Raw genomic sequence first — 209,853 nt, 5'->3', positions numbered from 1 at the left:
TTCTGCAAACCGTTCTAGTTCTCCTCTTGTCATTTAGTAAATTTAAGAACTACTTTATTCTTAGGGATAAAGTAAAGGAAACCGTTGGCAGTAATACTGATACACAAATGATTAATAACAAATTAATAATCGCAATTACTTTTCTAATGATACTAATGAATTCATGTTCGAATGATTCCGTAGACAATAGTATTGAAAACATTATCCCAACATATTTAAAGAAAGTAACCATATCACAAGGACCTGATTACAATCATCATCCAAATTCAACTAGGTCATTTACCCTTAACTACAACTCAACGCATAGTCTGACTTCGATTAACATCCAGAATAGATTAAATATGTCAGGCGAAGAAGTAATTAATAACGCCACATTCCAAATCGAATATGAGAATAATCAAATTGTAAGAGCTTATTGTGACTGTGAAATAAATGACTGTTATTGGGACGAAGAAATTCAAGGAGATTTTGATGGCATTCTACAGTTATCATTTGAATACAGTAGTGAAAATGGACTAAAGAAAATAGTAGCTTACGAACAGACATTAAACTCGACGGGAGAAATGACATATTCAAATGAAATCGAACGCTATCTTGTAGACTCCAATAATTTTGTAAAACAAGTTGAGGGAACTACAGAAATACTCTATTCCAATAACAACATTATTGGTGTAAAAAACTCTTCCTCATTCAATGATGGTCTTAAATATTTAGATTATGACAACAAAACTGGGGTAACCATTTTTACTGATGACACTCACATCATGGATATTAACGACTATTTTACTAGATTAATTTTGGGTTTAAAATATTCAAAAAATAATTTTAAAAAATTAGACTTTCCTTGGAGAAACCAACTCCAAACTATTGACCTTGAATATGATAATGAAAATAGACCAATTAAAAGAACTGTGTTCAACAAGGATGTTTATAATTACACAGAATCATTCGAATATTTAGAATAAAAGTACTATTGCCAACAATAGCTCCTATGAAAAGCACTAGTCCAGTTCTTTAAAGTTAATATGTATTCTTTTAACTATCTCATTTTAATATTTTTAAACGTGTTGAATTAGGGATAAAACGATAATTCATTCCCAATCACAGCGCTTAAAAACTGATCCCTTTTATCTTTTTATAATCTAAAATCGCTTTACTGTCGGATAATAAGGAGACGTAATAACACACACTAGACAGTCTTACATAAAGGTTGTCGCTTTTAATTTTCAGGTTTTTTGGCAGACCTTTTAAAATGAGTTTATCGTAATTGGATGCCGTGCCATTAAAACTATTATTTACAGCATCGGTATAGGTTTCCAATAAGGTATTTATAACCCCATAACCTGCAATTTCTTTATCGATAACTTCGGTAGACTGGTAAATTTTTTCGATACTAATTTTAATAATATCGTTTATTTGAGCCTCGTATTTGCATTTATCTAATAAAGCACAATCGAACGCACCATTTAATATCGCCTCCTCGTTTTCCATGAAAATATCAACAGCTTCATTAATTAATGAACCAATGGCTAAAGCACGCAAATACCCAATACGGTCTTCTTTAGTAGAGAGCGCATAATAATTATCGGGCTTAATGGTGTCGCGAATAATTTTCGACAGGTATTCGAGAGCATATTCTTCCTGAATGAGTCCCAGATTAATACCATCTTCAAAATCGATAATCGTGTAACAAATATCGTCGGCCGCTTCTACCAAAAACGTTAGTGGATGACGCGCATAGCTAATACTCGTTTCACTGCGTTTAATGAGTCCGAGTTCCTTTGCTATATCGGTATAGGCTTCTTTTTCGCTTTGAAAAAAACCGTATTTTTTATCGGCTATATGATTCGTTGGTTTTTTGGGTAAAGATTCCTTCGGGTATTTGGTAAACGCCCCTAAAGTGGCATAACTTAAACGGAGTCCGCCACTGCGTCCGGCACGATCTTCGGTAAGGATTTTAAAGCCATTAGCATTACCTTCAAAATCACACAAATCCTGATACTCTTTGGCGGTTAGCTGCTCTTTATATTGCAGGCCTTTACCGGTTTTAAAAAATTCGCCAATCGCCTTTTCTCCCGAATGCCCGAAAGGTGGGTTACCAATATCGTGCGCTAAGGCTGCCGCTGCTACAATGGCGCCAAAATCGTTAGCCTGATAGCCATGAACCGTTTTTAAATGCGGATGCTTTTCTAACAATTTTTTACCAACAAGGCGACCTAGAGAACGTCCCACAACACTTACTTCCAAACTGTGCGTTAAACGTGTGTGAACAAAATCGGTATCCGACAAAGGAATGACCTGAGTTTTATCCTGCAGACTTCTAAATTCTGAAGAAAAAATAATACGGTCGTAATCGACCTCAAAACCTAAACGTGTTTCGTCCTGCTCTTTTCTTAATCGCTTATTCGTATCGCCAAAACGCTTTAAAGATAATAGTTGTTCCCAGTTCATAGTGTTGTGTTAATGCTTGGCAAGATAGTTAAATTCAGTAATATTTATAAGCTTAAAAGAACAAGGAATAGCACGCATCAATCAAGCATGTTAACATTAAGGTAACATTTTAATAATAGATGTTTCACTTTAAAATAACACAAACCTGACATTTAAGACGTTACTTTGCCGCGGAAATATTTAGTATTAAAATGAAACAAATTATTATTCTTGCTGCTTTACTCATTTCGGGCCTATCTTTTGGACAGGATACCGGTTTAATTTTTGGCAAAATTATGGATGCCGAAGTTGAAAATGCCCCTTTGGTATTAGCAAGTGTTTCTATTAAAGGTTCTGAAACTAAAATTGATACCGACCAAACAGGAATGTTTGTACTTGAAAATTTAAAATCTGGAGATTACACATTAGTATGTAGTTTTGTTGGTTACGAAACCAAAGAAATTAAGGTACATGTAGATCCTTTTGAACCAACAGAATTAAAATTAGCGCTTTCGGCAAGTACCATCTCTTTGGATGATCTTGCACTGTTAACCGCAACTGCAGATAACGACAACAAAGCTTTACCACAATCCAATTAATTAGAAAGGTAAATTTTAAATTATACATGAAGCCAGCAACATAAGTTTGCTGGCTTTTTTTATTGTATTAGGAAAGACAAATCAAAACAGAATCAAATCCAATTACCAATGTTAAATTAACGTTTAGCAACCTTAAATCTCATAACATTAACATAACGCTATTATTACTATTGTTTAACGTACTGGTAACGCTCCGTTCATATAGTGTAACGTTCTTTGCACCTAGATAAAAACTAAAATTTATGAAAAAATTCGCCCTATTGTTAATGCTTTTAGCAACAACAATAACTTTTGCCCAAACCACTGGTTCTGTGGTGGGTAAACTTACCGATAAGGAATACAATAACGAACCTTTAGCTTTTGCTAATGTTATCATTAAAGGTACCACTACAGGTACAACATCAGATTTTGATGGGTTATACAAACTGGATAACATGCAACCTGGTAATTACACTTTAATATTTAGTTTTGTAGGTTACGAAACTCAGGAAATTCCTGTAACGGTAGTTGCCGGAAAAGTAACAGAAGTTAACGTACCTATGGGTGCCAGTGCCGCTTCTTTAGATGAAGTTGTAATCACCACGACTACAAAACGTGAAAGTGAAACAGCTTTATTATTAGAGCAGAAAAAAGCGGTTGAAATTAAAACTGCTATTGGAGCTCAGGAGTTGAGTAAAAAAGCGGTGTCTGATGCTGCCGATGCTACTTTAAAAGTTACTGGTGTTAACAAGCAGGAAGGATCGAGTAAAATTTACGTAAGAGGTTTAGGAGACCGATATAATTCGACGACACTTAATGGTCTTCCTTTACCATCTAACGACCCTAGAAATAAAAATATAGATTTATCATTATTCAGTTCAGATATTATAGAGAGTGTTGGTATTGGTAAAGCATTTTCTTCTTATATGTCTTCTGATGTTGCCGGAGCAAGCATTGACATTGTTAGTAAAGCTACCAGTGAAAAGTCTTTATTTAAAGTAAGCCTTTCGTCTGGTGCCAATACACAAACTACTTTTAAAGATTTTAAAACCATTGATGGCGCCAACTGGTTTGGTATAAACCCTGACACACATCATAAGGTTAGAAATCTTAACACATACAGTTTCGACAATAGCTTTACACCAAATTCCGGAACAGCTAACCCTAATATGGGACTGTCTGTAAACTATGGTAGAAAAATTATATTATCTGATGAAAGCAATATTAGCTTCTTTTTAGTTGGCTCTTTCGACAACAAATATGCATATCAAGAAGGAACTTCTGATGCTATTGTAGATATTTATGATGATGGCTCGCTTAACGTTGGTTCTATTTTCGATACAAAAACCTACAGCTACAATGCTTCAAAAATGTTAATGGGTAACTTATCATACAAAATTAACAACAATCATAAATTAAGTTACAATCATTTATTCGTTCATTCTAATTCTCAAAAAATTGAGGATTTCCTTGGAACAACTCCAGACATAGGAAGACCTGATGACGATAACAGGTTAGTTAACCTTGTATTACAAACCGAAATTCAAAACAAACTTTTTGTTAATCAGTTAATGTCTGAACATAAATTTGGTGAATCTTATGATGTAAACGCAGCTGTAAGTTACAACGCCATTTACAACGATGAGCCAGATCGAAGAAAAAATACATTCATCATTAATAACGATACCAATACAACGAGAATTTCTCAAAATGCGGTAAGAGACAACAGTAGATTTTACGGTAACCTTTTTGAAAACAGTATAGCTGGAAACTTAAATGCAGTTAGATATTTAGGAGAACGCTATGAAAACAAAGGAAAAATTACCTTAGGTTATAACGGTAGTGTTACCGATAGAAAATTTGATGGTATTTATTTTGACCACAACTTTACTAATCCTAGAACAACTTTTGTTGATGTCAATGATTTAGATGCAACGTTCAACCAAACCAATCTGGACAATGACGTGTTTGGCGTAGAAACATCTCGCGGAAGAAATAGCGACGATCCTGAAACATATTTACCGCAACTATACGATGCCACGAAAACCATTCATGCAGCTTACATTGATGCCGTATATAACTTTAGCGACAAATTTACTGCCAATGTTGGTTTACGCGCTGAAGACATTAAAATGGATGTAGAATGGGACACTAACATCAGCTTCCCTGGATTCTCAAACAACAGCCAAATAGCTTTAGATAAACAATATGTTTTACCTACGCTTAACTTAAAATATCAATTAAACGATAAAATTAATTTAAGAGCATCGGGAAGCATGTCGTATACCTATCCACAGTTTAAAGAAATAGCACCGTTTACTTACGAAGGGATTAATTATCAAGAGAGTGGTAACCCTGCGCTATTACCTTCAGACAACTATAATGGAGAACTTAAATTCGAGATGTTCCCTAACAAGAGCGAATTAATATCTATTGGTGTTTTTGGTAAATTAATTCAGAATTCTATTAACCGTTTAGAAAGAAACTCGGCTATTGAAAGAGACTTTACCTTTGATAACTCTGGTGATGCTACAGTATTTGGATTAGAATTAGAAGGAAAAGTAGATTTATTCGCCGTTGAATCTGACGATGACAAATCTCAAAATTTATCCTTGGGTGGTAATGCAACTTTAATGAATACAAAACTTAAGTTCAACACAGAAAACACTTTATTCAACTATACGGGCGATAGTTCGGCTTTAGAGGGCGCTGCTCCTTTTACAATTAACGCAGACGTTTCATACCGATTCAAGGTAAACGAAAAAGAAACCATGTCTACTTTAGTATTCAACTACCAAAGCGATAAAGTTTATAGTATAGGAACCAACTTTAAAGAAAACATTGTAGAAAAAGGTGTGCCTTTATTAGACTTTGTTTTCAGTCACAAATTCAACAAAAACTTAGGTGTAAAATTCAATGCTAAAAACATATTAAACCCAAGTTTTGAGAGATACAGAGATATTCCAGAAAAGCTAACAATGAATTCATACAAAAGAGGAACATCCTTCTCGGTAGGAATAGCTTACGAATTATAATCTAGTTATAACACTTAACTATTACCCCTCTAATATGTCATAATAATAGAGGGGTTTTATTTTAACAAATATCTTAAAGTCATAATAAACATTAACTTAACATTAGATGGATTTCTTAACCTAATACTAATGTTAGCTTCAAACTAAATTTAAACCTGTGACTTTAATTTGCAGCAGAATAAATACTAGGAAACTAAAAAAATTAGGAAACAAAATGAAAAACTTAAAAAACTTATTAATCGTTGCCGTTGTTGCTTCAATTTTCTCTTGTTCAAGTGATGATGATAATAGAACAATCGATCCAGGTACAGGTGGTGGCGTTATCACAGATAATGAATTAAAAGGAGAAATTACTGAAGATGCTACTTTACTGGCGTCTGTTGATTATACATTAAGTAGTTCTTTAACCGTAAAAGAAGGTGCTACTTTAACTATTGAGCCAGGAACTGTAATTAAGGCTAAAAGTGGAAGAACTGATGTGTTTTTGGCAGTTGAAAGAGGTGCTAAATTAATTGCAAAAGGAACTTCAACAGAACCAATTATCTTTACTTCTGATGCTGCTTCACCAAAAGCTGGTGACTGGGGTGGTTTAGTTATTGCAGGAAAAGCCAGAAGTAACAAAGGTGTAGATGTACAATCTGAAGTTGCTGGTTTATTATACGGCGGTACTGATGATGCAGACAATTCGGGAGAATTAAGCTATGTAATCGCTGAATATACTGGTGCAAAAATTAACGGTGAGCAAGAATTTAACGGAATCTCATTTTTCGGAGTTGGTAATGGAACAGTTGTAAATAACATTGTGGTAAACAACGGAAATGATGACGGTGTAGAATTCTTTGGAGGAACTGTTAACGTAACAAATGTTTATTGTGCGAATATCGCTGATGACATGTTCGATTGGACAGAAGGTTACTCAGGAACTTTAAACAATGCTTTTGGTGTACGTAACGACGGTTTCGATGCTGCAAGTGAGGACCCAAGAGGTATTGAAGGAGATAGCAACAGTTCAGACCCTACTGCTGCTCCTATTTCTACGCCTTCTTTAAAAAATGTTACTATCTTAAATTTAAATCCTGATGTAGCTTTAAAAGCTGGAGCTGAAATTAGAAGAGGGACAGTTGCCACTATTAGCAACATTTTATTTGCAGCTTACGGTACAGCATCTTTTGGTAACAGAATCGACACTAACGACGATAAAGGTAATGGAACGGTAACCATTACAAATGCTGTTGCACAAGGAAATGTTGGAACAGACAAAGTAGGTGGTGATATTAATGGTTCTGTAACAGAAATCACAGATGGTATTACTGTTACAGCCGACAACACGATTTCAACTAAAGCTGGTGTTGGAGCTGATTTATCGGTATTTGCTTGGGCTAACCAAAGCTTCGTAGTGATCAAATAATAAAAGCTAAAATCTAAGAAAATAAAAAAGCATCCTAATTTAGGATGCTTTTCTATTTTTAGTATTCACGGTTTAAAGACCTTTGTCGTTTTTAACGTCTGTTTCCTTTAAACTTGCTATTTCATTAGCCTTGTAATCTACTTCTTTTACGGTTTCATTAGAATAATAAAACCACTTGCCGACTTTCTTCCCATTATCATAATTACCAGAAACTGTTTTCTCGCCTTCTTCATTAAAGCTCAACCACTCCCCTTGTAATTTACCATCTGTAGTGTAAAAGCCTGTTTGGCTTACCACTCCATTGTCATGATAGTAAGTTACTTCTATTAAATTGGTGTCTTTGTTAAACTTTAAATCTCTTTTCTGTTGTCCAAAAGAAACCACAGTTACTAAAAAGGCCAGAGATAAAATAAACTTCTTCATAATCATGGGGTTTTTAACATTTATAACTCAAAGTTACGTATAAAGTAACATTTAAGCAACACTTACATAACATTAATTTAACATTAAAGACCATAAACTTTGTTAATCAACGTTTTAAATGTTAATCTTTAACCTTTGTGAATTAATAATTAATTAATATTACGTTTACATTCATATGGTTTAAAACCAAGATATTTGGCTCTGTCTTAAGACAAACATTTAGTATTTCATATAATCTATTAGTTTTTGTCGACTACATTATTATGATTTCTATCGAGACTGCCTTTGGCCAAGGTAGTCTCTTTTTATTTTACCTATATTTAACATTAAGGAAACATACATTTCATATTAAAATAAGTTCTTTGCGCCCGACAAAAACTAAGAATATTTATAATGAAATTTAAATTAAGCGTAATAGCTATTATACTATTAGCTACAAGTACAATTTATGCACAGGAATTAAAATCACCTAAATTTGGTAAAGGTCTTTTTAATCTTACAGGAAAAGACAGTACCTGGACCATGAAAGTTGGATTTAGAATGCAACTATTAGGCATATCCACCTGGCAAGATGGCGAATCGACAGAAACAAATATGCTTGTTAGACGTTCACGTTTAAAATTCGATGGTCATGCGTTTTCTCCTAAATTAAAATATAAAGTAGAGTTAGGTTTATCTAACCGCGACATGTCTGGTGCATCGGCATACACAAGTAATTCCCCGAGGTATATTTTGGATGCTGTTTTAAAATGGAATTTTGCCGGTAATTTTGTGTTATGGGCCGGGCAAACAAAATTACCAGGAAACAGAGAGCGTGTTATTTCATCTGGAGATCTTCAATTGGTAGATCGTTCGTTATTAAACAGTCGATTTAATATAGATCGCGACATGGGCCTTCAATTAAGACACCATTTTAACCTTTCTAAGTCGTTTGTAGTAAAAGAAATTTTAGCTATTTCACAAGGAGAAGGTAGAAATGTTACTACAGGAAACCAGGGCGGACATCAATATACGGGACGAATCGAATTATATCCTTTCGGAACTTTTGCCAGCAAAGGCGACTATAAAGGTGCTGCTTTATCGCGCGAAACCACTCCTAAATTGGCAATAGGTACGAGTTACGATTTCAATAATAATGCGGTACGAAACAGATCTAATCTAGGTTCTTACATGGTTACTAACGAAGGGCTGTATGAAACAAATATTTCCACTATATTTATAGACGCGATGTTTAAGTACAAAGGATTTTCATTTATGGGAGAATATGCCGATAGAACAGCCGACGATCCTTTTGCTAAAAATGCCGATGGTTCATTAACTGGAGACATAGTGCAAGTAGGTAAGGGATTAAATCTTATGGCTGGTCATTTATTTAAAAACGACTTGGAAGTTTCTGGTCGATATACCCATATTGAGTTAGATCAGAACATTACAGGTAAAAACCCGGAAACACAATATACCTTAGGACTATCGAAATATATTTCTGGACATAAATTAAAGGTTCAAACTGATATTAGCTATTTAGATGTCCCTAACAATAACGGGAAAATTATGTACCGACTTCAGTGCGATATCCATTTCTAAAATTAACATTATAATAACATATTATAAAGAAACACTAAAGATATTTGCAAACAATTTCAAGTTAAATTATGGATAATTTATATTTATTAATGCTTATAGCCATCGCCGTATTAGCGGTTGTCGATATTGTGGTTGGTGTGAGTAACGATGCCGTAAACTTTTTAAACTCGGCGATTGGTTCTAAAGCCATTCCTTTTAAAACCATCATGATTGTAGCCAGTTTGGGTATTTTTATTGGTGCGGTATTTTCAAGTGGTATGATGGAAGTTGCCCGTAAAGGTATTTTTGTACCAGGGGAGTTTTTCTTCGATGAAATCATGATCATTTTCATGGCGGTAATGATTACCGACATCCTCCTACTCGACTTCTTTAACACCTTAGGATTACCTACATCTACAACGGTTTCTATTGTATTTAATTTACTTGGAGCAGCAGTTGTCATGGCACTTATTAAAACCAGTGTTTCTGATACGGAAACCATGGCCGATATTGGTAAATATATCAATTCTGATAAGGCCTTAACGATTATTTTAGGCATTTTACTTTCGGTACTTATTGCCTTTACCGTGGGAGCCTTGGTTCAATGGATTTCGCGTTTAATATTTACCTTCCACTTCGAAAAGAAAATGAAGCATTTTGGTGCTTTATTCGGTGGTTTCTCGTTAACTGCTATTACTTACTTTATCTTTTTAAAAGGCCTAAAAGGGACACCTTACTACAGCCAAATGAAAGATAGTGTAGAAGGGAATCAAATTTTTATTGTTTTAGGAAGCTTTGTTTTCTGGACGATCTTCGCTTATGCTTTTCAAAAATTAACAAAGAAAAGCATCTTGTTAATTGTAATTGCTGTAGGTACGTTTGGCTTAGCACTTGCCTTTTCTGGTAACGACTTAGTAAACTTTATTGGTGTACCAATGGCTGCCTACCACTCTTATGAAGCATGGCTAGCATCTGGCTTAGATGCCTCGGCATTTTCAATGGGTGTTTTAGAAAAGAAAGTTCCTGCTGAACCTTTATTACTATTTATTTCTGGTGGTGTAATGGTGGTAACCTTATGGTTATCTAAAAAAGCAAGAACCGTTGCCGACACCGAAATTAATTTATCACATCAAGGTGACACCCACGAAAAGTTTCAACCAAATTCATTATCTCGAGGGGTAGTAAAAGCAACAACCTTCCTTTCAGATACTTTTGAAGCTATTGTTCCAAAAGGTATTCAGGAAAGTTTAAATGTTAGGTTTGAAAAACATGAAGCGTTGCTAAGCAAAGAAAAAGCTAAAGACGCACCTGCATTCGATATGATTCGTGCTTCTGTTAACTTAATGGTTGCTGGTGTACTTATCGCTATTGCAACATCTATGAAATTACCACTATCTACTACTTATGTAACCTTTATGGTGGCTATGGGTACATCGTTTGCCGATCGTGCCTGGGGTAGAGAAAGTGCAGTTTATCGTGTGGCCGGTGTATTAAACGTGATAGGCGGATGGTTTTTTACTGCCATCGGTGCTTTTATTGCATCTGGGTTTGTAGCCTTTTTAATCCACTGGAACCCGAGTGTAATGACACCTATTCTATTGTTGTTAACCGGATTAATTATTTACAGAAATTACAAAGCTCACAAGAAATCATCTGCTCCAAAATCTTTAGAAGAAGATTACTTAAAGCAAGGTGAAAGCAGCTCTATTCAAGGTGTTATCCACGAAAGTGCGACAAACATTGCCAGCGTGGTACGACGTGGTAATAAAATTTACACCAATGCTATTAACGGTTTAGCTAAGCAAGATTTGAACATGCTTAAAAAGAATAAAAAGCAAATCGTTAAATTATCTGAAGAGGTAGATGCCTTAAGAGACAATATTTTCTACTTCATTAAAAATTTAGATGAATCGAGTGTTGGAGCAAGTAATTTCTACATACATATTTTAGGTTACTTACAAGATATGGTGCAATCACTAGAGTACATTGCTAAAGTGAGCCATAAACACGTTAATAACAACCACAAGAAATTAAAATTCAATCAGATTAAAGAGCTTAAAGAAGTTGATGAGCGTTTTGATACTTTATTCAATAATATCCAAAATGCATACAACTCGCAGTCTTTTGAAGAAATTTCGGTTATTTTAGGAAGAAAGGCTGAAATTACTTCTTTAGTGACCGATAAAATTCAAAAGCAAGTTGAGCGTACACGTACTGAAGAATCAAGTCCGAAAAACACAACGTTATACTTTAGTTTGTTATTAGAAACAAAAGATTTATTAAATGCAACAATGAATCTTCTTGAGGAATACGATCACGCACATGATGCTTCCGTTAAACCTGCAACGATTAAAACTGAAGAAGCTAAAGCATAGTATTAGCGTTTTATAAATTCATTAAAACCCTGCGACATATGTCGTAGGGTTTTTTATTTAAAATACGTAAAACAACTAAATATCAGTCTGATAATTAATTGTTTCATAATATAAAACCATCATTAATTTAACATCTTACCGCTACTTTTGTCTCGGTTAGTTTACTTCATACATCATTAATTTTCGTAAAATGTGTAATTGAGTTAGTTAAAAGCATCTTGATCAAGATGCTTTTTTTGCTTTATAAATACCATCATTAAAATCTTATTTCCTACTAATTTTATATACATTTGCGAAAACAACCAATTAATTATGATTTCAGAAAATAGTTATTTCAACAACAATGTAAAATCTTTAGGTTACACTTCGGCAACGGGTAAATCTACGTTAGGCGTTATGGAACCAGGAGAATATGAATTCTCAACATCGCTTCATGAGACCATGACGGTAATAGAAGGTGAAATGACCGTAAAACTTCCAGATGTGAGTGAATGGGTTACGTACAAAGCGGGTGAAGCATACCAAATTGAAGCTAATAAAAGCTTTTTAGTAAAAGTTAATACCCAAACCGCTTATCTTTGTCAATACCAATAAAATACAATAAACCAAAAAAGCACCTCTTTCGAGGTGCTTTTTTCATAATATAACACTTAATTAAAAAATCATTCTCAGCCAATTACAGCGCTAGTAGAATGCATATTTTTAAGAGCCACACATTACACAATCATCATCACCTTGACCGGCTTTAGCTTGTGCTATTAGGGCCTTCATTTCTTCAGGAGACATAGGAGTAACATCTACCTCATCAGTCTTTGTTTGTTTTGAGAACTTTTCAGCATTCTTAGCAGCAACAGTTTGTTTCAGCTCCTGCTCTTTAACAGGAACATCTTTAACTTCAACCGCTTTCGCCGTAGGTTCTTCTTTTTTACTGGTTTGTAACGTAAACTTAATAGCATCAACAGCACTCTTAGTACGTAAATAATACATACCTGTTTTTAAGCCACTTTTCCATGCATAAAAATGCATTGAGGTTAATTTGGCCATTGTTGCTCCTTCCATGAACAAGTTAAGTGATTGCGACTGATCGATAAAGTACCCACGCTGACGTGACATATCGATAATATCTTTCATACTTAACTCCCACACCGTTTTGTAAAGATCTTTTATGTGCTGAGGCACATCAACATGCTGAACCGAACCATTTGCACGCATGATTTCCTGCTTTAAGCCTTCGTTCCACAATCCTAGTTCAACCAAATCTTCTAACAAATGTTTATTTACAACAATAAACTCTCCCGATAATACACGACGGGTATAAATATTAGAAGTATAAGGCTCGAAACACTCATTATTTCCTAAAATTTGCGAGGTTGAAGCTGTTGGCATAGGCGCTACTAAAAGTGAGTTACGAACACCATGCTTAAGCACTTGCTTACGCAATTTATCCCAATCCCAATTACCGCTTAATTCTTCATCTTTAATATTCCAAAGATTATGCTGGAATTGTCCTTTACTTATCGGAGAACCTTCATAAGTTTGGTATGGTCCATCGGCTTTAGCTTCCTCCATACTAGCTGTTACTGCAGCATAATAAAGCGTTTCAAAAATATCCTGATTTAATTTTTTAGCTTCATCACTGGTAAATGGCATACGTAATTTAATAAACGTATCCGCTAAACCTTGCACACCTAAACCAATTGGACGATGACGCATATTCGAGTTTTCAGCTTCTATTACAGGATAGTAGTTTCTGTCAATTACTCGGTTTAAGTTTTTCGTTACGCGCTTGGTGATACGGAATAATTCTTTATGATCGAACTCCCCGTTTTTTATAAACATAGGAAGCGCAATAGACGCTAAATTACATACAGCAACCTCGTCTGGCGAAGTATACTCTAAAATCTCTGTACATAAATTAGATGAACGTATCGTTCCTAAATTTTGCTGGTTTGATTTGCGGTTTGCTGCATCTTTGTACAACATATATGGCGTTCCGGTTTCGATTTGAGATTCTAAAATTTTCTCCCAAAGCTCACGTGCCTTAATAGTTTTTCTTCCTTTTCCTTCGGCTTCATATTTTAAGTAAAGCGCCTCAAAAGCCTCGCTGTGTACTTCATCTAAACCAGGACACTCGTTAGGACACATTAATGTCCATGGTCCATCCTCCTGAACACGCTTCATAAATAAATCTGAAATCCACATCGCATAGAACAAATCGCGCGCACGCATTTCTTCTTTACCATGGTTTTTCTTTAGATCTAAGAAATCCATAATATCGGCATGCCAGGTTTCGATGTACATAGCAAAACTTCCTTTACGTTTTCCACCACCTTGATCTACATAACGCGCTGTATCGTTAAATACTTTTAACATAGGAACAATACCATTTGATGTTCCGTTGGTTCCCGCTATATAACTTCCAGTAGCACGAATATTGTGGATAGCCAAACCTATACCTCCGGCAGATTGCGAAATTTTTGCCGTTTGCTTCAAGGTATCGTAAATTCCATCTATGCTATCATCTTTCATTGTTAACAAGAAACAAGACGACATTTGCGGTTTAGGTGTTCCTGAATTAAATAAAGTTGGCGTGGCATGTGTGAAGTATTTTTTCGACATAAGTTCGTAGGTTTCAACTACTGAGTCTATATCGTCTAAATGAATACCAACAGCAACACGCATTAACATATGTTGCGGACGCTCGGCAATTTTGCCATTTAATTTTAATAAATAGGAACGTTCTAAAGTTTTAAATCCGAAATAATCATAACCAAAATCACGATTGTAAATAATGGTAGAATCTAACACGTCTTTATGCTTCATTATCACTTCATACACATCATCGGCTAAAAGCGGTGCAGGTTGCCCGGTTCGCGGGTTAATGTACGTGTATAAATCGTGCATCACGTCACTAAAACTCTTCTTTGTATTCTTATGTAAATTAGATACCGAAATACGCGCTGCCAATCGTGCATAATCAGGATGTGCTGTGGTCATTGTTGCAGCAATCTCGGCAGCCAGATTATCAAGTTCGCTCGTGGTTACACCATCATAAAGTCCTTCAATTACTCGCATTGTCACTTTTAACGGGTCTACTAACTCGTTTAATCCGTAACATAATTTTCGCACCCTTGCGGTGATTTTGTCGAACATAACCTGCTCTTTGCGGCCGTCTCTTTTGATTACATACATAATTATTTCACGTGTTTTAGATTTCCTGAATACAGCTTCAGAGAAAATGGTTAATTAGCTTTAAATACCAATCGACTTTTTATCGACTAATGCATAGCTAAATAGTTAGATTTATATATTTGATTTAAACCCAAAAACAACAATGGCCTTGAGGTCTTATTTTCAACAGAATTATTTGGTTTTAACTTAAAAAAAGACTTTTCTAAAAATCTTCGTCAAAAGAGAACTTATCTTTATCTTCTTCTTTGTTAAGTACACCAGCTTTTTGATACTCCGATACGCGTTTTTCGAAGAAATTTGTTTTTCCTTGCAACGAAATCATATCCATAAAATCAAATGGGTTGCCAACATTGTAGACTTTTTCACATTCAAGTTCTACCAATAATCTATCGGTTACAAACTCTAAATATTGTGTCATTAATTTGGCATTCATTCCAATTAAACTAACTGGTAAAGATTCAGTAATAAACTCACGCTCAATATCTAAAGCGTTAACAATAATATCTTTTATACGCTCTTTTGGCACTTTGTTTATTAGGTGCTTATTGTGTAAGTGAACAGCAAAATCACAATGCACACCTTCGTCTCTAGAGATTAACTCGTTTGAAAAGGTTAATCCTGGCATTAATCCTCTTTTCTTTAACCAGAATATTGAACAAAACGCACCAGAAAAGAAAATACCTTCTACCGCAGCAAAAGCGATTAAGCGTTCTGCAAAACTTGGCGATTCAATCCATTTCAAAGCCCAATCGGCCTTTTTCTTAATGGCAGGAAAGTTTTCAATCGCATTAAAAAGGATATCTTTTTCTTTTTCGTCTTTTACGTAAGTATCAATTAATAGGGAGTAGGTTTCACTGTGAATATTTTCCATCATGATTTGAAATCCGTAGAAAAATTTGGCTTCACTGTATTGCACTTCATTCACGAAGTTTTCAGCTAAATTTTCGTTAACTATTCCATCACTGGCAGCGAAGAAAGCCAGAATATGTTTTATAAAATAACGCTCATCATCATTTAATTTATCCTTCCAATCGGTTAGATCCTGATGCAAATCTATTTCTTCAGCTGTCCAGAAACTGGCTTCCGATTTTTTATACCATTCCCAGATGTCATGGTGCTGAATGGGGAATATTACAAAACGATCTTTATTTTCTTGAAGAATGGGTTCGATGGCCTGAGACATTGTTTTTGAGTGTTTTAAATTTTGAGATTAACGAAAATTTTTAATCGATTTGGGAATAACAAATATTAAAAAATGATGTTAAAAATGAAAGGTTTAGTTATAAACATTGTTCAAAAGTTTTTAACAATTATAGAAAATACTGACTATAAGAAGTTTACAAATAAAAACGGTTATTTGTTTGATTTACAATACTTTATGTTTTTTGAAAAATTGAAAAGTTTACAGAAAATAAAACTTTTCATATCATAAAACCCTTTGTTTTCAGGGTGTTTTCGGGGTATTTTTGGTATTAGCTATTTCCTCTAATTCCATATACCAATCTTCTCCAAATTTTCTAATTAAGGCATTTTTTACAAATTTGTAAACCGGTACTTGTAATTCTGCTCCTAAAGCACATGCATCGTCGCAAATTTGCCATTTATGATAGTTCACTGCCGAAAACTCAGTGTAGTCTTGTACCCGAATGGGATATAATTCACAGGATACTGGTTTTTTCCAATTTACATCTCCTTTGCGGTAAGCCGCCTCTATACCACAAAGCGCGACATCCTTATCATCGTAAATTACATAAGCACAATCTGCACCATCGATTAATGGTGTTTCTAACTCGCCATCTTCCGAGGTTACAAAGGTACCTTGCGCCTCAATAGCATCGATACCCTCCTGACGCAAATAAGGTTTTACTTTAGGAAAGATGTCATTCAATATTTTAGACTCCTCATCATCTAGCGGTGCTCCGGCATCACCATCAACACAACACGCCCCTTTACATGCTGACAAATTGCACGCAAAATCTTTTTCAAGAATATCTTCAGAAACAATTGTTTTTCCTAATTGAAACATAAATCAGATTAAATTTTCGATTGCAAAAATACGGAAACTTTAGCTTTCTCTTTAGACTGAATTTATTTTTATTAAATAAAAAAAGCCTGTCATAGCATGACAGACTTTCGATTTTTAAAATTGTAATACTTTTTAAAGTTTATTTTCTAAATCATCCAATCTTGCTTGTAAATTCTTAATTTGCTCTTGTTGCTCCTTAATTGCTTCTACTAAAACAGGAACAATATCTGAATATGCAACAGATTTTAAATTGTCATCACTTTCATCTGTAGTAACAACCTGAGGCAACACCTTTTCAACTTCTTGAGCAAGAAAACCGAAGTGATTTTTATTATCTAATGTCAAATGTTTCCCAACAACTCTCTCTTTATTCCAATCAAATGTAATCCCGCGTAATTGCTCTACTTTCCACAAAGCGTTTTTAATGGGTTCTACATTTGTTTTTAATCTAGCATCAGACGTATTAACATAAGCTGCATTTCCAGCAACAGTTCCATTTACATGTAACCTGTACGATGGCGAATCTGTTCCAATACCGACTCTGGTATTTGCGTTTGCAGTAAAAACATGATTCCCTGCATTATTAACAACGTGAAAACCATCTGTACCTTCATTATTTCTTATTTTAACAACTAAATTAGCACTGTTAGGCCCTTCAACCATAACACCATCTAATTTGGAATTTACACCACTCAATCCCGAAGGAAAATTAGAAGACGACATATCTACAAAGCGAATTTCATTGGCTGTACTAGAGGTTGTACCATTTACACCTCTAAAAGCTGCAATGACCTCATCTTCAGTAGAACCTGCAACATGAAATAATGCCTGTGGAGACGTTGTTCCAATACCAACTTTCCCGTTACCATCCACAACCATGCGAGCCGAATTATTTGTATACATATATACAGACCCCGTTCCTTTAGAACTCAAAGAAATATGAGAATTCACATTAGTCCCAGTGGCATAGAATCCTTCGTACCCAATTCCAACACCTCTTGTTCCGTTAGAATGCATAAATTCTGCTCCACTATTTCTAAGTCCGTAATCGCCTGTTACATAAAAAGTGGAACCTGGGGTATGTGTTCCTGTTCGCGTTCCTCCCTGAACTTCAAATCTTGCAGTAGGATTAGTGAGACCAATTCCAACATTTCCATTACTTTTAAACGTTACATAATCAACAAGATCATTAAGCCCGGTAAATTCAGGAACCGCTTTTCCGGCTATTCTTAAATCTACCAAACTGTTACCTGCGTCGTGACGGTAAATATTCCAACTGTAAGCTCCTGCAGCATTTTGAAACATAATACCTTGATCTTTTGTATTATCGGAGGTTTGAAGTGTAATATCGTTTTTGGCCGCACCATAAACTTTAAAGACACTACTCCCTCCTTCATTTTTCCCTACCGAGACTGAGCCCATAGTATAGAGGTTATCATCAATTGAAGTAGAAGTACCGGAAGTATCAGCTACATACCAATCGTCGTCGCTACCTGAAACCGGATTCCATACAGTTCCGTTCCAAAAATGAAATCCTTTAGTAAATCCACCATTATCAGCAACTAAAAATACCAACTGTCCGTTTTCCGTTCCAGAAACACCCAGACTCGCCACACGAGGCACTAAAAGCCCATCGGAAGCTGTAACGGCTCCCTGTGTAGTACCATCGTCGTTTGTTGCTCTTACATCCAATAAGGTTTTAGGGTCTGTAGTATTCACTCCTACTTGAGCGAACAACTTTACAGAAAACAAAAAAAGAACAATAATTTTAAATACGCATTTCATAATGTTTAGGTTAAATTGGGGCTGAAAAATATAAATTACAAACGACCAAAATACTGTTTAACAATATTTTATAGTAATATTTTCTACGAAATGCTTTTCGATAATTATATTTCACTAATTTTTTTTCATTATTCACTTAAGAATACCCTTACAAACACTTTAACTTATAACATTAAAGCATCTCATATATTTAAACTAAAGCTTTCTTTAAACTTCTTCCTGAAAACAAAACTTTATGTTTAAAAAACTTTACATGTGTTTCATAATACATACTTTTGCTAAAATTTTTAAAAAATGCGTCATTATGCAATTTAATGTTAAGGAAATATTTACTGCCTTCATGGTATTATTTGCAGTTATTGATATTATAGGTAACATTCCCATTATTATTGATTTAAGAAAAAAAATGGGTCACATCCAAAGTGGCAAAGCCTCTATCATTGCAGGGGTAATATTAATTACGTTTCTGTTTTTGGGAAAAAGCATCTTAAACCTTGTAGGGATAGACGTAAATTCTTTTGCCGTTGCAGGTTCCTTCATATTATTTTTCATTGCTTTAGAAATGATTTTAGGGATAACCTTATACAAACAAGATGACCATGAAATGATGTCGGCCACGGTCTTCCCGCTAGCATTTCCATTAATCGCCGGCCCGGGAAGTTTAACCACCCTGCTATCTTTACGAGCCGAATTTAGCACCGAAAACATTATTGTTGCCGTACTGTTAAATGTGATTATTATATTTATTGTTTTAAAAACTTCGAAAAAAATCGAACGGTTAATTGGTCAGAATGGTATTAATATTATTAGAAAAGTTTTTGGCGTTATATTATTAGCCATAGCCGTTAAATTATTTGCGCACAATATAAAGGCGCTATTTATTTTAAACTAAATCCCTTAGTTATGAAAATTGCAACTATTATCATTAGTGTTTTAGCATTAATACTCGTAGCGTTTAACACAACCAAAATTAATTTTAGCGCTCCATTTGAAGGCGACAGCATTGTGGCTATAATTACAATTTTAGCTTCATTATGCGCTGTATTAATCATGCTCATTTTATATATTTCTAAACGTATTGAACAAAAAGTAAAAGAACGTCGTTAATATGACTTTTGATGTTTTAGTTATTGGAGGAGGTGCCGCAGGTTTATCCTGTGCATTAGTTTTAGGCTCTGCAAAAAATAAATTATATGCTAAAGACAAACGAATTGGCATTGTTGCACACCAAAAAACATCGCACTTACAAACTGCATTATTTAATAATGTGCTAGGCATAACACCTGGAACAACAGGCCAGACGATTCTTAAGAATGGTTTAGAACAACTCACCGCTTTATACCCACATGTCAGTCAAATTAAAGGCGAAAAAGTTTTAAAAATTTCCAAAAACGCCGAAGGCTTTGAAGTGACCACAAATAAAAATCGATACCAGACAAAAATAGCCGTCATCGCTGTGGGCTACACGAATTTAATGCATATTGAAGGTTTGGAAACATATGTTGAACCACACCCGAGAGCTGCAGTTGAAAAAGAACGAATTTGGCTAAAAAACACTGATCATGTGATAGAAGAAAATTTATTTGTAGCTGGTTCTTTGGCAGGGTGGCGCAGTCAATTTGCCATATGTGCTGGTAGCGGCACTCACGTTGCTACAGATATTTTAACCGTATGGAACGACGGCAAACACAGTAAAGTACATGATAAGATAAGTGATTGATTAGCTATTGATTATCTTGACTAAGTCTAATAACTTCGTCAATCATGATATCGTTTTGATTCATAATTTGCTCAAAGGCACCATCACCAAACAATTGATCGGCTAAAGCCGCTTTAATATGCTGTTTAACCTCATCGTGATAGGCCACAAATGTAATTTTAGTATTCGTTCTAATATTTACGTAATCTTGAAAGTTGAACACTAATTGATCATCAACTTCAAAATTATTTATAAAATCTTGACGATCTAAATTAGCATAGGACTCTCGATCTTTGTCCAATTCTACAAAAACAAAATTGCTTATAAATCCGCTACGTTGTAAAAAACTTAGGGTTTCATTTTGCAGACTCGTATCAATAGGCACAAACACATCTGGAATGATCCCTCCTCCACCATAAACTACCTTACCTTTAGGTGTTGTAAATTTTAAAGAATCAGCAACCTCTATCTTATCTGAATCATACAATTCACCACTTTCAATACGATCTATATAGTCGTGATAGTAATCATCATTTCCATTATCGTAGGCGCGCTGTATGGATCTGCCTGTAGGCGTGTAATATCTTGACACAGTTAAGCGCACAGCACTACCATCGCCTAAATCCATTTCTCTTTGAACTAAACCCTTTCCGTAACTTCGGCGACCAACAATTGTTCCTTTATCATTATCCTGAAGTGCACCTGCAATAATCTCACTTGCCGAAGCCGAATTTTCATTTATTAAAACGAACAATTTACCATCTTCAAAATCACCTTTACTTGTAGCAAAGTTTTTCTCAATATGACCGTGTTTGTTCTTGGTAAACAATATCAACTTTTCATCTTCTAAAAACTCATCAACTACTTGTTCGGCTATACCTAAAAAACCACCGGGGTTATCACGCAAATCGAGTGCAATTTCTTTAGCTCCTAAGTCGAGTAATTTATCTAATCCTTTTTTAAATTCTTTATACGTAGACTCTGCGAAACGATTTATTTTTATATACCCTAAAGTTTCGGTTAGCATATACGCAGCATCAACACTTTTAATAGGAATACTGGAACGCTTAACGGTAAAATTTAACAATTCCGGCTCTCCTTTACGGTAAACCTTTAAACGAACCTTAGTATTTTCTGGACCTTTAAGTTTGTTTACTAATTCTCCGTTATTTAGTCGAGAGCCATAAAGGGTATCGCCATCGGCCATTAAAATCCGATCACCACCTTTGATACCAACTTTTTCACTTGGCCCGCCTTCTATAGCCCGAATTACAGCAATACTATCGCGATACGGGTAAAAACTTACACCAATTCCAATAAAATCGCCTTTCATGTTTTCGGCAACGCGCTGCATATCTTCCTTGGGAATATAAACCGAATGCGGATCGAGATTCTCCAAAATCCCATTAACCGTAACATCAACAATACTATCGGTATTAATATCGTCTACATAATCATAATCGATATAATCAATTAATCGATTAAGTTTATCCTTTTTACTATTGGTAGAGAACAACCTGTCTGGCGCATCACTAAAATTTAATTTTCCGCCAATAAAAATGCCTGCCGCAATAGCAACACCTAAAATTAGAGGCAAGTATTTTTTATTGTAAGTCATTAAGCTTCTATATCTTCAATCTGTTTTAGTTCGATACCTGCTTTAGCTAAAAATTTAAGTCCAGAGTCGTCTTTATAGGCATCTTGATAAACTACCTTAACTATTCCTGCCTGATGAATTAGTTTACTACATTCTTTACACGGCGACATGGTAATATACAAGGTAGCACCTTTACAAGATTGCGTTGAAGAAGCTACTTTTAAAATCGCATTTGCTTCGGCGTGTAACACATACCATTTGGTATAACCGGCATCATCTTCACAAAAATTTTCAAAACCTGAAGGGGTTCCATTATACCCATCAGAAATAATCATTCTATCTTTTACAATAAGCGCACCTACTTGCCTGCGTTTACAGTACGATAATTTCCCCCATTCTTTAGCAATTCTTAAATACGCCTTATCGTATTTAAGTTGTTTAATCTTCGGCATCTAAATGTTTTGTTTTTTGGCGTGTTGCTTATCAGCAATCAGGCTTTCGGCAGTCGCTTTTATTTTCATAAAATAAAGAGCTCCAACACCCACCTCAATCCTTCACGCGAAATAATATAACGAATATAATTGGTTCGTATTTTAATTACAACCTCTGTTCGTTAAACTTTTACGAAAGTTTCTATAATTTTTAGATAAATCTTAAATTATTCTCAATTATGCAAGAAAATCACTGTTCAATATCATAGGAATAACCAATCCTACTACAATAGCAGAAATAACCATAATCCAGTCGCGCTTTGAAAACCTGAAAATAGTTTGCACAATATATCCTAAAAACAGCACAATAAAAACGATAATAATTTGAGCAATTTCTATTCCTAGGGCAAATTCTAACAACAATACTAATTTACTATCTGAACCTCCCAGCAGCATTCTAAATTCTCTTGCAAATCCTAAGCCGTGAATTAACCCAAAAAACAGGGTAGACAAAAACAAAACGCCTACTTTTTCCTTTTGCGCTCCTTTGCCCGAAGTAAACACATTAAACAAGGCAACAATTAAAATAGTAATAGGAATTAAAAACTCAACAATGCTTGCATTTACACTTACCATCCCATAAGATGCCAATACCAACGACAACGTATGCCCCAAAGTAAACATAGAAACCAGTAAAAACACACGTTTCCAATCCTTAAACAAATAAGGAACTGTTAAAACAATTAGAAACAATACATGATCGTAAGCCTTTATATCAAGCACATGGTTTATTCCATATTCAACGTTAAACCAAAAATTTTCTAGCATAATTATTAATTAAGAATTGGGAGTTGAGAAAGTCCAAATATACAATTAATTCGATTTTTTAAGCGGCGCATTATACTTTTTATCCAAATGATAAAGCATCGTTTTGGTAATATCCTGAAGGTCAAAATCATGCTGCCATGCCCAATGCTGTCGAGCATGAGAATCGTCGATACTTTTCGGCCAACCGTTGGCAATATGTTGCCTGTAATCAGGACTATAAAGCATTTTAAATTTTGGATACGTTTGAGATATACTCTCGGCCACCTCTTTAGGGGTAAAACTTATTGCCGCAATATTATATGACGATCTAATCTTAACATGCTCTTTTGGCGCTTCCATAATATCGATGGTGGCTTTTATAGCATCGTCCATATACATCATTGGTAATTTTGTGTTTTCAGTTAAAAAACACTCATACAACCCATTAATAATGGCTTCATGATAAATTTCAACTGCATAATCTGTTGTACCGCCACCAGGCATGGTTTTCCAACTAATAATTCCGGGATAACGTAAGCTCCTGACATCGACGCCATATTTATTAAAATAATATTCGCACCAACGTTCTCCCACTTGTTTTGTAATGCCATATACTGTAGCAGGCTCCATAACGGTATATTGCGGCGTATTTTCAACTGGAGTTGTTGGACCAAACACAGCAATACTTGATGGCCAAAACACCTTTTCAATAACATTGGATTTAGCCAAGTTTAACACATGAAATAAGGATTCCATATTTAAATCCCAGGCTTTCATGGGGTATTTTTCACCTGTAGCACTTAACATGGCTGCCATGAGGTAAATAGTATCTATATTATATTTTTCAACACACATTTTTATACTGGCATAATTTCGAGCGTCAACTACTTCAAAAATACCAGAATTAACCACCTCTAAATTACTGTAACTAATATCGCTTGCTATCACATTCGAGCTGCCATACATGTCACGCAGCTTAAATGTTAACTCCGAACCAATTTGGCCACAAGCACCTATTATTAATATTTTAGGGTTCATTATCTGTTGGTTTTCTTATGTTTTACTTAAAAATACTAAGATTTTGTTGAATATTTTCATTCTGAAGTTAAAAGATTTATAATTGTCGAGTCTAGTTATTTTCAGGAATAATAAACTATTCCCATATCTTTGCCGTTATATTTTTATTTAAAACCTATGAATTTTAAAATTTTAAGTCTTTTAAGCTTTATTTTAGTTATTAACTCCTGCAAGCAATCGCCCAAGGAAAGCGATAACTCCAACATAAACCATAGTGCCTACGAACTAACTGAAGCCGATGTTTCGAAGCTTAAATACACCGAATTTTTATTAGATAAAAAAACTGAAGAAACTATATTAAGCTGGAACGAATACACTCAAATAAAGGATATTATTTTAAACGTTAAAAAAGGCGATTTAAGTTTTTTTAAGGACAACAAAAACATCATCAGTACACTGCTAAAAGATTTTTTAAGAAATATTCCTGAAAAAATGGATACAGCCCCAGTAAAAGCCAGAATTACAGCTTTTGAAACAAAATTTTACAAACTGGAAAGTTTTTCAAATTTAACCACTACTAGTAAAGAAGAACTTTTAAACACCATTAAAGAATTACTTATTTCCTATTCAAATCTGAACTTGCAAATGAATAAAAAAACAGAAGCAGATAAGAATGTTTTTGAGCGCCCATAATCAATAAAATAAAGGATATAAAAAAGCGGTCTGAATGCATAAACAACATTTCCAGACCGCTTTTTTTTTAAGTTTTGAGAACCCTACTTCTTATCTTCTTCCGCTTGTTGAGACTGTAGCATTTGCTTTTGCCTTAGCAATTCATTTTTAGTTAATTGAATTAAATTAAAATTTGGAGACTCTTTTAAAGTAGCATCCAAAATATCTAAGGTACCATCAATATTCGCTTTTCTGTCTTTATTATACAGCGATAATGCTTTTAAATACATAAACGCCGATTTTAAAGACACTTCATAAGGCTGTTGCGTTTCGTAAAACGCCTTACGCATATCGTCTTTTACATTAGCCAAACCATAAGCTATATGTTTGTCGGCTTCAGTTAAATTTTGCGTTTGCAAATTAAGTTCAGCTAATTCAAACGCCAGATGAGCGCTAGGATTTCGCTTAAATATTTCTTCGTAAAATTCTATGGCTCTGGCTGGTTGCTTTACTGCCTTTAAAGATTTCGCTTTGACTTCTAAAGCCACGTCAGAATCGTCCATTTTTCTATCGATACCAATCGTATTCAAGGCTTGAACATATTGACCCTCTAACATATACACATAAGCCAAGGTATCTACACGTTCTAAAGATGGCGCCAGAACATTTAAATGCGTTAACCCATTAATTATTCCTTGCACATCACCTTGTTTTTGCATTTGCTTATAATATGCCTCAAAATGCCTAACTAATTCATCATTACTTTGTGCACTAATTCCAAAACCACAAAGTAAAATCAAAAGGATTACTACTCTCTTCATTTCATTTTAATTTTTAGGATGCTAAAACTATAAAAAATTAACATGTAAACAAGGAAAATATAAGTAATTCCACGCATTTGTTAACCTTATTAAAAATGAATGAAATACTTATCTAGGAAAACTTAAAAAAAAAAAGTATATTTAGAACAACTACAACTACTAACATTAAATATTATGGGAATAAAAAGTTTTCAAGGCGCAAGAAAACAGCAAGCCAATGCTGTTGAAGAAACACCGTTAAAGGTGAGTGATTACATGACGACAAATTTGATTACGTTTACTCCCGACCAAACCATTGAAACTGTTATGGAGGCTTTAATAAATAACAGGATTTCTGGTGGGCCAGTAATTAACGATAAGGAGGAGTTGGTAGGCATAATCTCGGAAGGAGATTGTATAAAACAAATTAGCGAAAGCCGCTATTACAATATGCCTATGCAAGACAAAACGATAGAAGAACACATGGTAAAAAATGTTGAAACCATTGATGGCAACATGAATATTTTTGATGCTGCCAACAAATTTTTACAAGCAAAAAGGCGTCGTTTTCCTATTGTTGAAAATGGTAAATTAGTCGGTCAAATTAGTCAGAAAGACATTTTAAAAGCAGCCATGCAATTAAAAGGACATAACTGGAAATAATAAGAGATAAGCAAAATCTTTTCCATTATGAAAGCTTTTGGTTTAAAACAATAAACCAAAAGCTTTATTTTTTTTTTATCCATCTCGTTTAACTAACGCATAATAATCGCCTTCGAGTGCCAAGTAACCCTGGTCGTAAACAAAAAAATATTCATTTCCACTTTTGGTTTTATAAATACTCGTAAAATAATTAAAATCGAAACCAGCTTCAATTAATTTTGCTCTTGATGTTTTTGTTTTTTGCTGCGGATTCAAACTTTCTAATATCCGATAATTTTTGCGTAACCTATTATTTGTATTTCTAATTAAGTTTTTACTATCCTTATTAACACGGTTATTATAGGCATTACGACAACCGTCACTACAAAACTTTTTATCAATTCTGCCAACAATTTTTTCACCACATTCTAAACATTGCTTCTCCATTTTCAAGATCTTAATTATTAATAAATATACAAATTATTCATTTACAAACGACTACAAACATTTACAAACGATTTTAAACAAGTAACAACCGACTTGATCTTTGAGGCTATTTCATCTTTGCACTGTCGATTAATAACAACTCGATAGTATTAACTGTTTAACATTAAATTTTAAAATTATGAACACGCTTAGAAACAAAGTACAGTTGATTGGTAACCTAGGAAATGACCCCGAAATCATCAACATGGAATCTGGAAAAACCTTGGCTAAATTCACACTAGCTACAAATGAAACTTACACCAACAATAAAGGCGAAAAAATTACCGACACCCAATGGCATCAAATCGTGGCATGGGGCAAAACTGCGCAAATAATTGAAAAATACCTGAGCAAAGGCAACGAAATAGCTATAGAAGGCAAATTAACCTCAAGAAGTTACGACGATAAAAATGGTAACAAACGGTATCTTACAGAAGTGATTTGCAACGAATTACTCATGCTTAGAAAGTAACAATTTGAAAAAAAAGGTGGTGAAAACCACCTTTTTTTATAAACCGGGAGCATATTTTAACCTTTAATCGAAATTATCCCTATTTAAACTGAAAAACATACATTTTAAGTAAAAATCGATTAGGTTTGATTCAATTAATTGCCCCAACCATGAAATATTTACTACTAATTTTATCCCTAGTAGGGTTAAATCTATGCGGTCAAAATAAAATTTTTGACACCGACCAAAACCCAAAAAATCTTTACAAATACGCCCAGTATACCGATGTTGGCGATTTAAACCTCTCCATCAACGAAATTGTTAAAAACGACTTTTTAACATTTAACAATTTAACGACTGAAAACCATAGTGTAGGATTTACAGACCATAATTTTTGGGTAAGGTTTAAAATTTTAAATACATCTAATTATGTAAAAACTTATTTTTTAGAGACTGCTCGCCCCATTACTGATATTGCCAACTTATATCAAATAAATACTGAACAATCTATATTAGAATTTAAAAATGGTGACAAAATTCCTTTTAGCGAGAAGCACGTACAACACCACGCAACAGTTTTTAAAATTGAACTCCCGCCAAACAAAACCCAAGACTTTTATTTACATTTAAAGAGCGATGGCGAAACGATAAATCTACCTTTAAAACTTTATAACGAAACCGAGTTCTGGCTTGCCAACAACCAAATTCAATTATTTTTTGGTTTATTTTATGGACTACTTTTTCTGGCAGGAATTATTTATTTGTTTTTCTATACCAGCTTAAAAGAAAAATCATTTTTGTACTATGGCATATACGTCCTATCGATAGCCTTTATGCAAGCCGCCCTCGATGGCTTTCTGCATGAGTATATATTTGCTTCAGGAGGTTATCTTAACGATCGTGCCGTTCTAATAACAGCACAATCCTCGAATTTATTTTTACTTAAATACTGTGAGCATTTTCTAAAAATTCGAGATCATTTAAATCGCTTTTTAAAAGGATTTTATATAGCCTATGGCATTTTAGCTATATCATTTGTTATGCTATTCATTTCTCCAGAAACACTAAAATTATCCTATCCAATAAGTAACTTAAATGGTTTATTTAGTTTACTACTTATATTAAGCACCATTTTCACCATGCGTTACAAACGCATTAAAATTGATCCATACTTTTCATTTGGAATTCTGTTTTTAGTGATAGGACTTTTAGGTTTCGTAATGAATAACCTGAGTTTACTGCCTAACAATTTTATCACACTTAATAGCGCTAAATTCGGATCTGGTTTTGAGGTGATTTTCTTATCGCTATCGATGACGAATCTTATAAAATACCTACGATTAGAGAAAGAGAAATCACAAGAAGAAGCCTTAAAGAAATCAGAAGAAATAAGTCAGCTTAAAACTTATTTCATGTCTAATATGAGTCATGAGTTAAGAACGCCAATAAATGCCATAATGGGTGTTGCCGAAAATGAAATAGAACAGCTAAAAGATTTAGATCGTAAACCATACCAAACCATTATAAACGCTTCACAAAGTTTATTAAGTAATGTAAACGACATTATAGACTTTGAAAAAATTGAAAACAACGAACTTAAACTCTCACCTCAAAATTTCAACCCAGCTAAACAATTAATTCAAATTAGTGACAACTGGAAATCTGAAGCATTGAAAAAAGGTTTAGAATTCACTTTTGAAATAGATCATGATATTCCAAAAACAATTTATGCCGACCAAGAACGCTTTATACAAATTGTAAATAACATTTTGAGTAATGCCGTAAAGTTTACTGAAAAAGGAGGAATATATTCGAAACTAAGCTGCATAAAACAACCTAACGATTTATGTCGATTTTCTTTTCAAATATCCGACACAGGTATAGGTATTGATCCAAAATCGAAAGACGATGTTTTCGATAGCTTTAATCAAATGAAACTAAACCACAAACGTCAATATGGAGGTATTGGTTTGGGGTTAACAATTGCGAAACATATAGTTGAATTGTTTGAAGGCTCTATACATATAGACAGTACACCAAATAAAGGCACCGATGTGTACATAGACTTAAACTTAATTAGTATTCCGCAACTAGACCTAACAGTAAACCAAATAATAAACAAGCAAGCACCCTTACATATACTGGTTATTGAAGATAATAAAATGAATCAAATGGTGATGCGAAAGGTTTTAAGCAGCGTTTCTCAATTTTCTTTTGCATTTGCAAACCACGGCCAAGAGGGATTAGACCGCTTAAAAACAGAGGATTTCGATTTAGTATTAATGGATCTTCAAATGCCTGTTATGGATGGCTATGAGGCTACCGAAATTATTAGAAGTGGACGTGAAACTAATATTAACCTTAACATTCCGATTATTGCAGTTACTGCCGATGCTATGCAAGAAACAAAACAACGTGTTTTAGATTTAGGTATGAATGATTATATGACCAAGCCTGTTAGTAAAGCTATTTTATTGGATAAAATTTATAAACTTCATTTTCCGAATAAAGCCCTAACAGCTCAAATTAAAAACTGAAACTTTTAATAAATTAAGACTACCTAACGTTATCGATATTAAAATATCCGCCTTTATTTTCACTACGTTGTAGAGACTGGGTAACAATTAAATGCGCCACATTAATCATGTTTCTAAGTTCACACAATGATGTGGTAATTTTGGATGCTTTATAAAAATCCTCAACCTCATCATGTATTAATTCCAAGCGTTTTTCGGCACGTTTTAATCGCTCGTTACTTCTTACGATACCCACATAATTTCGCATTAAGGCCTGAAGTTCCTTTAAATTATGCTGAATAAGAACATGCTCCTCCGTAATGGTAGTACCTTCGTCGTTCCAATCGGGGATTTCAACTTGAGGTTCCTTATATTCATGTTTCGCATGATACTTAAAAATATTATGCGCATAAACCAAAGCTTCCAGTAACGAATTCGAAGCCAATCGATTGGCGCCATGCAGCCCCGTTCTAGAACATTCTCCGCAAGCAAACAAATTCTCGATCGTAGTTTTTCCTTTTTTATTTACTTTAATGCCTCCACACAAATAATGAGAAGCAGGAACCACGGGTATCCAATCGGTTTTAATATCAATATGATTATCTAAACACTTTTTGTAAATATTAGGGAAATGCTGTATGAATGCTTCAGGATCTAAATGTGTACAATCTAAATAAACATGAGATTCACCCGACTTTTTTAATTCGCTGTCAATACTCTGTGATACAATATCTCGCGAAGCCAATTCCGCGCGTTCATCATGATCTAACATAAAACGCTTTCCCGCTTTATTTCGCAAATACGCACCAAAACCACGAACCGCTTCAGATATTAAAAACGATGACTCTCCTTTAGCATCATAAAGGGCAGTAGGATGAAACTGCACAAACTCCATGTCTTTTATTTTCGCTTTAGCACGATAAGCCATAGCTATGCCATCGCCAGTGGCAATTACAGGATTTGTAGTATGCCCATATACACAACCTATTCCGCCAGAAGCTAATAAGGTACTGTTTGCCTTAATGGTAAATATTTCGCCTGTTTTCTGATTAAATATATAGGCCCCGTAGCATTTCAATTCGTTAGCATCTGCTCCTGCAATATGATGATTCGTTATTAAATCTAAAGCAAAATGATGTGGTAAAATTGTAATATTAGGTAATTGATGCGCCCTTTTTAGTAAGGCGCGCTCTATTTCGTAGCCCGTTATGTCTTTGTGATGCACCACACGATATTCTGAATGCCCACCTTCTTTTCCTAAATCAAACGCGCCTTTTGCATCTAAATCAAAATTGGCACCCCAAAGCAATAATTCTTCTAACCGTTGTGGCCCTTCTTTAATTACCATTTTTACAACGGCGTCGTTGCAAAGTCCATCGCCTGCAATTAATGTGTCTTTAATATGCTTTTTAAATGAGTCATTTTCTTTATCTAAAACAATAGCCACACCGCCTTGCGCATACTTCGTATTAGATTCGTCTTCATTGGCTTTTGTAACGATTACAACATTCCTTTCCGGAAATTTTTCAGCAATTTTTACTGAAAAGGTTAATCCGGCAATGCCCGAACCAATTACTAAATAATGGGTAGCAATCATGGTTTTATGCAATAATCGATATTAAATTCATTTAGTGGCGTTTCCTTAACTGGAAAAATAAGTAAATTTTATTTTGATAGTTCTAACATGCGTTCAATTGGCAACAAGGCACGCTCGATAATATTTTCTGGCACATGAATTTGTGGCGATTCATTTAGTAAACAATCATACAATTTTTGCATGGTGTTCATTTTCATGAAATGACACTCGCTACAAGCACAAGTATTATCTTCAACTGCAGGCGCGGGTATTAAATCGGCGGTTGGAATCTCTTCCTGCATTTTATGTAAAATACCGGCTTCTGTAGCCACTATAAATTTTTCTTTTGGATGTGCTTTTACAAAATTAATCATACCTGAAGTAGAACCAATATAAGTGGCTGTATCTAAAATATGCGTTTCAGATTCTGGGTGAGCTATAATTTTATAGTCCGGATGTTTTTTATGTAACTCTATTAATTTATCAATAGAAAATGCTTCATGCACCACACAACTTCCATCCCACAGTAACATATCTCTTCCTGTTTCACGCATAATATAACGCCCAAGGTTTTTATCTGGAGCAAAAATTATGGGGGTTTCATCGGGAATAGATTCTACAATTTTCAAAGCATTTGACGAGGTACAAACGATATCACTTAAGGCTTTAATTTCCGCCGAACAATTTACATAGGTGATAACCACATGATCTGGATGTTGCTTAGTAAAAGCTTCAAAGGATTCTGGCGGACAAGAATCGGCTAAAGAACAACCGGCATTTAAATCGGGTAAGACTACTGTTTTTTGAGGGTTTAATATTTTGGCTGTTTCTGCCATAAAATGAACTCCGGCAAATACGATGACATCGGCATCTGTTTCGGCTGCTTTTTGAGATAGCCCTAAGCTGTCTCCAACATAATCTGCTATATCCTGAATTTCTGGAACCTGATAATAATGTGCCAGAATCACGGCATTTTTTTCCTTCTTAAGTCGCTTAATCTCTTTTACTAAATCTATTGTATCACTCATATTATCTCAATTTCATCTACAATCGTACACCGTGTAAACGCATAATTTTTGCAAATATCATAATTAATATTATAACCTTTTAAGTTTAGTTTAAAAATTAAATTAAAATTGAATAGAAATAAGATATCAATACATTCTTTAAATTCTTGCTAAACAAAACCTTATAATATTAACAATTATAAAACATGTTATTACACATAACGAAATGAATTATCCGAAAACATGTAGCCTCATTTGAATGTTAAAAAGGACGTTTTATGCATAATACCTGATATTTATATTTGGACAGACCCAAAACTGCACAAACAGAAATTTAGTGAGGTATCGTTTTTATTTAATTATTCACAATTAGAATTCGATAAAATATAAATTTTAATAAAACTTTAAGACAATTGCACTAGTTAATTATAGCTTCATTATTTTTATGTCTAATTTTTCAATTAGAACGATATATGTCTGTAGAACCAAAATTAATTCGATTTAAGCAAAACGTATTGTCAAAATACCAAATATACAACAGTATATTTATGACCTTACCTTTTGATTCTATCACAAAAACAGGAGTATTACTCCCATTATTTCATGAAACTTGTAAAAAAGGATTTGCCAATGGAGACGACCCAACGACAATCGTAGAGACTTTTTTCAAAAAATATCAGGCAAGGCGTAATAAGGAAAGTCAAATAAACTTATTATTCAGGTTTATTCAATATATAGAGCGCCAAGTTGTATTATTCGATGCGATTGAAGATGCTGCTTTCCCTATAGTTAATAATATGGAAGGTATTGGTACTTTAAGAAACCTTAAAGAAACGTCGAATTCAGAGAACAAACTTGCCGAATTACAAGATTATTTGGAAGAGTTTAAAGTACGTATTGTACTAACGGCCCATCCTACACAGTTTTATCCAGGCTCGGTATTAGGAATTATAACCGATTTAACCGAAGCAATTAAAAACAACGACCTATCGCAAATTAACAACTTGTTCGGTCAGCTTGGTAAAACACCTTTCTTTAAACACAAAAAGCCAACGCCATACGACGAAGCCATTAGTTTAATATGGTATCTAGAAAACGTGTTTTATCATTCGTTTGGTCAGATTTACAATTATATTCAGACCAACATTTATGACGACAGTAAAAAACACAATGAAATTATCAATATTGGTTTCTGGCCTGGTGGTGACCGCGACGGTAACCCATTTGTAAAACCCGATACCACACTTAAAGTAGCACGCAAATTAAAACAGTCTATTTTAAAGAAATATTATGCCGATTTAAAGAATCTGCGTCGAAAATTAACTTTTAGAGGTGTTGAAGATCGTATTATTCGCCTGGAAACCATAGTATATAATTACAGTATAGATTTAGATACGCCAGAAAAAATTACAGCCAAGGAACTTTTAACTGAATTATTAAGCATCAGAAAAGTGGTTGTTGAAGAGCACCAATCGCTTTACGAAACTGAAATCAATCAGTTAATAAACCGAATTCACATGTTCAGGCTGCATTTTGCTACCTTAGATATTCGTCAAGACAGTAGAATACATCACTCGGTATTTACCAATGTTGTAGACTATTTAATTGAGAAAGGCAGCAATTCAATTCCTAGCAATTATCACGATTTATCTGAATCTGAACAAATAGCTGTATTATCGAAAGTATCGAATGAAGATATCGACTTCGATGCATTTGAAGACGAAATGGTTTCAAACACACTTAAAACCATTGAAGCCATAAAAATTATCCAAGCAACCAATGGCGAAAAAGGAGCCAACCGTTACATTATTAGTAACAACCAAACGGCGTTAAACGTTATGCAATTATTTGCCATGTTAAAAATGGTTGCATTTAGTGACAATTTAACTGTTGATGTTGTTCCTCTTTTTGAAACCATTACCGATTTAGAAAATGCTCCGGCAGTCATGGAACAGCTTTACACCAACCCAGAATACATGGCGCACTTAAAAGCCAGAGGCATGAAACAAACCATTATGCTAGGTTTCTCTGATGGAACAAAAGATGGTGGTTATTTAATGGCTAACTGGGGTATTTATAAAGCCAAAGAGCTATTAACCGAAATGTCTAGAAAATATGATATTACCGCTATATTCTTCGATGGTCGTGGTGGACCACCAGCCAGAGGAGGCGGTAAAACACATCAATTCTACTCTTCATTAGGACCAACCATTGAAGACAAAGAAGTGCAATTAACGATTCAAGGACAAACAATAAGTTCGAATTTCGGAACTTTAGATTCTTCACAATACAATTTAGAACAATTAATAAGTTCTGGAATTAAAAACAGATTGACAGATAAAAATAAATTATCTGATGAAGATCGAATTGTAATGAACGATCTAGCTGAAACCAGCTACCAGACGTACAAAGAATTTAAAGGTCATGAGATGTTTATACCTTATTTGGAGCGTATGAGTACCTTAAAATTCTATGCAAAAACCAATATTGGTAGTAGACCATCGAAACGTTCAAAATCTGACAAATTAATCTTTTCAGACTTAAGAGCTATTCCTTTTGTAGGGTCATGGAGCCAGTTAAAACAAAACGTTCCAGGGTTCTTTGGTGTAGGTACGGCTTTAAAGAAATATGAAGAGCGCGGAGAATTCCATAAAGTTGAGCAATTATACAACAACTCTAAATTCTTTAAAACACTATTAGAAAACAGTATGATGTCCTTAACAAAATCGTTCTTCGATTTAACTAAATACATGTCTAAAGACAAAGAATTTGGAGCTTTTTGGAATATCATTTACGACGAATACCTTACAACCAAAGAATTGTTATTAAAATTAACAGGATATAAGGAATTAATGGAAAATGAACCTTCTGGAAAAGCATCTATTGAAGTTCGCGAATCTATTGTATTACCACTTTTAACCATACAGCAATTCGCTCTTAAGAAAATTCAGGAACTTGAACGACAAGGTGTTCCTGCCGATGATGAAGAAAAGAAAATTTACGAGAAAATCGTGACGCGTTCTTTATTTGGTAACATTAATGCCAGCAGAAACTCAGCATAAACTGTACATACCTATTTAATTAAAAAGCCTCCTTGAACGGAGGCTTTTTTTTTTGTTTCAATACTTTATGTAATTAAGTTAGCATTCAGTTGCTCTAACAAACAAGCTATTCAATTATCGATGTTTGCATAAATCATTATTAAGAATCATAAAAAAAGGAAGTTCTGCATATAAACAAAACTTCCTTTTCTAAAACTAACTAAAATTCTTATTTACTAATGCTCATTTAGTCTGAAGTCAGGATAAGCATCCATACCGTGCTCGTGACCATCTAAACCTTCAAGTTCTTCTTTTTCAGAAACTCTTATACCAACAGTTTTCTTCAATACATAAATGATAATAAAAGATGATACAATACAAATAGCAGCATAGCAAAGCACACCAATTAATTGAGTGATAAAGCTATGTTCTGGATTTGTTGAGAAAATACCAACTGCCAGAGTCCCCCAGATACCACATACCAGGTGAACTGCAATAGCTCCAACAGGGTCATCTAACTTTAATACATTATCAACAAAACTAACCGCTAATACGATTAAAGCACCAGCAACGGCACCAATAATAATAGCACTTGTTGGAGAAACCACATCGGCACCAGCAGTAATTCCAACTAATCCCCCCAAAATTCCGTTTAAGAACATGGTTAAATCTAAGTTTTTATACATAGCTGTAGAAACAAGCATGGAAACAACACCTCCTGCGGCTGCAGCTAAACATGTGGTAACTAAAACTACAGAAGTTAATTCTGGATCCGCTGAAAGCACAGAACCTCCATTAAACCCAAACCATCCTAACCAAAGAATAAGTACCCCAGCTGTAGCTAAAGGTATATTGTGTCCTGGTATCGCTTGTGGCTTGCCATCTTTAAATTTTCCAATTCTTGACCCTAATAAACAAACAGCAACTACTGCTGCCCATCCTCCTACAGAGTGCACTAATGTAGAACCAGCGAAATCATAGAATCCCATATCATCTAAAAATCCACCACCCCATTTCCAAGAGCCTGCTATTGGATAAATTAAACCAACATAAATCACGGTAAAAATCATGAAAGGCACAATTTTAATACGCTCTGCCACTGCTCCAGACACTATAGTTGCTGCGGTAGCGGCAAACATACCTTGAAATAAGAAATCGGTCCAGTAAGTATATCCTTCGTTATAAGTTAAATCTAAAGCGCCTTCGGCTGTTAATGGCGAATCTAATCCGAAACCTGCGAATCCTAATAACCCTAAAGAATCTTCAGTAAAACCAGGATACATTAAGTTAAAGCCTACAAGGCAATACAGTAATAATCCAACTGTAATAATAAATATGTTTTTAAATAATATGTTTATAGTATTTTTTTGTCGTGTTAAACCAATTTCTAAACATGCAAACCCAAGGTGCATAAAAAAAACCAGTGCTGTACAGATCATCATCCATACATTATTTGTAGTAAGTAATTCCATTATTGTTATTTATTTTATCTATTTAAGATGATTTATTTTAATGTTTCTCCTCCTTTTTCTCCTGTTCGTATTCTGTAACATTCTGTAATATCTGAAACAAAGATTTTTCCATCACCTACTTCTCCTGTTCCTGCCGAACCGAGAATAGCTTTAATGGTAGCCTCCTCAAAATCATCATTAACAACAATTGACAAATACCTACGTTGTATATCGGACGTACTGTAACTTATCCCTCTATAAACGTGTCCTTCTTTTTCATTTCCTATACCAGTAACATCCCAGTAAGAAAAGAAGTTAACGCCTACTTCGTGTAACGCCTCTTTTACTGAGCGAAACTTAGACTTTCTAATAATTGCTTCAATTTTCTTCATAATATCCTATTTTTAATTTAGTTAGTTAAATTTAGAAAAATAAATTTTCCCATACATTACAATGCTTTGTAACAGTTAAAAAGATGCCCTGTTAACACAAGGCATCTTACAAAACTCTTATAATTAAATTATTTTTATATCAAATTTCTAATTAAGAAGCTTGATCCATTTCTCTTTGTCTCTTACCTGGGTAAGCGATAGTTCCGTGCTCAGAAATATCAAGACCTGCGATTTCTTCAGCTTCAGTAACTCGTAATCCACATATTTTCTTTAAAGCATATAAGAAAACAAACGATAAAGCTAAAGCCCAAACAGCGTATGCAACAACTCCAATAGCTTGAGCAGCCAATTGAGCTACACCACCACCGTTAAAGATTCCAATACCAGTATCGCCATCGATACCCCAAAGACCAATTACTAAAGTCCCCCAAGCACCAGCAACACCATGAACTGAAATAGCACCTACAGCATCATCGATTTTCATTTTACTTTCAACAAAACCGATAGATAATACTACTAGAATACCACCTATTAAACCTGCTAAAACAGCTCCACCTTCGCTCATATTACCACAACCAGCAGTAATACTTACTAAACCAGCAAGAGCACCATTTAAGGTCATACTTAAATTTGGCTTTCCGTTTTTAATCCAAGTAAATAATAAGGCACTTAATGCACCAGCTGCAGCAGCTAAGTTTGTTACTAATACTACCTGAGATGCAGCGGTAGCATCGTCGCCACCCCAAGCTAATTGAGAACCACCATTAAATCCAAACCATCCTAACCAAAGGATAAATACACCTAAAGTAGCATACATTTGGTTGTGTCCGTGCATTTCGATTGGCTTACCATTTAAGAATTTTCCAATTCTAGGTCCAACCATCCAAGCAGCAACTAAAGCAGCCCATCCTCCAACAGAGTGAACAATAGAAGATCCTGCAAAATCAATAAATTCAGCTGGCATCCATTCAGCGTTTAACCAACCGCCATTCCATTCCCAACCACCAGCGATTGGGTAAATAAATGCAGTTAATACAATACTAAAGATAGCATAAGTTGTATATTTTGTTCTTCCTGCTATAGCTCCAGATACAATCGTTGCAGCTGTTGCGGCAAATACAGTTTGGAAGAATAAATCGGCAGCGCCTTGAGAAAAAATAAATCCTCCCCAGTGGAAAAATCCTCCACCTGAAACATCGGCTCCGTACATTAACGAATATCCAATAAACCAGAATGCTAAGGAACCTACAGCAATGTCAAGAAAGTTTTTCATTGCAATATTAACCGCATTCTTAGAATCGGTCATTCCTGACTCAACCAAAAAGAATCCTGCTTGCATAAAAAATACTAGGATACCCGAAATAAGCATCCACATCATTCCCATATCGCCCTCTATAGCAGCGGTATCCTGAATCATTAAAGGCATGTTTAATAAAGACATATTATATAATTTTTAGAGATTAGAATTGGAGAGCAAAGTACGTTGGTTAGTTAGTAATACTTCACTCTCCTTTTATATAGTTTATTTTAATTTTTGTGCATAAACTCAAATTAGAATGAGTAGATTGCAGCTAAGGTGAAAGCAGCTAGGTTATCGGTAGCAACACCATCGTTATCAACATATGGCATAGCATCACTCCAAGAATCTAATCTTATCTCTGGCTTGATGATTAAGTTTTCAAGCGTATAGCTTCCAGTTAAAGTAAGTGCTAAAACACTTTCTTCGTCTGGATTAGCATCACCGTGTAATCCAAAATACTCTCCTCTTAAACCTACACTAAAAGCATCGCTTGTTGCAATTTGAGGATATAAAGCAGCTCCGTAAAAACCAGAACCATCATTATCGTTATAAGCAGCGTTGATTCCTAAATAGAATGCTTCAGATAAATCGAAACCACCAGTATAGTCGATTTCAAAACCTAAACCTCCGTGCTCACCGCTGTCGTAATATAAGTTAAGAAATTGCCCATAAGCACCTAATTGCGCCCCAAGAGCATATTCTCCTGTCATAGAAATATCGTTAGTATCCCATGGATTAGTGATTGCTAACATTAAACTAAAGTCATCAGAAAGTGCAAAATCAGCTTTTAATCCCATATGAGAGAAAGGTCCGTTAGAGAATAAATACGAACAGCTGTAGTTAAAGTTTGCTGCTGGAGCGATAACTTCATACCCTAAAAAGGTATTCCATCGTCCCATAGTTAAAGTAGTGCTTTCTGATACATTCCAGTAAACATAAGCTTGATTTACAATGCCGTCTACTATATCTGTGTTGAAAGTTGCACCTGCTCCTCTTGGCCCAGTAACTAAGTCAAGAACCGCACCTACTTTTTCTCCTTCGTAGCTAGCAATAATGTTCCCCATACCTAATGCGAATCCTGATTGTCCTGCGAATGCAGTTCCGAAAGATTGCCCTTCGTTATCGGGAGCAGTTATATACGTTTGGTAATATGCATCAACAGAACCACTAATACTAAGTTTTGATCCCTCTTGAGCAAATAACGCCGTAGCTGCAAATAGCATAGACAGAGTAAGTAATTTTTTCATAATGTTTAATTTTAGTTATTAATTTTTTGGTTAATTTTTCCTTAAGAACGTCGTAAAACTATGTTAAAAAATATTAACCCCCATAAAAAAAGGGGGTACAACTAAAACTTTTATAGATATTATAATTTTATCCCATTTTTTTTGAGGGTACTCATTTATTTTTTTGATTTTTTTAATAATTAACAACACGGCAGATTGAATTATCATCAATTTTTAACCTGTTTTTGTGTGTTTAATTCGATTAATCAAATTTTTCTTTAAAATAATTTCAGTAATCTCAATTAAACACTAATAAAAGTGCTTTGAGTATTTATTAAAAAATTTCATATTTATTGATATATAATTATTTTTAACTTCACTTCTCTCCTAATATCGAAATAATGAAATGCCCATTATTTTAATTTAAAATCTATACATATATTCGCTTATTAACTCACTATTCAAAACCAAAATATTTGTTGATTATGCTGAAGAAACAAGGAATGTATTTACCCGAGTTTGAACACGAAAATTGTGGGGCTGGTTTTATTTGTAACCTGAAAGGTGAAAAAACAAATCAAATCATCCACGATGCTTTAGAAATTCTTGTAAAACTAGAACATAGAGGAGGCGTTAGTGCCGATGGAAAAACTGGTGATGGTGCCGGTTTGTTAATTGATATTCCACACGATTATTTTAAACGTGTGTGCGACTTTAATTTACCAGAACAAAGAGAATATGCCGTTGGTATGGTTTTTTTACCAAAAAACACCAATCAATATAAATTTTGTAAAGACATATTTGAAAAAGAAATTAAAGCTCAAGGTCTTACTATTTTAGGATGGAGAAAAGTACCTGTAGATTCATCTCAACTTGGAGAAATTGCCTTAGCTTCAGAACCTAATATAGAGCAACTTTTCATTGGTAAATCGGAAGAAATTACCGAAGACACATTTAAAGCTAAATTATTTGCCGCTCGAAAAATAACAGAGCATACTGTAAGAACGTCGAAAATATCTGAAAGTAGCTATTTTTACGTACCTAGTTTATCTACAACAACCTTGATTTACAAAGGCATTATTATGCCTGAGGATATTGGTCCTTACTACACCGATTTACAACAAATCGATTTAGTAACCCGCCTTGCTTTAGTACACCAGCGTTTCTCAACCAACACGATGCCTACATGGGAACTGGCACAACCATTCCGTTTTATGTGTCAGAATGGAGAGATAAATACCCTTCGCGGAAACGTAAGTAGAATGCGTGTTCGTGAAGAAATTATGAAAAGTGATGTATTCGGGCCACAAATCGATAAATTATTCCCGATAATCTTACCAGGAAAATCCGATTCAGCATCAATGGATATGGTCGTTGAATTATTAACGCACACCGGAAGATCTTTACCAGAAATCATGATGATGATGATTCCTGAAGCCTGGGAAAAACATAAAACCATGTCGCCGGAACGCAAAGCGTTCTACGAATATAACGCATGTATTATGGAGCCGTGGGATGGACCAGCCTCTGTACCGTTTACCGATGGTGATTACATTGGAGCACTTCTAGATCGTAACGGATTAAGACCATCGAGATACACAGTTACAAAAAGCGGCAAATTAATCATGTCATCGGAAGTAGGCGTTGTAGATATCGAACCAGACGACATTAAAGAGCACGGACGTTTAGAGCCAGGAAAAATGTTCTTGGTTGATATGAATGAAGGGCGCATTGTAAGTGATGAAGAAATTAAAAATAAAATTGTTTCAGAACGTCCTTACCAAGAATGGCTGGATAAAACCAGACTACATTTAAGAGATGTACCATATACCAACGAAACCTGTCCGATAGAGACCATAGACATTAAAACGAGACAACGTTTATTTAATTACACGTTCGAAGACATACAAGAGGTTATTACCCCAATGGCCGTAGCTGGTAAAGAAGCTTTAGGTTCGATGGGAATCGACACGCCATTAGCCGTGTTATCAGACCGACCTCAACTTATTTCAAATTATTTTAAACAATTATTCGCGCAGGTTACCAACCCACCATTAGATGGTATTCGCGAAGAAATTGTAACCGATATTGCCCTAAACTTAGGGAAAGACCGTAATATTTTCAGTATTACCGAAAGACAATGTCGCAAATTACGCATTCAAAACCCTGTAATTTCTAATGCTGATTTAGAGAAAATAAGAACCATTTCGGTTGAAGGATTTAAAGCAGAAACTATTCATATCCTATACCCAAAAAAGGAAGGACTTAATGGTTTAGAAAATGCTTTAGAAGACATTATTATTCAAATCACTAAAGCCTTAGATCGCGGTACAAATATCATTATTTTATCAGACCGTGGTGTAAATAAAGATTTTGCTCCTATTCCTGCATTATTAGCTTGTTCCTATGTTAACCATCAAATGAACCGTTTACGTAAGCGTTCGTATTTCGATATTATAATCGAATCTGCAGAACCACGTGAACCGCATCATTTTGCTACCTTATTTGGTTATGGCGCTAGTGCAATTAACCCATATATGGTTAACGAAATTATTAGAATGCAAGTTAAGGAAGGATTTATTGAAGGCATGAACGAAGATAAAGCCGTCGAGAACTTCAATAAAGCTATTGGGAAAGGTCTTTTAAAGATTATGAATAAAATTGGAATCTCAACATTACATTCTTACCGAGGTTCTCAAATTTTTGAAATAGTAGGCTTTAACTCGCAATTCGTTGAAAAATACTTCCCATACACTGCTTCAAGAATTGAAGGTATCGGACTTTACGAAATTGAAAAAGAAATCAACGAGCGTTATAAGCAAGCTTATCCTGATAACTCTATCGATAAAAAATTAAGCTTAAATATTGGAGGAGACTACCGCTGGAGACGTAACGGAGAACGCCATATGTTTAATCCAACAACAGTTGCTAAATTACAGCAAGCCGTTCGTTTAAGCGACCAAAAAAGCTACGATGTTTATTCGAAAGCTATAAACGAACAGGCCGAAAACTTAATGACCATTCGCGGTTTATTCGAGTTTGATAATTTAGACCCTATTCCAATTGAGGAAGTAGAGCCATGGACAGACATCGTTAAACGTTTTAAAACGGGAGCCATGTCGTATGGATCCATTTCCAGAGAAGCACATGAAAACTTAGCCATTGCCATGAATCGTATTGGAGGTAAATCCAATTCTGGTGAAGGAGGAGAAGATAGAAAACGTTTCCACCCGGATGTTAATGGCGATAGTCGTAACTCAGCCATTAAACAGGTGGCCTCTGGTCGATTTGGGGTTACATCGCACTATTTAACTAATGCCAAGGAGATTCAAATTAAAATGGCCCAGGGTGCTAAACCGGGTGAAGGTGGACAATTACCTGGTGAAAAAGTATTACCATGGATTGCCGCTGCACGTAATTCAACACCATTTGTTGGGTTAATTTCACCACCACCGCATCATGATATTTATTCGATCGAAGATTTAGCACAGCTTATTTTCGACTTAAAAAATGCAAATCGTGAGGCTCGTATTAATGTGAAATTAGTATCCGAAGTAGGTGTAGGAACTATTGCTGCTGGTGTGGCAAAAGCTAAAGCCGATGTTGTATTAATATCTGGCTACGATGGTGGAACCGGAGCCTCACCTTTAACCTCTCTAAAACATGCTGGTTTACCTTGGGAATTAGGTTTAGCCGAAGCACAACAAACTTTAGTGCTTAACAACTTACGTAGCCGTATTGTTGTTGAATGTGATGGCCAGTTAAAAACTGGACGCGATGTCGCTATCGCTGCCTTATTAGGTGCTGAAGAATTTGGTTTTGCAACGGCACCACTGGTAGCTTCAGGATGTATAATGATGCGTAAGTGTCACTTAAATACTTGTCCTGTTGGTATAGCTACTCAAGACAAAGAATTACGTAAAAACTTTAAAGGCACACCGGAGCATGTTATTAATTTCTTCTACTATGTAGCTGAAGAGTTAAGAGCAATTATGGCTCAATTAGGTTTTAGAACACTTGCCGAAATGGTAGGTCAAACGCATAAAATTAATGCCAATAAAGCCATTTCACATTATAAAGCAAAAGGTTTAGATTTATCTGCTATTCTGCACAGACCGGAAGCATACAGCAAAATGACGGTTAGAAATACAGAAAAACAAGACCACAACCTAGATGAAGTTTTAGATTTCACTATATTAAAAGACTCTCACAGAGCACTATATAGAAAAGAAAAAATGGATTTAGCTTACCCAATTCACAATACCGATCGTACGGTGGGTGCTATTGTAAGTAACGAAATCTCTAAAATATATGGACATTTAGGTCTTCCGGAAGATACATTAAATATTAGCTTTAAAGGATCTGCTGGACAAAGTTTCGGAGCCTTTGGTGCTCATGGTTTAACTTTTAAATTAGAAGGAAACACCAACGATTATTTAGGCAAAGGATTGTCTGGAGCTAAATTAATCGTGCAAAAACCAGCGAAAGCCGACTTTATTGCCGAAAACAACATTATAGTTGGTAATGTTTGTTTATTTGGGGCAATTGAAGGCGAAGCCTATATCAATGGTATTGCAGGAGAACGTTTCGCAGTAAGAAACTCTGGCGCTAGAGCCGTTGTTGAAGGTGTTGGCGATCACTGTTGCGAATATATGACCGGAGGTCGGGTAGTTGTTTTAGGAAAAACAGGAAGAAACTTTGCTGCAGGTATGAGTGGTGGTATTGCCTACGTATACGATCCTGAAAATAAATTCGTTAACGGATTATGTAACACTGAAACGATTGAATTTGAAACATTGACAACAGAAGATCAATCCGATTTAAAAGCAATGATTCAAAAACATGTAGCTTACACCGATAGTAACAAAGGGAAAATATTACTGGAAGACTGGGATAACAGTTTAGCTAACTTTGTAAAAGTAATGCCTACGGAATACAAACGTGCACTTAAACGTTTAGAGACTGAAGAACAAATGGTAGAAGAATTAGAAATAGCATAATTGTCATGGGAAAAGTAACAGGATTTAAAGAATTTGAGAGACAAGATGAAAACTACACGCCTGTAAAAGACCGTGTACAACATTATAAAGAATTTACAGTACCTTTAAGTGAAGCCGAAATTACTAAGCAGGGATCGCGCTGTATGGATTGCGGTATACCGTTTTGCCATAGCGGCTGCCCACTTGGGAACCTAATTCCGGATTTTAACCATATGGTGCATCAGGGTGAATGGCAAAAAGCTTCATGGCTATTGCATTCCACAAATAATTTTCCTGAATTCACAGGCCGATTATGTCCTGCACCTTGCGAAAAATCATGTGTATTAGGAATTATTGAAGACCCGGTTTCCATCGAAAATATTGAAAAAAATATTGTAGAACGTGCCTTTCAGGAAGGCTGGATTAAACCACAACCTCCTAAAACAAGAACAGGAAAAACGATTGCCGTTGTAGGATCAGGTCCAGCAGGTTTAGCTGCTGCTCAGCAATTAAATAGAGCTGGTCATACCGTAACCGTTTTTGAACGCGATGATGAAGTTGGAGGTTTATTGCGTTATGGTATTCCAAACTTTAAATTGGAAAAAGAAATAATTGATCGTCGAATAGCTATTTTAAAAGCCGAAGGTATCAACTTTGAAACTAACGTAAATGTAGGAGTTAACTACGACGTTAAAAACTTAAAAGATTTTGATGCTGTTGTGCTTTGTGGAGGTGCTACCCAAAGACGTAGTTTACCAACACCAGGTATTGAAGCTGATGGTGTTGTACAAGCTATGGACTTTTTAACCCAGCAAACCAAAGTATTATTTGGTAAAGAGGTTAAAGACCAGGTTATGGCTACCGATAAACACGTTATCGTTATTGGTGGTGGCGATACAGGTTCAGACTGTATTGGTACATCTAATCGTCACGGTGCTAAATCGGTTGTAAACTTCGAGATTATGCCAAAACCACCGGGACACCGTTCGCCAACAACACCTTGGCCTTTCTGGCCATTACAGTTAAAAACATCATCTTCTCATGAAGAAGGTGTGGAAAGAAACTGGTTAATTAACACCAAAGAATTCGTTACAGATGAGCATGGTAAATTAACGGCTTTAAAAACAGTAAATGTTGAATGGAAAATGGTTCCAGGTGAACGCCCGCAGTTAATAGAAATTCCGGGAACTGAAAAAACCTGGCCTTGTGATTTAGCATTGTTAGCTCTAGGTTTTACAGGACCTGAAGCAACCATAGCAGAGCAATTAGGTATTGAAACCGATGCCCGGTCTAATTATAAAGCTGAATACGGAAAATATCAAACTAATATTCCAAATGTATTTACAGCAGGCGATATGCGACGCGGACAATCATTAATCGTTTGGGCAATTTCTGAAGGTAGAGAAGCCGCTAGACAAGTTGACTTATATTTAATGGGTAAATCAGATTTACCAAGTAAAGATATGAGCGGCGATTTGGTTGCGCTTTAATAATTAGCAACATACTATACTAAGAAATCCCCATGCACTTCGGTTCATGGGGATTTTCAATTAAATGATTTTTAATTTTTAACATATACATTTTAAATATTCTTAAAAATCAAAGCTTTTTTACGCATTTTTCCGATTATTATACTCAAATAGTCGTGTATAATATTATATTTGTTATAGACCAAACTGTTTTAAATGATTAAAAGAGCAATTGCAATTTTCTTTACCACCTTGTTTCTGGCGTTAATTACAGCGCCATCGGTTATTATTGTTTTAGATGATTCAATTGACACTTCTGTATTTTATTCTATGACTGAAGAAGAAGAAAATGGAAAATCCAAAAGTTTAGATTCTCCTTTTTCCTTACAAACACATGATGCTCTGACCAATTTTTCAATTTCAGACCTTCAATTTTTTTCCTATCGATTTAAAACATATTCAAAACCTCATTTAAATTTAGTTTTTCCGCCTCCGGAAAAGTCCATATCTTAATTCTATTTTTAAGGCTAATTTTATAGCCATCTATTTACTTTTAATAATTATAATTGTTCAGCTTAATTGTTGAATTAAAAATCTATTTTTTTGATATGTTTAAAACTTTAAGAAACGATTTACCCGCAAGTATCGTCGTATTTTTTGTTGCACTACCCCTTTGTTTAGGTATTGCCTTAGCCAGTGGAGCGCCATTATTTTCAGGATTAATCGCCGGTATAGTTGGCGGTATTGTGGTTGGAAGTTTAAGTGGGTCGAAAATTGGCGTAAGTGGCCCAGCAGCCGGTTTAGCGGCCATTGTATTAACCTCTATTGGTGCACTTGGAGGGTATCAAAACTTTTTAGTAGCTGTAGTCATTGCCGGAATTATTCAAATTGTTTTTGGTGTTTTAAAAGCGGGAGTCATTGGTTACTATTTCCCTTCATCGGTAATTAAAGGCATGCTTACAGGAATTGGTATTATTATAATTTTAAAACAAATACCTCACTTTTTTGGTTACGATGCAGAGCCTGAGGGTGCTGATAGTTTTTTTGAAACTTCAGGAGAAAATACATTTTCAGCTATTATACACATAGTAGATAACATTCAGGTTGGATCAATGATCATTGGATTAATTGGTTTAGGTATTATCCTGTTGTGGGATAAAGTTTTATCGAAAAAAGCAAAATTCTTTCAGGTTATTCAAGGGCCTTTAGTTGCAGTAGTTTTGGGTATAATTTATGTTGTAATCACAGCAAACTCTGGCAGTTTGGCAATATTAAACCAACACCTTGTAAGTGTACCTGTTCCAGAGGACACCACATCTTTCTTAAATCAATTTAGTTTTCCAAACTTTTCTGTAATAACAAATACTGAAGTTTGGGTAGTTGCCTTTACCATGGCATTAGTAGCAAGTTTAGAAACACTATTGTGTGTTGAAGCAACAGACAAATTAGACCCAGATAAAAACGTTACACCAACCAATCGTGAATTACTGGCTCAGGGTACAGGAAATATTATTTCCGGTTTAATTGGTGGACTACCTATTACTCAGGTTATTGTAAGAAGTTCAGCCAATATTCAATCTGGAGGAAAATCAAAATTATCAGCAATTATTCATGGTTTCTTTCTATTAATTTCAGTGATATTAATTCCGCGGTTATTAAACTTAATTCCTCTATCTGTATTAGCAGCAATTTTATTAGTTGTTGGTTACAAATTAGCTAAACCACAACTTTTTAAAACGATGTACAAATTAGGTTGGAAACAATGGTTGCCATTTATCACTACCGTATTAGGTATTATTTTTACAGATTTATTAATAGGTATTAGCTTAGGATTATTAGTTGGTATTGTTGTGGTGCTTTTAAAAAGCTACCAAAACTCACATTTCCTTCATATTGAAGACAAAAGCAATGGGAAGCATAAAATAAAAATGACCCTTGCCGAAGAGGTAACCTTCTTCAATAAAGGTGCTATTTTAAAAGAATTAGATAACCTTCCAAGAGACACCTATTTAGAAATAAACCTTATCAAAACAAGATACCTTGATAATGATATTATAGAAATTTTAGAAGATTTTTTATATAAAGCAGAAGAAAGGAATATCGATATTAAGCTAGTTTCAAAACGAGGGGTAGTTGAAAACCCAGCTAGTTTTATTCATTTCTTTAACGAAAGACCGAAATCGGACATAAGTTTAAGTTAAACATTATGGAGCGTTCTAAGCCAAAAATATTAGTGCTTTCAGAGCTTAACGATTCTGTTAACACTACTTTAAAAAGTGCCATTAGCTTAGCTAATATGACACAAGGCTCGCTCAGTCTCTTTTGTGTAAAAAAACCAACAGATGTTGTCACAAAAGAAAATCAATTGTCAGCTATTCGAGAAATTAATAAAGAATATACAACAGCCAATAATACAATAAAAAAATTATTAAAAACACTAACAGAGACATTTCATATTCCAATAGATTTTAGTTTTTCGGTAGGAGCATTAAAACAGGAAATAAAAAATTATCTAAAAGCTCATAATCCCGATATTATAGTTATTGGAAAACGTAAATCGAAACTATTAAATTTAACAGGTGATAAGGTTACTGAATTTATTTTAAAACAACACCAAGGTCCAATTTTAGTGGTTGATACACAAACACCTATGTTACCCAATGAACCTATAATTTTAGGTTTTTTCAACCGAAATGAAGATAGAAAACGTAACCTTACTGAATTGGTGTTACAAAACCATAGTGAGAAACCTATTAAATCCTTTAAAATAGTTAACAAATTCGATAAATTAAGTGAATCTGTTAATTCAGATGTCGTTGAATTTATTTTCGAGCAAAGCGACGATTCACTTAATACACTTTCTAATTATTTATTAAAAAGCAATGTAACTCTCTTAATGATAAATAGAAATGAAAACAACGTGAACGGAAAATCCGCCAGTCATCAAGATATTTCGGAACTAGCCAATAAACTGAATGTTTCGTTATTCATTTCTTGAATCAATCGTTATACGTTTATTGAGCATCGGTATTTAAAAAAATATTAATAATAAAAAAACATCATAATGAAAGCACATACTAAAGAAACCCAAGCCACAATGACCCCAGAAAAGTCATTGCAATTCCTCAAGGAAGGCAACAAGAGGTTTCAAAACAATTTAAAGGCTAATCGTAACTTATTAGAACAGGTTAACGATACAAGTGACGGACAATTTCCATTTGCAACCATTTTAAGTTGTATTGACTCAAGAGTCTCAGCAGAATTGGTTTTCGATCAAGGTTTGGGCGATATTTTCAGTGTTCGCATTGCAGGAAACTTTGTTAATGAGGATATTTTAGGAAGTATGGAATTTGCCTGTAAACTGGCAGGTACCAAACTTATCGTAGTACTGGGTCACACCAGTTGTGGCGCAGTAAAAGGAGCCTGTGACGATGCCAAACTAGGAAACTTAACAGGTATGTTAGCTAAAATTAAACCAGCTGTAGAAAGTGTAACAGAACCTTCAGACGCAAGTTTAAGAAATTCTAAAAATGTAGAATTTGTAGATCACGTATCGCAGAAAAATGTTGAATTGACCATAAATCGTATTCGAAAAGAAAGTCCTGTTTTAAAGGAAATGGAAGACAATGGTGATATCAAAATTGTAGGCGCTATGTACGATATTAACGATGGTTCGGTAACCTTTTACGAGTAAAATATAATTTATTAAAACTTAGTATGAAAAAGAAAACGAGCATGGTAGTGTTAGCATTTATGCTAACACTACCTTTTTTTATACAAGCCCAAGACAGTAACTTTGGCAACTGGCTAATTTATATTGGAAACAAAAAAATAAATTCTAAATGGGACCTTCACCACGAGGTACAATACCGTAATTATAATGCTATTGGTGACTTAGAACAATTGTTACTTCGAACTGGATTAGGTTACACCTTTAACGAAGGTAAAAACAACGTTTTACTGGGCTACGGCTACATCCTTTCGGAAAATTATACAGGAGGAAATACTAATGACAAAATAAACATCAATGAGCATCGCATATTTCAACAATTCATTTCCAAGCAAAACATAGGCCGCGTGGCCTTAAGCCATCGTTATCGTTTTGAACAGCGCTTTGTTGAAAGTGATTTTAAAATGCGTTTTCGTTATTTTTTAGGTCTTAATGTTCCTTTTACCAAAACCGGAAAGTGTTATTTTTCAACTTATAACGAAATATTTTTAAATACTAAAAGTTCCATCTTTGACCGAAACCGATTATATGGTGGACTAGGTTATAAACTAAGTAAAAACATCAAACTTGAAGCTGGATATATGAATCAGTTTTTTGAAACTTCGGGACGTGATCAATTTAATATTTTAGCCTTTGTAAACTTTTAAAAAACACTGTTTTACGTATTTTTACTAAAGCCATTATTCCGTATAATGGCTTTTTTAATTGAATAATATCAAGTAACTTTAGTAAAAACAACCAGCTAAACATGAAAAAACTCCTTTCAAATATTAAAGGTGATGCCTTTGGAGGTATTACTGCCGGCATTGTAGCATTACCGCTCGCATTGGCATTTGGAGTTTCTTCTGGTTTAGGCCCTAGTGCCGGACTTTATGGTGCTATTTTCTTGAGTTTTTTCGCCGCTTTATTTGGAGGGACCAATACACAAATTTCGGGTCCCACAGCCCCTATGACAGCAGTAAGTATGGTTATTATTGCTGGAATTATAGCCGTTAATGACGGCGATGTAAACAAGGCGCTTCCCGCAATATTAACTGTTTTTCTTCTTTCTGGTTTCATGCAAATTGTTTTGGGTATATTGGGATTAGGTCGCTATATAAAATATATCCCTTACCCTGTAGTTTCAGGTTTTATGACTGCTATTGGCGTTATCATTTTAGTGACTCAAATACTGCCTTCAATAGGATATTATCCTAAGGAAGACCAAAACTATGTAAACCAGTTTAAACCTCAAGCTGAAGAATTAATATTAGAAAATATTTTAAAAGAAGAAGCTGGCGAGGGGATTTTAGTTCTTGAGGATTTTAAAGAAACCATAACTCGTGCGCAACATATCACCGAAGCCGAAATTTTGAAGGAATCGAAAACTTTAGCAAAAAATGAAGCTTCAGGAGTACTCGGCACCTTAAAAATATTACCCAGAGCATTAAGTCACATCAATTGGCTAGAACTTTCGCTTTCTATTATAACGATCATTATTATTTACGGCTTCAAAAAAATAACTACTAAAATACCCAGTACATTAGTAGCTTTGGTTGTTGTTTCGGGAGCTGCTTTAGCTTTGGGGTTAAATTACAGACCTATTGAAGAAATACCGAGTGGCTTACCACAAATTAACCTGGACATATTTACAGAATTTAGCTTAAAAAACATAACGCCCTATATTTTTACTGCCTTAACCCTTTCGCTATTAGGTGCCATAGATTCTTTACTTACCAGTGTGGTAGCCGATAATATGACCAAAACAAAACATCAACCAAACAAAGAACTTATTGGCCAAGGTATTGGCAACAGTATAGCCGCTCTTTTCGGCGGAATTCCTGGTGCTGGTGCAACTATTAGAACGGTAGTAAATATCAATTCAGGTGGAAAAACAAAATTATCAGGCATGATTGCAGGGCTTATGCTGTTTATAATTTTAATTGGCCTGGGGCCCATTGCTTCAAAAATTCCTGCTGCAGTGCTTGCTGGTATTTTAATTACAGTTGGTATTGGTGTTATGGATTATAAAGGACTCAAAGCCATTCCTAGCTTACCTAAGGACATTAAAATAGGCCCTTTAAAATTTAGTGCTGAAGTAATGGTGATGCTTACGGTTTTATTACTGTCATCATTTTGGAATTTAGTATACGCCGTAGGCATTGGACTTGTTATAGCTTCATTAATGTTTATGAAAAAAATTGGCGACTTAACCGGAGAACGCTCTGAAGTTATTCCTTTAAAACAAGAACCCGCTTGGAAAGACGAGGCAAACTTCCCGGAGAAACTAAAAGCCGATGTATTTATTAAGCATGTTAAAGGCCCTTTATTTTTCGGCTCAACCAGTAATTTTCAAAATGTTGCTAATCAAATTCCATCCACGGCCTCTAAAGTTATTATCAGATTAGATCGTATGCAATACATAGACCAATCTGGACTTTATGCCATGGAAGACGTATTACAGGATTTAAGCAAAAATAATATCACGGTTTACTTTGTAGATTTATTACCACAGCCTAAATATATGATGGAACGTATTGATATTATTCCAGATTTAATTCCGTTTGAACATATTTTCGAAACTTTCGATGACTGTATACAAGCTATAAAAGCGGGAGGATAAACTCAATATTAAACTTTAAACTCTTTGTGATATACTCCTATATTTAAGGTTTTAACTCAAAAATTTCAATTTATTTTTTTAATACTCCATCAACATAATTTTTTGTTTCAGTTAAATTTCCGTTTTCATCATAATAATTTACAGTGCCATTTCCATGAGATAAAGTACCCTTATCCAGTCTATTACCTTTATTGTCCACACATACTATGATATTCATAAATTTACCATCTTTCCATATTCTTATTTGATAAATCCTATTATTTCGATGATAAATTTTCCATTCACCAGTTGGTTTATTATTAATATATTTTCCTACTTGCCACAATTCCCCACTTTTCCTATATACTTTCGATTCGGCTATACCTTTTTCATTAGAATAGTCTTTAATAGCTAATAAATTCCCATTGTCGTAAAATTCTTTATGAATCCCGACTTCTATACCATTTTTATAGGCTCCAATTTGTTTTAATTGGCCTTTACGATTAAATGCTTTCCAAATTCCTGTTTTCTTTCCTTTATCAAAGGCCATAATATGTCTTAATTCCCCTGTATCGAAATATACTTTTACTTCTCCAATTCGTTTTCCATTATCGTAAACTACAGCAAACTCTAATTGGCCATTGTCATGATATTTTTTCCAGGTTCCAATTCTTTCTCCGTTCTCAAATTCACCAATCTCATTTAGTTTTCCGTTTTCATAAAAGGATTGATACTCTCTTGTTAGAATTCCTCCAACATAATTCTCAGTACATTTTAATTGGCCATTTTCATGATAATGTTTCCAAACACCTGATGGTTTTCCATTGACACATGTACCTATTTGTTTTAATTGTCCGTTTTCATAATACGATTTCCATGCTCCAGTAGCTTCATTGTTCTGGTAGGCTCCTATTTTTGCCAATTGTCCATTTTCGTAAAATGATTTAAATGCTCCACTATATCTTCCATTGATATAATTTCTGGTTTCTCTTAATTCCCCATTTTCAAAATACGAATTCCATCTTCCTATTTTTAGTCCGTTTTCAAATTTGCCACTATTACTCAATTTTCCATTCATATGAAAATATTTCCAGTCTCCAGTAGCTTCATCATTGTGGTAGGCTCCAATTTTTGCCAATTGTCCATTTTCATAGTGGTATTTCCAAGCTCCTGTTAAGACTCCCTGATTATAAGTTCTGGTAAATTTTAATGTCCCAGTTTTGCGATATGTTTTCCAAACCCCAATTTTTTGTCCGCTTTCAAATTTGCCCATTTCACTCAATTTTCCATTTTCATGATAATATCGCCATTCGCCAGTAGCTTCACCATTCTCGTATGCGCCTATTTCTTTTAAGGTTTTATCAGGATAATATGCTTTATGTTCTTGTGCATATGTGAGACTGCATATCAATATTATCGCAAACACGAATAGCAATTTATTCTTCATTTGTTTTAGATTAGGATGGTTTTAGATTATTGAATTCTATTTATCGACATGATCATTTTCACATGTGTAACTCATTAACAAAAAAGGGATGACACACGATTGCTGTTAGATAAACCATGGGATTATAGTAAGTTTCAGATTATTAATATTATGAAATTCCGAAATTAATTCGAAACAACGCATCACTAGCATTTAATAGGCTTTACGGACAATTAAAAAATGTTAAATATAGAAAATTAACCTACAGAAAATATTGATTTATCCGTAATTGTTAATAACCAAATATCAAAAAAAAAGCGTGCCAGATAGCACGCTTTTTTTACCAATTTAAAATCAATAATTTATTGGTTTTTCATAAATTCTTCACATTTATCAACCATATTCTTGCTTCCACAAATAAATGGAACACGCTCATGCAATTCGGTGGGTTCAATATCTAAAATACGGTTAAAACCATCGCTAGCCTTACCGTTGGCCTGTTCTGCTAAAAATGCCATAGGATTGCACTCATATAATAAACGTAATTTTCCCTTAGGGTTTTTAGAACTTTGTGGGTACATATAAATCCCGCCCTTTATCATATTTCGATGAAAATCAGAAACTAAAGAACCAATATATCTAGAAGTATACGGTCGGTCCCCTTCATCCATCTGACAATATTTTATATAATCCTTTATACCTTGAGGAAACTGTATATAGTTCCCCTCGTTTACCGAATAAATATTACCATCTTCAGGAAACATCATATCGGGATGCGACAAATAAAAAGAACCTATTGCAGGGTTTAAAGTAAACCCATTAACGCCATCTCCCGTTGTATAAACTAACATGGTAGACGTTCCGTAGACAATATATCCGGCTGCGACTTGCTTGCTTCCTTTTTGTAAAAAATCATCAATGGTTACTGGCGATCCAACTGGTGTTACACGTCGGTAAATTGAAAATATCGTTCCAACAGAAACATTCACATCAATATTCGACGAGCCATCTAAAGGATCTATTAACACGACATATTTATTACCGTGATTTTCGTCGATGCTGTTTATCGTTATAAAATCGTCCTCTTCTTCACTTGCAATACCACAAACGATATTTCGTTTGGTTAGCGTTTGAATAAATTTATCGTTGGCGTAAACATCTAATTTTTGCTGATCTTCGCCTTGAATGTTTGTATCTCCTGCAGCACCTATAATATCAACCAATCCAGCTTTATTAACTTCATGATTTACTATTTTTGCCGCTAAACGTAATGAATTAAGTAAACTAGACAACTCACCGGAAGAATATTTAAATGAAGCTTGATTTTCAATAATAAATTCTCCCAGAGTTTGTTTTTTATGAGCCATAGAATGAAGGTTTGTTTTATACAAATATCTATTATTTTTTACTTAACTACAACGATTTCGTAAGATAAAGCCCCATTGATTATTTAAGTTTAAACTATCTTTGAAATAATTATTAAATATTATGAATTTTACAATTAGAAAAGCTAAAAAAGAAGATATGTCAAGGGTGTTGGAACTAATAAATCAGCTTGCTGTATTTGAGAAAGAACCTGACGCTGTAGAAGTTACACTAAAAGATTTAGAAAACGACGGATTTAAAGATAATCCAGCTTTTATATGCCTGGTTGCCGAAGTAGAAGGCTTAGTACAAGGCACAGCTATCATGTTTCATCGCTATTCTACCTGGAAAGGTAAAATATTACACCTTGAAGACCTAGTTGTTGATGAATCCATGCGTGGTTTTGGCATAGGAACAGCATTACTCGACGAAGTCGTGAAACTAGGTCATAGCCTTGGTGTAAGAAGAATTAACTGGGAAGTATTAGACTGGAATACTCCAGCAATCAACCTTTACGAAAAGAAAGGCGCACAGGTTTTACGCGATTGGAATGTTGTCCATTTAGGAGAACAAGGCATAAAAGATTATATATCTAGTTTGTAACATGCAGGTTTTTAAATTTGGTGGTGCATCGGTTAAAGATGCTGAAGGTGTTAAAAATTTAGCTTCGGTTTTACAGCAAACCGGATATAAAAATACCTTGATTGTAATATCGGCTATGGGAAAAACAACCAATAGTCTGGAAATAGTTGTAAAAAACTATTTTGATAATAAAGCCGAATTACAAAGTTCAATTCAAGAAGTTATAAAATATCACAACGAAATTTTACTCACCCTTTTTGAGAATGAGAACCATCAGGTTTACACTAAAGTATCCTCTTTTTTTGATGAATTAAAGACATTTTTTAAACACAATAAATCACCAGATTACAACTTTGTTTACGATCAGATTGTTGGTTTCGGAGAACTTGTATCTACTACTATTGTAAGTGAATATTTAAACGCCATTGGTATAAAAAATCAATGGATCGATGTTCGAAATCAAATTAAAACTGATAACTATTACAGAAGAGCTTATGTAAATTGGGACCGCACACAACAATTAATTAAATCAGGTGTTAATCAACAAGTTTTAAATATAACGCAAGGCTTTTTAGGAAGTGATGATAATAACTTTACAACTACCCTAGGTCGAGAAGGCAGCGATTATACTGCTGCAATATACGCCTACTCTTTAAACGCCATTAGCGTAACAATATGGAAAGACGTTCCTGGAGTGTTAAATGCCGATCCTCGGTATTTTGAAAATGCACAATTGTTGAATAATATTAGTTATCGCGAAACCATAGAACTGGCTTTTTATGGCGCTTCAGTTATACACCCTAAAACCATACAACCTCTACAATCAAAAGAGATTCCTTTATATGTTAAATCGTTTTTACATCCTGAAAAACCAGGCACATGCATTGGTAAAGATGTAACCTTAGATCCTCTGGTGCCTTGTTTTATTGTTAAAAAAAATCAGATACTAATTTCATTATCCTCTCTAGATTTCTCGTATATCGTTGAAGAAAACATTAGTGACATTTTTAATTTACTTCATTTATATAAAATGAAAGTGGATGTAATTCAAAACTCAGCTATTAGTTTTTCGGTTTGTGTTGATGATAATTATGATAACATAGAAAAACTACTGCATCATTTAAAAGCAAAGTTTAAAGTAACTTTTTATAAAAACGTATCACTTTATACAATTCGCCATTATAATGAAGAAGCCATTAAACAAATTGAATCCGATAAAACCGTGTTATTAAAACAATTAACCCAAGAAACTGTACAAATAGTAAGTAAACAAGCTTAATTGCTAATTTGGTAAGACACAATAAACAACAATAATAATTAGTTTAAACTGGGAGTATTTTTAATCTCAACTACTGAGTAAATAAACATTTTAGTACATTTACACACATGAGCAAGCAACAAAACACGGGGTTAGTCACAGCCAAAGAAGTCGCTAAAGTTATCCACGTAGACAAGTATGGTTTTATAGGTACATTTTTAGGCTGGTTACTTATGAAAGTTCTGAAAATTTCTACCCTAAATAGAATATATAATCGCAACAAACACTTAAATGAGCTACCATTTTTAGATGCCATTTTAGATGATTTTAAAATAAAATTCGAAATCCCCGAAGAAGATTTAAAACGCTTGCCTAAAGACGGTGCATATATTACTGTATCTAACCATCCGTTGGGTGGTATAGATGGCATTCTTCTCTTAAAATTAATGCTAGAACAACGCAAAGATTTTAAAATTATAGCTAATTTTTTATTGCATAGAATAGAGCCTTTAAAGCCCTTCATAATGCCTGTAAACCCTTTTGAAAATCGTAAAGACGCAAAATCAAGCATTGCTGGATTTAAAAATGCTATTCTTCATTTACGTGAAGGGCATCCGCTGGGTATTTTCCCTGCCGGAGAAGTTTCGACTTACCGCGATGGTAAATTGGTTGTAGATCGCCCTTGGGAAGAAGCCGCCATGAAACTTGTTAAAAAAGCCGAAGTACCCGTCGTGCCAATTTATTTTCATGCTAAAAACAGTAAATTATTTTACAAGCTATCTAAAATTAGTGATACCCTTAGAACAGCCAAATTACCTTCGGAATTACTTACACAAAAACGCCGCACTATAAAAGTACGCATTGGCAGACCTATTTCGGTAGCCGATCAAAAAGAACACACTTCGCTAGAGGAATTTTCAGAATTTTTAAGACGTAAAACCTATATGCTGTCTAATGCCTTCGAAAACAAATCGAAAATATTAGACAATATTTCATCTACTTTAAAAGCGTCAAAACTTCCTAAAAACATTGTAACTCCTGTTGATAAGGCATTAATGACAGAAGAGGTGAACAATTTAAGAGATCAAGATGCTCGTTTACTACAAAGTAAAAATTACGAAGTGTTTTTAGCAGAACCCATTAAAATTCCAAGCATTTTAAGAGAAATTGGTCGCTTACGAGAAATTACTTTTCGTGAAGTTGGTGAAGGAACAAACGAATCAATCGATTTAGATAATTTCGACACCTATTACCATCACATGTTCTTGTGGGATAATGAGGCCGAAGTAATTGTAGGGGCTTATCGCATGGGTCTAGGTGCTCAAATATTTGAAAAATACGGTATCAACGGATTTTATTTACAAGATTTATTTCGATTTGAGCCCGAATTATTTAAGATGATGAGTCAATCCATTGAAATGGGTCGCGCCTTCATAATTAAAGAGTACCAACAAAAACCAATGCCTTTATTCCTACTTTGGAAAGGTATTGTTCATATCACCTTACGTTATCCAGAACATAAATATCTAATTGGTGGTGTAAGTATCAGTAATCAGTTTTCAAACTTCTCAAAATCATTAATGATTGAGTTTATGAAATCGCATTATTACGATCCTTATATTGCTCAATATGTTCGACCTAAAAAAGAATTCAAGGTAAAACTAAAGGATGCCGATAAAGATTTCGTATTCGATGAAACCGAAGCCGATTTGAATAAATTTGATAAAATAATTGATGAAGTAGAACCAGGCGCATTACGTTTACCTGTTTTACTTAAAAAATACATTAAACAAAATGCACGACTGGTCGCTTTTAATGTCGACCCGCTATTTAACAACTCGGTTGACGGCTTGATGTATATTAAAATAGCCGATTTACCCGAATCTACAGTTAAACCTGTTATGGAAGAATTTCAAGCCGAACTAGAACGAAAGTTTATGGGAAACAACGATAATGAGAGCAATTAATAATTGCTCTTTTTTATATTGATAATTATAGATCTTACATTTTAAAACCAAGGTTTTTCTCCAGCTTGATAGGTGTTATAAAATTCAGCATCGGTTTTTGTAAGGTAAATAATGCCTTCAATTAACCCCACCAAACCAGCTAGAGAAGCTCCAATGCCACAGGTAAATATTGATAAAACCACCGAAGTAATTAGCATAATAAGACCTTCTTTATTGTAACCTAAAATAAATTTATGTATCCCTAATGCCCCAAAAAATATGGCCACAACGCCTGCCAAAACTTTTTTGTTTCCTTAGGGATTATCAAAATGATCAAAAGCTTCCTTTGCGCCATCAGTAAATTCTTTTGCAGTTTCTTTAGCTTCATTCGCAAAATCTTTTGCTTTATCTTTTAAGCTATCTTCGTTCGACATAACTACTTATTTTTTTATACGATTACACTTATAAAATTAATAAAAAAATCAATTCAAATTGATGATAGAATTACCTAAATAACATAACTACGCCACCTACAGCAGTTACAATTAAAATAAAACGTCTGTAGTTTACATTAGAAATTAATTTGACCACATAAGCACCTAAAAAGAATCCTAAAACTACAAAAGGAATTAAAACAGAATTAAGTACTAATGTATCTACTGTTACCGTATGCCAAACAAAAAAATGAAAAGGCAATTTAAAAACATTTATTATGAAAAACAGCCAGGCAGCAGTACCAATAAATTCATTTTTAGGTAATCTGGTTGCGAGAAAATAAATGTTTGCAATTGGCCCAGCCAAATTACCTATCATGGTTGAAAATCCAGCTAAAAAGCCCATAGAAGATGCAAACCAAACATTATTAGGTACAACCGTATTTTGCTTTCTTTCGGTATAAAACATTACGCATACCGAACCAATTATAATAATAGCCATTATACGTTTAAATAAAGCCTCCGAAATATCATTTCCAACCCAAACACCAACAAGAACACCAACAACCATGGCTGGCATTAATTTTTTTATATAGCTCCATTGCGCATGTTTATTATAATAGGATACCGCAAAAACATCGGCCGCAATAAGCATGGGAAGTAAAATACCAGTTGACGCCTTTTCTCCAAAAACAAAAGCCAAAATTAGAATAATTATGATCCCGATGCCTTTTATTCCAGATTTTGAAAGCCCTAAAACAAATGCCGCAAACCCAATGGCTATCCATTGTATCCCACTTAAGTTAAATTCGTGAAGTATATCTAAATATCTCAATAAATAGTTTTTTTAAGAATTAAAATTGAAGTTACAAAAAAGCTTAATCTACAGGCTCCCAAAGTTCTATTTTATTGCCGTCGTTATCCTTCCACCAAAAAGTACAACCACACTCATAGGTATTAAAACCCAAATGCTTTTTATACCATTCTTTTGGAGCTATCGAGTTGTTAGATTTAAAAAATAAACCGCCAATGCCTGTAACACGTTTTTTCATTAAGATTTTTTTTTAATGTTAGTCTCGTAAATATCAATCCATTGTTGCGGGGTAAGTTTTTTACAGAGTTCTGCAATTAAATCAAACGGAATATCGTCAATTTTTTTAAATCGAATACAACTTTTACCCATATCGAGTTTGCGTTTACAATGCTTTGGGTATTCGGCAACAAACCAATCGCAAATATCGGGTGAGGCATATAAACCCATATGATATAAATTAATAGAATTTTTCTGCGAAGCAAAACTTACAAACGGCAAAGGTTCTAGAGGGTTACAATGATAACCATCGGGATAAATAGTATGCGGCACAACATACCCAATCATGCCATATTGGATACCTTCTTCAAATCCGGCAGGTAAATTACTAATAATGGTATTTCGAAGCTTATTTAATACCTCCTGACGTTCAACGGGCACTTGTTTTATATAATCTTCGGGCGAAACGGCTTTATATTCCATATTAGTAAACGTCTTTATAAAATTAACAAAATTCAGCTTTAATTTTATCGACTATAGTTTGGGCTAATTTTTCTTTACTCTCTATTGTCCAACCCGCTACATGTGGTGTTAATAAAACATTTTCGGCATCTACCAAATATTGAAATGGTTCTGGTAACTCTGATGAAAATAAGGTTTCGAACGAGGCCTTTTCGTACTCCAACACATCCAATCCGGCACCAAGAATCTGACCAGATTTTAAAGCGTCAACTAAATCCTGAGTTACCACACTTTTACCACGGGCAGTATTAATAAACCAAAACGGTTTTTTAAATTTATTAATAAATTTCGTGTTTATCATACCCAAAGTTAAAGGAGTTTGAGGCGTATGTAAACTCACAACTTCAACTTTGTCCTGAAATTCCACTAAACTTACCTGTTTAGCGTTGGCATCGCCAACACCTTCTTTTAAATCGTAACACAACACCTCAACATCAAACCCGCGCAGTTTTTTAGCAAACGCTTTGCCCATGTTGCCATAACCAATAATACCAACTGTTCGTCCATCGAGTTCAATACCTCTATTAGCTTCGCGTAGCCATTGCCCGTGTCGCACTTCCTTATCGGCTTTATTGAGTTTGTTAAATAACGAAAGAAGCATACCCAAGGCATGTTCGCCAACAGCATTTCGGTTGCCTTCGGGTGCAGCAATTAGTGTAATACCTTTTTTTTCGGCATATTCGCAGTCTATGTTTTCTAAACCAGCTCCTACCCGCCCAATAAACTTTAAATTTGTTGCTGCATCTAAAAATGCCTTATCTATAGAAAACCGACTACGTAGAATAATGCCATCGTATGGCGCAATTTTAGCTTCTACAATATCTTTTGGAGATGTATAATCTTCGTGATTCGTGAACCCTAAATCATTTAACTGATTTAGCATAAGTTCATGGTTAGTGTCAAGGTGAAGAATTTTCATGATTACATTTTGAAAGTCTTAAATAGAATGGTATAAAGTTACTTTATTTGAAGGACAATAACTTCAATAATTTGTTTGCGTTAGGGATTGAAGCATTGTTGGAGCTCGTTGTAAACAGCGACTGCTGAAAGCCCGACCCATAGGGTAACGCCCAAAAGATTAAAACCCTAAAATGAGTTTAGCAATTAAAAAGTAGATAAAAATTCCAAATACATCGTTACTGGTTGTTATAAAAGGTCCTGTAGCTACTGCTGCGTCGATACCTCGTTTATCTAAAAAAATAGGGATAAATGTTCCTATAAGCGCCGCCATAATTATTACTGAAATAAGAGCGACACAAATGGTTAAGGACTCAAAATAACTGGTATTAAAACCAAAATGACTAATTAATAAAACAATGGCTGCAATGGCAAGTCCGTTTACCAGCCCTAAAGCAAACTCTTTAAGAAGCCGGCTTAAAATTTTACCGTCAATAGTATCGTTAGCTAGACCTTGTACAACAATTGCTGAGGATTGTACACCTACATTACCAGCAGTAGCCTGAATTAAAGGGATAAACATAAGAAGCACAGGATATTTATCCATGGCATCGCTAAAACCACTAATTATGCTCGCAGCACCAATACCTCCAAACATACCAATAAGCAACCATGGTAAACGGGCACGTGTTAATTTCCAGATGCTATCATCGGCTTCAACGTCTTGCGAAATACCTGCGGCTAACTGATAATCGCGCTCGGCCTCTTCTTTCATAACATCAACAATATCGTCGATGGTAATTCTACCTAATAATTTTTGATCATTATCAACTACAGGAATGGCCTCCAAATCGTATTTCTGCATGACTCTGGCAACGTCTTCAACATCGTCGTGAACATTTACCCAATCGACACTTGAAATATAGATATCTGCTATTTTTTGTTCATTTTTAGCAACAACTAAATCCTTTAGAGATAGTCGGCCTACCAGTTTTTCCTGCTTATCTACAACATATACCGAATGTACTCTAGTAACTTCTTTTGCCTGACCTCGAATACGACGTAAACAGCCAGCTACGGTCCAGGTGTCGTAAACCTTTACCAACTCTTTAGCCATAAGCCCTCCTGCAGAATCTTCGTCGTATTTAAGAAGTTCTTTAATTTCGGCCTTATGCTCTTCGTCTTCGATAGCGGAAATAACCTCTTGGCGCCGTTCTTCGGGAAGTTCGGCAATAATATCGGCTGCATCATCGGTATCCAGCTCACCAATTTCGTCGGCAATCTCTTTAGTCGATAAATTTCTCAGAACTTTTTCCCGATTATCTTCATCGAGTTCCATTAAAATATCGGCCGTAGTTTCAGAATCTAGAAGTTTAATAACATACATGGCTTCTTCAAGATCGAGTTCATCGAGAATCTCGGCTATATCGGCATAATGAAAATCGTCTAAAAAGTTTTTAAGCTCTTTATCGCGATTTAACCGTATAAGACTTTCTACCTGATTCACTAAATCGTCGGTAAGCTCGAATTGTATGTTTTCTGTTTCTTCTGCCAAACGCTATACTTTTAGGTCATTTTCGATTAGTTGTGTAAGCTCAATAAATTGGGTAACACTTAATTGTTCCGGACGTTTATCAAATATACTATTTGCTTTTAAATTATCGCTTAAATTGAATGTTTTTAAACTGTTACGAAGCGTTTTACGACGTTGTTGGAACGCTGCTTTAACTACTTTAAAAAATAAAATATCGTCACAAGGTAAACTATAATCGGTTTTACGTGTTAAACGCATCACCCCAGAATCTACTTTTGGTGGTGGATTAAACACATTAGGCGGTACAGTAAATAAATATTCGGCATCATAATAAGCCTGTGCCAGTACTGATAAAATGCCGTAAACTTTACTGCCTTCTTTGGAACAAATGCGCTCGGCAACTTCTTTTTGAAACATGCCTGAAAACTCAGGAATCTGATCACGCATTTCCAACATTTTAAACACGATTTGGGTAGAAATATTATACGGAAAGTTACCAATTATAGCAAATGGCTCTCCTTTAAATACTTCATTTAGGTCGTACTTTAAAAAGTCTTTTTCAATAATTCTCGGGGCTAAATTTAGATAATTAGATTGCAAGTATTCTACCGACTCTGTATCGATTTCAATCACATAAGTCGTTATATCCTTTTTTAATAAATACTTAGTTAACACCCCCATACCGGGTCCAATTTCTAACACCGATTTATAACCATTTAAGGTTAAGGTATTCGCGATATCCTGAGCAACACTTTCGTCATTTAAGAAATGTTGGCCTAAATGTTTTTTTGCTTTTACCTGATGTTGATTGGAATTATTCGCCACAGTGTTTTGAGTATTTAAGTTGCAAAAGTAAGTTTAATAATTCGGAATACCTTAAAGAGCACGAAACATCTATGGTTTTGCTGCTACAAATTCACTCGATTTGACGACCTATTTAGTTAAAATTTACAGTGTATTCGTCCACAATTTGTAGTTCGGTTCTAAAGGATAACACTTTATCTCCAAATAGTTTTACAGCATCCATTCGTAAGGTTTCTGCATGATCTTTTAAATATTCGTCCAAAGCCTCACGGGAATGCGTTCGGTATTGTACCGAATACGTAAAGCCACCCAAATCTTCTTCAACCAAAACCCGGGTTAAAGTTGCCCCTTTAAACTTTCCTGTTGCTAATACCTGAGGAATATGCTCCTTAATCCATGTTAGCCATTGGTTATGTATGGACTCGTCTATATTTGAAGTTACGTTGTATATGTACATAATGATAATGTTTTTGCAAAGTACCGTAGTTCTTGAGCATCATCAAAATATTTTGGCTATAAATTCAATTCAATCATTTTTAATAGGTTTTAATTTGAAGTAAAATTACTCGCAAAGACTCCCGTTTAATAGCGTCTTTAGAACGACATGTTTACGTCATAAGTGTCAAAACCTAATGTTTTCGGTATGTATCGGTTAATTAATAAAATCACCACGTAAGGCTCTATAGCGTTTTCTCGCATCTACAAAGTAGATACTATCGGCATGTTGAAAAATAATTTGCTCGTAAAAACTTTTAGCCTTTTCGGGCTCATTAAAATAATGCTCGAATAAATCAGCTAGGTTAAATAAGGCGTCATCAATAAGGATACCCTCAGAGAAATTATTTATAATGAATTCGTAGTTTTCTCTGGCTTTATCGTACATTTCTTTTTCTTCAAAAAGTTGTGCTTGTTTAAATAAAGCCTGAGGGACTATACCTTCTGTTTTGTGTTCCTTTAAAATTTTATCTAATACTAAAATCGCTTCATCATTTTTATTTTGAAATGCCATTAAATCGGCTCTAGCATAAAGTTTTAAACTCGTTTGTAGGGAATCTTCATATTTATTATCGGATATAAGTAATTTCAAGTCGAGAGCGTCGTTTGCAATAAGTTGAGATGTAGAGGCTTTTAATATATTTAATTGCGATTCCGCCCATTTAAAATCACCTTTATAATAACTCGTTTTTGCTACTCTAAAGCGTGCCTCTTGCGAGATAGTACTATTCTTTAAGTTACGCTGAATTTGCGTGTAATAGAGAAGTGCCTTATTAAACTGTTCCTGTAAAACCAGAATATCACCAAGTTCCAATTTTACTTCTGCCTGCTGCTTATCATTTAAAGGAAGTTTCAATGTGTTTTCTAGAAATTCAATCGCTTTTTCTGGTGTATTATTTAAAAACGCCAAAAAATGTCCATACCCCAACTGAAGGTCGAACGTTTGAGTAAACAAACCAAATTCGGCAAACAAATCCTGATATTTTTTATCGATCTGCTCGTATTTTTCGCGTGGTGTTGTTTTTGTTTCAATTTGGATTAATTGGTAATGAGCAAATAATAACTCATCGGTATCCTGCGCTGTTTCTATAATAAAGGTATAGATTTCTGAAGCTAACTCTAACTCATTTTCATTAAAAGCGATTGCTCCTAAATCTTCAATTTTATCTAAACTTTCTGGTTGTCGCATAAAAATGGCTTTCTCCTGGACGAATGCCTTATTGTAATCGTTTTGTTGAATAAATAACCAGCTTAACATCTCATTCCAAAGAATGTTGGGTTCTTGCTGCATTTTTTTCAACAATATTTTTCGAAATAAAATATTGTTTTCATTATCGGCATTTTCGCTAATAAAATCACTTATAAATCGTTTTACATTGCTAAGAGCTATAGGATTGGCTTCAGCAAAATCTAAATAACCAATAAACATGTCTTCGATATTACCCTGCTCACCATTGAGTTGTGCTAATTGTAAATTAAAATTAAAATCAGGCTTTAACGCCATTGCTTTTTTATAGGCCTGAATGGTTTCGTTAAGTAAGGTATGACTCTGAAAACCTTTGGCTACAGTAAACACATTATTAGGGTTTTTATCAATAGTACCGAGCGCCTCATTATAAAACTCCTGTGCTTTATTTTGGTTGCCCATTAATTGATAGTTATAACCTAATTCTACAAGAAAACCTGCATACTTAAAACGCTCTGAAAGATTTAATAAAAAAGTTTCTGCCTCATTATACTGCTCAAGTTCCTGATGAAGCGCAACAATTTGATTGATGTAATTTATATTAGAAGGCGATTGTGCATATAATTTTTTATACTCGAATAAAGCCTTTTCAAACTGACCATTTTTAAAATATTCGCGCGCGATAAAATCGGTTTGCGCAAACGAAACCCAACTTACCAACATGATTAAATATAAAAATCGTCTCATATCGTAAATATAATAAATGCCTTGAGTAGTTAAAGTATTTTTAAAAGAATATAAAATACAACTCTTTTAGTTGGACTTTATAGTTTAATAAGTAAAAGGTAAAGTTAGAATTGTAATGTCTTCAAAATAAAGCATAAAAAGTCTTTTAAGCTAAAGCTTAGAAAGATGTTCTAAAAAAAGAAGAATCTTAGTACTATTTCACAGACACCACGTGGTCAGGTTCATGTTCAGTATGAAATATATCTCCGTCTGAAAATAAAACCTTCGCTGCGAAAAAAATCAACGTAATAAGAATTAAAATGCGCTTAATATTTTTCATTTGGCAGGTTAAGTTTAACTTGGATATACCAAATTGAAAAACTTCACTTGAAAAACAAAGAATATTTTGAGAAATTCGTTAAAACGCACGTTTATTTAACACAAAATTTAGATTAAGTGCTTACATTTAAGTATTTTGTAATCTAAAACTGATTAAAAAAATAACGCTAATCTATAATTTTAAATCCTGTATACGGCTGTAAAACTTCAGGAATTTCGATCCCTTTTTCGGTTTGACAATTTTCTAAAATACCTGCTAAAACTCTTGGCAAGGCTAATGAACTTCCGTTTAAAGTATGCGCTAATTCATTTTTACCTTCACTATTTTTAAAGCGTAATTTTAGTCTATTAGCCTGAAAGGTTTCAAAATTAGAAACAGAAGATATTTCTAACCAACGGTCTTGCGCTGTAGAAAACACCTCAAAATCGTATGTTAATGCTGATGTAAAACCTAAGTCACCACCGCAAAGCCTAAGAATTCTGTAAGGTAATTTTAATTCTTGTAAAATAGTTTTGACATGAGCTACCATACCATCCAAAGCCTCGTACGATTTACTTGGGTGCTCCACTCTTAAAATTTCAACTTTATCAAACTGATGCAAACGATTTAAGCCACGCACATGCGCTCCGTAACTTCCGGCTTCACGACGAAAACAAGGCGTATATCCAGTGATACCGATAGGTAAGTCTCCTTCGTTTAATACCACATCTCTAAAAATATTGGTTCCAGGAACCTCGGCAGTTGGTATTAAATATAAATTATCGGCCGTAACATGATACATCTGCCCTTCTTTGTCGGGTAATTGCCCTGTACCAAACCCTGAAGCTTCATTTACTAAATGAGGTAATTGAAACTCGGTATAGCCAGCTTCCGTATTTTTATCTAAAAAGTATGCTATTAAAGCTCTTTGTAAACGGGCGCCCTTTCCTTTATATACCGGAAATCCTGCACCTGTTATTTTGTTTCCAAGTTCGAAATCGATAATATCATATTTTTTTGCTAATTCCCAATGCGGTAATGCTCCCTCGTGTAATTTTGGAATATCGCCTTCGCGAAATACTTCTTCATTATCTGCATCGGTTGAACCAGCAGGCACAATCTCGTTTGGTACATTCGGGATTTTATAAAGTAACTCCGTTAATTCGGTGGTCTTAGCATTTAAATCTTCTGTTAATTGTTTCGATAATTCTTTTAACTGTCCCGTTTTTTCTTTTAATGCATTAGCTTCCTGAACTTGACCAGATTTATACAAATTTCCTATTTCTTTAGATAATACATTAGATTCAGCCAAAGTATTATCTAGTTCGGTTTGAATACGACGACGGTCTTCATCGAACGCGATAACATTATTAATCATCTCGGCGGCATGAATATTTCGTTTTGCTAAGCGACTAATTACTAAATCTTTGTTTTCTCTTATATAAGGAACTTGTAACATGACTTTAAAATTTAAGCGACAAATTTAATGAATTGCTAAATATTTGAACTTGTTTTTAGTTTAAAAGAATTTTAAAAATGAGCAGCAATATAACTTAAGGAGGTTTGTTTATCTTTTGACAGCTGCGCTTTCAAAGCTTCCACCGAATCGAAGGTTTTCTCATTACGAATGCGATGTAACAAATCGATTTGAATTTCGCTACCGTAAATATCTTTATTAAAATTAAAAAAATGCACTTCTATGGTCTCGTGATCTCCCTTAACAGTTGGGTTTGTTCCAATATTCATCATACCAAAAACCTGTTCACCATCGATTTGAGATTTAACCACATAAGCACCATGCTTTGGTATTAATTTATAGTCTTCTTTAATATTAATATTGGCTGTGGGATAATTAATTTGTCTGCCTAAAGCGCGGCCTTGAACAACCGTTCCTGTTAACATAAAATGATATCCCAGATAACTATTAGCCTTATCGATATCACCTTCAATTAGGGCTGCACGAATTTTAGTAGAACTTACAGAAACATCATTTATATCCTGCGCCGATATTTCTTCGACATCAAAACCATAAATTTCACCATACTTTTTTAAATCGTTTATATCGGCATTCCGATTTCTACCAAAACGATGATCGTAACCTATTATAACCTTTCGGGCTTGCAACGTATCTACTAAAATTTGTTTCACAAAATCTTCAGCAGATAATCTTGAAAATTCTTGGGTGAATTTTTTAATGAGTAAATAATCCAAACCTAACTTTTCAAGAATAAGACTTCGTTCGTTTATCGTATTAATTAATTTAATGTTGGAATCTTTTTGTAATACCATACGTGGGTGAGGAAAAAAGGTAAGAATTACAGATCTAAGATGCTCCAGGTTACCAGTATTTATTAAACGGCTTACTATTTTTTGATGCCCTATATGAACACCATCAAATGTACCAATAGTAACCACAGTATTTTGCTTTGGCAACTTATCTAAAGTATTTATTACTTCCAAACTAAAAATTTTAAGCAAAATTAGAGATAAAACAACGAATAACAAAGATTGAAATCAATTAAGGCAATCTAAAAACCTGATTGATTTCGTTTATCACCTGAGGAATTCCTTCTGCCTGAAATTTTAAAACCAGTCGATAGCTATTTTCTCTTAGAGTCTCAACCTTTATCCGACCATTTTTCACTCTAAAATACCCCGATTCTCCTTTACAAAAACACAATCTGGCAAAAACAATATTAAAAGGTTTTAAACTCTCAGCCTGTAAATTTAATTGCTCCTTTTTTAAGTTAATATAAACCGCTTCCTGATATGATGCATCTTGAATATTTGCATCTGTTTCTTTCTCATAGATATATTTTAATAAAATATCTTGCCCCTCTGTTATGTCGGGATATAGCATGCCTGTTTGATCTGTTTTTAAAGCTAACTTTTTATTGGTTTCTACCTGAAAAGAACAAATTCCACCTTCAGGACAACTCATAATCTCCTCTTTATTTGTTAATTCTGAAACCACTGCTCTTTTTGATTTGCATCCAAAAAAAACCAATAATACTAAGCAGACACCAACAATTCTCATAGTCTTAAATATTTACAGATTAACTAAAAATAACATCATTTTTTTGTAAATAAGGATAATTGCAGCTACTTTTATTAAAATATAAAGATTAAAAGGTCATACCCAAATGAATAAAAATTACGTTTCCCTCACTTTTTGTATTCTAAGTTTCTTTCTTTTTTCTTTACCAACTTATTCACAGAACAAACCTACCACGTGGACAAAAGTATCGAAAGACAAAGCCTTAAATGGTAAAATTGCCACTGGAAAACATAAATTAAACAAAGCATCATATTATCAGTTAAATTTAACTGATATTAAACCTATTCTTGAAAAAGCTGCTACCGCGAAAAGCATCAATGCATCTGAAGCCATACTGTCCTTACCTGATTCTGATGGCGAATGGCAATCCTATAAAATAATTGAAGCCTCCATTATGGCTCCTGGTTTGCAAGCTAAATATCCCAACATAAAAACTTACGAAGGAGAAAGCACCGTTAATGCAGCTACGAAAATACGATTAAGCTTAACACCAAGCGGCTTACACTCTATGGTATTACATCATAATAAAAGCACACAATTTATAGACCCTGTTAGCTTCGGAAACAATAATTATATCGTTTATAAAAAGTCGGATTTACAACACATAGAAGACGATTTTTTATGTCATTTTATTAAAGATCCTTATAGCAGTAAGGATATTTTAGGGAAATCAGCTAGTACATTAAATGCAAATGACGGCATTTTAAGAAACTATGATTTGGCCTTGGCGGCAACTGTAGAATACTCGACTTACCATATCAATTTAGCTGGCCTAAACGGAGGAAGCGATGCACAGAAGAAAGCAGCCGTTCTTGCAGCAATGAATGTTACCATGAATCGTGTAAATGGTATTTTTAAACGAGATTTATCGCTAACCATGACCATTATTAATAACACAGATGATATTATATTTTTAAATGAACCCGACGGCTACACTAATGATGACGGAAGTATTTTAATAAACGAGAACCAAACGGTAATTGATAATATTATTGGTACAGCTAATTACGACATAGGCCATGTGTTTAGCACTGGCGGTGGTGGTATCGCTGCACTTAATTCCCCATGTATACCAAATCAAAAGGCAAAAGGGGTAACCGGATTATCAAATCCTATTGGTGATGTTTTCGATGTTGAATTTGTTGCACATGAAATGGGACATCAATTTGGTGCACCACACACCTGGAGTGCCTTAGCTGGTGGTTGCACTAGTGGGGAATGGTCTAATACAAACGCCTACGAACCTGGTAGCGGAAGCTCTATAATGAGTTACGCCGGATTATGTGCCCCAGAAAACGTACAAGCCAATGGTGACGATTATTTTCATCAAAAAAGCCTGCAAATGATCTGGGCTAATATAACTGGGGGCAATAGCAGCACCTGTGACACAGAGACCAACACAGGAAACTCGGCTCCTACAGCTAATGCTGGTAATAATTATACCATACCTATTTCTACACCTTATAAACTAACGGGTTCTTCTTCAGATGCTGATGGAACTGGCTCTCATACTTTTAATTGGGAACAATACGATTTAGCACAGTCGCAAGGAAGTATATCCGAAACTAATCAAACCGGGCCTCTAGTTCGATCTGTTCCTCCAACATCTAATCCTACGCGTTACATACCGAATCTAAACGATTTAGCCAACAGTGGTGGTTCGACGACTTGGGAAAAATTGGCGGCAGTAAGCCGAACACTTAATTTTCAATTTACCGTAAGAGATAACGATAACCGAGGCGGACAAACAGCAACCGATAACATGACCGTTACCGTTAATAACAGCGGCGGCCCTTTTGAAGTGACCTCCCAAAATGATGCTACATTGAGTTACCCTAGTGAAAGTACACAAACTATAACCTGGAATGTATCAGGAACAAATGCAGCGCCTTTTAACACCAGCAAGGTAAATATAAAACTATCTACTGATGGTGGCCTTACTTACGATACGACGTTACTCGCCTCAACCGACAATGATGGAAGTGCAAACGTTACCTTCCCTTCGGGCGTATCGGCGCCGTATTGCAGAATAATGATTGAGGCCGATCCTTCAGAAAACATCTTTTTTGCGATTAGCAAAGAAAATTTCGCCTTAGGTTATACGATATCAACAAACTGTAACACTTATGCTGGTGGCAGCAATTTACCGCTTAACATAATAGATAATAACAATGGTTATCAAACAAGTGTCATTAATGTCACTGAATCAACCGCCATTTCCGATATTAATGTTTCGGTAAATATCGATCACACTTATAAAGGAGACCTTCAAATAGCGCTTTTAAGTCCAGAAGGGACGGAGCTAAGACTTTTGTCACCAAATCTTTGTGGTGCAGACAACTTAATTGTCACCTATGATGATGATGGCAATACTTTAGACTGTAATAACACAAGTAACAATGAAATGTACAAACCGGTAGAAGCTTTAAATAACCTTAACGGACAAGACCCAAGCGGCACTTGGACTTTAGGTGTTGTTGACCTTGCTGATGACGACACAGGAACACTTAATTCTTGGTCTATTGAACTATGCACTACAACCATAACCTTATCAGACAAGGCGTTTACAGCATTTAAAAACACCGTGTCTGTATACCCCAACCCTAGCAAAGGCGAGTTTACGGTAAAATTTAATAACCGTTTAGGTAATACAGTGCATTTAGGAGTATATGATATTCGAGGTCGATTAATTTATTCAGAAGCTTATAGTCGGGCTGGCGAACTTCATGAAGTTATTAGTTTAAGCCAAGCACAATCGGGCATTTACATTTTAAAACTAGATGATGGCTTTCATCAGACTTCTAAAAAGATAATTATTGAGTAAAAAAAAGGTTGTCTCAAAAGTCCTTAAAAACGTCATTTGAATTCACATGTACTGAATTTATTTCAGAATCTCATCTAACTGATTATTATTCCAAATGAGAACCTGAATCTAGTTCATGTTGAAATTATTAACTTTTCTTTTTAGACAACCTCTTTTTATTTCCCATTAAAACTATTCATGGTATTAGATAATCCTGCCAATCCGAATGATTTAATTAAAGCCGCCGATGTTTCAAGTCGTTCATTTAGTTTCTGGTTCTCATCTTCGGTCCATTCACCTAATACATAATCTACCTGTCGCCCTTTGCTAAAAGCATCGCTAATTCCAAATCTAAATCGATTATATTTGGTCGTATTTAATTTATCCTGAATATCTTTTAATCCATTATGTCCACCATCACTTCCTTTAGCTTTAACACGAATACTTCCGAAAGGCAGGTTTAAATCGTCGGTAATAACCAATAAATTTTCTAAAGGAATTTTTTCTTTAGTCAACCAATATAAAACGGCCTTGCCGCTTAAGTTCATATAGGTACTTGGTTTTAAAAACACAAAAGTTCGCCCCTTTAACTTATAGTTGGCAACATCGCCTAATTTATCGGTTTGAAAGGTTATATCTTCAGTTTTAGCAAAATGATCTAATATTTTAAAACCAATATTATGCCTCGTATTTTCATACTTTTCACCTATATTTCCTAAACCAACAATTAAATATTTCTTCATGACATCATCTTGTTCTTCGGTATGTTTATTATTAAAAAAATGTTGCAAAAATTTAAACATACATCTATAATTTTTTTGTAAAAATAAAAAAGCATCCCGAAACCGGAATGCTTTAAATATTGAAAAAAATAGAATATCTATTTTATTCTTCTGCAGCTGGAGTTTCAGCAGTTGCTTCTACTTCATCTTCATCTTCATCATCAACATCTACAGAAGTTCTAGAACGTCTTACTTGACATACTACCGTGTTATCTGGGTGCATGAATTTGTAAGCATCGTTTTCTAAAGTAGTGATGTATAATTTTCCACCAATTTTTAATGGTGTAATATCTGCTTCGATAAAATCTGGTAAGTTAGCAGGTAAAGCTTTAACTCTTAAGCTACGTTTATTTCTACGTAAAACACCACCATTTTTAACACCACGAGAGTTACCAACTAATACTACAGGAATTTCCATAGTAATTTCTTTGTCTTCAAATAACTGGTAGAAATCGATGTGTAAAATTTTATCGGTTACCGGATGAAACTGAATATCTTGTAAGATAGCATTGAAAGTTTCACCATTTTCTAAAGCAATCACAACTGTATGCGCATTAGGCGTGTATACAAGTTTTGAGAATGCAATTTCATCTGCAGAGAAATGAACTGGCTTATCTCCTCCGTATAATACGCAAGGAACCTGACCAGCATTACGTAAGGCTTTTGTTGCTTTTTTGCCCACGCTTTCTCTTTGAGATCCGTTGATTGTAATTGATTTCATAATTTTTAATTTACTATTACTATTTATGTATTGAAACATCTTTGACTCGGTGCCAAAGGTGTTGTCAATTCTTATTTACATTACAAACTTTGAAGCTATAGATTGGTTATTATGTACCTTTTCCATCACTTCAGCAAACAAATCGGCACAGCTTAATACTTTTATCTTGTCGCTTAAAGGCTTAACAGGAATAGAGTCTGTTACGATAAGTTCTTGTAATTTTGAGTTGTTTAAATTGTCGTAAGCTTTTCCAGATAAAAGGGCATGCGTACAAATAGCTCTTACACTTAATGCACCTCGCTCCATCATTAAATCGGCTGCTTTAGTTAAGGTTCCAGCGGTATCCACCATATCATCAACTAAAACAACATTCTTACCAGTTACATCACCAATTAATTCCATATGAGAAATTACATTGGCTTTTGCTCGTTGCTTGTAACAAATAACTACATCGCTTCCTGAAGCTTTAGCATATGCATAAGCACGTTTAGAACCTCCCATATCTGGTGAAGCAATGGTTAAATTGTCAAGATTTAAACTTTTTAAATACGGTAAGAAAATAGTTGATGCAAATAAATGATCTACTGGCTTTTCAAAAAACCCTTGAATTTGATCAGCATGTAAATCCATGGTGATAATTCTTGTTGCTCCGGCAGCTTCTAAAGTTTTTGCTACAAGTTTTGCTGCAATTGGCACTCTAGGTTTGTCTTTTCTGTCTTGTCTTGCCCATCCAAAATAAGGTAAAACTGCAGTAATGTGTCTTGCCGATGCACGTTTAGCAGCATCAATCATTAACAACATTTCCATTAAATTTTCCGGACCCGGATTGGTAGATCCAATAATAAAAATACGCGTTCCTCTAATCGACTCTTCATAAGATGGTTGAAACTCTCCATCGCTGTAAGTCGACATAATGACTTTTCCTAATTCTGTTCCAAAAGCCTTAGCTATTTTCTCTCCAAGTACCTGACTTTGGGTACATGCAAAAATTTTGGCTTCGGTTACAATTGTGGGCATAGCTAACTTATTGTTTTTTAGCGCAAAAGCGCGGCTTGTTTTTAACGAGGTGCAAATTTAGACATTTATTTTTACCTAAAAAGTATAATTGCGTGTATTTTTATTAGAAATATGAAAAAAATATATATTTTTGCTTGCGCAATAATGCTCAAGTGGCGGAATTGGTAGACGCGTCGGATTCAAAATCCGATTTCCTCGGAAGTGTGGGTTCGATTCCCACCTTGAGTACTTAACCCCCCTGTAAAACTAACGTTTTACAGGGGGGTTTCTTTTTTAGAATCTCAAATAAGTTAAAACTGCTATCGGTTTTATCATGCTCAACTTTATGAAAACTAACAAAATGATAAACATTTAAAAATTAACTATATTTAACTAATAAAATATAAATAACTTAATTATAATGGAATGCGTATCGATTTTAAAAATATTTTACTAATAGTAATTGTAGTTTTTTCAGCCTGTAAAAAGACCACAAAGAAGATTGAAGTACCTACAAATACAGAACCAACTGAAACCTTTATCACCCCTAAAATAACAGGTAATTTTGTTTCTGATGGTTATTCTAAACGATCTGAAGGCTACGACTGGGTTTCTGTTTTTGTTAATAATACCAATGAAAATGAAATATCAATTAAAGTACGTTCTCGAGCCGACCAAAAAAAGCCTACTTGCACTTGGGATGCCACGGCAATAAAAATTGATAACTACACTTACGAATCTATAATTGATGGTAAAACGATACTTTTTCAGTTTAAGGACAATACATTAGTTATTCAACCAAAAAATGAAGCCGACCAAGGTATACTCTACTTCTATTGTTCAGGAGGAGCGACTGTGGCGGGTACTTATAAAAAAATTAATGAAGCTCTTGATCAAACTCAAATTGACCAAACCCAATTTTTAAAAGTACTTAATTTACAAAATGTTGGATTTAATGTTTCTAGCAAACCAAAAAACGGCAATAACCAACTAAGTGTTTTTACTTTTGGCTTAACTAACGATTTTAACGAAACCTTTAACATTGGAAATAATACAATATCTTCGGCAGAGGTTGAAGACTTAAATTCTGATGGGTCTCCTGAATTAATTGTTTACGTTCAAAGTCAGGACGAATTTAAAAAAATGACTGTTTTTGCCTTTTCGGTGAATAACCAAAAATCGATGAGTCAGGTTTATTTTCAGCCAACTGAGGAAAACGCAAAAATTAATACTGGTTATAACGGTAATGATGAATTTACCCTAGTTGAAACCTATTTAGTACAGCGTTTTCCAATTTATGAAGACGGTACTAAATCAAATAAAATAAAACAAGTACAATACAAATTAGTCGATGGGGAAGCATTAAGACGTTTTGAAGTTGAAAAACAAAACATCTACTCATTAGATTAAGGACACTATTGGATAGAACAGGAACTTGGAACAAGGGCGGTAAATGTAATGAACCAGTCTGTATTCTTGATATGAATTAAAATTAAATAGAGGCTGATTTAAAATTCAGCTATGCCCATTTTTTTCCTTTCAAGCGGTTCGGTATTTACGTTTAGTAAACCAAATAGCCAAAAACAAAAAAGCTTCCTAAATCATCAGGAAGCTTTTAATTATGAATATTATTATGTCTTAAACAATTCCTTGCGCTAACATCGCATCGGCTACTTTTACGAAACCTGCAATATTCGCACCTTTAACATAATCAATATAGCCGTCTTCATCTTTTCCGTATTCTATACATTCATCATGAATATTAGCCATAATTTCTTTTAACTTTTTATCAACTTCTTCTCTGGTCCAGTTAAATCTCAAAGAGTTTTGTGTCATTTCCAATCCCGAAGTGGCTACACCACCAGCATTAGAAGCCTTACCTGGAGCAAATAATATTTTTGCTTTATGGAAGGCAGCAATAGCTTCTTTAGTAGAAGGCATATTTGCACCTTCGCTAACACAAATACACCCGTTTTCTAACAAGGCTTTTGCATCGTCTTCATGAAGTTCGTTTTGGGTTGCACAAGGTAAAGCAATATCGCAAGTAACCCCCCAAGGCGTTTTACCTGCAACAAATTCAGCATTTGGGTAAGCATCAATGTACTCACTTATTCGTCCTCTTTTAACATTTTTAAGCTCCATGACAAACGCCAATTTCTCAGCATCTATACCATCGGCGTCGTAAATATAACCTGATGAATCCGATAATGTTAAAACCTTACCCCCTAAATGCAACACCTTTTCGGCAGCATACTGTGCTACGTTTCCAGAGCCTGAGATAACTACTTTTTTATCGGCAATACTATCATTTTTTGTTTTAAGCATATTTTCAGCAAAATAAACGGTGCCGTAACCTGTAGCTTCTGGACGAATTAAAGAACCTCCCCAAGACAATCCTTTACCGGTTAATACCCCTGTAAATTCATTTCTTAGTTTTTTATACATTCCAAATAAAAAACCTATTTCGCGTGCACCAACGCCAATATCTCCCGCAGGAACATCGGTATTTGCACCAATATGTCTAAATAATTCACTCATAAATGCATGGCAGAAACGCATTATTTCACCATCACTTTTTCCTTTAGGATCGAAATCACTTCCTCCCTTTCCTCCACCCATTGGCAGCGTAGTTAAGCTATTTTTAAATACCTGCTCGAAAGCCAAAAATTTTAGGATACTTAAATTAACGGTCGGATGAAAACGCAATCCACCTTTGTAAGGCCCTATGGCAGAATTCATTTGAACTCTATACCCTCTGTTTACTTGTATTTCCCCATCATCATCTACCCAACACACTCTAAACATAATAACACGCTCTGGCTCAACCATTCTTAAAAGAATGTTTTTACCATAATAAATATCATGCTCAACAATGTAAGGAATTACGGTTTCTGCAACCTCCTCAACGGCTTGTAAAAACTCTGGTTCGTGACCATTACGCTCTTTTACAAGTTCTAAAAAAGCTTCAACGTTTCTTTTCATCAATTACTTTAATGTTTTTAGTTTAACAAAAACTGTATAATATTTTCAAAAGCGATTAATGTTGCCATTCAAAATTCCTCAAAAACCGCTGTAAAAACACGTCAATTTAATGAATATACAATTTATTGATGCAAATATACATTATCTTTAAAAATTTACTTGATTTTTTTTGAATTTCGTAATTACATATTTACATCACATTTTCTATCTAAAAATAGTTAGTTTGTTTGTAATGTAAGTTTTTTTATATTTGTTTTAACAACGCCGCCAATTTAACAAGCCCTTTTATGCTTAACTACAAATGTTTAGCGCTCTTCCTCGTGTTTTTGTCCTCTACACAGGTTATGTTTTCTCAGTTGGGTTTCTCTCACGAAATTGGAGTTATTGCGGGTCCTGTAGAATTTAGATCAGATTTTGGAAGCCGTAATGAAGAAGAAACTAATCTTGGAAATTCTGGTATTGGCATTGGCATAATTCATTATATAAGTTTCGCGTACAGTGCCGATTGTAATTGTTACACCACCGACACCTATTTTAACGACCATTTTAAATTAAGAAGTGAAATATCTTATAATTACACCCGATTAGACCATCATGGATTTTGGGTGGCTCCAGATAAAGTAAGTACCGATGCCGATAAACTTAGAGCCCATAGTGGTGCAGCTGAAAATTTCGATATTGGAATGCAGTTAGAATATTTTCCGCTTAGTATTCGTTCTTTTCAAGCGTTTGCTTACCGCTTGGCCCCATTTGTTAGTCTCGGGGTTCATTATACATCATTTCACCCAAAAGCATCAACACGATACGACAATCCCAATCCAGATGCTTATGGCGATATTTACGACCAATCTAATATTTATTCGCATTGGTTTGGAGCATATAATGCAGGTGAAGCACCCTACCCTATAAATGTAGATGGCGGCAGTACTTGGTCTGTAGTTAGTAGTATTGGGTTTAGATATAAAATTGGTGTGCTTTCGGACCTTATGCTCGATTTGAGATGGCAATATTACTTTAGCGACTGGATTGATGGCTTGAACCATAATTGGAGAAACTTTGACCGTAAAGACGACTGGTTGGTTTGGTTAAACTTTGGCTATGTCTATTACCTAGATTAATTTTTCGTATTATCTTGTAGTTAACTTTTATAATTTTATTGTTGATTCCTTTATCAATAATTACTTTTACCTGTAAATGCCGTTTTCTATGCCTTCAAGAAATTTATGTTTTCTAACTGTATTTTTGTTACTCTTAATTTCGTGTAGTAAAAAGAAACAAATTCATTTTAAATTTAATTCCTTTTCATCAGAAAATAATGCACTGGTAGATGTTAACATACCTCTAGCTGAAGGTCATAGCAAGGCAACTAATACAATTAACAACGAAATAAAACGTGTGGTGTCGTTGGCCTTGAAAATTGATGAAAATAAAACGGATACAGATAATTCCATTGAACAAAGCATCAACCTATTCAATAAAGAGTACAATAAATTTTCTAATGATTTTCCTAATGTTATCCAGCCTTGGGAAGCACAAATTGATGGCGAAATTGTTTTTCAATCTAATGACATTATATGCGTGTCTATTACCAGTTATAAAAACACTGGTGGCGCTCATGGTTTATTGTATATAACCTTTTTAAATTTTGATGTAAAAACTGGGGAACGCTTAAATCCTGAAGATATATTTAAAAGTAATAAAGATTTTAAATCTTTAGCCGAACTCTATTTTAATAAAACCATTAAAGATCAAAACCTTTTATTGGAACCTGATAATTTTAAGCTACCACAAAATATTGGTTTTAATGACCAAGGACTAATTCTTCTTTATAACACTTACGAAATCGCACCTTATTCAGCAGGAATTATAGAGTATTTAATTCCCGCTGATGAGATTAGTGATTTTTTAGTTCAAAGCCCTTACTAAAGCCATAACATAACCTAAATGCATACCTTCGTGAAATAACACAAAATCAAATGCATCTTCAATTGAGTTTAAGGTATTACCGGTGGTAGAAACGGTATAACTATTATACGTTTTAAAAATATTATTTTCTAAATCTTCTTTTGTTTTCTCTAGTGTTTTAAATAACAAAGCCTTAATTTCATCTACTTCGGCCTGAGACACAGATCCTTCGGGTTTTGTGCCTTTCATATATTTCGAAACTAATTCCTCACTTATCAACATAGGCAATCCAGAAAGCTTATAAGCTAATAACTGCTGAGTTACTACGATATGCCCTATATTCCAAATGATATTATTGTTAAAACCTTCTGGAATTTTATTTAAATTTTCAAGCGAAGTGTTTTCTAAATATTGCGAAAAGAAATGTCTTGTTTTTGTTAAAACGTCTAATGTAAATTGCATGATTTATTTTTTTGATAAATATACTTGAAATGATAAAATTACTTTTACTTTGGAATGATTAATTACAAAACAACATCATGAAAAAAGTTTATTACCTAAAAACCTGTAGCACCTGTACCCGAATTTTAAAAGAAGTTAATCTTCCAGCAGACTTCATCTTACAAGACATAAAAACCGAAGACATTACAGTGAAACAACTTGAGGAAATGCATGCTTTATCAGGAAGCTATGAAGCACTTTTTAGCAAACGCTCCAAACTTTACAAAGAAATGGATTTAAAGAATCAAGATCTTAGTGAACGCGATTACAAAAATTATATACTTGAGCATTATACTTTTTTAAGTAGACCGGTTTTTATTATCGATGACGCCATTTTTATAGGAAATAGTAAAAAAACAGTAGAAGCCGTAAAAGCTGCCCTATAAGACATATAGAACACTTTAATTCCAGCGAATTTTCAAAGCATTATGTAGCAAATTTCTGATTAATACAACTAATAGTTAAACATCATTTCAGTTTTTAACTTCAAATTAAATCATTAATTAATAATCTAAACCATGACAATTTCCGGTATTATTTTAATTACCCTTGCCATAATATTGGCTATTTTAATCAATATTTTTTCTGCGAATACAACCACAACACCTGAATCGAAAGTATCACCTATTTTAAATAAACTAATTAACTTATGGACTTTAAAAAAGTCTATATACCTTGGTTTACTAGGAGTAATTTTTGTTAGTATTAGCGGTATGTTTTTTTACAATCCAGCAGGTACTGCCACCGCAATTCAATATTTATGGGGTGGTGATGCTGCGGTTACAACACAAGGCGTTAAACTTAAATTATGGGGCAAAACTATTCCTATTTCTTTTGAAATTGCTTTACAGGACAAAATCATTGAATACGACAAACAAGGCAACAGAATTTCAAATAAAAATGGCGCCGAGGAGGGCATTTATCACCGAAATGCACAAACGCGTGAATTTGCCGATGCTATTAAAGCCGATATTGCTGCCGCGTTAATTGTTTCAATCGATTATAATAACGAAGAATTATTTCTAGAAATGGCCGATAAGAATCGTTCGGAAAGCAAATTAGTTTATGCCAGAATTTACCCAGTATACGACCAGGCGCTAAAAAACACGTGCAAATTAATGGATGCACAAGATTATATTTCTGGAGCGTCCTCACAGTTTGATTATTATTTGAAAGACCAAATGGAAAACGGCATGTATCTAACCGAGGAGGTTTATGAAGATATTGATATCAGCCCAATAACAGAATTAGATTCTACCAGAACAGTTGCCAGAGGAAAAATCAATAATGAAAAGCGCGAAAAAAAATACCGTATTCGTAAGGATAAAAATGGCGAACCGATTCGAGACGCTTCTAACTCATTAAAACGTTATGGGTTAACTGTGCAGCAAGTAGCGGTTACTAGTATTGATTGGGAAGCTAGTTTTGATAATCGATTAAAAGACCAAAAGGAACAAGTTGCTCAAACCCAATTAGAGAAGCAAGAAGCCGAAAAAGAATACTATGCCACACAAAAGGCCATAGCCAAAGGGGAGCGTGAAAAAGCAGAAACACGGGTTAAATTGGAAAAAATTCAATTAGAAAAAACCATTACCGCCGAAACAGCAGCCAAAACCGCATCGTATAAAGAACAAGAAGAGTCTAATTTACTGGCAGCTGCAAAAAAATCGGCAGAAAAAATTCGAATTATTGCCGATGCTGAAGCCTACGAGATTTCTAAAAAAGTCTCAGCTGGTATTACTCCCGAAAAACAATTACAAATGGAACTAGATGCCAGTGTTCAACGCACAAAAGCATTAGCGGGACCTAACGGCCTACAATTACCTAATACTGTTTTTAGCGGCAGTACTGATAATAAACAGGCGAGTATGTTAGAATCTATTTTAGGAGCTAAAATTTTAAGTGGAGAAATTGGAAGTGTAAAATAAAATTTAAATTCACAACTAAATAAAAACGAGTTCTGCAAAATTTTGCAGAACTCGTTTTTATTATAAATGTAATTTAGCTATAACATATTAGGACCTTAACTTTAGCCACAAAAAAAGCCTCACATTTCTGTAAGGCTTAAATTTTGCTCCCCCTCTTGGGCTCGAACCAAGGACCCTTTGATTAACAGTCAAATGCTCTAACCAACTGAGCTAAGGAGGAGTGTTAATGTTTTGCTTTTGCTAAGCGGTTGCAAATATAAGACCCTTTTTAATATCTGCAAACATTTTTTAAAAAAATTTAATTAAAAATTGCTTTAAAAATATCATTCCCATTTGCAAATAACACTAACGCTATGAGAATGAAGAATCCAACCATTTGAGCGTACTCTAAAAATTTATCTCCTGGTTTTCTTCCTGAGATCATTTCATACAACAAAAACATAACATGACCTCCATCTAGAGCTGGTATAGGTAATAAATTTAAAACACCAAGCATAATCGATAAAAATGCTGTGATACCCCAAAATACCTGCCAACTCCAAAAACTTGGAAATATATCATAAATAGCTTTAAATCCACCAACACCTTTATATGCTCCGGTACTTGGCGTAAAAATAGCTTTAAGTTGCTCCCAATAAGAAACTATACGATCTTTAAACTTGTTTATTCCAACAGGCACAGCCTCTATGAAACCATATTTCTTAGTTTCATAAGAATAATACCCTAATGCCTCTAAAGTCTCCGACGTCGATTTTCCAGCATAAACCAAACCTAACTTACCAGCTTGGTCAATTTTTAAAGGTAATTCCAATTCAGATTGATCTCGTAATACGGTTGCTGTTACCGTTTGTCCTTTATATTGTTCTATTTGCGCTTTAACCTGATCGGCATAACGCGTTGCTACGCCATTTACTTTAACAACTATATCACCCTTTTTAATACCGCTCATTTTATTGTGCGAGGTATCTGCAACCTGAATCACAACAAAAGGTTCTCTTAAACTAATAAACGATTTCTCTTTAGAATCTATTAATTGCGCTAAAAAATCTTCAGGCAATTTAACTACAGACTCTACGCCATCACGTTCAACTGTAACTTCATGTCCAAAAAGTACTTTTTCAGAGATCTCAGAATAGGTATCTATTTTAGTACCATCAACAGCTAAAATTTTATCTCCAGTTAATAATCCAGCTTTATTGGCAACCGTACTTTCAATTAAAAGACCATCTTTAATGTTTTCATTAGGTAAAAACTTATCTCCATAGAAATAACTCATACCTATATAAATTAAAACGGCAAGTAAAAAATTTACTGTTACACCACCTAACATAATGATTAATCGCTGCCACGCTGGTTTAGATCGAAATTCCCAAGGTTGTGGTTCCTGAGCCATTTGCTCAGTATCCATACTCTCATCGATCATCCCCGAAATTTTTACATAACCACCAAGGGGTAACCAACCTATACCATAAACTGTTTCTCCTATTTTCTTTTTAAATAAGGAAAACTTTACATCAAAAAACAAGTAAAATTTTTCTACCCGTGTTTTAAAAGCTTTTGCTGGTATAAAATGGCCTAATTCATGTAAAATGATTAGTAAAGAAAGGCTTAGTAAAAATTGAGATATTTTAATAACAAACTCCATATAGCTTCAATCAAATTTTTTAAATCGCCCAAAAGTAAGCTTTTAAAACTAACTTTAAAAAGACATTTGTATAATCAATTGGTTTTTAACAAGAAATTAAAGGGTAATACTTACGTGGTCAACATATTTCACTGTATTTTTGCAAGAATCAAATTAATTTTTCATGCTATCGTTTTTTAAAGGATATAAAACTTTTGCCATCGTTTTCGCCATCATATCGGTGATTATTATCATATTAATTTACAACACCTTAAATGTTTATCAACCCCTTCCTATTTATCAACCAACTATGGTTAGTACCGATTTGGTAGATAGCACCATTCAGTATCAAAAAAAATATCATAAAATAGCCGATTTTGCTCTTGTTAATCAGAACGGAAAGACCATAACCCAAAAAGACTATAAGAATAAAATTTATGTGGCTGATTTCTTTTTCACAACTTGCCAAAGCATTTGCCCAATCATGACCAAAAATATGGCCAACATACAAAAGGCAACCATGAAATACGACGATGTTATGCTACTATCGCACACGGTTACTCCAGATATTGATACCGTTGAACAACTTAAACGCTATGCCGTTATTAAAGGTGTAAACGATGCGAAATGGAATTTAGTAACCGGTGATAAAAAAGAAATATATAAACTGGCTCGTAAAAGTTATTTAGCCGTGAAAGACGATGGGAATGGGGGTCCATACGATATGATTCACACTGAAAATTTTATGCTAATCGACAAAAAGCGTCAAATTCGTGGCTTTTACGACGGCACTAATCCGGATGATATACATCGACTATTAGCAGACATTGAAATTTTAAGACAAGAACCTAACAGTTAGAAAACAGACACGTTTCAGGGTCTTTTAAACCCATAAACTTTGTCACCTTAAACTTTTCATTTACTTTTGCCTCTTTAAATTCAATCTAAATAAGCTTGCGACACACTTTAGCACATTTAAAACGCGGCGAAAAAGCAACCATCACAGATGTTTCGTCCATTCACATCCCTTTAAAACTTTTAGAAATGGGATGCTTACCTGGTAATACCGTCGAGCTTGTTCAACTAGCACCTTTTCAAGACCCCATGTATTTAAATATTAATGGGTCGCACCTAGCCATTAGAAAAGAAACTGCTAAACATATTTTAATTGAAAAAGTAGATGAGTAAACAAATAAATGTCGCTTTAATAGGCAACCCAAATACAGGAAAAACTTCTGTTTTTAACGCCCTTACCGGTCTAAACCAAAAAGTTGGTAACTACCCCGGAATTACGGTTGAAAAAAAAGAAGGGATTTGCAAACTGCCTCGGGGAGTTAAAGCACACATTATAGATTTACCCGGAACATATAGTTTAAATGCTTCATCATTAGATGAAAATGTAGTTATTGAATTACTTCTAAACAAAAACGACAAAGATTTTCCCGATGTAGCAGTTGTAGTTAGTGATGTTGAAAACCTAAAACGAAATCTACTTCTTTTCACTCAGATTAAAGATTTAGAAATCCCAACCATATTAGTGATTAATATGGCCGATAGAATGGAATATAAAGGTATTTCTTTAGACATTCCCTATCTAGAAGAACAGCTTAATACAAAAATCGCTTTAGTTAGCACCCGCAGGAAACAAGGTATAAACGAATTAAAACAACTTATTACTAACTTCAAGGAGGTTTCGCAAGAACCCTGCTTAAACGCCTCCCAAGTCGACAAAGATTATTTTGAAGGTTTACGTAAAGCTTTTCCAAACCAACTGCTTTACAAACTATGGTTGGTGATTACACAAGATGTAAACTTTGGTAAAATTGACAGAAATGAAGTTGAAGCTCTGGACGATTTTAAAACAAAAAGTAAAGCCGATTTAAAACGTTTACAGCAAAAAGAAACGATTAAACGCTATCAGTTTATAAATAACGTACTTAAAGTTGGGCAAACAATCGATTCATCGAAAGCTAAAGATTTACGCACTAAACTAGACAGAATTTTAACCCACAAAGTATGGGGCTACTTAATTTTCTTTATGATTTTGCTGGTTATCTTTCAGGCCATCTACGATTGGTCTAGTGTCCCAATGGATTTTATAGATTCAACTTTTGCATCGCTTAGCGAATGGTCAAAAAACAAGCTTCCAGCAGGAGTTTTCACCAATTTACTTACCGAAGGAATTATCCCCGGACTTGGTGGAATTGTAATCTTTATTCCGCAAATAGCCTTTTTATTTTTATTCATTTCTGTTTTAGAAGAAAGCGGTTATATGAGTCGCGTCGTTTTTTTAATGGATCGTATTATGCGACGTTTTGGCCTTAGTGGAAAAAGTGTCGTTCCATTAATTTCCGGAACCGCCTGTGCCATTCCCGCTGTAATGGCAACTAGAAATATTGAAAGCTGGAAGGAGCGTTTAATCACCATATTAGTCACGCCATTTACCACGTGTTCGGCAAGACTACCGGTGTATTTAATAATTATATCGCTGGTGATTCCAGAAGGTCGTTTTTTAGGATTAGGCTACCAAGCTTTAACGTTAATGCTTTTATACCTCATCGGTTTTGGCGCAGCGGTTGTATCGGCTTATATTTTAAATAAAGTTCTAAAAATTAGAAGCAAATCATTTTTTGTTGTTGAAATGCCAAACTATAAACTCCCTCTATTTAAGAATGTAGGGCTAACGGTATTAGAAAAAACAAAGTCGTTTGTGTTTGGTGCCGGTAAAATTATCCTAGCCATATCCATTATTTTATGGTTTTTAGCAAGCTATGGTCCTGGTGATAATTTTAATAAAGCTGAAGAAATAATAACGAATGAATATGCTTCGCAACAACTCTCAGAAGAAGAATTACAGCAACATATTGCTTCATTTAAATTAGAACATTCTTTTATTGGCATTACAGGTCGTGCCATCGAACCTGTAATTAGACCTCTTGGTTACGACTGGAAAATTGGCATTGCCATTGTAAGCAGTTTTGCAGCACGAGAAGTTTTTGTTGGAACGCTTGCAACTATTTATAGTGTTGGTAATGACGATGAAGCCACGATAAAAAATAGAATGGCTGCAGAAGTAAATCCTATTCTAGGGGGCCCTCTATTTAATTTTGCCTCTGGAATTTCACTTTTATTATTCTATGCTTTTGCCATGCAATGTATGAGTACCTTAGCTATAGTGAAGCGAGAAACAAACAGTTGGAAATGGCCTTTGTTGCAATTAGTTTTCATGAGTAGCTTAGCTTATATTGTCGCTTTAATAGCGTATCAATTTTTAAAATAAAAAAACGAAAGGTTTTACACAACAAATCGGCTAATACCTTAATATGAACAATGTGATTCAAAATATTCTTGTTTTTTCGGCTTTAGCCATTGCCATTGTTTTTCTGGTTAAGAAATTCTTATGGAAAAAATCGAAATCTAAAAAGGCTTGCGGTAACGACGACTGTGGTTGCCATTAGAAACTAGTAGCACTCAACAGCAAATTAGGTATTCGCTTCTTCTTTTACAAACAGATTATTGGCCACGGTTTGTGATATACTCATTTTTACGGAACCATTGATTTCAATAACCATAGAATCGTCAAAATCCTCGCGCGAGACAACTAAAATCTTAGAACCTAACGCAATTTGATGTTTATCTAAATATTTTAAAAACGAAGACGACGTATCCTTTACACCAACACATACGCCTGTTGAGCTTTCCGATAAATTAAACAGTAATATTTTATCGGTTTTTTTAATATCCCCAAATTTATCGGGTATGGGATCACCATGAGGGTCATGCGTTGGATAATCTAAAAGCTTATCCAATTCATTAATTAATTTTTCAGACTTAATATGTTCTAATTGTTCGGCAATATCGTGAACTTCATCCCAAGTAAAATTTAATTTTTCTACTAAAAACACTTCCCACAAACGATGTTTCCTAACCACATCGGCAGCAATTTTTTTTCCTTTAGATGTTAATGAAACACCCTGATAGCGTTTATAGTTGGCATAACCCTTTTCTGCCAATTTTTTAACCATATCGGTAACAGAAGATGCTTTAGTTTCCAGAACTTCGGCGATACTATTTGTACTTACCGTTAATGTTCCGTAACGACCTAATTGATATATTGTTTTAATATAATTCTCCTCTGTTAGCGTAATCATGATTGCTGTTTTAATATTTCACAAAGATATATTAATCATTATTTTAAAACTATTTTTAGATTAATCTAAATTTGTATTTATATTTGCAAAAAATAAATTAATGAAAACCCTAATTTTTTTTATAAGTTTTGTCTCAATTTCAATAAGTGCTCAAAACATAAGTGGCCGGGTATTTACCGATAACCTTCCTTTGCCTTATGTAAATGTGTACATTAAAGAATTAGCTAAAGGAGCTCTAACCAATGAAAACGGCTTTTTTGTAATTGAAGGCCTAGATAACGGAACATATACGATCTCAGCTTCCTTTACTGGATACAAAACTCAAACAAAACGCATTAAAGTAGACAACAATAATTTAAATGTCATTTTTAAATTAGAGGAAAGCGAAATGCTTGAGGAGGTTGTAGTTACTGGAACCCTTAAAGCTGTTTCAAGACTGGAGAGCCCTGTTCCTGTTGAAGTTTACACCCCTACTTTTTTAAAGAAAAATCCAACACCAAACATTTTTGAAGCCCTCCAAAATGTAAATGGGGTACGCCCACAAATTAACTGTAATGTTTGTAATACTGGTGATATTCATATTAACGGTTTAGAGGGCCCATACACTTTGGTATTAATTGATGGCATGCCAATAGTAAGTGGCCTTTCAACAGTTTATGGGTTATCTGGAATTCCTAATTCGTTAATTGAACAAATTGAAATAATAAAAGGACCTGCGTCGTCCCTCTATGGAAGTGAGGCCGTGGGAGGCTTAATTAATATTATCACCAAACTACCTGAACATGCTCCTCTACTTTTTGCTGATAGTTTTGTTTCGGGCTGGGGAGAAGCTAATCTAGACCTGGGCTTTAAAGCCAAAATAGGCAACAATACCGATATTCTTACAGGAATTAATTATTTCAATTATAGCAACCCGATTGACAACAACAACGATAATTTCACTGATTTAACGCTTCAAGACCGCATATCGGTTTTTCAAAAATGGAACTTTCGTAGAAATCAAAACAGACTATTTTCGGTTGCTGGTCGCTTTTTTTATGAAGATCGTTGGGGGGGAGAAATGCAATGGAATCCTGATTTCCGAGGAGGTTCCGAAGTTTACGGCGAAAGTATTTACACCAAACGCTACGAATTATTAGGTAAATACCAGCTCCCAGTTCGTGAAAAACTATTATTTCAATTTTCATACACCAATCACGATCAAAATTCGGTATACGGCAATGTACCCTATTTAGCAAGTCAACAAATTGGCTTTGGTCAGCTTACTTGGGACAAATCCCTAAACCAGCATGACCTTTTATTCGGGCTGGCAGCACGATACAATTATTACAACGATAACACTCCGGCAACTCCCGTATCCGATAATATTACTATCCCTTCATTTTTTATTCAAGATGAAATCTCAATTAACAAACAGCATGACATTCTTCTAGGTGCCCGATACGATTATGACGCACGTCATGGAAACATATTTACACCGCGTTTAGCCTATAAATTTAAACCTTCAGAAAATAATATTTTTCGCCTCAACGCAGGAACCGGATTTAGAGTAGTAAACCTCTTTACAGAAGAGCACGCAGCATTAACAGGCGCCAGAGATGTTATTATTGCCGAAACGCTAAAACCTGAGCAATCCTATAATATTAACCTGAATTACTTATCTAAAATATATACCAAAAGTGGCATTATAATTGGCTTGGATGCCTCGGCATGGTACACAGATTTTACAAATGTTATTCTACCAGATTACGACACTAATCCAAACCAAATTATTTACGATAATTTAGACGGAAAATCGGTGAGTAAAGGCCTTAGTTTTAATATAGACACCATGTTTTCTAATGGCATTAAAATACTTGGAGGCATTACATTTCAAGACGTTTCTAAAACAGAAGAAGGCATAACGCAGCGACAAATTTTAACTGAAAGTTTTACTGGTACTTGGGCAGCAAGCTACAAAAACTATAAATACAATCTAACTTTCGATTATACCGGAAATATTTATGGTCCCATGCGTTTACCTTTATTAGGGGATTTAGATCCCAGGCTACCAGAGTCTCCTTATTGGAGTATTCAAAATATTCAGGCAACCTTTAGCGGCTTTAAGCATATTGAAATTTATGGTGGTGTAAAAAATTTATTGAATTGGACACCAAACAAAGGGAATCCTTTTATTATTGCTAGAGCCAACGACCCATTTGATGAAAATGTTCAATTTGATAACAACGGTAATGCCGTAGCAACCCCAGATAATCCCTATGCATTAACCTTCGATCCATCGTATGTATATGGTCCAAATCAGGGGCGCAGACTATTTTTTGGTTTACGATATTCTTTAAATTAAATTTGATCAATGAAAAAACATATGCTCACACTTGCAGTTTTAATAGTTACATTAAGCTGCAAAGACAATAAAACGAACAACGGAAAACTTAACGTTGTAACCACAACCACCATGATTACCGATTTAGTAAACCATATTGGTGGTCATTTAATAAATGTACAAGGTTTAATGGGAAGCGGGGTAGACCCCCACCTGTACAAAGCCAGTGAAGGCGATGTTAGTAAACTTGCCAATGCCGATATCATTATTTATGGCGGATTGCATCTTGAAGGTAAACTGGTGGAAGTATTTGAAAAAATGGAACGCCTTAACAAAAAAACAGTTGCCGTTTCCGATGCTTTAGATCCATCCTCGTTAATCAGTTCAGAGTCTTTTCAAGGGAATCACGACCCGCATATTTGGTTTAACATTACCTACTGGAAAACCATTACCAAATATATAGTTAAAACATTATCTGAAATTAACCCTGAAAACAAAACCGCTTTCGAGGCTAACGGTAAAAAATATTTACATGAGTTAGATAAGCTGGAAACCGAAGTAAAAAGCACTATAGAAACCCTTCCCAAAGAAAAACGTATATTAGTGACCGCGCACGATGCTTTCAATTATTTTGGCAAAGCATACGATTTTAATGTTGTGGGGCTTCAGGGCATTTCAACGGCCACCGAAGCAGGTGTACAAGACGTACAAAAGCTTGCATCATTCATTATTGAGCATAAAGTAAAAGCCATTTTCGTAGAAAGTTCAGTTCCAAAGCGTACCATTGAAGCCTTACAGGCTGCCGTAAATTCTAAAAACCATCAGGTAAATATAGGCGGCACCCTCTATTCTGATGCCTTAGGAAACGCTGGAACCATTGAGGGCACTTATATTGGTATGTTTAAATACAACGTAAATACCATTGTAAATGCATTAAAATAATTATAAGCTAATCCTGCTATCCGCTATATCTTTTTTTAAACATTTTAAACATGGAAAAAACCATTCAACAAAAAAAAGGATGCCGCTGCTATCAGGGCTAAAGAAAATATAATGAACAAAAAAATAGCTGTTCAAGTCGACGATTTAACCGTAGCCTATAACTACAAACCTGTACTTTGGGATATCGATTTAGAAATTCCGGAAGGCGTTTTAATGGCTATTGTAGGGCCCAATGGAGCTGGAAAATCTACACTTATCAAATCGATTCTTGGCATTTTAAAACCAATCGCAGGGAGTGTAAGTGTTTATGGAAAACCCTACAAAAAACAACGCCATTTGGTAGCTTATGTACCACAAAAGGGAAGTGTAGACTGGGATTTTCCCACCACAGCACTCGACGTAGTAATGATGGGAACCTATGGCAGCCTTGGCTGGATTAAACGCCCCGGTCAAAAGGAAAAAAAACTTGCATTGGAAGCTTTGGAAAAAGTTGGGATGTTAGCATTTAAAAACCGACAAATTAGTCAGTTATCTGGCGGTCAGCAACAACGTATATTTTTAGCACGAGCATTGGTACAAAACGCAGCTATTTACTTTATGGACGAGCCATTTCAAGGGGTAGATGCTACAACCGAAATCGCCATTATTAATATCTTAAAAGAACTACGAAAAGCAGGCAAAACAGTTATCGTTGTGCATCATGATTTACAAACTGTACCAGAATATTTCGATTGGGTAACATTTTTAAATGTGAAAAAAATTGCCACTGGTCCAGTTAAAGATATATTTAATGATGACAACCTAACCAAAACCTACGGTATTAATTATAAAGTTAGTATTCAGGAGTAATGAATATACAAGACTACTTTTCTCTAGTGCTTAACGATTATACTCTGCGTACAATTACGTTGGGCACAGCCATTTTAGGTGCTGTAACCGGTATGTTAGGTAGTTTTGCTGTGCTCCGAAAACAAAGTCTTTTAGGCGATGCCATTTCTCATGCAGCGCTACCAGGAATTGCCATTGCCTTTTTACTTACTGGTGTGAAAGATAGTTATGTTTTGCTTTTAGGCGCTTTAATTAGCGGCCTAATTGGAACCTTCTGGATTCGAAGCATCATTACCAAAACCCATTTAAAATCAGATACCGCACTAGGATTAATTCTATCTGTATTTTTTGGATTCGGTATGCTTTTACTAACTTTCATACAAAAACAACCTAATGCCAATCAGGCGGGACTAGATAAATATTTATTCGGTCAAGCCGCTACATTAGTTGAAAGCGATGTAATATTATTAAGTTGCGTTACTGGTATTTGTTTGCTGGTAATGTTACTATTCTGGAAAGAATTTAAAATTTTGTTATTCGACGAAGACTTTACTAAAACTATAGGTTTCAATACCAAAACCATAGATATATTAATCACCTCATTTATCGTTTTAGCTATTGTGCTAGGTCTTCAAACCGTTGGGGTGGTATTAATGAGTGCAATGCTTTTAGCTCCTGCTGCTGCTGCAAGACAGTGGACCAATAGTTTAAGTACAATGGTTATTTTAGCTGCAGTTTTCGGAGCATTTTCTGGAGTTTTTGGAACAGCTATTAGTGCCAGCCAAAATAATTTAGCAACTGGCCCTGTAATTGTTATCGTTGCCAGTATTTTTGTTTTGATATCCTTTATTTTTTCTCCATACAGAGGGCTTTTGTTCAGACAGATTCGCTTTATTAAAAATAGACGTGATTTAAAACTTCATAAAACACTTGCTTTTATGTATCATATCGCCGAAAATCATGAAAACATTTCTCATCCACACACTGTAAAAATTTTAAATAATTTTCATGGCTATACAAGAGGTACTCTACAAAAATTAGTAGATAAAAATTATGTCTCCCTAGATGGTCAAATGTGGAGTTTAACTGAAGAAGGGTTTAAAACGGCAGCAAATTTATACAGTCAACAATCTAAAAAAGATGAATAGCGCGCAACTTGAAATACAAATAATTGCTAGTTTAGTAGCCATAGCCTGCGCCATTCCAGGGACGTTTTTAGTGCTTCGAAAGATGGCTATGATAAGCGACGCTATTAGTCATTCTATATTGCCAGGTATTGTTATTGGTTTCTTTATCACACAAGATTTAAATTCTCCTTTTTTAATATTATTAGCCGCAATTACCGGTATTATAACCGTAATTTTGGTCGAACACATTCAAAAAACAGGCTTAGTTAAAGAAGATACTGCCATAGGATTAGTATTTCCTGCCCTGTTTAGTATTGGCGTTATTTTAATAGCCAAAAATGCCAACGATATTCACTTAGATGTTGATGCCGTTTTACTGGGAGAATTGGCTTTTGCTCCTTTTGACAGGCTAATTATATCAGGTATTGATATTGGGCCAAAATCCATGTGGATTATCGGAAGCATTTTAACGATAACCATAGGCTTACTAATCGCATTCTTTAAGGAATTAAAAGTCTCTACTTTTGATGTAGGCTTATCGGCATCACTAGGTTTTTCGCCCGCCATCATGCATTATAGCTTAATGACGATATCTTCTATAACAACAGTAGGCGCTTTTGATGCCGTTGGAGCTATATTGGTGGTAGCTCTTATGATTGCACCAGCTGCCACCGCGTATTTATTAACCACTGACTTGAAAAAAATGCTTGGCTTAGCTATATTTTTCGGTGTATTTTCGGCTATATCTGGTTATTGGATAGCGCACTGGCTAGATGCCTCAATTGCTGGATCTATAACAACCATGTTAGGGCTTATTTTTCTAATGGTCTATTTATTTGCCCCTAATAAAGGAATAATAGCCGTATTTTACAGAGAAAAACAACAACGCACCGAGGTCTCGCTGCTTACATTTTTACTTCACTTAAAAAATCATAACGAAGAAAGTGAACGTCATGTAAACCATTTAAACGAACACATTAATTGGCAAAAAGTGCGCTCGAGATCAGTTTTAGATTTAGCTTTAAAAAACAATATGATTACTATAAAAAACAACATTGTTTCATTAACCAAAAAAGGAGACGACTTTACGACTCAGGCTATCGACTATATAATAACTAATGAAAATGCTCAAATTGAAGATATGAAAGAGGATTTCTTCTTGTTTAGAGGCTAAAATTTATGGCACAACACAACGATTTAGGCAAAAAAGGTGAGCAGTTAGCAGTTGATTATCTGATAAATAACGGATATTCCATTTTAGAGCGAAACTACCGTTTTGATAAAGCAGAAATTGATATAATTGCCCAACACAGCAATGTTTTGGCAGTTATTGAGGTAAAAACACGGTCAAGCACCGGTTTTGGAAACCCTGAAGATTTTGTAAAGCCAAAGCAAATTAAAAACCTTGTTAAAGCTGTCGATGCGTATATAAATACATTTAACATAAACCTTGAAGTGCGTTTTGACATTATTGCAATAACCAAAATGAATAAAACATTTAATATTGAGCATCTTAAAGATGCATTCTACCATTTTTAATATACTTCTTCAGAATACTAACAAATGCTTACAAATAAAACTGTTTAATCTTTTTAAATTACTTATAGATCAATATTAACATAAATTACTTCATACACACTTCATTTTCCATATTTCCTACAGCATTCGCCCTACATTCTTATATCAAATCATTTTAGTTACCAATTTTACTGATAAATAGCTACTTATAAAAATCCCTCTCCTGTAGTTATCACTAAAAACTTTCATTATGAAGATAGTAACAAAAGCCTTCAAGGCCAAAGAAGAGGTTAAAAGACTAAAGCAACTACATTTTTACAACATTTTAAAAACTTCAAAAGAAGACCAATTTGATAATATTACACAACTAATATCTTATCAAATAAATATTCCTGTAGTTCTAATTACATTAATTGATCAAGATCGCATTTGGTATAAATCTAAAACAGGAATAGATATAAAAAGCATTCACCGAAAATTTTCTCCCAACAATTATGTTATAAATAATAAATCGCCTCTTATTATAGAAGACCTGAAGTTAGATGAACAATTTACAAACAACCCTTTAATTAAAAAACATGATTTTAGGTTTTATGCAGGCGTACCTATTGTAACACCAAAAGGGCAGATAATTGGGACGCTTTGTGTTTATGATATACTTCCGAAAAAAACAGATAAGTGTTTAATAGATGTTTTAACAATGTACGCCCGTACTATTATGGATTTAATCATTTTAAAACGGGAAAATCACAAAATCCAAAATTTATCCAAAATTAAAGACGATTTCCTTTCAAACATGAATCATGAAATAAGAACACCTTTAAATGCAATTATTGGCTTTAACGATTTACTTTCCAAACATTTAAAAACAAAAGAAGCTCAAACTTACTCGGGAATTATAAACGAAGCAGGCACGCAATTAAAAGTACTTTTAAATGACATTCTAGATATAAAGAACTTAAAAAAAGGGAAACTTCATTTAAAAAATTCACCAAATTCCATTCGTGAATTGTGCGAATACATCATAAAAATTACAGAACAACCAGCGAACGAAAAAGGTTTAACATTAAACTATAACATCGATGCTAACATTCCTGACATTTTAGAATTTGATAAGCCAAAATTATCTCAATTATTTCTACATGTTTTAAATAACGCAATAAAATTCACCCATAAGGGTTTTATTTCAATGCAGGTTAAATTACTTTGTATAAACACCAACAAAGCTTATATAAGGTTTAAAATAAAAGATACTGGAATAGGCATTCCTCAAAATAAGTTAAAATTGATTTTTAAAAATTTCTTTCAAATAGAAAATTTTAGCACCAAAAGATATGAAGGCGTAGGCATAGGTTTAACACTTGTAAAAAAATTAGTAGCACTATTTAACGGTAAAATAAAGGTAGATAGTATTGTTAATAGTGGCACCACAATTTTAATAGATATTCCTTTCAATATCCCAAACCCATTACCAAAACTAAGAACAAATAAACAAGGTTCGACAAAACTAAGTGATTTAAATATTCTTATTGTTGAAGACAACAAGTTCAATCAACAGCTTGCTAAAACAATTTTAACAAAACATCATGCCCGTGTAGATTTAGCTTCGAATGGAAAAATAGCTTTAAAACAAATTCAGAAGAACAATTATAGCTTAATACTTATGGATTTACAGATGCCAATTATGGACGGCTATACCTGTTCTAAACACATTAGAAATAAATTAAAATTAACAACTCCTATTATAGCTTGTACCGCTAATACCATGAACAACGAACGTAAAAAATGCTTGAACATTGGAATCAATGAATTTTTGTCAAAACCGTATCTATCACACGAACTTATAAACATAGTTTCAAAATATAAGGCTTAACTTAACCTCGTATTAAAACCACAAAAGACTTATATTCATATATATTCATACAATTACATGTTAAAATTCTTTTAAATCTCTAATGAATTTCGTACATTTATTATGATAAACTTATCATCCGCTCTGATTTAATAAATTTCAATACTCTCCTTGAAATTTATAACATCTTTTAATTTATAACATAAAAATTAACGCAAACCCTAACCCTAACGTCTTGTAACACCATTAACTTAATTAATGTCATAAACATGACATTTACCTCTATAATTATGGTTAGGTTTAAAAATGATATTAAATCAATAATTATTTCAATGATTTGTTTCACACTTATGGCGTGTTATACGAATCGGGTTGATCATGATGCTTCTATTTCTAAAATGCATCTAACAACTATTTTATCATCCAACCCTAGCAACGACAGTAATAATCAAAAAAATAGTGTTAGTCATAACCATATTATTACCTTTCTCATTGTAACGCTTTGCTTATTATCAATTATACAGGGTATTTTTATTCATCTTAACAAAAAGGCCTTGAAAAGAAACAAGGCGCTAAATATAAATCGCTTAAATTATTTAGAAATAGAAAAGAAAAATGCCTCATTAAATTCTAAAAATGAAGAAATAACTAAATTATTAAAATCAAATGAACGGATCCTGTTCTCTAAAATTTTACAACTTTCAATATACAACGATAAAATAAACAACATTGCCGATAAAGTATCACAATTAATAGCGTCTGAAAAAACAATATCTCCAAACAAATTGTTAAGTATTGAAAAGGCATTAAAGACACTTATTAATGAAGAAGAAATCTGGAATGATTTTAAAATTCAATTTGAAAAAGGCCGCCCCAATTTTTTTAAAAAACTAAAAAAAGCAGCTCCAGACCTTAGCGTAAACGAACTGAAGCACTGCACATATGTGCTTGCCAATATGCGAACAAAAGAAGTTTCAAAGTTAATTAATGTTTCGCCAAGGAGTGTGGAAACAGCACGTTACAGAATTAAGAAAAAATTAAATTTAGCTAAAGATTATAAATTATTTGACTTTTTACAACAATTATAAGAATCTACTTTTGCAATTTAAAATACCCTATCAAAGCATCAATATCTTCAGGCTTGGCAATAATACGCTTTTCCGCGTCTAATATAAAATATGATGGTGTTGCGGTTACACCATAATTATTTCCAATTTCATTATCCCAGTGTCCAGCACCATAAACATGAATAAAGTTAGGATAATCGTAGGTCATGCTTTTCCAGTTATAGGGTTCATCTTCTAGCCCCACTGCAATTACCCTAATCTCTTCTTTTGTTTTTGTTTTTATAAAATCTCTAAGTTGCGGAATTTCATCTAAGCAATGCCCACAAGTACTACTCCAAAACACTACGATATATGTTTTAGCCTCTGCTAACTCACTTAATTTTGTATTAACTTTTGAATTCCCTTTTTTCATTTCAAAAGAAAAATCTGGCGCAACCCTGCCGATAGAGGTGTTTTTATATAAGGTTAAACCTTCCAATAATTCTTTATCGTTTAAAGATTTTGCAATATCTATAAGGTAGGTGTCCGAAATATAGTTAGCAACTTTTTCATAATTTAAATCGCGCATTTGTTCCCATAAATCCACCAATAGTGTACGCTTAATCTCAAGAGGCGCATTTTTCATGGCTTTACAAAACACGTTTATATTCTTTTTGTAATTGGCATCCCTGTTTATAGAATCTACAGCGGTACCGAACACATAATTTACCATTCGCTCGTTTAAAAAATTTGAGCTTTGCAATGTTTTACTTGTAAAATTTACATGATCGAAATAATGAATTCTTAAATTTTTACTATATGTCTCCGCTTCTTCGTAATGCTCAGGAATATAAGGTCTATTAGCCTTTATAAAATGAAGAGCAATGGTGTTTTTTGCTAAATCTTCAAAGCCTTTTTGAGCTTCACGCTGTGTTTTAAAAATAGAAACAAGTGCTGTCGTATCTTTACTTTTTTCGCGGTAAAAATTATTAATACTATGGGTAATCATGGACATGCTATTATTATATGACGCCATTAATTTATTTTCTGAAGAAGAAAGTATTTTTAGCCCGGTTTCAGAATTAAAAGTTAGACTAATATCCTCCTTTTTGTTGTAAATAATATCGAAATTATAATCCTCTTCAGGAATAGCATAAACAATACGATACATGCCTTTGGTTACTGTAGAATCTAAAGAAATTTCAAAGCGTCCTTTTTCATCAACTTGGGCATGGGTAATATATTCTGAAATGGTTGGGGTAACTTTATATAACACAGCAACACGAAATTCTTCGGGAGGCGAAAACACCCCTTTAATGGTATGCTGAGCCATTATAAAATTTGAAATTAAAACGAATAAAATTAAAATCCTTTTCAAAATATTACTCTTTTGTAATTTACTTGTTTTCAATTATTAAGCCAAAATTGGCTGGATAGATTTTAAAGCCTGATCTACCGATTTAATATTATCAAATGTAAGTAATAATCTTAAACCATTTCGGGTTTGTTTCTCTTTCATTTTACAAGCCGAAGCATTGTTTTGCACAAATTGAAGCACCCTGGTAAAATTCTTGCTTTGATAAAAACTACTTTGCTGATCGTTTATAAAATAACCTATAAACTTACCTTGTTTCATAATGACTTTTTCGAATCCAATCTTAGTTGCAATCCATTTTATACGCACACTATTTAATAAATCTGACACTTGCTTAGGCAACTCTCCAAAACGGTCAATAAGCTCGCTTTCAAATTTATTTAACTCTTCTTCAGTTTTTAATCCGTTTAACTGCGTATACAAACTTAATCGTTCGGTAATATTGTTTACGTAATCATCTGGAAATAATAACTCAAAATCGGTATCAATAGTTACATCTTTAACGTATTCTTTTTTATCTTCATTGTCCTCATACAAATCCTTAAATTCGTTTTCTTTTAACTCTTCAATAGCTTCATTTAAAATTTTCTGATACGTATCAAAACCTATTTCATTAATAAAACCACTTTGCTCACCGCCTAACAAATCTCCTGCACCCCGTATTTCTAAATCTTTCATGGCAATATTAAATCCGCTTCCCAATTCGGTAAACTGCTCTAGCGCTGTAATACGTTTTCTAGCATCGTCGGTCATAGCCGAGTATTCTGGGGTAATAAAATAACAAAAGGCTTTCTTATTGCTTCGCCCTACACGGCCTCGCATTTGGTGCAAATCACTTAATCCAAAATTATTGGCATTATTTATAAAAATGGTATTGGCATTGGGAACATCGAGTCCGCTTTCAATAATGGTGGTACTCACCAATACATCGAAACCACCGTCCATAAACGATAACATAAGTTGCTCCAGTTTTTTTCCATCCATTTGTCCGTGCCCTACACCAATTTTAGCATCGGGAACCAAACGTTGAATCATTCCTGCAACTTCTTTAATATTTTCAATTCGGTTATGAATAAAGAAAATTTGTCCGCCACGTTCTATTTCGTAACTCACCGCATCCCGAATGGTTTCTTCATTAAAACGAATAACGTGACTTTCTATTGGATATCTATTTGGCGGCGGTGTGGTTATCACCGATAAATCTCTTGCTGCCATTAAACTAAACTGAAGTGTTCTCGGAATAGGAGTCGCAGTTAATGTTAATACATCGACATTTTCTTTTATCGTTTTTAGCTTTTCCTTTACTGCTACCCCGAATTTTTGCTCCTCATCTACGATCAATAATCCTAAATCTTTAAACTTAACCGTTTTATTAGCCAGTTGATGGGTGCCTATAATAATATCCACGCTTCCATTTTCAACACCAGTAAGAGTTTCGCGTTTTTCTTTTGCTGTTCTAAATCTATTTACGTAATCTACAGTTACCGGAAAATCTTTGAGTCGTTTTCTAAACGTACGATAATGTTGATATGCTAAAATAGTTGTAGGTACCAATACAGCAACCTGTTTTCCATTATCAACGGCTTTAAAAGCTGCTCGAATGGCAACTTCTGTTTTACCAAAACCTACATCACCACACACCAATCGATCCATTGGGCGCTCGCTTTCCATGTCAGCTTTTATATCAGCAGTCGCAGTACTTTGATCGGGTGTATCTTCATAAATAAATGACGCTTCCAGCTCATGTTGCATATAACTGTCTGGTTTATACTGAAAGCCTTTTTCGGTTTTACGTTTGGCGTAAAGTTTTATTAAGTTGAAAGCGACATGCTTAACGCGCGACTTTGTTTTTTCTTTTAAGTTTTTCCAGGCACTACTACCTAATTTATAGATTTTTGGGGGTTTCCCGTCTTTACCATTAAACTTGGTTATTTTATGTAGCGAATAAATACTTAAATATAATACATCGCGCTCGCCGTATACTAATTTTATAGCCTCTTGCTTATTGCCATCAACATCTATTTTCTGCAACCCCCCAAAGCGCCCTATACCATGGTCGATATGGGTAACATAATCACCGATATCTAAATTGGTTAATTCCTTTAAAGTAATAGCCTGCTTTTTGGCATAACCATTTTTAACATTAAATTTATGATAACGCTCAAATATTTGATGATCGGTGTAGCAAGCTATTTTACTATCGGCATCAATAAACCCTTGATGTAAGGATAAAATGATGGTAGAATATTGCTTTACATCGAGGTTAGAATCGTCGAAAATATCATGAAAACGCTTGGCTTGCTGTTCGCTTACGCAAGCTATATAATTGGTAAAACCTTCTTCATGATTCGCATTTAAATCTTCAATTAATAAATTGAATTGCTTATTAAACGAAGGTTGGGGTGTGGTATGAAATTCAATTAGTTCATTTGCACTGAAAATTGATGTTCTTCCAAATTCAACTAAAGAAAATCCTAAAAGTTGTCTTTTTAATAACTCCGCATTACAGAATAACTCCTCTGGTTTAGCATGCTTTATATCGGCCGACAACGTTTTGAAAGCGTCCTCAGCCTTCTCATAAAAATCATCGATTCGCGAAAACAATAATTCGGCATTTTTAACACAAACCACAGTTTTTTGCGCGATATATTTAAAGAAACTCTGTCTGCTTTCCTGTAATAACTTGTTGGCTACATTAGGAATGATGTCTATTTTTTTTATCTGATTTACCGAAAGCTGTGTTTCCACATCGAAGGTGCGTATACTATCCACTTCGTCTCCAAAAAACTCAATACGATAAGGTTCATCATGTGAAAATGAAAACACATCAACAATTCCTCCACGCACCGAAAACTCACCAGGCTCCGTTACAAAATCAACCCGCTTAAACTGGTATTCAAAAAGGATTTCATTAACAAAGTCGATAGACAATTTATCGCTTACTCCAATTTTTAAGGTATTCCGCTCTAATTCCTTTCTAGTGACCACCTGTTCGAAAAGCGCATCTGGATAGGTTACAATAATTGCAGGTTTTTTTCGCGAATTTATGCGGTTTAAAACCTCAGCACGCAATAGTACATTGGCATTATTGGTTTCTTCAATTTGATAAGGCCTGCGGTAACTTCCTGGATAGAATAATACCTCTGTATTTCCACAAAGGTGTTCTAAATCGTTGAGATAAAAAGCAGCCTCTTCTTTATCATTAAATACTAATAAAAAAGGCTTTGCGCTTACTTTAAACACATTGGAAATTACAAAAGAAAATGCCGATCCTACGAGGCCCTTTAAATGCACTCTGGTTTCGGAATTGGCAATAGCGTTCTGCAGTTTTTGCGTTTGCAAAAGCTGTTCGTAGGTTTTCGAGATATCTATTTTACTCACCTCGTTATTGGGTTTTTAAAGTTGCAAAGATACGGTTTACATTCCTTTTTTAATTGATATTCTAAATTAGAATTCGATGAATCCTATTTCTTATTTAATCAAGAATCTAATTCCGACATAAATTGATTTATCAAATGAAGCATAAACCCATACGGCTAAAGGCTTACTACTAGAAAATATTTAAGACAAAATCTCATTTTCAAATGTTTTTTTATAAGAAAATTGTTAAAAAATATGTAGGTTTGCATCACTTTTAAAACAATTAAACTTATGTCGTTTTCAGATTTATTTGACAGTGGATTTAAAAAGCGTAACGAAGACCATTTTGCGGCTATCGTTCGCGTTGCTATGGCCGACGGATTCATTTCTAGTGATGAACGTGCCTTTTTAGACAGATTAGCAAGAAACTTAGATATTAGTGAAGCAGATTATAAAATAATCTTAAAAGATTACAAGACGCATCCTATTAACCCTCCACACGATTACGACAGACGCTTAGAGCGTTTGTTCGACTTAGCTCGTATGGTTTATGTAGATCATATTAAAGGAGATTTAGAAGAGCTTTTACTTAGAAAAATAGCAGTTGGTCTTGGTTTTCATCCTGAAAACGTTAAATATATTGTCGACAAGGCGCTTACATTGGTAGCCAATGGTGTTGATTTAGATACATTTAGTGACGAAATGAAGAATATGAATAAATAATGATTATTCATTTTTCATAAAATTGAAAAGCGAACCTGGTGGTTCGCTTTTTTTTGTGATATATTCTAAGAATTAGTAATCCTCATTTTAAGCCTTGATTTATTTCTGAAAATGGGCTTATCAAAAAAAGTAATGCGAATTCCGAATAGCAATAGCACCCCTCCAAACACCATTTGATAGGAAATGGATTCCCCAATAAATATCCAGGCTAAAAAAGAAGCAAGAATTCCCTGCCCTAATAAACTTACCGAGACACGAGTAGCTCGCATATGTTTTGTTGCATAACTAATTAATAACCACGCAAGCAACTGACAAATAACAGCCTGCACAACAAGTACATACCACCCCAAATCGGAAAAGCCGTAAAAAGGTTGGTTTAAAGTATAGCTTAAACCAGCTAAATATACAGATGATGCCAATAAACTCAAGGTCATAAAGGTTAATACATTCATGGCTTTTAATACATGTTTACTAATTAACATATAAAAGGCGTATAGCACGCCGGATAAAACACCAAAAATAAATGCCAAATCGACATCTAAATTTTTAAAAACTGAAAAGCCTACCAACATAACCATTCCAATAAGAGCTATTCCTGTTCCAATCCAAAAATTAACTTTTGGCTTATCTTTCAAAAAACACAATGCCAAAACACCTACCCAAATTGGCGATAAATTAGTAAGTAAAGAAGCTTGAGTTGCCGTAGATTCCTGAATAGCAATATTCCAAACAGCTACATCGCTACCAAATATAACACCACATAACAGCGCCAACAATACAGTTTTTATATTCGGAATTTTAAATTGTTTAGCAATCAAGACATAAGGCAATAACAAAACCAAAGAAAACAACATCCTATAAAACGCCGAAATAACCCCAGGGGTTAAATTTAACTTAACCAAAATTGGGAAAACAGAAATACATAATATCCCAATAGCTAAAGCTACTCTTGCCTTTTTCATCTAATCTACAATTAACAATTTTTGAGCCGGCTAAAATAGTGATTATCAATACATATAAAATGTTAAATTTTTGGCATTTTATTATCAATATTTTGAAGACAATAGCAAAAAAAAAAATCTCTAATCATGGATTAACATCCCCCATTAATATATCCAAACACGCAATTTATAAATCCTTCATTTGCGTTACTTCCTTACCGCTTTAAATTGCCAGCCTAATCCATTAAGTCCCTAAATAATACTCATTTATTATGAAACATATTTTTAAACTACTTGTGTTATTAATTGCTTATTCTATAACAGCACCAAGTTTTGCACAACAACCCAACAATGATACTCATTACTTTCAGGTATCACCGAGAATCGGTTACGATTTTCCAACCTATAACAACAACACACCTTATATAGATTATAGGGGTGGGGTAGACCTTGGATTGTCCTTAGATTATTATTTTAACTGGTTCGGACTAGGTTTTGATTTCGATTATATTAAAAATAAACCTAAAAGTACCTACCCAACAACAAACCTTTTTGAAGCCAATGGTACCCCCATTATCAACTTCGATTTAACCGAAAATAAAATAACACGTATATTTTATGGCATCGGACCTAACTTTCAATACCGAAATCCTAATCGAAAATTTACAGCCGAATTAATTACCCGTTTAGGTTTAGCCTCGATTAAAGGCGGTAGACTTCTATTAACAGACAACCCATATACAACGCTTTTAAATTTTCATGCAGGGTACGATGCTAAAAGTGTTTTTTCATTTAAAAGTCAGTTGCGATTTACCTATTCTTTAAACGACAACTTCGGTATAAATGCGGGTGCTTATTACCTACATCATTATAATGTTGAAGAACTTGTAGACTCTGCTTTAAATATTTCATCGGGATACTACGCCTTTAACACCTTCAATGAAGAAGAAACAAGCTTCCATTATTTAGAACAAGGTGGCACGGAAATTCGAGAAGAACCCTGCGATTGCGATATTTATTCTGTGGGCTTTTTTGCTGGAATCACTTATAAATTCAATAAAAGAACAAAAGTTTGTCAGGTTTGTGGCGAAGATCATTACCCGAGATGCTGCAATACCTGTGGCTGTGGTGTTACGGTTACTGCACGAGACAAATATACCAACGAAACATTACCAAATACCGATGTTGCACTTACCGACCTTAACGGAAACATAATACAAAGCGGCACAACAAACACTTATGGTGTGGTTGTTTTTAACGATGTTACCCCAAACGACTATATTGTTAAAGGAAAACTTTATAACCTAAATCTCGAAGAAACCAGCATTGCTAAAGCCGAATTTAAAGACTGTAAAGCCGATGGTAACAGCATTCAAAAAGTTATTAAATATGGCGATTTTAAACTTTATTTTAAAAGGAAATGTGGTAGAGTGTAACACCGAAAAAGGACTTCAAGATGTAGACGTCATTCTTAGAAATACTATCGATCCGGGGCAAAAAAACACACTGTCTGATGCAAATGGTGATTTTATTTTCCATTTAAAACAAGCTTCAACATTTAAATTAAAAGGAAATAAAGACGGCTATTTTTCAAATGAAGTCAATATAAACACCAACGAATACGACCGAAACCAATCGCTATTTATCGATTTCGAAATGTGTGCCAATCCTTGTGGTACAGCCATTAAACTCGATAATATTATTTTCAATTTAGATAAATGGGATATTCTTCCTGCTGCCGAAACAGACTTAAATTACATTGTAAAACTTATGCAGGAAAACCCAGGTATTAAAGTTGAAATGTCGTCGCATACCGATTCTCGCGGAAGCCACGAATACAACCAGGAGTTGTCTCAAAAACGAGCACAATCTACCGTAGACTATTTAACAAATAAAGGCATTGTTAGAAACCGCCTTATAGCTCGTGGTGCTGGCGAAACAGAATTGCTTAACCACTGTGCCGATGGTGTTTCATGCACCGAAGCCCAACATACTATAAACCGCAGAACAGAATTTAAAATAATTTGTTTAGAGTAATTTTTTGAGTTAGTCACCCTCCGGTCAAGGTGGATTTAAACCTTAATGACACCTTGGCCTTTTTAAAAAATTAATAATGATAGAATGAGTCTTGATAATTAAGTAGATACCAATCGAAAAATATTATTGGCAAATTCCATCGGACAAAACAATCAGTAAATAACAAACAGATGAAAACTCTATATATAAAATCAACTTCAATACTAACCCTTACCATACTTATGGTTTTAGCTACTTTCATGGCTTGTAATAACGACGAATCATGTGGATATACACAATGTACAGAATCTTGCAATAGCTATGAAGATTTCGAAGAGAGAGAGTTAGGAACTGCTGGCAACTGGATTGGTGTATTAACTAGTGCATTAGAATATAGAACCAGAAATGGCTCTCAGGTACTTTACGTTCGCGATGGTTCCGGAGGCACTTTAGCCTATAATCCTGTAGATTTTCCAGATAATTTAATCACCCAAGGTTGTGCACTGCGTTTCGATATAGAATACCAGGCAGGATCTAACAATAATCTCACCACAAACAACGGAATTGGTATTTATAGCGACACCAACCCGACCAATGCCGCTTTTAGAGCTTATTTTACATTAAACGCATCCAACCTGATTACTTCAAGAAATCCACCTACGACCATTGAAGTTCCTTTAGAACTTGCTTCAGGAACCAGTTTGCCATCTAATAATTTTGGCTCGTGGATAATAACCCCTTCTACATCACCATCCGCCGACGTGACGAACTTTAATGCTTTAATCCAAAATATAGAAGGGATCTATTTTTCTATCGACGAAGGTGGCAACCCAGCCGAGCAATGGTGGTTTGATAACTTCTGTTTCAAACAATGCTGTCCTTTAAAATTTTAACAACTTAAACTTATTAATCATGACAAAATCAATTTTTACAACCATTTTATTTATCACGACAACTTTAATAATTAGCTGTAATTCAACATCGGAAGGCGAAGGCGCAGTTAAATCTTTAGAAATGTCTAAACCAGATGTTATAGTTATAATTTTTAAAGATGGGCATCGAGAACATTTTTGTCCAAAAGAAAAAGGCTCATCCACTTATACTCCTTGTCCAATTTTGGCTAATAACTAAAATGAAAGAAACTATAACACTATTTAAATAATATTTAAATCCTAAATCTAAAAAGAAATGAAAACCGTAATGATCTTATTAATCGCTCTCATATTTTTTTCCAGTTGTGAATCCGACGATCCGCCTGCAACTTTGGATGTTAATTCATTCCAAATCTCAGGAAACACTTATAACACTGGTCATGGCTATTTATTGCTGGACGATGGCCCCAATTTTACCAATGGCTTTGGTCTTGGCTTTCTTAACGGCATCATGATTGACGACAATATTAATGGAGCCTCTATAGAAACAACTACTACACATGGTGTAGCGTTGTGGGTCGATTTATCGACTACGCCTTCAATTTCTGAACAAGATGTTACAAACCAAATTATTAGTAACACAACTTACAATTTAAACGAAGAAACCACCGCTATAATAAACATAACGAACTATACCAATACGCATACTTACAATGGTTCAACATATGGTGAACCCGATGAGCCTGGAGCCACTACTTACGAAACTGGAGCGACAGGCAATGGTACTGTAACCATTAATTCATTTTCGGTTAACCTAACCTCCAGAACAGGAACTATAGATTGCACCTATGCCTTTATGGATAACAACGGTGTTAATATAACCGGAAATTACATGGGTAGTTTCGATATTATAAATGAATTTTAATCCCTAGAAATCATGAAAAACACAATTAAATATTTTATAAATATTTTAATAATCACCCTACTGTTATCAAGTTGTGGCCCTGAAGATGAACCACGACAAAATGCTAACCGCGGTGCCGAAAAAATTGAAGTTTACCTTAACGGAAGCTCAACCCCATTAACCTTTAACGATAATATTGTAGCCAAAGATTATCCCATACCAGCAACAACAGGTTATAGTAATCAGTTTATAATTAGTTCAGAAGATACTGTTACGGGAAATAAGTTCTGGTTAAATTTTGGATCATCCTTTACACCAGCTCCATTTACAGTTACAGTTCCATCTACCGAAACACTTAGCGGAGCCGTAACCAACCGATTAAAAATTGACGGCATTAATTTCGATGATGCTGCAGCCAATAGTTTAACTATAACTTACACAACATTCGATACAAATACAGGAGGCGAAATCGATTTAAATATTAACGGTACATATTACGAGATATCTAATACTAGTCCTAAATCAGTAAATATCAATATTCACGTACATCGTGATTAATAATTTTCCTATATTAATCTAAATTATTTTTAATTATGAAAAACTTAACCTCAAAAATCCTATTTATTATTTGTATAATTCTGGCACTTATGTGGTATCTGCAATACCAGGAAAACCAGAGCTACAAGACAGAACCTAATAATTTAATTTCGAATGAAGAAGCCGAAAGTATGCGTGCTTTATACCTAGAAAACCAATACCAATTTATTAACCAAGGCTTAGAAGCACGTTTTGGCGTTGCCGAAAAAGACTTTACCGAGTTTACCATACCCATTGAAAATTTAAAAGGCTACATCTATAAAACAGAACAAGCTGCCAAAGAAAACGATTACGAAAATTTAGGTATACGTTTTTTTCTTGGTGCAAAAAAAGTTAATAATACACCTAAAACTACTTTATTTTATCGTGCTGTGGGAAGTCAAATCAAAGATCAACTTAAAAAACCAATTAGATATGATAAAATCCCTCAAATGATGGAGGTTTATCCAGGAGATAAAATTGAAAGCGGAGGTAGCAATGGGGGAAGTGGTAAGCCAGAACGCACTAATTAATTGCCTCTATTTTAATAAATGTTAGCTCTAATTTCGAAATTAGTTCTGTTTTTAACCCTAAGTACTGGACTTATCAAATTTAAATACCTTAAAACATGGCATGAAAAAATATTTTTAGTCTATTTGTTATTTGTTTTTATTAATGAAATTATTGTAAGATTTAAACTCAGAAATGAAAATTTTACATTTTATGTTAATTATAACCTCTACGACATATTAACTTTTAGCTTTTTTATATTTTGGATTTATAAAATGGTTACCTATAAAAAAGCTGTGCTTTTTGCTGGATTATTGTATTTCGCTTGCTTATGTTTTAGTCTTTATAAAGAATCATTTTTTAATGGATTTTTAAACGTCAATGTTTTTACGGGCACCATTATTATATTGATTTTGGTCGTTGTTTATTACATCGATTTATTAAAATCGCGTTTAGCTATTAACTTTTTATCGTTACCCGAATTTTGGGTAGTTACCGGATTACTTGTTTTTAACATTGGCTATTTACCTATTTTAATTTTAATACACGCTAATATCGAAACAGCAATAGATACCAATATGGAAATGTTTATTCTAAACCTATTGCTATATGGTTCCTTTATAAAAGCTTTTTTATGCTACAAACCACAGAATTAAATATCATGCTCATTACCAGCGTCTTTATTATTCTAGGAATAATAATGGCACTAGTGATTTTATTTTCTGTATTTATGTCCAAAAAAAACACATTAATACAAGAACAGCTGGAAACCAAACTAGCCAACCAAAAACGACAATACGAGTTACAGCTAAATGCACTTCGCGCGCAAATGAATCCGCATTTTGTACATAATTCTTTAAATGCCATACAGTATTATATTCAATTAAACGATGTTGAGAAAAGTGAAGATTATCTAGCGCAGTTTTCTAAATTAATGCGTCTCTTTTTCGAGTATTCTCGCAAGCAACACATCTCGCTAGAAAATGAAATCCATTCACTTAAAAGCTATTTAGAAATCGAAAAATTAAGGTTTGAAGATAAATTTGATTTTCAATTTCAAATCGATTCCGATTTGGATACGCAAGACCTTTTTCTTCCTCCTATGATTTTACAGCCATTGGTTGAAAACGCCATTAACCATGGTATTTTCCATAATCAAACCAGAGGACAATTATGGATTAATTTTAAATTAACTGAAGCACAAAATTTTCAAATTGAAATTATAGACAATGGCATTGGTATAAATGCCGCTAGAAAGCGTTTCAAATCGAAACTTGAACAACATACTGAACATTCTGGATACGTCCTTGAAGAGCGATTAGGCTTACTAAAAGAAAGCAATTCCTGGCATATAGACTTTACTATTTTGGATCGCCAAGAAACTGAAAACACAAACGGAACCAAGGTTATTTTAACCTTTTTTACAGAAAAAACTTTAAGTCATGACCATTAAAACCATTCTTATTGACGATGAACGGAAAGCTGTTGCTATTTTAAAAAATAAATTAGAACGACTCTGTCCCAATATTAAGGTTATTGCCGAAACACAAAACCCTAACGAGGGCATTGCTCTAATTAAAACGCTAAAGCCCGATTTAGTCTTTTTAGACATTGCCATGCCAGAATTAAGTGGTTTTGATGTTTTAAAACAATTCAACAACCCCGAATTTGAAATTATTTTTGCTACGGCATTCGATTCGTATGCCATCGAAGCCATAAAACATTGCGCTATTGGCTATTTAGTAAAACCCATTGACAACGCCGACCTAGTTAATGCAGTAACTTATGCACAAAATAATATTAAGGACAAAGTCTCACTTCAACTAAACAAGCAGCTTATTGAAAATTTAGGCGTTACAACATTTCAAAAAAAGAAAATCATTATCCCATCTGTTGAGGGGTTAGAATTTATAACCATCGAAAATATTTTGCACTGCGAAGGAGAAACTGGATATACAAAAATTCATTTAACCTCAAAGAAAACTTTATTAAGCTCCAGTAGTATTGGCCATTTCCATAAACTCTTAGAAAACAACAACTTTTACCTGGTACATAAATCCCACCTAATCAACCTCAGTTTTATTGAAAAATATTTAAACGAAGGTTATGTCATTCTTCAGGGAAACACAAAAGTTCCAGTGTCAAGAAATAGACGTCAAGATTTTATTGAACGATTAAGAACCTAATTTTTTTTATGCAACTTTAATTGTATACGCTTACGCGGAAGATCCACTTCGAGTACCTCAACAATAACCTGCTGATGTAAGTTCACATGCGCATTGACATCACTCACAAACCCATCAGAAAGGTTTGAGATATGAATCAAGCCACTTTCCTTTATCCCTACATCTACAAAAGCTCCAAAATTGGTAATATTATTAACAATCCCAGGCAATAACTGCCCCTCCTGTAAATCGTTTATTGTTTTAATGTTTTGATTGAATGTAAACACCTTAGCCTGCTCACGAATATCTAAACCTGGTTTCTTAAGTTCTTTTACAATATCCTCAAGTGTTGGTAAGCCAATAGTACTTGTGCAATACTTATTTAAGTTTATTGCACTTAACACCTTTTCATTACCTACCAATGAAGCAATCTCTTCCCCTAAATCTTTAGCCATTTTCTCTACTATATTGTAACTTTCAGGATGTACAGCCGAATCATCTAATGGGTTTTTAGCTCCCTTTATTCTTAAAAAAGCAGCACCTTGTTGAAACGCCTTATCTCCTAACCGAGGTACTTTTTTAATAGCCGAACGCGATTTAAATATGCCATGTTCATTTCGATAATTAACGATATTTTCAGCAAGCTTAGATCCAATGCCCGATACATAACTTAATAAACTTATACTTGCTGTATTAATGTTTACTCCCACGGCATTCACACAACTCTCAACAACTGTATCTAATTCCTTCTTTAATTTCACCTGATCAACGTCATGTTGATATTGCCCAACACCAATAGATTTTGCGTCTATTTTTACCAATTCGGCTAAGGGGTCTTGCAAACGACGACCAATCGATACCGAACCTCGAACAGTAACATCATAATTGGGGAATTCTTCTCGAGCTATTTTTGAAGCCGAATATATACTGGCTCCTGCTTCGCTTACCACAAAGACCTGGATATCATTTTTAAAATGAATTTTTCTTATCAAAGCCTCTGTTTCTCGAGACGCCGTACCGTTGCCGATAGCAATAGCTTCTATTTTATAAGCCTCGCAAAGTGAACTTATTTTTTTTATAGCGCCCGAGCTGTCGTTTTTTGGCGGATGCGGGTAAATGGTTTCATTATACAACAAACTGCCCTTAGCATCTAAACAAACCACCTTACAGCCTGTTCTAAAGCCTGGATCGATTGCCAAAACGCGTTTTTCGCCCAACGGCGAACCTAACAGCAACTGTTTTAAATTTTTTGCAAACACAGTAATAGCAGCTTCATCGGCTTTTTCCTTGGCAATTTGCAAAGCTTCATTAGACAATGCAGGTAACAACAAACGCTTATAAGCATCGGCGATAGCTAATCCAATTTGCTCAGCGCAAGCATTACGAGAACGTATCAACCTATCTTCAATTTTAGCCAATGCTCGTTCATCGTCAATTGTAATTTTTACTTTAATAAAACCTTCTGATTCGGCCCGTAAAATCGCCAATAAACGGTGCGACGGTATACGACTCAACTTTTCTTCCCAGTCGAAATAATCTCTGAATTTCTGCGCCTGTTCTTCCTCCTTTTTCGTTTTTACAGCTTTGGTTAAAATCATGGCATTACGCTCCATCTGGTATCGTATATGGTTGCGAATATCGCTGCGCTCGTTAATCCATTCAGAAATAATATGACGTGCGCCCTCTAAGGCTTCATCTACCGAATGCACATCGCCTTTAACATATTTAAACCCGATAGACTCAATATCATTTGCGTTTTGACTCATGATGATTTTAGCCAAAGGTTCGAGTCCGTTTTGCCGTGCTTTATCGGCTTTAGTCTTTCTACTTCTTTTAAACGGAAGATATAAATCTTCAAGTGCTGTTAAATCCTGCGTAGATTCAATTGTATCGCGAAGTTCTGGCGTTAGACTACCTTGTTCTTCAATGGCTTTTAAAATGCTGCGTTTTCGCTTTTCTAGCGCCTCAAATTGTTCTTTATTCTTAACAATTTCACCAATTTGAACCTCATCTAAATTTCCGGTACGCTCTTTTCTGTATCTCGAAATAAAAGGTATGGTACAATCTTCATTTAGTAACGCTATAGTATTTTCTACTGAAGTCTTTGGTAATTGGGTATTCGATAATATATATTGAACAAGTGCTGTCATCTCCTGGGTTATTTCAAAAAAAAATCTCGTTTTCAAAGTAACATTGAAAACGAGATTTAAACAAATATAAATATCTTTTTAATTGCCCGCTTCGGCTTTAGCGTCTTCTATCATTTTTTCATTAGGAACGATAGCCACATTCACACGTCGGTTTTTGGCGCGACCTTCAGCCGTCCCATTGTCGGCGATTGGTTGCTCTTCTCCAAACCAATTTGTTGTTAGCCTACTCGAAGAAATTCCATTAGATGTTAAATAATTTGTAACGGAATTAGCACGATTTTTTGACAAGGTCATATTGTAAGCCGCATCTCCAGTACTATCGGTATGGCCTACGACTAAAATATTCGTATCTGGATATTCTTTAAACACACCAATTAATTTATTCAAGGTTGCTTGAGAAGCCGAGTTAATATTGTATTTATTGGTATCGAAAAATACACCACTATTCTCATCAAAGGTTACCACAATACCCTCATCGACACGTTCTACTTGTGCGCCCGGAATTTCTTCTTCAATTTGTTGCGCCTGTTTATCCATTTTATTTCCAATAAGTACTCCGGCACCACCACCAATAACTCCACCAATAACAGCTCCTAATTCACCGTTACCTCCTTTACCAACATTGTTTCCGATAATAGCTCCTAAAATAGCACCACCAGTAGCTCCTATTACACCGCCTTTTTGTTTATTGTTTGCATTTTGTACCGATTTACAACTTGCAGTTGACAAAACGCACGCCAGTGCTAATAACAAAATACCAGTTCTATTTAATACTTTTTTCATAATTGTATAAGGTTTTATTATTCAATTTATATTTTTTTGAAATTCATTGAAATTGTAAAAGGCTGATTATCTACAATAACGGTTTGTTGCCATTGCATTTGCGAATCGGAAAGTGCCGTAAGACTTAATCGAAACCCTTTATTGGTTTGAGATTTACCTTTCTCGTCTGTAGGTTTTAATAAGAAATCGTACAATCCAGTTGTTTCATCTATTTCATCAATGGTAAAAATAAAATGACGGTCGCCGGCCTCGCAAGCATACTTGTTAATAGAATACATACCTGTATTATTATTGGGTATAAACTGCCAAGTACTACCTTCGAAACATGATTTTGATGCATCATCTAACAAAGTGACATTGTACTGTCCAGATTTGCTATAGCTAATATCGCTTAGCGTCCAATTTCCCTTAATTACTTTTCTCGAATCTCTTATGGTTTTCGATCCACCACAGGCCATAAAAGTCACGGCCAGAACTAACAAAATAACTCTTTTCATATAAATTTTATAAAAATTAATAGCTTACTCTAAATATACGAAAGGTTGACGATTTACAGATTACTTACTGAGTAAATTCCTGACGAAACCCTTAGTAAAATTAATACGCTATAGATTAGACACAAAAAAAATGACATGGATACATGATAACAAAAAAAAACAGACAACTCAATTATGAATTATCTGTTTTTTTAATATGTTGATTAAATATATTTAGATTTAATACTAGGCCACTTTTTTAAGCAAATCGAAACAAGGACATTTTTTACAACGCTTGTTTTCACCTTTCTTAAACTTTTTACAGCAGCTACTTTTAACTTTCTCTGGAAGAATAATTCCTGCGGCCTCCAGTTTTTTAATGGCTTTCTCTACTTTCTTTTTTTTCTTTTTACCCAAAAGTCTGTATATAATGCAATTAGTTGGGCAAATATATGTTATTTTAAATAAATCTAAATAAGATTAAATGTTAAAATTGCACACCCGTTAAAAAAAAAAGAGCCTCATAAAAGTTATGTGGCTCTCAAATATTTATGGTTTTAAAATTATATTAACTTATTTGCAATCCGTTGGCAACATTACTATCATCGGGATTCACAAACACCAATTTCCCTTCGGTATTCTCGGTCATTAAAATCATACCTTCACTTTCTACCCCACGCAAAGCTCTTGGTGCGAGATTTACCAATACGGTTACTTTTTTACCTACCACTTCCTCGGGTGTAAAATGTTCTGCGATGCCAGATACAATGGTTCTAGTGTCGATACCTGTATCCACTTTTAAAACCAATAATTTTTTTGCTTTTGGCATTTTTTCAGCTTGAATAATAGTACCTACACGCATGTCGAGTTTTGTAAAATCATCAAAAGTAATCGTATCTTTTTGTGGCTCCACGGTTTTATTTGCTGCTTCGTTTGCTTTTTTACTAGCTTCTAATTTATCAAGTTGAAACTGAATAGTTTCATCTTCAATTTTTGTAAACAACAACTCCGATTTCCCAATTTGATGACCTGCAGGAAGTAACACATTTTTCTGTGAAATATCGTTCCATGAGTTCTCGATACGATTCTCCTTTGTCGAATTACTCGAACTAACGTTTAAAATGCCTTTTAATTTATTAGAAGTAAACGGTAAAAATGGTTCGCTTAAAGTTGCTAAAGCAGAAGCTATTTGTAATGCAACGTACATGATAGTCTGTGTACGTAATTCATCTACTTTTACTACCTTCCAAGGCTCTTCGTCGGCTAAATATTTATTTCCTAAACGCGCCAAATTCATGAGTTCTTGCTGACCTTCTCTGAAACGGTAACGTTCAATTGAGCTTGCTATTACATTTGGATACGCTTTTACCGCTGCCAAGGTCTCTTGGTCTACCTGAGATAATTCAGCAGGTTCAGGCACAAGTCCGTTGTAATATTTATTTGTTAATACAACAACACGATTAATAAAATTACCAAAAATCGCTACGAGCTCATTGTTGTTACGCGCTTGAAAATCCTTCCAGGTAAAATCGTTGTCTTTAGTTTCAGGCGCATTTGCGGTTAAAGCATAACGCAATACGTCCTGCTGACCTGGAAATTCCTTTAAGTATTCTGGCAACCAAACAGCCCAATTTTTAGAAGTTGACAATTTGTTCCCTTCTAAATTTAAGAATTCGTTTGCTGGTACATTATCTGGTAAAATATAACTGCCTTCTGCTTGTAACATCGCTGGAAAAATAATACAATGAAATACAATGTTGTCCTTTCCAATAAAGTGAACCAGCTTGGTATCTTTATCTTTCCAATACGACTCCCAATCTTTACCTTCGCGTGCTGCCCATTCTTTAGTTGAAGAAATATAGCCAATAGGCGCATCGAACCACACATAAAGCACTTTGCCTTCGCCGCCTTCAACCGGAACAGGTATACCCCAATCTAAATCGCGCGTTACGGCACGTGGACGCAAACCATCGTCAATCCATGATTTTACTTGCCCGTAAACATTCGGTTTCCAATCTTTTCTATGCCCCTCTAAAATCCATTCTTTTAGAAAAGCTTCATGTTTATCTAAAGGTAAAAACCAGTGTTTTGTTTGTTTTAGGGTGGGTACATTTCCTGTTAATGCCGACTTCGGATTTATTAAATCGGTAGCATTTAAACTCGTACCACATTTTTCACATTGATCACCATAAGCTTCTTCATTTCCGCATTTCGGGCAAGTACCTGTTACAAAACGATCGGCTAAAAACTGATTAGCCTTTTCGTCGTAAAGTTGCTCGGTAGTTTCTTCAATAAATTCTCCCTTATCGTATAACGTTTTGAAAAATTCTGATGCCGTTTCGTGATGAATTGGTGCCGAAGTACGTGAATAATTATCAAACGAAATACCAAATTCTTCAAACGATTCTTTAATAATCGCATGATATTTATCTACAATATCCTGAGGCGTTACACCTTCGTTTTTGGCCTTAATAGTAATTGGAACACCATGCTCGTCACTTCCTCCAATAAATAATACATCGTTACCTGTTAATCGTAAAAAGCGCGCATAAATATCGGCTGGCACATAAACTCCTGCCAAATGCCCTATATGAATAGGCCCGTTAGTATACGGTAATGCAGAAGTAATAGTATATCGTTTTGACATTATAATTTCGTTTTTGAAGCCACAAAAGTACACATTTTACTCGATAATTGACTTTAAAAGCACTTATGGTTTTTCTCGAAAATAATAATATTTGAGTATTTGGCATCAGGTTTGTTTGTTAAGCTTTTAGAAAAAAAATGTACTTTTACCATATGTCTAAAATCTCAATATTAAGCCTATTTATTTGTACTGTTTGTTTCATTGGAAAAACAACGGGTCTGGCTCAAAACAATTCAACTAATACCACAATAACCTTGACACAACCTCCATATTTAAAAGTTGGCGATACGGTTGCTATTGTTGCACCATCAGGTATTTTAAAAAACCGTACCGACGAAATTGAAGAAGCAAAAAAACTGTTAATCAGCTGGGGTTTACACCCTGTTTTAGGAGAGCATGTTTTTAACCAAAATAACCATTTTGCAGGTACAGATGCCGAACGTTGTGAAGATGTTCAAAACGCTATGGACAACCCTTCAATTAAAGCCATATGGTGTGCTAGAGGTGGTTATGGTGCTGTTAGAATAATAGATAAATTAGATTTTACAGCGTTTAACAAGAAACCGAAATGGCTTATTGGGTTTTCGGATATTACAGCATTACATAATTTATTTCATATTAAAGGTTTTGAAACAATTCATGCCCTCATGTGCACGAGCTTACCAGACGACCTCACCACCATACCTGAAACCATTGAAACGTTTAGAAAAGCTATTTTTGGAGAATCATTAAATTATACGTTAAAAGGATCTAACTACAATCGTGAAGGCTCTGTTACAGCTCCAGTTGTTGGAGGAAATTTAAGTTTACTTTACAGCATGTTAGGCTCAAAAACTAGTATAGATACCACTGGGAAAATTCTTTTTATTGAAGAAATTGGAGAATACAAATACCATATAGACCGCATGCTACAAGGTTTAAAGCGCGCAGGATATTTTGACCACTGTGCGGGTGTTTTAATTGGTGATATGAGCAGAGTGAAACGCAACACCACACCATGGGGTACATCGGTTGAACAGCTTATTATTGATGTTCTTAAAGATTACAATTTTCCAATTGCCTTTAATATGCCCGCAGGACATGAAAAGGATAATCGTGCATTGATTTTGGGCAAAACCGTTGAATTCGTCGTAAAAACAGGACAATCAACTATTATATTTAAAAATATGTAGAAGCTGTACTATCTTATGGAGTTCAATGTATAACACACTTAAAATTGTACTCTATGAAAAAACTACTACTTTTTACAGGAATGCTTTTGCTTGCCGTAAGTGCTAAAGCTGTAGAACTAAACTTAAACCTTAATAATCCCGACGTTCGCAAGTGCTTAATTGACTCCGCCAACGAAGAAGGTTGGGAGCTTAAAGCAAAATACTTAGATGAAAACGATAAAGTCGTTTTAGTATTTAAAAAAGACGGACAAGTTGTAGAATATACTGGAAACCAAAAACTGGAATATTAATTCATACAGCTATTAATCTTTTTAACAAACAACATCTAAAAACCAATTTAGCATAAACTAAATTGGTTTTTTTGTTTTATTTAAAATCCTTATTAAGTTTTTTTAATGCTTTTTTAAGCTCATCTATGCTTACTTCTCTAAACTTGAATTCTATTTTAGGGTTCTCTTTAATTATTGTTTCTCCCATATGTAGATACAATTTACCATTAAGCTTTTTAATAGCTATAAGTACTACCATCTCGCCAGTTGGCACCGAACCAAAGTCGTATCCCCCATTTAAAAATCTACCAGGTAAAACAGAGTTTAAGGACTTAAACACCACATTAACTTTAGCTATACCTCTGTCACCCTGAATAAGTTTATACTTAACTAAATTCCTATTTCGAACAAAACGGTCACAGTTTATCCATCCAAGTTTACCAGTCATTAAAATATAATTATCGACAACTGATTTAGGCAATACATCATTTTTACTACTAACAATATCTTTTTCTAAACTTTCAAGGTATACTGAATCTTGATTACTCATACCCTCAAGAAGTTTTATATTTGCTATACTTATATTTTCACCCACATCAAATATTATGGGCAAAGAATATGGTACTACAACGGGAATCCCTCTTTGTTTACCAGGAATCATTTTTGGTAATAATGACAAAACCCTTTCTGCTTCTCTCTTTAAAACAGGGTGTGGTGCTCGTATTCGAATATCACTCACCGCTCCTTCTTCATTAATTTTAAAAATGGCATTAATTCGCTGACGACCAGATAACCCGTAAGCAGAAGCTAAACTTATATTAAAATTTTCCCTTACAAATTTACTAATAGCTGTACTTGTACAGTTTTTTTGTTGGCTACGAGTTCCTTTCTCACAGTCTGGAAAAATAGGTGTTTGTTCTACAACGGCGTAAGGAACTTCCACCCTCGGTTCTTGCTTCTCAAAATTAATTTTGGCAGTTTCAGCAGGAAGCGATGCTGTATCGTATTGTAATTCCCAATTAATACGGTCATTATTCCAAAAACCTGAAAACAGTTGCATATCATTCTTCGGTTTTTTAGTTGGAAATGATATCTCTATAGCCGACTGTTCTTTTAATTTTAATTTACTATTTTCCTTTTTTGCTTCGATAAAAAGCATGCCGCCAGTTTCTAATATTTCAGTATAGGAAGTCGTTGTTAAATCAGCTAAAAGCATATCTGAAATTTTATAATATTCTGAAACAAATAGATGCATTTTACCTTTTACTTCTATAGCATTTTCATCAATAAAACTATTCGCTTTTATGAACAGTTTAGTTCCTTCAGAGCAAACTATGGTAGTATCTTTATTTGAAGTAATTTCAAATCGATTTGGGGTTTTAAAAACCTTTTTGAAAAACTCGGTAATCACAGAATCTACTACTGGTTTAGTTTGAATTTCTGTATTTTCAATTTCATCTTCAACTACTTTTTCTTCAACCGAAATAAAGTCATTTTCAACCTCGGTTTCTTTCTTTTTAATAGGCTTATTTTGTGGAGGATCAACATCTATTTTTAACATTGATTTTAACTGATTAGCCTTTATTTCTTTATAATTTATTTTATAATCTGTATTTGTTTTAAATCTTACCGATTTTTTAAAGACATAATAAGCATCTCCTTTCATCCCTATGGCTATGAGGCAAAAACTTCTGCCTTTGGGAATTTCAATTTCTTCATCTAAAACGTTTAGCACGGTGCTATTTCTTTCATCAATGAGATAAATTTCATTGTATTTTGTTCTCAAATTAAAGCTCAGTTGAATATTCACTTTTTCTTCCTTTGGAGCAAATTTGTCGATATTTATCCAGCCAAGATTAGATATTTCTAGGGCTTTATAAAAATCGTTTGTTATGGTATTATAGGTTTCGAAAAAACCTTTATCGAAATAATAATCAACATAATAATCAGGACCTGGCTTAATTAAAAAATTAGCTTGTTCTCTGGAAATTGAAAAATATTCACTAGGAGGAAAATCTGAATTAGGAAAGTACCCACTAAACAATTCAAAAGTATTATAAAACACTCTTAATGTGTCCTTTTCAACAATAAGACTATCTAATTCAGGAAATTTCAAAGTAATATCAGTATAATCTAAATAACCTAACGAATCAGCAATAGCTAAACGATTATACATATCCACACCAAATCTTTTGGCTTGCTCAACATCCAAAACGATTGAATCTTTATAAAAAATAGTAAAATAAGTTTCTGGCTCAAGTTGAATATTGGTTGGCAACCAATTCATAATATTTAAATCATCTCTTTCACCATAAAATAATTGCATGTTTTTTTCGGAAGTGTTTTTTGGAAATTGAACACGAATGGTTTTACCTTCATTTAGGTTTAATGGTAGACCATTTGCAGAAATATTAATTTTAAATGCTCCTCCTGAAATTAGCCATTCTCCATTTGAAATCGTTTGCGCATTAGCTAATAGCAAATCTTGTTTTGTAGTTAATTCTATAAGTTCTACTCGTAAAGAATCTGCTATAAAACTTTCGTTTGAATTGGTTTTTAAATGATTTGGATTGAACCTAATTTTTGTGCCTTTTTTCCCGGTTATTTCAATAACTGAATCTAATGGAATGTTGAAATATTGAACATATTCCGACTCAAAATTCAATTTTTGACTGAATGCTAATTTGCCTTTATTATTGGTAGAAATTAAAAATATAAAAAACAACACAACAAATAAGATTAAAGGAATCCCAAAAACCTTAAACCACTTATTTCTAACGTAAAGTCGCTTTCCTCTTTTTATATCCTGTTTTACAGCCTGTCGCTTTAATCCTTCCAAAAAAACTACATGTGTTTCGTAAGTATTCTTAAAATCGACATCGGTTTTTAGTCTAGTTTCAAAATCAGTTTTTTGTTGAGCAGTAAGACTACCAAACAAATATGCATTAATTAAGTCAATATCTTTAATATTGTGTTGCATAGCCTACGAGTTTTAAGATGAAAAGGCAGCCATTGTAGAGTACGTCTCTTTAGCTTTTTTTAAACATTTGTATTTCTGGTTTTTTGCAATTTTTTCGGATTTGAATTGCATGTGTTGGGCAATGGCCTTAAACTGTAATTTTTCAATATAAAACAAGCTTAATAATTGCTGACAGCGTTTTCCTAACTCTAAAAAAGCCCGCTCGGCATGTTTATATTTTTTCTCTTCTAAAACCTCATGAAAATATGTGACTTCCTGTGTATTAAATTGTTGTAGTTCTTCTTTCGAAAACTTACTATGCATATCTTTCCACACAAACCGAGATACCGAATAGAGGTAGGTATAAAATGAAGCGGTTAATTTAAAATCTGATTTCTCCAGATTTCTGTGAAGAATGATAAGCGCTTCTTGAAATACATCGGCAGCATCGTGTTTTGCTCCGCCTTTAGATAAAACCAATGCTTCAATTTTAGGATACAAAGTATAAAGTTTGCTGAATGCTTTATCGCGCCGACCTTGTTTAAAAAGTTCTAAGATTTTGTTGTCGTTCATAAAACTTGTTTAATACTTAATGGTCAAAACTTAAAAAGGTCTCCTAAATTTATTCTATTTTATTAAAATCCGCGCTCCTTTTGAAGTTGTTCGTAAGCTTTTTGTACTTCTCTAAATTTTTCTTCGGCACCTTTGCGATGCTCTTCACCCAGATGAAGCACCTTATCGGGATGGTATTTTTTAGCCATTTTGCGGTAAGCCTGCTTAATGTCGTTATTGGTTGCCGTTTTATCAATTTCAAGAATTTTATAAGCATTATCGGTCGATTCATAAAACATGGCCTTAATGCTTTCAAAATCGTAAGAACTTATGCCTAAATAACCCGCCATGGTATGAATAACCGACACTTCACTTTCGGTAACTACGCCATCTGCTTTTGCAATACCAAATAAAAAATGAACTAATTGTAACCGAGACGGATGTTGCATCATTTGTCTAATTTGCATACATACCTGTCTGGTTGAAATATTTTTCTGCTTATTTATTTCCTTAAATAAACGAAACGCATGATTTGCTCGCTCCTTTCCATACATATTAGCAAAATGCAGTCGTACATAATCCAGTTCGCGCTGATCCTGCTTACCATCGGCCTTTATAACAATGGAAGCTAAAATAAGTAAGCTTACTTCGAAATCGCCAGGTTGCGTTACAGGGCTTTGTCTATAACCGGTTTGTGTGTCTTGTTTATAAACTGAATCGTTGCCCATAGAATCAACTAGACTACCTAATGCCAATCCGATAATACCTCCTATAGGTCCGCCAAACGACCATCCAATAGCCGCTCCAATCCATTTTGAAAAATTCATGTATGTATATTGTGATTTATTTTCAAACCTACATATATTCTCATTCTTTTAAAAGAAGTTTCGTTTTATTTTAAGTTTTTACAGCACCAAAACGCAACCTTTTCCTTTTTTTCCATCTTATAAGTAAATACAAATTTCTAATTATGACACCGACATATTTTGTTACTGTACTGGCTTTTTTAATTTGTTTTTCCTGCAGTAAAAATAATGACTCTGATGAAGGTATAATTTGCACAGACATTTTTGTTTATGGTTTGAATATTACGCTAATAGATGCCGAAACCCAGAACAAAATCACAAACAATGCAACAAACAATGTTGAAGTAAAAGTTACTGAGGGAAATTATAAGGAAATTTTTAAACAATTTACTGGTTTCGACTCATTTTCTGGCGCTGGTGAGCGACCAGGCACATATGTAATTACTGTAACTTCTGCTAAATATAAAACATTCATCAGCGACCCAATTACCATTGAAACCGATGGATGTCATGTTATTAGCAAGGTTCTAGAATTTAACCTTCAGCCCAAATAGTATCGTGATTTTCGCGTTAAGGATGGAAGCGACATCCTTTTATGAGATGCTGAATTTATTTCAGCACGAAGAAAAGATATAGCAGACAGCCTGACCTTATGACACCTAAAGTGTTATAAGGTAACGCCAAAACCATTATTGCACGATTTTTGATTACCTTTGCATAATTAAAATTTATAATAATAAAACATTAAAATATGTATCCAGCAGAATTAGTGAAACCAATGCGTGAAGATTTAACGAAAGTTGGTTTTGAAGAATTACATACACCCGAAGCTGTAGATGCTGCCCTAGCTAAAGAAGGAACTACACTTATTGTGGTAAATTCGGTTTGTGGTTGTGCTGCAGCCAATGCACGTCCAGGTGCTCGTTTAAGTTTAGAAAATGCAAAAAAACCAGATCATATAGTTACTGTTTTTGCAGGTGTAGATAAAGAAGCGGTTGCACAAGCAAGGCAACATATGGTTCCGTTTCCACCCAGCTCACCTAGTATGGCTCTTTTTAAAGATGGAGAATTAGTACATATGTTAGAGCGTCATCATATTGAAGGTCGTCCTGCTGAATTAATTGCAGAAAACCTGGTTGATGCTTATAACGAGCATTGCTAACAAAGAGTAAATTAGTTATAACTAAGCCACGAATTATCGTGGCTTTTTTGGTTTTATTGCGCAACCTTTGCTCACTTGGTGCATCTACCAAAAAAACGCGTGTTATGAAACCTTTCTTTCTTTTAATAATTCCACTATTTCTTATGTCTACGCAATGCGATGACGATATGGTAACATCTCAAGAAGAAGACCAAAAGGAATTAACAGAATTACGAAATAAAATAGAAACATTAGTTTCAAGTTCGGTGTGTAATGAAAATACAACATGCAAGTACATTGCTTTTGGAAGCAAAGCCTGCGGCGGACCTAAAAGCTATTTAGTATACGCTTCATCGATCGATATTGAAGCACTTGAAGCATTGGTTAAAACCTACAATCAGATGGAAGATAATTACAACAGTAAATGGGGTATTATTTCAGATTGTATGCTGGTGACTCCACCTAAATCGGTGGCCTGTGAAAATAACACCTGTATCGCTGTTTATTAAGCGTAGTTTTTACTTATTTTTGCGGCATGTTAAAATTATTATCATATCCGCTAACCGCCATTTATTACCTGTGTTTTTTCCTAACATTGGTTATTTTTCATCCCATTCAATGGATTTGTTTTAATCTGTTTGGTTATAAAGCACATAAATTAAGTGTTGACGCTTTACAATATTGTTTAATGCTTTGTGGTCATGTTTTAGGCACACGTTTTTCCTGTATTAATGAACATGACATTCCAAAAAATACACCTATTATTTTTGTAGCGAACCATCAAAGTTTACATGATATTTATCCACTTACGTGGTATATGCGTAAACATCACCCTAAATTTATTAGTAAAATTGAGTTAGGAAAGGGGATTCCTAGTGTATCTTACAACTTACGTCATGGAGGCGCAGCCTTAATAGACCGTAAAAATCCAAGGCAATCGTTTCCTGTGCTAATGAAATTCGGTGAGTACATTGAAAAAAATAAGCGTGCAGCAGTTATTTTCCCTGAAGGTACCCGAAGCAAAACCGGGAAACCTAAACCATTTCAAACTAAAGGTTTAGAAATGTTATTTAAGAAAATACCCTCTGCGTATGTGGTTCCTGTTACCATAAATAATTCATGGAAAATGCTGAAATATGGAAAATTCCCGATGGGCTTAGGTAATCATATCACATTTACTATTCATAAGCCTTTAAAAGTTAGTACCTTTGCAAATAAAGAAGAGCTTATAAATAGTGTAGAAGCTACTATAACAAACAGTATTCACTCATAAAACATAGTAAAATGTCGTTAAAGAATGTGAGATTAGAAGTGATGCAGTTTTTGGAAAAAGACGTTGACGCTTTAATGGAAAAATATTTAATTCCTATTGAAAGCATATGGCAACCCACAGATTTTTTACCAAATTCAGAAACTACAGATGAGACCTTTTTTGAAGAGGTTAGAGAAATAAGAGAATTAGCTAAAGAATTACCATACGATTTCTGGGTAGTATTAGTCGGTGATATGATTACCGAAGAAGCACTTCCAACCTACGAATCCTGGCTTATGGATGTAGAAGGTGTTGATCAAGTAGAAAATGGCGGAAATGGCTGGTCGAAATGGGTAAAACAATGGACTGCAGAAGAAAACAGACACGGCGATGTCCTGAATAAATACTTATACCTTTCAGGTCGTGTAAACATGAAAGAAATTGAAAAAACCACACAATATCTTATTGCCGATGGTTTTGATATTGGCACCGATCGCGACCCTTACAAAAACTTTGTTTATACCAGTTTTCAGGAATTAGCAACTTATGTTTCACATAATCGTGTAGCTAAAATTGCTAAAAAGAAAGGTAATAAACGTTTAGCTAAAATGTGTCAGATAATTTCAGGAGATGAAATGCGACACCACCATGCCTATTCGGAGTTTGTGGAACGTATTTTTAAAGTTGACCCTAGCCAAATGATGATGGCATTTCATTATATGATGAAACAAAAAATAACCATGCCTGCTCATTTTTTACGCGAGTCTGGAGGTAAAATAAGTACGGCATTTGAAGAATTTTCGAATACAGCGCAACGCATTGGTGTTTACACATCTAGAGATTACGTTGATATTCTTCAAAAACTTATTGAACGTTGGGAAATTGATAAAATTACAAACCTAACCGACGAAGCTGAGAAAGCCAGAGATTATTTAATGAAACTTCCTGAACGCATGTACCGTTTATCCGACCGCATGAAAGTTCCTGAAAACTCATACCAATTTAAATGGGTAGAGCCGGCAACAGTAAAATAATTTATCTTGTATACTTAAAATTCCTTTCCATATCGAAAGGAATTTTTATTTTTATAATATGAGTATTGATCCAATCATTGAGAAAACTAAAACCTTTGTAAAAGACACCCTGAAAAATGCCGAAGGTGGGCACGATTGGTTTCACACTTTGAGAGTTTACAATAATGCAGTACTCATTGCAAAAAGCGAACCTGTCAATCTTTTCATTGTGCAGCTTGGTGCACTATTACACGATATTGCTGATAGTAAATTTCATGATGGCGATGAAACAGTTGGACCAAAAATGGCTCGAGAATTTCTATTTAAACAAAATGTAGACTCTTCAATTATTGAACATGTGGTTAAAATAATTGAAAACATATCATTTAAAGGAGGCAACGAAGCACAAAAATTTAAATCGGCTGAGTTAAATGTAGTTCAGGATGCCGACCGACTCGATGCTATAGGAGCCATTGGTATTGCTCGTTGTTTTAATTATGGCGGTTTTAAAAATCGAGGGCTTTACGACCCTGAAATAAAACCTAACTTAAACATGAGTAAAGCTGAATACAAAGCTTCAACAGCACCTAGCATTAATCATTTTTATGAAAAACTTCTTTTATTAAAAGACCGAATGCACTCTAAAACCGCCAAAAAAATAGCTGCCGAACGCCACGATTTCATGGTTCAGTATTTAGATCAGTTTTATAATGAATGGAATGGCTTAAAATAATATGATTAACCAATTATCATTTTAATTTCCTTTCTATAGTTCGATGCACTTTTTCCAACAATTTCATTAAACTGCTTATTAAAGTGTGAGAAATTATTAAATCCGCATTCATAGCATATATCTGCTATACTCATCTGGCTTTCATTAAGTAATTTGGTAGCATGTACAACGCGATACTCGTTAACTAACTGAGTAAATGTTTTTCCTGTAGCCTTTTTAAAATATCTACAAAACGCAGGAACGGTCATACTAACTTCATCGGCTATTTCATCTAAACTTATGTGTCTTTGAAAATTTTTATTCACATACTTATAAATAACATCAACTTTTGAACTATCCTGAGCCTCAGTTTCAAATGAAAATCCATCAGCATTTAAAATATTATAATCGTCTGTCGTGGCCAAATAATCTAATATTTCTAGGAACTTAAAAATACGTTTTAACCCGTCGTATTTTTTTAGCTTTTCAATTTTTGGTCCGATTTTCTGTTTCGTTTCAACTCTAAACCTAATGCCTCTTTTTGCGCGCTCAAACAACGACACAATATTTGCCATTTCTGGAACATTAAGAAAATCGTCGCCTAAAAAATTTGATTTAAATTGTATGGTTGTTTCTGTACCATTTGCAGTTAACCTGTCGGTAAACCCATTATGTGGTAAATTTGAACCTATTAAAATTAACTGACTATTATTAAAGTAAGATAAATGGTTTCCTATATGTGTTTTCCCTTGTCCCTTATTAATATATATAAGCTCTAATTCGGGATGAAAATGCCAATATGCTGCAGACTTATCAATGGTGTCGACATGTTGCTTAACTAATATCGAACTACCGAAACTTGGTGTAAGTTTTCTAAATGTGGGTTTCTTATTAATCATAACAAAATAGGGTTTATAACAAATTTACAACATATTAAATTGCAAAACTATCATTAATTACCTCGATTATGTATTATTTTAACTTAACTTTAGGTTAACAAATTCTTAACGGTTAATATAGCATATAAATGCGGTAAATTAGTTGTTTTCTTAACACTTAATCTGCCATATCTTTGTATTGTTGATTTATGATAACAACGCGATCTAAAAATCATGAAGTTTTTAAGCTTGATTGATTTAAGAATCTTAGAAATAAAAACTGTTAATCTCTTTTAGAGAAACACATTATAAAATACTCGATTGTAGAGTTTACAATATTCATTAATAATTAGTTTAATGTCTTATTTAGTTTAGTTGGTAAAGTGAGCTGTGGTGGCTCACTTTTTTTTTGCACTATTTTACCCGTAACCCTCCCATCTTTTTTCTTTATTAGATAATTATGCATACATAAATTCTAAACATATACTATATTAACCTTTATGTAAACAACTTTCACTATACCGCATTAAAAAACCATACATTTAGTTAAAATAGCATATAAATACATCAAATCAGATGTTTTAACATGTTAAAATCCAACATACATTTGTACCGTTGAACATTGTAAAACACATAGTTATGAAAAAGATTATTAGCACTTTAAAGTATAGCGTATTATTAATAGCTCTCTCGGCATCATTATTAGGTAACGCAACAGAAAGAACATTTTCAACAGTAAATGGTGAACTTTCTAAAACAGCAATCACATTAAATGATGTAAAACCAGGTAATGTTTTAACGATTAAAGATCGTTTTGGGGTTATTCTTTATAAAGAAGATATTGTTGTATCTGGGACTTATAGAAAAGCTTTTGATTTCTCAGAATTACCACAAGGTGATTACATTTTAGAAATTGAAAAAAGCTTAGAATTCACTACACTTCCTTTTACGATTGCTTTCGACTCTGTTTCTTTTCACAAAACAGCAGAAAAAACAACTTTTAAGCCTTTTGTAAGACAAGAAAACAGTGTGCTTTATATCACAAAATTAGCGCCTAACGGAGAAGCCTTTAAAATTCATATTTACGCCAACCAAGACAATGAATATGAGTTAATTCATTCTGAATCTATAAAAGGAATTCAATCTATTGAAAAAGCATACAAATTAAAATCAGGTGACTACAAATTAGTTTTCATCTATAATAACAAAGAATACACAAAATTCATTAATAATTAGTTTAATGTCTTATTTAGTTTAGTTGGTAAAGTGAGCTGTGGTGGCTCACTTTTTTTTAGTAAAATTTAATTAAACCTAAACAATTATTCTCTAAAGGTAATTTCTCTCAGGGTTGTAGTTATATACATAATTAACCTAAAAATAAATGATATTGATTTAACCTAAATACAACGTAAAAATAACAGGTAATTTAGTACATATATACATCAATATCAATGTTTTACACAAGTATATCTTGTTTTAACTTTACCATGTGAAACGTTAAAAACACCAAATCATGAAAAACGTATTAAACAACACCAAAAAAAGATTCTTAATGGTAACAATGTTTGCTACCTTGTTAAGTTTCGCACACGAAGGGTCATTTTTAATTGCAAAAAATGATGCTGACAAGATCTCGGTAACCTTAACTGATGTTAAAGTTGGTAACCTATTATCTATTAAAGGTGATAACGGAATAGTACTATATAAAGAGCTCATAAAGGAAGAGGGAACCTACACAAAAGGTTTCGATTTAACCAGTCTTCCAGATGGCGAATATATCTTTGAATTAGACAAAGATGTTGAAATCAATACTATTCCATTTAGTGTTACATCTAATAAGGTTAATTTTAACAAAGATTTAGAAACTACCATTTATAAACCTGTAACAAGAATTAAAGGCGAAATGGTATATATTTCTAGATTGTCGTTAAACAAATCGCCTTTAGCTATTGCAGTTTATTTTACTCCTGAAGATGGATCTGCCCATGTCCCTGAGTTAATGTATTCTGAAACAATAGAAAATACAGAAAACGTTAGCAGAATATTCAGGTTATCTGGTTTAAACAAAGGTGATTATAAAATCATCTACAAAACAGATGGTAAAGTTTTTACTAAAGAAATAACCAATTAATTTTAATTAAAATATATTAAAACCAATGAAAAAGGTAGGCTTTTATGGCCTACCTTTTTTTATTATTAGACTAATTTTTTCTTTATTCTCCAGTAAAATTTGCTTTGCGCTTTTCTAAAAATGCCGAAGTCCCTTCAGTAAAATCCTTTGTACCAAAACAATGTCCAAATCCTTCAATTTCAACTTGAAAACCATTAACTCCTGATTTAAAATTAGCATTAACAGCCTGTATAGCAGAAGCGATTGCTACTGGCGAGTTATTACAAATTTTATTTGCTATTTTCTCGCACAAAGGAAGTAGTTCCTCTTGTGTAGTAACTTCATTTACTAAACCATATTGTAACGCTTGGTTTGCATTAATCATTCCAGCAGTCATAATCATTTCCAAGGCACGCCCTTTACCAACTAATTGAGGCAATCGTTGTGTACCACCATAACCGGGAATAACTCCCAAGGAGACTTCTGGCAAACCCATTTTAGCATTATCGCTTGCTAACCTAAAATGACAAGCCATAGCAAGCTCCAACCCTCCTCCTAAAGCAAATCCGTTAACGGCAGCAATTACAGGTTTCGATAAATTTTCTATAAAATCAAACAATATTTCCTGTCCATTTGCAGCAAGCGCAGTACCTTCTTCAACCGAAAAATTTGCAAACTCACTAATATCGGCCCCTGCTACAAAGGCTTTATCTCCACTACCTGTAAGGATAATGGCTTTAACATTCTTATTGTTCTGTGCCAATTTTAATGCTTCGTGTAATTCTTGTATTGTTTCCTTATTTAGGGCATTAAGTTTTTTAGGCCGGTTAATTGTTATTGTTAATAAAGAACTTTGAATGTCGTATAGTATATTATTAAAAGTCATGATATTATTATTTTTCTATTAGCTCCTAATTACTCTTTAGGAAATGTTACTTTAAAGGTAGTCCCTATATTCTTCTCTGAAGTTACTGTAACAGTACCTTTATAAGTTTCAACTATGTTTTTCACCATAGCAAGCCCTAAACCCATACCACTGGTTTTAGTCGTAAATTTAGGTTCAAACACTTTATCAATATTGTCTTCGGTTATCCCCGATCCATTATCGGTTATTGTAATAACAACATTATTATTATAGTTCATTACCTCAATTTCTATTCTTGGAATCTTACCTTCTGGAATTGCCTGAATCCCATTTTTCACAAGATTAGTAACCACTCTAATGAGTTGGGTTCTATCAAATTTAGCAATAATTTCTTCGTCTTCAGCCTTAAACACAATATAGTCTTCGGTAAAAATATCGAGTGCTAATTTTACTATTTTAACCACATTTAGGGTTTCGTTTTGTTGCGCAGGCATTTTAGCAAAATTTGAAAATGCCGACGCTATAGCACTCATGGTATCTATTTGCTGAATTAATGTTTTACTGTATTCATCCAGTTTTTCATTAATGTTTTCATCTTCTGGATTGAACTTACGTTGAAAATTTTGCACAGTTAATCGCATAGGTGTTAATGGATTCTTTATTTCATGCGCCACCTGTTTTGCCATTTCTCTCCAAGCTTGCTCACGCTCGCTCTTAGCTAATTGAATAGCACTTTCTTCAAGTTCATCAATCATACTGTTGTAGGAGTTCACTAAAATCGAGATTTCCTCACTAGTATCATCCACATCTATTTTTTCATTACGACGCTCTAAACGTGTAGCATTAATTTTATCACTTATGGTTTGCAAAGATTTGGTAATGTATTTAGAGAGCAAGAACGCCACAGCAATTGCCGCTATCAAAACCAAAATAAATGCATAAGTAATACGCTGTAAAAACGCCAAGATTTCGTTAGTTAAAAAATCATCCTTTTCAAGGTAAGGTAAATTTAAAATCGCAATCGCCTTAGACTGCTGATCGAGCAAATAAGTGTACGACGATTGAAATATTTCACCATTTTCTTTGTGAATATCCATATACATATGCTCAGCAGTATTTGAAATGGCATTTAAAATTTCAGCATTTAAACAGCTATCGGCAGCTTGCTTCTGTATCCCTGCTCGCGAAGACAACAATAAGCTGCCATCGAGGTCATAAAGGTTAATTTGTAGTTTATGAATATCGGCGATATTGTAAATTTCTTCTTTGAAAATAATAGGAATATTTTCGGTTTTCACCTCCCAGGTATTTTGACGCCCATTCAAAATACGTTTTAAATGTGTTTGAATATTTTTCTCCTTACGCTCCAGATGCCCATTATGATACACTGCACTTTGCTCTTTATATTGATAAATTGCAACAGCCGATATAAGTACCGACGCCAGAAATACCAATAAAATCATGGCTAAAAATATACGGGTGCGTAAAGAGAGTTTTTTTACTTTCATTAAACTTAATTATTGCCTAAATATAGCAATAATCGAACCAATATATTCTCATGAAAATTTTAGAACCTAAGCTTCTGGATTTTTATCGCGAATATTTTTATAAATTTTAAAACCTAGTGTAATTAAAATACCCAAAACAATAATCCCTACAACACCAAAAATCCAATTAATTGCACTTTGTAACACAACTAAGAATACTACTGCAAATAAAATAAACGTAGCACCTTCATTCCATAAACGCATGAAATTAGACGTTTTTGTAATAACACCACCTTGTAATTGTTTGTAATATTGATGCGTTTTTAAGTGGTAGATAATAAGCAATATTACAAACGATAATTTTACATGCATCCAGGGCATTTTCAAAAAGGATGGCTGAAGAACAAGTAACCAAATAGCAAAAACTACAGCCAAAATAGCCGACGGCCAGGTAATAATATTCCACAACCGTTTTGCCATTAAAGCCAGTTGCTTACCTAAAATCTCCTTTTCTGGCGATGGCTTTTCTGAAGCTTCAATTTGATAAACAAATAATCTGGGTATGTAAAAAAGACCTGCGAACCAGGTAATTACAAAAATAAGATGTAAAGCCTTTATGTAGTAATAATATGCCATGTCGCTAAATTTATATAGTTTTTGCTATTAGGTCTCTTTTTATTTCGCGGTTTAAAAAATATCCCGTCACCAGAGTAGATAACACATCCGAAATAGGAAATGACATCCAAACACCCAGTTCACCATAAAAGTTAGGTAAAATTAATATTAATGGAATAAAGAAAAAACCTTGCCTGGATAATGTTAACAATAAAGCAGGAGTAGCTTTACCTATCGCCTGAAAATAAGCAGCCCCAATAAGTTGTAAAGCAATTATTGGTGTTGCCGCAAACACCCAACGCATATCATTTGGGGTTTGTTGAATTACAGCAATATCGCTTGTAAACATTTTAGTAATAGTTTCAGGAAATATCATAAGAAGCATAAAAACAAATGTCGCTAAAATCGCTGCATATTTTATCGCCGTATTAATACTTTCGCGTACTCTTTCATAATTTTTAGCACCATAATTAAATCCTGCAATCGGTAAAAATCCTTGAGTAATTCCAAAAACAGGAAATAGGGCAAACATAAGCATTCGGCCAACTATGGCATACGCCGTAACCAAAGTTTCTCCACCTAAATCGAATAAAATATTATTCATAAACAAATAGGTAATACTTACTACCGCTTGTCTGGCTAGGGTTACAAAGCCCAAAGAGGCAATCTCTTTCACAATAGAATAATTGAGTCCGAAATGGGACAAACCTATTTTTAATTCGGAATTTTTAGATAAGAAAAACCAAAGAATAAATACAAAACAAATAACGTATGAAATGGTTGTTGCCCAGGCAGCACCGTGCATTCCTAAATCTAAAACATTTATTAGGATATAATCGAGAAGCAAATTGCTTACCGAAGGAATCATCATGGCATACATGGCAAATTTAGGCTTACCCTCTGCACGGATTACCGTATTTCCCAACATACACAAAGCCAAAAACGGCACACCATAAAGTACCACCTGATAATAAATTTTTGCAGGCTCAAAAATGGCTCCTTTTCCTCCAAACGACAAAATAATGCTATCGGCAAAAGTTAAACCCAATATAACCATAGACACAGTAAACAATAATGCCAATGTAATTTGATTTCCAAAAGTACGAAGCGCTTTCTCGTAATGCGAAGCTCCCAAAGCCCTCGATATTATAGATGACCCCCCAACACCAATACTCATACCCAAAGCCGCAATAAAAAAGGATACTGGCAATACAATATTAATAGCGGCGATGGCAATAGAGCCAATCCAATGCCCTACAAAAATAGTGTCGACTAAAATATTGAGAGACATCACTAAAATGCCTATAGACGCCGGAACAGCTTGCTTAATGAGCAATTTACTTATAGGCTGTTCTCCTAAATCTTTAGCCGATACTTTTGCCATTAAGAAATTGTTTTTGCCGTTGCCCAGTTATTAATCCATTTAGCAAGCAGCTCTACCCATGCTTTATCATCATTTAAACATGGAATAGTTGTGAAATCCTGACCGCCCATTTCATGAAAAATTTCCTGTCCTTCCATTGCAATTTCTTCTAAAGTTTCAAGACAATCACTAACAAAGGCAGGGGTAACAATAGCCATATTTTTAATACCACTTTTCCCTAATCGTTCAATAGTTCGATCGGTATAAGGCAACAACCATGGGTCGAATCCTAAACGCGACTGAAATGAAGTTGAATACGAATCTTCTTCAAGCTGAAGTTTTTCGGCCACTAAACGCGTAACTTCTAAACATTGATGACGATAACAAAATTCGTGTGCTTTACTTGGTGTTTTACAACAACTACCATCAATTTTACAATGCGACTTGGTTACATCACTTTTGCGAATATGGCGTTCTGGCACACCATGATATGAAAATAATAAATGTTCGTAATTTTTACCTTCTAAATGTTGTTTTATACTTTCTGAAAGTACTTCGATATAATCTGGCTTATTATAAAATGCCGGAACCGATTCTATTTTTAAATTGGGAAAATATTTTTCGCGAAGTTCTTCAGCTAAAACCGTAATAGTTTCTGTAGTCGCCATTGCAAATTGCGGGTATAACGGAAATAAAAGAACTTCCTCTACACCTTGATCAACCAACGCCTGAAGTCCCTTTTTAATAGTCATACTGCCGTAACGCATAGCAAGCTCAACAGGAACATCTACTAAATGCTGTACCTTTTTTTGAACACGTTCCGAAATAACAATTAACGGCGATCCTTCGTCCCACCAAATCTTTTTATAGGCGGCGGCAGAAGCCTTAGGTCGTGTTTTTAAAATAATACCTTTTACTAAAGCAGCTCTTGCAACAAGCGGTATATCAATAACACGCTCATCCATTAAAAATTCCCCTAAATATTTCTTTACATCTTTGGGTTCCGGGCTGTCTGGAGACCCTAAATTAACGAGTAGAATACCTTTTTTCATATTGCAAAAATACAATAGAAATTACAATCGTAGTACTATGTTAGTATAGTATTTTCTTATTAAGAATTAAACCAAATTGATTTAAAACCAGTTAATTTTAAAAATTAAATACTATTGATTCTCGTCTTCCATTTTTTTCTGATAATAAGATTTTGGACGTTCTTCATTGTAATCACAATCTTGGAAAATACCACAAGAGGTTGAGGGTCGCGCTAATGATTTTGAATTGGCACTTTTGGAAAGTGCTGCAATTTCAGGAGTTAAATATTTCATACGCAGTACTTTGGTTTAAACTAAAGTACTAAAAATCATCGTTTTAAACAATACAAAATACCTCCTAGCACATGATTTATAAATTCTGGTTCACTATAAGACGCTTCTGTATGCCCTAAACCAGTATAAAATGCGCGTCCGCCATCAAACTCATGATACCAGGCAATAGGGTGAAAAGCACCGTTTTTACCTCCTTCATACGACGTTTCATCTAACATCAAAAGAACATTTACTTTTTTGTTGATGTCTTTAAAATTATACCATTCATCAAAACGATTCCAATTATTAGGTAAATCTTTTGTGGAAGGATGCGAACGTATTACTTTTTTTATAGTGGCCTCTGAGGGTTTAGGATGGTCCAGAAAATAAGCTCCTACCAATTTATTATACCACGGCCATTCAAATTCGGTATCGGAAGCCGAATGAATCCCCATAAAACTACCTCCTTTATTAATATATTTTTTAAAAGCTTGCTCCTGTTCGGCATTTAAAACATCTCCGGTAGTATTTAGAAAAATGACCACATCGAAATGTTTCAAATTTTTATAAGTAAATAGATTCGCATCTTCGGTATGCTCCATTTTAAAATGATGCGTTTCCCCTAATGCTTTTAATGCTTTTACTCCGGCATCTATAGATTTATGCCTAAAACCTGCTGTTTTGGTAAACACTAAAATTTGTGGATCCTTCGGCTTTTCAACAAAACTTGTAAAAATAACAAACAGACTTAATAAAATAATTCTCATAGGTTAGCTAATAGATTGTAAATACTTTTTTGGGGTTGTTCCATATTTCTTTTTAAAAGCTGCTATAAAATGGCTCGCTGTACTATAGCCAACTTTTAAACCAACTTCATTGACATTGTTCTCTCCAGACTCTAGAAGTTTTCGGGAAACTTCCATTTTATAGTCGAATAAAAAACTGTAAACCGAGTCCCCATAAATTTGTTTAAATCCTTCTTTTAATTTTTTAAGGCTTAAACCTATTTCATCGGCAAGCTCTTGTAAACTTGGTGGTTCTGCCATACGGGCAATCATAATATCCTTAGCTTTTCGAATTTTTATAACATTGGTCTCATCAATTAAAAACGGACACTGTTCTATATTTGCATCTTCGCTTCGATTAAAATACAAACTTAATAATTCGTAAGCTTTTCCCTTAAAGTATAGACTTTTAATAGATGTGTTTAAGTTATAATTAATTAACTGGTTTAATACAATAGCCATAGATGGAGAAATAATACCATCTTTATAATATTTCTTATCCTTATTTTCATTGTTTAAAAAGGATATGTAATCGGCTTCCTGAGAAAACAATCCGTGAAATTTTTTAATTGAAATTAATATAGATACTATCCAAGAATTTGGGTTCACTTCAAGGTTTATAGGCAAATCACGCTGCGGATTATATAACAGCAACGAATTTTCTTCATGAATATTTAGGGTGTAGCGCCCTTCATTGAAATGAAACTTACTGGAGCCTTTAACACAAAAATGAAATTGAATATAATCGCTATTAATATCCTTGGCAATACACTGCTCAATACTAGTATCGTTTTTAAAGGTGAACACCAAAAAACCATTTTCTATTTCGGTTTCATCAAACGAACTTATAGCGTTATTTTTAAAATCCATTGCTTTACTCATAATCAATTAATTATTTAGATTTATTCTAAACTAAACACTCGCAAATAGCGCTTTTTACTATAAAAGTATGATTTTTGCTAATTTACACTGAAAAAAACATATAAAAAACCATAATCGTTATTAAAAGTTCTTCTAGCGTTATTTTTTTAATTTCTATCGATATACATTTGCCTTGAAATTTCGAACCAAGCATGCACAAATACAATATTTCTAAAAGTAACTCCTTCTATGCCATTGGGTTAAGCTACAAAAAAGCCGACGCCGAGATTCGAGGACACTTTAGTTTAGATGATACTGCCAAACTTGCTCTTATAAATCAAGCCAAAAACAATGGTGTTGAAAGCCTGCTTGTAACTTCTACCTGTAACCGTACCGAAATATACGGATTTGCACAACACCCCTACCAACTTATTCAATTGCTTTGCGATAATACAAAAGGGACGGTTGACGAGTTTCAAAAAGTGGCATATATCTATAAAAACAACGAAGCCATCGCGCATATGTTCAGGGTTGGCTCAGGATTGGATAGTCAAATACTGGGTGACTTCGAAATTATTAGTCAGTTAAAAGCAAGCGCAAGAATTTCAAAAAAACATGGTTTATTAAACCATTTTACCGAACGCCTATTAAATGCCGTAATTCAGGCTAGTAAGCGTATTAAAAATGAAACCGAAATATCATCGGGAGCTACATCGGTATCGTTTGCTTCAGTTCAGTATATTTTTAATACAGTTCAAGACATTTCAAATAAAAATATTTTACTCTTTGGCACCGGTAAAATTGGAAGAAACACTTGTGAAAACCTGGTAAAGCATACCAAAAACGAGCATATTACTTTAATAAACAGAACGAAAACCAAAGCAGAAAGAGTTGCTGGAAAGTTCAATTTAATTGTTAAAGATTATGCCAACCTTCAAGAGGAAATAAATAATTCGGATATTTTAATTGTTGCCACAGGAGCGCAACGCCCAACGATAGATAAACATTTAATTCAGTCGAAAAAGCCACTTTTAATATTAGATTTATCGATACCTAAAAATGTAGATTCTAATGTTGAAGCTTTAGAAAATGTGTCGTTGGTACATTTAGATCATTTATCTCAAATTACCGATCAAACGCTCGAAGAACGCAAAAAACATATTCCATTAGCCGAAGCCATTATTGAAGAAGTAAAAGCCGAATTTAACGGCTGGTTAGAAACACGAAAGTTCGCACCTACTATTAAAGCATTAAAAGATAAATTAATGGATTTTGCGTCTAACGAATTAGAAACGCAACGCAAAAAAACAGCCGATTTTAATGAAGCGCAAGCGGAATTAATAAGCAATAATATTATCCAAAAAATAACCAATCATTTTGCACATCATTTAAAAGATGATGCTGTATCTACCGATGAGAGTCTGGAACTCATAAAAAAAGTGTTTCAGTTAGAAACAAAATCACATGTCTAAAATTATAAGAATTGGTACACGCGATAGTGAATTAGCACTATGGCAAGCCAACATAGTAAAAAATCAACTAGAAGATTTAGGTTATAAAACAGAATTAGTCCCTGTAAAATCTACAGGAGATATTGTTTTAGATAAACCGCTATACGAATTAGGAATTACCGGAATATTTACGCGCACTCTGGATATCGCCATGTTAAATCATGATATCGATATCGCCGTGCATTCCTTAAAAGACGTGCCAACCGTACTTCCTAAGGGCATAGTACAAGCCGCCGTTTTAAAACGAGGTAACGTTAATGACACCTTGGTTTTTAAACACAATGAAGAGTTTTTAGGCGCTAAAGAAGCTGTAATTGCAACAGGAAGTTTACGCCGAAGAGCACAGTGGCTAAACCGTTTTCCAACGCATACCATAGTCGATTTACGAGGCAATGTTAATTCTCGTTTGCAAAAACTTGCAGATAACGACCATTGGAATGGCGCTATTTTTGCCGCTGCCGGCATTGGACGTATTGGTATTCGGCCCGACGAAGCCATTAATTTAGACTGGATGATTCCTGCTCCCGCACAAGGAGCCATTATGATTACCGCTTTAGGAGAAGATGATTATTCGCTTACTGCCTGTTCGCAATTAAACCATCGTGAAACAGAAATTTGCACCTCTATAGAGCGTGAATTTCTAAATAAACTGGAAGGTGGATGTACCGCCCCTATTGGAGCCTTGGCAAAAATTAAAAACGATGAAATTGTTTTTAAAGGCGTTTTATTAAGTTTTGATGGTACGAAACGTATCGATGTAACCCGTACCGAAAAAGTGGGTCAACATGATGGTATGGCAAAATATTGTGCCGATTTTATTATTGAACGTGGAGGAAATCGCTTAATGGACGACATAAAAAACGGACATAAAAACACTAACGTTTACTCAACTAAATCCCTAACAGAAGATCAGCGTGCATTGCTTCATAATAAAGCTAAAGCAGAACATAGCGATTTTATAAAAATAAGCTTAAACCGAATTCATCCGCGTTTCGTAAAAAACGAAATTGACAACGTAATCATTACAAGTAAAAATGCTGTTGAAAGCTTACTAACCAGTTTTTCGCCTGCCGAACTACAATTTAAAAATATTTACTGCGTAGGCCGTCGAACCAAACGCATGGTTGAAAAACGAATAGGTAAAGTTACCCACTTCGAAAACAGTGCTAAAAAATTAGCAAATTATTTAGTTGAATATATTGAAGGTACTACTGCAACCTATTTTTGTAGTGATTTAAGACTGGATGATTTACCAACTATATTAGAAGAAAATAATATCACACTAACCGAAGTTGAAGCCTACCAAACCAAATACGATGGTATTCGAGTTAGCGACTCCGTTGAAAGCGTTATGTTCTACAGCCCATCTACAGTGCAAAGTTTTGTACAAAAAAATAATATCGAAGTTATTGCTTTTTGTATTGGAGATAGCACTGCTAAAGAGGCAAAAAAACATTTCAAAGATGTTAGAATTGCTAAAGTACCAACCGTAGAAAGTGTTATTGAATTGGTAAATAAGCATTACGTTTAAAAACCATGTTTTTATTTGTAAATTAGCTTTTTTAAGTCGTTCAATATGAACTAAATTTGAAAAATGAAAAGAGAATCATTACTCAATAACGTATATCGCTTTTTTGATATTATTGTGTTATTCTTTATCATTTTAGATTTTGGATACGACTTCGCCGACAACTTTACCACACCTCATGTTTTAGGCCTATTAATACTATCAGGATTTTTACTAGCATTTAATGCGGCTAAATTCTTTATTTATAAATACAAGAAAAGTAAAAATGTGGCCTTGGTAAACATTGTTATAATGACTTCGTTATTAATAACATCGCTTATTATATCGTTGGTTTACCTCGAGCAAAATTTTCACTTTGTTCTTCAAAAAATAAAACCGGTTTTAGAAGGCGGTCTCTTGGTTTATTTCTTTTTAAGGCTATTGGTTTTAGTAAGACATATTTACGATGTCTATTTTAACCCTGCCATAGTGTTTGTAGGTAGCTTTATTATTTTAGCTTTATCGGGTGCTTTTTTATTAATTTTACCAAGCGCAACCACCCATGGCATTAGTTTTACTAATGCTCTATTTACCGCTACAAGTGCCGTTTGTGTGACAGGATTAGCTGTAGTGGATACGAGTCTGGATTTCACCGTAGTGGGCCAAACCATTATTTTGGTTCTTATCCAATTAGGAGGTATTGGCATTTTAACATTTACATCATTTTTCGCATTTTTCTTTAGAGGAAGCTCCTCGTTTAAGGAAGGCCTTAACACTAAAGATTTTATCGCTCAAGAAGGCTTACAAGATGTTTTTAAAGCGGCACTTCATGTGGTTGTTTTTACATTATCTATTGAAATTATCGGAGCCTTTTTCATTTATTATTCGATTTTAGAAAACAGCGTAATAACCAATAAATTTTTCTTTTCGGTTTTTCATTCTATTTCGGCATTCTGTAACGCAGGGTTCTCGATTTTTTCATCTGGTTTATTCGACCAGAGCATACGTTTTAATTACGGTTTTCAATGGGTTATTATGACCTTGATTGTATTTGGTGGTTTAGGGCACAATATTGTTTTTAACTTTTATCAATATATAAAAACATATGTATTGGAACTGTTCACTAAAAAAGGCATTCACAAACGCATTCCAGTCATAACGGTTAATACAAAAATCGTTATTTATACCACGTTCGCATTACTTGTTGTTGGCGTGTTATTTTTGTTTGTTTCAGAATACAATAACACCTTATTAGACCACGATACAGCATTTGGAAAGCTAACCAACTTAGCATTTGGTTCGGTAACACCCAGAACAGCAGGATTTAATGTTGTAGATTATTCTGCAATGACAGTTCCATCTCTATTATTTGTTATATTTTTAATGTGGATAGGAGCTTCACCAGCATCAACTGGTGGTGGTATAAAAACGAGTACCTTTGCTATTGCTACATTAAATATATGGGCTATAGCCAGAGGAAAAAGTAGAATACAACTTTTTGGAAGACGCCTTTCGGCAGAATCAACACTTCGAGCTTTTGCTATATTATGCATCTCGCTCATTGTTATTGGTGTTGCCATAATGGCTTTACTTATTTTTGAACCTAAAGAAACCAATCTTTTAACTGTAGCATTCGAGTGTTTTTCAGCATACAGTACGGTTGGTTTAAGTTTGAATTTTACACCTACACTTTCCAATCCTAGTAAGTATGTTATTATTATTGTCATGTTTGTAGGTCGCATTGGTATGCTTAACTTAATGATTGGTTTATTACGTCAGTTAAACCATCAGTTTTATGAGTATCCAAAAGAAAATATATTAATCAACTAGAAACCGTTTCTAATACAACTAAATAACTCATGAAAATAATCGTTTTTGGACTCGGAAATTTTGGTACGGCACTAGCATTAAGTCTTACCGAAACAGGAAATGAAGTCATTGCTATAGACAAGCAAATGGATAAAATTAATCTAGTGAAAGATAAAATTTCGCATGCTATTTGTATGGATTCTACCAACGAACTCGCTTACGAAGCTGTGCCATTAAACGATGCCGATAAAGTCGTAGTTGCCATTGGAGAAAATGAAGGTGCTGCCATTATAACCACGGCTATTATTAAAAAGTTAAGTACAGTAAAAATTATTAGTCGCGCGTTATCACCAATACACGATACCGTTTTGGAAGCTATGGGCATTTATAGTATTATTCACCCAGAGCAAGATTCGGCCGACCGATTAACCAAACAAATAAATTTTAAATCAACACTCGAAAATTATCAGCTGGACAACAATTATACCATTTCAGAAGTTAGAGCAAAACCAGAATTTTACGGAAAAACCTTGAGGGAGCTAGACTCTATAGACACCTATGGTTTAACCCTTATCACAATAATTAGAGAAAAGGAAAAGAAAAATTTAATTGGCAAAAAAATAATGGTTAAAGAAACCATTGGCCGCACCAACCCAGATACTGTAATTTTAAATAATGATATTTTAGTTGTTTATGGCAACAATAAGGACATTGAAAATTATTGTATGGGTGAAGAAGAATACGATTTAAGAAACAAAAACATTTAAAATGATAAAAAACGATCTGTTTTTAAGAGCACTAAAAGGCGAAACTGTTAACCGTCCACCTGTATGGATGATGCGTCAAGCTGGACGCTATTTACCAGAGTTTATGGCATTACGCGAAAAGTACGATTTCTTTACACGTTGCCAGACACCTGAATTGGCCAGTGAAATTACTGTTCAACCTATACGTCGCTATGGTATGGATGCCGCTATTTTATTCAGTGATATTTTAGTGATTCCACAAGCCATGAATGTTGAGGTACAAATGAAACCAAATTTCGGACCCTACCTTCCAAACCCGATACGCACCACTAAAGATGTTGAAAACGTTATTGTTCCTGATGTAAAAGAAGCATTAGATTACGTTTATCAAGCTATTAAAGCCACTAAGGAATTATTAAACGATGAAATTCCATTAATTGGCTTTGCGGGTTCACCATGGACCATATTATGTTACATGGTACAAGGACAAGGCAGTAAAACTTTCGATAAAGCCAAAGAATTTTGTTTTACAAATCCGGTAGCAGCACACACCTTACTTCAAAAAATTACCGATACCACTATAGCTTATTTAAAAGAAAAAGTAAAAGCGGGTGTTAATGCCGTTCAGGTATTTGATTCCTGGGGCGGTATGCTATCTCCTGCCGATTATCAGGAATTTTCCTGGCAATACATCAACCAAATCATTGAAGCGTTAAAAGACGATGCTCCGGTAATTGCTTTTGGTAAAGGTTGTTGGTTTGCGCTTCACGACATGGCACAAAGTAACGCCTCTGCTTTAGGTGTAGACTGGACATGTTCAGCAAGAAACGCACGTTATTTAACAGGTGGAAATATTACCCTTCAAGGAAATTTCGATCCGTCAAGATTATTATCACCTCCTGCCGACATTAAACGTATGGTACACCAAATGATTAACGAATTTGGTAAAGACAAGTACATCGTTAACTTAGGTCATGGTATTTTACCTAACATTCCGTTAGAAAATGCACAAGCCTTTATCGATGCTGTAAAGAACTATAGCGCTTAATATTTGGGCGTTACCACAAGGGTCGCGCTTTCGGCAGTCGCTTACCGGTTACATTAACCGGGAGAGCTTCAACAAAGCCTTAACCGCTAACGCAAAAACATAGGTATGATTAAAAATATAGCTTCAGGAGTTAAAGCTTATTTCGGGGCGTTTGGTTTAATTTCAAAACTAAATCTCTGGAAATACTTTGCCATTCCTATGCTTATAAGTTTCATAACTGCTGTGATGATTGGCGTTTCAGCTTATGGATTATCCGATAATTTAGGCGCTTTTATTTCAAAACTCTGGATTTGGGAATGGGGCAAAGAAACCTTTAAAACCATAGGTAATGTTATAGGCGGACTGGCAATTATAATTCTGGGCTTAATTTTATACAAACACATTGTAATGGCTTTGTCTGCACCGTTTATGAGTCCCGTTTCTGAAAAAATTGAATCTTACCTCACAGGAAATAACAAAACCTACCGAATAACCTCCTTTACCGAACAACTGTGGCGTGCTATTCGTATAAATGTGAGAAATTTGTTTATGGAGTTACTTATTACTATTCCTTTATTACTTTTAAGCTTCATTCCTGTTGTTGGTATAATTTTTACTATCGTTATTTTTCTAATTCAGGCGTATTATGCGGGTTTTGGAAATATGGATTACACTTTAGAACGTCATTATAAATACAACGAAAGCCTTAAATTTGTAAAACGTAACCGAGGACTGGCAATCGGCAATGGTATAATATTTATACTATTCCTGTTAATTCCATTTATAGGCGTGATTTTAGTATTACCGCTGTCGGTTACCGCCGCCTCTGTTAAAACAGTGGAAGTGATTAACGCAAAATTGGATGGTATGCATGTTTAGTTATAAAAGTTTTGATATCGACCCTATTAACACCAAAGACTATTGGAGTATTTGTGATTTTGTAGTGGCCAATGAAAACCGATTAAAACGCTTTTTTCCAATCACCCTAAAAGAGAACCAAACCCCGGATTTATCAAAATTATTTACTGAAAAAAAGGCAAAACTGTTCGTCAAAAAACAAGAATTCTTATTTACCGTTAAAGAAAAAGTTACCAACTTATTGGTAGGACTCGTTTACCTGAAATCTATAAACTGGGACAAAAAACAAGGTGAATTAGCATATTGTATTGGCTACCAACATAAAGGCAAAGGTCTCATGTCGGAGGTTGTTAAAATTATATCGGATTATGCTTTTAAAGAATTAGGGTTAAAAACTCTTCAAATTATCGTCGATAAAAACAATACATCAAGCGTAAAGGTTGCAAAAAATTGCAATTTCACCTGGATTAAAACATTAAGCAATGCATTTACTCCACCGGGTGAATCTTCTTGTGATATGGAACTTTACGAACTTTATAATGAAATAGAATAAACAAAAAATGAAAGATCAATTTTATCAATATATACAACAGTTACAGGATACCATTACTTCTAAATTGGAAGCGATTGATGGGAAAGCCAAATTTGAACAAGACCTTTGGGAACGCCCAGAAGGTGGCGGAGGAAGAACTCGTGTTATTCAAAATGGAAATGTTTTTGAAAAAGGCGGGGTAAATATTTCGGCCGTTCATGGAAAATTACCGGATACCATGCAAGCTTATTTTGGTGTTGAGGATGCCGATTTTTTTGCCTGCGGTTTAAGTTTAGTGCTTCACCCTAAAAGTCCTATGGTACCTACGGTTCATGCTAACTGGCGCTATTTTGAAATGTATGATAAAAATGGAAATATTGTAGACCAATGGTTTGGTGGCGGTCAGGATTTAACCCCTTATTATTTATTTGAAGAAGACGCTATTCATTTTCACCATATTTGTAAAACGGCATGTGATAAACATAACCCAGCGTTTTATCCAACCTATAAAAAACGTTGCGACGAATATTTTTACAACGCACATCGAAACGAAGGTCGAGGTATAGGCGGTTTGTTTTTCGACTATTGTAAAGCTACCAAAGAAACTAGTATGCAAGACTGGTATAATTTTGTTACCGAAGTTGGAGATAGTTTTCTTGAAGCTTACGTACCCATTATTGAAAAACGTAAAAACCTTCCATATACACAAGCAAACCGTACCTGGCAGGAAATTCGACGTGGTCGATACGTAGAATTCAATCTGGTTCACGATAAAGGCACCCTGTTTGGGTTAAAAACAAATGGTCGTATAGAAAGTATTTTAATGAGTTTACCTCCACATGTGCAATGGGTTTACGACCATAAACCAGAGATAGGTAGCGAAGAAGAAAAATTAATTCAAGTATTACAAAAACCAAAAGCATGGGTTTAAGGGAATTGTTTAGATTAACTTTAATAGTTATAAACACTATTCCACTTTTAGCGCAAAACCATTTAGATTCAAATACCGTTAGGACATCCAATTACAAAAAAGATTACCCCAACGTTGTTACTGTTCGTGCGTATTATATAAATACCTCGAACACCCTGCGTATAAAAGATAGAAATTCCAATTTAGCTTTTGATTTAGAACCCAATAAACAAGATCGAATAGGGGCTTCGGTTGCTTTTCGAGGCCTTACGGCGTCATATGCATTTGCTCCTAATTTTCTAGGTGAAAATAAAGACAATAAAAACTCCAAATTATTCAATCTTAACTTCCGAACTTTTTTTGGAAAACACCTCATGCAAACCTTTGATTTATTTGGTCAAAAAGGATTCAATGTTAAAAACAACGAGATTAATTCATATTTTCCACAAATAAAAAATTTTAAAATTGGTGGCTCTACATCCTATATATTCAATGAAAATTTCTCATTTAGAGCTATTTCATCTCAAGATGAAAAACAATTAAAAAGCACAGGAAGTTTTATTCCAAACCTAACATATTACTACACAAAACTTCATATTAAAAATAATGGTGATAACCCAGATGTTAATTCTAGTTATTACTCGTTCGATATGGCATTTGCTCCCTCATATTTTTACAACTTTGTCCCTTCAAAAAACCTGCTGTTTTCTGTTGGTCTAGCTGCTGGAATAGGATTAAACCGTTCCAAATCAAAAGGAGAAGAATACCTAACCACTTTACTAACCGAATTAAGTTTTAGTGGCTCAGCTACTTACGATATAAACAAATTATATTGCGGTCTACACTACAACTATTTAAACCTAAACCATAATGCTGATAGTGTTTCAGAAGTAGTAGATAACATCCCGTTTTTTAATATTTTTATAGGCTATAGATTTAAGGCTCCAGATAAGGTAATTAATATTGCAGATGCGATAAATAAAAAACTAATGATAAACTAACTTATAATGGATTGCTACTGCGGAAATACAAAACCATACGAAGCCTGCTGTGAAATTTTTCATAAAAATGGTGGAAAAACAGAAACAGCAGAACAACTCATGCGTTCGCGTTATAGCGCATTTGTTTTAGCAAACGGGGATTATTTAATGCTGACTCATCATGCTTCAACACGCCCTGTAAAAGAAAAAAAGGCCATTGTAAAATGGGCCAAATCGGTGCAATGGATAAAACTAGAGGTTTTAGAAACATCTTTTGGTCAAGCCTCAGACACCGAAGGCACTGTTACTTTTAATGCTTATTTTTTCGAACAAGGAAAAGTAGACGTTATTCATGAAAAATCAGCTTTTGTGAAAACATCTAATGTTTGGAAATATTTAGGGTTAAGTAATTAATTTAGTCCAAATTTTCAACTTCATCCTTTTATTGAATTTTAAACTTTTAAATTTGCACCTTTAACTTATTTATATGTATCCGTTAAGAAGAAATAGACGATTAAGAACAAGCGAAGCCATTAGAAGCTTAGTAAGAGAAACGATAATTACTCCAAACGATTTTCTTGTGCCACTATTTGTGGTTGAAGGTAAAGGCGTAAAAGAGGAGATTGCTTCGATGCCAAACTACTTCCGCTACAGTTTAGATTTACTGGAACAAGAAGTAAAAACACTTTGGAATTTAGGTTTAAAATCGGTTCTATTATTTGTAAAAGTACCCGATAATTTAAAGGATAATAAAGGAACCGAAGCCTTAAACCCTAACGGATTAATGCAACGTGCCATAAAAACAGTAAAAAATGCCTGCCCCGAGATGCTAGTCATGACTGATGTAGCACTGGATCCTTACTCAGCTTACGGACACGATGGTATTATCGAAAACGGCATGATTTTAAATGATCCAACTTCCGAAGTACTTTCTGAAATGGCGGTATCTCACGCCATTGCTGGTGCCGATTTCGTTGCTCCAAGCGACATGATGGACGGTCGCATTATTCAAATGCGAGAATTACTGGAAGATGAAGGATTTACCAATACAGGAATTATGAGCTATTCGGCAAAATATGCTTCAGCTTTTTATGGACCTTTTCGAGATGCATTAGATTCTGCCCCAGTTGATATAGTAGATATTCCAAAAGACAAAAAAACGTATCAAATGGATTATGCCAACCGTATTGAAGCCATTCGGGAAACCGAAATGGATATTGATGAAGGTGCCGATATTGTAATGGTAAAACCTGGCTTGTGTTATTTAGACATAGTTCGTGACATAAAAAATGCCGTTGATGTACCTGTTGCTGTTTATCAGGTATCTGGAGAATACGCTATGCTAAAGGCGGCTGCGGAAAAAGGCTGGTTAGACCATGATGCCGTTATGATGGAGCAGGTAACAGCTATTAAACGTGCTGGCGGCGATATTATAGCAAGTTATTTTGCTAAAGATGTCGTTAAGCTTATCTCATAATAGTTGATTACTAATAGATGAGAAAAGGACTGTTTTTAATTATTGCATCTATTTCCTTTCAGCTTACTTTCGGACAGCTTACCTATAGCAACTTGGAATTAACTGGATTAAACTAAAAACGAGTACAAGCAGAGGTAGACTCTATAATGCTTCTAGGAATTCAGGCTAAAGCTTTCCCTGGAGCGCAATTGTTAGTAGCTAAGCAAGGTCACATCATATTTCATCAAGCATATGGCTTTCATACTTATAACAACGAAACGCCTGTAGCCCTAAACGACATATATGACCTGGCATCAATAACTAAAATTATTGGTCCTCTACCGGCACTAATGAAATTATATGAGGAAGGAAAACTCGATTTAGACAAACCCTTCAGTGATTATTGGAAATCATGGCGTCATGTAAAAGATAAAAAGGACATTACACTTAGAGAATTGTTAGCTCATCAAGCGGGATTACAACCTTATATTTCATTTATGAATGATGTCATGTTAAAGGATGGCAAGCTAAAAAAGCGTTTTGTAAAACAAAAACGCACAAAACGATATAATTTAGAAGCCTACCCCGGTATTTATATTAACAAGCGTTTTAAGAAACATATTTTTAGATCCATAAAACATTCTAAAGTAGAGCCTAAAAAAACCTATTTATACTCTGGGTTGGCTTCATTAATTTATCCTGAACTAATAACAAAAATTTCAGGAACACCATATTACGAGTATCTTCAGGAGCATTTTTACATGCCATTAAATTGCGAAACACTTAGCTTTATCCCAAGTTTAAACCACTACAACAATGCTATTGTTCCAACAGAACACGATTCAATATTTAGAAAACAATTAACTAAGGGTTGGGTGCATGACGAAAATGCCGCTATATTTGGTGGTATTTCGGGTAATGCCGGCTTATTTGGCACAGCTAAAGATCTTGCTATTATTATGCAAATGTATTTGCAAAAAGGTTTATATGATAATAAGCGGTATTTAAAAGAAAGTACAGTTAATGAATTTATTCGTATTCAATACCCCGAAAACAATAATCATCGTGGTTTAGGGTTCGACAAGCCTTTAATTGGCAACAATCTACTACCAATTAACAAAGCTTATCCTGCTCCAGAATCGAGCACTAAAAGTTTCGGTCATTCGGGGTTTACAGGAACTTTTGTCTGGGCAGACCCAGAAAACCAACTTGTATTTATATTTCTCTCAAACCGGGTCTATCCAACACGAGAAAATCGTAATCTTTACAACTTAAACATTAGACAGGCCTTGCAACAAGTTTTCTATCAAGCTTTAAATTAAATTTAAACTCAGTTACAATTTCAGATTTTGTAACTTCGTAAAAAACGATATCTTATTTATGAGCGCACTAATTTTTTGGGCAACAATTTCTATTTTCTTTTCCTTTTTATGTTCCATTCTAGAAGCGGTACTACTAAGTGTTACTCCAACATTTATCAACCTTAAAAAACAAGAAAGAAAGGAGTACGCCTACACCTTGGAAGCCCTCAAAAAAGATGTAGACAAGCCTTTAATTTCAATATTAACTCTTAACACCATTGCTCATACAATTGGAGCTATGATGGTTGGTATACAAGCCGAAAAATTACCTTATAAAATAGAGCTATTTGGCATAAATACTGTTGGCGTTGTTTCAGCAATAATGACTTTACTGATTTTAATCGCTTCTGAAATTATTCCAAAAACCATAGGAGCAACCTATTGGAAAAATCTGGCTAATTTTACTGCAAAAGCACTTACTGTTTTAATTTTTCCATTAAAATGGACTGGTCTTTTATGGTTGTTACAGCTTACTACAAAACTTATAGGTGGTAAAGGTCATGGCAGTGTTTTAAATCGTGAAAGCTTTATGGCCATGACAGAAATAGCACATGAAGAAGGTGTTTTTCAGGAAAGCGAAAGTAAGGTGATTAAAAATTTATTAACCTTTAAGGAAGTATTTGCTAAAGACATCATGACACCTAGAACGGTCATGAAAATTGAAAATGAAAGTACAACTGTTGAAGCCTTCTTCAAAAAAAATCTAAATCTTCGCTTTTCAAGAATTCCTATATATTCACATGACCAAGATAATATTAAAGGACTCGTTTTAAAAGATGATGTTTTTAAAGAAATGGCATTAGATAACGGCACTAAAAAATTATCTGAGCTCAAAAGGAATATTATTGTTGTTTCCCGAAGTTTACCTATTCCAACCCTTTTTGAACAGCTTATTGAAAGCAGAAACCATATGGCTTTAGTTGTTGATGAGTATGGTTCGGTAAGTGGTATTGTTACAGTTGAAGATGTTATTGAAACCCTACTAGGACTTGAAATTATGGATGAAAGCGATAATGTTTCCGACTTGCAGCATTTAGCAAGAAAAAGCTGGGAGGCCAGAGCAAAACGCTTAGGCATTATTGAGGACGGTAAATAAAACACATGGAAACCTGTATTATTAATACACCTTTAGGGTGCACTAAAATTACAGGTAATAAACATGGGGTTTCTTCCGTTTCTGTTTTAAACGAAAATGTTACAATTTCAAAAGACATCCCAATCGTCCTGGAAGATTGCAAAAATCAATTACTGGAATACTTTGCCGGCACTAGAAAACAATTTAACTTAAAACTTAATCCGCAAGGAACGGATTTTCAAAAATCAGTTTGGAACTTATTACAACAAATTCCATTTGGAAAAACCCTGTCTTATCTGGAACTTTCAAAACAATTAGGTGATATTAAAGCCATTCGCGCTGTAGCAAATGCAAACAGTAAAAATCCAATATGGATTATAATTCCCTGCCACCGGGTTATTGGTTCAGACGGCAGTCTCACGGGTTATGCAGGAGGATTACACCGTAAAAAATGGTTACTGGAACACGAAAACCCAAACAAACAACAAAGCCTATTTTAATGTTACCTTATTTATAGCTCGTTAAATTTGGGAGTCATATTCCTCAAAATATTTTCTATATTTATTTCAGTTAAACCCAAAAGCATGAAATTCCTAAAAAAAATACTTAAATGGACAGCCATTTCCCTCACTTTAATCATTCTTTTACTTTACATATTTGATTACGGATATATTATTCGAGGTGCTAAAATAGTATATCTAACAGGGCACAAAACAGCTTTTATTGATGACTATCCTTATTTTGAAAACGACACTATAAAAGCAGGAAATCATACCGATGCCTGGCCAATTCATAGCGCCTACAACAGTGTAGAGCCAACAAATAAACTTGCTACCGTAAACAACGATTGGGGCACAATTGCCTTCTTGATTTTTAAAAATGATAGTATTTGGTTTGAAAAGTATTACGATGGTTTTAACGAACACTCTAAAACAAACTCCTTTTCTATGGCTAAAAGTATTACTACAACCCTGTTAGGTAAAGCCATAATGGATGGATATATTAAGAGTTTAGACCAACCCATAAGCGATTATTACCCTCAATACGACTATGCCAAAACCACCGTTGGCGATTTAGCTTCGATGGCTTCAGGGTTAGATTGGGTCGAGCATTATACGAGTCCTTTTTCAGTAACCGCGCGTGCTAATTACGACGACGATTTAGCCGAAACCATCCTTAACCAAAAAGTGGTTGAAGAACCTGGTAAAACATTTAAATATTTAAGCGGAAACACCCAGTTACTTGGTATGATAATACAAAAAGCCACTGGTAAATCATTATCAAGTTACCTTTCAGAAAGTTTTTGGGAACCTATGGGTGCCAGTGATGACGCCTTATGGCAATTAGACGACAGCAAGCATAAACTCGCCAAAGCTTTTTGCTGCATTTCGAGTAATGCGAGAGATTTTGCTCGTTTTGGAAAATTATATAAAGACTACGGAAAATGGAATGGCCAGCAATTACTGGACTCTGCTTATGCTGTAAAAAGTGTAACACCTCGATTTAAAGAAAGTCCAGAATACGGTTACGGCTGGTGGATGAAAGACGTTATTGGAAAACACTTTTTTATGATGCGCGGCCATCTTGGACAATATGTTATTGTACAACCAGATGACAATGTGATGATTGTACGATTAGGCCACAGAAAATCACCTGATGAAGGGGTTGGTCAATTCACAAAAGACATAAGTATTTATATTGAAGAAGCCTACAAAATGTTAAATGAATGATCTCAAAAATCAACTTAGAAAATATACTATTTCTAGATATTGAAACGGTACCCGAAACACAACATTTCAGTGATTTAGATGAAACCAAACAAGCGCTATGGGAACAAAAATCGCAATACCAAAGAAAAGATGATTTTACTGCCGAAGAATTTTACGATCGTGCTGGTATTTGGGCTGAATTTGGAAAGATAGTTTGTATTTCAGTAGGATATTTTGCTTTTAAAGGGGATATCCGAACATTTAGAGTCACCTCATTTTTTGGGGATGAAGTTACACTACTGAAAGATTTTAAAAATTTATTAAATACGCATTTTAACACCCCTTATCATTTACTTTGCGGCCATAACGCCAAAGAGTTTGACTTCCCTTATATTGCGCGCCGTATGATTATTAATGGTATTGAATTACCTCACAAACTAAATCTATTTGGAAAAAAACCCTGGGAAGTACCTCACATCGATACTCTGGAACTTTGGAAATTTGGCGATTTTAAAAGTTATACATCGCTAAAACTTCTTACTAATGTTTTAGGCGTACCTTCACCTAAAGATGATATTGATGGCAGTGAAGTCTATCGCGTGTATTATGAAGAAAACGAAATAGATCGCATTGTTATTTATTGTGAAAAAGACACCATTGCCGTAGCGCAAATATTTTTACGATTACGAGGCGATGAACTACTAACCGACGATGAAATTATTCATATATAAATGAAAGAAAACCCGATTTTAAAAGTTGAAAACCTAAGTATTTCCTTTGGAAAAAATGAAGTGATTCACAATATTTCTTATGAGTTGTTCGAAAATGAAATTTTAGGTATTGTTGGGGAATCGGGTTCTGGTAAATCGGTGTCTTCATTAGCTATTTTAGGATTGTTGCCTGCTAAAATTTCAAAAATTACATCTGGACAAATTATTTTTAATAATGTAGATTTATCCAAAATATCTTCTAAAGCATTTCAGCTTATTCGAGGTAAAAAAATTGCGATGATTTTTCAGGAACCCATGAGTTCTCTAAATCCTTCTATGACTTGCGGAAAACAGGTTCAGGAAATACTGTTACAACATACAACCCTAACAAAAAAAGAGGCGAAGGATGAAACCTTAATACTTTTTGAACACGTAAAACTCCCAAACCCATCACGTGTATTTAATGCCTATCCGCATGAAATTTCGGGCGGACAAAAGCAGCGGGTAATGATTGCCATGGCCATTAGCTGTAAACCTGATATTTTAATTGCCGACGAACCAACGACAGCACTCGATGTTACGGTGCAAAAAGACATTATAAAACTCATTAAGGAGCTTCAGCTTAAAACCAAAATGAGCGTCTTATTTATTACTCACGATTTATCACTAATATCGGAAATTGCCAACCGTGTATTAGTTATGTATAAAGGCGATATTGTAGAACAAGGAAATGTACAATCCATATTTAAAAATCCGGAACACTTGTACACAAAAGCGCTTATAAACGCGCGACCTTCGCTCGATACAAGATTAAAGGTTTTACCAACGATTAAAGATTATCTAGAAGGCACTACAGATCACGCAATAATAAGCAGCAGTGAGCGCCAAAAAAAGCATGATGCCATATATAGTAAACCCCCTTTATTAGAAATAATAAATATTGAAAAGGAATATATCTCCAATAGCGGGTGGTTTAGCAAACCTTCTGTGTTTAAAGCAGTAAATAAAGTAAGTTTTAAACTCTATGAAGGTGAAACGCTAGGTTTAGTTGGTGAATCTGGTTGTGGAAAATCGACTTTAGGAAATGCAATTCTTCAATTAGATAAAGCAACGGCGGGGCAGATTATTTATAAGGGTACTGATATTACTCAACTTTCTAATAGAGATATAAAAACCCTCCGCAAAGAAATTCAAATTATATTTCAGGATCCATATTCGTCATTAAACCCCAGAATACCGGTTGGCGAAGCCATTTTGGAACCTATGGAAGTACATCGCTTATATAAATCGAATGCCGAACGAAAAGCCAAAGTTATTGAAATATTAGAACGCGTGGGGTTAACAATGGACCACTTTAACCGTTATCCGCATGAATTTTCCGGAGGCCAACGCCAACGCATAGGCATAGCTAGAACGATAGCTTTGCAGCCCAAACTTATTGTTTGCGACGAATCGGTTTCGGCATTGGACATATCGGTTCAAGCGCAGGTTTTAAATCTATTAAACGAACTAAAGGAAGATTTTGGATTTACTTATATTTTTATTTCACACGATTTGGCCGTGGTAAAATATATGTCCGATCAATTATTGGTAATGAATGAAGGTAAAATAGAAGAATTGGGTGATGCTGATTTAATATACAACACACCCAATTCTGCTTACACTAAAAAATTAATAGAGGCAATTCCAAAAGGTTTATAACATAAACACTTTTTTCGTTAAATAGAGTAAACTCTTGAAAAACCGAAAATTCTCTCGCAAAGTCTCTTTGAATTTACTCTCTGATAAAGTAGATTGTTCAGGTAGATTTGAATCCAATTTCATAAGCGTTAAATTTATGGTAAATTTGGGTTAAACAATTATTTAAATTTGGTTGATTAGGGATGACTAATATCGAATATTTTTTAGTTTTATCGTTAAAAAACACAATATATTCGATGAAATGCATTTAATTTTAACATTTCACATAATACCCTACAACACTTTCCTACAATTAAAAAGCCATTTCAGGAATATCGCCTTCAATAAGAAGTGTGCCTTCGGTTGCGTTTTTTATATCATCGACAGATACTCCTGGAGCGCGTTCCAAAAGTTTAAATCCTTTGGAAGTTACCTCAATAACGGCAAGGTTAGTTACTATTTTTTTTACGCAAGCCACACCTGTTAAAGGCAAAGAACACCTTTTAAGCAACTTAGATTCTCCTGCTCTATTGGTATGCATCATGGCGACGATTATATTTTCAGCACTCGCTACTAAATCCATGGCACCGCCCATACCTTTCACCATTTTCCCAGGTATTTTCCAATTGGCAATATCACCATTTTCTGCCACTTCCATAGCTCCCAAAATAGTTAAATCGACATGTTGACCGCGAATCATAGAGAAACTCAAAGCCGAATCAAAAAAACTTGCCCCAGGCAAGGTCGTTATGGTTTGCTTTCCAGCATTAATAACATCAGCATCTTCTTCACCTTCAAAAGGAAAAGGTCCCATCCCTAATACTCCATTTTCACTTTGAAACTCGACCTCAATATCATTGCGCACATAATTGGCAACTAAAGTTGGGATACCTATGCCTAAATTCACATAATACCCATCTTTTACTTCTTTAGCTATTCGCTGTGCTATACCAGTTTTATCTAACATATTTATCTTATTTAAGATGCTTAAAGCTTAGAATAGCTTTAAACTTTAGTTGACTTTAATTTTCTGAACTTCTTTGTCTCACGGTTCGCTGTTCTATGCGTTTTTCGTAATGTGTTCCTTGAATAATTCGTTGTACAAAAATGCCTGGAATATGAATTTGATTAGGATCAAGTTGGCCTAAAGGAACCATTTCCTCAACCTCAGCTACAGTTATTTTGGCAGCACCACACATTACAGGATTAAAATTACGTGCAGTTCCTTTAAATATTAGGTTTCCGGCCTCATCTCCTTTCCACGCTTTTACAAAAGCGAAATCTGCTTTAAAAGCATGTTCTAATACGTACATCTTACCGTTAAACTCCCGAGTTTCTTTCTCTTCAGCTACTTCCGTTCCATAGCCAGCAGGAGTGTAAAAGGCAGGAATACCTGCTTGTGCTGCTCTACATCGCTCGGCCAATGTTCCTTGCGGGATGAGTTCCACTTCAAGCTCACCTGAGAGCATTTGACGTTCAAATTCTTCGTTTTCGCCCACATAAGAAGATATCATCTTTTTTATTTGTCGCTTTTGAAGTAATAACCCCAGACCAAAATCATCAACTCCAGCATTATTGGAAATACAGGTAAGCCCACTTATACCTCGTTTTACTAATTCGGCAATAGCATTTTCTGGAATACCACTAAGTCCAAACCCACCTAACATAAAGGTCATACCATCCGATACGCCTTCCAATGCTTCAGTAATATTAGCTACTTTCTTATTTATCATTATTATTAGTTTTAGCAGTATAAATTTACGAATAACGAAAGGATATGAGCAAATTATTATGAAATAAAAAACCCATTCAAAAAATTGAATGGGTTTTTTAAAATATTATTAATATTCGCTAAAATTCTAAATCGTCTGGCGTTTCAGGTTCATCATCTACAACCGTTTCTTTAGTTTCAACTAGCGAACAATCCACATTAATCGATAAATTTTCTGGCGCTTCAAAATCTCCTTTAGAGATATTTAGTGTTTCATCGGCGTAACAACTTTTCATATACATACCCCAAATAGGCAGCGCCATGGTTGCTCCTTGCCCGTATGTAATGGTTTTAAAATGCACAGAGCGATCTTCACCACCAACCCAAACACCAGTTACCAGATTAGGTACCATGCCCATAAACCAACCATCGCTTTGATTTTGAGTAGTTCCTGTTTTACCTGCTATCGGATTTTCGAATTCATATGGATATCCAGTAATTACTTCTTTATACACCTGATTGTTTACACCCCAGTTACCGCGTAATCTAGTTCCTGAACCACCACGCGTTACGCCTTCTAAAAGTTTTACGGTAACATAAGCTGTTTCTTCACCAACAACATCACGCGTTTCGGGCTTAAATTGATACAAAATAGTTCCGTTTTTATCTTCGATAGTGGTAACCATAACAGGCTTGGTATATACACCTTTATTAGCGAAGGTCGCATAGGCTCCTACCATTTCATAAACACTTAAATCGGGAGTTCCTAATGCAATTGATGGTACTGCTGGAATATCTGATTCTACGCCTAATTTTTCTACTAAATCACGAACGGTTTCGGGACCAACTTTATCCATTAAACGTGCTGTAATTGTATTTACAGATCCTGCTAAGGCATTTTTTAAAGTCATACTGCCTCCATATTTTCCGTCGGAATTTTTAGGACACCAATCTTCAGGGTTTCCATATTTGTTTTTTTCAATACAGAAAGGCGTATTAGGAAACTCATCGCACGGCGATAAATGCAACTGATCTACCGCTGTGGCGTAAACAAAAGGTTTAAATGTAGATCCCACCTGACGCTTTCCTTGTTTCACCATATCGTATTGGAAATGTCTATAATTCATTCCTCCAACCCAGGCCTTTACATGTCCTGTACTTGGATCCATAGACATCATACCAGTACGTAAAAACGATTTGTAATAACGCATAGAATCGATAGGCTTCATAATCGTATCGATTTCTGATGGCTGTCCGTCTTTCCATGCAAATACCGACATCTGTATGGGCTTATGAAAAGAGGCTTCAATTTCTTTATTCGATTTCTTTAAATCATATTTCATATGTCGCCAGCGCTCCGATTGTCGCATACTGTTTCGCATTAAAGTATCAATGGCTCCTTTTGTTAAATCTAAAAATGGCGCTGTTGGATTGCGCTCTGGTGTATTTTGATGAAAAAACTCTTTCTGAAGTTTAGCCATATGCCTTTGCACAGCATCCTCGGCATATTGCTGCATTCTGGAATCGATAGTCGTGTAAATCTTTAAACCATCATTATACAAATTCCATTTTGTCCCATCTGGTTTTGGATTATCTTTTATCCATTCTTTCATAAAACTATCCAAATAGCCTCTAAAATAAGTAGCAATACCTTCTCTGTGCGATTCGGGTGTGTAATGAATATCTAAATCTGTTTTTTGCAGAGAGTCTTTAACTGCTGATGTTATATACCCATACTTTTCCATTTGAGAAAGCACTGTATTACGTCTTTTTCTTGTTAGCTCTTCTCTCACGCGTGGGTTATATAATGATGAGTTTTTAAACATACCGACCAGCATGGCCGATTCTTTCAATTCTAAATCCTTAGGCTCTTTACCAAAATATATTCTTGCCGCACTTCGTATGCCATCGGCATTATTTAAGAAATCATAAATATTGAAATACTGAGCTATAATTTCTTCCTTAGTATACTGGCGTTCTAAACGAATAGCTATAATCCACTCTTTTACCTTTTGCAGAATACGCTCGATGATATTTTTAGAACCTTCACCATGAAATAATTGCTTTGCTAACTGTTGCGAAATCGTACTGGCACCTCCGCCACTACCCATTTTTACAACGGCTCTCAAAGTACCATAAGCATCAATTCCTGAATGCTGTTCGTATCGCGCATCTTCGGTGGCAATTAGCGCATTTACTAAATCTTGTGGCAAATCGTCGTAACCAACAGGTGTTCTGTTATCGTTAAAATAAAATTTACCTAAGGTTTGTCCATCCGATGATATAATTTCGGTAGCCAGATTTGTTCTGGGGTTTTCAAGAACGGTGTGGTCGGGCATTTCACCAAAAACGCCCCAAGAGGCCATTAAAAAAATTAAGACCGCAGCCAGAATTCCACTTGCAAATAGCATCCAAAACCAACGTATATATTTCGAGAAGTTTGTAGGTTCTGCTTCTTGTTTTTTTGTTGCCATGTGTCTTTTAAATTATAAATAGGGTTTTATCAAAGTGCCTTATTTGAGGATTTTAAACACCTTGTTTAATTCATACTTTTTATATGTTCTATACGAAAACCAACATCGGTTATGCCTTCAAGTTCTACCACACCATTAACCTTGCCATTTTCGCGCATAGCCTGTTGTATATTGACCTGATATGTTCCTGCTTCGTTGAAAACCACGCCTTCTTTATACCACAGTTTATTTTCCTTTATATCGGTTATTCCAGTTCCTAAAAGCTTTCCAGAAGGGTCAGCCATACGGTACTCTAAAGTATCTGTAACCGTTTTCCCATGAGGAAAATTCATTTCAACAATTAAAAATAAATTATTGTATTTATAAGCATTTGTATTTCTAAGATTTACAAATAAATTATAGGCATTTGTAGAGTCTGGCGGTGTGAAATCAAAACTAACAATAGAATCTTTATGCCATCTATTTGGAATAGACTCATACTGGTCGAAAACACGATTTGAATCACAAGACACTACGGTTACAACGAGCATGACTAAAAATAACATGACATTACTTTGTGGCATCTTTATTCTTTTGATTTTGAGGTTTTCTGTTATTTTTTGATCTATTATTATTTCTGGATTTATTTTTATTACCTCCAGTATTTTTAGAATTCGAACCTTTAGCTCCAGCATTTTTAGGCCCTTGCTTTTTTGGTCCAGAGTTGTCATTATTACCAGACGTACCTTTAGCAGGTGCTTTCCCTTTACTTTTAGTATTGCGGGTTTTATTTCTGCTTCTACTATTTTTACGTTTTTTATTTGGTTTTGGACTATCGAAACGCGTTAAACTATCCTGACCTACAACGTTTTCAAACTCCGATTTAGTATCCGAAATGACATCGGCTGCATACTCCTCAAGACTCGCAATTTTTTTATTTTCCTTATTTAAGGCAATTATTTCGTTAGCTTGCTCGGTGGTAATTTTATGCCAATTAATCCATTCACCTTCATAAGCATACCACATAAACCCTTTAAAAATATCGGTTTTCTGACAAATGGCTACGCCTTTTTCGGTTTGTAATTTTATTTCAGACTTTGGAAAATCCTTTAACGCATCGAGATACGTATCCAATTCATAATTTAAACAGCATTTCAATTTACCACATTGACCCGCCAATTTTTGCGGATTTAATGATAACTGTTGGTAACGTGCCGCCGATGTGCTTACCGAACGGAAATCGGTTAACCAAGTTGAACAACACAACTCGCGACCGCAAGAACCAATGCCACCAAGTCTGGCAGCTTCCTGACGAAATCCTACCTGTTTCATTTCAATACGTGTACGAAATTCGCGGGCAAAAACTTTAATTAACTCACGAAAGTCAACACGTTCTTCGGCTGTATAATAGAAGGTGGCTTTACTGGCATCGCCTTGAAATTCGATATCAGATATTTTCATTTCCAACTTAAGGTCTATAGCAAATTGCCTTGCTTTTACCTTCATAGGTTCTTCGCGATCTCTGGCGGCTTGCCAAACATCGATATCCTTTTGATTCGCTTTGCGATATATTTTTAAAGTTTCGTCGGGAGTTTCAGAAATATTTTTGCGTTTCATTTGAATACGCACCAATTCTCCGGTAAGGGTAACCATGCCAATATCGTGCCCTGCCTGAGCCTGAGTGGCTACAACATCGCCAATACTTAGCGTTAAATTTTCGGTGTTTTTATAATAATCTTTTCTACCGTTTTTAAATCGAACCTCAACCCAATCAAACGGTTTCTCACCACCTGGAAGAGACATATTTGACAACCAATCGAATACCGTTAGTTTATTACAACTATCGGTACCACAAGTGCCATTATTTTTACATCCTTTTGGTTGACCATCTTTACCAGTTGAACAACTGTTACAAGCCATAAATTTCTATATATTGAATTCGCTAATAATTAAGCTATTGCGAATGAATGTTAAAGTGTATTTCTAAAAGGTAAAGATAGTATTTTTTAGTTGGATGCAAGAACCCTTGCTATTTTTAATATTACAACGCTTTAGAACTAAAAAACCCACTACTATTGCAATGGGTTTTCTTGTTATTTGTATTATGTGTTTTTCTTTAAAAATTTATAGAGCCGGTATAGTAAAAACACTATAAAGGCTATCGCCATAAATCCTATTAATTGCATGATTAATAAGCCAATACTAAAATCTTTTGTTAGCATATTTTAATATTAAATTAGGGGTACTAGCCAAATATATAAAACTCAATTTGCGTTATCGAACACACAGGAAAACACTTATTAACAATTAGATGAAATACGCCACAAACTTATACAGATTTTACATCAATTATTTTTACCGGACAGGCTTTTGCTGCATGTTCGCAGTCTTCTAATATGGTATAATCGTTAGATTTTATAGTATGAAAACCTTTTTTATCGACACTTTTTAGCAGCACCGATTTCCCATCCTTTTTAGACATTTGAAACTGATTAGGCGCCAGCTCCACACAATAATTACAACCAATACATTTGTTGCGTTGTAAGGTAACAACAACCATTATGCCTCTACTTTATTTTCAACAATTTTATATAATTTATCTGAAGGTCGAATTCTGAAACCTAACGGAATGGTAACTGAATCGCCTTTTGAAGCTTTGTTTAATGGTTCGTCGTTTACTAGCATTTGAGCCACTTCAACTTCTTTTGCTCCCGTGGTTGGTCCAGTAACTAAAATGGTATCGCCAACAGATACATCGAAAGCTTCAATTTTAAACTCACCAATTTGAGCTTTTGGGAAATAATGAGAGCCTTTGCCTATGTAAACCTTCTTTTGGGTTGCATGAGATCCTGTGCCTTTACTCCACTCACCTAATTTTTGCCCTAAGTAATAACCATTCCAGAATCCGCGATTATATACTTTTTCCAACTCTTGCATCCAGGTCACCACTTTTCCTTTATCGAAACTGCCTTGCTCTAAGCTATCAATTGCCTGACGATAACATTTAATAACCTTTGCTACATATTCTGGTGCACGGCCGCGTCCTTCAATTTTCAATACTTTTATACCTGCATCGGCAACCTGATCTAAAATATCGATGGTACATAAATCTTTTGGCGACATCATGTATTCGTTATCCAGCTCTATTTCGAAACCAGATTCCTGATCGATAACTGTATATTTTTTTCGGCAGTTTTGTTTACACGCCCCTCTGTTTGCAGAAGAATTATGCGAATGTAAACTCAAATAACATTTTCCTGAAACCGCCATACATAAAGCACCATGACCGAAAATTTCAATTTCAACTAAATTCCCTGAAGGGCCTTTTATTTGATCCTTTTCTATTAGATCGGTAATTTTTTTAACCTGGCGTAAACTCAACTCACGACTTAACACCATCGTATCGGCAAACATGGCATAAAACTTAACCGTTTCAATATTGGTGATATTAATTTGAGTTGAAATATGCACCTCCATACCAATGTCGCGAGCCGCCATAATAACCGCTTGATCCATAGCTATGACTGCCGTAATATTAGAATCTTTAGCCTTTTGGATTAAGGTTTTTACAATCGACAAGTCGTGATCGTAAATAATGGTATTTAAAGTTAAATACGTTCTAACATTTTTTTCCTGACAGCGCTGTGCTATTTCTGGCAAATCGTCTAATGTAAAATTGATGGATGCGCGGGCGCGCATGTTAAGCTGTTCCACACCGAAATACACAGAATCTGCACCATTATCTAAAGCTGCCTGCAAGGATTCGAAATTCCCTGCAGGTGCCATTAATTCAATCTTTTGCATGATAAAACTAGTCTTCTTTTTTAAAATGCTCGAATATGTTTCTTAAATCCTTTTTGTAGGGTAAGTGATCGGCCCGTCCTTTCTTAAAAATATCGTTACTATTTCCTTGACCTTTGCGTAAAGCCTTTTGCTCTTCATATGGCAAACGATTAATCTCCATACAAGCTGTAGAGCAACAATTTTCCATTTCTTCCTGACATTTAGGACATTGGATAAACAACAAATGACACGCATCGTTAGCACAATTGGTATGCACATCGAACGGTTCGCCACATTGGTGACAGTTAGCAATAATATCGTCGCTAATACGTTCGGCACGACGCTCATCGAACACAAAATTCTGACCTAAAAATTTATTCTCTAGGTTTTGTTCTTTAACCTGACGGGTATATTCTATAATACCACCTTCAAGCTGATACACATTTTTAAAGCCTTTATGCTTAAAATAAGCACTGGCCTTTTCGCAACGAATACCACCAGTACAATACATAACCAGGTTTTTGTCTTCTTTGTGATCTTTTAAATCGTCTTCAATAATATCTAAAGATTCTCTGAAGGTATCAACATCTGGTGTCACGGCATTTTTAAAATGACCTATTTCACTTTCGTAATGGTTTCGCATGTCTACCAGTACGGTATTCTCATCTTCAATAAAACGGTTAAAGTCTTCCGCCTTTAAATGAACACCTTTATTGGTTACATCGAAAGTCTCATCGTTTAATCCGTCGGCAACAATTTTTTCACGCACCTTAACTTTCAATTTTAAGAACGATTTATTGTCTTGCTCAACAGCAATATTTAATCGAATATCTTTTAAAAACTCAATGGTGTCTAAATGTGCTTTAAATTCGTTGAAACGATCGGCCGGAAGTGATAATTGGCCGTTAATACCTTCGTGAGCGACATATATTCTACCTAAAACATCTAAGGCGTTCCAGACAATAAATAATTGGTCTCTAAATTCCTGTGGATTTTCAATTTTGGCGTACTGATAAAAAGAAAGCGTTAATCGATTTTTTCCTGCTTTATCGATTAATTCTGCTCGCTCTTTAGCACTTAATTTATTGTACAGTTGCATGCTATACTAATTTTTTAAGGTTAAAGATTTTATTTTTTGTGGCGCAAAGGTAAACAATTTAAATACAATGCCCAACTCCATAAAAAAAGCGCCCATGTGCAGAATCGGGCGCTTTTTTAATCATTTTGAGTTAGTCGAACTTAAAATGTTTAATGAGATCATTTTCATAGCAAAAAATTCCCATGTATATTACCTTGATGCAAATAACATTAAAAGGTTGCGTTGTTTTTTTAAAATAATTTAATCGGCTAATATTTCAACATTAAAAACATCAAACTGCTCAGGGTAAATTTTATCGTGCCTACAATAAACTGGGAGGGTTAGATTTTTCGTTTCGAACTGAATTTTTAAATCGGCAATTTGAAATTCACCTAAGAGAACTGTCCCCTTAAGGGGACTTTAGGGGTGTCTTACATTTTTTTCAATACCAACCATATTACGAGCTTATTCACTGGTTGTACAGGAAATAAACACAGACACCAAAAAAACATCCAAATTTTATATCTCATCATTAATAATTATAACAAACATTCAACTGGTATTTATAAGATATATTTTTTAACAAAAGGTTGCGTGATAAAATTGTGCAATGATAAAACTTATAGTATTTTAGCATACTATTTTCAGATAAATAATACTTTACAGAATGAGCAACGAAAAAGAAGCGAAATTAAAAGCGCTAAAACTAACATTAGACAAATTAGATAAGGCCTACGGAAAAGGAACGGTAATGAAAATGAGCGATCAAGCTGTTGTAGATGTTGATGCTATCCCGTCGGGTTCTTTAGGCTTAGATATTGCTTTAGGTGTTGGAGGATATCCTCGCGGACGTATTATTGAAATTTACGGACCAGAATCGTCAGGTAAAACCACGCTTACCTTACATGCCATTGCCGAAGCGCAAAAAGCTGGTGGTATAGCAGCATTTATTGATGCAGAGCATGCCTTCGATAGATTTTATGCCGAAAAATTAGGTGTCGATCTAGAAAACTTAATCATTTCACAACCTGATAACGGTGAACAAGCTTTAGAAATTGCCGATAATTTAATTCGCTCGGGCGCCATTGACATCGTTGTTATTGATTCGGTAGCAGCCCTAACACCAAAAAGTGAAATTGAAGGTGAAATGGGAGATTCTAAAATGGGATTACACGCCCGTTTAATGTCTCAGGCATTAAGAAAACTTACTGCATCAATTAGTAAAACCAATTGTACGGTAATATTTATTAACCAATTACGTGAAAAAATTGGTGTTATGTTTGGTAACCCCGAAACCACAACTGGTGGTAATGCCTTGAAATTCTACGCTTCGGTGCGTTTAGATATTCGCCGTTCTACCCAAATTAAAGAAACTAATGGTGATGTTTCTGGTAATAAAACCCGTGTAAAAGTGGTTAAAAATAAAGTCGCTCCTCCTTTTAAAACAGCCGAATTCGATATCATGTATGGCGAAGGTGTAAGCAAAGTTGGTGAAATTTTAGATATAGCCGTAGAAAACGAAATCGTGAAGAAAAGCGGGTCCTGGTTTAGTTACGAAGACACCAAACTTGGTCAAGGTCGAGATGCCGTTAAAACACTCATAAAAGACAACCCTGAACTTATGGAAGAACTCGAAACGAAAGTTAGAGCGGTCGCCAAAGCAGCTTCAGAAAATGAATAACAGTAAAAAATCCCGATTTTATCGGGATTTTTTCATTTTTACACGCAACCTTTTAATTTCAAACGCATCTTAGTAACAAAAGCATAAAAAAGAAAAAGTTATTAAAAATTATTTATGAAAAAGTTACTATTACTTAGTTTGAGTTTATTGCTCTTTATTTCTTGTGATACAGATAATGACGAGTACAACTATTACTTTGAAATTTTACCCGTAGAAAGTGTAGACATTCCAGAGGAATTTGTTTTGGGCGAAACTTACCCAATTACTGTATCATACAATAAGCCAACGTCTTGTTACGTATTTAGAAATTTGTATTACGCCAAAGACAACAATGAGCGTACTGTAGCACCAATTATGACGGTTTACGAAAATAACAATTGTGAAACTTTGGAAGACTTTACAGAAGATGCTACCTTTAACTTTATTGTTACCAGCAATGGCTCTTACATTTTTAAGTTTTGGCAAGGCGAAGATGAAAATGGTGATGATATCTACCTAACCTATGAAGTACCGGTAGTAGAAGAGGCAACAAACTAAGTATAACACAATTCGGCTAATTTGAGTTTAAATCAACTCATAGAACATTGTAAAAAAAATGATACTAGAGCACAAAGTGAACTATACAAACTCTTTTCGGGTAAACTATTCACTTTGTGCTTAAAGTATTCGCGCAATTATGCCGAAGCTCAAGACCATTTACAAGATGCCTTTTTAACCATATTCGATAAAATAAATCAATACAAATATAAAGGATCTTTTGAGGGATGGTTAAGACGCATAACAGTTAACACCGTTTTACAGCAATACCGAAAAGAAAAAGTTTTTGAAATTGCTCAAGAAGAAAATATTGAAGATGAAGAAATAGAAATTGATGAAGATACTATATCCATCGAATTTTTATTAAAACTCATACAAGAATTGCCAGATCGGTACCGCTTGGTGTTTAACCTTTACGTGCTGGATGGCTATTCTCATAAAGATATCGCTGAGATGCTTGATATAAATATAGGTACATCAAAATCGAATTTGGCTCGAGCCAGACAAGCATTAGTACAATCTATAGAAGCATATAAAGCATCCCAAAATTTACAATCATTATAAAATATGAGTGATAAAAAACATATAGACCGACTGTTTCAGGAACACTTTAAAGATTTTGAAGTAGCTCCAAGTGATGCAGTTTGGAAAAATATTGAAGCCAAACTTGGAGAAAAAAAGAAGAAAAGAATTATTCCTATTTGGTGGAAATATGCAGGTAGTGCTGCTGTAATAGCCCTTTTATTAACTGTTGGAATTCAGCTTTTCTCCACCGAACCAATTGAAAGGGAAACTCCTGAAAACGTTAACACAAATATTAATATCAATACACCTAGTAGCGAATCTATTAAGGTTGCTTCAGATCATACAACAAAGGATGAAGCAAATAATGAAAATGCGGAATTGAATAATAATTCGAATGGAATTAAAAGCACCCAAAACACATTAAATTCAAAACAAAAAACATCTACCCCAGTTCAAATAGCATCTTCGACTGAAACAACTGGTAAAATGGATCCTCATGATGTTGAATCACAAATTTCAAAGAACAATAACAACAACACGTTATTAGCTAACACATCTGAATCAAACAAAACAAAACTTTCAGATGACACCGAAAAAAATGAGCTAAACATAAAAGAAGAATACACTAAAAACCAAAACATAGCAGAAAACAAACCCGAAAAACCGCAAGAAAAAGGAACAAATTTGACTATTGAAGATGCTATTAAAAGCAGCAACTCTATTGCCGAAGAGAAAGAGAAATTAAACCGATGGAGTATTACACCAAATGTTGCTCCTGTATATTTTAATTCGCTAGGCGAAGGCTCGTCGTTAGACCAGCAGTTTACAAATAATGCCAAAACCGGAGAAATAAATATGAGTTATGGTATAAACGCAAGTTATGCCCTCAATAAAAAATTACGAATTCGTTCTGGAGTTAATCGTGTTAACTTAGGTTACAACACCAATAATGTTGTAGTCTACGAGTCTACAGCATTTAGCAGCAGCTCAAGTACTTTAGAAAATGTAAGTCCGAGCGGTGGTTTTGTGAGTAATTCATCAAATGATGGTATTGCGGTTATTAGCTCCGAAAATCTTTCTGAAGCTGGTAAAACCCCCGAAACCTTTAAAAGTTTTAACACCTCATTAAACCAAAGTTTCGGTTTTATAGAAGTGCCGTTAGAAATAGAATATACGATTACCGATAAGAAATTCGGATTAAATGTTATTGGCGGATTTAGTTCTTTATTTTTAAATAATAATGACGTGTATTCAGAACCTGTAAACGGGTCAAGAACTTATATTGGTGAAGCTACAAATATTAAAGATGTGAGTTACAGTGCCAATTTTGGTTTAGGTCTAAATTATAAAGTTACCCGAAAAATAGACTTTAATTTAGAACCTATGTTCAAGTATCAAATTAATACGTTTAGTAATACTTCTGGAGATTTCAAACCATATTTTATTGGTATTTACAGTGGATTTGCTATAAAATTCTAATTATAATATTTCCTTTACTATTTGTTGTAAAGCCGGAACCACCTCGAACTCAAACCAAGGGTTTTTATTTAACCAAAACCTATTTCTTGGTGAAGGATGTGGTAAGGGTAAATATTTAGGCAAATACCTATTGTAATTCTTTACCGTTTCGGTTAATGTGTTCTTCGCCTCTTTTTTCAAATAATAGTTTTGCGCATACATACCAATTAATAGAATTAATTCTACATGTTTTAATTCATTAAACAATATGTTATGCCATTTCGGAGCACATTCAGGGCGAGGCGGTAAATCACCCGACTTTCCTTTACCCGGATAACAAAACCCCATGGGGATAATAGCAAAGTTTTTTGTGTTGTAAAACACTTCTGAACTGACATCTAACCAACGTCGTAATTGTTTGCCACTGGCATCATCCCAAGGAATTCCCGAAGTATGCACCTTTGTTCCAGGTGCCTGCCCAATTATTACAATTTTAGATTCAGGATCCAATGTAAAAACTGGTCTAGGGTTCAGGGGCAACTTGTCTTTACAAATGGTGCATTGCTTTATATTTTCAATTAAGTGTTGCATTTATTCTATATTTTCCTGAATAAAGACATTTTTTAAAATATTGGTAACAAAATAAAAAACGCTTCAGTATTTCTAAGATACCAAAGCGTTTTAAAATATTTTAATAATTAGTATTATTTAGAAACTAGAGGTTGGCCGTCAAAAGTTAAGCCTTCGAATCCGGTTTTCATAAAATTTCTAATGTTTTGATGCCCTGCACCATTTGGGTCGTTTAATACTTCCTGTGTATAAAACTTTCCGAAACAAGCTAAAGTTTCTTCTTTTGTAAAGTTCTGGTGTTTTGCAAAAGCAAATAATTTACAAGATCCCGAATTTTGTCCGGCTTCATTTTGGATTTCACCATTTTTAAAAGCGGTTGGTGTAAATTCATAATTTGCTTCAACAACGGCCATTGTATCATTAAATTCGACAGATTCGGGAGTTTTTTGTAATTTTTCTTTAAATATTTCTATTGTCATTTTTATATGTTTCTATTTTAATTTTTTTCACAGTGAATGCACACCTATAAATTATCCATTTTCGTGAGATGCTGAAATAAATTCAGCATCGCGAATTTATTTTCCTTTACCTGCAACTATAACGACAATTTCGCCTTTAGGTGGTTTATTCGTGTAATAATCTAAAACCTCTTTTGCGGTTCCGCGAATGGTTTCTTCATACAATTTTGTAAGTTCTCGCGATACCGAAACCTGTCGGTCTTCTCCAAAATATTCACAAAAATGCCCAAGGGTTTTGACCAATTTATGCGGACTTTCGTAAAAAATCATGGTGCGCGTTTCCTCTGCAAGAAATAAAAAACGCGTTTGACGCCCTTTTTTCACAGGAAGAAAACCCTCGAAAACAAACTTATCATTAGGTAAACCCGAATTTACTAAGGCAGGCACAAAAGCTGTTGCGCCTGGTAAACACTCAATAGCAATACCGTGTTCAATACACGCTCTTGATAATAAAAACCCGGGGTCGGAAATAGCAGGAGTTCCTGCATCACTAATTAAAGCTACGGTAGTGCCACTCTTTAATTTTTCAACAATAGACTCTACCGTTTTATGCTCATTATGCATATGATGCGATTGCATATGGGTAGTAATCTCGAAATGTTTTAACAATTTACCTGAAGTTCGGGTATCTTCAGCTAAAATTAAATCTACATCCTTTAAAACTTCAATAGCTCTAAAAGTTATATCTTTTAAATTTCCAATGGGAGTGGGTACAATATAAAGTTTACTCATTAATTAAATTTACCTTCAATAATCTCCATAAATCGCGTTTCATACTCCTCTTTATTCGCCCAACCATTATGGTCCGGCTTTACCATAGACTCAATAAATTGTTTGGCTTCACTAAAAGACCCTATGGTATTAATTTGTGAAATAACGCGATCGTAATCGGCACCATTTCCTTCAAACAAATGCTTAATAAAGGCTAATTTATCATTTAATCCAATGGATAATCCGCCATTTTTAAGTTTATCGTTTAACGATTTTTTATCGTTAACAGTGCCATTCTGTTCTTTAGGAACGGGGTCGAAAATAGGCATATTTTTATAATCTGCTGTTAAATCTTCTAAATCGTTTTTGTGATATTGTGGCTTAGGAATAATATTGTCTAGTTCCGGAGCAGAATCTTGGACAATATCTGGCATAAAAGCAACCATATTTTTTATTTTCTCTATGGCAGGCTCCATAATACCATCATCTTCTTTTTCATCCAGATTTATAAAAAGGCGGTCGTCTATCTCACGATTATCACTTATTTTATCATTAAATGCAGAATCTATCATACCATAAAAAGCCCCTTGATCGGACATAGAAGGCAATTCGCCATCTGTGTTTTCGTAAGCAAACTTTAATACCGTTAATTTTTCTAGAAGCACTGTAGCCTCTGCATGCATTTTTATAACGTCTTCCCGTCCCTTCAGTTTTAGAATTCTATGTGCAATACTGATTAGCTCAGATTCAAGTTTCTTCTTCATAGCTACAATTTTAAAATTAATGTTCTTAAGGCTTTTGATTTTTAATAAATTTACTCCACCTTTATACAAACATATAATCGCTTTATTTTAGAGTTAAATTTACGAAATGTTTCTTGAAAATACAGTAAATCATAAAGAACAATTTGGATGGATAGAAGTGATTTGCGGATCGATGTTTTCTGGTAAAACCGAAGAACTTATCCGCAGGCTTAAGCGTGCTCAGTTTGCAAGACAAAAAGTAGAAATTTTTAAACCCGCTATCGATACTCGATATAATAACGACATGGTGGTTTCGCATGATGAAAACGAAATACGTTCCACCCCCGTTCCTGCAGCTGCAAATATTCCTATTCTTGCCGACGGCTGTGATGTTGTTGGCATTGATGAAGCCCAATTTTTTGATGATGAAATTGTACGCATATGTAACGATTTAGCAAACAAAGGCGTTCGTGTCATTGTAGCCGGTTTAGATATGGATTTTAAAGGAAATCCTTTTGGTCCTATGCCTTATCTTATGGCAACAGCCGAATATGTTACTAAAGTACACGCTGTATGTACCAGAACTGGTAATTTAGCCCAATACAGTTATAGAAAATCTACCAACGATAACCTTGTGCTGTTAGGTGAGACCGACGAATACGAACCTTTAAGCAGGGCTGCTTATTACAAAGCAACCATGCGCGATAAGGTTAGAAATATTAAGGTGAACGATGCTGAACAAATTACTCCCAAACCAAAAGACTCCGAAAACAATGCCTAAAGCCGAAGAGACCATTTTAGAAGTCGATTTAAAGGCACTTAAACACAACTATAAATATTTAAAATCCAGAATTCCGTCGGAAACTAAATTTTTAGCAGTAGTGAAAGCGTTTGCTTACGGCAGCGATGCCTGTGAAATTGCATTATATTTAGAAGAATTAAACGTAGACTATTTTGCCGTCGCTTATACCAGCGAAGGTGTTGCCCTCAGGCAAGCAGGAATTACAACTCCTATTTTAGTTTTACATCCGCAAACCGTAAGTTTCGAAACTTTGATAGCGCATAAGTTGGAACCCAATTTATACAGCAAGAAAATACTTGAAGAATTTATAAATCTTGCAACAAAACTTGAATTTAAGAACTATCCTATTCACGTAAAATTTAACACAGGATTAAATCGTTTAGGATTCTCGAAAGATGATATTGATTATCTGTCAAAAACTATAAAATCGAATTCAGTTCTTAAACTGACTTCTATTTTTTCGCATTTAGCCGCCAGTGAAGATTTAAATGAAAAGGACTTTACTCTTAAACAAATAGATAGTTTCAAAACCATTGCCAAACAATTTTCACAAACTATAGGGTTTAAACCCATGATGCATATATGTAATACCTCAGGAATATTAAATTATCCTGAAGCACATTTTGATATGGTAAGAAGTGGCATTGGACTTTACGGGTATGGTAATTCTGAAAAAGAAAACAAAAACTTAACGCCTATAAGCTCTCTAAAAACAGTTATTTCACAAATCCATAATATTCAACCTGGTGAATCGGTTGGTTACAACCGAGCTTTCATTAGTAAAATACCAATGAGAACAGCAACCTTACCCATTGGCCACGCCGACGGTATTGGCAGACCCTACGGAAACGGTAAAGGGTACGTGATTATAAACGGTAAAAAAGCTCCTATTGTTGGAAACGTTTGTATGGATATGATTATGGTAAACGTGACCGAAATTGCTTGTAAAGCCGGTGACGAAGCCATTATTTTTGATGCTCAATCTTCGGCAGAAATGTTAGCCGAAACCGCCAAAACCATTTCTTACGAACTTTTAACAGCTGTATCTCAGCGAGTAAAGCGTGTTTTTTTGAAATAAATATATTACAGTTTTTAAAGTTTTTATTTACTTTAGTATTTCACTAACTAATATAAAAGCTTAATTATGTTAAAAGAGTTTAAAGAATTTGCCATGAAAGGCAACTTAATCGACATCGCTGTTGGTTTTGTAATGGGTGCCGCTTTTAAAGAAGTGGTAACATCATTTACCGGAGGAATTGTATCTCCACTAATAGGTTTAATATTTAATGCCGACTTTAAAGATTTGAAATACGTTATACAAGAAGGTGTAGCAAATGCTGAAGGTGTTATTGAAGGAGAAGTATCGGTTCTTTGGGGAGCCTTTGTAACCAATGTTATAGACTTCATTATTGTAGCGTTTGTTATGTTCTTAATTGTGAAAGGTGTTAATAAAATGAAAAAGAAAGAAGAACCTGCTCCAGCACCACCAGCCGGACCTTCTCAAGAAGATTTATTAACTGAAATTAGAGATTTATTAAAGAAATAACGAAGTGTTAATTAAATAACAATGTGTTATTTGTTGTTAAAAAGCCTTGGTTTTAAAGAAACTAAGGCTTTTTTTTATTTTTAAAATAGAATTAATAATTAGTTTTGTCTTTCGAAAATTAAAAAAAACGATTTAAACTAAAATATAAAGATGAAAGTAGCTGTTGTTGGTGCCACTGGTATGGTTGGCGAAGTGATGCTAAAAGTATTAGAAGAACGTAATTTTCCTGTTACAGAATTATTATTGGTTGCCTCAGAACGTTCTGTAGGTAAAAAGATAACCTTTAAAGGTGAAGAGCATACCGTAATTGGTTTAGCTGATGCAGTAGCTGCAAAACCACAAATTGCCATTTTTTCAGCGGGCGGGGACACATCTGTAGAGTGGGCTCCAAAATTTGCTGAAGCTGGAACTACTGTGGTCGATAACTCTTCTGCTTGGAGAATGGATCCAACAAAAAAATTAATCGTTCCAGAAATTAATGCTAACGAATTAACTAAAGAAGACAAAATTATCGCTAATCCCAACTGTTCAACGATACAAATGGTATTAGCTTTATCTAAACTTCACGAAGCTTATAAAATGAAGCGCATCGTGGTTTCAACGTATCAATCGGTATCTGGTACTGGCGTGAAAGCCGTAAAACAATTAGAAAACGAGATCGCTGGTGTAGAGGGAGAAATGGCATACCCATATCCTATCGGTAGAAATGCATTGCCACACTGTGATGTATTCATGGAAAACGGCTACACTAAAGAAGAAATGAAACTAGCCAGAGAGCCACAAAAAATATTTAACGACAAAACCTTTTCTGTTACCGCTACTGCAGTACGTATTCCGACGGCCGGTGGACACAGTGAATCGGTAAATGTACAGTTTGAAAATGATTTCGATTTAGCAGAAGTGAGACAATTAATTAGCGAAACACCTGGTGTTGTTTTACAGGATGATACTGCAACAAACACCTACCCAATGCCAATTTTAGCGCATGATAAAGATGAGGTTTTTGTGGGTCGTTTAAGACGCGATGAATCGCAACCTAATACATTAAACATGTGGATTGTTGCTGATAACCTGCGCAAAGGTGCCGCAACAAACACCATTCAAATTGCTGAATACTTAGTTGAAAACAACTTGGTATAACCGTATAACTAAGTGAAACTATATCAAGCTCCTGTAAGATTTACAGGAGCTTTTTTTATTTAATCCTGCGCTATAAAATACAACTCCTCATTAGACGATGCTTTCTTCAAAATGGTTTGAAAAATATATTCACAAACCATTTTTTCTCCCGGTAAATTAATAAGTTCTAAAGTATCTTCAGGTGTGTGGTATTGCGGATGACCACCAGTATGCATACCTAAAACTGAAATGCCCTTTTTATAAAACGATACATGGTCTGAACCGCCAACACCACCAGCATGAACTACGGGATTCAAATCTAACGAAGTGCCCAATTCTTTCATAAAATCAACACCACCTGGAAAGGTGCCTGCTCCGCCCATATACACATGTTTTTGCTCATTAAGTCGACCAACCATATCCATATTGATCATTAACTTTATATTTTCGACAGGTACCAACGGATGTTCTGTAAAGTATTTACTTCCCAATAGACCTTGTTCTTCGGCGCCAAAAGCAATAAAAATAACACTTCGTTTTAAGTCTTTTTTATGAGCTGCCAACTTTTCAGAAATTTCTAATAACGCCGCAGTTCCACTGGCATTATCATCGGCACCAAAATGAATAGCATTTTCCTTATCCGATTTCGATGATGGCCCACCAAGCCCTAAATGATCGTAATGGGCTCCCAAAACAATATATTCATGCTTCAATTTCGGGTCATTCCCCTCTATAAAACCTATCACATTACAAGTTTTTGCCAAGGGTTTTTCAGCTTCACCTTCTTTAATTCTCAATTTAGCTTTAAAATGTTGTTTAAAACCTCCTTCAAATGCATTTAAACCAGAAGCCTTAAAATCTTTAATTATATATCTAACAACCCGTTTGTTGGCTTTTGTCCCTGGATACCGACCGCCATTTTTTTCTAAGGTTAGAAATTTTATGTGATTTTCGATTTCCTGCTCAGTAACCTCAGATTGAGCAAATGTTGACAGTGTGCTTGCAGATATTAGTATTGCTAAAAATAATTTATTCATGATTGCATTAATGTTTGTTTAAAAACTTCAGACTATCACTAAAAAAATAGTCTTCGGTAAGTGATTGGTGCGCTACTTTCTAATTAAATTAGGGTCTTGTAAAGTTCGAAAATAAAGTAATAATTCTTAAACTTTTAAGACGAACAGCATAAACTAAGCCATTTTCGTTATTTTTGAATGCATTGAAAATCAAAAAACAAATGAAACAAGTCATTATTTGTATGAGCATAGCTGTTAGTTTACTGGCTTGCAAAAATACTTCTGAAGAAAAAAAAGTACAAGTGATTTATCCTGAAACGAAAACTGTAAAAACTGTAGACACCTATTTTGGTATTGAAGTTAAAGACCCCTACCGATGGCTAGAAGACGACCGAAGCCCCGAAACAGAAGCTTGGGTAAAAGCCGAAAACAAAGTAACATTTAATTATTTAAACCAGATTACTTACCGTGATTCACTAAAAAACAGACTTTCAAAAATATGGAATTACGAAAAAATAGGCGCACCATTTAAAGAAGGCGATTATACCTATTTCTATAAAAACAATGGTCTGCAAAATCAATATGTAATTTACAGATATAAAACTGGTGAGTCTCCGGAAACAGCAAATGTATTTATCGATCCTAACACGTTTAAGGAAGACGGTACCATATCGCTCGATGCCATAAAATTTTCTAAAGATGGAAAAACGCTAGCTTACAGCATTTCTGAAGGCGGAAGTGATTGGCGTAAAATACTGGTAATGGATGCCGAAACCAAAACCATAACCGAAGACACTTTAGTTGACGTAAAATTTACTCAAATATCGTGGTATAAAAATGAAGGCTTTTATTATTCGAGTTACGACAAACCCGAGGGGAGCGAATTATCGGCTAAAACCGATCAACATAAAGTATATTACCACAAACTGGGCACGCAGCAATCAGAAGACGTCTTAATTTACGGCGGTACCAATAATGAAAAACACCGCTACATTTATGCTTACGTAACCGATGATAATCACTTTTTAATACTTACTCCTAAAGTTTCAACCAATGGCAATAAACTTTTAATTAAGGACCTTACAAAACCTAACAGCGATTTTATTACCATTTTAAATCATACCGATAGTAATACATCTATCATAGAAAATGAAGGTTCTAAATTATTTTTGGTAACCGATTTAAATGCATCGAACCGAAAAATTGTGACTGTCGATGCTTCCAATCCTACTCCAGAATATTGGGTTGATTTTATTCCTGAAACCAAAAATGTTTTAAGTCCGTCCACTGGTGGCGGTTATTTTTTTGCACATTATATGGTTGATGCCGTATCTAAAGTATTACAATACGATTATAACGGTAATCTTGTTAGGGAAGTCTCTTTACCCGGTGTTGGCACTGTTTCTGGCTTCGGAACTAAAAAAGAAGAAACCGAACTTTATTACTCATTTACCAATTACATAACTCCCGGAAGCATTTATAAATATGATATAGAACATGGAAAAACGGAACTTTACAGAAGTGCAAAAATAGATTTTAACACCGAAGATTACGAGAGTAATCAAATATTTTACACCTCGAAAGACGGTACTAAAATCCCTATGATTATTACACATAAAAAAGGGTTAGAATTAAACGGCAAAAACCCAACAATACTTTACGGTTACGGAGGCTTTAACATTAGCCTGACGCCATCTTTTAGTATTGCAAATGTCGTATGGATGGAACAAGGAGGTATCTTAGCCATTCCAAATTTAAGAGGTGGTGGTGAATACGGAAAGGCTTGGCACGACGCAGGTACCAAACTTCAAAAACAAAATGTTTTCGACGACTTTATTGCTGCCGCAGAATACCTTATTGAAAAACAATATACCTCACCAAATACCTTAGCCATTCGTGGCGGTTCAAATGGTGGCTTGCTCGTTGGTGCTGTTATGACCCAACGTCCGGACCTGGCACAAGTAGCTTTACCCGCTGTTGGCGTTTTAGACATGTTACGTTACCATACTTTTACAGCAGGAGCCGGATGGGCTTACGATTACGGCACTGCCGAAGACAGTCCTGAAATGTTCGAATATTTAAAAGGTTATTCTCCTGTTCATAATGTAAAAGCTGGTGTGGAATACCCAGCAACCTTAATAACTACAGGCGACCACGACGACCGTGTAGTTCCTGCCCATAGCTTCAAGTTTGCGGCCGAACTGCAAAATAAACAAACAGGTGATAACCCAGTTTTAATTCGTATTGAAACTGATGCTGGACATGGCGCTGGAACACCTGTAAGTAAAACTATTGAACAATATGCCGATATATATGGTTTCACACTTTATAACATGGGTTACGAAAACCTACCCACAAATCCATAATAACTGCATTGAAAATTAAAAAATCGCTTTTAAGGAAGCGATTTTTTTATGCTATTTTTGTACCATGCTACATGTAAAAAACCTTTCCTTTAGTTATAAAACACAAACCATATTAAGCAATATTTCATTTTCGGCAAAACCAGGTGAACATCTGTCTATAATTGGTGAAAGTGGTTCAGGAAAAAGCACGCTTTTAAAGCTACTTTATGGCTATTACGACTTGCCCCATGGTGAAATACACTGGAAAGACACCGAAATTCTTGGCCCTAAATTTAACTTAGTCATTGGTTACGATTTCATGAAATATGTGGCACAAGAATTCGACCTGATGCCTTTTACATCGGTCGCAGAAAATATAGGCGATTTCCTTTCGAATTTTTATCCGGAAGAAAAACAAAAACGGATTAACGAACTTTTACAAGTTGTTGAATTAGAAGATTTTGCTAACACCAAGGTAAAAACATTAAGTGGCGGACAAAAACAACGTGTTGCCATCGCCAGAGCTATAGCAAAACAACCAGAAATCTTGTTGTTAGATGAACCCTTTAGTCATATCGATAACTTTAAAAAACAATCGCTTAGACGCAACCTTTTTAAATATCTAAAAGACAACAAAATAACTTGCATAGTAGCAACGCATGATAAAGACGATGTGTTATCATTTTCAGATCAAATGATGGTGTTACACCATGCTAAAATTATGGCTCAGGATACACCACAAAACCTATTTAAAAACCCTCAAAACAAATTAATCGCTTCTTTTTTTGGAGAATACAACATAATTGAAAACTATGGTGTTGTGTATGCGCATCAATTAAAATTGCACAAAAACGGAACTTTAGAAGCCATTGTAAAACAAAGCTATTTTAAAGGAACATACTATTTAATTGAAGCCGATTTAAATGGGAAAACTGTATTTTTTGAGCATAACGATATGTTAGAAAAGAATACGTTGGTGAACTTAACGATTAATACATAATTTATCTCGCCAACATTACTACAACCAGAATTATAATACCGACAGTAAATACGGTAAAGAAAATTTTCCAAAACGAATAAGGCCGTTCACCTGAAATCGCTCCGTTTTCACCATTAACATAAAAGTTATAGCGCTTCCCTTTAAATTTGTAAGTACTAATATAAACAGGCAATAAAATATGCTTAAAAGTTTCGTTACTTAACTGCATATCTATTGAAGATACGCGCTGGGTATCTCCACCAATATCGCGGCGCGCCCAATAATTAGCTATTTTCCGAGCTTCATCGGTAGATTCCAAATGCCCATCTTTTAAAGAAATCGTATATTTTTCGGTAACAAACCCCGAAAGATAACTGCTATCGAAAGGCTTTAATAACTTTAAATTCCAATGCGCTATTTTTAAAGGAATATTACCTGTATTTTGTTTAGAAGCTTTTACAAGCGTATCGTCTACAAAACCACTAACATGTCCGCTGGCATAAGTCCATCTGGTGCGACGTTCTCTGCGAGTACGAGTTACTGTTTTTCCATTTTGAGTAGTTGTGTAGGGTACATTTACATAATAATAATCGCCACGCTGCCCTGTATAATCGGCATTTAAAAACGCATCAAATGTCCAATATGGTAAATACAAACCACGCGTAAGATCTGGATTTAACGCAGCCTTTTTGAGGTTATTTGGTGCAAACCATAAACCACCCACCCAATTTTTAAAAACCTGATGTGCTTTTTTATGATCAATCTGAAAGGGTAAAACAGCGCCTGGTAAAATCCATTCTTCTTCACATACATCCTCAATAATAAGGGGCATACTACAATATACACAATGTAATGATTTGTAATGTTCTTCGATATGCTGATTGGCACCACAGTTTTTACATTGCAGCATCGAAATAACTTCACTATGTGATTGCCCTCCAATTTTATCTAAATAAGGTTTTAACTCCAGTTCTTCAAAACCTTGATTTTTTGCTGCTATAGTTTCTTCGTTACCACAATATTCACATATCAAAGTGGTGGTTCCTGGTGCGTATAGCAATTCAGCACCGCAATTAAGACAGGCTTTTTTTAATTCAGATTTTTGTTTTTTAATGTCTTCCATTATTGCGGTGGCAATGGCGGCGGTGTATTCCCTCCTAAAAACACTTTAAGTTCTTCAACCTCTTTAATCGGAGACCAGTTACTCATACCTTGCTTCCAAACTAAAGTATCCTTATTTACAGTACGCCCGGCAAATAGCGCTTGAAGTTGTTCGAATGAAACCGGCCCTGCCTGAGCTCCATTAAGCGCATAATAATATTGTACAGCTGCAGGAATTGGTGGCGGTGTAACTTTAGGGCTAGCGGTATTATTATAATTTGCAGGTTGCTGCATAGCCGTTCCCATTTGTTGGGCCAATACATACCCCATACCCATGCCCATACCTGCACCAGCAGTTCCTCCTTCATTATTAGCAGCAGCTTCAATGGCTTTGGCCGTTTTAAATTTGGTTAACTTGTCTAAATCTAACTTATCAATTCTACTGTACTCAAAGATTTCTTTTTTCAAATCTTCTGGCATCGATACATTTTCTATAAAGAATTTTTCTAATGAAATACCTACACTAGTAAAATCAGGTTGCATAACTTCTTTACAAGTCTCAGATAGTTCTGTGGTATTGGCTGCATATAATTCTATTGGCAATTTAGCCTCACCTACTGTATCAGTAAAACGTGTAGCGATTAAACTTTTAAGATGCTCGTTAATTTCAAAATTGGTGAAGTTATTATCGGTTCCAACAATATCAATAATAAATTTGCCAGCATCATTAATTTTAAAGGCATAAGTTCCAAAAGCTCTTATTTCTACAAGTCCGAAACGGTCATCGTTTAATATTATTGGGTTTTTGGTACCCCATTTCTCATCGGTAAATAAATGGGTGTTTACAAAATATACTTCAGCTTTAAACGGACTATTGAAGCCATATTTCCAACCTTTTAATGTTGAAAGTATGGGTAGATTTTGTGTATTTAAGGTATATGTACCTGGATTAAATACATCGGCCAATTGGCCCTCATTTATAAAAACCGCCATTTGTCCTTCGCGAACAATGAGCTTGGCATTATTTTTTATTTCATTTTGATACCGCTCGAAACGATAACAAATGGTATCATCGGTATAATCCAGCCACTCAATAATATCAATAAACTCTTGACTTAATTTTTCTTTAATGGTATCGAAAATCCCCATGTTTTTAGGTGTTGTTAAAGTTGATGTTTAAAGATATGAAAAAATAGAAATTAGTAAGCTTTTTTGTACGTTAAAGCGGTTTGAATTTTACATCTAAAAAATTTTAGTTATCGTAAACATTTGGCTTCTAAAAGTAACCTTATCACCTACAGCTTTCCCCAACAATAATTGCCCAATTGGGGTACCAGGAGAAATAGCAAAAAACGAATCTTGTTCTAACTTTAATTCACCAAGACTAACTGAAATAAAATAATTAGCCTGCGTGGTATAAACCACACTACCTAAACTTACTTTAGAAGATAGTATGTGACTATCTATTTTAGATAGTACCTGTTTAACTTTGTTAATTTCGGCGAGTTGTTGTCCTGCTTTTTCACGTTCTAATTGAAGCATGGCACGACCGGTTTCATGCTTATCGCCTGCCGTGCTTTTAGTTTCGGAAGCTAAAGATTCCTGAATTTGTTGAATTTGCCTTTGAATGACTTCAAACCTTTCGTTTACTAAAAACAAGCATTTGGAATGCAGCTGCTGTTTGATTTCTGTATTATCTTTTGTCATAAGAAAGTGCGCCGAAAAATTGCATTTGATTAACTATCCATTTTTTTCTACCTTGAATATATGTCGATGCCGGATTGGCTTTGTAATGTTTCGGGCTGGGCAAAATGGCCGCAATGGCCGCAGCTTGCTGAGGACTTAAATTTGATGCAGATTTTTTAAACCAAAACTGAGATGCTGCCTCAGCTCCATAAACACCATTACCCATTTCAATGCTGTTTAAATACACTTCCATAATACGCTTTTTACTCCAGAGAAGTTCTATTAAAAAAGTAAAATACGTTTCTAAACCTTTACGTAGCCAACTACGCTCTGGCCATAAAAATACATTCTTTGCTGTTTGCTGACTAATGGTACTACCACCACGCATTCGCTTCCCCCTTTTGTTATGCTCTATTGCTTTTTCAATGGCTTTAATATCGAAGCCATTATGAGTTAAAAACAATTGGTCTTCACTACAAATTACAGCTAATTGTAAATTTTTTGAGATCTTATCAATAGATACCCAATCGTGCTTCCAAAAGGTTCTCGTTGCTTTATCTTCTTCAAAATACCGTATTACCATTAACGGTGTAACCGGGACAGGAGTCCATTTAAAAAGAACTACCAGAAGCACCGTAATGATTACAAAATAGACACATAATTTTAATAAAAACCGATATAGTCTTTTCATTTTTTGTTTTTAAATAAATTGCAACTACTCTCATGCTAACTCGGCAAGTTCCTTTCCAACTACACTGCCAATTGCAATACCCATACCACCTAATCGAACACCGCAAAATACTCGATTTGATACCGCCTTAACAATGCTATTTTTCCCGTTACCCACGCCCATAATACCACTCCATCGATGTTCTATTTGAAAGGGTGTTTCAGGCAATATTACTGTTTTTAAAATTGTTTCCAATGTATTTTGAATACTTTCTGTTAGTCCAAATTGCGAGGTTTCTTCACCTTTAAAATCCAGATTTCTACCTCCACCAAAAAGGATTCTATCATCTATATTTCTAAAATAATAATAGCCTTCATCAAAATGAAACGTGCCTTTTATATGAAGATTTTTTAAAGGTTTCGTAATAAGGACTTGTGCTCTGGCTGGTAGTACCGGTTCGTTTATTAAATGTTTGGCAAATCCGTTAGTTGCTATAAATAATTTGTATGCGGTAAACTCAAAAATGTTAGTCTTTATTTTTACTGAATTTTCAATGTCACTAAACCCTTCTACCAAACAATTATTTAAAATTTTGATGCCTTTTGATTGTACTTTATTAAGCAAGACTTCCATCATAAGACCTGTATCAATTTGGCCTTCAAAAGGGTTAAACACACAATCATTTTTGATATTTTTAAAATGAAAACTATTTGGCATTACCTGATAAACTGGACAGTTAAATACTTGATGCAACAAACGATTTACCCTACTGATTTGTTCTAAACAAGTATCATAACAATGACTATCCTTTAAAAAAAGCTCGTAACCGCCCCAGTTTTTATAACCTATAGCATGATTTCCCAGCGTTTCTTTTAGTAACTGTAATCCATCCACTCGCTTTTTTACCAGCTTTACAACTTCTTGTTCTGAGTGGGTATCTAAGTCCTTTATAATTTCACTTAAACTTCCAAAACAGGCAAATCCTGCATTTTTTGTACTGGCGCCTTGGGGGAGAAATCCCTTTTCTAATATTAATATTTTAGCCTTAGGAAAGCGTTTATTTAACTGTAAAGCACAGGTAAGTCCAACAATTCCACTACCAACTATACAAAAATCGATGTTGGTAAGCCAGGATTTTATTTCCCAATAGGAGAAGTTCACTATTTTAGTAATTTGCTTTTAGTAAAAATAGTGATTTCATGTTAAGGATGGAACCCTTGTTGGAGCTCTTTTTATGGTTTAGTAAACTATAAAAAAGCGACTGGCGAGAGCCTGACCGAGCCCAAAGCGAGGGAACACCCAAATTAAATATTTGGGCATAAAAAAACTCCGAAATTGTTTCCGGAGTTTTTAGTGTTTTATTCTTCGATTGGTTTTTCCATTACGAAATCTTCCATGAACTTGGTGGTATAATTACCCGCTACATAATCGGGGTTATCCATAAGCTGACGGTGAAACGGAATCGTAGTTTTAATACCTTCTATAACGAACTCATCTAGAGCGCGTTTCATTTTACTAATAGCTTCTTCTCTGGTTTGCGCTGTTGTAATTAACTTAGCAATCATAGAGTCGTAGTTTGGTGGAATCGTATACCCTGCATATACATGAGTATCTAAACGTACACCGTGTCCTCCTGGCGCATGTAAAACGGTAATTTTACCAGGCGACGGACGGAAATTGTTATACGGGTCTTCGGCGTTAATACGACATTCGATAGAATGTAAATTTGGTAAATAGTTTTTACCTGAAATTGGCACGCCTGCTGCTACTAAAATCTGCTCTCGTATTAAATCGAAATCAATAACCTGCTCGGTAATTGGATGCTCTACCTGAATACGTGTGTTCATTTCCATGAAGTAGAATTTACGATGCTTATCTACTAAGAACTCTATCGTTCCTGCTCCTTCATATTTAATATATTCTGCAGCTCTTACTGCGGCTTCTCCCATTTCCTTTCTTAACTTATCGGTCATGAATGGCGATGGTGTTTCTTCAGTAAGTTTTTGGTGACGACGTTGAACAGAACAATCTCTTTCTGATAGATGACAGGCTTTTCCTGTAGCATCTCCTACGATTTGTATTTCGATGTGCCTTGGTTCTTCGATAAGTTTTTCCATATACATATCGTCGTTACCAAATGCAGCTTTACTTTCTTGTCGAGCAGAATCCCATGCAGCTTTTAAGTCTTCTTGTTTCCAAACGGCGCGCATACCTTTACCTCCACCACCGGCAGAAGCCTTAAGCATTACAGGATAACCTGTTTCTTTAGCTATTTTTTCGCATTCTTCATAGGTTTGAATAACGCCATCACTTCCAGGTACACAAGGAACACCAGCAGCTTTCATAGTTGCTTTAGCATTAGCCTTATCTCCCATTCTGTCGATCATTTCTGGAGAAGCACCAATAAATTTAATACCGTGTTCTTCACATATTCTTGAAAATTTAGCATTTTCTGACAAGAAACCGTATCCCGGATGAATCGCATCTGCGTTAGTAATTTCGGCAGCTGCAATTATGTTAGACATTTTTAAGTACGATTCACTACTTAAAGCAGGGCCAATACATACCGCTTCATCGGCAAACTTAACGTGTAAACTTTCTGCGTCGGCTGTAGAGTATACTGCAACCGTTTTGATGCCCATTTCTTTACAGGTTCTAATAACACGAAGTGCTATTTCTCCTCTGTTGGCAATCAGTATTTTTTTAAACATAACGTCTTGATTTAAAAATTACAAATTCCAATCGCCAAATTCCAAATATTGGATTTTGAGATTTGTGTATTGGAATTTTTAAAAGGTTATGACGGATCTACTAAAAATAATGGCTGATCGAATTCTACTGGTGAAGAATCGTCAACTAAAATTTTAACGATCTTACCTGACACTTCAGATTCGATTTCATTGAAAAGCTTCATAGCTTCAATAATACAAAGCACATCACCTTCGGCTATAGTTTGTCCTACCTCAACAAATAATGGTTTATCTGGTGATGGTTTTCTGTAAAACGTACCAATAATTGGCGATTTAATAGTGATATATTTTGAATCATCTGAAGCAGGAGCCGCTGCTGGAGCTGGGGCTGCTTCGGCTGGTTTAGTTTCCGCTACTGCTGGTGCTGCTGCAACCTGTTGAACTGGTGCTGCTGCCGGCATTGGCGCATACTGTACTGTTGTTGTCTCTTCCGATCCTGTTTTAATGGTGATTTTAATATCATCCATTTCTAATTTAACCTCACTTGCACCTGATTTCGCTACAAATTTGATTAAGTTTTGAATCTCTTTAATGTCCATAATTGTATTAATTAATTATTGGGTTAAGAATTATAGGCCCACTTTAAATAAATAGAACCCCAATTAAATCCACCTCCAAAGGCGGCAAAAATTAAATTATCTCCTTTTTTGAATTTAGATTCGAAATCACTTAGCAATAACGGTAATGTTGCTGAAGTTGTATTTCCGTATCGATGAATATTCATCAGTACTTTTTCTTCAGCTAAATCAATACGTTGTGCCGTAGCATCTATAATTCGTTTGTTTGCTTGATGTGCTACTAACCAATCAACGCTATCTTTATCTAAATTATTTCGTTCTAATATTTTTACTGTAGCATCCGCCATGTTAAAAACAGCATTTTTAAATACTGTTCTTCCTTCCTGAAATGCATACTGACCACCTTTAGCCATAGCTTCTTCAGTTATTGGAAATGAAGAACCACCGTAAGTAGCCTGTAAAAACTCTCTTCCGGTTCCGTCGCTTCTTAAATATTCATCCTGAAAACCTAAACCTTCTTCGTTAGGTTCGAAAAGTACAGCGCCTGCTCCATCACCAAAGATGATACATGTTGCACGATCTTTGTAATTAATGATAGACGACATTTTGTCGGCACCAATTAACAATACGTTTTTGTATCTACCAGATTCTATATAGCTCGCTGCAACCGACATACCGTATAAAAAACTAGAGCATGCCGCATCCATATCGAAAGAGAATGCATTGGTAGCACCAATTTCTGAAGCTGTAAATGATGCCGTTGAAGCGGCTTTCATATCGGGTGTTGCTGTTGCAACAATAACAAGTTCTATGGTTTTTGGATCGATGCCCTTTTTATTAATCAGGTCTTGGGCTGCTTTGATAGCTAAGAAAGAAGTTCCTTTGCCTTCTTCTTTAAGAATTCGACGTTCTTTTATTCCTGTTCGAGAAGTTATCCATTCATCGTTTGTATCAACCATCGTTTCTAAAATTTGATTGGTTAATACATATTCTGGCACATATGCGCCAACAGCCGTTATAGCCGCCGAGATTTTACTCATAACTTAAAAGTTAAATTGACCAAAAAATCACTAAAATTGATTAAAAAGATTCAAATTTTGGTGAAAACTATTAAAATTTGACGTAATAGTTATGCAAATTACGTGATTTTAAGCGTTAGAAAAAGCATATCATAAAAAAAACGCTCACATGTGAGCGTTTTTTTATATGCACGCATAATGATTATGCTATGTTTTCTACTGCTTCAGAATTGTCAATTAATACTTGACCTCTGTAATAAAGTTTTCCTTCATGCCAGTGAGCTCTGTGATATAAGTGAGCTTCTCCTGTAGTAGGACATGTAGCAATCTGTGGCGCAGTTGCTTTGTAATGTGTTCTTCTTTTATCTCTTCTTGTTTTCGAGATTTTTCTCTTAGGATGTGCCATTTTCTATCGTTATTTATCCGTTAATAGTTTTTTTAATGTATTCCAACGAGGATCTATATCGTCCTCGGTATTATTCTCTTTCTTTCCCTTAGGGCTTAATTCTTCAAGCTTTTTAAGTATATCCGAATCTAATGTTCCGTCTTTAACACCAGGGTGCACGCGTTTAATCGGCACTGCTAATATGATGGTTTCATAAATATATTGCTGAACATTAATTTCGTAAGTACCATGTGGTACAATTAATATATTAACGTCATCATCGTTATACTCATCTCCAAATTTAACTACTAAATCGAACTCGTTTTCAATAGATTGATTGTATGGTTCGTTAGTTAAATCGCAATTAACATTAACAAATCCTGAAACTTTAAAGTGCAACTCCAGTAAGGTTGATTTCTTCTCTAATTGAAGATTTACCATTACTTTTACATCATTAAATTCCTGATACTCAAAATAATCAAAGAACGCTTGCTCAATTTCGTACTCAAAATGGTGCTTTGCTAATTTTAGCCCTACAAATGGAATTGTATACTCTTTTAATGGCTTCATTATCAAATCTATTTTGAGCCTGCAAATATATAAATTTTTATTTAAGCAGCATTACTTATAAACATTTTTTTGTTTATATCTTTTTAGTCGATTTTTTTAAAGGGTTGGCCGTAAGTTCCTCATATTCATTTCTATTCCTAAATATTTGAATAGCCATAAATACGGCCTCTTTAAACGAACTTTCGTCGGCGACGCCTTTTCCTGCAATTTCATAAGCGGTTCCATGATCGGGAGATGTTCGCACTTTGTTTAAACCTGCTGTAAAATTAACCCCCTGACCAAACGATAAGGTTTTAAATGGTATTAATCCCTGATCGTGGTATGATGCTACAACAGCATCGAAACTTTTGTAATTATTAGACCCAAAGAAGCTATCGGCCGCATAAGGTCCGAAAACCAGTTTACCTTCATCTTTTAACTTTTTCAAGGTTGGTCGTAAAACCGTATCATCTTCATGACCAATAACGCCATTATCTCCCGTATGCGGATTAATACCCAAAACTGCAATACGAGGCCTTACAATATTAAAGTCTGATTTAAGCGAATGATAAACCGTATTGATTTTATTAATTATTAACTCTTCCGTTATATGATTAACCACATCCTTAACTGGAACATGATCGGTTAGCAAACCAACACGCAAACCATCAGAACACATAAACATTAAACTTTCACCTTCTAATTGCTGTGCCAAGTAATCGGTGTGCCCGGGAAATTTAAATTCTTCAGACTGAATGTTATGTTTGTTTATTGGTGCTGTAACTAAAACATCGATATCGCCATTTTTTAGTGCTTTGGTCGACGACTGCAATGACTTAATAGCATAGACCCCCATTTTTTCATCTTCCTTACCAAACTCTATAGTTACAGGCTCATTCCAGCTATTGAACACATTAACCTTGCCATGTACGAGCTGATTAATGTTATTGGTTATATTAAAATTTATTTCGGAGTTAAAATGCGACTTTAAAAAAGTCATCGCTTTGGCCGAAGCAAAAATTACAGGTGTGCAGAAATCTAACACGCGTGTATCTTCGAAAGTTTTTAAAACAACCTCGCTACCTATTCCATTTAAATCCCCTATGGATATGCCTACTACTATATTGTCTGGTTTCTTCATTAAATGTTTGTGATTTTCAAATAAAAAATTTCACGTACTTTTGACACTACAAATTTAACCAAATAAACAAACCATAAATATGTTTACAGGAATTATTGAAGATCTGGGAGTAATTACTCGTTTAGAAACCGAATTAGACAATCTTCATATCACCGTTAAAAGCAATATTACTGCCGAATTAAAAATCGACCAAAGTGTGGCTCATAATGGGGTTTGTTTAACTGTTGTACAATTAAACGATAAGGAATATACGGTTACCGCCATAAAAGAAACCCTCGATAAAACTAATTTAAACCATTTACAAATAGGTGATACCGTTAATTTAGAGCGCGCCATGAAACTAGGCGATCGATTGGATGGCCATATTGTACAAGGTCATGTGGATCAAACGGCAATTTGCGAAAACATTGAAGAAGCTAATGGAAGTTGGATATTCACGTTTAGTTATGACGCCTCCTTAAATAATATTACTATCGAAAAAGGATCTATTACAGTAAATGGCGTTAGTTTAACCGTCGTTAATTCAAAACAAAATAGCTTTAGTGTTGCCATAATACCTTATACATACGAACATACCAATTTCAAGACCTTTACAAAAGGCTCGACTGTAAATTTAGAATTTGATGTTTTAGGAAAATATGTGAGCAGACTAGCCAATTTAAACAAACTTATTTAGCCTTTTTTCTGTTAAGTAATTTCACAACACCGTAAACCACGCCTAAGCATAAGCATAATGTAATCCATATATCTATTGGAGTACCTGGTGGTGGTGGCATATTATTAAATTTTAAAGCCCACTATTATTACTATTGTAATAAATAGTCATGTGTAAAATTGAGGCTCAGTTAACTAACTAATACAAATTTAAAAAAATTTAGAGTGAAGCAAATTAATTACTGTTTTTTTAAAAATAAATAATACTAACCATACCGTTCGTCTAGAAAAAGAGTAAATTTAATTTTAAGTCTAGCGTGTTTTCTTACATGATATTGGTTTTACTCATTCAATTAAAATTTGTTTCTATTTTAGAGGCATGAAACAAAACACCTTTTCTCTTCTTTTTTATTGTTTAATTACTTTTATATTACCCATTATTTTTGGTTATTCAGCACACGCACAACAATCAGCCGACAGCTCACTTATTTATTACAACTCAATTACCGAACTTAAAGACATTAAACTCACCTCCCACGCCTTCGATTATTTTAAACGTAAAGCTGAAAACGCATTAAATGATAATGAAATTAAAAAAGCAGCCTACTATTATGAATTGATTGCTTTGGGTGAATTTAAAATTGGGTTTTATTACGAAAGTGAAACTACTGCTATTAAAGCCTTAAGACTCTTGGATAAAATTGAAAATGAAAAACATGTTTTAACACCAAAAGAACGTCTTTATAATCATTTAGGCATGGTTTACCGACACGTTGAAGACTTCGAAAACTCCAATACATATTACAAAAAGGCCCTGAACCTAAATACAGATTTATCAAACAAAATTGCTATAATTACCAATGTAGGGAATAATTATGCAGATCAGGAAAATTACAAGGCAGCCGTAGCCACATTACTTGAATTCTATAATCAAGCTTTAACCATTAACAATGATCAAATTAAATCAGTGTTTTTAGACAATCTGGGATATTATAAATCTAAAATCAATGACTCGTCGGCATTAACAAACTTGAATGAATCACTTAAACTCAACAGAAACAACAAGGACTTAACCCGATTATTTTCAAACTACAGGCATTTATCGTTGTATTACATAGATCGTAACCAGAAAAACAAAGCTTTAAGATATCTTAAGAAAATGGATTCTATGTCGAATCTTTTGCAATCACCGAAGTTCGAATTAGAAACATTAAAAACCGCACTTAAACTTGAAGATAATCCTATTTTTAAAAGCTACTTAACCTTAAGTGATAGCATAAAAAGCGACAATCTTGCACAAGAAAATAAATTTGCTGCGATACAATATAATGTCGAACAAAAAGAAAAACTACTGCAAAAACAAACCCACACACTTGAGGTTAGTGAATTAGAAAAGGAAAAAGAAAAAAATCTCAAACTACTTTATTTATCTCTAGGAGCTTTAATTACGGTTATTTCATTAGCTTCAATTAGCATTATTAAAATAAGACACAAAAAAGATAAAGTTCAGGAAGTTTATTTAACCGAAACCAGAATTTCTAAAAAGGTCCACGACGAAGTAGCCAACGACGTGTATCAAGTCATGACAGTACTTCAAAATCAAAACGATGTAAACGAAAATATTCTTGACGATTTAGAAGCCATATATCTAAAAACAAGAGACATTTCAAAAGAAAACAGCACAATAAACATTTCAAACAATTACGCACAATTGTTAGAAGATTTGTTTACGAGCTACAAGACCAATTCTGTAAATGTATTCACAAGAGGTTTAAACAACATAGACTGGAACAAACTGGATAAAATCAAAAAGATAACCCTTTACAGAGTGTTGCAAGAACTTATGGTAAATATGAAAAAACATAGCAAAGCCAGCAATGTAGCACTAACCTTTAACCAGCTCAATAATCACATACAGATTAACTATGCCGATAATGGCCAAGGAAGTTCTTTAAAAAAGGGGTCTGGATTATCGAATATGGAAAACCGTATACAAACTATTAGAGGAACCATTATTTTTGATACAGAACTTAATAAAGGGTTTAAAGCAAAAATAAAGGTGTAACCATGTTTAAAAAAGTTTTAATTGTAGACGACCACGATGTCGTAAACGAAGGGGTATTAAAAGTTTTAGAAGCCAAAAACATAACTGAGGTTATAAAAGCACAATACTGCGACGAAGCCTATTTAAAACTTAAAAAAGCCGAGTTAGACCAAGACCCCTTCGATTTGCTTATAACCGATTTATCCTTTAAAGAAGACCACAACTACGCCAAATTAAAATCGGGTGAAGATTTAATTATAGCGATACGATCTGAAAACCAGCAGCTTCCAATAATCATGTATTCTATGGAAGACCGCTTACAAAAAGTTAGAAGCTTAATTAACACACATAACCTAAACGCTTATGTTTGCAAAGGTAGAAAAGGAGCTTTAGAATTAACAGAAGCCATTACCAACGTCGCAAAAAAAGACATTTACTTATCGCCTCAAGTTTCTAATGCCTTAAACAAAAACAATCAATTAGAAATAGACGATTACGATATTGAACTGGTCAAGCATTTATCCTTAGGCATGTCTCAACAAGAAATAAGTTTTCTTTTTAAATCGCAAAACATTTCTCCTTGCAGTCTAAGTTCCATAGAAAAACGCATTAACAAATTAAAGGATATTTTTAAAGCCAATAACGCCATACACTTAGTGGCTATAATTAAAGATTTAGGGTTGGTTTAATTTCTATAAAAATAAACAGTTACTTTCTTATTAAATTAAAAAAGCCTTGCATTTCTGCAAGGCTTTACGATTTCAAATCGTGGTCCCACCTGGACTATTTTTTAGTTTAATCTATTTTACCTTATTTGACTTCAAACTTACTTCAAAACCTTTTATTTAAAGGGGTTTTGAGATTATTGAATAATTTTTTATAAATTTGAAATAACAATAATTAAAAATTATGTTGCCCCTTTTGTTGCCCCCTTTTATAAAAACACATGCATATGAGTAATATTAATCCAACAACTGGAACGATTGCTTTCAGATTAAAACAATCAACATCAAAAAAAGAAACACCAATACTGTTTGAGTATAGTTTTGGAAGAGGCAACAGAATTAAATATTCAACAGGTTATAAAATTCTACCTAAATACTGGGACATAAAAAACCAAAAAATTCGAGCAATAGCATCTTTAGATAACAGAGACGATGTAAATAATAAATTATTAAAAATAAAAACCGACTTCTCTACAGCTTTATCAGAGCTTGAGGAAGCTGAAAAGCATGACAAGGATATTCTAAAATCTATTTATGATGTAGTCATGAAAAGAAGCGAACCTAAAGAGGCTTCGCTTCCTAAACTTAAATTTCTTCAGTTTGCAGATGATTTTGTAGAAACTAAAGAAAATGCCGTTAATTCAGGCATCAATTTAACCGCTGTAACGATTAGATCATACAAACAAACCATTAAACAACTAAAAGATTTCAATAACACCTACAGATATAAATTAGATTTCGACACCATTGATGTTCCCTTTTATTATGCTTTTGTTAGTTTTTTAGAGGAAAAGGAATATTCACTTAATACTATTGGCAAGCATATTAAAAATATCATTGCATTAATGAATCGTGCTACAGAAGATGGTATTAACACAAACTTGAAATATAAGCACCGTGACTTTAAGCGACTTTCGGAAAAAACCACTTCTATTTACTTAAATACTGAAGAAATTGAAAACTTATATAAACTAGACTTATCCTTTAATAAGGACTGGGAGAGAGCTAGAGACATTTTTTTAATTGGATATTATACTGGCCAACGTGTATCAGACTATAACGGATTGACAGGTAAAAACATCAAAATTTTTGATGGTAGAGAAGTTTTTGAAATCTACCAAAAGAAAACCAAAAAAACGGTCTACATTCCTATTCACCCTAGAATAAAAGAAATCATCAATAAAAGATACAATGGAAATTTGCCGGCCAAAATGCCAGATCACCTTATCAATTCTCTGATTAAAAAAGTTGGTAGAAAGGCCAAAATCAAAGACGACGTTGTAACTAAAAAAACCGTAGGAGGTAAACTTTCAGAAAAGACCATTGACAAGCATGAATTAATAGGCACACATACAGCTAGACGCTCATTTTGCACGAATGCCTACCTCTCTAAAATGCCCGTTATTGATATTATGGCTTTAAGTGGACACACTACCGAAAAAGAATTTTACAATTATATTAAAGTAACACCTCAAGAACGCGCAGTAAAAATTGCTGATTCCGCATTCTTCAAATAATATTATTTTTATACCAAAAACCTTCATGTATCAAAACATATTTGCCCTTGACGATGTTTCATTTAAAGAACGTAAAGCAAACAATGAAACCACTCCAGAATACTTACTAGAGAATTTCAGTTACTATTCAGACCAGTTAGAAAAAGACTTTTACCTAAGAGTCTTTTTAAGAAAAGCACTTTTCGATATTGATATTATGGATTTAGACGATTTCTTAAAGCATCAATACGACTATTCCAAACATCAAACTAAATTTTTAAAAGCATTAAAATCGAAGGTTATCCCTTCACTGAACAATATCATCAATAACAACTACTCCACGCTCGAAGGAGGTAGTTTTTATAACGAAATAAAACTGGAAGATGGTTTTGTTGAAACTGAAGGTATAATTAAACACCGTGATTACGAAATAAGCATGTTTTACCACATCACTTCCATCCAGAAACTCACTGAAGACCTAACAGAAAGAGAAACTATTATAAATGACTTCATTAAAGAAATTAGCGAACTAGGGAACAATAATAAAAACACTTTGAAATGGGAAGGAAAACCAAGTCACTTAGGTTTAATTATTCGATCTCTTATTGACGAAGGTTATATAACTGCTCCTGAGGGAAATAATGGAGAAATCAACCTTACCGAACTTTCAAGACAAATAATTAATTCGTTTAATCTAGAAGATACTACCTCAACAAATACATTAAGAGTTTACACAAACCCGGACAGTGAAAAGCATTTAAAATTAAAAGAAACATTTGATAATCAAGGCTATTACATACCAAATTCCAACTTAACAAGTTAGGTATCGATACCTAGTGATACTCTAAAACCTTCACTCATTACTGACCTTTGTTTCAAGCAAACAGTAAAATAGAGTATCATGAGATCAACCCAAGTCACCATCCACAACATCACACCAGAAGAATTATCTGAGCATATTTCCAACGTTATTGAAGCCAAATTAAAAACGCTTCAACTACCTCAACAAAACGAAAATCAGATATCGGACGACCTTCTTACCGTTGAAGAAACGCTTCAATATTTAAAATGCTCTAAGCAAGCCCTTTACAATTGGCGAAAAAGTGGCATCCTACCATCATACCGCCTAGGCAATCGCGTATACTACAAAAAGAGCGACATTCTGGCTAAGCTTAAAAAACAAGCTTAATACTCACACCTATTTTACTGTTTACTTCACAACACATACAAAACCATACAAAACCATGAGAAAACAAGCCATCTGCAAACATTGCAAAGACATTTTTGAACAAAGACGAACTAATCACGTTTATTGCACTACAAGCTGCAAAACTAAAGCCTGCTATAAAAGAAACGACTATAAATATGTTTCTGGACACTACAAAAAATCAGAAGTTAGTATACCAGAAAACAATCTTCCCGCCTTACAAATGGAAGATATCACAACTTCCTTAGAAAAATTAGAAGCGCAACTTGATACAATTTCCAAGAACCAACAAATAAATACTTCAAACATTGCTAATGCAGCATTGGGAACGGCAGCTGCTAATGGAGCTACTAGTCTTTTAAAGGCAACTTTCGCTCCGAATCTTTTACCCGCTAACAAAGGAGACATCGAACAGTTACATAACGCTATTAATGAGCTAAAGTTTTTATTAAGGATGAAAAATAATATAAAACTTAAACCACAATAAATACTACTCCTTACGGCTAACCGTAAGGCAATACTTATAAATCAAGGTAGATTTGGCATTAAATAATAAATCAACCTTAATGAAAAAAATTACACTACTATTTGCTCTTTTAACGATTTTAACAACTAGCTGCGCTACTCATAATGGTTTAACTAGAAATATGAATCAAAATAATACTGAAGTTGTACTCTCTCAAAACAACTTTAAAATTATTAAAACCGTAAAAGGATTTGCAAAAGCCACTTACATTCTTGGCATCGGAGGACACTCTAAAAATGGTTTAGTTTCAGAAGCTAAATCCAATATGCTTGAAAATGCCAACCTCGAAGGAACATCTCGCGCTATTATTAATGAAACCGTAGAAATTAAAGGTTCTGCATTCCCATTTGTAGGGACCCATAAAGTTATTGTATCTGGTCAAATCATCGAATTTACTGACTAACAAACACTATAAACCAATATATTATGAAAAACAGAAACATTTATTTATTAACCTGCTTAGCTCTCGCATTTAGTTGTAGCGACTCTGCAACAGACGAATTTGAGGAAGTAAATGGAGATACTGAAGAGAAACTTATAAAATCGATATCCGTCATCTCGATGCAGGATAGCTACGAGAACCAAACAATATCATTTTCATACAATAATGAAAAGAAATTAAATTCAGTATCTAACGGAGAAGAATCTAGCCTTTTCATCTATGGCGACGACAACCTAACTAATGTAACAGGAGGAGGTGACCAGTTAAATATAGAAGAGCTGTATCAATCTCCATACGATGCTTTCGAAACAGGACAGGTACAAGAATACGACAATAATGGGAACCCTTATAAAATCAGCTTTATTAATAAAATTTATAATGAAGACACCTATGAATACGAAAATGTGGATTATACAGCCGAAATATCATATGATGATACCCCAAACCCCTTTTTCTACACTTTGAAAGCTGCCGGAATTATTGATGTTTTAGATGGCGTTGAATTAAACTTTAGTTTACCTCAACAAGCAGCTAATATTATAAAAGCCAGAACTCTTCTCCCTTTAAACAATCCTTCTAAAATAACATACAAAAATGAACTAGGCAATATTGTTTACGACATTAATGTAGAGTACACTTATGACGAGCAAGAATATCCTATATCAGCTACTGTTACAGCTATTTCTTTAGAAGTTAACGAGACTGGTACTTATAGCGTTGTATATCAATATCTATAAAAATTAATAACAAAAGCCATAACCCTTATGCTACAGCGTAGGGGTTTTGTTTTTTACATATTTATCAATCATATACTCTGTAATTTCATTTAATGTCTTTCCTGTTATAGGATGCTTTCCTAAGGCAGTAAAAAATTCAACCTCACCTTTTTTATTCTTAAAATACCAAACTTTAGCTTTTCCTAGATCATCAAAAAATTCAGTATCAGAATCTGGCTCAATACGTTTAAAATTATTTATAAGATTACCATCACAAAGTTTTAACAGACCTGATTGGTATTTTTTTGCATCAAAGGACGTTTCTATGTATTGATTCCCATCCCAGAACATCCAACATTGCTGAGTAAGAGTTTGATAAACAAAAAAACCAATTATTAACAACCCTGAAACAACTAAAGTTGTTGCGTGTTTTTTAACAAATGAATGAATTTTATGTTTTTTAAATTGTTTTTCTTTTTCTATTAGACCATTCTCTTTTTCAAATTCTTGGTAACTAGAATAACCAAGATAACTCAAAAGACCTAAAACGACTTCGTGCCTAATACTTATATCTTCTTCAGGTTCCAAAATTCGTTCTGCTTCATTTTTATAATTCCTAAAACTTTTTTCACCTAATGGAAATCCAATTTCCCTATCAACATAATCCGAAAGGTCCTTTGCTTGATTAATTAAAGAAGGATTATTATCTCCTTGTTCTTGCCTTATCTTTTTTGACTTTTCAAAAGCTTTAACTATGAGTAACTTATGCATGGTATTGATCTTAGCTCGCCTAAAATTAGCCATTTTTACGGAAACTTTAAGGAAAATACAAACCTAGATGTTTCCTATAACCTTCCTACTTAATTCCTAACCTTTTTTGATTGTTTCATTTGTTTTGCTTCAGAATTATTAGAAAATCTGGTAAAAGCATTTGCTAATGATTTCATTTTTAGGAGCGACAACGTAGAGTTGTTTCGTACCGGGAAGTAACCAAACTTCTCTACACCTGTCCCCCATACTTCCCGAACCAGAGAGACGTCTCTAAAAATCAATTTAAAGCTAAAACCCGAAATAATTCGGACAGCACTTCTATTGTCAAATTTTTAAAACTATAATTATGAAAAAAACATATTTAATCTTGTTTTTAACCTTACTTAACGTTAGCATATATTCATGTTCACCTGAATCAAACTCTTCAGACAATAACATTCAAGAAACGGAGGAAATTGCTTGTTGTGGAGACGACAACCCAATTACACCTCCACCTCCACCAGAGGATTAATATTACAAAAGCCTTACGGAATACCGTAAGGCTTTCTTTTTCAATAAGTTTAAATTTGATTTAATTTTAAAACTACCAATTATGACCATTAAACACTCAGTAATTTTAGTTCCTGCCTTTTTAATCTCATGTTCTTCACCTATGAAAAAAAAATTCAATGAAGATACTGCCAAAGAAGATATTGAGGCAATCAGAGAAAGCTTAGATTCATCTGACCTTCAATTATTAGCTGGATCAATGATAAGACTAAAATTTCAAGACAAAAAACTTGAAGAAATGACATATGCAGAAATTTTAGAAGATGGCAAAAAATGGAAAGCAGAACAGGGCAAAATTGAAGCAGAACAGAAGGCACTTGCTGCAAAAGCAGCAAAAAAAGAAGCTGAACGCATTAAAAAGTTATCCGAAACAGTCATTGTTTCTTGCTTTGAGAAAGGATTCTTAGAACTAGATTACGACGAATACATTACATACAAATTTGTAATTCAAAACAAATCTATTCAAGACATAAGAGCAGTAAAGGGTGAAATTATATTTACCAACATTTTTGATGAAGAAATTAAGTCTTTAAGTTTCGTATACGACAAACCTATCTCAGCTGGAAATGAGGTAACCTGGAACGCGAATACAGATTACAATCAATTTATGAAAGACGACAAAACACTTAAAAATAAAGACTTAAAAGATTTAAAAGTAATCTGGAAGCCTGAAAAAATCATATTTGAAGATGGTTCTACTTTAGAATAGATTTTTATAAGTTCCAATTTTTAAGAAAAATAACATCTTTAGTATGATTTAATCTCTAATATTTAAGTCGCATATTCGACCATCATAGTCAGAAAATAACAATATTTTTTTGTAGTCCTTTTGTTGTATTTATAAATTTAAATTACATTTAGTATCTCTTAAAACCTGATTTTATATAACCCCAACAAGACTCTCAAGTTAATGTTTAAAATAATCCTCTCAATTTTATTAATCCTTTGCCATTTCATAGGGCTAGGTCAAAATTTCAAAAAAGAACAACGCATCTACATGCTCGACATCACCAAGTCTATGTGGGGTTTAAATGACTCTGAAAACATTTTTAATGAAGTTAAAAATACTCTTTATAAAGGAATTGAAGATATTAAAGATCCTGAAACCATTGTTAAAATAATACCTTTCCAAGCAACCTATACATATTTAAAACTTGACAGATGGACTTTTAAAGCAGGAGACAGAGATTCTTTTTTACAAGCAAAAAAAACTATCGACAACTATTCTATTGAAAATGTTCCTGGTGGCTATACAGACATTTATTCCGCATTAGAAACAGCGAAAAAGAATATAGATTCCGATAGAGTTAACTACATATTCCTTTTAACTGATGGTAATCAATCACCAATTCCTAGTGCCTCTAAAAAAACAAGTAAAATTGATTTTAGTGAAGACGATTTGAAAACATCCCTTGGTAATTGGTGTGATTTTTCAAATAAAAGTGAATCTCACCTTTTTTATGTTATGCTATCTAAAGCAGCATTAAACAAACCTATTGTAAACATCATAGAAAAACAATGTAACGCTTATTCAGTAGAAGGAACAAATATGAATATAGCTTTTATCAAGCCATACTCTAATAATATAAAAGTAAATCTCCACGATGACCCAAATAACTTTGAAATAGAATTAAATGCAAACAATTGGGATTACATAAAAGGCCAGACATTTTTGAAAATCAACTTAAAAAATAATTCAATATTTGAAGTTGACGAAAATAACATCAAAGTTGAAAATAATAAAATTGTTGTTCGGCTAAAAACAAAAAACAATGAAACTTTTGAAGCGCTTCGTAAAAACTCACCAATAGAGTCAGTTATACCCTTAACCCTTTCTACAGATAATAATTTAAAAATTTTAAATCCAGATATCAATTTAGTAGTTAGAAATAATAAAGAAAGAGTTTTAACCCTAGAATTTGTAGAAAATGAATAAAACTCTTAGCATATTACTAGCATCATTTTTGTTTCTTTTTAACTGCCAAAAAGAAGATTCTTTTCAAGGGGAAACCACTAATTTTGGTGTTGTTGAATACTATCAACCATTTTTATTTTGCAAATGCGACACTATTACATTATCAAAATCACTTAAGTTCAATTTTAATGACTATTCATTAGAAAAATCATCTTCAGCTACCATTAAATTTGTCGATGAATTTCAAAAAGAAATAAAAGACAAAAACTTACAACTTTATATTAACGACAATCAATTATCAGACAATACTTTTACTATAAACAGTAAAAATGCTAAAACGGGAACTTTACAATTGGGGTTAAAACTGCTTCCTGATTACCCTGAAGGCTATACATCTGGATTTATTTCAGTTACACAACATAGCCTTGATTTAATAAACAATAACGACCTCAATACATCAAACGAAATAAGAATTTTTAAATGGGAAGCTGAGCATAAGCTCATAATGAACCCATTAAAAAAGGCCTTAATTATTATTCTTTTATTTATTTCTTCAGTATTAATTATCTGGTTTCTTTTTTTAAGAAACAAAATTTATCCAAAATTTAAAAAAGGAAGAATTCAAATTTTATCACCTTATTTCGGAAGTGTCCTCCTGAATAGAAACATTAAACTTGTCATTTTTACAAGTTCTCCAAAAAAACAAAAATATTTTAATAAGGTTTTTACAGGGAAGATACAATACGAAATAAACCCAATCTATGATAAAGATATAATTCTAAGACCTGGTAGAGGAAAAAAAATAAAAATAAAGCTTCCTTTTGGAACACAAATATCACCACCATCAATCAACTTGGAACCGTACAATTCATATAATATCAAAACAGAAAAACATACAATAGAAATCCAATATTCATAAAACATCATACCATGGCAAAATTAAAAAGAAGTCTTTTCATCGGATTAGGAGGAACTGGTTTAAAATCAATATTACATACCAAAAAGCGCTTTATTGACACATATGGAGAAATCCCTCCAATGACCTCATTTCTTGCTTTTGATACCGATGGCGATAGTATTAATGTAAAAATTGACAGCCATTTAGGAGGTGAAAGAATCGGACTAGATGCTTCTGAATTTTTGCATATCAAAGTAAGAGACCCACAAGAGGTTTTAAGGCAACAAGCAGAATTATTTGACTTTGTTCCAAACCACAATAGAGCCTTACTTGTTAGCCTTACAGATGGAGCTGGTCAAGTTAGATCTAATGGTAGGTTCGCAACCCATTTTAATTATGGTGCTATTGAAAATGCCATTAGAACCAAACTTACTGCTATATTAAACGCTGATGCTATTAGTAATGATAAATTTGATGTGAATGGTAATGATGTTGAAATAAACATGATGTTTTCCGTTGCAGGAGGAACAGGTAGTGGTACTTTTTTAGATATGGCATATATTGTTAAAGAGGTTTCCAAAGGAATTAATTCCAGTGTTGGAGTTTCAACCATTGGATTTGCCATTTTACCTGATGTTTTCAACTCTATGATGAATGGTCCAGCAATGGCAAACGTTTTACCAAATGGATATGGAGCATTACATGATTTAGATTATCTAATGCATCATAATTACGACAAAAAGCCATTAGAAATAAAATACGCAAATAAAACTATTAAAATTGAAAGACCTCCATTCGATTTAGTATTTACAATAAACAACAGTGACAAAAACGCCAATACTTACACTAACATAAATGACTTAAGTGAATTAATTGGCTTAGCAATGTTCACTGGAGCAAGTGAGTTAAGTGGAGGCATGGCGAGTTCTTACGATAATGTAAGAACCGTAATTGCAGGAGGTTCCATGAAAGTAGAAAATAAAGATTCATGGGCATGTGGCTTAGGACTAAGCGAACTATATTATGATGGCAATAAACTTGGAAATATTTATGCCCATAAAGCTTCTGTTAGTGTAATAAATAATCTTATCACCCCAGAAACTGATTCATTTGATCTTGATGATATTTTCATTAATGATGCTAAAATTCGAGAAAATAATGGAGATGAAAACAACGATTTAATAGATTCCCTTCTGGCTGAAATCCCAAGAATTCAATACACTTATATACAAGATGTAAACTCTATTGATTCTGAAATAAATTCCTATTTACATTCCGTTGATGAATCTGCAAAAAAGGAAATCGAATCAAATTATGCTTCTAAAAAATCTGATGTCGACAAAAAACTTGAAAAATTCATTATTGAGCATATTAATAAACCTTCTGGAGTTGGTAATATAGACAGATTCTTAAATGCCTTAAAAAAGCATGTAAATGTCTTTTTAGGAGAAATGAAATCAGAACACATTGAAAAATCTAAAAATGATGAAGTTTTTAGAAACCACTTAAATCAAAATATTTCTGAACTAAAAGGACTAACATTTATGGAGCGTAAATTTGGTTCAAAACTAAAAGACATTAAAGAAGAAATTACTCAAGGTGTAAATCAGATTGCAGCTAATACACATGAAATTTTAAGAAGACAATATGCTACAACATTTTTCAATCAACTTCTATTAACCATCAGCGATCATGATCAAAACATTAAAAACATACTTCAAAAGTTACAACAAGTTGAGGAAGAATGTGAATCAAAATTCATTGGCTTACAAAACCAGATAAATGAACAACCAAAAAAATTCGTAAAGGAGCTTCATAGAGATTTTGTAAACCGAGTAAGCGTTTCCGATAAGGATTTAAATATTTCTGATTTTATAAAAAGTATTAGTTCAAATGGAGGTCTATACGATTTTTCAGAAGTTTCTACTAAAATCATTTCAGACTCTTTATGGCGTTTTTCTAAAGAGTTACCAAAAGCGCTTGAATATCGTAATAAAAGAATAGATGAAGTTTTATCAACCTATAGCGAAGAAGAGTTAAATACCATTGTAAAAGAATTAATTGTAAAATCGAATCCACTTTGGTCATATAACTACAAAGGACATGTCGTTAACAGGCAACATCATGAAGCATTCATTATTGGTGTACCTAACAGAAATTCATCAATATTAGTAAAAAATGATGTAGTAAAAAACATTTTGGAATCCAACCAAAAAGCTGATTTCAATTCTACTAACATGCATGACAGAATTGTCATTTATAGAATGGAAGCTACCGTACCTATTTATGCAGTTTCAAATATGACACTTTACAAAGAAAAAAGTGACAATAGTCAAATAAGTCACCATATTGACGGCAACTGGCTTTTAAGAATGGAAAGAGAAGGATTTGACATATACCCAACGAAACGTGAAGATCACAGTTTAGAGTATTGGGTTACTGGATTTATTTATGACTTTATTAAATTCGATGGAGACAATTATCTAGCCTATAGTGAAGCACAAGGAGATCCTATTGAAGATTACTGGATTGAATTAGGGAACTATCGAGACGAAGCCTTTCTTGATTTCAAAAGACGAAAACTACAAGATGAGTTTAAAGCAATGATAGACAATAAGATTTCCGAAATTGGCGAAACTGAAAATCATAAATTAATTAAAAAAGTTACTGAGTCTTCCAATTACAATGATCATTATTCAAAAAAGAATTTTGAAAATAGTGAATTAAAAGATTCTAAAATGATTAAGGTTAGAGAACTATTTAGCGATGAAATTAATTTTGTTAAAAAGGTTTTAGCTAAATAAACAAAATACAACTTTTATCCATTACAAATTAGACCTTTTAAAAACTTTTTATGTCGTCGCCTTCAATAAATATCGGTATTAATAAACAAGGTAAAATGCTTATCAAAGAAATTGATAAGCATTTTAAAGATCATGAACCTGCATTTTACCAAAGTTTTATCCTATCCTCTTCTATGGAATTGGAAAAGGATAAAAACAAACTGGAAGTTATAAAACAGGGGGAATTGCAACTTTCCGATAACGATGACATAAAAAGTTGGTTCGACTATGAATTGTATGCAGAAATAAAAAACTTAGTTGGTCTTGTAAATGATTCTATTAGCGACACTGTCATTGTCAACATTGTTATTTCTTTAGCTGAAAAAGAAAGTGTTTTTATACTAAACAAATTATTAAAAGCAATAAAGGATTTAAGCTCTAATCAGCTTATTTCAGGAGTTGATATAAAATTGTTTGTCATAACTTATTCTCTTGATAGTAATAATCATAATGATAATTCTAATATAAAAAACGAGTTAAAAGAACTTGAAAAAACGATTCCAGAATATCAAGACCTAATAAAAGACATTTACTACATAGATGACAGAAATACAGATAAAATCATTTTACACCTAAGCTCAAATTGGCTTGCCTTTGCCTTAGCTGAATTTTTCGTTTTTCAAATGGTTTGCCAGACGTCATTAGCTATTCAAAACAAAACAAAAATTTTTGGTATTGGGATTATTCATTTTAATGAAATTTTATTTAGTAATGTTATAACCAATAAAATCCTTCAGTATAAATTTAAAGAAGAAGGTGTATATGATGATAAAGGCATTCAATTAAGAGACATTATTCTAAAGTGTAACCCCTTTATTTCAGAGCACCAGAATTTTTTCAACGAATTCTTCACTAAATACCCTTACAGTCAGGAAAACAATCAAAATTTAACAGCAAACTCGGAAGAATACATTAATTCTTTTAAAAATAAATTGGAATTATTTGTTACCAATTCTGACAATACAATTGGTGAATCAAAAGTAATACTTGCTAACCTTTTAGGTGAAGATGACAAGAAGCTACAAGGTATAAACTGGACCAATAAGCGTTTAAATATAAGTGATTTAGAGTTTGACATTATTGATTATTTCAATAAATATTTAGATAAAGAAAATAGAGTAGACTTTCATGAACAAAAGGCTTTAAGAAATAAAATAACCGAACTCAACCAAGCTATAAAAAATGATGAAAAGTCACTAAAAATCTTAAAAGAGCAATCTACCGAAATTCATTCTGACTTAGATATCTCTTTTGAAGAAGGGGTCTTTAGTGTAGATGGCAAAAGAATTAATGCTTCGGGTTACATTCCGTCTCCTGTAAATTTAAATGAGGACTTTTATTCCTTCGAAGATAAACCTATTCCTAACGCCATTGATCTATCTAAATACCTTTCAAAGGTAAAAGACCAAGGAGAATTAGGAAGTTGTACTGCATTTCCTGTTTCAGCCGTTTACGAATTTGCAGCAAAACGTAACAATAAGAATGTAGACATTAGCGAACTTTTCATTTACTACAATACCAGAGAAATCCTTGGAAACGTCTCTGATGATACGGGTGCAACATTATTAGAAACCATTAATTCAGTAAAAAAACATGGTGCCTGTTATTCTAAAAATTACCCCTATAAAATTGAATCATTCTCTGTAAAACCTGGAGAGGAAGCTTATACAGAAGCACAGCATCAAGTTGTAGAAAAAGCATTTAGAGTTAATATTACTGAAAAAGATTTCAAACAAACTATTGCCAATGGACATCCTATTATAATTGGTTTAAAATTATTTAAATCTTTTTATCCAAAGGACAAATCAGGTCTTGTTCCCTTTCCTTCTAAAGACGAAGCAAGCTTTGAAAACCATGGTAATCATGCTATGTTAATCGTTGGTTATAACGAAGAAGAAAAACTGTTTAAAATAAGAAATAGCTGGGGTAGAAATTTTGGAGAAAATGGCTATTGTTATGCGCCTTATGATTACATAGCTAGTCCTGAATTTTGTTTAGAAGCCTTTGTTATTACAGATATCATAGATTTATCATTTAGTGAATTTAACTATGATTCAAATGCTAGTTTTTCTTTCTTAAACGATTCATTAATTAGAAGAAAAGTCATTAAAGAATATAATCTACGTAAAAAGAAAAGGGATTTAAGGATAGTTAAGAAAGATTACGACTTAATTGCCCTAAAAAACGAAGAGAATGAAGAACAAATTAAAAACCCCTTATTCAGAAAACAATTATTTGAAGATCTAAAAGCTCAAGAAATTCCAGCCCCTGCTATTCCCCAAGCAGAACCAGAACAAAGTAACAAAAATCCTTGGCCTTTTATTGCCGGGGGTGTATTAGTTATTCTTATTAGTTTATTTTTTAAATCATATATAACTGTACCCAGCTCTTTAATTGGTGTTTTAGGCGGTATTTTACTAATAATTTATGGCTGTAAACTTCTATTTACTAAAAAGGAAATTATACAACAACCTACAGTTATTGAAGACCCAAGATTATCACATGAAAGAGAACTTTATCGTTTTGAAGTTGCAGATAACTTATTTCAGCTATTCGACGAAATGAATAAAAATCTTATAATAAGATACAAATCCCTTTCAATCTATTTTGAAAAAATTAAAAACTGGCAAAAGGAAAGTTTAGAAGCTCTTAATGAAACTTTATTTGATTCTCCTACATTTGTTGTAAATGTTGTTCAAAAAAAACCTTTACTTGATTATATCAAAAAGGAAAAAAACACTTTTTTAAAGAATCTGCCTAACCTTTCATTAACATTCCATGAAAATTATATCCTTGAAGAAAATAACACAAATGAGGTCTTTGAAACACTATACACTAACTATTTAAACGATATACATAAAAATATTGAAAATATATTAGACATAAGTATTGTGGACTATATTCAAGGCAGAGAACCATACCCTTATTTCAATTCGGCTCCAGAACTGAATAAAACCATGCAAAATATTCAAAAGGTATCCACTCCCTTTTGCAACATAAAACAAACCACAAGCTCTTTAAACATTCAAAACTATGTCTTGCATGAAACCTTAACTAGTCATCCCGATGCCAAATCCAAAGAATTTTCAAAACATAGACCTGCATCTATAAAACCAGTAATAACACTTAGAGACAATAAAAAGAAGTATGTCGCTGTTCAAGTAGCAGCTCTTAATAATATTTCAGACTTAGTAAAACATAATTTTTAGTAAAATCTATGGTAAAAGTCAATTTTAAATTACTAAGTCTATTACTATTAATTTTATCATATTCATGTTTATCTGATCCTTCAAATTCAGATAAACTTTTTAATGAGTTTACAGCTTCGACAAGTAGTGCTAAAAGTTCACTCGAAGTAAACTCCTCTACTTATACCTCATCTCTTTATCCATTAAATATTACAAGTTGGAACATTAGAGATTTAGGTAGAAGTAAAAATGCAGATGAATTACATCAAATAGCACAGACACTTAGGAACTCAGATCTGGTAGCTATTCAGGAAGTTGTGGCAAAAGACCCCGCAGGAGCACAAGCAGTGGCAAAAATTGCTGACGAATTAAACAGGATGGGCTACAAATGGGATTACAGAGTAAGTGATCCTACAAACAGCCCCTCAGCATATATTAGTGAACGTTATGCCTATTTATGGAAAACCTCAAAAGTAAAGCTTCTTAACAAAGCTTTTTTAGATAAAGAATTGGAAGATGAATGTCTTCGTGAACCTTTCATTGGTAAATTTCAAATGAAAAAAGGAGGAGATCCTTTTTATATTATCAACTTCCATTCTCGTAAGTTTAATGACCGACCAGAAGAGGAAATCATACATTTTAAATATTATCCTGAACGACTTGATTCGGATCGAATTATTTTGGCAGGAGATTTCAATTTAAACGAAAAACATAAAGTCTGGAATAATTTATATAAGATAGGTTTTAAATCGGCCTTAAAAGAAACTAAAACCACTTTAAAAACAAAATGTAGTAACGGTTTATACCTAAACCACTCAATCGACAATATATATTTTACATCATCAACAATAAAAAGTACCTCATCTGGATCTATTGATATTGTAAAAGATTGTTTAAATCTTGAAAACGCAAGGTTTTTATCTGATCATTTACCTGTTTACATGAATTGTGAACTCTAATTAAATATATATAAAATTGACGTTATATAACATAAGTTTGAAATGGATGGTAAATTCTTTAGAAATACTGAATTCCGTAAACTAAAAAAGATAAATTAGAATATATTTAACGATAACTTTGGAAATAAAAAAATTTTAAAAGTATATTACAAAATGTAGTTTTTATAGTATGAAAAGAAATTTATATACAGAAGAAGAAATTATTCTCTGTTGTTATATTGCGCGATTCGGAAAACTAGAATTTGATGAATCAGACATATTCCAAATTAGGAATAGATCTATTTCATCAATTAAAATGAAAGTACAAAATATTGCAGCTATGCTTAATGAAGAGGGATTCCAAACGGATATTAGTATATCTAAGTTGTCCGGGAAACCATCAGGTGAAAAAGGAAGAAGAACTAATTGGGATTTAGTAAAACAATTAACGGACTTAGATAAAAAACAATTTTTGTCTAAATGTAAAGAAATTTTGAAAGACAATATTAAGAATGAAAAAGCTTAAAGTTATAGATTTTTTTTGTGGGGCTGGTGGCTTTTCTGAAGGTTTTAGGCAAATGGGGTTTGAAATAGTTCATGGGTATGACCATTGGAAACCGGCTATTGATACTTACAATCATAATTTTAATTTATCCTGTGAAGTAAAAAATATTCTCGATTTTAAAAATTCAATTGATGAAATTGAAGAATTACCAGACACTGAAATTATTCTTGGAAGCCCTCCGTGCGTTAGTTTCTCTACTTCCAATAAATCGGGGAATGCCGATAAGTCATTAGGGGTTGAATTAACTGAGACATTTTTAAGAATAGTTGCAGTTAAAAAGAATAAACCTAACTCGATATTAAAAGCTTGGTTTATGGAAAATGTAGTAAACTCTAAAAGATATTTACAAACATCTTATACTTTTAAAGACTTGGGACTTTCAGATTGGGCTACAAAACATAGAATAAGTCCATTAAAAATCGCACTAGATTTATATGAAAATACATCCGTAATTAATTCTGCTGATTATGGATCATATCAAGCAAGAAAGCGAGTAATATCAGGAGAGATAATTAAGAAACAAAAATTAATTGTTCCTAGTAAAACTCATTCTGATAAAAACGAACAAGGGAAATTGCTTTACAATTCTATCGATGGTATAAAGAGGCACTTTCCTAACCCTTATTCTTCTAAAGAAAACATATTGGTAAAGGACCCTCAGTATGATTTAAAAATTTCTTTGTTTGAAATATATGACCATTTCTATGATACTGGAGTTTACGAAGCTGAATGGAAGTTTTCTAAATATTGGAAAACTAATCATCCGTATATGGGGAAAATGTCGTTTCCGGAAAATGAAAATAAACCAAGTAGAACAATTACAGCTACTAAAATAGCTAATTCCAGAGAGTCTATAATTTATAAATCTGAAATTAAGAGATATGGCAATGGAGAGTACCGCTTACCAACTGTAAGAGAAGCATCTATGTTTATGGGATTTCCTATAACATATCAATTTCTAGGCTCTGAAAACACTAAATGGAGACTTGTTGGGAATGCAGTTTGTTGTGCAGTAAGTAGAGCTTTTGCTAAAACTGTTCTACAGGAATTAAGAGCTGAAATTCCAAAACAATTAAATGTTAATAAATCTCCCAATTTAAAAAATGTACCTAATTTAAATTCTTTTAAATTAAAATCTTTTGATAATCCCCCAATTAAAAATAAAGGAGCAAG

The 209,853-nt window shown here is 34.2% G+C and carries 194 protein-coding genes and 2 tRNA genes (1 of these 196 only partly in view); 111 read left to right on the top strand and 85 right to left on the bottom strand.

What is annotated here, in order from left to right:
• The coding region (locus ICJ83_RS05050) for a hypothetical protein (protein WP_223154590.1) at window positions 1-965 on the top strand (965 nt) is incomplete at its 5' end.
• Between the two features lie 145 nt (window positions 966-1,110).
• Here ICJ83_RS05050 and dgt read toward each other — a convergent pair.
• On the bottom strand, window positions 1,111-2,451 hold the full coding sequence (gene dgt, locus ICJ83_RS05045) for a dGTP triphosphohydrolase (protein ID WP_188229252.1): 1,341 nt from the start codon (window positions 2,449-2,451) through the stop codon (window positions 1,111-1,113).
• A 191-nt stretch (window positions 2,452-2,642) separates the two neighbouring features.
• On the opposite strand from dgt, the gene ICJ83_RS05040 reads away from it, so the two are divergent.
• From ICJ83_RS05040 to ICJ83_RS05030, 3 genes are all read left to right on the top strand, one after another.
• Window positions 2,643-3,029, top strand: a complete 387-nt coding sequence (locus ICJ83_RS05040) for a carboxypeptidase-like regulatory domain-containing protein (protein ID WP_188229251.1) — start codon at window positions 2,643-2,645, stop codon at window positions 3,027-3,029.
• 242 nt (window positions 3,030-3,271) lie between these two features.
• The gene (locus tag ICJ83_RS05035) at window positions 3,272-6,043 is read left to right on the top strand and encodes a TonB-dependent receptor (protein ID WP_188229250.1); all 2,772 of its coding nucleotides are present in this window, start codon (window positions 3,272-3,274) and stop codon (window positions 6,041-6,043) included.
• Window positions 6,044-6,257: 214 nt separating this feature from the next.
• Entirely contained in the window at window positions 6,258-7,451 is a 1,194-nt protein-coding gene (locus tag ICJ83_RS05030) for a hypothetical protein (RefSeq protein ID WP_188229249.1), read from the top strand.
• Window positions 7,452-7,523: 72 nt separating this feature from the next.
• Here ICJ83_RS05030 and ICJ83_RS05025 read toward each other — a convergent pair whose 3' ends face one another.
• Window positions 7,524-7,874, bottom strand: a complete 351-nt coding sequence (locus ICJ83_RS05025; protein WP_188229248.1) for a toxin-antitoxin system YwqK family antitoxin — start codon at window positions 7,872-7,874, stop codon at window positions 7,524-7,526.
• A gap of 393 nt (window positions 7,875-8,267) precedes the next feature.
• Here ICJ83_RS05025 and ICJ83_RS05020 point away from each other — a divergent pair, with 393 nt between their 5' ends.
• The 3 genes from ICJ83_RS05020 (at window position 8,268) to ppnP (ending at window position 12,406) form a co-directional block, all read left to right on the top strand.
• Window positions 8,268-9,458, top strand: coding sequence for a porin (locus tag ICJ83_RS05020; protein ID WP_188229247.1), 1,191 nt, complete (start codon window positions 8,268-8,270; stop codon window positions 9,456-9,458).
• A gap of 68 nt (window positions 9,459-9,526) precedes the next feature.
• Window positions 9,527-11,812, top strand: a complete 2,286-nt coding sequence (locus ICJ83_RS05015) for an inorganic phosphate transporter (protein ID WP_188229246.1) — start codon at window positions 9,527-9,529, stop codon at window positions 11,810-11,812.
• Window positions 11,813-12,124: 312 nt separating this feature from the next.
• Window positions 12,125-12,406: a pyrimidine/purine nucleoside phosphorylase gene (gene ppnP, locus ICJ83_RS05010; protein ID WP_188229245.1), complete on the top strand. Its 282-nt coding sequence runs from the start codon at window positions 12,125-12,127 to the stop codon at window positions 12,404-12,406.
• 108 nt (window positions 12,407-12,514) lie between these two features.
• Here ppnP and ICJ83_RS05005 read toward each other — a convergent pair whose 3' ends face one another.
• The 4 genes from ICJ83_RS05005 to ICJ83_RS04990 all read right to left on the bottom strand — a co-directional run bounded on the left by ICJ83_RS05005 (window position 12,515) and on the right by ICJ83_RS04990 (window position 18,815).
• The gene (locus ICJ83_RS05005) at window positions 12,515-15,004 is read right to left on the bottom strand and encodes a ribonucleoside-diphosphate reductase subunit alpha (protein ID WP_188229244.1); all 2,490 of its coding nucleotides are present in this window, start codon (window positions 15,002-15,004) and stop codon (window positions 12,515-12,517) included.
• A 202-nt stretch (window positions 15,005-15,206) separates the two neighbouring features.
• The gene (locus tag ICJ83_RS05000) at window positions 15,207-16,187 is read right to left on the bottom strand and encodes a ribonucleotide-diphosphate reductase subunit beta (protein ID WP_188229243.1); all 981 of its coding nucleotides are present in this window, start codon (window positions 16,185-16,187) and stop codon (window positions 15,207-15,209) included.
• 261 nt (window positions 16,188-16,448) lie between these two features.
• Entirely contained in the window at window positions 16,449-17,030 is a 582-nt protein-coding gene (locus ICJ83_RS04995; protein WP_188229242.1) for a DUF3109 family protein, read from the bottom strand.
• 132 nt (window positions 17,031-17,162) lie between these two features.
• Window positions 17,163-18,815 (bottom strand): tail fiber domain-containing protein, encoded by a 1,653-nt coding sequence (locus tag ICJ83_RS04990; RefSeq protein WP_188229241.1) that lies wholly within the window; start codon window positions 18,813-18,815, stop codon window positions 17,163-17,165.
• 304 nt (window positions 18,816-19,119) lie between these two features.
• Here ICJ83_RS04990 and ICJ83_RS04985 point away from each other — a divergent pair, with 304 nt between their 5' ends.
• From ICJ83_RS04985 to ICJ83_RS04975, 3 genes are read left to right on the top strand one after another with little or no spacing between them, the layout of a single operon-like run.
• On the top strand, window positions 19,120-19,707 hold the full coding sequence (locus tag ICJ83_RS04985; protein WP_188229240.1) for a MarC family protein: 588 nt from the start codon (window positions 19,120-19,122) through the stop codon (window positions 19,705-19,707).
• A gap of 11 nt (window positions 19,708-19,718) precedes the next feature.
• Window positions 19,719-19,922 carry a hypothetical protein gene (locus tag ICJ83_RS04980; protein WP_188229239.1) on the top strand — a complete coding sequence of 68 codons (204 nt, stop codon included), beginning with the start codon at window positions 19,719-19,721 and terminating at the stop codon, window positions 19,920-19,922.
• Between the two features lies 1 nt (window position 19,923).
• Window positions 19,924-20,535: an FAD-dependent oxidoreductase gene (locus ICJ83_RS04975; RefSeq protein WP_188229238.1), complete on the top strand. Its 612-nt coding sequence runs from the start codon at window positions 19,924-19,926 to the stop codon at window positions 20,533-20,535.
• Window positions 20,536-20,539: 4 nt separating this feature from the next.
• On the opposite strand, the gene ICJ83_RS04970 is transcribed toward ICJ83_RS04975, so the two are convergent.
• The 4 genes from ICJ83_RS04970 to ICJ83_RS04955 all read right to left on the bottom strand — a co-directional run bounded on the left by ICJ83_RS04970 (window position 20,540) and on the right by ICJ83_RS04955 (window position 24,387).
• Window positions 20,540-22,132: a S41 family peptidase gene (locus ICJ83_RS04970; protein ID WP_188229237.1), complete on the bottom strand. Its 1,593-nt coding sequence runs from the start codon at window positions 22,130-22,132 to the stop codon at window positions 20,540-20,542.
• Complete coding sequence (locus ICJ83_RS04965; protein ID WP_188229236.1) at window positions 22,132-22,563, bottom strand: deoxycytidylate deaminase; 432 nt, start codon at window positions 22,561-22,563, stop codon at window positions 22,132-22,134. Before ICJ83_RS04965 ends, ICJ83_RS04970 begins: the two co-directional genes overlap by 1 nt.
• A 216-nt stretch (window positions 22,564-22,779) precedes the next feature.
• Window positions 22,780-23,370: a HupE/UreJ family protein gene (locus ICJ83_RS04960; protein ID WP_188229235.1), complete on the bottom strand. Its 591-nt coding sequence runs from the start codon at window positions 23,368-23,370 to the stop codon at window positions 22,780-22,782.
• Between the two features lie 45 nt (window positions 23,371-23,415).
• On the bottom strand, window positions 23,416-24,387 hold the full coding sequence (locus ICJ83_RS04955; RefSeq protein ID WP_188229234.1) for an NAD-dependent epimerase/dehydratase family protein: 972 nt from the start codon (window positions 24,385-24,387) through the stop codon (window positions 23,416-23,418).
• A 156-nt stretch (window positions 24,388-24,543) separates the two neighbouring features.
• On the opposite strand from ICJ83_RS04955, the gene ICJ83_RS04950 reads away from it, so the two are divergent.
• Window positions 24,544-25,059, top strand: a complete 516-nt coding sequence (locus tag ICJ83_RS04950) for a hypothetical protein (protein ID WP_188229233.1) — start codon at window positions 24,544-24,546, stop codon at window positions 25,057-25,059.
• An 83-nt stretch (window positions 25,060-25,142) separates the two neighbouring features.
• Here the strand turns inward: ICJ83_RS04950 and ICJ83_RS04945 are convergent, their stop codons facing one another.
• Entirely contained in the window at window positions 25,143-25,859 is a 717-nt protein-coding gene (locus ICJ83_RS04945) for a tetratricopeptide repeat protein (RefSeq protein WP_188229232.1), read from the bottom strand.
• Between the two features lie 174 nt (window positions 25,860-26,033).
• On the opposite strand from ICJ83_RS04945, the gene ICJ83_RS04940 reads away from it, so the two are divergent.
• Window positions 26,034-26,501 carry a CBS domain-containing protein gene (locus ICJ83_RS04940; protein ID WP_188229231.1) on the top strand — a complete coding sequence of 156 codons (468 nt, stop codon included), beginning with the start codon at window positions 26,034-26,036 and terminating at the stop codon, window positions 26,499-26,501.
• Window positions 26,502-26,576: 75 nt separating this feature from the next.
• Here ICJ83_RS04940 and ICJ83_RS04935 read toward each other — a convergent pair whose 3' ends face one another.
• Window positions 26,577-26,927: a hypothetical protein gene (locus ICJ83_RS04935; protein WP_188229230.1), complete on the bottom strand. Its 351-nt coding sequence runs from the start codon at window positions 26,925-26,927 to the stop codon at window positions 26,577-26,579.
• Between the two features lie 178 nt (window positions 26,928-27,105).
• Between ICJ83_RS04935 and ICJ83_RS04930 the strand changes: the two genes are divergently transcribed.
• Window positions 27,106-27,438, top strand: a complete 333-nt coding sequence (locus tag ICJ83_RS04930) for a single-stranded DNA-binding protein (protein WP_188229229.1) — start codon at window positions 27,106-27,108, stop codon at window positions 27,436-27,438.
• Window positions 27,439-27,587: 149 nt separating this feature from the next.
• Window positions 27,588-29,954: a hybrid sensor histidine kinase/response regulator gene (locus ICJ83_RS04925; RefSeq protein WP_188229228.1), complete on the top strand. Its 2,367-nt coding sequence runs from the start codon at window positions 27,588-27,590 to the stop codon at window positions 29,952-29,954.
• Between the two features lie 19 nt (window positions 29,955-29,973).
• On the opposite strand, the gene nadB is transcribed toward ICJ83_RS04925, so the two are convergent.
• Both nadB and nadA read right to left on the bottom strand, forming a co-directional pair.
• Window positions 29,974-31,530 (bottom strand): L-aspartate oxidase, encoded by a 1,557-nt coding sequence (nadB, locus tag ICJ83_RS04920; RefSeq protein WP_188229227.1) that lies wholly within the window; start codon window positions 31,528-31,530, stop codon window positions 29,974-29,976.
• Between the two features lie 68 nt (window positions 31,531-31,598).
• Window positions 31,599-32,537, bottom strand: coding sequence for a quinolinate synthase NadA (nadA, locus tag ICJ83_RS04915; protein WP_188229226.1), 939 nt, complete (start codon window positions 32,535-32,537; stop codon window positions 31,599-31,601).
• Between the two features lie 452 nt (window positions 32,538-32,989).
• Between nadA and ICJ83_RS04910 the strand changes: the two genes are divergently transcribed.
• Window positions 32,990-35,578, top strand: coding sequence for a phosphoenolpyruvate carboxylase (locus ICJ83_RS04910; RefSeq protein WP_188229225.1), 2,589 nt, complete (start codon window positions 32,990-32,992; stop codon window positions 35,576-35,578).
• Between the two features lie 215 nt (window positions 35,579-35,793).
• Here the strand turns inward: ICJ83_RS04910 and ICJ83_RS04905 are convergent, their stop codons facing one another.
• From ICJ83_RS04905 to ICJ83_RS04890, 4 genes are all read right to left on the bottom strand, one after another.
• Window positions 35,794-37,029 (bottom strand): ammonium transporter, encoded by a 1,236-nt coding sequence (locus tag ICJ83_RS04905; RefSeq protein ID WP_188229224.1) that lies wholly within the window; start codon window positions 37,027-37,029, stop codon window positions 35,794-35,796.
• Window positions 37,030-37,061: 32 nt separating this feature from the next.
• Entirely contained in the window at window positions 37,062-37,400 is a 339-nt protein-coding gene (locus ICJ83_RS04900; RefSeq protein ID WP_188229223.1) for a P-II family nitrogen regulator, read from the bottom strand.
• Between the two features lie 151 nt (window positions 37,401-37,551).
• Window positions 37,552-38,841 (bottom strand): ammonium transporter, encoded by a 1,290-nt coding sequence (locus ICJ83_RS04895; protein ID WP_188229222.1) that lies wholly within the window; start codon window positions 38,839-38,841, stop codon window positions 37,552-37,554.
• A gap of 110 nt (window positions 38,842-38,951) precedes the next feature.
• On the bottom strand, window positions 38,952-39,947 hold the full coding sequence (locus ICJ83_RS04890) for an outer membrane beta-barrel protein (protein ID WP_188229221.1): 996 nt from the start codon (window positions 39,945-39,947) through the stop codon (window positions 38,952-38,954).
• A gap of 464 nt (window positions 39,948-40,411) precedes the next feature.
• Here ICJ83_RS04890 and gltB point away from each other — a divergent pair, with 464 nt between their 5' ends.
• The 8 genes from gltB to ICJ83_RS04850 all read left to right on the top strand — a co-directional run bounded on the left by gltB (window position 40,412) and on the right by ICJ83_RS04850 (window position 52,706).
• The gene (gene gltB, locus ICJ83_RS04885) at window positions 40,412-44,926 is read left to right on the top strand and encodes a glutamate synthase large subunit (RefSeq protein WP_223154589.1); all 4,515 of its coding nucleotides are present in this window, start codon (window positions 40,412-40,414) and stop codon (window positions 44,924-44,926) included.
• A 5-nt stretch (window positions 44,927-44,931) separates the two neighbouring features.
• Window positions 44,932-46,395, top strand: a complete 1,464-nt coding sequence (locus tag ICJ83_RS04880; protein ID WP_188229220.1) for a glutamate synthase subunit beta — start codon at window positions 44,932-44,934, stop codon at window positions 46,393-46,395.
• Window positions 46,396-46,590: 195 nt separating this feature from the next.
• Window positions 46,591-46,887, top strand: coding sequence for a hypothetical protein (locus tag ICJ83_RS04875; RefSeq protein WP_188229219.1), 297 nt, complete (start codon window positions 46,591-46,593; stop codon window positions 46,885-46,887).
• A gap of 95 nt (window positions 46,888-46,982) precedes the next feature.
• Window positions 46,983-48,575, top strand: coding sequence for a SulP family inorganic anion transporter (locus ICJ83_RS04870; RefSeq protein WP_188229218.1), 1,593 nt, complete (start codon window positions 46,983-46,985; stop codon window positions 48,573-48,575).
• A 5-nt stretch (window positions 48,576-48,580) separates the two neighbouring features.
• Entirely contained in the window at window positions 48,581-49,372 is a 792-nt protein-coding gene (locus ICJ83_RS04865) for a universal stress protein (protein ID WP_188229217.1), read from the top strand.
• Window positions 49,373-49,438: 66 nt separating this feature from the next.
• The gene (locus ICJ83_RS04860) at window positions 49,439-50,068 is read left to right on the top strand and encodes a carbonic anhydrase family protein (protein WP_188229216.1); all 630 of its coding nucleotides are present in this window, start codon (window positions 49,439-49,441) and stop codon (window positions 50,066-50,068) included.
• A 23-nt stretch (window positions 50,069-50,091) separates the two neighbouring features.
• A complete protein-coding gene (locus ICJ83_RS04855) occupies window positions 50,092-50,751 on the top strand; it encodes a DUF2490 domain-containing protein (RefSeq protein WP_188229215.1) in 660 nt (219 codons plus the stop codon).
• A gap of 101 nt (window positions 50,752-50,852) precedes the next feature.
• The gene (locus ICJ83_RS04850) at window positions 50,853-52,706 is read left to right on the top strand and encodes a SulP family inorganic anion transporter (protein ID WP_188229214.1); all 1,854 of its coding nucleotides are present in this window, start codon (window positions 50,853-50,855) and stop codon (window positions 52,704-52,706) included.
• 70 nt (window positions 52,707-52,776) lie between these two features.
• On the opposite strand, the gene ICJ83_RS04845 is transcribed toward ICJ83_RS04850, so the two are convergent.
• Both ICJ83_RS04845 and fbp read right to left on the bottom strand, forming a co-directional pair.
• Complete coding sequence (locus ICJ83_RS04845) at window positions 52,777-54,132, bottom strand: toxin-antitoxin system YwqK family antitoxin (RefSeq protein ID WP_188229213.1); 1,356 nt, start codon at window positions 54,130-54,132, stop codon at window positions 52,777-52,779.
• 341 nt (window positions 54,133-54,473) lie between these two features.
• A complete protein-coding gene (fbp, locus tag ICJ83_RS04840; protein WP_188229212.1) occupies window positions 54,474-55,478 on the bottom strand; it encodes a class 1 fructose-bisphosphatase in 1,005 nt (334 codons plus the stop codon).
• A 121-nt stretch (window positions 55,479-55,599) separates the two neighbouring features.
• On the opposite strand from fbp, the gene ICJ83_RS04835 reads away from it, so the two are divergent.
• The 3 genes from ICJ83_RS04835 (at window position 55,600) to ICJ83_RS04825 (ending at window position 59,283) form a co-directional block, all read left to right on the top strand.
• Window positions 55,600-56,079, top strand: coding sequence for a GNAT family N-acetyltransferase (locus tag ICJ83_RS04835; protein ID WP_188229211.1), 480 nt, complete (start codon window positions 55,600-55,602; stop codon window positions 56,077-56,079).
• A gap of 1 nt (window position 56,080) precedes the next feature.
• Window positions 56,081-57,337 (top strand): aspartate kinase, encoded by a 1,257-nt coding sequence (locus tag ICJ83_RS04830; protein WP_188229210.1) that lies wholly within the window; start codon window positions 56,081-56,083, stop codon window positions 57,335-57,337.
• Between the two features lie 107 nt (window positions 57,338-57,444).
• Entirely contained in the window at window positions 57,445-59,283 is a 1,839-nt protein-coding gene (locus tag ICJ83_RS04825; protein WP_188229209.1) for a GNAT family N-acyltransferase, read from the top strand.
• A gap of 41 nt (window positions 59,284-59,324) precedes the next feature.
• Here the strand turns inward: ICJ83_RS04825 and ICJ83_RS17095 are convergent, their stop codons facing one another.
• The 12 genes from ICJ83_RS17095 to ICJ83_RS04765 all read right to left on the bottom strand — a co-directional run bounded on the left by ICJ83_RS17095 (window position 59,325) and on the right by ICJ83_RS04765 (window position 70,246).
• Entirely contained in the window at window positions 59,325-59,561 is a 237-nt protein-coding gene (locus tag ICJ83_RS17095; RefSeq protein ID WP_317173255.1) for a TM2 domain-containing protein, read from the bottom strand.
• A 205-nt stretch (window positions 59,562-59,766) separates the two neighbouring features.
• The gene (locus ICJ83_RS04815) at window positions 59,767-60,531 is read right to left on the bottom strand and encodes a sulfite exporter TauE/SafE family protein (RefSeq protein WP_188229208.1); all 765 of its coding nucleotides are present in this window, start codon (window positions 60,529-60,531) and stop codon (window positions 59,767-59,769) included.
• A gap of 43 nt (window positions 60,532-60,574) precedes the next feature.
• Entirely contained in the window at window positions 60,575-60,748 is a 174-nt protein-coding gene (locus ICJ83_RS04810; protein WP_188229207.1) for a hypothetical protein, read from the bottom strand.
• Entirely contained in the window at window positions 60,748-61,209 is a 462-nt protein-coding gene (locus ICJ83_RS04805) for a DUF1801 domain-containing protein (protein WP_188229206.1), read from the bottom strand. The genes ICJ83_RS04810 and ICJ83_RS04805 overlap by 1 nt, the downstream gene beginning before the upstream one ends.
• Window positions 61,210-61,231: 22 nt before the next feature.
• Window positions 61,232-62,167 carry a 2-hydroxyacid dehydrogenase gene (locus tag ICJ83_RS04800; protein ID WP_188229205.1) on the bottom strand — a complete coding sequence of 312 codons (936 nt, stop codon included), beginning with the start codon at window positions 62,165-62,167 and terminating at the stop codon, window positions 61,232-61,234.
• Between the two features lie 159 nt (window positions 62,168-62,326).
• Complete coding sequence (gene mgtE, locus ICJ83_RS04795) at window positions 62,327-63,700, bottom strand: magnesium transporter (protein ID WP_188229204.1); 1,374 nt, start codon at window positions 63,698-63,700, stop codon at window positions 62,327-62,329.
• A 3-nt stretch (window positions 63,701-63,703) separates the two neighbouring features.
• Window positions 63,704-64,504, bottom strand: a complete 801-nt coding sequence (gene rsmA / locus ICJ83_RS04790; RefSeq protein ID WP_188229203.1) for a 16S rRNA (adenine(1518)-N(6)/adenine(1519)-N(6))-dimethyltransferase RsmA — start codon at window positions 64,502-64,504, stop codon at window positions 63,704-63,706.
• 112 nt (window positions 64,505-64,616) lie between these two features.
• Complete coding sequence (locus ICJ83_RS04785) at window positions 64,617-64,940, bottom strand: DUF4286 family protein (RefSeq protein ID WP_188229202.1); 324 nt, start codon at window positions 64,938-64,940, stop codon at window positions 64,617-64,619.
• 195 nt (window positions 64,941-65,135) lie between these two features.
• Window positions 65,136-66,911, bottom strand: coding sequence for a tetratricopeptide repeat protein (locus tag ICJ83_RS04780; RefSeq protein WP_188229201.1), 1,776 nt, complete (start codon window positions 66,909-66,911; stop codon window positions 65,136-65,138).
• Between the two features lie 485 nt (window positions 66,912-67,396).
• Window positions 67,397-68,668, bottom strand: a complete 1,272-nt coding sequence (serS, locus tag ICJ83_RS04775) for a serine--tRNA ligase (protein WP_188229200.1) — start codon at window positions 68,666-68,668, stop codon at window positions 67,397-67,399.
• Between the two features lie 71 nt (window positions 68,669-68,739).
• On the bottom strand, window positions 68,740-69,669 hold the full coding sequence (locus tag ICJ83_RS04770) for a bifunctional riboflavin kinase/FAD synthetase (RefSeq protein ID WP_188229199.1): 930 nt from the start codon (window positions 69,667-69,669) through the stop codon (window positions 68,740-68,742).
• A 58-nt stretch (window positions 69,670-69,727) separates the two neighbouring features.
• Entirely contained in the window at window positions 69,728-70,246 is a 519-nt protein-coding gene (locus tag ICJ83_RS04765) for a hypothetical protein (RefSeq protein WP_188229198.1), read from the bottom strand.
• 106 nt (window positions 70,247-70,352) lie between these two features.
• On the opposite strand from ICJ83_RS04765, the gene ICJ83_RS04760 reads away from it, so the two are divergent.
• Window positions 70,353-73,091, top strand: a complete 2,739-nt coding sequence (locus tag ICJ83_RS04760) for a T9SS type A sorting domain-containing protein (protein ID WP_188229197.1) — start codon at window positions 70,353-70,355, stop codon at window positions 73,089-73,091.
• A 155-nt stretch (window positions 73,092-73,246) separates the two neighbouring features.
• On the opposite strand, the gene pth is transcribed toward ICJ83_RS04760, so the two are convergent.
• From pth to ICJ83_RS04745, 3 genes are all read right to left on the bottom strand, one after another.
• Window positions 73,247-73,873, bottom strand: a complete 627-nt coding sequence (gene pth, locus ICJ83_RS04755) for an aminoacyl-tRNA hydrolase (RefSeq protein WP_188229196.1) — start codon at window positions 73,871-73,873, stop codon at window positions 73,247-73,249.
• Window positions 73,874-73,955: 82 nt separating this feature from the next.
• Window positions 73,956-74,573, bottom strand: coding sequence for a 50S ribosomal protein L25/general stress protein Ctc (locus ICJ83_RS04750; RefSeq protein WP_188229195.1), 618 nt, complete (start codon window positions 74,571-74,573; stop codon window positions 73,956-73,958).
• Between the two features lie 75 nt (window positions 74,574-74,648).
• Window positions 74,649-75,590, bottom strand: coding sequence for a ribose-phosphate pyrophosphokinase (locus tag ICJ83_RS04745; RefSeq protein ID WP_188229194.1), 942 nt, complete (start codon window positions 75,588-75,590; stop codon window positions 74,649-74,651).
• 146 nt (window positions 75,591-75,736) lie between these two features.
• On the opposite strand from ICJ83_RS04745, the gene ICJ83_RS04740 reads away from it, so the two are divergent.
• A tRNA-Leu gene (locus tag ICJ83_RS04740) sits at window positions 75,737-75,818 on the top strand.
• Between the two features lie 177 nt (window positions 75,819-75,995).
• Window positions 75,996-76,979: a hypothetical protein gene (locus ICJ83_RS04735; protein ID WP_188229193.1), complete on the top strand. Its 984-nt coding sequence runs from the start codon at window positions 75,996-75,998 to the stop codon at window positions 76,977-76,979.
• Between the two features lie 228 nt (window positions 76,980-77,207).
• Here the strand turns inward: ICJ83_RS04735 and gdhA are convergent, their stop codons facing one another.
• Window positions 77,208-78,551 (bottom strand): NADP-specific glutamate dehydrogenase, encoded by a 1,344-nt coding sequence (gdhA, locus tag ICJ83_RS04730; RefSeq protein ID WP_188229192.1) that lies wholly within the window; start codon window positions 78,549-78,551, stop codon window positions 77,208-77,210.
• A gap of 287 nt (window positions 78,552-78,838) precedes the next feature.
• Between gdhA and ICJ83_RS04725 the strand changes: the two genes are divergently transcribed.
• Window positions 78,839-79,669, top strand: a complete 831-nt coding sequence (locus ICJ83_RS04725) for a THC0290_0291 family protein (protein ID WP_188229191.1) — start codon at window positions 78,839-78,841, stop codon at window positions 79,667-79,669.
• Between the two features lie 124 nt (window positions 79,670-79,793).
• On the top strand, window positions 79,794-80,477 hold the full coding sequence (locus ICJ83_RS04720; protein WP_188229190.1) for a DUF3298 and DUF4163 domain-containing protein: 684 nt from the start codon (window positions 79,794-79,796) through the stop codon (window positions 80,475-80,477).
• Here the strand turns inward: ICJ83_RS04720 and ICJ83_RS04715 are convergent.
• Entirely contained in the window at window positions 80,457-80,918 is a 462-nt protein-coding gene (locus ICJ83_RS04715) for a DinB family protein (RefSeq protein WP_188229189.1), read from the bottom strand. The two genes, ICJ83_RS04720 and ICJ83_RS04715, sit on opposite strands and share 21 nt — an antisense overlap.
• Before the next feature lie 77 nt (window positions 80,919-80,995).
• Here ICJ83_RS04715 and ICJ83_RS04710 point away from each other — a divergent pair, with 77 nt between their 5' ends.
• Together ICJ83_RS04710 and ICJ83_RS04705 are read left to right on the top strand one after the other, a co-directional pair.
• Window positions 80,996-81,343, top strand: coding sequence for an arsenate reductase family protein (locus tag ICJ83_RS04710; RefSeq protein WP_188229188.1), 348 nt, complete (start codon window positions 80,996-80,998; stop codon window positions 81,341-81,343).
• A 132-nt stretch (window positions 81,344-81,475) separates the two neighbouring features.
• Window positions 81,476-82,885: an SPFH domain-containing protein gene (locus tag ICJ83_RS04705; RefSeq protein ID WP_188229187.1), complete on the top strand. Its 1,410-nt coding sequence runs from the start codon at window positions 81,476-81,478 to the stop codon at window positions 82,883-82,885.
• Between the two features lie 146 nt (window positions 82,886-83,031).
• Here the strand turns inward: ICJ83_RS04705 and ICJ83_RS04700 are convergent.
• Together ICJ83_RS04700 and rseP are read right to left on the bottom strand one after the other, a co-directional pair.
• Window positions 83,032-83,105: transfer RNA gene (locus ICJ83_RS04700), tRNA-Asn, on the bottom strand.
• Window positions 83,106-83,183: 78 nt separating this feature from the next.
• Window positions 83,184-84,530 carry an RIP metalloprotease RseP gene (gene rseP, locus ICJ83_RS04695; protein ID WP_188229186.1) on the bottom strand — a complete coding sequence of 449 codons (1,347 nt, stop codon included), beginning with the start codon at window positions 84,528-84,530 and terminating at the stop codon, window positions 83,184-83,186.
• A 163-nt stretch (window positions 84,531-84,693) separates the two neighbouring features.
• On the opposite strand from rseP, the gene ICJ83_RS04690 reads away from it, so the two are divergent.
• The 4 genes from ICJ83_RS04690 to ICJ83_RS04675 all read left to right on the top strand — a co-directional run bounded on the left by ICJ83_RS04690 (window position 84,694) and on the right by ICJ83_RS04675 (window position 87,967).
• Window positions 84,694-85,368 (top strand): SCO family protein, encoded by a 675-nt coding sequence (locus ICJ83_RS04690; RefSeq protein ID WP_188229185.1) that lies wholly within the window; start codon window positions 84,694-84,696, stop codon window positions 85,366-85,368.
• Window positions 85,369-85,463: 95 nt separating this feature from the next.
• A complete protein-coding gene (locus ICJ83_RS04685) occupies window positions 85,464-85,697 on the top strand; it encodes a FeoA family protein (RefSeq protein WP_188229184.1) in 234 nt (77 codons plus the stop codon).
• Window positions 85,690-87,789: a ferrous iron transport protein B gene (feoB, locus tag ICJ83_RS04680; protein ID WP_188229183.1), complete on the top strand. Its 2,100-nt coding sequence runs from the start codon at window positions 85,690-85,692 to the stop codon at window positions 87,787-87,789. The genes ICJ83_RS04685 and feoB overlap by 8 nt, the downstream gene beginning before the upstream one ends.
• Before the next feature lie 43 nt (window positions 87,790-87,832).
• Entirely contained in the window at window positions 87,833-87,967 is a 135-nt protein-coding gene (locus ICJ83_RS04675; protein WP_188229182.1) for a FeoB-associated Cys-rich membrane protein, read from the top strand.
• Between the two features lie 24 nt (window positions 87,968-87,991).
• Here ICJ83_RS04675 and ICJ83_RS04670 read toward each other — a convergent pair whose 3' ends face one another.
• The gene (locus ICJ83_RS04670; RefSeq protein WP_188229292.1) at window positions 87,992-88,657 is read right to left on the bottom strand and encodes a metal-dependent transcriptional regulator; all 666 of its coding nucleotides are present in this window, start codon (window positions 88,655-88,657) and stop codon (window positions 87,992-87,994) included.
• 103 nt (window positions 88,658-88,760) lie between these two features.
• Between ICJ83_RS04670 and ICJ83_RS04665 the strand changes: the two genes are divergently transcribed.
• The 8 genes from ICJ83_RS04665 to ICJ83_RS04630 all read left to right on the top strand — a co-directional run bounded on the left by ICJ83_RS04665 (window position 88,761) and on the right by ICJ83_RS04630 (window position 98,338).
• Window positions 88,761-91,004, top strand: a complete 2,244-nt coding sequence (locus ICJ83_RS04665) for a TonB-dependent receptor (protein ID WP_188229181.1) — start codon at window positions 88,761-88,763, stop codon at window positions 91,002-91,004.
• Window positions 91,005-91,013: 9 nt separating this feature from the next.
• Window positions 91,014-91,925 carry a metal ABC transporter solute-binding protein, Zn/Mn family gene (locus ICJ83_RS04660; protein WP_188229180.1) on the top strand — a complete coding sequence of 304 codons (912 nt, stop codon included), beginning with the start codon at window positions 91,014-91,016 and terminating at the stop codon, window positions 91,923-91,925.
• Between the two features lie 111 nt (window positions 91,926-92,036).
• On the top strand, window positions 92,037-92,774 hold the full coding sequence (locus ICJ83_RS04655) for a metal ABC transporter ATP-binding protein (RefSeq protein ID WP_188229179.1): 738 nt from the start codon (window positions 92,037-92,039) through the stop codon (window positions 92,772-92,774).
• Window positions 92,774-93,901, top strand: a complete 1,128-nt coding sequence (locus tag ICJ83_RS04650) for a metal ABC transporter permease (RefSeq protein ID WP_188229178.1) — start codon at window positions 92,774-92,776, stop codon at window positions 93,899-93,901. The genes ICJ83_RS04655 and ICJ83_RS04650 overlap by 1 nt, the downstream gene beginning before the upstream one ends.
• Window positions 93,894-95,054: a metal ABC transporter permease gene (locus ICJ83_RS04645; RefSeq protein WP_188229177.1), complete on the top strand. Its 1,161-nt coding sequence runs from the start codon at window positions 93,894-93,896 to the stop codon at window positions 95,052-95,054. Before ICJ83_RS04650 ends, ICJ83_RS04645 begins: the two co-directional genes overlap by 8 nt.
• A 5-nt stretch (window positions 95,055-95,059) precedes the next feature.
• A complete protein-coding gene (locus tag ICJ83_RS04640) occupies window positions 95,060-95,419 on the top strand; it encodes a YraN family protein (protein WP_188229176.1) in 360 nt (119 codons plus the stop codon).
• A gap of 229 nt (window positions 95,420-95,648) precedes the next feature.
• Window positions 95,649-97,271, top strand: a complete 1,623-nt coding sequence (locus ICJ83_RS04635; RefSeq protein WP_188229175.1) for a GAF domain-containing hybrid sensor histidine kinase/response regulator — start codon at window positions 95,649-95,651, stop codon at window positions 97,269-97,271.
• Between the two features lie 311 nt (window positions 97,272-97,582).
• Window positions 97,583-98,338: a helix-turn-helix transcriptional regulator gene (locus ICJ83_RS04630; protein ID WP_188229174.1), complete on the top strand. Its 756-nt coding sequence runs from the start codon at window positions 97,583-97,585 to the stop codon at window positions 98,336-98,338.
• Between the two features lie 4 nt (window positions 98,339-98,342).
• On the opposite strand, the gene ICJ83_RS04625 is transcribed toward ICJ83_RS04630, so the two are convergent.
• Window positions 98,343-99,629, bottom strand: a complete 1,287-nt coding sequence (locus tag ICJ83_RS04625) for a TlpA family protein disulfide reductase (RefSeq protein ID WP_223154587.1) — start codon at window positions 99,627-99,629, stop codon at window positions 98,343-98,345.
• An 81-nt stretch (window positions 99,630-99,710) separates the two neighbouring features.
• Complete coding sequence (gene mfd, locus ICJ83_RS04620; protein WP_188229172.1) at window positions 99,711-103,052, bottom strand: transcription-repair coupling factor; 3,342 nt, start codon at window positions 103,050-103,052, stop codon at window positions 99,711-99,713.
• A gap of 270 nt (window positions 103,053-103,322) precedes the next feature.
• Between mfd and ICJ83_RS04615 the strand changes: the two genes are divergently transcribed.
• On the top strand, window positions 103,323-103,754 hold the full coding sequence (locus tag ICJ83_RS04615) for a TerB family tellurite resistance protein (protein WP_188229171.1): 432 nt from the start codon (window positions 103,323-103,325) through the stop codon (window positions 103,752-103,754).
• A 65-nt stretch (window positions 103,755-103,819) separates the two neighbouring features.
• Here ICJ83_RS04615 and ICJ83_RS04610 read toward each other — a convergent pair whose 3' ends face one another.
• Window positions 103,820-104,716, bottom strand: a complete 897-nt coding sequence (locus ICJ83_RS04610; RefSeq protein WP_188229170.1) for a DMT family transporter — start codon at window positions 104,714-104,716, stop codon at window positions 103,820-103,822.
• A 251-nt stretch (window positions 104,717-104,967) separates the two neighbouring features.
• On the opposite strand from ICJ83_RS04610, the gene ICJ83_RS04605 reads away from it, so the two are divergent.
• The 10 genes from ICJ83_RS04605 (at window position 104,968) to ICJ83_RS04560 (ending at window position 111,759) form a co-directional block, all read left to right on the top strand.
• Window positions 104,968-106,131: a hypothetical protein gene (locus ICJ83_RS04605; RefSeq protein WP_188229169.1), complete on the top strand. Its 1,164-nt coding sequence runs from the start codon at window positions 104,968-104,970 to the stop codon at window positions 106,129-106,131.
• Window positions 106,085-106,732 (top strand): OmpA family protein, encoded by a 648-nt coding sequence (locus ICJ83_RS17090; protein ID WP_317173254.1) that lies wholly within the window; start codon window positions 106,085-106,087, stop codon window positions 106,730-106,732. Before ICJ83_RS04605 ends, ICJ83_RS17090 begins: the two co-directional genes overlap by 47 nt.
• Window positions 106,733-106,902: 170 nt before the next feature.
• The gene (locus tag ICJ83_RS04595) at window positions 106,903-107,604 is read left to right on the top strand and encodes a hypothetical protein (protein ID WP_188229167.1); all 702 of its coding nucleotides are present in this window, start codon (window positions 106,903-106,905) and stop codon (window positions 107,602-107,604) included.
• A 19-nt stretch (window positions 107,605-107,623) separates the two neighbouring features.
• Window positions 107,624-107,842 carry a hypothetical protein gene (locus ICJ83_RS04590; RefSeq protein ID WP_188229166.1) on the top strand — a complete coding sequence of 73 codons (219 nt, stop codon included), beginning with the start codon at window positions 107,624-107,626 and terminating at the stop codon, window positions 107,840-107,842.
• 57 nt (window positions 107,843-107,899) lie between these two features.
• A complete protein-coding gene (locus tag ICJ83_RS04585; protein WP_188229165.1) occupies window positions 107,900-108,508 on the top strand; it encodes a hypothetical protein in 609 nt (202 codons plus the stop codon).
• A 12-nt stretch (window positions 108,509-108,520) separates the two neighbouring features.
• Entirely contained in the window at window positions 108,521-109,045 is a 525-nt protein-coding gene (locus ICJ83_RS04580; RefSeq protein ID WP_188229164.1) for a hypothetical protein, read from the top strand.
• A gap of 35 nt (window positions 109,046-109,080) precedes the next feature.
• The gene (locus tag ICJ83_RS04575; RefSeq protein WP_188229163.1) at window positions 109,081-109,596 is read left to right on the top strand and encodes a hypothetical protein; all 516 of its coding nucleotides are present in this window, start codon (window positions 109,081-109,083) and stop codon (window positions 109,594-109,596) included.
• Between the two features lie 252 nt (window positions 109,597-109,848).
• The gene (locus tag ICJ83_RS04570) at window positions 109,849-110,229 is read left to right on the top strand and encodes a hypothetical protein (protein WP_188229162.1); all 381 of its coding nucleotides are present in this window, start codon (window positions 109,849-109,851) and stop codon (window positions 110,227-110,229) included.
• Window positions 110,208-111,026 carry a sensor histidine kinase gene (locus ICJ83_RS04565; RefSeq protein WP_188229161.1) on the top strand — a complete coding sequence of 273 codons (819 nt, stop codon included), beginning with the start codon at window positions 110,208-110,210 and terminating at the stop codon, window positions 111,024-111,026. Before ICJ83_RS04570 ends, ICJ83_RS04565 begins: the two co-directional genes overlap by 22 nt.
• Window positions 111,016-111,759 carry a LytR/AlgR family response regulator transcription factor gene (locus ICJ83_RS04560; protein WP_188229160.1) on the top strand — a complete coding sequence of 248 codons (744 nt, stop codon included), beginning with the start codon at window positions 111,016-111,018 and terminating at the stop codon, window positions 111,757-111,759. Before ICJ83_RS04565 ends, ICJ83_RS04560 begins: the two co-directional genes overlap by 11 nt.
• Here the strand turns inward: ICJ83_RS04560 and ICJ83_RS04555 are convergent.
• The 4 genes from ICJ83_RS04555 to metG all read right to left on the bottom strand — a co-directional run bounded on the left by ICJ83_RS04555 (window position 111,756) and on the right by metG (window position 117,794).
• Window positions 111,756-113,888 carry a Tex family protein gene (locus tag ICJ83_RS04555; RefSeq protein WP_188229159.1) on the bottom strand — a complete coding sequence of 711 codons (2,133 nt, stop codon included), beginning with the start codon at window positions 113,886-113,888 and terminating at the stop codon, window positions 111,756-111,758. The two genes, ICJ83_RS04560 and ICJ83_RS04555, sit on opposite strands and share 4 nt — an antisense overlap.
• A 78-nt stretch (window positions 113,889-113,966) precedes the next feature.
• On the bottom strand, window positions 113,967-114,671 hold the full coding sequence (locus ICJ83_RS04550; RefSeq protein ID WP_188229158.1) for an OmpA family protein: 705 nt from the start codon (window positions 114,669-114,671) through the stop codon (window positions 113,967-113,969).
• A gap of 26 nt (window positions 114,672-114,697) precedes the next feature.
• Window positions 114,698-115,168, bottom strand: a complete 471-nt coding sequence (locus ICJ83_RS04545; RefSeq protein ID WP_188229157.1) for a lipocalin family protein — start codon at window positions 115,166-115,168, stop codon at window positions 114,698-114,700.
• 547 nt (window positions 115,169-115,715) lie between these two features.
• Window positions 115,716-117,794: a methionine--tRNA ligase gene (gene metG, locus ICJ83_RS04540; protein WP_188229156.1), complete on the bottom strand. Its 2,079-nt coding sequence runs from the start codon at window positions 117,792-117,794 to the stop codon at window positions 115,716-115,718.
• A 152-nt stretch (window positions 117,795-117,946) separates the two neighbouring features.
• Between metG and ICJ83_RS04535 the strand changes: the two genes are divergently transcribed.
• Window positions 117,947-118,966, top strand: coding sequence for a S66 peptidase family protein (locus tag ICJ83_RS04535; protein WP_188229155.1), 1,020 nt, complete (start codon window positions 117,947-117,949; stop codon window positions 118,964-118,966).
• Between the two features lie 53 nt (window positions 118,967-119,019).
• On the top strand, window positions 119,020-119,256 hold the full coding sequence (locus ICJ83_RS04530) for a hypothetical protein (protein WP_188229154.1): 237 nt from the start codon (window positions 119,020-119,022) through the stop codon (window positions 119,254-119,256).
• 76 nt (window positions 119,257-119,332) lie between these two features.
• Here the strand turns inward: ICJ83_RS04530 and ICJ83_RS04525 are convergent, their stop codons facing one another.
• The 3 genes from ICJ83_RS04525 to ICJ83_RS04515 form a co-directional block, all read right to left on the bottom strand.
• Complete coding sequence (locus ICJ83_RS04525; protein ID WP_188229153.1) at window positions 119,333-122,215, bottom strand: energy transducer TonB; 2,883 nt, start codon at window positions 122,213-122,215, stop codon at window positions 119,333-119,335.
• Between the two features lie 12 nt (window positions 122,216-122,227).
• Window positions 122,228-122,767 carry an RNA polymerase sigma factor gene (locus ICJ83_RS04520; RefSeq protein ID WP_188229152.1) on the bottom strand — a complete coding sequence of 180 codons (540 nt, stop codon included), beginning with the start codon at window positions 122,765-122,767 and terminating at the stop codon, window positions 122,228-122,230.
• Between the two features lie 62 nt (window positions 122,768-122,829).
• On the bottom strand, window positions 122,830-123,573 hold the full coding sequence (locus ICJ83_RS04515; protein ID WP_188229151.1) for a molecular chaperone DjiA: 744 nt from the start codon (window positions 123,571-123,573) through the stop codon (window positions 122,830-122,832).
• A 143-nt stretch (window positions 123,574-123,716) separates the two neighbouring features.
• Here ICJ83_RS04515 and ICJ83_RS04510 point away from each other — a divergent pair, with 143 nt between their 5' ends.
• From ICJ83_RS04510 to ICJ83_RS04485, 6 genes are all read left to right on the top strand, one after another.
• Window positions 123,717-124,106 carry a hypothetical protein gene (locus tag ICJ83_RS04510; protein ID WP_188229150.1) on the top strand — a complete coding sequence of 130 codons (390 nt, stop codon included), beginning with the start codon at window positions 123,717-123,719 and terminating at the stop codon, window positions 124,104-124,106.
• A 197-nt stretch (window positions 124,107-124,303) separates the two neighbouring features.
• The gene (locus ICJ83_RS04505) at window positions 124,304-124,714 is read left to right on the top strand and encodes a BrxA/BrxB family bacilliredoxin (RefSeq protein WP_188229149.1); all 411 of its coding nucleotides are present in this window, start codon (window positions 124,304-124,306) and stop codon (window positions 124,712-124,714) included.
• A 104-nt stretch (window positions 124,715-124,818) separates the two neighbouring features.
• Window positions 124,819-125,202, top strand: a complete 384-nt coding sequence (locus ICJ83_RS04500; protein WP_188229148.1) for a hypothetical protein — start codon at window positions 124,819-124,821, stop codon at window positions 125,200-125,202.
• Between the two features lie 26 nt (window positions 125,203-125,228).
• Window positions 125,229-125,966, top strand: a complete 738-nt coding sequence (locus tag ICJ83_RS04495; protein WP_188229147.1) for a lysophospholipid acyltransferase family protein — start codon at window positions 125,229-125,231, stop codon at window positions 125,964-125,966.
• A gap of 11 nt (window positions 125,967-125,977) precedes the next feature.
• A complete protein-coding gene (locus ICJ83_RS04490; protein ID WP_188229146.1) occupies window positions 125,978-126,979 on the top strand; it encodes an acyl-ACP desaturase in 1,002 nt (333 codons plus the stop codon).
• A gap of 58 nt (window positions 126,980-127,037) precedes the next feature.
• Window positions 127,038-127,691, top strand: coding sequence for an HD domain-containing protein (locus ICJ83_RS04485; protein WP_188229145.1), 654 nt, complete (start codon window positions 127,038-127,040; stop codon window positions 127,689-127,691).
• Window positions 127,692-127,696: 5 nt separating this feature from the next.
• Here the strand turns inward: ICJ83_RS04485 and ICJ83_RS04480 are convergent, their stop codons facing one another.
• Entirely contained in the window at window positions 127,697-128,569 is an 873-nt protein-coding gene (locus ICJ83_RS04480) for an AraC family transcriptional regulator (RefSeq protein ID WP_188229144.1), read from the bottom strand.
• Between the two features lie 618 nt (window positions 128,570-129,187).
• On the opposite strand from ICJ83_RS04480, the gene ICJ83_RS04475 reads away from it, so the two are divergent.
• Both ICJ83_RS04475 and ICJ83_RS04470 read left to right on the top strand, forming a co-directional pair.
• Window positions 129,188-129,784, top strand: coding sequence for a hypothetical protein (locus tag ICJ83_RS04475; RefSeq protein WP_188229143.1), 597 nt, complete (start codon window positions 129,188-129,190; stop codon window positions 129,782-129,784).
• A 277-nt stretch (window positions 129,785-130,061) separates the two neighbouring features.
• Window positions 130,062-130,679 (top strand): hypothetical protein, encoded by a 618-nt coding sequence (locus tag ICJ83_RS04470; protein ID WP_188229142.1) that lies wholly within the window; start codon window positions 130,062-130,064, stop codon window positions 130,677-130,679.
• Between the two features lie 82 nt (window positions 130,680-130,761).
• On the opposite strand, the gene ICJ83_RS04465 is transcribed toward ICJ83_RS04470, so the two are convergent.
• The 8 genes from ICJ83_RS04465 to ICJ83_RS04430 form a co-directional block, all read right to left on the bottom strand.
• A complete protein-coding gene (locus ICJ83_RS04465; RefSeq protein WP_188229141.1) occupies window positions 130,762-131,544 on the bottom strand; it encodes an enoyl-CoA hydratase/isomerase family protein in 783 nt (260 codons plus the stop codon).
• Between the two features lie 29 nt (window positions 131,545-131,573).
• Window positions 131,574-133,031, bottom strand: a complete 1,458-nt coding sequence (locus ICJ83_RS04460) for a sensor histidine kinase (protein WP_188229140.1) — start codon at window positions 133,029-133,031, stop codon at window positions 131,574-131,576.
• Window positions 133,032-133,097: 66 nt separating this feature from the next.
• On the bottom strand, window positions 133,098-133,646 hold the full coding sequence (locus tag ICJ83_RS04455) for a CopD family protein (protein ID WP_188229139.1): 549 nt from the start codon (window positions 133,644-133,646) through the stop codon (window positions 133,098-133,100).
• A 10-nt stretch (window positions 133,647-133,656) separates the two neighbouring features.
• Complete coding sequence (locus tag ICJ83_RS04450; RefSeq protein ID WP_188229138.1) at window positions 133,657-135,009, bottom strand: MATE family efflux transporter; 1,353 nt, start codon at window positions 135,007-135,009, stop codon at window positions 133,657-133,659.
• Window positions 135,009-136,040: a ferrochelatase gene (gene hemH / locus ICJ83_RS04445; RefSeq protein WP_188229137.1), complete on the bottom strand. Its 1,032-nt coding sequence runs from the start codon at window positions 136,038-136,040 to the stop codon at window positions 135,009-135,011. The genes ICJ83_RS04450 and hemH overlap by 1 nt, the downstream gene beginning before the upstream one ends.
• Window positions 136,041-136,151: 111 nt before the next feature.
• On the bottom strand, window positions 136,152-136,313 hold the full coding sequence (locus ICJ83_RS04440) for a hypothetical protein (protein ID WP_188229136.1): 162 nt from the start codon (window positions 136,311-136,313) through the stop codon (window positions 136,152-136,154).
• A 35-nt stretch (window positions 136,314-136,348) separates the two neighbouring features.
• Window positions 136,349-137,059, bottom strand: a complete 711-nt coding sequence (locus ICJ83_RS04435) for a ThuA domain-containing protein (protein WP_188229135.1) — start codon at window positions 137,057-137,059, stop codon at window positions 136,349-136,351.
• A gap of 3 nt (window positions 137,060-137,062) precedes the next feature.
• Window positions 137,063-137,959, bottom strand: coding sequence for a helix-turn-helix transcriptional regulator (locus tag ICJ83_RS04430; protein ID WP_223154586.1), 897 nt, complete (start codon window positions 137,957-137,959; stop codon window positions 137,063-137,065).
• A 191-nt stretch (window positions 137,960-138,150) separates the two neighbouring features.
• Between ICJ83_RS04430 and hemA the strand changes: the two genes are divergently transcribed.
• From hemA to ICJ83_RS04345, 17 genes are all read left to right on the top strand, one after another.
• A complete protein-coding gene (gene hemA, locus ICJ83_RS04425) occupies window positions 138,151-139,410 on the top strand; it encodes a glutamyl-tRNA reductase (RefSeq protein ID WP_188229134.1) in 1,260 nt (419 codons plus the stop codon).
• On the top strand, window positions 139,403-140,980 hold the full coding sequence (gene hemC / locus ICJ83_RS04420) for a hydroxymethylbilane synthase (protein ID WP_188229133.1): 1,578 nt from the start codon (window positions 139,403-139,405) through the stop codon (window positions 140,978-140,980). Before hemA ends, hemC begins: the two co-directional genes overlap by 8 nt.
• Window positions 140,981-141,043: 63 nt before the next feature.
• Window positions 141,044-142,786 carry a TrkH family potassium uptake protein gene (locus ICJ83_RS04415; protein ID WP_188229132.1) on the top strand — a complete coding sequence of 581 codons (1,743 nt, stop codon included), beginning with the start codon at window positions 141,044-141,046 and terminating at the stop codon, window positions 142,784-142,786.
• A gap of 29 nt (window positions 142,787-142,815) precedes the next feature.
• Entirely contained in the window at window positions 142,816-143,532 is a 717-nt protein-coding gene (locus ICJ83_RS04410) for a potassium channel family protein (protein WP_188229131.1), read from the top strand.
• Between the two features lies 1 nt (window position 143,533).
• Window positions 143,534-144,559: a uroporphyrinogen decarboxylase gene (hemE, locus tag ICJ83_RS04405; protein ID WP_188229130.1), complete on the top strand. Its 1,026-nt coding sequence runs from the start codon at window positions 143,534-143,536 to the stop codon at window positions 144,557-144,559.
• Window positions 144,560-144,664: 105 nt separating this feature from the next.
• Complete coding sequence (locus ICJ83_RS04400; protein ID WP_188229129.1) at window positions 144,665-145,417, top strand: EI24 domain-containing protein; 753 nt, start codon at window positions 144,665-144,667, stop codon at window positions 145,415-145,417.
• Window positions 145,410-145,949: a GNAT family N-acetyltransferase gene (locus ICJ83_RS04395; RefSeq protein WP_188229128.1), complete on the top strand. Its 540-nt coding sequence runs from the start codon at window positions 145,410-145,412 to the stop codon at window positions 145,947-145,949. The genes ICJ83_RS04400 and ICJ83_RS04395 overlap by 8 nt, the downstream gene beginning before the upstream one ends.
• A gap of 7 nt (window positions 145,950-145,956) precedes the next feature.
• On the top strand, window positions 145,957-146,859 hold the full coding sequence (gene hemF / locus ICJ83_RS04390) for an oxygen-dependent coproporphyrinogen oxidase (protein WP_188229127.1): 903 nt from the start codon (window positions 145,957-145,959) through the stop codon (window positions 146,857-146,859).
• Entirely contained in the window at window positions 146,850-147,839 is a 990-nt protein-coding gene (locus ICJ83_RS04385; RefSeq protein ID WP_188229126.1) for a DUF4421 family protein, read from the top strand. The genes hemF and ICJ83_RS04385 overlap by 10 nt, the downstream gene beginning before the upstream one ends.
• Before the next feature lie 6 nt (window positions 147,840-147,845).
• The gene (locus ICJ83_RS04380; protein WP_188229125.1) at window positions 147,846-148,232 is read left to right on the top strand and encodes a YchJ family protein; all 387 of its coding nucleotides are present in this window, start codon (window positions 147,846-147,848) and stop codon (window positions 148,230-148,232) included.
• A gap of 73 nt (window positions 148,233-148,305) precedes the next feature.
• A complete protein-coding gene (gene hemB / locus ICJ83_RS04375) occupies window positions 148,306-149,295 on the top strand; it encodes a porphobilinogen synthase (RefSeq protein ID WP_188229124.1) in 990 nt (329 codons plus the stop codon).
• A 146-nt stretch (window positions 149,296-149,441) separates the two neighbouring features.
• Window positions 149,442-150,596, top strand: coding sequence for a serine hydrolase domain-containing protein (locus tag ICJ83_RS04370; protein WP_188229123.1), 1,155 nt, complete (start codon window positions 149,442-149,444; stop codon window positions 150,594-150,596).
• A gap of 58 nt (window positions 150,597-150,654) precedes the next feature.
• Window positions 150,655-151,731 carry a CNNM domain-containing protein gene (locus tag ICJ83_RS04365; protein ID WP_188229122.1) on the top strand — a complete coding sequence of 359 codons (1,077 nt, stop codon included), beginning with the start codon at window positions 150,655-150,657 and terminating at the stop codon, window positions 151,729-151,731.
• Window positions 151,732-151,736: 5 nt separating this feature from the next.
• Window positions 151,737-152,210, top strand: a complete 474-nt coding sequence (locus ICJ83_RS04360) for a methylated-DNA--[protein]-cysteine S-methyltransferase (protein ID WP_188229121.1) — start codon at window positions 151,737-151,739, stop codon at window positions 152,208-152,210.
• Between the two features lie 84 nt (window positions 152,211-152,294).
• Entirely contained in the window at window positions 152,295-153,440 is a 1,146-nt protein-coding gene (locus ICJ83_RS04355; protein ID WP_188229120.1) for a serine hydrolase domain-containing protein, read from the top strand.
• Window positions 153,437-154,150 carry a 3'-5' exonuclease gene (locus ICJ83_RS04350; protein ID WP_188229119.1) on the top strand — a complete coding sequence of 238 codons (714 nt, stop codon included), beginning with the start codon at window positions 153,437-153,439 and terminating at the stop codon, window positions 154,148-154,150. Before ICJ83_RS04355 ends, ICJ83_RS04350 begins: the two co-directional genes overlap by 4 nt.
• The gene (locus ICJ83_RS04345) at window positions 154,151-155,830 is read left to right on the top strand and encodes an ABC transporter ATP-binding protein (protein WP_188229118.1); all 1,680 of its coding nucleotides are present in this window, start codon (window positions 154,151-154,153) and stop codon (window positions 155,828-155,830) included.
• A 292-nt stretch (window positions 155,831-156,122) separates the two neighbouring features.
• On the opposite strand, the gene ICJ83_RS04340 is transcribed toward ICJ83_RS04345, so the two are convergent.
• The 8 genes from ICJ83_RS04340 to trhO form a co-directional block, all read right to left on the bottom strand.
• The gene (locus ICJ83_RS04340) at window positions 156,123-156,776 is read right to left on the bottom strand and encodes a 3-oxoacid CoA-transferase subunit B (protein ID WP_188229117.1); all 654 of its coding nucleotides are present in this window, start codon (window positions 156,774-156,776) and stop codon (window positions 156,123-156,125) included.
• Between the two features lie 55 nt (window positions 156,777-156,831).
• Entirely contained in the window at window positions 156,832-157,542 is a 711-nt protein-coding gene (locus ICJ83_RS04335; protein WP_188229116.1) for a CoA transferase subunit A, read from the bottom strand.
• 118 nt (window positions 157,543-157,660) lie between these two features.
• The gene (locus ICJ83_RS04330) at window positions 157,661-159,994 is read right to left on the bottom strand and encodes a penicillin-binding protein 1A (RefSeq protein ID WP_188229115.1); all 2,334 of its coding nucleotides are present in this window, start codon (window positions 159,992-159,994) and stop codon (window positions 157,661-157,663) included.
• A 65-nt stretch (window positions 159,995-160,059) separates the two neighbouring features.
• Entirely contained in the window at window positions 160,060-160,557 is a 498-nt protein-coding gene (locus ICJ83_RS04325; protein ID WP_188229114.1) for a gliding motility lipoprotein GldH, read from the bottom strand.
• Window positions 160,544-161,893 (bottom strand): PSP1 domain-containing protein, encoded by a 1,350-nt coding sequence (locus ICJ83_RS04320; RefSeq protein WP_188229113.1) that lies wholly within the window; start codon window positions 161,891-161,893, stop codon window positions 160,544-160,546. Before ICJ83_RS04320 ends, ICJ83_RS04325 begins: the two co-directional genes overlap by 14 nt.
• Window positions 161,894-162,302: 409 nt before the next feature.
• Window positions 162,303-162,533, bottom strand: a complete 231-nt coding sequence (locus ICJ83_RS04315; protein WP_188229112.1) for a ferredoxin — start codon at window positions 162,531-162,533, stop codon at window positions 162,303-162,305.
• Window positions 162,533-163,777 (bottom strand): peptidase U32 family protein, encoded by a 1,245-nt coding sequence (locus ICJ83_RS04310; RefSeq protein WP_188229111.1) that lies wholly within the window; start codon window positions 163,775-163,777, stop codon window positions 162,533-162,535. Before ICJ83_RS04310 ends, ICJ83_RS04315 begins: the two co-directional genes overlap by 1 nt.
• A 7-nt stretch (window positions 163,778-163,784) precedes the next feature.
• Window positions 163,785-164,855: an oxygen-dependent tRNA uridine(34) hydroxylase TrhO gene (trhO, locus tag ICJ83_RS04305; protein ID WP_188229110.1), complete on the bottom strand. Its 1,071-nt coding sequence runs from the start codon at window positions 164,853-164,855 to the stop codon at window positions 163,785-163,787.
• A 646-nt stretch (window positions 164,856-165,501) separates the two neighbouring features.
• On the opposite strand from trhO, the gene recA reads away from it, so the two are divergent.
• From recA to ICJ83_RS04285, 4 genes are all read left to right on the top strand, one after another.
• A complete protein-coding gene (gene recA, locus ICJ83_RS04300) occupies window positions 165,502-166,515 on the top strand; it encodes a recombinase RecA (protein WP_188229109.1) in 1,014 nt (337 codons plus the stop codon).
• Window positions 166,516-166,629: 114 nt separating this feature from the next.
• Window positions 166,630-167,052, top strand: coding sequence for a hypothetical protein (locus ICJ83_RS04295; RefSeq protein WP_188229108.1), 423 nt, complete (start codon window positions 166,630-166,632; stop codon window positions 167,050-167,052).
• Window positions 167,053-167,073: 21 nt separating this feature from the next.
• Complete coding sequence (locus ICJ83_RS04290) at window positions 167,074-167,616, top strand: RNA polymerase sigma factor (RefSeq protein ID WP_188229107.1); 543 nt, start codon at window positions 167,074-167,076, stop codon at window positions 167,614-167,616.
• Between the two features lie 3 nt (window positions 167,617-167,619).
• Entirely contained in the window at window positions 167,620-169,056 is a 1,437-nt protein-coding gene (locus ICJ83_RS04285) for a hypothetical protein (RefSeq protein WP_188229106.1), read from the top strand.
• On the opposite strand, the gene ICJ83_RS04280 is transcribed toward ICJ83_RS04285, so the two are convergent.
• The 4 genes from ICJ83_RS04280 to ICJ83_RS04265 all read right to left on the bottom strand — a co-directional run bounded on the left by ICJ83_RS04280 (window position 169,057) and on the right by ICJ83_RS04265 (window position 171,598).
• Window positions 169,057-169,626, bottom strand: coding sequence for a uracil-DNA glycosylase family protein (locus tag ICJ83_RS04280; RefSeq protein WP_188229105.1), 570 nt, complete (start codon window positions 169,624-169,626; stop codon window positions 169,057-169,059). It lies immediately after the preceding gene.
• A 113-nt stretch (window positions 169,627-169,739) separates the two neighbouring features.
• Window positions 169,740-170,084, bottom strand: a complete 345-nt coding sequence (locus ICJ83_RS04275; RefSeq protein WP_188229104.1) for a HopJ type III effector protein — start codon at window positions 170,082-170,084, stop codon at window positions 169,740-169,742.
• A 96-nt stretch (window positions 170,085-170,180) separates the two neighbouring features.
• Complete coding sequence (rsmI, locus tag ICJ83_RS04270) at window positions 170,181-170,855, bottom strand: 16S rRNA (cytidine(1402)-2'-O)-methyltransferase (RefSeq protein WP_188229103.1); 675 nt, start codon at window positions 170,853-170,855, stop codon at window positions 170,181-170,183.
• Window positions 170,855-171,598 (bottom strand): hypothetical protein, encoded by a 744-nt coding sequence (locus ICJ83_RS04265; protein ID WP_188229102.1) that lies wholly within the window; start codon window positions 171,596-171,598, stop codon window positions 170,855-170,857. The genes rsmI and ICJ83_RS04265 overlap by 1 nt, the downstream gene beginning before the upstream one ends.
• Window positions 171,599-171,704: 106 nt before the next feature.
• Between ICJ83_RS04265 and ICJ83_RS04260 the strand changes: the two genes are divergently transcribed.
• The 4 genes from ICJ83_RS04260 (at window position 171,705) to ICJ83_RS04245 (ending at window position 175,065) form a co-directional block, all read left to right on the top strand.
• Complete coding sequence (locus tag ICJ83_RS04260) at window positions 171,705-172,358, top strand: thymidine kinase (protein WP_188229101.1); 654 nt, start codon at window positions 171,705-171,707, stop codon at window positions 172,356-172,358.
• Window positions 172,351-173,457 (top strand): alanine racemase, encoded by a 1,107-nt coding sequence (gene alr, locus ICJ83_RS04255; protein ID WP_188229100.1) that lies wholly within the window; start codon window positions 172,351-172,353, stop codon window positions 173,455-173,457. The genes ICJ83_RS04260 and alr overlap by 8 nt, the downstream gene beginning before the upstream one ends.
• Before the next feature lie 66 nt (window positions 173,458-173,523).
• Complete coding sequence (mscL, locus tag ICJ83_RS04250) at window positions 173,524-173,925, top strand: large conductance mechanosensitive channel protein MscL (protein ID WP_188229099.1); 402 nt, start codon at window positions 173,524-173,526, stop codon at window positions 173,923-173,925.
• Window positions 173,926-174,075: 150 nt separating this feature from the next.
• Window positions 174,076-175,065 (top strand): aspartate-semialdehyde dehydrogenase, encoded by a 990-nt coding sequence (locus ICJ83_RS04245; protein ID WP_188229098.1) that lies wholly within the window; start codon window positions 174,076-174,078, stop codon window positions 175,063-175,065.
• Between the two features lie 59 nt (window positions 175,066-175,124).
• On the opposite strand, the gene ICJ83_RS04240 is transcribed toward ICJ83_RS04245, so the two are convergent.
• Window positions 175,125-176,081 (bottom strand): M28 family metallopeptidase, encoded by a 957-nt coding sequence (locus ICJ83_RS04240; RefSeq protein WP_188229097.1) that lies wholly within the window; start codon window positions 176,079-176,081, stop codon window positions 175,125-175,127.
• Window positions 176,082-176,302: 221 nt separating this feature from the next.
• Between ICJ83_RS04240 and ICJ83_RS04235 the strand changes: the two genes are divergently transcribed.
• Both ICJ83_RS04235 and ICJ83_RS04230 read left to right on the top strand, forming a co-directional pair.
• Window positions 176,303-178,426, top strand: coding sequence for a prolyl oligopeptidase family serine peptidase (locus ICJ83_RS04235; protein ID WP_394354295.1), 2,124 nt, complete (start codon window positions 176,303-176,305; stop codon window positions 178,424-178,426).
• 64 nt (window positions 178,427-178,490) lie between these two features.
• Window positions 178,491-179,405, top strand: a complete 915-nt coding sequence (locus ICJ83_RS04230; RefSeq protein ID WP_188229095.1) for an ABC transporter ATP-binding protein — start codon at window positions 178,491-178,493, stop codon at window positions 179,403-179,405.
• A gap of 1 nt (window position 179,406) precedes the next feature.
• On the opposite strand, the gene ICJ83_RS04225 is transcribed toward ICJ83_RS04230, so the two are convergent.
• The 11 genes from ICJ83_RS04225 to pdxA all read right to left on the bottom strand — a co-directional run bounded on the left by ICJ83_RS04225 (window position 179,407) and on the right by pdxA (window position 189,203).
• Window positions 179,407-180,507 carry a DNA helicase PriA gene (locus ICJ83_RS04225; RefSeq protein ID WP_188229094.1) on the bottom strand — a complete coding sequence of 367 codons (1,101 nt, stop codon included), beginning with the start codon at window positions 180,505-180,507 and terminating at the stop codon, window positions 179,407-179,409.
• Window positions 180,507-181,634, bottom strand: a complete 1,128-nt coding sequence (locus ICJ83_RS04220; RefSeq protein ID WP_188229093.1) for an SPFH domain-containing protein — start codon at window positions 181,632-181,634, stop codon at window positions 180,507-180,509. The genes ICJ83_RS04225 and ICJ83_RS04220 overlap by 1 nt, the downstream gene beginning before the upstream one ends.
• Window positions 181,635-181,727: 93 nt before the next feature.
• Entirely contained in the window at window positions 181,728-182,192 is a 465-nt protein-coding gene (locus tag ICJ83_RS04215; RefSeq protein WP_188229092.1) for a GreA/GreB family elongation factor, read from the bottom strand.
• The gene (mtgA, locus tag ICJ83_RS04210) at window positions 182,179-182,862 is read right to left on the bottom strand and encodes a monofunctional biosynthetic peptidoglycan transglycosylase (protein ID WP_188229091.1); all 684 of its coding nucleotides are present in this window, start codon (window positions 182,860-182,862) and stop codon (window positions 182,179-182,181) included. The genes ICJ83_RS04215 and mtgA overlap by 14 nt, the downstream gene beginning before the upstream one ends.
• 30 nt (window positions 182,863-182,892) lie before the next feature.
• Window positions 182,893-184,002: an NAD(P)/FAD-dependent oxidoreductase gene (locus ICJ83_RS04205; RefSeq protein WP_188229090.1), complete on the bottom strand. Its 1,110-nt coding sequence runs from the start codon at window positions 184,000-184,002 to the stop codon at window positions 182,893-182,895.
• Between the two features lie 197 nt (window positions 184,003-184,199).
• Window positions 184,200-185,552, bottom strand: a complete 1,353-nt coding sequence (gene accC / locus ICJ83_RS04200) for an acetyl-CoA carboxylase biotin carboxylase subunit (protein WP_188229089.1) — start codon at window positions 185,550-185,552, stop codon at window positions 184,200-184,202.
• Window positions 185,553-185,638: 86 nt separating this feature from the next.
• On the bottom strand, window positions 185,639-186,130 hold the full coding sequence (accB, locus tag ICJ83_RS04195; RefSeq protein WP_188229088.1) for an acetyl-CoA carboxylase biotin carboxyl carrier protein: 492 nt from the start codon (window positions 186,128-186,130) through the stop codon (window positions 185,639-185,641).
• Between the two features lie 23 nt (window positions 186,131-186,153).
• Complete coding sequence (locus ICJ83_RS04190; protein WP_188229087.1) at window positions 186,154-187,149, bottom strand: beta-ketoacyl-ACP synthase III; 996 nt, start codon at window positions 187,147-187,149, stop codon at window positions 186,154-186,156.
• Between the two features lie 181 nt (window positions 187,150-187,330).
• The gene (rpmF, locus tag ICJ83_RS04185) at window positions 187,331-187,534 is read right to left on the bottom strand and encodes a 50S ribosomal protein L32 (protein WP_027138009.1); all 204 of its coding nucleotides are present in this window, start codon (window positions 187,532-187,534) and stop codon (window positions 187,331-187,333) included.
• A 9-nt stretch (window positions 187,535-187,543) separates the two neighbouring features.
• A complete protein-coding gene (locus ICJ83_RS04180; RefSeq protein WP_188229086.1) occupies window positions 187,544-188,083 on the bottom strand; it encodes a YceD family protein in 540 nt (179 codons plus the stop codon).
• A gap of 73 nt (window positions 188,084-188,156) precedes the next feature.
• Window positions 188,157-189,203: a 4-hydroxythreonine-4-phosphate dehydrogenase PdxA gene (gene pdxA, locus ICJ83_RS04175; protein WP_188229085.1), complete on the bottom strand. Its 1,047-nt coding sequence runs from the start codon at window positions 189,201-189,203 to the stop codon at window positions 188,157-188,159.
• 79 nt (window positions 189,204-189,282) lie between these two features.
• Here pdxA and ICJ83_RS04170 point away from each other — a divergent pair, with 79 nt between their 5' ends.
• From ICJ83_RS04170 to ICJ83_RS04130, 9 genes are all read left to right on the top strand, one after another.
• Entirely contained in the window at window positions 189,283-189,879 is a 597-nt protein-coding gene (locus tag ICJ83_RS04170) for a riboflavin synthase (RefSeq protein WP_188229084.1), read from the top strand.
• Between the two features lie 357 nt (window positions 189,880-190,236).
• Window positions 190,237-191,922 carry a tetratricopeptide repeat-containing sensor histidine kinase gene (locus tag ICJ83_RS04165; RefSeq protein ID WP_188229083.1) on the top strand — a complete coding sequence of 562 codons (1,686 nt, stop codon included), beginning with the start codon at window positions 190,237-190,239 and terminating at the stop codon, window positions 191,920-191,922.
• A 2-nt stretch (window positions 191,923-191,924) separates the two neighbouring features.
• Window positions 191,925-192,590, top strand: a complete 666-nt coding sequence (locus ICJ83_RS04160; protein ID WP_188229082.1) for a DNA-binding response regulator — start codon at window positions 191,925-191,927, stop codon at window positions 192,588-192,590.
• A gap of 263 nt (window positions 192,591-192,853) precedes the next feature.
• A complete protein-coding gene (locus tag ICJ83_RS04155) occupies window positions 192,854-194,143 on the top strand; it encodes a phage integrase SAM-like domain-containing protein (RefSeq protein ID WP_188229081.1) in 1,290 nt (429 codons plus the stop codon).
• 25 nt (window positions 194,144-194,168) lie between these two features.
• Entirely contained in the window at window positions 194,169-194,945 is a 777-nt protein-coding gene (locus ICJ83_RS04150; RefSeq protein ID WP_188229080.1) for a hypothetical protein, read from the top strand.
• A gap of 78 nt (window positions 194,946-195,023) precedes the next feature.
• Window positions 195,024-195,311: a helix-turn-helix domain-containing protein gene (locus ICJ83_RS04145; protein WP_188229079.1), complete on the top strand. Its 288-nt coding sequence runs from the start codon at window positions 195,024-195,026 to the stop codon at window positions 195,309-195,311.
• A 55-nt stretch (window positions 195,312-195,366) separates the two neighbouring features.
• Entirely contained in the window at window positions 195,367-195,816 is a 450-nt protein-coding gene (locus tag ICJ83_RS04140; RefSeq protein ID WP_188229078.1) for a hypothetical protein, read from the top strand.
• A 79-nt stretch (window positions 195,817-195,895) separates the two neighbouring features.
• Window positions 195,896-196,258 carry a DUF6567 family protein gene (locus ICJ83_RS04135; RefSeq protein WP_188229077.1) on the top strand — a complete coding sequence of 121 codons (363 nt, stop codon included), beginning with the start codon at window positions 195,896-195,898 and terminating at the stop codon, window positions 196,256-196,258.
• Between the two features lie 23 nt (window positions 196,259-196,281).
• On the top strand, window positions 196,282-197,034 hold the full coding sequence (locus ICJ83_RS04130) for a hypothetical protein (RefSeq protein ID WP_188229076.1): 753 nt from the start codon (window positions 196,282-196,284) through the stop codon (window positions 197,032-197,034).
• A gap of 30 nt (window positions 197,035-197,064) precedes the next feature.
• On the opposite strand, the gene ICJ83_RS04125 is transcribed toward ICJ83_RS04130, so the two are convergent.
• Both ICJ83_RS04125 and ICJ83_RS04120 read right to left on the bottom strand, forming a co-directional pair.
• Window positions 197,065-197,817, bottom strand: a complete 753-nt coding sequence (locus tag ICJ83_RS04125) for a hypothetical protein (RefSeq protein WP_188229075.1) — start codon at window positions 197,815-197,817, stop codon at window positions 197,065-197,067.
• A gap of 56 nt (window positions 197,818-197,873) precedes the next feature.
• Window positions 197,874-198,065 carry a hypothetical protein gene (locus ICJ83_RS04120; RefSeq protein ID WP_188229074.1) on the bottom strand — a complete coding sequence of 64 codons (192 nt, stop codon included), beginning with the start codon at window positions 198,063-198,065 and terminating at the stop codon, window positions 197,874-197,876.
• A gap of 65 nt (window positions 198,066-198,130) precedes the next feature.
• Between ICJ83_RS04120 and ICJ83_RS04115 the strand changes: the two genes are divergently transcribed.
• From ICJ83_RS04115 to ICJ83_RS04075, 9 genes are all read left to right on the top strand, one after another.
• Window positions 198,131-198,295 (top strand): hypothetical protein, encoded by a 165-nt coding sequence (locus ICJ83_RS04115; protein WP_188229073.1) that lies wholly within the window; start codon window positions 198,131-198,133, stop codon window positions 198,293-198,295.
• Window positions 198,296-198,376: 81 nt separating this feature from the next.
• Window positions 198,377-199,042: a hypothetical protein gene (locus ICJ83_RS04110; RefSeq protein ID WP_188229072.1), complete on the top strand. Its 666-nt coding sequence runs from the start codon at window positions 198,377-198,379 to the stop codon at window positions 199,040-199,042.
• Between the two features lie 201 nt (window positions 199,043-199,243).
• Window positions 199,244-200,269, top strand: coding sequence for a vWA domain-containing protein (locus tag ICJ83_RS04105; RefSeq protein ID WP_188229071.1), 1,026 nt, complete (start codon window positions 199,244-199,246; stop codon window positions 200,267-200,269).
• Window positions 200,262-201,167, top strand: coding sequence for a hypothetical protein (locus ICJ83_RS04100; RefSeq protein ID WP_188229070.1), 906 nt, complete (start codon window positions 200,262-200,264; stop codon window positions 201,165-201,167). Before ICJ83_RS04105 ends, ICJ83_RS04100 begins: the two co-directional genes overlap by 8 nt.
• Before the next feature lie 11 nt (window positions 201,168-201,178).
• Complete coding sequence (locus ICJ83_RS04095; protein ID WP_188229069.1) at window positions 201,179-203,950, top strand: tubulin-like doman-containing protein; 2,772 nt, start codon at window positions 201,179-201,181, stop codon at window positions 203,948-203,950.
• A gap of 50 nt (window positions 203,951-204,000) precedes the next feature.
• Window positions 204,001-207,198: a C1 family peptidase gene (locus ICJ83_RS04090; protein ID WP_188229068.1), complete on the top strand. Its 3,198-nt coding sequence runs from the start codon at window positions 204,001-204,003 to the stop codon at window positions 207,196-207,198.
• A gap of 8 nt (window positions 207,199-207,206) precedes the next feature.
• Entirely contained in the window at window positions 207,207-208,136 is a 930-nt protein-coding gene (locus ICJ83_RS04085; protein WP_223154585.1) for an endonuclease/exonuclease/phosphatase family protein, read from the top strand.
• Window positions 208,137-208,305: 169 nt separating this feature from the next.
• Window positions 208,306-208,641: a hypothetical protein gene (locus ICJ83_RS04080; RefSeq protein WP_188229067.1), complete on the top strand. Its 336-nt coding sequence runs from the start codon at window positions 208,306-208,308 to the stop codon at window positions 208,639-208,641.
• Window positions 208,628-209,853, top strand: the 5' portion of a protein-coding gene (locus tag ICJ83_RS04075; RefSeq protein ID WP_188229066.1) for a DNA cytosine methyltransferase. Its footprint extends 481 nt past the window's final position; the window shows 1,226 of its 1,707 coding nt (coding positions 1-1,226); its start codon is at window positions 208,628-208,630; its stop codon lies off the right edge, out of view. The genes ICJ83_RS04080 and ICJ83_RS04075 overlap by 14 nt, the downstream gene beginning before the upstream one ends.

The sequence above is a fragment of the Aestuariibaculum sediminum genome (assembly GCF_014596945.1).
GTDB classification, from domain to species: Bacteria; Bacteroidota; Bacteroidia; order Flavobacteriales; family Flavobacteriaceae; genus Aestuariibaculum; species Aestuariibaculum sediminum.
The sequence above is the reverse complement of the archived record's forward strand: the minus strand, read 5'-3'. Positions and strand labels throughout refer to the sequence as shown.

What these genes read in the sequence shown, in the direction of transcription:
- ICJ83_RS04630 (WP_188229174.1), top strand. Translation starts at nt 97,583, where the DNA reads ATGATTTGTTTCACACTTATGGCGTGTTATACGAATCGGGTTGATCAT.
- ICJ83_RS04510 (WP_188229150.1), top strand. Translation starts at nt 123,717, where the DNA reads ATGACACCGACATATTTTGTTACTGTACTGGCTTTTTTAATTTGTTTT.
- ICJ83_RS04970 (WP_188229237.1), bottom strand. Translation starts at nt 22,132, where the DNA reads ATGACTTACAATAAAAAATACTTGCCTCTAATTTTAGGTGTTGCTATT.
- ICJ83_RS04900 (WP_188229223.1), bottom strand. Translation starts at nt 37,400, where the DNA reads ATGAAGAAAATTGAAGCAATTATTAGAAAGTCTAAGTTTCGCTCAGTA.
- rsmI (WP_188229103.1), bottom strand. Translation starts at nt 170,855, where the DNA reads ATGAGTAAACTTTATATTGTACCCACTCCCATTGGAAATTTAAAAGAT.
- ICJ83_RS04310 (WP_188229111.1), bottom strand. Translation starts at nt 163,777, where the DNA reads ATGCAAAAGATTGAATTAATGGCACCTGCAGGGAATTTCGAATCCTTG.
- ICJ83_RS04160 (WP_188229082.1), top strand. Translation starts at nt 191,925, where the DNA reads ATGTTTAAAAAAGTTTTAATTGTAGACGACCACGATGTCGTAAACGAA.
- accC (WP_188229089.1), bottom strand. Translation starts at nt 185,552, where the DNA reads ATGTTTAAAAAAATACTGATTGCCAACAGAGGAGAAATAGCACTTCGT.
- ICJ83_RS04555 (WP_188229159.1), bottom strand. Translation starts at nt 113,888, where the DNA reads ATGACAGCACTTGTTCAATATATATTATCGAATACCCAATTACCAAAG.
- ICJ83_RS04925 (WP_188229228.1), top strand. Translation starts at nt 27,588, where the DNA reads ATGAAATATTTACTACTAATTTTATCCCTAGTAGGGTTAAATCTATGC.
- ICJ83_RS04090 (WP_188229068.1), top strand. Translation starts at nt 204,001, where the DNA reads ATGTCGTCGCCTTCAATAAATATCGGTATTAATAAACAAGGTAAAATG.
- ICJ83_RS04955 (WP_188229234.1), bottom strand. Translation starts at nt 24,387, where the DNA reads ATGAACCCTAAAATATTAATAATAGGTGCTTGTGGCCAAATTGGTTCG.
- hemE (WP_188229130.1), top strand. Translation starts at nt 143,534, where the DNA reads ATGATAAAAAACGATCTGTTTTTAAGAGCACTAAAAGGCGAAACTGTT.
- ICJ83_RS04650 (WP_188229178.1), top strand. Translation starts at nt 92,774, where the DNA reads ATGAATATACAAGACTACTTTTCTCTAGTGCTTAACGATTATACTCTG.
- ICJ83_RS04525 (WP_188229153.1), bottom strand. Translation starts at nt 122,215, where the DNA reads ATGCAACACAATATTAAAGATATTGACTTAATTAATGCATATTTGTTT.
- pdxA (WP_188229085.1), bottom strand. Translation starts at nt 189,203, where the DNA reads ATGAAGAAACCAGACAATATAGTAGTAGGCATATCCATAGGGGATTTA.
- ICJ83_RS04230 (WP_188229095.1), top strand. Translation starts at nt 178,491, where the DNA reads ATGCTACATGTAAAAAACCTTTCCTTTAGTTATAAAACACAAACCATA.
- ICJ83_RS04220 (WP_188229093.1), bottom strand. Translation starts at nt 181,634, where the DNA reads ATGGGGATTTTCGATACCATTAAAGAAAAATTAAGTCAAGAGTTTATT.
- ICJ83_RS04485 (WP_188229145.1), top strand. Translation starts at nt 127,038, where the DNA reads ATGAGTATTGATCCAATCATTGAGAAAACTAAAACCTTTGTAAAAGAC.
- ICJ83_RS04180 (WP_188229086.1), bottom strand. Translation starts at nt 188,083, where the DNA reads ATGAAGCCATTAAAAGAGTATACAATTCCATTTGTAGGGCTAAAATTA.
- ICJ83_RS04875 (WP_188229219.1), top strand. Translation starts at nt 46,591, where the DNA reads ATGATTAAAAGAGCAATTGCAATTTTCTTTACCACCTTGTTTCTGGCG.
- ICJ83_RS04800 (WP_188229205.1), bottom strand. Translation starts at nt 62,167, where the DNA reads ATGAAAATTCTTCACCTTGACACTAACCATGAACTTATGCTAAATCAG.
- ICJ83_RS05035 (WP_188229250.1), top strand. Translation starts at nt 3,272, where the DNA reads ATGAAAAAATTCGCCCTATTGTTAATGCTTTTAGCAACAACAATAACT.
- ICJ83_RS04715 (WP_188229189.1), bottom strand. Translation starts at nt 80,918, where the DNA reads ATGCAATTTACATTAGACGTTTTAACAAAAACAAGACATTTCTTTTCG.
- ICJ83_RS04950 (WP_188229233.1), top strand. Translation starts at nt 24,544, where the DNA reads ATGAATTTTAAAATTTTAAGTCTTTTAAGCTTTATTTTAGTTATTAAC.
- hemA (WP_188229134.1), top strand. Translation starts at nt 138,151, where the DNA reads ATGCACAAATACAATATTTCTAAAAGTAACTCCTTCTATGCCATTGGG.
- ICJ83_RS04945 (WP_188229232.1), bottom strand. Translation starts at nt 25,859, where the DNA reads ATGAAGAGAGTAGTAATCCTTTTGATTTTACTTTGTGGTTTTGGAATT.
- ICJ83_RS04930 (WP_188229229.1), top strand. Translation starts at nt 27,106, where the DNA reads ATGAACACGCTTAGAAACAAAGTACAGTTGATTGGTAACCTAGGAAAT.
- serS (WP_188229200.1), bottom strand. Translation starts at nt 68,668, where the DNA reads ATGTTACAAGTTCCTTATATAAGAGAAAACAAAGATTTAGTAATTAGT.
- ICJ83_RS04880 (WP_188229220.1), top strand. Translation starts at nt 44,932, where the DNA reads ATGGGAAAAGTAACAGGATTTAAAGAATTTGAGAGACAAGATGAAAAC.
- ICJ83_RS04765 (WP_188229198.1), bottom strand. Translation starts at nt 70,246, where the DNA reads ATGAGAATTGTTGGTGTCTGCTTAGTATTATTGGTTTTTTTTGGATGC.
- ICJ83_RS04245 (WP_188229098.1), top strand. Translation starts at nt 174,076, where the DNA reads ATGAAAGTAGCTGTTGTTGGTGCCACTGGTATGGTTGGCGAAGTGATG.
- ICJ83_RS04810 (WP_188229207.1), bottom strand. Translation starts at nt 60,748, where the DNA reads ATGAAAAAACGTGTTACAGGCATTGGCGGTTTATTTTTTAAATCTAAC.
- ICJ83_RS05025 (WP_188229248.1), bottom strand. Translation starts at nt 7,874, where the DNA reads ATGAAGAAGTTTATTTTATCTCTGGCCTTTTTAGTAACTGTGGTTTCT.
- ICJ83_RS04980 (WP_188229239.1), top strand. Translation starts at nt 19,719, where the DNA reads ATGAAAATTGCAACTATTATCATTAGTGTTTTAGCATTAATACTCGTA.
- ICJ83_RS05015 (WP_188229246.1), top strand. Translation starts at nt 9,527, where the DNA reads ATGGATAATTTATATTTATTAATGCTTATAGCCATCGCCGTATTAGCG.
- ICJ83_RS04115 (WP_188229073.1), top strand. Translation starts at nt 198,131, where the DNA reads ATGAAAAAAACATATTTAATCTTGTTTTTAACCTTACTTAACGTTAGC.
- ICJ83_RS04130 (WP_188229076.1), top strand. Translation starts at nt 196,282, where the DNA reads ATGAAAAACAGAAACATTTATTTATTAACCTGCTTAGCTCTCGCATTT.
- ICJ83_RS04785 (WP_188229202.1), bottom strand. Translation starts at nt 64,940, where the DNA reads ATGTACATATACAACGTAACTTCAAATATAGACGAGTCCATACATAAC.
- ICJ83_RS04530 (WP_188229154.1), top strand. Translation starts at nt 119,020, where the DNA reads ATGAAAAAACTACTACTTTTTACAGGAATGCTTTTGCTTGCCGTAAGT.
- ICJ83_RS04665 (WP_188229181.1), top strand. Translation starts at nt 88,761, where the DNA reads ATGAAAACCCTAATTTTTTTTATAAGTTTTGTCTCAATTTCAATAAGT.
- ICJ83_RS04830 (WP_188229210.1), top strand. Translation starts at nt 56,081, where the DNA reads ATGCAGGTTTTTAAATTTGGTGGTGCATCGGTTAAAGATGCTGAAGGT.
- ICJ83_RS04545 (WP_188229157.1), bottom strand. Translation starts at nt 115,168, where the DNA reads ATGAAAAGAGTTATTTTGTTAGTTCTGGCCGTGACTTTTATGGCCTGT.
- ICJ83_RS04845 (WP_188229213.1), bottom strand. Translation starts at nt 54,132, where the DNA reads ATGAAGAATAAATTGCTATTCGTGTTTGCGATAATATTGATATGCAGT.
- ICJ83_RS04430 (WP_223154586.1), bottom strand. Translation starts at nt 137,959, where the DNA reads ATGAGTAAAGCAATGGATTTTAAAAATAACGCTATAAGTTCGTTTGAT.
- nadB (WP_188229227.1), bottom strand. Translation starts at nt 31,530, where the DNA reads ATGATTGCTACCCATTATTTAGTAATTGGTTCGGGCATTGCCGGATTA.
- ICJ83_RS04400 (WP_188229129.1), top strand. Translation starts at nt 144,665, where the DNA reads ATGATTAAAAATATAGCTTCAGGAGTTAAAGCTTATTTCGGGGCGTTT.
- rpmF (WP_027138009.1), bottom strand. Translation starts at nt 187,534, where the DNA reads ATGGCACATCCTAAGAGAAAAATCTCGAAAACAAGAAGAGATAAAAGA.
- ICJ83_RS04100 (WP_188229070.1), top strand. Translation starts at nt 200,262, where the DNA reads ATGAATAAAACTCTTAGCATATTACTAGCATCATTTTTGTTTCTTTTT.
- ICJ83_RS04280 (WP_188229105.1), bottom strand. Translation starts at nt 169,626, where the DNA reads ATGCAACACTTAATTGAAAATATAAAGCAATGCACCATTTGTAAAGAC.
- ICJ83_RS04710 (WP_188229188.1), top strand. Translation starts at nt 80,996, where the DNA reads ATGAAAAAAGTTTATTACCTAAAAACCTGTAGCACCTGTACCCGAATT.
- ICJ83_RS04415 (WP_188229132.1), top strand. Translation starts at nt 141,044, where the DNA reads ATGAAAAGAGAATCATTACTCAATAACGTATATCGCTTTTTTGATATT.
- ICJ83_RS05040 (WP_188229251.1), top strand. Translation starts at nt 2,643, where the DNA reads ATGAAACAAATTATTATTCTTGCTGCTTTACTCATTTCGGGCCTATCT.
- hemB (WP_188229124.1), top strand. Translation starts at nt 148,306, where the DNA reads ATGTATCCGTTAAGAAGAAATAGACGATTAAGAACAAGCGAAGCCATT.
- gltB (WP_223154589.1), top strand. Translation starts at nt 40,412, where the DNA reads ATGCTGAAGAAACAAGGAATGTATTTACCCGAGTTTGAACACGAAAAT.
- ICJ83_RS04235 (WP_394354295.1), top strand. Translation starts at nt 176,303, where the DNA reads ATGAGCATAGCTGTTAGTTTACTGGCTTGCAAAAATACTTCTGAAGAA.
- ICJ83_RS04870 (WP_188229218.1), top strand. Translation starts at nt 46,983, where the DNA reads ATGTTTAAAACTTTAAGAAACGATTTACCCGCAAGTATCGTCGTATTT.
- ICJ83_RS05000 (WP_188229243.1), bottom strand. Translation starts at nt 16,187, where the DNA reads ATGTCTCAGGCCATCGAACCCATTCTTCAAGAAAATAAAGATCGTTTT.
- ICJ83_RS04190 (WP_188229087.1), bottom strand. Translation starts at nt 187,149, where the DNA reads ATGAGTAAAATCTCGGCGGCTATAACGGCTGTTGGCGCATATGTGCCA.
- ICJ83_RS04215 (WP_188229092.1), bottom strand. Translation starts at nt 182,192, where the DNA reads ATGACAAAAGATAATACAGAAATCAAACAGCAGCTGCATTCCAAATGC.
- ICJ83_RS04470 (WP_188229142.1), top strand. Translation starts at nt 130,062, where the DNA reads ATGAAAAACGTATTAAACAACACCAAAAAAAGATTCTTAATGGTAACA.
- ICJ83_RS04520 (WP_188229152.1), bottom strand. Translation starts at nt 122,767, where the DNA reads ATGAACGACAACAAAATCTTAGAACTTTTTAAACAAGGTCGGCGCGAT.
- ICJ83_RS04165 (WP_188229083.1), top strand. Translation starts at nt 190,237, where the DNA reads ATGAAACAAAACACCTTTTCTCTTCTTTTTTATTGTTTAATTACTTTT.
- ICJ83_RS04135 (WP_188229077.1), top strand. Translation starts at nt 195,896, where the DNA reads ATGAAAAAAATTACACTACTATTTGCTCTTTTAACGATTTTAACAACT.
- ICJ83_RS04315 (WP_188229112.1), bottom strand. Translation starts at nt 162,533, where the DNA reads ATGGTTGTTGTTACCTTACAACGCAACAAATGTATTGGTTGTAATTAT.
- ICJ83_RS04855 (WP_188229215.1), top strand. Translation starts at nt 50,092, where the DNA reads ATGAAAAAGAAAACGAGCATGGTAGTGTTAGCATTTATGCTAACACTA.
- ICJ83_RS04575 (WP_188229163.1), top strand. Translation starts at nt 109,081, where the DNA reads ATGAAAAACTTAACCTCAAAAATCCTATTTATTATTTGTATAATTCTG.
- ICJ83_RS04240 (WP_188229097.1), bottom strand. Translation starts at nt 176,081, where the DNA reads ATGAATAAATTATTTTTAGCAATACTAATATCTGCAAGCACACTGTCA.
- ICJ83_RS04905 (WP_188229224.1), bottom strand. Translation starts at nt 37,029, where the DNA reads ATGGAATTACTTACTACAAATAATGTATGGATGATGATCTGTACAGCA.
- ICJ83_RS04850 (WP_188229214.1), top strand. Translation starts at nt 50,853, where the DNA reads ATGAAAAAACTCCTTTCAAATATTAAAGGTGATGCCTTTGGAGGTATT.
- ICJ83_RS04155 (WP_188229081.1), top strand. Translation starts at nt 192,854, where the DNA reads ATGAGTAATATTAATCCAACAACTGGAACGATTGCTTTCAGATTAAAA.
- ICJ83_RS04145 (WP_188229079.1), top strand. Translation starts at nt 195,024, where the DNA reads ATGAGATCAACCCAAGTCACCATCCACAACATCACACCAGAAGAATTA.
- ICJ83_RS04140 (WP_188229078.1), top strand. Translation starts at nt 195,367, where the DNA reads ATGAGAAAACAAGCCATCTGCAAACATTGCAAAGACATTTTTGAACAA.
- ICJ83_RS04990 (WP_188229241.1), bottom strand. Translation starts at nt 18,815, where the DNA reads ATGAAATGCGTATTTAAAATTATTGTTCTTTTTTTGTTTTCTGTAAAG.
- hemH (WP_188229137.1), bottom strand. Translation starts at nt 136,040, where the DNA reads ATGAAAAAAGGTATTCTACTCGTTAATTTAGGGTCTCCAGACAGCCCG.
- ICJ83_RS04225 (WP_188229094.1), bottom strand. Translation starts at nt 180,507, where the DNA reads ATGGAAGACATTAAAAAACAAAAATCTGAATTAAAAAAAGCCTGTCTT.
- ICJ83_RS04745 (WP_188229194.1), bottom strand. Translation starts at nt 75,590, where the DNA reads ATGCCCACAATTGTAACCGAAGCCAAAATTTTTGCATGTACCCAAAGT.
- ICJ83_RS04640 (WP_188229176.1), top strand. Translation starts at nt 95,060, where the DNA reads ATGGCACAACACAACGATTTAGGCAAAAAAGGTGAGCAGTTAGCAGTT.
- ICJ83_RS04495 (WP_188229147.1), top strand. Translation starts at nt 125,229, where the DNA reads ATGTTAAAATTATTATCATATCCGCTAACCGCCATTTATTACCTGTGT.
- ICJ83_RS04825 (WP_188229209.1), top strand. Translation starts at nt 57,445, where the DNA reads ATGAGCAAGCAACAAAACACGGGGTTAGTCACAGCCAAAGAAGTCGCT.
- ICJ83_RS04435 (WP_188229135.1), bottom strand. Translation starts at nt 137,059, where the DNA reads ATGAGAATTATTTTATTAAGTCTGTTTGTTATTTTTACAAGTTTTGTT.
- hemF (WP_188229127.1), top strand. Translation starts at nt 145,957, where the DNA reads ATGAAAGATCAATTTTATCAATATATACAACAGTTACAGGATACCATT.
- nadA (WP_188229226.1), bottom strand. Translation starts at nt 32,537, where the DNA reads ATGAGTGATACAATAGATTTAGTAAAAGAGATTAAGCGACTTAAGAAG.
- ICJ83_RS04750 (WP_188229195.1), bottom strand. Translation starts at nt 74,573, where the DNA reads ATGAAATCAATTACAATCAACGGATCTCAAAGAGAAAGCGTGGGCAAA.
- ICJ83_RS04410 (WP_188229131.1), top strand. Translation starts at nt 142,816, where the DNA reads ATGAAAATAATCGTTTTTGGACTCGGAAATTTTGGTACGGCACTAGCA.
- pth (WP_188229196.1), bottom strand. Translation starts at nt 73,873, where the DNA reads ATGTTTAAATTTTTGCAACATTTTTTTAATAATAAACATACCGAAGAA.
- ICJ83_RS04340 (WP_188229117.1), bottom strand. Translation starts at nt 156,776, where the DNA reads ATGTTAGATAAAACTGGTATAGCACAGCGAATAGCTAAAGAAGTAAAA.
- rseP (WP_188229186.1), bottom strand. Translation starts at nt 84,530, where the DNA reads ATGGAGTTTGTTATTAAAATATCTCAATTTTTACTAAGCCTTTCTTTA.
- ICJ83_RS04655 (WP_188229179.1), top strand. Translation starts at nt 92,037, where the DNA reads ATGAACAAAAAAATAGCTGTTCAAGTCGACGATTTAACCGTAGCCTAT.
- trhO (WP_188229110.1), bottom strand. Translation starts at nt 164,855, where the DNA reads ATGCAACTGTACAATAAATTAAGTGCTAAAGAGCGAGCAGAATTAATC.
- ICJ83_RS04985 (WP_188229240.1), top strand. Translation starts at nt 19,120, where the DNA reads ATGCAATTTAATGTTAAGGAAATATTTACTGCCTTCATGGTATTATTT.
- ICJ83_RS04080 (WP_188229067.1), top strand. Translation starts at nt 208,306, where the DNA reads ATGAAAAGAAATTTATATACAGAAGAAGAAATTATTCTCTGTTGTTAT.
- ICJ83_RS04605 (WP_188229169.1), top strand. Translation starts at nt 104,968, where the DNA reads ATGAAACATATTTTTAAACTACTTGTGTTATTAATTGCTTATTCTATA.
- ICJ83_RS04475 (WP_188229143.1), top strand. Translation starts at nt 129,188, where the DNA reads ATGAAAAAGATTATTAGCACTTTAAAGTATAGCGTATTATTAATAGCT.
- ICJ83_RS04465 (WP_188229141.1), bottom strand. Translation starts at nt 131,544, where the DNA reads ATGACTTTTAATAATATACTATACGACATTCAAAGTTCTTTATTAACA.
- ICJ83_RS04490 (WP_188229146.1), top strand. Translation starts at nt 125,978, where the DNA reads ATGTCGTTAAAGAATGTGAGATTAGAAGTGATGCAGTTTTTGGAAAAA.
- ICJ83_RS04610 (WP_188229170.1), bottom strand. Translation starts at nt 104,716, where the DNA reads ATGAAAAAGGCAAGAGTAGCTTTAGCTATTGGGATATTATGTATTTCT.
- ICJ83_RS04395 (WP_188229128.1), top strand. Translation starts at nt 145,410, where the DNA reads ATGTTTAGTTATAAAAGTTTTGATATCGACCCTATTAACACCAAAGAC.
- ICJ83_RS04265 (WP_188229102.1), bottom strand. Translation starts at nt 171,598, where the DNA reads ATGAAGAAGAAACTTGAATCTGAGCTAATCAGTATTGCACATAGAATT.
- ICJ83_RS04480 (WP_188229144.1), bottom strand. Translation starts at nt 128,569, where the DNA reads ATGATTAATAAGAAACCCACATTTAGAAAACTTACACCAAGTTTCGGT.
- ICJ83_RS04560 (WP_188229160.1), top strand. Translation starts at nt 111,016, where the DNA reads ATGACCATTAAAACCATTCTTATTGACGATGAACGGAAAGCTGTTGCT.
- ICJ83_RS04735 (WP_188229193.1), top strand. Translation starts at nt 75,996, where the DNA reads ATGCGTATCGATTTTAAAAATATTTTACTAATAGTAATTGTAGTTTTT.
- ICJ83_RS04860 (WP_188229216.1), top strand. Translation starts at nt 49,439, where the DNA reads ATGAAAGCACATACTAAAGAAACCCAAGCCACAATGACCCCAGAAAAG.
- ICJ83_RS04360 (WP_188229121.1), top strand. Translation starts at nt 151,737, where the DNA reads ATGGAAACCTGTATTATTAATACACCTTTAGGGTGCACTAAAATTACA.
- ICJ83_RS04440 (WP_188229136.1), bottom strand. Translation starts at nt 136,313, where the DNA reads ATGAAATATTTAACTCCTGAAATTGCAGCACTTTCCAAAAGTGCCAAT.
- ICJ83_RS04995 (WP_188229242.1), bottom strand. Translation starts at nt 17,030, where the DNA reads ATGTTTCAATTAGGAAAAACAATTGTTTCTGAAGATATTCTTGAAAAA.
- ICJ83_RS04780 (WP_188229201.1), bottom strand. Translation starts at nt 66,911, where the DNA reads ATGAGACGATTTTTATATTTAATCATGTTGGTAAGTTGGGTTTCGTTT.
- ICJ83_RS04355 (WP_188229120.1), top strand. Translation starts at nt 152,295, where the DNA reads ATGAAATTCCTAAAAAAAATACTTAAATGGACAGCCATTTCCCTCACT.
- accB (WP_188229088.1), bottom strand. Translation starts at nt 186,130, where the DNA reads ATGGACATTAAAGAGATTCAAAACTTAATCAAATTTGTAGCGAAATCA.
- mscL (WP_188229099.1), top strand. Translation starts at nt 173,524, where the DNA reads ATGTTAAAAGAGTTTAAAGAATTTGCCATGAAAGGCAACTTAATCGAC.
- ICJ83_RS04330 (WP_188229115.1), bottom strand. Translation starts at nt 159,994, where the DNA reads ATGGCAACAAAAAAACAAGAAGCAGAACCTACAAACTTCTCGAAATAT.
- ICJ83_RS04505 (WP_188229149.1), top strand. Translation starts at nt 124,304, where the DNA reads ATGTATCCAGCAGAATTAGTGAAACCAATGCGTGAAGATTTAACGAAA.
- ICJ83_RS04835 (WP_188229211.1), top strand. Translation starts at nt 55,600, where the DNA reads ATGAATTTTACAATTAGAAAAGCTAAAAAAGAAGATATGTCAAGGGTG.
- ICJ83_RS04380 (WP_188229125.1), top strand. Translation starts at nt 147,846, where the DNA reads ATGGATTGCTACTGCGGAAATACAAAACCATACGAAGCCTGCTGTGAA.
- ICJ83_RS04450 (WP_188229138.1), bottom strand. Translation starts at nt 135,009, where the DNA reads ATGGCAAAAGTATCGGCTAAAGATTTAGGAGAACAGCCTATAAGTAAA.
- ICJ83_RS04570 (WP_188229162.1), top strand. Translation starts at nt 109,849, where the DNA reads ATGGTTACCTATAAAAAAGCTGTGCTTTTTGCTGGATTATTGTATTTC.
- ICJ83_RS04320 (WP_188229113.1), bottom strand. Translation starts at nt 161,893, where the DNA reads ATGGCTTGTAACAGTTGTTCAACTGGTAAAGATGGTCAACCAAAAGGA.
- ICJ83_RS04455 (WP_188229139.1), bottom strand. Translation starts at nt 133,646, where the DNA reads ATGGCATATTATTACTACATAAAGGCTTTACATCTTATTTTTGTAATT.
- ICJ83_RS04760 (WP_188229197.1), top strand. Translation starts at nt 70,353, where the DNA reads ATGAATAAAAATTACGTTTCCCTCACTTTTTGTATTCTAAGTTTCTTT.
- ICJ83_RS05020 (WP_188229247.1), top strand. Translation starts at nt 8,268, where the DNA reads ATGAAATTTAAATTAAGCGTAATAGCTATTATACTATTAGCTACAAGT.
- ICJ83_RS04580 (WP_188229164.1), top strand. Translation starts at nt 108,521, where the DNA reads ATGAAAAACACAATTAAATATTTTATAAATATTTTAATAATCACCCTA.
- ICJ83_RS04110 (WP_188229072.1), top strand. Translation starts at nt 198,377, where the DNA reads ATGACCATTAAACACTCAGTAATTTTAGTTCCTGCCTTTTTAATCTCA.
- alr (WP_188229100.1), top strand. Translation starts at nt 172,351, where the DNA reads ATGCCTAAAGCCGAAGAGACCATTTTAGAAGTCGATTTAAAGGCACTT.
- ICJ83_RS04725 (WP_188229191.1), top strand. Translation starts at nt 78,839, where the DNA reads ATGCTTAACTACAAATGTTTAGCGCTCTTCCTCGTGTTTTTGTCCTCT.
- ICJ83_RS04625 (WP_223154587.1), bottom strand. Translation starts at nt 99,629, where the DNA reads ATGGCTCAGCATACCATTAAAGGGGTGTTTTCGCCTCCCGAAGAATTT.
- ICJ83_RS04515 (WP_188229151.1), bottom strand. Translation starts at nt 123,573, where the DNA reads ATGAATTTTTCAAAATGGATTGGAGCGGCTATTGGATGGTCGTTTGGC.
- ICJ83_RS04150 (WP_188229080.1), top strand. Translation starts at nt 194,169, where the DNA reads ATGTATCAAAACATATTTGCCCTTGACGATGTTTCATTTAAAGAACGT.
- ICJ83_RS04275 (WP_188229104.1), bottom strand. Translation starts at nt 170,084, where the DNA reads ATGACAATAGAAATATTTAAAGAAAAATTACAAAAAACTCCCGAATCT.
- ICJ83_RS04325 (WP_188229114.1), bottom strand. Translation starts at nt 160,557, where the DNA reads ATGCCACAAAGTAATGTCATGTTATTTTTAGTCATGCTCGTTGTAACC.
- ICJ83_RS04975 (WP_188229238.1), top strand. Translation starts at nt 19,924, where the DNA reads ATGACTTTTGATGTTTTAGTTATTGGAGGAGGTGCCGCAGGTTTATCC.
- ICJ83_RS04535 (WP_188229155.1), top strand. Translation starts at nt 117,947, where the DNA reads ATGTCTAAAATCTCAATATTAAGCCTATTTATTTGTACTGTTTGTTTC.
- ICJ83_RS04585 (WP_188229165.1), top strand. Translation starts at nt 107,900, where the DNA reads ATGAAAACCGTAATGATCTTATTAATCGCTCTCATATTTTTTTCCAGT.
- ICJ83_RS04865 (WP_188229217.1), top strand. Translation starts at nt 48,581, where the DNA reads ATGGAGCGTTCTAAGCCAAAAATATTAGTGCTTTCAGAGCTTAACGAT.
- ICJ83_RS04285 (WP_188229106.1), top strand. Translation starts at nt 167,620, where the DNA reads ATGAGTGATAAAAAACATATAGACCGACTGTTTCAGGAACACTTTAAA.
- ICJ83_RS04960 (WP_188229235.1), bottom strand. Translation starts at nt 23,370, where the DNA reads ATGCTAGAAAATTTTTGGTTTAACGTTGAATATGGAATAAACCATGTG.
- ICJ83_RS04105 (WP_188229071.1), top strand. Translation starts at nt 199,244, where the DNA reads ATGTTTAAAATAATCCTCTCAATTTTATTAATCCTTTGCCATTTCATA.
- ICJ83_RS04385 (WP_188229126.1), top strand. Translation starts at nt 146,850, where the DNA reads ATGGGTTTAAGGGAATTGTTTAGATTAACTTTAATAGTTATAAACACT.
- ICJ83_RS04675 (WP_188229182.1), top strand. Translation starts at nt 87,833, where the DNA reads ATGAACAATGTGATTCAAAATATTCTTGTTTTTTCGGCTTTAGCCATT.
- hemC (WP_188229133.1), top strand. Translation starts at nt 139,403, where the DNA reads ATGTCTAAAATTATAAGAATTGGTACACGCGATAGTGAATTAGCACTA.
- ICJ83_RS04565 (WP_188229161.1), top strand. Translation starts at nt 110,208, where the DNA reads ATGCTACAAACCACAGAATTAAATATCATGCTCATTACCAGCGTCTTT.
- ICJ83_RS04095 (WP_188229069.1), top strand. Translation starts at nt 201,179, where the DNA reads ATGGCAAAATTAAAAAGAAGTCTTTTCATCGGATTAGGAGGAACTGGT.
- ICJ83_RS05030 (WP_188229249.1), top strand. Translation starts at nt 6,258, where the DNA reads ATGAAAAACTTAAAAAACTTATTAATCGTTGCCGTTGTTGCTTCAATT.
- ICJ83_RS04125 (WP_188229075.1), bottom strand. Translation starts at nt 197,817, where the DNA reads ATGGCTAATTTTAGGCGAGCTAAGATCAATACCATGCATAAGTTACTC.
- ICJ83_RS04805 (WP_188229206.1), bottom strand. Translation starts at nt 61,209, where the DNA reads ATGGAATATAAAGCCGTTTCGCCCGAAGATTATATAAAACAAGTGCCC.
- ICJ83_RS04350 (WP_188229119.1), top strand. Translation starts at nt 153,437, where the DNA reads ATGATCTCAAAAATCAACTTAGAAAATATACTATTTCTAGATATTGAA.
- ICJ83_RS04335 (WP_188229116.1), bottom strand. Translation starts at nt 157,542, where the DNA reads ATGATAAATAAGAAAGTAGCTAATATTACTGAAGCATTGGAAGGCGTA.
- ICJ83_RS04890 (WP_188229221.1), bottom strand. Translation starts at nt 39,947, where the DNA reads ATGAAAAAATTACTTACTCTGTCTATGCTATTTGCAGCTACGGCGTTA.
- ICJ83_RS04615 (WP_188229171.1), top strand. Translation starts at nt 103,323, where the DNA reads ATGTCGTTTTCAGATTTATTTGACAGTGGATTTAAAAAGCGTAACGAA.
- ICJ83_RS04940 (WP_188229231.1), top strand. Translation starts at nt 26,034, where the DNA reads ATGGGAATAAAAAGTTTTCAAGGCGCAAGAAAACAGCAAGCCAATGCT.
- ICJ83_RS04705 (WP_188229187.1), top strand. Translation starts at nt 81,476, where the DNA reads ATGACAATTTCCGGTATTATTTTAATTACCCTTGCCATAATATTGGCT.
- ICJ83_RS04645 (WP_188229177.1), top strand. Translation starts at nt 93,894, where the DNA reads ATGAATAGCGCGCAACTTGAAATACAAATAATTGCTAGTTTAGTAGCC.
- dgt (WP_188229252.1), bottom strand. Translation starts at nt 2,451, where the DNA reads ATGAACTGGGAACAACTATTATCTTTAAAGCGTTTTGGCGATACGAAT.
- fbp (WP_188229212.1), bottom strand. Translation starts at nt 55,478, where the DNA reads ATGGCTCATAAAAAACAAACTCTGGGAGAATTTATTATTGAAAATCAA.
- gdhA (WP_188229192.1), bottom strand. Translation starts at nt 78,551, where the DNA reads ATGAAAAGAAACGTTGAAGCTTTTTTAGAACTTGTAAAAGAGCGTAAT.
- ICJ83_RS04595 (WP_188229167.1), top strand. Translation starts at nt 106,903, where the DNA reads ATGAAAACTCTATATATAAAATCAACTTCAATACTAACCCTTACCATA.
- ICJ83_RS04370 (WP_188229123.1), top strand. Translation starts at nt 149,442, where the DNA reads ATGCTTCTAGGAATTCAGGCTAAAGCTTTCCCTGGAGCGCAATTGTTA.
- ICJ83_RS04690 (WP_188229185.1), top strand. Translation starts at nt 84,694, where the DNA reads ATGCTATCGTTTTTTAAAGGATATAAAACTTTTGCCATCGTTTTCGCC.
- ICJ83_RS04895 (WP_188229222.1), bottom strand. Translation starts at nt 38,841, where the DNA reads ATGTCTTTATTAAACATGCCTTTAATGATTCAGGATACCGCTGCTATA.
- recA (WP_188229109.1), top strand. Translation starts at nt 165,502, where the DNA reads ATGAGCAACGAAAAAGAAGCGAAATTAAAAGCGCTAAAACTAACATTA.
- ICJ83_RS04460 (WP_188229140.1), bottom strand. Translation starts at nt 133,031, where the DNA reads ATGAAAGTAAAAAAACTCTCTTTACGCACCCGTATATTTTTAGCCATG.
- ICJ83_RS04935 (WP_188229230.1), bottom strand. Translation starts at nt 26,927, where the DNA reads ATGGAGAAGCAATGTTTAGAATGTGGTGAAAAAATTGTTGGCAGAATT.
- ICJ83_RS04365 (WP_188229122.1), top strand. Translation starts at nt 150,655, where the DNA reads ATGAGCGCACTAATTTTTTGGGCAACAATTTCTATTTTCTTTTCCTTT.
- ICJ83_RS04910 (WP_188229225.1), top strand. Translation starts at nt 32,990, where the DNA reads ATGTCTGTAGAACCAAAATTAATTCGATTTAAGCAAAACGTATTGTCA.
- mtgA (WP_188229091.1), bottom strand. Translation starts at nt 182,862, where the DNA reads ATGAAAAGACTATATCGGTTTTTATTAAAATTATGTGTCTATTTTGTA.
- ICJ83_RS04295 (WP_188229108.1), top strand. Translation starts at nt 166,630, where the DNA reads ATGAAAAAGTTACTATTACTTAGTTTGAGTTTATTGCTCTTTATTTCT.
- ICJ83_RS04345 (WP_188229118.1), top strand. Translation starts at nt 154,151, where the DNA reads ATGAAAGAAAACCCGATTTTAAAAGTTGAAAACCTAAGTATTTCCTTT.
- ICJ83_RS05005 (WP_188229244.1), bottom strand. Translation starts at nt 15,004, where the DNA reads ATGTATGTAATCAAAAGAGACGGCCGCAAAGAGCAGGTTATGTTCGAC.
- ICJ83_RS04170 (WP_188229084.1), top strand. Translation starts at nt 189,283, where the DNA reads ATGTTTACAGGAATTATTGAAGATCTGGGAGTAATTACTCGTTTAGAA.
- ICJ83_RS04965 (WP_188229236.1), bottom strand. Translation starts at nt 22,563, where the DNA reads ATGCCGAAGATTAAACAACTTAAATACGATAAGGCGTATTTAAGAATT.
- ppnP (WP_188229245.1), top strand. Translation starts at nt 12,125, where the DNA reads ATGATTTCAGAAAATAGTTATTTCAACAACAATGTAAAATCTTTAGGT.
- ICJ83_RS04635 (WP_188229175.1), top strand. Translation starts at nt 95,649, where the DNA reads ATGAAGATAGTAACAAAAGCCTTCAAGGCCAAAGAAGAGGTTAAAAGA.
- ICJ83_RS04590 (WP_188229166.1), top strand. Translation starts at nt 107,624, where the DNA reads ATGACAAAATCAATTTTTACAACCATTTTATTTATCACGACAACTTTA.
- ICJ83_RS04660 (WP_188229180.1), top strand. Translation starts at nt 91,014, where the DNA reads ATGAAAAAACATATGCTCACACTTGCAGTTTTAATAGTTACATTAAGC.
- ICJ83_RS04500 (WP_188229148.1), top strand. Translation starts at nt 124,819, where the DNA reads ATGAAACCTTTCTTTCTTTTAATAATTCCACTATTTCTTATGTCTACG.
- ICJ83_RS17090 (WP_317173254.1), top strand. Translation starts at nt 106,085, where the DNA reads ATGGCGATTTTAAACTTTATTTTAAAAGGAAATGTGGTAGAGTGTAAC.
- ICJ83_RS04260 (WP_188229101.1), top strand. Translation starts at nt 171,705, where the DNA reads ATGTTTCTTGAAAATACAGTAAATCATAAAGAACAATTTGGATGGATA.
- ICJ83_RS04550 (WP_188229158.1), bottom strand. Translation starts at nt 114,671, where the DNA reads ATGAAAAAAGTATTAAATAGAACTGGTATTTTGTTATTAGCACTGGCG.
- metG (WP_188229156.1), bottom strand. Translation starts at nt 117,794, where the DNA reads ATGTCAAAACGATATACTATTACTTCTGCATTACCGTATACTAACGGG.
- ICJ83_RS04085 (WP_223154585.1), top strand. Translation starts at nt 207,207, where the DNA reads ATGGTAAAAGTCAATTTTAAATTACTAAGTCTATTACTATTAATTTTA.
- feoB (WP_188229183.1), top strand. Translation starts at nt 85,690, where the DNA reads ATGAGTAAACAAATAAATGTCGCTTTAATAGGCAACCCAAATACAGGA.